This window comes from Rossellomorea marisflavi, assembly GCF_022170785.1.
Lineage (GTDB): Bacteria > Bacillota > Bacilli > Bacillales > Bacillaceae_B > Rossellomorea > Rossellomorea marisflavi_B.
This window is the reverse complement of the sequence record NZ_CP081870.1, coordinates 2483519-2712246: the sequence shown is the minus strand read 5'-3', so window position 1 is coordinate 2712246 and position 228728 is coordinate 2483519. Positions and strand designations below refer to the sequence as shown.

243 protein-coding genes, 1 other RNA gene, 1 riboswitch and 1 other annotated feature (2 of these 246 running past the window's edge) are annotated in these 228728 nt (G+C 48.6%); of the genes, 210 read left to right on the top strand and 34 right to left on the bottom strand.

The window, feature by feature from the left end:
• Together gcvPA and gcvPB are read left to right on the top strand one after the other, a co-directional pair.
• Positions 1-1345 carry the 3' portion of an aminomethyl-transferring glycine dehydrogenase subunit GcvPA gene (gcvPA, locus tag K6T23_RS14215; RefSeq protein ID WP_238281457.1) on the top strand. It extends 2 nt beyond the left edge of the window, so 1345 of the gene's 1347 nt are visible here — the last part of the coding sequence; its start codon straddles the left edge of the window (only 1 of its three bases is visible, at position 1); the stop codon is at positions 1343-1345.
• A complete protein-coding gene (gene gcvPB / locus K6T23_RS14210) occupies positions 1338-2801 on the top strand; it encodes an aminomethyl-transferring glycine dehydrogenase subunit GcvPB (protein WP_056535427.1) in 1464 nt (487 codons plus the stop codon). The genes gcvPA and gcvPB overlap by 8 nt, the downstream gene beginning before the upstream one ends.
• A gap of 313 nt (positions 2802-3114) precedes the next feature.
• Here gcvPB and K6T23_RS14205 read toward each other — a convergent pair whose 3' ends face one another.
• Positions 3115-3498: a rhodanese-like domain-containing protein gene (locus K6T23_RS14205; protein ID WP_053426605.1), complete on the bottom strand. Its 384-nt coding sequence runs from the start codon at positions 3496-3498 to the stop codon at positions 3115-3117.
• Positions 3499-3710: 212 nt separating this feature from the next.
• Here K6T23_RS14205 and K6T23_RS14200 point away from each other — a divergent pair, with 212 nt between their 5' ends.
• Positions 3711-4547 carry a lipoate--protein ligase family protein gene (locus K6T23_RS14200; protein ID WP_048014706.1) on the top strand — a complete coding sequence of 279 codons (837 nt, stop codon included), beginning with the start codon at positions 3711-3713 and terminating at the stop codon, positions 4545-4547.
• A 334-nt stretch (positions 4548-4881) separates the two neighbouring features.
• Positions 4882-7443 carry a vitamin B12-dependent ribonucleotide reductase gene (locus K6T23_RS14195; RefSeq protein WP_048006051.1) on the top strand — a complete coding sequence of 854 codons (2562 nt, stop codon included), beginning with the start codon at positions 4882-4884 and terminating at the stop codon, positions 7441-7443.
• An 84-nt stretch (positions 7444-7527) separates the two neighbouring features.
• Here the strand turns inward: K6T23_RS14195 and K6T23_RS14190 are convergent, their stop codons facing one another.
• A complete protein-coding gene (locus tag K6T23_RS14190) occupies positions 7528-8412 on the bottom strand; it encodes a LysR family transcriptional regulator (RefSeq protein ID WP_238281456.1) in 885 nt (294 codons plus the stop codon).
• 145 nt (positions 8413-8557) lie between these two features.
• Here K6T23_RS14190 and K6T23_RS14185 point away from each other — a divergent pair, with 145 nt between their 5' ends.
• The 3 genes from K6T23_RS14185 to K6T23_RS14175 all read left to right on the top strand — a co-directional run bounded on the left by K6T23_RS14185 (position 8558) and on the right by K6T23_RS14175 (position 11398).
• Positions 8558-9304 (top strand): acetoacetate decarboxylase, encoded by a 747-nt coding sequence (locus K6T23_RS14185; protein WP_056535429.1) that lies wholly within the window; start codon positions 8558-8560, stop codon positions 9302-9304.
• Between the two features lie 13 nt (positions 9305-9317).
• Positions 9318-10346: a ketopantoate reductase family protein gene (locus K6T23_RS14180; RefSeq protein WP_238281454.1), complete on the top strand. Its 1029-nt coding sequence runs from the start codon at positions 9318-9320 to the stop codon at positions 10344-10346.
• Positions 10347-10522: 176 nt separating this feature from the next.
• The gene (locus K6T23_RS14175) at positions 10523-11398 is read left to right on the top strand and encodes a patatin-like phospholipase family protein (protein ID WP_238281452.1); all 876 of its coding nucleotides are present in this window, start codon (positions 10523-10525) and stop codon (positions 11396-11398) included.
• 22 nt (positions 11399-11420) lie between these two features.
• Here the strand turns inward: K6T23_RS14175 and K6T23_RS14170 are convergent, their stop codons facing one another.
• Entirely contained in the window at positions 11421-11783 is a 363-nt protein-coding gene (locus K6T23_RS14170; RefSeq protein WP_053426611.1) for an SA1362 family protein, read from the bottom strand.
• Between the two features lie 225 nt (positions 11784-12008).
• Between K6T23_RS14170 and K6T23_RS14165 the strand changes: the two genes are divergently transcribed.
• From K6T23_RS14165 to K6T23_RS14055, 23 genes are all read left to right on the top strand, one after another.
• Positions 12009-12572 carry a YqhR family membrane protein gene (locus tag K6T23_RS14165; RefSeq protein WP_238281450.1) on the top strand — a complete coding sequence of 188 codons (564 nt, stop codon included), beginning with the start codon at positions 12009-12011 and terminating at the stop codon, positions 12570-12572.
• A gap of 90 nt (positions 12573-12662) precedes the next feature.
• On the top strand, positions 12663-13115 hold the full coding sequence (gene aroQ / locus K6T23_RS14160) for a type II 3-dehydroquinate dehydratase (RefSeq protein WP_238281448.1): 453 nt from the start codon (positions 12663-12665) through the stop codon (positions 13113-13115).
• Between the two features lie 2 nt (positions 13116-13117).
• A complete protein-coding gene (locus K6T23_RS14155; RefSeq protein WP_079516360.1) occupies positions 13118-14185 on the top strand; it encodes a M24 family metallopeptidase in 1068 nt (355 codons plus the stop codon).
• A gap of 37 nt (positions 14186-14222) precedes the next feature.
• Complete coding sequence (gene efp, locus K6T23_RS14150; protein ID WP_048006044.1) at positions 14223-14780, top strand: elongation factor P; 558 nt, start codon at positions 14223-14225, stop codon at positions 14778-14780.
• A 195-nt stretch (positions 14781-14975) separates the two neighbouring features.
• Positions 14976-15902: a stage III sporulation protein AA gene (spoIIIAA, locus tag K6T23_RS14145; RefSeq protein WP_056535440.1), complete on the top strand. Its 927-nt coding sequence runs from the start codon at positions 14976-14978 to the stop codon at positions 15900-15902.
• Positions 15899-16414, top strand: a complete 516-nt coding sequence (spoIIIAB, locus tag K6T23_RS14140) for a stage III sporulation protein SpoIIIAB (RefSeq protein ID WP_053426616.1) — start codon at positions 15899-15901, stop codon at positions 16412-16414. The genes spoIIIAA and spoIIIAB overlap by 4 nt, the downstream gene beginning before the upstream one ends.
• 19 nt (positions 16415-16433) lie before the next feature.
• Positions 16434-16640: a stage III sporulation protein AC gene (gene spoIIIAC / locus K6T23_RS14135; protein WP_048006041.1), complete on the top strand. Its 207-nt coding sequence runs from the start codon at positions 16434-16436 to the stop codon at positions 16638-16640.
• Between the two features lie 17 nt (positions 16641-16657).
• Entirely contained in the window at positions 16658-17050 is a 393-nt protein-coding gene (gene spoIIIAD, locus K6T23_RS14130) for a stage III sporulation protein AD (RefSeq protein ID WP_222115395.1), read from the top strand.
• A 22-nt stretch (positions 17051-17072) separates the two neighbouring features.
• Positions 17073-18263, top strand: coding sequence for a stage III sporulation protein AE (gene spoIIIAE / locus K6T23_RS14125; protein ID WP_056535447.1), 1191 nt, complete (start codon positions 17073-17075; stop codon positions 18261-18263).
• A 26-nt stretch (positions 18264-18289) separates the two neighbouring features.
• Positions 18290-18907, top strand: a complete 618-nt coding sequence (gene spoIIIAF / locus K6T23_RS14120; RefSeq protein ID WP_238281446.1) for a stage III sporulation protein AF — start codon at positions 18290-18292, stop codon at positions 18905-18907.
• Positions 18894-19532, top strand: a complete 639-nt coding sequence (gene spoIIIAG / locus K6T23_RS14115) for a stage III sporulation protein AG (RefSeq protein WP_238281444.1) — start codon at positions 18894-18896, stop codon at positions 19530-19532. Before spoIIIAF ends, spoIIIAG begins: the two co-directional genes overlap by 14 nt.
• Positions 19533-19546: 14 nt before the next feature.
• Entirely contained in the window at positions 19547-20083 is a 537-nt protein-coding gene (locus K6T23_RS14110) for a SpoIIIAH-like family protein (RefSeq protein ID WP_056535451.1), read from the top strand.
• A 224-nt stretch (positions 20084-20307) separates the two neighbouring features.
• The gene (gene accB, locus K6T23_RS14105) at positions 20308-20790 is read left to right on the top strand and encodes an acetyl-CoA carboxylase biotin carboxyl carrier protein (RefSeq protein ID WP_048014022.1); all 483 of its coding nucleotides are present in this window, start codon (positions 20308-20310) and stop codon (positions 20788-20790) included.
• Between the two features lie 15 nt (positions 20791-20805).
• Positions 20806-22158 carry an acetyl-CoA carboxylase biotin carboxylase subunit gene (accC, locus tag K6T23_RS14100; RefSeq protein ID WP_048014023.1) on the top strand — a complete coding sequence of 451 codons (1353 nt, stop codon included), beginning with the start codon at positions 20806-20808 and terminating at the stop codon, positions 22156-22158.
• A gap of 23 nt (positions 22159-22181) precedes the next feature.
• Positions 22182-22592, top strand: coding sequence for an Asp23/Gls24 family envelope stress response protein (locus tag K6T23_RS14095; RefSeq protein WP_053426620.1), 411 nt, complete (start codon positions 22182-22184; stop codon positions 22590-22592).
• Between the two features lie 248 nt (positions 22593-22840).
• Entirely contained in the window at positions 22841-23383 is a 543-nt protein-coding gene (locus tag K6T23_RS14090) for a GrpB family protein (protein ID WP_420493474.1), read from the top strand.
• 204 nt (positions 23384-23587) lie between these two features.
• On the top strand, positions 23588-23971 hold the full coding sequence (gene nusB, locus K6T23_RS14085; RefSeq protein WP_056535453.1) for a transcription antitermination factor NusB: 384 nt from the start codon (positions 23588-23590) through the stop codon (positions 23969-23971).
• A gap of 20 nt (positions 23972-23991) precedes the next feature.
• The gene (locus tag K6T23_RS14080; protein WP_238281441.1) at positions 23992-24837 is read left to right on the top strand and encodes a bifunctional 5,10-methylenetetrahydrofolate dehydrogenase/5,10-methenyltetrahydrofolate cyclohydrolase; all 846 of its coding nucleotides are present in this window, start codon (positions 23992-23994) and stop codon (positions 24835-24837) included.
• Positions 24838-24972: 135 nt separating this feature from the next.
• Positions 24973-26343: an exodeoxyribonuclease VII large subunit gene (gene xseA / locus K6T23_RS14075; protein ID WP_238284441.1), complete on the top strand. Its 1371-nt coding sequence runs from the start codon at positions 24973-24975 to the stop codon at positions 26341-26343.
• Positions 26321-26557, top strand: coding sequence for an exodeoxyribonuclease VII small subunit (locus K6T23_RS14070; protein WP_048006030.1), 237 nt, complete (start codon positions 26321-26323; stop codon positions 26555-26557). The genes xseA and K6T23_RS14070 overlap by 23 nt, the downstream gene beginning before the upstream one ends.
• Positions 26554-27438: a polyprenyl synthetase family protein gene (locus tag K6T23_RS14065; RefSeq protein WP_056535460.1), complete on the top strand. Its 885-nt coding sequence runs from the start codon at positions 26554-26556 to the stop codon at positions 27436-27438. The genes K6T23_RS14070 and K6T23_RS14065 overlap by 4 nt, the downstream gene beginning before the upstream one ends.
• A 349-nt stretch (positions 27439-27787) precedes the next feature.
• Positions 27788-29680, top strand: coding sequence for a 1-deoxy-D-xylulose-5-phosphate synthase (gene dxs / locus K6T23_RS14060; RefSeq protein WP_238281439.1), 1893 nt, complete (start codon positions 27788-27790; stop codon positions 29678-29680).
• Positions 29681-29682: 2 nt separating this feature from the next.
• The gene (locus K6T23_RS14055; RefSeq protein ID WP_238281437.1) at positions 29683-30522 is read left to right on the top strand and encodes a TlyA family RNA methyltransferase; all 840 of its coding nucleotides are present in this window, start codon (positions 29683-29685) and stop codon (positions 30520-30522) included.
• A 69-nt stretch (positions 30523-30591) separates the two neighbouring features.
• Here the strand turns inward: K6T23_RS14055 and K6T23_RS14050 are convergent, their stop codons facing one another.
• Positions 30592-32199, bottom strand: a complete 1608-nt coding sequence (locus K6T23_RS14050) for an APC family permease (RefSeq protein ID WP_053426627.1) — start codon at positions 32197-32199, stop codon at positions 30592-30594.
• Between the two features lie 489 nt (positions 32200-32688).
• On the opposite strand from K6T23_RS14050, the gene ahrC reads away from it, so the two are divergent.
• From ahrC to K6T23_RS14025, 5 genes are all read left to right on the top strand, one after another.
• The gene (gene ahrC / locus K6T23_RS14045; RefSeq protein ID WP_222115393.1) at positions 32689-33141 is read left to right on the top strand and encodes a transcriptional regulator AhrC/ArgR; all 453 of its coding nucleotides are present in this window, start codon (positions 32689-32691) and stop codon (positions 33139-33141) included.
• A 119-nt stretch (positions 33142-33260) separates the two neighbouring features.
• Positions 33261-34961 carry a DNA repair protein RecN gene (recN, locus tag K6T23_RS14040; protein WP_056535471.1) on the top strand — a complete coding sequence of 567 codons (1701 nt, stop codon included), beginning with the start codon at positions 33261-33263 and terminating at the stop codon, positions 34959-34961.
• A 126-nt stretch (positions 34962-35087) separates the two neighbouring features.
• Positions 35088-36365 carry a SpoIVB peptidase gene (gene spoIVB, locus K6T23_RS14035; RefSeq protein WP_056535472.1) on the top strand — a complete coding sequence of 426 codons (1278 nt, stop codon included), beginning with the start codon at positions 35088-35090 and terminating at the stop codon, positions 36363-36365.
• A gap of 265 nt (positions 36366-36630) precedes the next feature.
• Entirely contained in the window at positions 36631-37407 is a 777-nt protein-coding gene (spo0A, locus tag K6T23_RS14030) for a sporulation transcription factor Spo0A (protein WP_048014027.1), read from the top strand.
• Between the two features lie 96 nt (positions 37408-37503).
• A complete protein-coding gene (locus K6T23_RS14025; protein WP_056535477.1) occupies positions 37504-38232 on the top strand; it encodes a glycerophosphodiester phosphodiesterase in 729 nt (242 codons plus the stop codon).
• 8 nt (positions 38233-38240) lie between these two features.
• Here K6T23_RS14025 and K6T23_RS14020 read toward each other — a convergent pair whose 3' ends face one another.
• Positions 38241-38480, bottom strand: a complete 240-nt coding sequence (locus K6T23_RS14020; RefSeq protein ID WP_053426633.1) for a DUF2627 domain-containing protein — start codon at positions 38478-38480, stop codon at positions 38241-38243.
• A 131-nt stretch (positions 38481-38611) separates the two neighbouring features.
• Here K6T23_RS14020 and K6T23_RS14015 point away from each other — a divergent pair, with 131 nt between their 5' ends.
• The 17 genes from K6T23_RS14015 to K6T23_RS13935 all read left to right on the top strand — a co-directional run bounded on the left by K6T23_RS14015 (position 38612) and on the right by K6T23_RS13935 (position 62957).
• Positions 38612-40672, top strand: a complete 2061-nt coding sequence (locus K6T23_RS14015) for a sigma 54-interacting transcriptional regulator (RefSeq protein WP_056538401.1) — start codon at positions 38612-38614, stop codon at positions 40670-40672.
• A gap of 133 nt (positions 40673-40805) precedes the next feature.
• Positions 40806-41714, top strand: coding sequence for a phosphate butyryltransferase (gene yqiS, locus K6T23_RS14010; protein ID WP_056535480.1), 909 nt, complete (start codon positions 40806-40808; stop codon positions 41712-41714).
• A gap of 33 nt (positions 41715-41747) precedes the next feature.
• Positions 41748-42842, top strand: coding sequence for a branched-chain amino acid dehydrogenase (gene bcd / locus K6T23_RS14005; RefSeq protein WP_056535481.1), 1095 nt, complete (start codon positions 41748-41750; stop codon positions 42840-42842).
• A gap of 129 nt (positions 42843-42971) precedes the next feature.
• Entirely contained in the window at positions 42972-44081 is a 1110-nt protein-coding gene (gene buk / locus K6T23_RS14000; RefSeq protein WP_056535484.1) for a butyrate kinase, read from the top strand.
• 14 nt (positions 44082-44095) lie between these two features.
• On the top strand, positions 44096-45520 hold the full coding sequence (lpdA, locus tag K6T23_RS13995; RefSeq protein WP_079516350.1) for a dihydrolipoyl dehydrogenase: 1425 nt from the start codon (positions 44096-44098) through the stop codon (positions 45518-45520).
• A 199-nt stretch (positions 45521-45719) separates the two neighbouring features.
• Positions 45720-46718 (top strand): thiamine pyrophosphate-dependent dehydrogenase E1 component subunit alpha, encoded by a 999-nt coding sequence (locus K6T23_RS13990; protein ID WP_056535490.1) that lies wholly within the window; start codon positions 45720-45722, stop codon positions 46716-46718.
• A gap of 14 nt (positions 46719-46732) precedes the next feature.
• Positions 46733-47716: an alpha-ketoacid dehydrogenase subunit beta gene (locus K6T23_RS13985; protein WP_056535493.1), complete on the top strand. Its 984-nt coding sequence runs from the start codon at positions 46733-46735 to the stop codon at positions 47714-47716.
• Positions 47717-47746: 30 nt separating this feature from the next.
• A complete protein-coding gene (locus K6T23_RS13980; RefSeq protein WP_238281435.1) occupies positions 47747-49027 on the top strand; it encodes a dihydrolipoamide acetyltransferase family protein in 1281 nt (426 codons plus the stop codon).
• A 507-nt stretch (positions 49028-49534) separates the two neighbouring features.
• Positions 49535-53860, top strand: coding sequence for a S8 family peptidase (locus K6T23_RS13975; RefSeq protein WP_238284440.1), 4326 nt, complete (start codon positions 49535-49537; stop codon positions 53858-53860).
• Positions 53861-54012: 152 nt separating this feature from the next.
• Complete coding sequence (locus K6T23_RS13970; protein WP_238281433.1) at positions 54013-55752, top strand: methylmalonyl-CoA mutase family protein; 1740 nt, start codon at positions 54013-54015, stop codon at positions 55750-55752.
• On the top strand, positions 55736-57892 hold the full coding sequence (gene scpA, locus K6T23_RS13965) for a methylmalonyl-CoA mutase (RefSeq protein ID WP_056538406.1): 2157 nt from the start codon (positions 55736-55738) through the stop codon (positions 57890-57892). The genes K6T23_RS13970 and scpA overlap by 17 nt, the downstream gene beginning before the upstream one ends.
• Positions 57892-58917, top strand: coding sequence for a methylmalonyl Co-A mutase-associated GTPase MeaB (gene meaB / locus K6T23_RS13960; RefSeq protein ID WP_238281431.1), 1026 nt, complete (start codon positions 57892-57894; stop codon positions 58915-58917). Before scpA ends, meaB begins: the two co-directional genes overlap by 1 nt.
• A 70-nt stretch (positions 58918-58987) precedes the next feature.
• Positions 58988-59425, top strand: coding sequence for a BrxA/BrxB family bacilliredoxin (locus tag K6T23_RS13955; protein ID WP_053426643.1), 438 nt, complete (start codon positions 58988-58990; stop codon positions 59423-59425).
• A gap of 175 nt (positions 59426-59600) precedes the next feature.
• Positions 59601-60377 carry a transporter substrate-binding domain-containing protein gene (locus tag K6T23_RS13950; protein WP_053426644.1) on the top strand — a complete coding sequence of 259 codons (777 nt, stop codon included), beginning with the start codon at positions 59601-59603 and terminating at the stop codon, positions 60375-60377.
• Positions 60378-60425: 48 nt separating this feature from the next.
• Positions 60426-61085: an amino acid ABC transporter permease gene (locus K6T23_RS13945; RefSeq protein ID WP_053426645.1), complete on the top strand. Its 660-nt coding sequence runs from the start codon at positions 60426-60428 to the stop codon at positions 61083-61085.
• Positions 61078-61794, top strand: coding sequence for an amino acid ABC transporter ATP-binding protein (locus K6T23_RS13940; RefSeq protein ID WP_056535505.1), 717 nt, complete (start codon positions 61078-61080; stop codon positions 61792-61794). Before K6T23_RS13945 ends, K6T23_RS13940 begins: the two co-directional genes overlap by 8 nt.
• A gap of 173 nt (positions 61795-61967) precedes the next feature.
• Positions 61968-62957, top strand: a complete 990-nt coding sequence (locus K6T23_RS13935; protein WP_053426647.1) for an aromatic acid exporter family protein — start codon at positions 61968-61970, stop codon at positions 62955-62957.
• A gap of 17 nt (positions 62958-62974) precedes the next feature.
• Here the strand turns inward: K6T23_RS13935 and prli42 are convergent, their stop codons facing one another.
• On the bottom strand, positions 62975-63070 hold the full coding sequence (gene prli42, locus K6T23_RS13930; RefSeq protein ID WP_148795406.1) for a stressosome-associated protein Prli42: 96 nt from the start codon (positions 63068-63070) through the stop codon (positions 62975-62977).
• Positions 63071-63246: 176 nt separating this feature from the next.
• Here prli42 and mce point away from each other — a divergent pair, with 176 nt between their 5' ends.
• The 5 genes from mce (at position 63247) to K6T23_RS13905 (ending at position 68647) form a co-directional block, all read left to right on the top strand.
• Positions 63247-63666 carry a methylmalonyl-CoA epimerase gene (gene mce, locus K6T23_RS13925; protein ID WP_056535511.1) on the top strand — a complete coding sequence of 140 codons (420 nt, stop codon included), beginning with the start codon at positions 63247-63249 and terminating at the stop codon, positions 63664-63666.
• Positions 63666-65213 carry an acyl-CoA carboxylase subunit beta gene (locus tag K6T23_RS13920; RefSeq protein ID WP_056535514.1) on the top strand — a complete coding sequence of 516 codons (1548 nt, stop codon included), beginning with the start codon at positions 63666-63668 and terminating at the stop codon, positions 65211-65213. The genes mce and K6T23_RS13920 overlap by 1 nt, the downstream gene beginning before the upstream one ends.
• A 419-nt stretch (positions 65214-65632) precedes the next feature.
• A complete protein-coding gene (locus K6T23_RS13915) occupies positions 65633-66760 on the top strand; it encodes a tripeptidase T (protein ID WP_238281430.1) in 1128 nt (375 codons plus the stop codon).
• A gap of 141 nt (positions 66761-66901) precedes the next feature.
• Positions 66902-67369 (top strand): chemotaxis protein CheW, encoded by a 468-nt coding sequence (locus K6T23_RS13910; protein WP_056535521.1) that lies wholly within the window; start codon positions 66902-66904, stop codon positions 67367-67369.
• Between the two features lie 15 nt (positions 67370-67384).
• A complete protein-coding gene (locus tag K6T23_RS13905; protein WP_238281428.1) occupies positions 67385-68647 on the top strand; it encodes a DNA polymerase IV in 1263 nt (420 codons plus the stop codon).
• 597 nt (positions 68648-69244) lie between these two features.
• Here the strand turns inward: K6T23_RS13905 and K6T23_RS13900 are convergent.
• Positions 69245-69865, bottom strand: a complete 621-nt coding sequence (locus K6T23_RS13900) for a cyclase family protein (RefSeq protein WP_056535532.1) — start codon at positions 69863-69865, stop codon at positions 69245-69247.
• A 27-nt stretch (positions 69866-69892) separates the two neighbouring features.
• The gene (gene zwf / locus K6T23_RS13895; protein ID WP_142245945.1) at positions 69893-71389 is read right to left on the bottom strand and encodes a glucose-6-phosphate dehydrogenase; all 1497 of its coding nucleotides are present in this window, start codon (positions 71387-71389) and stop codon (positions 69893-69895) included.
• 248 nt (positions 71390-71637) lie between these two features.
• Here zwf and rnz point away from each other — a divergent pair, with 248 nt between their 5' ends.
• Both rnz and K6T23_RS13885 read left to right on the top strand, forming a co-directional pair.
• The gene (gene rnz, locus K6T23_RS13890) at positions 71638-72579 is read left to right on the top strand and encodes a ribonuclease Z (RefSeq protein ID WP_079516763.1); all 942 of its coding nucleotides are present in this window, start codon (positions 71638-71640) and stop codon (positions 72577-72579) included.
• Positions 72576-73328 carry a GNAT family N-acetyltransferase gene (locus K6T23_RS13885; RefSeq protein ID WP_056535538.1) on the top strand — a complete coding sequence of 251 codons (753 nt, stop codon included), beginning with the start codon at positions 72576-72578 and terminating at the stop codon, positions 73326-73328. Before rnz ends, K6T23_RS13885 begins: the two co-directional genes overlap by 4 nt.
• A gap of 106 nt (positions 73329-73434) precedes the next feature.
• Here K6T23_RS13885 and namA read toward each other — a convergent pair whose 3' ends face one another.
• Both namA and proC read right to left on the bottom strand, forming a co-directional pair.
• Positions 73435-74451 (bottom strand): NADPH dehydrogenase NamA, encoded by a 1017-nt coding sequence (gene namA, locus K6T23_RS13880; protein WP_142245944.1) that lies wholly within the window; start codon positions 74449-74451, stop codon positions 73435-73437.
• A 103-nt stretch (positions 74452-74554) separates the two neighbouring features.
• Positions 74555-75370: a pyrroline-5-carboxylate reductase gene (proC, locus tag K6T23_RS13875; protein ID WP_238281426.1), complete on the bottom strand. Its 816-nt coding sequence runs from the start codon at positions 75368-75370 to the stop codon at positions 74555-74557.
• A gap of 54 nt (positions 75371-75424) precedes the next feature.
• Positions 75425-75634, bottom strand: a binding site (T-box leader).
• Positions 75635-75823: 189 nt separating this feature from the next.
• Here proC and K6T23_RS13870 point away from each other — a divergent pair.
• From K6T23_RS13870 to K6T23_RS13845, 6 genes are all read left to right on the top strand, one after another.
• Positions 75824-76771, top strand: coding sequence for an MBL fold metallo-hydrolase (locus tag K6T23_RS13870; protein ID WP_238281424.1), 948 nt, complete (start codon positions 75824-75826; stop codon positions 76769-76771).
• Positions 76772-76785: 14 nt separating this feature from the next.
• Entirely contained in the window at positions 76786-77580 is a 795-nt protein-coding gene (locus K6T23_RS13865; RefSeq protein ID WP_238281422.1) for an SDR family NAD(P)-dependent oxidoreductase, read from the top strand.
• Between the two features lie 141 nt (positions 77581-77721).
• Positions 77722-78246 carry a DUF3221 domain-containing protein gene (locus tag K6T23_RS13860; protein WP_148984529.1) on the top strand — a complete coding sequence of 175 codons (525 nt, stop codon included), beginning with the start codon at positions 77722-77724 and terminating at the stop codon, positions 78244-78246.
• A gap of 82 nt (positions 78247-78328) precedes the next feature.
• A complete protein-coding gene (locus K6T23_RS13855; protein WP_148984528.1) occupies positions 78329-78880 on the top strand; it encodes a ribonuclease FAU-1 family protein in 552 nt (183 codons plus the stop codon).
• Positions 78881-79458: 578 nt separating this feature from the next.
• Positions 79459-80721, top strand: a complete 1263-nt coding sequence (locus tag K6T23_RS13850; RefSeq protein ID WP_056535558.1) for a Y-family DNA polymerase — start codon at positions 79459-79461, stop codon at positions 80719-80721.
• A gap of 20 nt (positions 80722-80741) precedes the next feature.
• The gene (locus K6T23_RS13845) at positions 80742-81074 is read left to right on the top strand and encodes a YolD-like family protein (RefSeq protein WP_056535561.1); all 333 of its coding nucleotides are present in this window, start codon (positions 80742-80744) and stop codon (positions 81072-81074) included.
• On the opposite strand, the gene K6T23_RS13840 is transcribed toward K6T23_RS13845, so the two are convergent.
• On the bottom strand, positions 81075-81290 hold the full coding sequence (locus tag K6T23_RS13840) for a CDGSH iron-sulfur domain-containing protein (RefSeq protein ID WP_048005959.1): 216 nt from the start codon (positions 81288-81290) through the stop codon (positions 81075-81077).
• A 115-nt stretch (positions 81291-81405) separates the two neighbouring features.
• On the opposite strand from K6T23_RS13840, the gene K6T23_RS13835 reads away from it, so the two are divergent.
• The gene (locus K6T23_RS13835; RefSeq protein ID WP_056535564.1) at positions 81406-81735 is read left to right on the top strand and encodes an iron-sulfur cluster biosynthesis family protein; all 330 of its coding nucleotides are present in this window, start codon (positions 81406-81408) and stop codon (positions 81733-81735) included.
• A gap of 42 nt (positions 81736-81777) precedes the next feature.
• Here K6T23_RS13835 and K6T23_RS13830 read toward each other — a convergent pair whose 3' ends face one another.
• The 4 genes from K6T23_RS13830 to K6T23_RS13815 all read right to left on the bottom strand — a co-directional run bounded on the left by K6T23_RS13830 (position 81778) and on the right by K6T23_RS13815 (position 85311).
• Positions 81778-82461: a YjjG family noncanonical pyrimidine nucleotidase gene (locus K6T23_RS13830; protein ID WP_238281419.1), complete on the bottom strand. Its 684-nt coding sequence runs from the start codon at positions 82459-82461 to the stop codon at positions 81778-81780.
• Between the two features lie 19 nt (positions 82462-82480).
• Positions 82481-83386, bottom strand: coding sequence for an aminoglycoside phosphotransferase family protein (locus tag K6T23_RS13825; protein WP_238281417.1), 906 nt, complete (start codon positions 83384-83386; stop codon positions 82481-82483).
• The gene (locus K6T23_RS13820) at positions 83383-84300 is read right to left on the bottom strand and encodes an alpha/beta hydrolase (protein WP_079516335.1); all 918 of its coding nucleotides are present in this window, start codon (positions 84298-84300) and stop codon (positions 83383-83385) included. Before K6T23_RS13820 ends, K6T23_RS13825 begins: the two co-directional genes overlap by 4 nt.
• A gap of 120 nt (positions 84301-84420) precedes the next feature.
• The gene (locus K6T23_RS13815; protein WP_053426670.1) at positions 84421-85311 is read right to left on the bottom strand and encodes a hydroxymethylglutaryl-CoA lyase; all 891 of its coding nucleotides are present in this window, start codon (positions 85309-85311) and stop codon (positions 84421-84423) included.
• A gap of 169 nt (positions 85312-85480) precedes the next feature.
• Between K6T23_RS13815 and K6T23_RS13810 the strand changes: the two genes are divergently transcribed.
• From K6T23_RS13810 to K6T23_RS13795, 4 genes are all read left to right on the top strand, one after another.
• Positions 85481-86671 carry an acetyl-CoA C-acetyltransferase gene (locus tag K6T23_RS13810; protein ID WP_053426671.1) on the top strand — a complete coding sequence of 397 codons (1191 nt, stop codon included), beginning with the start codon at positions 85481-85483 and terminating at the stop codon, positions 86669-86671.
• Positions 86672-86688: 17 nt separating this feature from the next.
• Positions 86689-87378 (top strand): CoA transferase subunit A, encoded by a 690-nt coding sequence (locus K6T23_RS13805; RefSeq protein WP_053426672.1) that lies wholly within the window; start codon positions 86689-86691, stop codon positions 87376-87378.
• Between the two features lie 17 nt (positions 87379-87395).
• Positions 87396-88058: a CoA transferase subunit B gene (locus K6T23_RS13800; RefSeq protein WP_053426673.1), complete on the top strand. Its 663-nt coding sequence runs from the start codon at positions 87396-87398 to the stop codon at positions 88056-88058.
• 159 nt (positions 88059-88217) lie between these two features.
• A complete protein-coding gene (locus K6T23_RS13795) occupies positions 88218-88454 on the top strand; it encodes a YqkE family protein (RefSeq protein WP_048005950.1) in 237 nt (78 codons plus the stop codon).
• Positions 88455-88496: 42 nt separating this feature from the next.
• On the opposite strand, the gene K6T23_RS13790 is transcribed toward K6T23_RS13795, so the two are convergent.
• Positions 88497-89417, bottom strand: a complete 921-nt coding sequence (locus K6T23_RS13790; RefSeq protein ID WP_053426674.1) for an aldo/keto reductase — start codon at positions 89415-89417, stop codon at positions 88497-88499.
• Positions 89418-89483: 66 nt separating this feature from the next.
• Positions 89484-89609 carry a Z-ring formation inhibitor MciZ gene (gene mciZ, locus K6T23_RS13785; protein ID WP_222115160.1) on the bottom strand — a complete coding sequence of 42 codons (126 nt, stop codon included), beginning with the start codon at positions 89607-89609 and terminating at the stop codon, positions 89484-89486.
• A gap of 85 nt (positions 89610-89694) precedes the next feature.
• Between mciZ and K6T23_RS13780 the strand changes: the two genes are divergently transcribed.
• The 18 genes from K6T23_RS13780 (at position 89695) to K6T23_RS13695 (ending at position 104731) form a co-directional block, all read left to right on the top strand.
• Positions 89695-90243 (top strand): NUDIX hydrolase, encoded by a 549-nt coding sequence (locus K6T23_RS13780; RefSeq protein WP_053426676.1) that lies wholly within the window; start codon positions 89695-89697, stop codon positions 90241-90243.
• A gap of 104 nt (positions 90244-90347) precedes the next feature.
• Positions 90348-91001 carry a stage II sporulation protein M gene (spoIIM, locus tag K6T23_RS13775; protein ID WP_053426677.1) on the top strand — a complete coding sequence of 218 codons (654 nt, stop codon included), beginning with the start codon at positions 90348-90350 and terminating at the stop codon, positions 90999-91001.
• Positions 91002-91112: 111 nt separating this feature from the next.
• On the top strand, positions 91113-91559 hold the full coding sequence (gene fur / locus K6T23_RS13770) for a ferric iron uptake transcriptional regulator (RefSeq protein WP_048005945.1): 447 nt from the start codon (positions 91113-91115) through the stop codon (positions 91557-91559).
• A 150-nt stretch (positions 91560-91709) separates the two neighbouring features.
• Positions 91710-91937, top strand: a complete 228-nt coding sequence (locus K6T23_RS13765; protein ID WP_048005944.1) for a YqzK family protein — start codon at positions 91710-91712, stop codon at positions 91935-91937.
• A gap of 6 nt (positions 91938-91943) precedes the next feature.
• Positions 91944-92837, top strand: a complete 894-nt coding sequence (gene xerD / locus K6T23_RS13760) for a site-specific tyrosine recombinase XerD (RefSeq protein ID WP_053427755.1) — start codon at positions 91944-91946, stop codon at positions 92835-92837.
• A 187-nt stretch (positions 92838-93024) separates the two neighbouring features.
• Positions 93025-94212 carry a phosphopentomutase gene (deoB, locus tag K6T23_RS13755; protein WP_238281415.1) on the top strand — a complete coding sequence of 396 codons (1188 nt, stop codon included), beginning with the start codon at positions 93025-93027 and terminating at the stop codon, positions 94210-94212.
• Between the two features lie 76 nt (positions 94213-94288).
• The gene (locus K6T23_RS13750; RefSeq protein ID WP_238281413.1) at positions 94289-95104 is read left to right on the top strand and encodes a purine-nucleoside phosphorylase; all 816 of its coding nucleotides are present in this window, start codon (positions 94289-94291) and stop codon (positions 95102-95104) included.
• A gap of 27 nt (positions 95105-95131) precedes the next feature.
• Positions 95132-96439, top strand: coding sequence for a pyrimidine-nucleoside phosphorylase (locus K6T23_RS13745; RefSeq protein WP_238281411.1), 1308 nt, complete (start codon positions 95132-95134; stop codon positions 96437-96439).
• A 140-nt stretch (positions 96440-96579) separates the two neighbouring features.
• Positions 96580-97746, top strand: a complete 1167-nt coding sequence (locus K6T23_RS13740) for a D-alanyl-D-alanine carboxypeptidase family protein (protein ID WP_056535584.1) — start codon at positions 96580-96582, stop codon at positions 97744-97746.
• 107 nt (positions 97747-97853) lie between these two features.
• Positions 97854-98204 carry an anti-sigma F factor antagonist gene (spoIIAA, locus tag K6T23_RS13735; protein WP_053426682.1) on the top strand — a complete coding sequence of 117 codons (351 nt, stop codon included), beginning with the start codon at positions 97854-97856 and terminating at the stop codon, positions 98202-98204.
• Positions 98205-98648, top strand: coding sequence for an anti-sigma F factor (spoIIAB, locus tag K6T23_RS13730; RefSeq protein ID WP_048005938.1), 444 nt, complete (start codon positions 98205-98207; stop codon positions 98646-98648).
• A gap of 12 nt (positions 98649-98660) precedes the next feature.
• Positions 98661-99428 carry an RNA polymerase sporulation sigma factor SigF gene (gene sigF, locus K6T23_RS13725; RefSeq protein ID WP_053426683.1) on the top strand — a complete coding sequence of 256 codons (768 nt, stop codon included), beginning with the start codon at positions 98661-98663 and terminating at the stop codon, positions 99426-99428.
• A 139-nt stretch (positions 99429-99567) separates the two neighbouring features.
• On the top strand, positions 99568-100188 hold the full coding sequence (locus tag K6T23_RS13720) for a stage V sporulation protein AA (RefSeq protein ID WP_273546623.1): 621 nt from the start codon (positions 99568-99570) through the stop codon (positions 100186-100188).
• Positions 100178-100600, top strand: a complete 423-nt coding sequence (locus tag K6T23_RS13715; protein WP_056535587.1) for a stage V sporulation protein AB — start codon at positions 100178-100180, stop codon at positions 100598-100600. The genes K6T23_RS13720 and K6T23_RS13715 overlap by 11 nt, the downstream gene beginning before the upstream one ends.
• Positions 100601-100624: 24 nt before the next feature.
• Positions 100625-101197: a stage V sporulation protein SpoVABEA gene (spoVAEA, locus tag K6T23_RS13710; RefSeq protein WP_238281408.1), complete on the top strand. Its 573-nt coding sequence runs from the start codon at positions 100625-100627 to the stop codon at positions 101195-101197.
• The gene (locus tag K6T23_RS13705; protein WP_056535597.1) at positions 101190-102659 is read left to right on the top strand and encodes a spore germination protein; all 1470 of its coding nucleotides are present in this window, start codon (positions 101190-101192) and stop codon (positions 102657-102659) included. The genes spoVAEA and K6T23_RS13705 overlap by 8 nt, the downstream gene beginning before the upstream one ends.
• Before the next feature lie 83 nt (positions 102660-102742).
• Positions 102743-104047, top strand: coding sequence for a diaminopimelate decarboxylase (lysA, locus tag K6T23_RS13700; protein ID WP_148984524.1), 1305 nt, complete (start codon positions 102743-102745; stop codon positions 104045-104047).
• Between the two features lie 330 nt (positions 104048-104377).
• On the top strand, positions 104378-104731 hold the full coding sequence (locus K6T23_RS13695; RefSeq protein WP_053426688.1) for a GNAT family N-acetyltransferase: 354 nt from the start codon (positions 104378-104380) through the stop codon (positions 104729-104731).
• A gap of 22 nt (positions 104732-104753) precedes the next feature.
• On the opposite strand, the gene K6T23_RS13690 is transcribed toward K6T23_RS13695, so the two are convergent.
• Complete coding sequence (locus K6T23_RS13690; RefSeq protein ID WP_238281406.1) at positions 104754-105278, bottom strand: DUF309 domain-containing protein; 525 nt, start codon at positions 105276-105278, stop codon at positions 104754-104756.
• Positions 105279-105434: 156 nt separating this feature from the next.
• On the opposite strand from K6T23_RS13690, the gene K6T23_RS13685 reads away from it, so the two are divergent.
• The 15 genes from K6T23_RS13685 (at position 105435) to K6T23_RS13615 (ending at position 120653) form a co-directional block, all read left to right on the top strand.
• Complete coding sequence (locus K6T23_RS13685; RefSeq protein WP_053426690.1) at positions 105435-106199, top strand: segregation/condensation protein A; 765 nt, start codon at positions 105435-105437, stop codon at positions 106197-106199.
• Positions 106186-106770, top strand: coding sequence for an SMC-Scp complex subunit ScpB (scpB, locus tag K6T23_RS13680; RefSeq protein WP_238281404.1), 585 nt, complete (start codon positions 106186-106188; stop codon positions 106768-106770). The genes K6T23_RS13685 and scpB overlap by 14 nt, the downstream gene beginning before the upstream one ends.
• Before the next feature lie 125 nt (positions 106771-106895).
• On the top strand, positions 106896-108053 hold the full coding sequence (locus K6T23_RS13675) for a D-alanyl-D-alanine carboxypeptidase family protein (protein ID WP_420493473.1): 1158 nt from the start codon (positions 106896-106898) through the stop codon (positions 108051-108053).
• Complete coding sequence (locus K6T23_RS13670; RefSeq protein WP_056535609.1) at positions 108046-108639, top strand: nucleoside recognition domain-containing protein; 594 nt, start codon at positions 108046-108048, stop codon at positions 108637-108639. The genes K6T23_RS13675 and K6T23_RS13670 overlap by 8 nt, the downstream gene beginning before the upstream one ends.
• Positions 108639-109166, top strand: a complete 528-nt coding sequence (locus tag K6T23_RS13665) for a spore maturation protein (protein WP_238281402.1) — start codon at positions 108639-108641, stop codon at positions 109164-109166. The genes K6T23_RS13670 and K6T23_RS13665 overlap by 1 nt, the downstream gene beginning before the upstream one ends.
• Before the next feature lie 123 nt (positions 109167-109289).
• A complete protein-coding gene (locus tag K6T23_RS13660; protein ID WP_056535614.1) occupies positions 109290-110021 on the top strand; it encodes a pseudouridine synthase in 732 nt (243 codons plus the stop codon).
• 259 nt (positions 110022-110280) lie between these two features.
• Positions 110281-110811: a thiol-disulfide oxidoreductase ResA gene (resA, locus tag K6T23_RS13655; RefSeq protein WP_056535617.1), complete on the top strand. Its 531-nt coding sequence runs from the start codon at positions 110281-110283 to the stop codon at positions 110809-110811.
• 27 nt (positions 110812-110838) lie between these two features.
• Positions 110839-112509 carry a cytochrome c biogenesis protein ResB gene (gene resB / locus K6T23_RS13650; protein ID WP_079516326.1) on the top strand — a complete coding sequence of 557 codons (1671 nt, stop codon included), beginning with the start codon at positions 110839-110841 and terminating at the stop codon, positions 112507-112509.
• Positions 112490-113665 (top strand): c-type cytochrome biogenesis protein CcsB, encoded by a 1176-nt coding sequence (ccsB, locus tag K6T23_RS13645; RefSeq protein WP_053427756.1) that lies wholly within the window; start codon positions 112490-112492, stop codon positions 113663-113665. Before resB ends, ccsB begins: the two co-directional genes overlap by 20 nt.
• Before the next feature lie 191 nt (positions 113666-113856).
• Complete coding sequence (locus tag K6T23_RS13640; RefSeq protein WP_048005922.1) at positions 113857-114573, top strand: response regulator; 717 nt, start codon at positions 113857-113859, stop codon at positions 114571-114573.
• The gene (locus K6T23_RS13635) at positions 114570-116336 is read left to right on the top strand and encodes an ATP-binding protein (protein WP_238281400.1); all 1767 of its coding nucleotides are present in this window, start codon (positions 114570-114572) and stop codon (positions 116334-116336) included. The genes K6T23_RS13640 and K6T23_RS13635 overlap by 4 nt, the downstream gene beginning before the upstream one ends.
• A 240-nt stretch (positions 116337-116576) precedes the next feature.
• The gene (gene sigX, locus K6T23_RS13630) at positions 116577-117116 is read left to right on the top strand and encodes an RNA polymerase sigma factor SigX (protein ID WP_056535626.1); all 540 of its coding nucleotides are present in this window, start codon (positions 116577-116579) and stop codon (positions 117114-117116) included.
• The gene (locus K6T23_RS13625) at positions 117103-118224 is read left to right on the top strand and encodes a hypothetical protein (RefSeq protein ID WP_238281398.1); all 1122 of its coding nucleotides are present in this window, start codon (positions 117103-117105) and stop codon (positions 118222-118224) included. Before sigX ends, K6T23_RS13625 begins: the two co-directional genes overlap by 14 nt.
• Before the next feature lie 653 nt (positions 118225-118877).
• Positions 118878-119720 (top strand): M23 family metallopeptidase, encoded by an 843-nt coding sequence (locus K6T23_RS13620; protein ID WP_238281396.1) that lies wholly within the window; start codon positions 118878-118880, stop codon positions 119718-119720.
• A 75-nt stretch (positions 119721-119795) separates the two neighbouring features.
• Positions 119796-119932, top strand: a riboswitch (FMN riboswitch).
• Positions 119933-120083: 151 nt separating this feature from the next.
• Positions 120084-120653 (top strand): ECF transporter S component, encoded by a 570-nt coding sequence (locus tag K6T23_RS13615; protein WP_238281394.1) that lies wholly within the window; start codon positions 120084-120086, stop codon positions 120651-120653.
• A gap of 83 nt (positions 120654-120736) precedes the next feature.
• Here the strand turns inward: K6T23_RS13615 and K6T23_RS13610 are convergent, their stop codons facing one another.
• Positions 120737-120985: a ferredoxin gene (locus K6T23_RS13610; protein ID WP_048005917.1), complete on the bottom strand. Its 249-nt coding sequence runs from the start codon at positions 120983-120985 to the stop codon at positions 120737-120739.
• A 306-nt stretch (positions 120986-121291) separates the two neighbouring features.
• On the opposite strand from K6T23_RS13610, the gene K6T23_RS13605 reads away from it, so the two are divergent.
• The 5 genes from K6T23_RS13605 (at position 121292) to K6T23_RS13585 (ending at position 125573) form a co-directional block, all read left to right on the top strand.
• On the top strand, positions 121292-122263 hold the full coding sequence (locus K6T23_RS13605; protein ID WP_238281392.1) for a YpbB family protein: 972 nt from the start codon (positions 121292-121294) through the stop codon (positions 122261-122263).
• Complete coding sequence (locus tag K6T23_RS13600) at positions 122260-123723, top strand: RecQ family ATP-dependent DNA helicase (RefSeq protein ID WP_238281391.1); 1464 nt, start codon at positions 122260-122262, stop codon at positions 123721-123723. Before K6T23_RS13605 ends, K6T23_RS13600 begins: the two co-directional genes overlap by 4 nt.
• Positions 123723-124301, top strand: coding sequence for a CPBP family intramembrane glutamic endopeptidase (locus tag K6T23_RS13595; protein WP_238281389.1), 579 nt, complete (start codon positions 123723-123725; stop codon positions 124299-124301). Before K6T23_RS13600 ends, K6T23_RS13595 begins: the two co-directional genes overlap by 1 nt.
• A gap of 13 nt (positions 124302-124314) precedes the next feature.
• The gene (locus K6T23_RS13590) at positions 124315-125046 is read left to right on the top strand and encodes a LysM peptidoglycan-binding domain-containing protein (protein ID WP_079516318.1); all 732 of its coding nucleotides are present in this window, start codon (positions 124315-124317) and stop codon (positions 125044-125046) included.
• A gap of 83 nt (positions 125047-125129) precedes the next feature.
• Positions 125130-125573, top strand: a complete 444-nt coding sequence (locus K6T23_RS13585; RefSeq protein WP_053426706.1) for a DUF2663 family protein — start codon at positions 125130-125132, stop codon at positions 125571-125573.
• Position 125574: 1 nt separating this feature from the next.
• Here the strand turns inward: K6T23_RS13585 and K6T23_RS13580 are convergent, their stop codons facing one another.
• From K6T23_RS13580 to K6T23_RS13570, 3 genes are read right to left on the bottom strand one after another with little or no spacing between them, the layout of a single operon-like run.
• A complete protein-coding gene (locus K6T23_RS13580; RefSeq protein WP_238281387.1) occupies positions 125575-126144 on the bottom strand; it encodes a manganese catalase family protein in 570 nt (189 codons plus the stop codon).
• A 24-nt stretch (positions 126145-126168) separates the two neighbouring features.
• Positions 126169-126429 (bottom strand): spore coat protein CotJB, encoded by a 261-nt coding sequence (locus K6T23_RS13575; RefSeq protein ID WP_053426708.1) that lies wholly within the window; start codon positions 126427-126429, stop codon positions 126169-126171.
• Between the two features lie 6 nt (positions 126430-126435).
• Entirely contained in the window at positions 126436-126657 is a 222-nt protein-coding gene (locus K6T23_RS13570) for a spore coat associated protein CotJA (protein WP_053426709.1), read from the bottom strand.
• 148 nt (positions 126658-126805) lie between these two features.
• On the opposite strand from K6T23_RS13570, the gene K6T23_RS13565 reads away from it, so the two are divergent.
• The 7 genes from K6T23_RS13565 to K6T23_RS13535 all read left to right on the top strand — a co-directional run bounded on the left by K6T23_RS13565 (position 126806) and on the right by K6T23_RS13535 (position 132967).
• Positions 126806-127441: a CBS domain-containing protein gene (locus K6T23_RS13565; RefSeq protein ID WP_056535651.1), complete on the top strand. Its 636-nt coding sequence runs from the start codon at positions 126806-126808 to the stop codon at positions 127439-127441.
• A gap of 52 nt (positions 127442-127493) precedes the next feature.
• Positions 127494-127865: a hypothetical protein gene (locus K6T23_RS13560; protein WP_238281385.1), complete on the top strand. Its 372-nt coding sequence runs from the start codon at positions 127494-127496 to the stop codon at positions 127863-127865.
• A complete protein-coding gene (locus K6T23_RS13555) occupies positions 127852-128613 on the top strand; it encodes a metallophosphoesterase (protein WP_079516315.1) in 762 nt (253 codons plus the stop codon). The genes K6T23_RS13560 and K6T23_RS13555 overlap by 14 nt, the downstream gene beginning before the upstream one ends.
• A 104-nt stretch (positions 128614-128717) precedes the next feature.
• On the top strand, positions 128718-129629 hold the full coding sequence (locus tag K6T23_RS13550) for a MerR family transcriptional regulator (protein WP_148984522.1): 912 nt from the start codon (positions 128718-128720) through the stop codon (positions 129627-129629).
• Positions 129630-129701: 72 nt separating this feature from the next.
• Positions 129702-130283: an adaptor protein MecA gene (locus K6T23_RS13545; protein WP_079516313.1), complete on the top strand. Its 582-nt coding sequence runs from the start codon at positions 129702-129704 to the stop codon at positions 130281-130283.
• A gap of 286 nt (positions 130284-130569) precedes the next feature.
• Complete coding sequence (locus K6T23_RS13540) at positions 130570-131835, top strand: Glu/Leu/Phe/Val family dehydrogenase (RefSeq protein ID WP_238281383.1); 1266 nt, start codon at positions 130570-130572, stop codon at positions 131833-131835.
• Positions 131836-132001: 166 nt separating this feature from the next.
• Positions 132002-132967, top strand: a complete 966-nt coding sequence (locus tag K6T23_RS13535; RefSeq protein WP_079516312.1) for a YpdA family putative bacillithiol disulfide reductase — start codon at positions 132002-132004, stop codon at positions 132965-132967.
• A 294-nt stretch (positions 132968-133261) separates the two neighbouring features.
• On the opposite strand, the gene K6T23_RS13530 is transcribed toward K6T23_RS13535, so the two are convergent.
• The gene (locus K6T23_RS13530; protein ID WP_079516311.1) at positions 133262-134236 is read right to left on the bottom strand and encodes an asparaginase; all 975 of its coding nucleotides are present in this window, start codon (positions 134234-134236) and stop codon (positions 133262-133264) included.
• Positions 134237-134324: 88 nt separating this feature from the next.
• Here K6T23_RS13530 and prsW point away from each other — a divergent pair, with 88 nt between their 5' ends.
• The 9 genes from prsW (at position 134325) to fni (ending at position 142066) form a co-directional block, all read left to right on the top strand.
• Positions 134325-135020, top strand: a complete 696-nt coding sequence (gene prsW / locus K6T23_RS13525) for a glutamic-type intramembrane protease PrsW (RefSeq protein WP_238281381.1) — start codon at positions 134325-134327, stop codon at positions 135018-135020.
• A gap of 160 nt (positions 135021-135180) precedes the next feature.
• The gene (gene sleB / locus K6T23_RS13520) at positions 135181-135957 is read left to right on the top strand and encodes a spore cortex-lytic enzyme (protein ID WP_373921212.1); all 777 of its coding nucleotides are present in this window, start codon (positions 135181-135183) and stop codon (positions 135955-135957) included.
• A 13-nt stretch (positions 135958-135970) separates the two neighbouring features.
• On the top strand, positions 135971-137305 hold the full coding sequence (gene ypeB / locus K6T23_RS13515) for a germination protein YpeB (RefSeq protein WP_238281379.1): 1335 nt from the start codon (positions 135971-135973) through the stop codon (positions 137303-137305).
• 113 nt (positions 137306-137418) lie between these two features.
• Positions 137419-138054 carry a flagellar brake protein gene (locus K6T23_RS13510; protein WP_238281378.1) on the top strand — a complete coding sequence of 212 codons (636 nt, stop codon included), beginning with the start codon at positions 137419-137421 and terminating at the stop codon, positions 138052-138054.
• Between the two features lie 55 nt (positions 138055-138109).
• A complete protein-coding gene (locus K6T23_RS13505) occupies positions 138110-138292 on the top strand; it encodes a YpfB family protein (RefSeq protein WP_273546581.1) in 183 nt (60 codons plus the stop codon).
• A gap of 144 nt (positions 138293-138436) precedes the next feature.
• Positions 138437-139108 (top strand): (d)CMP kinase, encoded by a 672-nt coding sequence (cmk, locus tag K6T23_RS13500; RefSeq protein ID WP_079516308.1) that lies wholly within the window; start codon positions 138437-138439, stop codon positions 139106-139108.
• 1 nt (position 139109) lies between these two features.
• A complete protein-coding gene (locus K6T23_RS13495) occupies positions 139110-139691 on the top strand; it encodes a lysophospholipid acyltransferase family protein (protein ID WP_056535689.1) in 582 nt (193 codons plus the stop codon).
• 114 nt (positions 139692-139805) lie between these two features.
• On the top strand, positions 139806-140939 hold the full coding sequence (gene rpsA, locus K6T23_RS13490) for a 30S ribosomal protein S1 (RefSeq protein ID WP_053427759.1): 1134 nt from the start codon (positions 139806-139808) through the stop codon (positions 140937-140939).
• A gap of 74 nt (positions 140940-141013) precedes the next feature.
• The gene (fni, locus tag K6T23_RS13485) at positions 141014-142066 is read left to right on the top strand and encodes a type 2 isopentenyl-diphosphate Delta-isomerase (RefSeq protein ID WP_238281375.1); all 1053 of its coding nucleotides are present in this window, start codon (positions 141014-141016) and stop codon (positions 142064-142066) included.
• A gap of 72 nt (positions 142067-142138) precedes the next feature.
• Here the strand turns inward: fni and K6T23_RS13480 are convergent, their stop codons facing one another.
• A complete protein-coding gene (locus K6T23_RS13480; protein WP_079516307.1) occupies positions 142139-142267 on the bottom strand; it encodes a YpzI family protein in 129 nt (42 codons plus the stop codon).
• A 107-nt stretch (positions 142268-142374) separates the two neighbouring features.
• Between K6T23_RS13480 and K6T23_RS13475 the strand changes: the two genes are divergently transcribed.
• From K6T23_RS13475 to K6T23_RS13320, 32 genes are all read left to right on the top strand, one after another.
• A complete protein-coding gene (locus tag K6T23_RS13475; protein ID WP_420493472.1) occupies positions 142375-142986 on the top strand; it encodes a YphA family membrane protein in 612 nt (203 codons plus the stop codon).
• On the top strand, positions 142983-143873 hold the full coding sequence (locus K6T23_RS13470; RefSeq protein ID WP_056535695.1) for a YIEGIA family protein: 891 nt from the start codon (positions 142983-142985) through the stop codon (positions 143871-143873). The genes K6T23_RS13475 and K6T23_RS13470 overlap by 4 nt, the downstream gene beginning before the upstream one ends.
• Positions 143870-144061, top strand: a complete 192-nt coding sequence (locus K6T23_RS13465; RefSeq protein WP_048005893.1) for a capping complex subunit for YIEGIA — start codon at positions 143870-143872, stop codon at positions 144059-144061. The genes K6T23_RS13470 and K6T23_RS13465 overlap by 4 nt, the downstream gene beginning before the upstream one ends.
• A gap of 126 nt (positions 144062-144187) precedes the next feature.
• Positions 144188-145498 carry a ribosome biogenesis GTPase Der gene (gene der, locus K6T23_RS13460; RefSeq protein ID WP_053426726.1) on the top strand — a complete coding sequence of 437 codons (1311 nt, stop codon included), beginning with the start codon at positions 144188-144190 and terminating at the stop codon, positions 145496-145498.
• 77 nt (positions 145499-145575) lie between these two features.
• Positions 145576-146565 carry an NAD(P)H-dependent glycerol-3-phosphate dehydrogenase gene (locus K6T23_RS13455; protein WP_238284438.1) on the top strand — a complete coding sequence of 330 codons (990 nt, stop codon included), beginning with the start codon at positions 145576-145578 and terminating at the stop codon, positions 146563-146565.
• Between the two features lie 282 nt (positions 146566-146847).
• Positions 146848-147045, top strand: coding sequence for a DUF2768 domain-containing protein (locus K6T23_RS13450; protein WP_056535708.1), 198 nt, complete (start codon positions 146848-146850; stop codon positions 147043-147045).
• Between the two features lie 76 nt (positions 147046-147121).
• Positions 147122-147829, top strand: coding sequence for a hypothetical protein (locus K6T23_RS13445; RefSeq protein WP_420493471.1), 708 nt, complete (start codon positions 147122-147124; stop codon positions 147827-147829).
• Between the two features lie 243 nt (positions 147830-148072).
• Entirely contained in the window at positions 148073-149551 is a 1479-nt protein-coding gene (gene spoIVA, locus K6T23_RS13440) for a stage IV sporulation protein A (RefSeq protein ID WP_048005889.1), read from the top strand.
• Positions 149552-150355: 804 nt separating this feature from the next.
• Positions 150356-150628 (top strand): HU family DNA-binding protein, encoded by a 273-nt coding sequence (locus K6T23_RS13435; RefSeq protein ID WP_032087878.1) that lies wholly within the window; start codon positions 150356-150358, stop codon positions 150626-150628.
• Between the two features lie 162 nt (positions 150629-150790).
• The gene (gene folE, locus K6T23_RS13430; RefSeq protein WP_056535711.1) at positions 150791-151357 is read left to right on the top strand and encodes a GTP cyclohydrolase I FolE; all 567 of its coding nucleotides are present in this window, start codon (positions 150791-150793) and stop codon (positions 151355-151357) included.
• 19 nt (positions 151358-151376) lie between these two features.
• Positions 151377-151598 (top strand): trp RNA-binding attenuation protein MtrB, encoded by a 222-nt coding sequence (mtrB, locus tag K6T23_RS13425; RefSeq protein ID WP_048005887.1) that lies wholly within the window; start codon positions 151377-151379, stop codon positions 151596-151598.
• 176 nt (positions 151599-151774) lie between these two features.
• The gene (locus K6T23_RS13420; RefSeq protein ID WP_238281371.1) at positions 151775-152611 is read left to right on the top strand and encodes a heptaprenyl diphosphate synthase component 1; all 837 of its coding nucleotides are present in this window, start codon (positions 151775-151777) and stop codon (positions 152609-152611) included.
• Between the two features lie 4 nt (positions 152612-152615).
• Complete coding sequence (locus tag K6T23_RS13415; RefSeq protein WP_056535718.1) at positions 152616-153317, top strand: demethylmenaquinone methyltransferase; 702 nt, start codon at positions 152616-152618, stop codon at positions 153315-153317.
• A 35-nt stretch (positions 153318-153352) separates the two neighbouring features.
• On the top strand, positions 153353-154315 hold the full coding sequence (gene hepT / locus K6T23_RS13410) for a heptaprenyl diphosphate synthase component II (protein WP_056535721.1): 963 nt from the start codon (positions 153353-153355) through the stop codon (positions 154313-154315).
• 113 nt (positions 154316-154428) lie between these two features.
• Positions 154429-154875 carry a nucleoside-diphosphate kinase gene (ndk, locus tag K6T23_RS13405; RefSeq protein WP_053426733.1) on the top strand — a complete coding sequence of 149 codons (447 nt, stop codon included), beginning with the start codon at positions 154429-154431 and terminating at the stop codon, positions 154873-154875.
• A gap of 211 nt (positions 154876-155086) precedes the next feature.
• Positions 155087-155854 carry a CheR family methyltransferase gene (locus tag K6T23_RS13400; protein ID WP_056538434.1) on the top strand — a complete coding sequence of 256 codons (768 nt, stop codon included), beginning with the start codon at positions 155087-155089 and terminating at the stop codon, positions 155852-155854.
• A gap of 235 nt (positions 155855-156089) precedes the next feature.
• On the top strand, positions 156090-157256 hold the full coding sequence (gene aroC, locus K6T23_RS13395) for a chorismate synthase (RefSeq protein ID WP_218246099.1): 1167 nt from the start codon (positions 156090-156092) through the stop codon (positions 157254-157256).
• Between the two features lie 2 nt (positions 157257-157258).
• Positions 157259-158347: a 3-dehydroquinate synthase gene (gene aroB, locus K6T23_RS13390; protein ID WP_238281369.1), complete on the top strand. Its 1089-nt coding sequence runs from the start codon at positions 157259-157261 to the stop codon at positions 158345-158347.
• A gap of 18 nt (positions 158348-158365) precedes the next feature.
• Positions 158366-158737 carry a chorismate mutase gene (gene aroH, locus K6T23_RS13385; RefSeq protein ID WP_056535730.1) on the top strand — a complete coding sequence of 124 codons (372 nt, stop codon included), beginning with the start codon at positions 158366-158368 and terminating at the stop codon, positions 158735-158737.
• 2 nt (positions 158738-158739) lie between these two features.
• A complete protein-coding gene (gene hisC, locus K6T23_RS13380) occupies positions 158740-159840 on the top strand; it encodes a histidinol-phosphate transaminase (RefSeq protein WP_056535732.1) in 1101 nt (366 codons plus the stop codon).
• A gap of 64 nt (positions 159841-159904) precedes the next feature.
• Positions 159905-161008, top strand: coding sequence for a prephenate dehydrogenase (locus K6T23_RS13375; protein WP_056535735.1), 1104 nt, complete (start codon positions 159905-159907; stop codon positions 161006-161008).
• 11 nt (positions 161009-161019) lie between these two features.
• Positions 161020-162312, top strand: a complete 1293-nt coding sequence (aroA, locus tag K6T23_RS13370) for a 3-phosphoshikimate 1-carboxyvinyltransferase (protein WP_238281367.1) — start codon at positions 161020-161022, stop codon at positions 162310-162312.
• 68 nt (positions 162313-162380) lie between these two features.
• Positions 162381-163274 (top strand): hypothetical protein, encoded by an 894-nt coding sequence (locus K6T23_RS13365; protein WP_238281365.1) that lies wholly within the window; start codon positions 162381-162383, stop codon positions 163272-163274.
• A gap of 39 nt (positions 163275-163313) precedes the next feature.
• Positions 163314-164573 (top strand): tetratricopeptide repeat protein, encoded by a 1260-nt coding sequence (locus K6T23_RS13360; protein ID WP_056535745.1) that lies wholly within the window; start codon positions 163314-163316, stop codon positions 164571-164573.
• 69 nt (positions 164574-164642) lie between these two features.
• On the top strand, positions 164643-165185 hold the full coding sequence (locus tag K6T23_RS13355; RefSeq protein WP_056535747.1) for a ReoY family proteolytic degradation factor: 543 nt from the start codon (positions 164643-164645) through the stop codon (positions 165183-165185).
• Positions 165186-165601: 416 nt separating this feature from the next.
• Entirely contained in the window at positions 165602-166066 is a 465-nt protein-coding gene (locus K6T23_RS13350; RefSeq protein WP_238281363.1) for a YpiF family protein, read from the top strand.
• A gap of 141 nt (positions 166067-166207) precedes the next feature.
• On the top strand, positions 166208-166720 hold the full coding sequence (locus K6T23_RS13345) for a QcrA and Rieske domain-containing protein (RefSeq protein ID WP_053426744.1): 513 nt from the start codon (positions 166208-166210) through the stop codon (positions 166718-166720).
• Between the two features lie 14 nt (positions 166721-166734).
• Complete coding sequence (gene qcrB / locus K6T23_RS13340) at positions 166735-167409, top strand: menaquinol-cytochrome c reductase cytochrome b subunit (protein WP_048005872.1); 675 nt, start codon at positions 166735-166737, stop codon at positions 167407-167409.
• 33 nt (positions 167410-167442) lie between these two features.
• A complete protein-coding gene (locus K6T23_RS13335) occupies positions 167443-168210 on the top strand; it encodes a menaquinol-cytochrome c reductase cytochrome b/c subunit (RefSeq protein WP_053426745.1) in 768 nt (255 codons plus the stop codon).
• A gap of 65 nt (positions 168211-168275) precedes the next feature.
• A complete protein-coding gene (gene lhaT / locus K6T23_RS13330; RefSeq protein WP_056535753.1) occupies positions 168276-168866 on the top strand; it encodes a lipoprotein heptaprenylglyceryl N-acetyltransferase LhaT in 591 nt (196 codons plus the stop codon).
• A 60-nt stretch (positions 168867-168926) separates the two neighbouring features.
• Positions 168927-169715, top strand: a complete 789-nt coding sequence (gene ypjB / locus K6T23_RS13325; protein WP_238281361.1) for a sporulation protein YpjB — start codon at positions 168927-168929, stop codon at positions 169713-169715.
• Between the two features lie 59 nt (positions 169716-169774).
• Positions 169775-170455, top strand: coding sequence for a zinc metallopeptidase (locus tag K6T23_RS13320; RefSeq protein WP_174564586.1), 681 nt, complete (start codon positions 169775-169777; stop codon positions 170453-170455).
• Positions 170456-170520: 65 nt separating this feature from the next.
• Here K6T23_RS13320 and K6T23_RS13315 read toward each other — a convergent pair whose 3' ends face one another.
• Positions 170521-171390 carry a YitT family protein gene (locus K6T23_RS13315; RefSeq protein WP_048005868.1) on the bottom strand — a complete coding sequence of 290 codons (870 nt, stop codon included), beginning with the start codon at positions 171388-171390 and terminating at the stop codon, positions 170521-170523.
• Between the two features lie 168 nt (positions 171391-171558).
• Here K6T23_RS13315 and K6T23_RS13310 point away from each other — a divergent pair, with 168 nt between their 5' ends.
• The 18 genes from K6T23_RS13310 (at position 171559) to K6T23_RS13225 (ending at position 187805) form a co-directional block, all read left to right on the top strand.
• On the top strand, positions 171559-171909 hold the full coding sequence (locus tag K6T23_RS13310; RefSeq protein ID WP_238281359.1) for a nucleotide pyrophosphohydrolase: 351 nt from the start codon (positions 171559-171561) through the stop codon (positions 171907-171909).
• Positions 171896-172666: a 4-hydroxy-tetrahydrodipicolinate reductase gene (dapB, locus tag K6T23_RS13305; protein ID WP_079516295.1), complete on the top strand. Its 771-nt coding sequence runs from the start codon at positions 171896-171898 to the stop codon at positions 172664-172666. The genes K6T23_RS13310 and dapB overlap by 14 nt, the downstream gene beginning before the upstream one ends.
• A gap of 12 nt (positions 172667-172678) precedes the next feature.
• Entirely contained in the window at positions 172679-173083 is a 405-nt protein-coding gene (gene mgsA, locus K6T23_RS13300; protein WP_053426751.1) for a methylglyoxal synthase, read from the top strand.
• Positions 173076-173777 carry a bacillithiol biosynthesis deacetylase BshB1 gene (gene bshB1, locus K6T23_RS13295; protein WP_056535765.1) on the top strand — a complete coding sequence of 234 codons (702 nt, stop codon included), beginning with the start codon at positions 173076-173078 and terminating at the stop codon, positions 173775-173777. Before mgsA ends, bshB1 begins: the two co-directional genes overlap by 8 nt.
• A gap of 5 nt (positions 173778-173782) precedes the next feature.
• Complete coding sequence (gene bshA, locus K6T23_RS13290) at positions 173783-174904, top strand: N-acetyl-alpha-D-glucosaminyl L-malate synthase BshA (RefSeq protein ID WP_238281357.1); 1122 nt, start codon at positions 173783-173785, stop codon at positions 174902-174904.
• A 12-nt stretch (positions 174905-174916) separates the two neighbouring features.
• Positions 174917-176095, top strand: a complete 1179-nt coding sequence (locus K6T23_RS13285; RefSeq protein ID WP_238281355.1) for a CCA tRNA nucleotidyltransferase — start codon at positions 174917-174919, stop codon at positions 176093-176095.
• Positions 176080-177063 (top strand): biotin--[acetyl-CoA-carboxylase] ligase, encoded by a 984-nt coding sequence (locus tag K6T23_RS13280; RefSeq protein WP_238281353.1) that lies wholly within the window; start codon positions 176080-176082, stop codon positions 177061-177063. Before K6T23_RS13285 ends, K6T23_RS13280 begins: the two co-directional genes overlap by 16 nt.
• Positions 177064-177336: 273 nt before the next feature.
• Positions 177337-178176, top strand: coding sequence for a 3-methyl-2-oxobutanoate hydroxymethyltransferase (panB, locus tag K6T23_RS13275; RefSeq protein WP_238281352.1), 840 nt, complete (start codon positions 177337-177339; stop codon positions 178174-178176).
• Positions 178173-179036: a pantoate--beta-alanine ligase gene (panC, locus tag K6T23_RS13270; protein WP_238281350.1), complete on the top strand. Its 864-nt coding sequence runs from the start codon at positions 178173-178175 to the stop codon at positions 179034-179036. Before panB ends, panC begins: the two co-directional genes overlap by 4 nt.
• Positions 179029-179412, top strand: coding sequence for an aspartate 1-decarboxylase (gene panD / locus K6T23_RS13265; protein WP_218246079.1), 384 nt, complete (start codon positions 179029-179031; stop codon positions 179410-179412). Before panC ends, panD begins: the two co-directional genes overlap by 8 nt.
• A 130-nt stretch (positions 179413-179542) precedes the next feature.
• The gene (dinG, locus tag K6T23_RS13260) at positions 179543-182326 is read left to right on the top strand and encodes an ATP-dependent DNA helicase DinG (RefSeq protein WP_238281348.1); all 2784 of its coding nucleotides are present in this window, start codon (positions 179543-179545) and stop codon (positions 182324-182326) included.
• Between the two features lie 176 nt (positions 182327-182502).
• Positions 182503-182673: a YpmA family protein gene (locus K6T23_RS13255; protein ID WP_079516288.1), complete on the top strand. Its 171-nt coding sequence runs from the start codon at positions 182503-182505 to the stop codon at positions 182671-182673.
• A 37-nt stretch (positions 182674-182710) separates the two neighbouring features.
• On the top strand, positions 182711-183163 hold the full coding sequence (locus K6T23_RS13250; RefSeq protein WP_238281346.1) for a cell wall elongation regulator TseB-like domain-containing protein: 453 nt from the start codon (positions 182711-182713) through the stop codon (positions 183161-183163).
• 23 nt (positions 183164-183186) lie between these two features.
• Entirely contained in the window at positions 183187-184371 is a 1185-nt protein-coding gene (locus K6T23_RS13245; protein WP_156450668.1) for a pyridoxal phosphate-dependent aminotransferase, read from the top strand.
• 112 nt (positions 184372-184483) lie between these two features.
• The gene (asnS, locus tag K6T23_RS13240; RefSeq protein ID WP_056535792.1) at positions 184484-185776 is read left to right on the top strand and encodes an asparagine--tRNA ligase; all 1293 of its coding nucleotides are present in this window, start codon (positions 184484-184486) and stop codon (positions 185774-185776) included.
• A gap of 133 nt (positions 185777-185909) precedes the next feature.
• On the top strand, positions 185910-186620 hold the full coding sequence (locus K6T23_RS13235; RefSeq protein WP_079516286.1) for a DnaD domain-containing protein: 711 nt from the start codon (positions 185910-185912) through the stop codon (positions 186618-186620).
• 106 nt (positions 186621-186726) lie between these two features.
• A complete protein-coding gene (nth, locus tag K6T23_RS13230; protein WP_142128436.1) occupies positions 186727-187383 on the top strand; it encodes an endonuclease III in 657 nt (218 codons plus the stop codon).
• Positions 187380-187805, top strand: coding sequence for a YpoC family protein (locus K6T23_RS13225; RefSeq protein WP_238281344.1), 426 nt, complete (start codon positions 187380-187382; stop codon positions 187803-187805). The genes nth and K6T23_RS13225 overlap by 4 nt, the downstream gene beginning before the upstream one ends.
• Positions 187806-187824: 19 nt before the next feature.
• Here the strand turns inward: K6T23_RS13225 and K6T23_RS22205 are convergent, their stop codons facing one another.
• Both K6T23_RS22205 and recU read right to left on the bottom strand, forming a co-directional pair.
• A complete protein-coding gene (locus K6T23_RS22205) occupies positions 187825-190533 on the bottom strand; it encodes a penicillin-binding protein 1A (RefSeq protein WP_273546580.1) in 2709 nt (902 codons plus the stop codon).
• A gap of 104 nt (positions 190534-190637) precedes the next feature.
• Positions 190638-191246, bottom strand: coding sequence for a Holliday junction resolvase RecU (gene recU / locus K6T23_RS13215; protein WP_079516282.1), 609 nt, complete (start codon positions 191244-191246; stop codon positions 190638-190640).
• A 114-nt stretch (positions 191247-191360) separates the two neighbouring features.
• Between recU and K6T23_RS13210 the strand changes: the two genes are divergently transcribed.
• From K6T23_RS13210 to K6T23_RS13200, 3 genes are all read left to right on the top strand, one after another.
• Positions 191361-192371 (top strand): DUF2515 family protein, encoded by a 1011-nt coding sequence (locus K6T23_RS13210; protein WP_238281342.1) that lies wholly within the window; start codon positions 191361-191363, stop codon positions 192369-192371.
• 324 nt (positions 192372-192695) lie between these two features.
• Positions 192696-192905, top strand: a complete 210-nt coding sequence (locus tag K6T23_RS13205; RefSeq protein WP_238281340.1) for a hypothetical protein — start codon at positions 192696-192698, stop codon at positions 192903-192905.
• A gap of 94 nt (positions 192906-192999) precedes the next feature.
• Positions 193000-193356 (top strand): YppE family protein, encoded by a 357-nt coding sequence (locus tag K6T23_RS13200; protein WP_056535814.1) that lies wholly within the window; start codon positions 193000-193002, stop codon positions 193354-193356.
• Between the two features lie 68 nt (positions 193357-193424).
• Here K6T23_RS13200 and yppF read toward each other — a convergent pair whose 3' ends face one another.
• A complete protein-coding gene (gene yppF, locus K6T23_RS13195; protein WP_238281338.1) occupies positions 193425-193595 on the bottom strand; it encodes a YppF family protein in 171 nt (56 codons plus the stop codon).
• Positions 193596-193820: 225 nt separating this feature from the next.
• Here yppF and K6T23_RS13190 point away from each other — a divergent pair, with 225 nt between their 5' ends.
• On the top strand, positions 193821-194267 hold the full coding sequence (locus K6T23_RS13190) for a YppG family protein (protein WP_056535818.1): 447 nt from the start codon (positions 193821-193823) through the stop codon (positions 194265-194267).
• 241 nt (positions 194268-194508) lie between these two features.
• Here K6T23_RS13190 and K6T23_RS13185 read toward each other — a convergent pair whose 3' ends face one another.
• Positions 194509-194961: an Hsp20/alpha crystallin family protein gene (locus K6T23_RS13185; protein ID WP_056535821.1), complete on the bottom strand. Its 453-nt coding sequence runs from the start codon at positions 194959-194961 to the stop codon at positions 194509-194511.
• A gap of 165 nt (positions 194962-195126) precedes the next feature.
• Here K6T23_RS13185 and K6T23_RS13180 point away from each other — a divergent pair, with 165 nt between their 5' ends.
• From K6T23_RS13180 to K6T23_RS13135, 10 genes are all read left to right on the top strand, one after another.
• Positions 195127-197391: a DEAD/DEAH box helicase gene (locus tag K6T23_RS13180; RefSeq protein ID WP_238284436.1), complete on the top strand. Its 2265-nt coding sequence runs from the start codon at positions 195127-195129 to the stop codon at positions 197389-197391.
• Between the two features lie 13 nt (positions 197392-197404).
• On the top strand, positions 197405-198628 hold the full coding sequence (locus K6T23_RS13175; protein ID WP_238281336.1) for a ribonuclease H-like domain-containing protein: 1224 nt from the start codon (positions 197405-197407) through the stop codon (positions 198626-198628).
• A 334-nt stretch (positions 198629-198962) separates the two neighbouring features.
• Positions 198963-199250: a CotD family spore coat protein gene (locus tag K6T23_RS13170; RefSeq protein ID WP_053426774.1), complete on the top strand. Its 288-nt coding sequence runs from the start codon at positions 198963-198965 to the stop codon at positions 199248-199250.
• Between the two features lie 160 nt (positions 199251-199410).
• On the top strand, positions 199411-199962 hold the full coding sequence (locus tag K6T23_RS13165) for an SLOG family protein (RefSeq protein ID WP_238281334.1): 552 nt from the start codon (positions 199411-199413) through the stop codon (positions 199960-199962).
• Positions 199963-200032: 70 nt separating this feature from the next.
• On the top strand, positions 200033-200344 hold the full coding sequence (gene gpsB / locus K6T23_RS13160) for a cell division regulator GpsB (protein WP_053427764.1): 312 nt from the start codon (positions 200033-200035) through the stop codon (positions 200342-200344).
• A 61-nt stretch (positions 200345-200405) separates the two neighbouring features.
• An RNA gene (gene rnpB / locus K6T23_RS13155) (RNase P RNA component class B) lies at positions 200406-200790 on the top strand.
• A gap of 147 nt (positions 200791-200937) precedes the next feature.
• On the top strand, positions 200938-202086 hold the full coding sequence (locus K6T23_RS13150) for a THUMP domain-containing class I SAM-dependent RNA methyltransferase (protein ID WP_238284435.1): 1149 nt from the start codon (positions 200938-200940) through the stop codon (positions 202084-202086).
• Positions 202087-202155: 69 nt separating this feature from the next.
• Positions 202156-202335: a hypothetical protein gene (locus K6T23_RS13145; RefSeq protein ID WP_148984510.1), complete on the top strand. Its 180-nt coding sequence runs from the start codon at positions 202156-202158 to the stop codon at positions 202333-202335.
• Positions 202336-202457: 122 nt separating this feature from the next.
• A complete protein-coding gene (locus K6T23_RS13140; protein WP_238281333.1) occupies positions 202458-204374 on the top strand; it encodes an ATP-dependent DNA helicase in 1917 nt (638 codons plus the stop codon).
• A gap of 165 nt (positions 204375-204539) precedes the next feature.
• Complete coding sequence (locus K6T23_RS13135; RefSeq protein ID WP_238281331.1) at positions 204540-206051, top strand: carboxypeptidase M32; 1512 nt, start codon at positions 204540-204542, stop codon at positions 206049-206051.
• 138 nt (positions 206052-206189) lie between these two features.
• Here K6T23_RS13135 and K6T23_RS13130 read toward each other — a convergent pair whose 3' ends face one another.
• Both K6T23_RS13130 and K6T23_RS13125 read right to left on the bottom strand, forming a co-directional pair.
• Entirely contained in the window at positions 206190-207824 is a 1635-nt protein-coding gene (locus K6T23_RS13130; RefSeq protein ID WP_238281329.1) for a b(o/a)3-type cytochrome-c oxidase subunit 1, read from the bottom strand.
• A gap of 1 nt (position 207825) precedes the next feature.
• Positions 207826-208302 (bottom strand): cupredoxin domain-containing protein, encoded by a 477-nt coding sequence (locus K6T23_RS13125; protein WP_079516271.1) that lies wholly within the window; start codon positions 208300-208302, stop codon positions 207826-207828.
• Between the two features lie 509 nt (positions 208303-208811).
• On the opposite strand from K6T23_RS13125, the gene K6T23_RS13115 reads away from it, so the two are divergent.
• The 9 genes from K6T23_RS13115 (at position 208812) to K6T23_RS13075 (ending at position 217208) form a co-directional block, all read left to right on the top strand.
• The gene (locus K6T23_RS13115; RefSeq protein ID WP_238284434.1) at positions 208812-209876 is read left to right on the top strand and encodes a type III polyketide synthase; all 1065 of its coding nucleotides are present in this window, start codon (positions 208812-208814) and stop codon (positions 209874-209876) included.
• A gap of 20 nt (positions 209877-209896) precedes the next feature.
• Positions 209897-210445, top strand: a complete 549-nt coding sequence (locus K6T23_RS13110; protein ID WP_238281327.1) for an isoprenylcysteine carboxyl methyltransferase family protein — start codon at positions 209897-209899, stop codon at positions 210443-210445.
• A 35-nt stretch (positions 210446-210480) separates the two neighbouring features.
• Entirely contained in the window at positions 210481-210672 is a 192-nt protein-coding gene (locus K6T23_RS13105) for a hypothetical protein (protein ID WP_238281324.1), read from the top strand.
• 171 nt (positions 210673-210843) lie between these two features.
• Positions 210844-214425, top strand: coding sequence for a dynamin family protein (locus K6T23_RS13100; protein ID WP_238281322.1), 3582 nt, complete (start codon positions 210844-210846; stop codon positions 214423-214425).
• The gene (locus K6T23_RS13095) at positions 214412-214600 is read left to right on the top strand and encodes a hypothetical protein (protein WP_056535853.1); all 189 of its coding nucleotides are present in this window, start codon (positions 214412-214414) and stop codon (positions 214598-214600) included. Before K6T23_RS13100 ends, K6T23_RS13095 begins: the two co-directional genes overlap by 14 nt.
• Complete coding sequence (locus tag K6T23_RS13090) at positions 214597-215439, top strand: sulfurtransferase (protein ID WP_238281320.1); 843 nt, start codon at positions 214597-214599, stop codon at positions 215437-215439. The genes K6T23_RS13095 and K6T23_RS13090 overlap by 4 nt, the downstream gene beginning before the upstream one ends.
• A 56-nt stretch (positions 215440-215495) precedes the next feature.
• Complete coding sequence (locus K6T23_RS13085; protein ID WP_079516266.1) at positions 215496-216398, top strand: 5'-3' exonuclease; 903 nt, start codon at positions 215496-215498, stop codon at positions 216396-216398.
• Between the two features lie 48 nt (positions 216399-216446).
• Positions 216447-216917, top strand: coding sequence for a divergent PAP2 family protein (locus K6T23_RS13080; RefSeq protein WP_238281319.1), 471 nt, complete (start codon positions 216447-216449; stop codon positions 216915-216917).
• 24 nt (positions 216918-216941) lie between these two features.
• On the top strand, positions 216942-217208 hold the full coding sequence (locus K6T23_RS13075) for a DUF6123 family protein (RefSeq protein WP_079516265.1): 267 nt from the start codon (positions 216942-216944) through the stop codon (positions 217206-217208).
• A gap of 33 nt (positions 217209-217241) precedes the next feature.
• On the opposite strand, the gene K6T23_RS13070 is transcribed toward K6T23_RS13075, so the two are convergent.
• On the bottom strand, positions 217242-217628 hold the full coding sequence (locus tag K6T23_RS13070; RefSeq protein WP_079516264.1) for a reverse transcriptase-like protein: 387 nt from the start codon (positions 217626-217628) through the stop codon (positions 217242-217244).
• 79 nt (positions 217629-217707) lie between these two features.
• Here K6T23_RS13070 and K6T23_RS13065 point away from each other — a divergent pair, with 79 nt between their 5' ends.
• Together K6T23_RS13065 and K6T23_RS13060 are read left to right on the top strand one after the other, a co-directional pair.
• Positions 217708-218358 (top strand): reverse transcriptase-like protein, encoded by a 651-nt coding sequence (locus tag K6T23_RS13065; protein ID WP_238284433.1) that lies wholly within the window; start codon positions 217708-217710, stop codon positions 218356-218358.
• A 65-nt stretch (positions 218359-218423) separates the two neighbouring features.
• Positions 218424-218600: a zinc-finger domain-containing protein gene (locus K6T23_RS13060; RefSeq protein WP_079516262.1), complete on the top strand. Its 177-nt coding sequence runs from the start codon at positions 218424-218426 to the stop codon at positions 218598-218600.
• 56 nt (positions 218601-218656) lie between these two features.
• Here K6T23_RS13060 and cspD read toward each other — a convergent pair whose 3' ends face one another.
• A complete protein-coding gene (cspD, locus tag K6T23_RS13055) occupies positions 218657-218857 on the bottom strand; it encodes a cold-shock protein CspD (RefSeq protein WP_048005834.1) in 201 nt (66 codons plus the stop codon).
• Between the two features lie 343 nt (positions 218858-219200).
• Here cspD and K6T23_RS13050 point away from each other — a divergent pair, with 343 nt between their 5' ends.
• The 5 genes from K6T23_RS13050 to mntR all read left to right on the top strand — a co-directional run bounded on the left by K6T23_RS13050 (position 219201) and on the right by mntR (position 223509).
• Entirely contained in the window at positions 219201-220124 is a 924-nt protein-coding gene (locus tag K6T23_RS13050; protein ID WP_238281317.1) for a metal ABC transporter solute-binding protein, Zn/Mn family, read from the top strand.
• A 12-nt stretch (positions 220125-220136) separates the two neighbouring features.
• The gene (locus K6T23_RS13045) at positions 220137-220874 is read left to right on the top strand and encodes a metal ABC transporter ATP-binding protein (RefSeq protein ID WP_079516260.1); all 738 of its coding nucleotides are present in this window, start codon (positions 220137-220139) and stop codon (positions 220872-220874) included.
• A 15-nt stretch (positions 220875-220889) separates the two neighbouring features.
• A complete protein-coding gene (locus K6T23_RS13040; protein WP_238281315.1) occupies positions 220890-222149 on the top strand; it encodes a metal ABC transporter permease in 1260 nt (419 codons plus the stop codon).
• Positions 222146-223021 carry a metal ABC transporter permease gene (locus K6T23_RS13035; RefSeq protein WP_238281313.1) on the top strand — a complete coding sequence of 292 codons (876 nt, stop codon included), beginning with the start codon at positions 222146-222148 and terminating at the stop codon, positions 223019-223021. Before K6T23_RS13040 ends, K6T23_RS13035 begins: the two co-directional genes overlap by 4 nt.
• A 71-nt stretch (positions 223022-223092) precedes the next feature.
• A complete protein-coding gene (gene mntR, locus K6T23_RS13030) occupies positions 223093-223509 on the top strand; it encodes a transcriptional regulator MntR (protein WP_053426793.1) in 417 nt (138 codons plus the stop codon).
• A gap of 48 nt (positions 223510-223557) precedes the next feature.
• Here the strand turns inward: mntR and K6T23_RS13025 are convergent, their stop codons facing one another.
• Positions 223558-223743, bottom strand: coding sequence for a DUF3892 domain-containing protein (locus K6T23_RS13025; protein ID WP_218246056.1), 186 nt, complete (start codon positions 223741-223743; stop codon positions 223558-223560).
• A 140-nt stretch (positions 223744-223883) separates the two neighbouring features.
• Between K6T23_RS13025 and K6T23_RS13020 the strand changes: the two genes are divergently transcribed.
• The 6 genes from K6T23_RS13020 to K6T23_RS12995 all read left to right on the top strand — a co-directional run.
• Positions 223884-224558, top strand: coding sequence for a class I SAM-dependent methyltransferase (locus K6T23_RS13020; protein ID WP_079516754.1), 675 nt, complete (start codon positions 223884-223886; stop codon positions 224556-224558).
• Between the two features lie 53 nt (positions 224559-224611).
• Positions 224612-226300, top strand: coding sequence for a formate--tetrahydrofolate ligase (locus tag K6T23_RS13015; protein WP_238281311.1), 1689 nt, complete (start codon positions 224612-224614; stop codon positions 226298-226300).
• A 17-nt stretch (positions 226301-226317) separates the two neighbouring features.
• Positions 226318-226797 carry a hypothetical protein gene (locus K6T23_RS13010; protein ID WP_056535891.1) on the top strand — a complete coding sequence of 160 codons (480 nt, stop codon included), beginning with the start codon at positions 226318-226320 and terminating at the stop codon, positions 226795-226797.
• A gap of 40 nt (positions 226798-226837) precedes the next feature.
• The gene (locus tag K6T23_RS13005) at positions 226838-227683 is read left to right on the top strand and encodes a DegV family protein (protein WP_238281309.1); all 846 of its coding nucleotides are present in this window, start codon (positions 226838-226840) and stop codon (positions 227681-227683) included.
• 86 nt (positions 227684-227769) lie between these two features.
• Complete coding sequence (locus tag K6T23_RS13000) at positions 227770-228390, top strand: HD domain-containing protein (RefSeq protein WP_420493510.1); 621 nt, start codon at positions 227770-227772, stop codon at positions 228388-228390.
• Positions 228387-228728: the start of an ABC-F family ATP-binding cassette domain-containing protein gene (locus K6T23_RS12995; protein WP_238284432.1), read on the top strand. It continues 1536 nt past the right edge of the window; 342 of the gene's 1878 nt are visible here — the first part of the coding sequence; its start codon is at positions 228387-228389; its stop codon lies off the right edge, out of view. Before K6T23_RS13000 ends, K6T23_RS12995 begins: the two co-directional genes overlap by 4 nt.

The following is a 228728-nucleotide window of genomic DNA, read 5'->3' as shown; positions in this document are numbered from 1 at the left end:
GAAGCATCGTTATTTACCGATGACAGATCAGGATCAAAGAGAAATGTTGGACAGCATTGGAGTCGACACCGTCGATGCCCTTTTCGAAGATATTCCAGAAGAAGTCCGCTTCAAAGGCGACTATAACATTAAAAAAGCTAAATCCGAGACGGAACTCGTCAAGGAACTGACGGCCCTGGCAGCTAAAAATGCCGATCTCAGGAGTCATGCAAGCTTCCTTGGGGCGGGTGTGTATGATCATTACATGCCGATCATCGTGGATCATGTTTTGTCACGTTCTGAATTCTATACGGCCTATACGCCGTATCAACCGGAGATTTCACAGGGGGAACTCCAGGCGATTTTCGAGTTCCAGACCATGATCTGTGAGCTGACAGGGATGGATGTAGCCAACTCTTCCATGTATGACGGAGGTACATCCCTTGCTGAAGCCGCCATGCTTTCAGCCGGTCAGACCCGTCGCAAGAAGGTGCTCGTATCAGCGGCGGTTCATCCTGAATCCAAAGATGTCCTGCGCTCTTATGCGAAAGGTCAGTATATCGATGTAGTAGAAATCCCCCATAAAGATGGGGTGACAGATCTTGAAGGGCTAGAGAACCTCATCGGAGATGACGTGGCAGCTGTGATTGTTCAATATCCGAACTTCTTCGGACGTATCGAGGATCTTCAGGCGATGGAAGCCATCACCCATGGTTCGAAAGCGATGTTTGTCGTCTCTTCCAACCCTCTTGCACTCGGAGCACTCACACCACCGGGCAAATTCGGTGCCGATATCGTTATCGGAGATGCGCAACCGTTCGGAATCCCTAGCGCATTCGGCGGACCGCACTGCGGGTATTTTGCCGTCAGTAAGAAGCTTATGCGAAAGGTACCGGGTCGTCTTGTCGGTCAAACGGTGGATGAAGACGGTGTCCGCGGGTTCGTTCTGACCCTTCAGGCAAGGGAACAGCATATCCGTCGCGATAAAGCGACGTCCAATATTTGTTCGAATCAGGCGCTGAACGCCCTGGCGGCTTCCGTTGCCATGACGGCACTCGGGAAGCAGGGGGTTAAAGAGATGGCGATCCAGAACATCCAAAAAGCCCACTATGCCAAAAATGCCCTGAAGGCTGCCGGGCTCGAAGTGGCATTCGAAGGACCTTCCTTCAATGAATTCGTCGTCAAATTGAAGGCTCCGGTCAGGGATCTCAATCTTCATCTCCTTCAAAAAGGGATGATCGGGGGATATGATCTCGGTCTTACGGACGAAACGCTCGCCAACCATATGCTCGTTGCCGTCACGGAACTTCGCAGCAAAGAAGAAATCGATGCATTTGCTAAAGAATTGGGGGATTATCATGCATAAGAAGGATCAGCCTCTTATTTTCGAACTCACTAAAGAAGGACGCGTAGGATACAGCCTCCCTGAATTGGATGTTCCTGCGGCAGATCTTTCAGATTTGATTCCGGCCGAATTCATCCGCACAGAGGAAGCCGATCTGCCTGAAGTGTCCGAGCTTGATATCATGCGTCATTACACGGCCCTTTCAAAACGCAACCATGGAGTCGACTCCGGCTTCTACCCGCTTGGGTCATGTACGATGAAATACAATCCAAAGGTGAATGAATATGTGGCGCGCCTCAATGGATTTGCCCATATCAATCCACTTCAGGAGCCTGAAAGTGTACAAGGGGCACTTGGTCTCATGTATGACCTCCAGGAACATCTGAAAGAAATCACCGGGATGGATGAAGTGACCCTCCAGCCGGCTGCGGGAGCTCATGGGGAATGGACCGGGCTTATGATGATCCGCGCCTTCCACGAAGCGAATGGCGATACCCAACGTACAAAGGTCATCGTTCCCGACTCTGCCCACGGGACCAACCCTGCGAGCGCAACAGTTGCTGGTTTTGAGACCGTTACGGTCAAGTCAAATGAAGACGGCCTCGTTGATCTCGAAGATCTGAAGCGGGTGGTGGGTGACGATACAGCGGCCTTGATGCTCACGAACCCGAACACACTCGGGCTCTTTGAAGAGAATATCCTCGAGATGGCTTCCATCATCCACGGTGCCGGCGGCAAGCTCTATTACGACGGAGCGAACCTCAATGCGGTCCTCTCTAAAGCAAGACCGGGGGACATGGGCTTTGACGTTGTCCATCTAAACCTTCATAAAACGTTCACCGGTCCCCACGGGGGAGGCGGACCTGGGAGCGGTCCTGTCGGAGTAAAGGAAGATTTGATTCCTTATCTTCCAAAGCCGATCCTCGTCAAAAAGGGAGAAGACTTTGTATTCGATTATGACCGCCCTGAAAGTATCGGAAGAGTGAAACCATACTACGGGAACTTCGGGATCAATGTGCGTGCCTACACGTATATCAGGACGATGGGGCCGGATGGTCTGCGCGCCGTGACGGAGAATGCCGTACTGAACGCCAACTATATGATGAGAAGACTAGCTCCTCACTTCGATCTTCCATATGACCGTCATTGCAAGCATGAGTTTGTGATTTCCGGAAAACGTCAGAAGAAGCTCGGGGTGCGTACCCTTGATATCGCGAAGCGCCTCCTCGACTTCGGCTATCATCCACCTACCATCTACTTCCCATTGAATGTAGAAGAGTGCATGATGATCGAACCGACGGAAACCGAGTCGAAGGAAACCCTTGATTCATTCATCGATGCTATGATCCAGATCGCGAAGGAAGCGGAAGAAAATCCAGAAATCGTCCAGGAAGCTCCTCACACGACGGTTGTGAAACGCATGGATGAAACCTTGGCGGCACGAAAACCCGTCCTTCGATATCAGAAAGAAGTTTAATGCAAGAAAAGAGAAAAAGGTTGGACTAAACGAAAAAAGTACATTTCCGTGCAAGACTACGTTTTCCGCGGGGTAGCCCGTGAGCCTCCTCGGCAAGCCTGCGGGGTCTCACATCAGCTACTCTTCCCGCTGGAGTCTACGTCTTGGACGCCAATCAACAGCTAGGACCAATGAAATAGACATTATGAACAAATTAAAAACCCGAATTCATTGACAAATGAATTCGGGTTTTACTATGACTGAAACACTTTTATCCCAGGCTCGTTTCTAAACGAAAAAAGCCTCCGGTACCCTGATGGGCACCCGGAAGGCTTTATTTTTTGTGCTTGATTTTCCCTGTCCACTTTTTGAATCCACCTTTTAATTGGTGGAGGTCACGGTAGCCGAGACGACGGAGCATTTGAGCCGCCCTGCCGCTTCTCATGCCGCTCTGGCAGTAGAGGTAGACGGGCTGGTCTTTACGGATCTCTTTTTGTCTCATTTTCAGTTGAGAAAGTGGAATGTTTCTGGCGCCAAGAATATGACCGTTGTTATATTCATTGGTTTCGCGGACATCGATCAGCTGGGCTTTACGGTAGCCTGCGCGAAACTCTTCCTCTGAGAGTGTGTTAACGATTCTTTTTTGATTGAAATATGTAATGAGTGAATACGCTGCGATTGCACCGATTACAATCAATAGGATATATAAAGCTTCCATCCATTCATGCTCCTTTCTACAAATGCGCTATCTACTATTATATTCATGATGGCAAACATAATCAAAAGATTTTTGAAATAAAGTTCAAACACTTTCCAATCGGTTTCCCTTTGTTTTTTACCGGGTATTTGATAGACTAAGTAACGGATTAGAACGGTCTGACATTTGTGACCGATACATAATACTGCGAACATAAGAATGAGGTATGCATAATGGAAAAGGAAATATGGAGATTCATCGATTCCGGTCACTGCTCCCCTTCTTTCAATATGGCATTGGATGAAGCGCTCCTTGACTGGCACAGCGAAGGGAAGATCCCTCCCACGATCCGATTCTATGGCTGGGACCCGGCGACCCTTTCAATCGGATACTTCCAAAAGGTAGAGAAAGAGATCAACATGGAAAATGTGAAAAAGCATAATCTGGGCTTTGTGAGAAGACCGACAGGAGGCAGGGGCGTCCTTCATGAGCACGAACTTACCTACAGCGTCATCGTCTCCGAAGATCACCCAGATATGCCAAAGACGGTAACGGAAGCGTACCGCGTCATTTCCGAAGGGATCTTACAAGGGTTCCGGGCCCTCGGTCTGGAAGCATATTTTGCCGTGCCGAAAACGGCGGAGGAGCGGGAAGGATTGAAGAATCCGCGCTCAGCCGTCTGCTTTGATGCGCCAAGCTGGTATGAGCTCGTGGTGGAAGGCCGCAAAGTGGCAGGCAGTGCCCAGACAAGACAGAAGGGTGTCATCCTCCAACACGGATCCATTCTCCTTGACCTGGACGAAGACAAGCTCTTCAGCCTCTTCAACTATCCGAATGATCGTGTGAAAGAACGCATGCAGCGCGCATTCAAAAGCAAGGCCGTCGCCATGAATGAAATCAGTGCGGAACCGGTCACCATGGAGATGGCCAAGGACGCCTTCAAGAAAGGGTTCGAAGACGGTCTCGGAATCGGATTGGAACCGTATGAGCTGTCACCTGAAGAAACACAATATGTAGAAAAGCTCGCGAAGGAACGCTACGAGTCCGACGAGTGGAATTACAAAAGATAATTTTTATTTTTTGCAGGAAATAGAATAAATGCCCGCTATTTCAAAGTTTGTCGGGTATTGGATAATATCAACATTGAAAATCATAGAAATGGGTCGATTTCCGATGGTTTATTCCGGTTAATCTCCATTTTTCTAATGTTCTTGAAGGATTGTCCACTTGACAAATGAAGGGCGAAATGAACCTCGGCACAACATATGGTGTGGGACTTAAAATTCTGACCACTATATGTTGTGTTTTATTGTTGCTTTTCTAAAGTCGCTGTGATAACGTTAGTTAAGGAAATCAAACCATCATGTATCGCAGAGAAACATAGAGCTAGAAGGAGTTGTCGATATGACTGTTGCGTCGAAAGAAAATATGAGTTTAAACATTGAGAGATTGAATGAAGATATCCGTTTGTTCCCACAGGTGCACGAGATCACCCCGGATATGAAGACTACCCATAAAGGTGTATCCCGCCTGGTGATGATCGACCGATACTCATTCAAGGATACCGAAAAAATCACCCTCTCAGCAGGTGACTTCGTTGTTCTGACCATCAAGGAAGATCCGAAGTTCCCGGCACGAGGCCTTGGATATATCAAAGAAATCGATTTTGAGAACAAAAAGGCCCACGTCTGGATCGAAGAAGAATACCGGAGTGCAATCGAAAAGCCGGAGGAAATGGAAACGGGAATCGTCCTGCGTAATCTGGACGTCATCGAAAAGCCCCTTGAAGTATTCTACGAGCAGATTGCCAAGCGTAACGCAACAGGTCTGGCGGAAGTGGAAGAAACTCCTGAACTGAAGCAAGTCTGGTTCGAAAAATTCTATCATGAATTGGTGAACCTGCACTTTGTACCGGCAGGACGCGTCCTTTACGGGGCAGGAGCAGGAACGGATGTTACATACTTCAACTGCTACGTCATGCCGTTTGTGCAGGATTCACGTGAAGGTATATCCGAACACCGGAAACAGGTAATGGAAATCATGAGTCGCGGCGGCGGGGTGGGAACCAATGGTTCTACACTGCGTCCGCGCAATACGCTAGCGAAAGGCGTGAACGGCAAATCTTCAGGGTCTGTATCGTGGCTTGATGATATTGCCAAGCTTACTCACCTTGTCGAGCAGGGCGGTTCACGTCGCGGTGCCCAGATGATCATGCTTTCAGACTGGCACCCGGACATCGTGGAATTCATCATCTCGAAGATGCAAAATCCACGCATCCTCCGCTATTTGCTTGAGAATACGGAAGATGAGACCATCAAGAAAGCGGCCCAGGATAAATTGAAATTCACACCGCTTACCGAACAGGAAGAAGCGATGTATCAAGGGATCCTGAACTACAGACATATCCCTGGCTACGGAGGCTTTGATGAAAAGATCCTGAGAGGTGCAGAAGAGAAGCTGAACACCGGTGGGACCTACAGCGTTCACAATCCGGAGTTCCTCACCGGCGCCAACATCTCAGTCTGCCTCACAAGCGACTTCATGGATGCAGTCGAGAATGACGAAGAATATGAGCTGCGCTTCCCGGATGTCGAAAGCTATGATGCCGACACGATGGCATTCTATAATGAAGAGTGGCATAACGTCGGAGATGTTCGAGAATGGGAACAGATGGGCTATAAAGTGAGAACCTACCGCAAGATCAAGGCGAAGGAACTCTGGAATCTGATCAACGTATGTGCCACATACTCTGCAGAACCTGGAATCTTCTTCATCGACAATGCCAATGATATGACGAATGCAAAAGCATACGGTCAAAAAGTCGTAGCAACCAACCCTTGCGGTGAACAGCCTTTGGCTCCCTACTCCGTATGTAACCTTGCTGCCGTCAATCTCGCTGAATTCGCCGATAAAGATGCGAAAACCGTTGATTTTGAGAAGCTTAAGCAAACGGTCGAAGTCGGCGTGCGCATGCAGGACAATGTCATCGATGCGACTCCATACTTCCTTGATGAGAATAAAACACAGGCACTAGGTGAACGTCGTGTCGGTCTAGGTGTCATGGGACTTGCCGATCTTCTGATCTACTGTGAGAAAGAATACGGCTCAGAAGAAGGAAACAAGCTCGTTGATGAAGTATTCGAAGTCATCGCGACGACAGCCTATCGTGCGTCCATCGAGCTATCCAAAGAAAAGGGAAGCTTCCCGTTCCTGGTCGGAAGCACCGATGCTGAAACACAAGCCATCCGTGAACGCTTCACACAGACGGGCTTCATGGAGAAAATGCCTGAAGATGTGAAGGAAGGGATCTTAGAGCACGGAATCCGTAACTCCCATCTGTTGACGGTTGCACCAACCGGATCGACCGGAACGATGGTAGGGGTATCCACAGGTCTTGAGCCATACTTCTCCTTCACCTATTATAGAAGCGGAAGACTCGGTAAATTCATCGAAGTCAAAGCGGATATTGTAGAAGATTATCTTTCAAGAAATCCAGGAGCCAGTGCAGATGAACTGCCTGAGTGGTTCGTTTCATCCATGAGCCTGGCACCGGAAGCACATGCGGACGTTCAATGTGTGATCCAGAACTGGATTGACAGCTCCATCTCCAAAACGGTCAACGCCCCGCGCGGTTACACTGTAGAGCAGGTGCAAAAAGTGTACGAACGCCTCTATAAAGGTGGCGCAAAAGGCGGTACCGTGTATGTAGACGGAAGCCGTGATTCACAGGTCCTCACCCTCAAAGCGGAAGAAAACAGCTTTGATGATGAAGAGGAAACTATCGTAGAAACAGCGAAAAAACCCGTTGTCCTTGTAGACACGATCCAGGATGTGCGCTCGACTGATGTGACCATCGGATCGGAAGTCGGCAACACATGCCCGGTTTGCCGTAAAGGGACAGTCAAAGACATGGGTGGATGCAACACATGCACAAACTGTGGTGCACAGCTCAAATGCGGACTGTAAGCTGATAGAGAGAAACACCTCTTTGGATGTATTCCATCCAGAGAGGTGTTTTTTTGTTTTAGAAGTGCCATCCGAAGGGATGGATCAAATCCTGAATAAGTCATGGTGCTCTTTATAATATGAAACGATAAAATTACGAAGACCATTAGTCGAGGAGCTCATTACCTTGTTCTTTCTCCAATACAGTCTGACCGGGTAAGTAGCAGAATGATCCGTCAATGGACGATAATTCAATCCAAGGGTCCTGCAACTAGAAACAGGAAGGAGAGCCACTCCTTGGTCCAGTTTGATGATTTCAACCAACAGATTCGAATCTACTTCGAATGCTGATTTGGGGATGAAACCAGCACGTTCACATAGCATGGACGTAAACGTGCGGTATTCTTCGTTATTGGCCAGGGTGATGAAGGGGTCATCGGCAACATGATGAAGCGATAGTTCGGCTACCCCAGTCAATCTGTGATTGGAGGGAAGTGCCAGAACAATATCTTCATTCACAAGCAAGCGGCTTTCCAACTCTTCATCCTGTACCGTATCACCTGCTATACCTAGTTCGATATCCCCTCGTTTCAAACTCGATAGGATATCGGTTTTTCCCGTGATGGATTGAATGATTGTTGTCTCAGGAGCGCAATTGATGAACTCACTGATCAGGCCGGAGAGGAACCGGGGGTTGGATATGGCAATCTTGATCGTGTGGGCCAGGTGATGCTCTTCACGTTCAATTTCAGCTTGTGCATTCTCCAGTTCAATAAAGATACGGTTCACATGTTTCAAAAGGATCTTACCGGAAGAGCTCAGTTGGATATTCCTCCCTTTCCGATCAAATAGGGACGTCCCCAGTTCATCTTCCAGTCGTTTTATGGTCAGACTCAGGGAAGGCTGGGCAATCTTAAGTTGTTTGGCGGCATTAGAAATATGCTCGGTATAGGCCACGGTCTGAAAATATTTGAGTTGTAGAAGTTCCATCCATCATACTCCTTCAAAACATTTACTGAGATAAATATATCCATATATTATTATGTATTAGATTAAATGTAAATGAAGGAGTAAGCTCATGATAGAGGTTCAGTTCAGTGAACCTCACTGACTATGAATGGAAGGTGCGATCACGATGAAAATTGATGTGAATACCATTTCGAAAAATCTCACAACCCCATTAACAGCACCGGCTTATCCTTATCCGGCTTACAAATTCATCAACCGGGAATACCTGACGATTCTCTATCGGACGGATGAACAGGCATTGCGTGAAGCGGTCCCGGAACCACTGGAAATCAATGAGCCCCTCGTGAAATTCGAGGTCATGTGGATGCCGGATGTAACTGGTCTGGGTGCATATACAGAATCAGGTCAGGTCATCCCTGTCCGCTTCAACGGCGAAGAGGGTGATTATGTGCACTCGATGTACGTGGACAATTTCCCAGCGATTGCGAGCGGTAGGGAGCTGACGGCGTATCCAAAGAAGCTGGGCGATCCTAAGCTTTATGTCGATTCCGACACCCTTGTTGGGACCCTGGATTATGGTTCACTCCGGGTTGCAACGGCCACCATGGGGTATAAGCATGCTGAAATGGCGAAGGAAGAAGCGCTTGAAGAGATCTGCCGGCCGAATTACATGGTCAAGATGGCAACAGATTATGAAGGGAATCTCAGGATCTGCGATCTCGTGCGCACTCAGATAACAGATATCAACGTGAAGGGGGCATGGAGCGGCCCTGCCAGACTGCAATTATTCGAACACGCACTGGCGCCGCTTGCCGACCTTCCCGTATTGGAAGTAGTATCGGCATCCCATATCCTGACAGACCTGACATTGAATGCAGCAAAACCGGTATATAACTATCTGGAGGAAAAATAAGGAGGACATTTTCATGAGAATCGCAGTATTGGGAGCAGGTTCACTCGGAACCATCGTCGGAGCATATCTTGCCCACGGGGGGATGGATGTAGAACTGATTGATTCATATAAAGAACACGTCGACAGGCTGAATGAAGAAGGGGCCAAAGTCATCGGTACGACGGAATTTCACGCCAGGGTCAAAGCCATCACCCCAGCGGAGAAAGCAGGGACCTATGATTTGGTCCTGCTTCTTACCAAACAATTGTATAATGAAGCGATTTTACAAGAGATTCTTCCTTTCTTACATGAGGGTAGTGTCGTATGTTCCCTGCAAAATGGAATACCGGAAGAAGTGGTCGGTTCCATTATCGGAAAAGAACGTGTGATTGCGGGTTCTGTTGAATTCGGTGCCACATTCATAGAGCCGGGTGTATCGAATCTTACAACTGAATTTAGCCAATTCAAACAGTATGCGTTTCAGATCGGCGAGTTGAACGGGGAAACAACTGACAGGATCCAGGAAATCAAATCCATCCTGGACCTTGTAGGAGGCACGCATATTTCCGATAATCTGGTGGGGACCAAATGGTCGAAGCTACTGATTAACAATGCTTTCAGTGGTTTATCTGCTGCGTTGAACGGTGAATACGGAGACGTCCTCGACGATGAAACGGGTATCACCAGTGCCGTCCATATCGCAGATGAAACCATCAAGGTTGGACATGCCAATGGTGTCCATTTTGCCAAAATGGGCGGATTTGACGTGGAATCCCTTGAGTTGGAAAGTGAACATGAGATCGAAGCCCGCATTCAAACACTGAGGGCCGTGATGGAGCCATCAAGATTGCTGCGCGCAAGCATGCTGCAGGATTTGGAGAAAAATAGAAAAACCGAAATTGATTATATCAATGGGGTTGTACCGAAACTGGGAGAAGGCAAGGGCATTTCGACTCCTTTCAATGAAATGGTCGTGAAACAGGTGAAGTTTGCCGAAGAAAGTCAAACGGTTCCGGACTTTGATGTGAATGTTCAGGCATTTAAAGAGCTGTTGGCACACTGATCCGTGCTTTTTTCATTACCGATGGCTCTCTATATGAAATAAAATCATGCAGAGGGGGAGAAGCACACGGGTGCCGCTCCCCTTTTTGGTATCAATGAATTCTTTCGATGAATGACGTCTAAAATCCATCTTTCTTCATTAGGTATGTAATAACACCCTATGAAAGGGGGAGAAGGATGGAAATTGACGGCGTATTTTCAGGAGGAGGCATAAAGGGGTTTGCCCTCATAGGAGCCTATCAGGCGGTGGAGGAAAAGGGTTATACATTCAAGCGGTTGGCAGGTACAAGTGCAGGTGCGATCATATCGGCCTTCATCGCAGCCGGTTATACGAGTAAAGAAATTGCGCAACTGATGGATGAAGTCGACGTAAAGACGTTCATGGATGCATCACCATTTTCCTTGCCGATCATCAAGTGGTTCATGGTCTATTTTCGTCTGGGGTTGTATAAAGGTAAAGCCTTAGAGGCGTGGATCGGGGAGAAGCTTAAGGCGAAGGGGGTCGAGACGTTTGCGGATCTGCCGCCACATTCCCTCAGGGTCATTGCATCGGATCTTTCCAACGGAAGGATGATCGTACTTCCTGATGATCTGGATGGCTACGGGATACCGAAGGAAACATTCCCGGTTGCAAGAGCGATCCGGATGAGTGCAAATCTCCCCTTTTTCTTTGAGCCGGTGAAGTTGAAATCCCTCGAGGGAACAAGCATCACCGTGGATGGTGGAGTCCTGAGCAACTTTCCTATGTGGCTGTTCGACAAAGAGACAAACAAATCAGAGAGACCTGTTCTTGGGGTGAAGCTGAGTCACGATCTGACTGATCAGCCTAAGAAAGTGATCAAAAATGCCATTGAGCTGTATCAGGCTTTATTCACAACCATGAGGGATGCCCATGACGCCCGCTATATCTCCCGGAAACACGAGCGGAATATCGTGTTCATCCCGACAGAAGGAGTCATGACCACCGATTTTGAGTTGGATGGGTCACGAAAGTCTGAGCTCATTGAGTTTGGAAGGGCCAGGACGGCTGAATTCCTGAAGTACTGGCATTAAAAAAAGAACAACCATTCCTCCTTTAAAAAGAGGCGCGGTTGTTCTTTTTGCTTTTTTTGCCTTCTATAACCGTCAGATTGGCGCTGGATTTCTTTCGCACCGGACGTTTCTTTGACACGTTTGAGACTTGAGGCTTACTGGCAGGCTTACGCTTATGCCTCTTTTTGGACATTTTGGCCGCTTTAACAAACGCTCTTTGCTCGTTGTTACTGCCTGTACGGCGACCGCTGAACCACTTGCGGTAAATGAAGTAGATGATACCGATCACGGCGGCAGTCACTAAGATCTGTCGCAAAAGACCCAGGGGATTGCCGATGAGAAGGGAACCAAGTCCCACCGCGGCGAGTATCATAAGGGAAAAGACGAATAGGTTACGAGCGTTCAACAAAGCCACCTCCTTACCATATATGCAGACTTTCATTCTATACGTATAGTTTAGACCGATTTAACATTTTTTAACCTACTATTTTTAAAAAACAAAGGTACGATGTTCCCGATCATTCGGGCGTATATCCATTTTACTAAAAAATGAAAGAAAGCACTAGAAAGAGCACCGATTTTCTCGCATGAGCCTTTTCGTTTCGGACATACTACGACGGAGGTGATACTAATGGCAGAAGAAAAAGGACAGCATGAAAAGGTTCAAGAAGGAAGTGCAGAGAGCAAAAAGGATCCTGGACTCGAGCAAAATCAGAGCGAAAAGCCCCTGTCTTTTGCGGCACTCGTCGTCATCACGGGATTCATGGGGGGCATATTCTGGAGCGCCATCGCATATCTGTGCTATTATTTCTCTTTTACGAAAATCGAACCGACCGTCATCTTTGAACCATGGGCGGCGGGGGACTGGGTCGACAAGTGGATCGGGATGGTCTTGGCCATCCTCGCATACGGAATCATTTCCATCGGGGTGGCTTTCGTTTACTATGCCATACTGAGAAAGTTCAAATCCATGTGGGTAGGTGCGGCATACGGGGTGGCTCTGTTCCTGTTATTCTTCCTCGTCCTGTACCCATTGTTCCCGAGCATCGGCTCACTGATGAAAATCGGTCTGGATACATTCGTGACCAGTCTGTGTCTCTATATCCTGTACGGCGTCTTTGTCGGTTATTCCATTTCGTATGAGGAAAATGAGCTGAGGGCGAAACACGGGAGTACAGACCAAGTTTCCCAGTGAGGGATCGTTATCAGACAATTTTGTAGGTATCAGCATAGCTTTATGATAGAATGTTCATGATGAACATTCTATTTTTTTAGGGGAATACATATGCAGAAAACGATCCTGATATTGAACGGACCGAATTTAAACAGGCTCGGAAAAAGGGAGCCCGGTATCTATGGTAGCGAGACCCTTGCCGACCTGGAAGAACGATTGGGCCACAAAGCAAGCGCCATGGGATATGCAATAGAAGCATACCAGTCCAATCATGAAGGGGAACTGATCGACTGGATCCATCGCGCTGAAGACGAAGGGGCAGCCGGAATCATCATGAACCCGGGTGCATTCACCCATTACAGCTACGCCATCCGTGATGCCGTGGCAGCGGTGGACATACCTTTCATTGAAGTGCATATTTCCAACATCCATGCACGGGAATCCTTCCGGCATACGTCCGTCATCGCTCCTGAAGCGTTGGGTCAGATCGCAGGTTTTGGTTTCCTAGGGTACGAAATGGCCATGGATGCATTGGACAATTATCGAATGGGGAGAGGGAAATAAACATGACAAAAATTGACCGTTTACGCGAATCTTTGAATGAACGAAACATTGATGCACTCTTGATTACAAGTGAATTCAATCGCCGCTATATGACCAACTTCACGGGATCCGCAGGTGTGGTGCTCATTTCAGCGGATAAGGCGCTATTCATCACGGACTTCCGCTATACCGAGCAGGCTGCGGAGCAGGCTATCGGATATGATATCATCCAGCATAAAGGTCCGATTCACGACGAGGTAGCCAAACAGGTCCAGGAACTTGGACTGAAGACGGTCGGCTTCGAGAAGGACTATATGACCTATGATGCATTCACCACCTATCAGGCTGCCCTGAGTGCCGAATTCGTCCCGGTGTCGGGTGTAGTGGAAAAATTACGCTTGATTAAGACTCCTGAAGAGATTAAGATAATTAAGTATGCTGCGGACATCGCCGAAGCTACATTCAAGCATATCCTGGATTACATCAGACCTGGTTTGACCGAGCTGGACGTTTCCAATGAAATGGAGTTCTTCATGCGGAAGCAAGGCGCGACCAGTTCTTCATTCGATACCATCGTCGCATCGGGACTCCGTTCTGCCATGCCTCACGGGGTGGCAAGCGAGAAAGTCATTGAAAAAGGGGATTTTGTAACCCTTGACTTTGGTGCATACTATAATGGATATGCTTCAGATATGACAAGGACCATTTCTGTCGGTGAGCCCAGCGAGAAGCTGAAGGAAATCTACGGCATCGTCCTGCAATCCCAATTGATGGCTGTCGAACAGATCAAACCCGGCATGACCGGTAAGGAAGCTGACGCCATCAGTCGAGACTACATAACCGAAAAAGGGTATGGGGACTGTTTCGGCCATTCACTAGGACACGGGATCGGACTTGAAGTCCACGAGGGTCCCGGGCTATCATTCAGATCGGAAACGACCCTTGAGCCGGGTATGATCGTCACGGTAGAACCTGGTATTTACGTACCGGGTGTCGGGGGCGTGCGGATCGAGGATGATCTGGTGATCACTGAGGATGGTAATGACAACCTCATGCATTCGTCGAAAGAATTGATCATCTTGCCATTCTGATGGCAGACAGGATTATTATATAGTAGGAGGAACATACATGATTTCAGTTAATGATTTTCGTACAGGACTAACCATCGAAGTAGACAACGGGATCTGGCGCGTGATGGATTTCCAACACGTTAAGCCTGGTAAGGGAGCGGCTTTCGTACGCTCCAAGCTACGTAACCTGCGTACAGGTGCGATCCAGGAGAAAACATTCCGTGCAGGTGAAAAAGTGGGCAAAGCCCAAATTGATAACCGCCGCATGCAATATCTTTATGCCAATGGGGATATGCACGTATTCATGGACAACGAGAGCTACGAGCAAATCGAACTTCCGGCTCCTTCCATCGAATATGAATTGAAATATCTTAAAGAAAACATGGAAGTTTCCATCATGATGTATCAAGGTGAAACGTTGGGCGTCGAGCTTCCGAACACGGTTGAGCTCGAAGTAACAGAAACAGAGCCTGGAATCAAAGGTGATACGGCTTCCGGCGGATCAAAACCTGCCAAAACGGAAACCGGACTTGTGGTGAACGTTCCTTTCTTCGTCAATGAAGGGGATAAATTGGTTGTAAACACAACGGATGGTTCATACGTATCACGCGCATAATCCAAACAGAAAGCCAAGCGGAAATTCCGCTTGGCTTTTTTTTATTTGCCGAAACGGTCCCTTTCTCCGCCCTGATACTCCCATTCCTGAACCTCTCCGAACAATCTGTCATAAACCGACCCTTGGCGAAATACATTGTATTATCAGGGAGCTTGTACATATCCCGTGATGGAATTTCGTTAGGAGGTAAAGTTCATGCAAGAGATCCTGGCCATGCTTCCCACCACTATATCCAGCCATATTCAGCTCCTGCCGCAACCATTGCTAGAATCCATTGAAGAGATAAGGGTAAGAACCCATAGAGAACTGGAAGTGACGTCGAGGGGAAAGCCCCATTTCCTCCCGTACACAGTCACCGCAGAAGATAGCGAAAACCTGATCAACAAACTGTCCAAGCACTCGTTTTATGCATTGGAAGAGGAGCTGAGACGAGGATATATCACCATTGAAGGAGGACACCGGGTCGGCCTTGCCGGTAAAGTCATCCTCGAAGGAGGAGTCGTGAAAGGCATACGGAATCTGTCCTCCTTCAACATCCGGGTCGCCCGTCAAAAGATCGGGATCGCCGAGCCCCTCATCCCCTACCTTTCTGGAAGAGGGTGGAAACATACGATGATCATCGGCCCTCCTCAGACCGGGAAAACCACGCTGCTGAGGGATATAGCACGCATGGTTTCAAGCGGGGTGCCTAGTGAACGGATCCCACCGGCGAAAGTGGGCATCGTGGATGAACGATCGGAGATTGCAGGGTGCGTGGAAGGCGTACCTCAGTTGTCATTCGGCCAGCGTATCGATGTACTGGATGCCTGTCCGAAAGCAGAAGGCATGATGATGCTTATCCGTTCCATGAGCCCCGATGTGCTTATCGTGGATGAAATCGGCCGTCAAGAAGACGGTACCGCCATTCAGGAGGCCGTCAATGCAGGGATCACCTTGATCACTACGGTCCACGGTGATTCCCTTGAAGAGGTAAAAAAGCGCCCGGTGATCAGGGATGTCATGGCCCTCCATACATTTGATCGATTCGTGGAGCTGAAAAAGGGGGGAGAGCCTGGTGTGATCCATCGTGTGCTCGATGCAGATGGCAAGCTGCTTTCACCATCAAGGCTCAGAGCTACATGATCAAAATCATCGGTGCGATCTTCATTCTCCTATCCACTTCGTGGGCAGGATTTGAGCTATCAAAAGTCCTGACGGAGCGTCCGAAACAATTACGCTCATTGAAGTCGGCACTTCAGTATCTTGAGGCTGAGATCACCTATAGCCATACCCCGCTTCATGAAGCGGCCAGGAAGATATCATCGCAGCTCACATCCCCTGTATCCCTGATCTTTGATTCTTTCTCAAGGAAGTTGACCAAGGAGGAAATATCCGTGCGGAGGGCTTGGGAGGAAAGCCTGGATGTAATATGGAAAATGACCGCCCTCAAGAAGGAGGATTACGAGATCCTCAAACAGTTTGGACAGACGCTCGGCCGTCATGACATTGTCACGGAACAAAAGCATATCAGGCTTGCCATGCTGCACTTGGAACGAGAAGAAGTAGAAGCGGCCGAGAAGCAGAAGAAGTATGAACGGATGACTAAGAGCCTCGGTTTCTTGACGGGGCTGCTTCTCATCATCCTTCTGCTGTGACGCGAAGGAGGAACGCAAGATGGGAATAGACGTGGATATCATTTTTAAAATTGCAGGGGTGGGGATCGTTGTTGCTTTCCTGCACACGATCCTTGATCAGATGGGAAAGAAGGAATATGCCCAGTGGGTGACGTTATTCGGCTTCATCTATATTCTGTTCATGGTGGCCTCCATCGTGGATGAATTATTCCAAAAGATCAAATCGGTCTTCTTGTATCAGGGATAGGAAAGGGGGGGACGACGATGGAGATCATCCAGATAGTCGGAATCGCACTTGTCTCGACCTTCCTGGCCTTGCTCATCAAGGAACAGAAGCCGAACTTTGCCTTCCTGCTCATCGTTTTTGTCGGCTGCTCGATCTTTCTGTTCCTCATTGATCAGATCTATGCCATCATTCACATGCTTGAGAAACTGGCAGCAAATGCAAACGTGAACCTTGTGTATGTCCAGACGATCCTGAAGATCATCGGAATCGCCTATATAGCTGAATTTGCAGCACATATCACGAGGGATGCAGGGGAGGGTGCCATCGCTGCCAAGGTGGAGCTTGCCGGGAAGATCCTCATCCTTGCCATGGCCATCCCGATATTGACGGTCATCATCGAGACAATCATCAATATGATCCCGTCCACTTGAACCGTTCCCGAGGGGGGAAATCATGAAAACCATCCAACGCACGCTAGTGCTCATCCTATTAATCATCTTCTTATTCCCTGCAACAGGACAGGCTGAAGGAAACGCGGAGGAGGATGCAAGCCTCCAGGATGAAATGATCAATGAGCAGATCGATCATCTCGGTATCGACGAGTTGAAAGGATATTGGACAAGCATCGTGGATGATTACGGGGGATTCCTGCCTGAAAGTCAGAAGGGCAGCCTCATCGACTTCATCAAAGGAGAGAAGGAGTTTTCGTTCAAAGCATGGTTCACTGGACTCCTGCATTTTGCATTCCAGGAGTTGATGATGAACGGCAAGCTTCTAGGGACGTTGATCCTCCTCACGATCTTCAGCATGTTCCTTCAGTCGCTACAGAATGCGTTTGAGGGTGGGAATGTCAGCAAGGTCGCCTATGGAATCGTCTTCATGGTCCTGATCATCATCGCCCTGAACAGCTTCCACGTGGCCATTGATTATACGTATGAGGCGATCACCACCATGGTCAACTTCATCATTGCCCTTATCCCGCTCCTGCTGGCATTGATTGCAGCATCAGGAGGCCTCATATCAGCCGCCTTCTTTCACCCGGTCATCATCTTCCTCATGAATACAAGCGGTATATTGATCAAGAATGTCGTTCTGCCCCTCTTATTCCTTTCCACGCTTCTGAGCATCGTGAGCACCCTATCGACCCACTATAAGGTCACGCAGCTCGCCCAGCTCCTCAGAACGTGGAGCATCGGGCTATTGGGCGCTTTCATGACCATTTTTCTGGGCGTGATCTCAGTCCAAGGGACCACTGCCGCCGTCTCGGATGGTGTGTCGATCAGGACGGCCAAATTCGTCACCGGGAATTTCGTACCCGTGATCGGCAGGATGTTCACCGATGCAACCGATACGGTCATCAGCGCTTCGGTCCTCCTTAAGAACACCGTGGGGATTGCAGGGGTGGCCATCATCTTACTGATTGCTGCCTTCCCGGCCATCAAGATCCTGATGATCGCGTTCATCTACAAACTGGCTGCCGCCCTCCTCCAGCCCCTTGGCGGGGGACCGGTGATCGAATGTCTCGATACCATATCAAAAAGCATTATTTATGTCTTTGCTGCCCTGGCCATCGTATCGTTCATGTTTTTCCTAAGCATCACGATCATCGTGGCTGCAGGGAACATTACCATGATGGTCCGGTAACGACATTCTAAAGGGGGGGATTCCCGATGTCATTTTTAACCGAATGGATCACGAACATCATCGTATTCATCCTGTTGGCGACGGTCATCGACATGCTCCTGCCAAGCTCGAACATGAAGAAGTATGCCAAAATCGTCACTGGCCTCATCCTGATCACCATCATCTTGACGCCACTTCTTAAATTGTTCACAACCGATTTTGACGCAGCCCTTGCGTCCATGGATTGGAAGCAATCAACCAGTCAATCTGTAGAAAATTCGATTGAATCGAAGAAAAAAGAAATACAAGCTTCACAGCGTGCATATATTTTAGAACAAATGGCTGTCCAAATGAAAAATGATGCTGAAAAGGAGATGATGGACCGGCATAACAAAGTCATTGACAGTGTGAGCATACAGGCCGAAGATCTGGACCGGTTACCAGAAAGCATCACGAGCGTCACGGTTCATCTGACGGAGGAAAAAGATGATTCGGTAGAGGCGGTACAGATGGTGGAAATCGATTCACAAGATCAGAAGGTAAGCCGGAAAGAAACAGAGGACAACTCAGGGATCGCCTCATTTCTAGCAGAAAAATGGAATCTAACCCAGGATCAACTAATCATTTCAGTCGAAGGGGGGAATTCATCCCGTGAATATCGATAAAGGACCGATTCAAGCATTGAAGGAATGGTTTTCAAAAGAAAGGCCAAACCCTCCGCCAGGTAAGAAAGGGAAGAAATATCAATACGTCCTGATCGTTTTGCTCCTCGGGGTAGCCTTTATGCTGATGAGTGATCTATGGGTACCAAAGAACGATGCCGTCGAAGTTTCCAGTAGTCCTGAAGAGGTACCGGCTTTTGGGTCTAAAGAATCCGATACGGAGCAGCTGATGAAAGAATATGAAGAACATTATAAGAATCAGCTCAAGGAAGCGCTCGATCAAATTGTCGGGGTGAGCGAAGCCCATGTCGTCGTCAACGTCGAAGCAACCGAGAGCAAGGTGTTCGAGAAAAATGCGACCCAATCCAACCAGAAGACCGATGAGGTAGACAAGCAAGGCGGGGAACGGTCCATCCAGGAAAGCAACAAGGAAGAGCAGATCGTGATCATCCGTGATGGAGAGAAAGAAGTTCCCATCATCAAAGAAACAAAAAAACCAAAAGTAAGCGGAGTCCTGGTGGTAGCCAAGGGAGCCGATAATATACAGCTGAAAAAATGGATCATCGAGGCAGTGACCCGCACGCTGGATGTACCAAGCCATCGGGTTTCGGTCCTACCGAAAAAATAAGGGGGAAACGATACATGTTATTGAAAAAGCAAACGGTATGGTTGTTGACAATGCTGAGCCTTGTGATTGTCCTATCTGTATACTACATCACTTCACCTACGCAGCAGGCTACGGATTTCGCTGCAGAAGATGCGAAAAAAGGGGCAAAGGACAAAGAAACATCGGGTGATGTGGAAGTGGTGACAGATGCTGCCGGCAATGAAATGTTCGAAGCGCTCCGCATCGAAGTGAATGAGAAGCGGGATCAGATGAGGGAAGAACTTGAAGCGAAGGTGGGAGATCCGGAAGTTTCAGCAGAAGATAAGAGTGCTGCCTATGAAGAGATGGAAAACCTGAAGGACTCGGCCATGACAGAAGAAGTCCTTGAAACGCTGATCAAAACGATGGGCTATAAGGATGCACTCGTGAGGGCATCAGCAGAGAATGTCCGTATTACGGTCAAGTCTGATAAAGAGCACAGCGCCACTGAGGCAAATGAAATCATCCGCCTCGTCAAAAGTGAAGTCGGTCAATTGAAGCCGGTTGCAGTAGAGTTCCAGCCGAATAATTGAGACCGGTCCACAGCCTGATTTCCCGGAAAAGGGGGTCAGGCTTTTTTTGTCCTCCATTTTTTCGGGTAACCATTTTATTTTTTTGTTGAAAAGGTCTAGAATAAGGGTAAGGGATAGGTAAGTCCCACCACATCAAGAATCATATGTTGAATTTAGACTAGATATTATCGTATGATATTAGTAGCTAGTCATAATTAGTTAACCATTAAGAGGGGTGTAAAGTTGTGTTAAAAATCCAAGAAATCCGGGAAATAATCAAATTGGTAGACCAATCAAGTGTGGATGAATTTACATACGAGCATGAAGGTTCCAAAATCAAGCTGAAGAAGAACGCTGTTCAACAAGTACAAGCCGTACAAGAGGTACGCGAACCGGCCGTTCAGGCCATCCAGCAGGCTCCGGCTGCAGCAGCACCTGCACCAAAGCAGGAAGCACCGGCAGCGGAGGCACCGGCAGATCAATCGAATCTTCATACCATCACGTCACCGATGGTGGGGACATTCTATCAATCCTCTTCACCAGAATCAGGTGCCTATGTGAAACTGGGCTCCAAAGTGGATGAGAATTCCGTTGTCTGCATCGTCGAAGCCATGAAGCTATTCAACGAAATCGAAGCCGAAGTAAAAGGGGAAATCGCCGAGATCCTAGTGAAGGATGGTCAACTGGTCGAATACGGTCAGCCATTGTTCTTGGTGAAACCTGAATAAGGAGCGAATGGACTCATGATTAAGAAAGTATTAGTTGCCAATCGGGGAGAAATCGCCGTCCGTATCATCCGGGCTTGCCGGGATATGGACATCGAAAGCGTAGCCGTCTACTCCGAAGCAGATAAAGAAGCACTACACGTACAGCTGGCCGATGAAGCATATTGTATCGGTCCTAAGACGTCGAAAGACAGCTACCTGAATTTCACGAACATCATCTCTGTTGCGAAGCTCACAGGCTGTGATGCAATCCATCCAGGCTATGGCTTCCTTGCGGAGAACTCTGATTTCGCGGAACTATGCCGCGAATGCCACATCACATTCATCGGCCCATCACCTGAAGCCATTTCGAAAATGGGTACGAAGGATGTGGCGCGTGAAACGATGCGCGAAGCAGGTGTACCTGTCGTTCCCGGCTCCAAAGGGATCGTCAAGGATGCAGAAGAAGCAGTTGCACTTGCTGAATCCATGGGATATCCTGTCATCATCAAGGCAACTGCCGGTGGTGGGGGTAAAGGGATCCGTGTTGCGAAGACCGAAGAAGAACTCGTGAAGGGTGTCAACATCACCCAGCAGGAAGCAATGACGGCATTCGGGAACCCGGGTGTCTATATCGAGAAATTCATCGAGGATTTCCGTCACGTCGAGATCCAGGTCATGGCAGACAATTTCGGGAACGTCATCCACCTCGGGGAGCGTGACTGCACGATCCAACGTCGTCTTCAAAAGCTCCTTGAAGAAAGCCCGTCACCTGCCTTGAACGAAGAAGTTCGGGAAAGAATGGGGGATGCTGCTGTAAAAGCAGCAGAAGCGGTTGATTATACAGGTGCCGGCACGGTAGAATTTATCTATGATTACAATCAGCAATCCTTCTATTTCATGGAGATGAATACCCGTATCCAAGTCGAACATCCCGTGACGGAGCAAGTCACTGGTGTCGACCTCATCAAGGAACAGATCCGTGTGGCTTCAGGGGAGAAACTTTCCCTTACACAAGAAGATGTGACCTTCAACGGGTGGGCGATCGAGTGCCGCATCAATGCGGAAAATCCTGAAAAGAACTTCATGCCCTCTGCGGGAAGGATCGAAATGTATCTGCCTCCAGGCGGTGTAGGTGTAAGGGTCGATTCTGCTGCATATCCTGGTTATATGATCCCGCCTTACTACGACAGCATGATCGCGAAGGTCATTTCTTTCGGGGCTACGAGGGAAGAAGCCATTTCAAGGATGAAGCGTGCACTGAATGAGTTCGTTGTCGAAGGAGTTCACACAACCATCGGATTCCACTTGAAACTGTTGGAACATGAAACCTTTGTAGGTGGAGATTTCAATACGAAATTCCTAGAGAAATATGAAATTATGAAATCCTAGAGAAATCCAAGGAGGGACCACGAATGGCGGAAAATCAAAATCTTTTACAGATGTCTCACGGTAAAGACGGACTTGGGAAGATCGAAATCGCTCCGGAAGTGATCGAGGTCATTGCAGGCATCGCAGCCTCTGAAGTGGAAGGCGTATCACAGATGCGCGGAAACTTTGCATCAGGTGTCGTTGAACGCCTAGGTAAGAAAAATCATGGTAAAGGTGTCAAAGTGGAACTTGCTGAAGATGGTATCCTGATCGATGTATACTGCATCATGCAGTTCGGTGTTTCCATCCCGACTGTCGCTCAAAAGATCCAGGACAACATCCGTCAGGCACTCTTGAACATGACCGCCCTCGAGGCGGAAGAAGTCAACGTGCATATTGTCGGCGTACAGTTTGAAAACCAAAGGATCGAACCTGAGATTGAAGAAGAAATGTAATAGGGAAGGGCAGCCTGTCTTGGGCTGCCCTTTTTGTTTACATATGGAAGATTCGAAATCTCACCTTATCCATGACAGTTTAGAAGTCCCACCCTGCTTTTATGGTAAAGAGTGCTGGCCCATGAAAACGAATACTCGTAATATAGAAAAGAATGAGAGCAAGGTTTCGGCAAGTATCGAATTCTGCAGCTGGAATATACGGAATATTCATATTTTGATACAGCTTTTCTTCAAGGAGGATGGACGATTTGAGCAATGATAATGAGCGAAATATCCCGGTGTGGGCATATGAAACAATAGAAATTGAGGATCCAGACCCCGATTGGATGGATCAAGGTATTCGAGAGCGTAAGGAACTGCTCCAAATACTCTCTGCGTGGGGAGTCAGGGAAGTAGAACATATTGGAAGCACCGCAATTCCTGATCTGCCTGCTAAGCCAATTATTGATTTCATGGCATCCATTTCATCATTCGAAGACATCGACGGCGTAGTGGGTAACTTGTCATTATACGATTGGCATTATGTCCCCCCGGAATTAGACAAACACCATTGGAGAAGATTTTTTGTGAAAGTGGAGAATGATAAACGGGTAGCTCATTTACATCTCATGCAAGAAGGAGAAGAGCGGTGGGGTGAACAACTGAGATTTCGAAATCGATTGCGAGCGGATGGACATCTTGCGGATCAATATGCTGCACTTAAAAGGCGGATCGCACAAAAGTTTGATCATGACCGCGAAAAATATACAGAAGCAAAAACAACATTCATCAATAAGGTGCTGCGTCAATAACCGAAACAGTGCTTTAAAGGGATACACAAAAGGAATGCACTAATGCAGGAGTTCCATTCATTTTCATAGAAAAATGAGCAATATGGTTTAGCTCAGTCTTGTTTTTAGAATATTGATTTTTTTAGTTACGCGTGCGTATTGGTGCTGGTTTGTGCTATTATCAAAGGTATGTAAATTGAGTTTGGATTAAAAGGAGTCATAATCATGAAAAGAAGAGTTGCCCGTGAAAAGGCATTGCAGGCGTTATTTCAAATAGATATGAGCGGTATCGAGCCGGAGGAGGCTCTTTCGAATGTGCTTGAAGAACATAAGATGGATGATTACCTACAGCAGCTTGTGCTTGGGTTCGTTGAACACCAGGATTCCATTGACGCAATTATAAAAGGGAATCTTGAAAAATGGTCATTCGATCGTTTGGCTAAGGTTGATCGTAATATTTTGCGTATCGGTACCTATGAACTTCTTCATGTAGAAGACGTACCAGGAAAAGTTGCCATCAACGAAGCCGTCGAGATTGCCAAGATCTTTGGGGACGAGCAGTCCAGTAAATTCGTCAATGGAGTGCTATCAAAAGTAAAGCAAGATTGATCTAGAAAGGGGTTGGGCGGATGTCGACCAGGATCATAGATGGTACGAAGATCTCACATGAGTGGCGCTTGGAATTGAAGATCCGTGTGGGGGAACTGAAACAATCCGGTATCATTCCAGGACTTTCCATCATCCTCGTCGGTGACAATCCTGCATCCAGGTCTTATGTCAGGTTGAAGGAAAAGGCATGTGCCGATGTCGGTATCCATTCCGAACTCCACCACTTTCAGTCGGCCAATGAAGAACAACTAGTTGGACTCATTGATCAGCTGAACGATTCCGCCCATATTCAGGGTATCCTCGTTCAGCTACCCCTTCCCGGCCATATCGATCCCGCCAATGTCTTGGGAGCGGTATCCCCGACAAAGGATATTGATGGACTTCACCCCCTCTCCATCGGAAGATTGGCAACCGCCCAGGAAACCTTCCACCCTTGTGCCCCCCTCGCCATCGCCAATATGCTCCAGCATGAGAACATCCCCATCGCAGGTCGTCATGTGGTGATCATCGGTAAGAGCAATCTGATCGGGAAACCATTGGGAACGATGCTTTTGAACCGTGGAGCAACCGTCACACAATGCCATTCGGACACCGAGGATCTCTTTTCCCTCACCAGGCAGGCCGATATCCTCATCTCCGCCGCAGGAAAGCCCGGGTTCATCGGTAGAGAAGCCATCAAACCTGGAGCTTTGGTCATCGATGCCGGTATGAACAGGGGAGAAGATGGAGGGGTATGCGGCGACGTCACTGCCGATGACGTGATGGGCCGGGCTGGCTTACTTACACCGGTACCCGGTGGAATCGGCCCCATGACGATTACCATGATGCTTCATAATACAGTGAAGTCTGCCATGCGCATGTTTTGAATCGTAAAAATGAGTGAAACATAGTACAATGGATACCAATGGAAGGGACAGCGGATGCGTCCCTTTCTTTTGATTGAGCATCTGCTCATTCAGACGCCCAGTACATGCAAAAAAGGAGTCAGGACTCACATGGAGATGGAACAAGCTACCTACTTAACCGTACAAGCTCTGACGAAATACATAAAACGGAAATTCGACCGTGATCCCCACTTGAACGGTGTTTACGTCAAAGGGGAAATCTCGAACTTTAAAAGGCATTCCAGTGGTCATATGTACTTTACATTGAAAGATGAGAAAGCCCGTATCCTGGCCGTGATGTTTTCAAGCCAGAATCAATCACTGAAGTTCAGGCCGGAAAACGGGATGAATGTCCTGATCCGCGGAGATCTTTCCGTGTACGAGGCAGGCGGGCAATATCAAATCTATGTGAAGGATATGCAACCGGACGGAATCGGTGCCCTTTATCTGGCGTATGAACAGCTCAAAGAAAAGCTGAAAGGGTCCGGATATTTCGACGAGTCCAGGAAAAAGAAAATCCCTTCCTTCCCTACTAAGATTGCTGTCGTCACGTCCCCGACAGGAGCGGCTATCAGGGATATCATCACCACCATCAAAAGGAGGTACCCCATCGGGGAAGTCCTCGTATACCCTGCACTGGTGCAGGGGGAAAAAGCGCCTGCTTCCGTTGCGGAGGCCATCCATAAAGTCAATGAAGACCCAACGATTGATGTGTTGATCATCGGCAGGGGTGGCGGATCCATCGAAGAGCTATGGGCATTCAATGAAGAGATCGTTGCAGATGCCATAGCAGGCTCGATGATCCCCATCATTTCAGCAGTCGGGCATGAAACAGACTTTACCATTGCAGACTTCGTTGCCGATCTCAGGGCACCGACCCCGACTGCTGCCGGGGAGCTTGCCGTCCCCCACATTGATGACCTCCTAGAACGGGTCATGAATCGTAAACTACGGCTAATCAAAGCATTTAAAAACAGGCTCAACCACGATCGTCAACGGTTGGAAACCCTAAGAAGGTCCTATTCGTTACGGAATCCGCATCTTGTTTACCAACAGAAGATGGAGCAGCTCGATCGGCTGAATGAAAAAATGGACAGGGCAGCAACCTCCCGTCTGAAAGAGCGGCAGGATCATACTGCTCAACTTACCGAAAGGATGCGGCGTCTGCACCCCGATCGCATGATCAAACTTCAGGGGGAACGACTCCAATCGATGCAGAACCGGCTTGAAAAGCAATATGCCTCTGGACTCAAGGAAAAGCGCCAGCAATTCGTATCGATCCTTTCGACGATGGAGGCACTGAGTCCGTTGAAGGTCATGGAGCGTGGATACAGCTTGTCCTACAATGAAGATGACAGTTTGATCACCTCGGTTGCACAGGTGCAAAAAGGGCAGTCCCTGACCGTCCGGGTAAAGGATGGTCAAATCCATTGTAAGGCAGATTCTATTGAGGAGCGTGAGACACATGCCGAAAGCAAAGAAAAATGAACCGACGTTTGAAGAGGCGATTGCACAGCTTGAAGAAATCGTAGAAAAGCTTGAAGAAGGGGAGGTCCCTTTGGAGCAGGCCATCGATTACTACCAGAAGGGGATGAACCTTTCTAAGTATTGCCATGATACACTTCAGCAAGCGGAGAATAAGCTGACGAAGATGATGACGGATGAAGGGGAGCAAACCATCGACCTCCCGGAGGAGGAATGATCATGTCGTTCAATGATTTTCAAACCACCTATCTTTCCGAAGTGACCAACCATATGATCGGGAAGGTGAAAGCTTTGGACCTTCCCGATCACCTCAAGGAATCGATGATCTATTCCTTGCAGGCGGGTGGGAAGAGACTTCGCCCCCTCATGGTGCTGGCCACCATGCAATCCTTCGGACGGGATCCGAAAGCAGGGATGGCGGCTGCTTCCGCCCTTGAAATGATCCATACATATTCCCTCATCCATGATGATCTGCCCGCCATGGATGATGATGATTTGAGGAGAGGCAACCCAACCAATCATAAAGTGTTCGGCGAAGCAATGGCCATCCTTGCAGGGGACGGACTGCTCACATTCAGCTTCCAACTGCTTGCAGAAGATGAGCATCTCCCGGACGAGAAAAAGGTTGAACTCATCGCCTTGCTCGCCCGATGTGCAGGGCCAGAGGGGATGGTCGGAGGTCAAGTTGCTGATATTGAAGGGGAAAATGGAGAGTTGACCGTTGAAGAACTGCAGTCGATCCATGTGCGTAAAACGGGGAAACTATTGATGTTTTCCGTCATGGCAGGGGCCATCATGTCTGATGCTTCTCCAGAGGAGCTCGCTTCCTTAGAGGAGTTTGCCTATCATGTCGGTCTTGCCTTCCAGATCCAAGACGATATCCTGGATATCGAGGGTTCGGAAGAATTGATCGGAAAGCCTGTGGGAAGCGATGAATCCAAACATAAGAGCACGTATCCGAAGCTTTTGACCATGTCGGGTGCCAAGGAAAAACTGGCCTATCATTTGAACGGGGCCCTTGACTCCTTGAAAAGGGTGGATAGGGATACAGACCTTCTTGAAGAAATCGCCAACCTCATTGCTGTGCGCAACCACTGACAGCTGCTGTTTGAGGACATTACCCTTTTATGGTATAATCCACTCAGGAAAGCCATTACACCGGACGTTGAGAAGCAGCGTAAAGTCCGGTTCATAGTGAACAATACAATCCATTGAATGATCAGCATGGCCGTTATCACATTCGTGTTAGCGGCTATTTTTACACGCGGGGACAAGTACTTTCCCTTAGAAAAGTCAAAGCACTTGGAAAATGGCCTGTGATTGCGTATTCTAGGGAATATACAATCATTTTGTCGAATACGGCGAGGGTCATATCACAGTGAAAACCATACAAAATGCAAAAACGTCAATGAAATAAACTAACTAGTGATGAAAGTGAGTGGACCATATGGATTTATTATCGATTAAAGATCCCTCTTTCTTAAAGGATATGTCCAATGAACAACTGGAGGGACTGAGCCAAGATATCCGTGATTTCCTGATTGGGAATCTCTCCAAAAGCGGCGGTCATATCGGGCCGAATCTCGGGGTGGTCGAATTGACTGTAGCCCTTCATAAGCATTTCGACAGTCCCAAGGACAAGATATTATGGGATGTGGGCCATCAGTCTTATGTACACAAGATCCTGACGGGGCGCGCAGGTCAGTTTGATACCCTTAGACAATATAAGGGACTATGCGGATTCCCCAAACGGAATGAAAGCGAGCATGACGTATGGGAGACAGGACATAGCTCCACATCCCTTTCCGCTGCCATGGGGATGGCCATCGCAAGGGATGTGAAAAAAGAAGATTCCTATATCATTCCCGTCATCGGGGACGGTGCGCTGACCGGAGGGATGGCTCTTGAAGCACTCAACCACATCGGCCATGAAAAGAAGGACATGATCGTCGTATTGAATGATAATGAAATGTCCATCGCACCGAATGTCGGTGCCCTGCACAATATCCTTGGCCGTCTTCGCACGGCGAATAAGTATAACTGGGTGAAAGATGAGTTGGAGTATATCCTGAAGCGAATACCGGCAGTCGGAGGGAAGCTTGCCAGTACAGCTGAACGGGTGAAGGACAGCTTGAAATATCTGTTCGTCTCCGGGATGTTCTTTGAAGAGCTGGGCTTCACCTATCTTGGCCCGATTGATGGACACGATTATGAAAACTTACAGGAAAACATCCAGTATGCGAAAAAAACAAAGGGTCCGGTCCTTCTCCACGTTCTCACGAAGAAGGGGAAGGGATTCCAGCCTGCCGAAAAAGACACACTCGGTACATGGCATGGAACCGGCCCGTATAAAATCGATACAGGTGACCTGATCAAACCGGTGGGCGCTCCTCCATCATGGAGCAGCCTTGTCAGTGAAACGGTCAGGAGGTTGGCACGTGAAGATGAGCGTATCGTGGCCATCACTCCTGCCATGCCAGTCGGCTCAAGCCTTCTCGGATTTGCGGAGGAATTCCCCGACAGGATGTTCGACGTCGGGATTGCCGAACAGCATGCGGCGACGGTTGCGGCAGGTCTTGCCACCCAGGATATGAAACCGTTCCTTGCGATTTATTCGACATTCCTACAGCGAGCATATGACCAGGTGGTTCACGATATTTGCAGGCAGAACCTCAACGTGTTCATCGGAATCGACCGGGCTGGACTTGTCGGTGCTGATGGCGAAACCCATCAAGGGGTGTTCGATATTGCCTTCCTGCGCCATCTGCCGAATATGGTCCTTATGATGCCAAAAGACGAAAATGAAGGCCAGCATATGGTCAATACGGCCCTTTCCTATAACGACGGTCCAATCGCTCTCCGTTTCCCCCGTGGAAATGGTTACGGCGTGAAGATGGACGAAGGATTAAAGACCATTCCGATCGGAACGTGGGAAATCCTCAAGGACGGGACCGACGCAGTCATCCTGACGTTCGGTACAACGATTCCCATGGCTATGGAAGCGGCAGGGGACCTCGAGAAGCAAGGGGTATCAGTACGGGTCGTGAATGCGCGGTTCATCAAGCCGATGGATGAGGCGATGCTTTCTTCCATTCTTTCCGAGGAAATACCAGTATTGACTATCGAAGAAGCAGTCCTTCAGGGTGGCTTCGGAAGCGGGGTCCTTGAGTTTGCTCAGGAAAAAGGCTATCATGACGCCGTTATCGATCGAATCGGAATCCCTGATTACTTCGTGGAGCATGGAAGTGTCAAAGAACTGCTCAATGAGATCGGTATGACTAAGGAAAACGTCATCGATCGGATCTTGACGATTACACCAAAAAAACAAAAAAGGGCTTGAACATGAAAGTGAAAAAACAGCGATTAGATATACTTCTTGTAGAACAAGGTCTTTTCGAAACACGTGAAAAGGCAAAAAGGGCCGTCATGGCCGGTCTTGTGTACTCAAACGAAATGAGACTGGATAAACCGGGGGAGAAGATAAGCGAAGATTCACCCCTGACGGTCAAAGGAAAAGTGATGCCTTATGTCAGCAGGGGGGGCTTGAAGCTTGAAAAGGCCCTCAAAGAATTCGATATCACCACAGAAAATAAAGTTCTTCTCGATATCGGAGCTTCGACGGGTGGATTTACCGACTGTGCCCTTCAGAACGGCGCGAAAATGAGCTATGCCCTTGATGTAGGCTACAATCAGCTTGCCTGGAAGCTAAGGAAGGATGAGCGTGTGGTTGTCATGGAGCGGACGAATTTCCGCTATGTGAAGCCGGAAGACCTGGAAGGTGAAATGCCAAATCTTTCCTCCATCGACGTCTCCTTCATCTCGCTCTCCCTGATCCTCCCTGTTTTAAAGACGCTCTTGGTACAAGGGGGCGACTGCATTGCCCTCATCAAACCACAGTTCGAAGCGGGCAGGGAGCAGGTCGGGAAAAAAGGCATCGTACGGGATCCTTCCGTCCATAAGGCAGTAATCCAAAAAATCATAGACCTCTCACTGAATGAGGGCTATGATATCGAAGGCCTCTCATACTCGCCGATCACAGGTGGTGACGGGAATATCGAATTCCTTATTCACCTTAAGTGGCAGGGAAAGGAAGAGGGTGTGTCTCATTTATCGGTAACGCCGGAAGATGTAATCAAAGAAGCACACACTCAATTCAAATCTGCTCAGAAGAATGAAGAGTAACCATAAGAAAGCGTGGGACCGATAGGTCCCACGCTTTCTTTGTGGTAAAAGACTATAAGAATCCACGTGTTAATGTGAGGTTTCTATTTTTTCTTTCGTTGTTTCTTCAGGTGTTTCATCATCAGAGTCAATCATGGCTTTCGGTAGACCTGTATACTTAGCCCAGAAGAATATGGCGAGTGAGACGATGGCTATCAGGATCAGGTCGGCTGGATTGTCCAGGTACCCTTTTCCGCCGCCAAATGAACCGAAGTACGAGATGATGAGCATGCTGATATAATATCCAACGAGCCACCAGGCTGATTTGAGCTGCTGCGGAAGCTTCACTTTGTCTGTCGGTACATATTTCTTGAATATGAAGTAGACGACGAACATAAGCAACTGAGAGCCCAGCAACCATGAAATGGTCTTCCAACCAGACCAGTAGACAATGTATGAAGCAAAGATAAAGGAAATAGGTGCGATGATGTTCATTCCTTTAAGTTTGAATGGCTTCTCCAGGTCCTTTGCATTGACCGAGAAGGTGGCCGATGAAATAGGTGCAATGGCATAAGAAAGGATCAGTGCCACCGAACAGACGTTAACCAGTGCATTCCAAGAAGGGAATGGCAGTGTCCAGAAGATCGACAGTCCCAATGATAACCACAGGGAGGAGCGGGGAATTCCCGTTACTTTATCCACTTTGGAGAATGTCTTGAATAGCGTACCGTTTCGTGACCAGGCGTACACAAGGCGAGCCGTCGTATTCATGAAAATGTTTCCGTTCCCTCCAGGGGACAGGATGGCATCGAATACCACAAGGGCAGATAACCAACCAAGCCCCAAGACAATCGCGATATCTCCGAATGGAAGGGAGAATTCTTCTTGGATTCCGGCCCAACCTACATTGCTGATGGTATCAGTCGGGATAGCTCCGATGAACAATACTTGCAGTGCCGTATAGATCAGAGCTGCAAGGATGATGCAGAGGACAAGGGCGATCGGAATATTACGTTGAGGGTTTTTGACCTCACTGGCAACCGATACGATGGGATGAAGCCCGAGATAGGCGAACATGACCCCGCCCGTTGCGATGGCTCCTTGGATACCATCAAAGCCGAATGGTGCAAAAGCTTCAACAGAGAAGTTCGCTGATTTAAAATGGAACGACAATACCACGATGATTGTGATTGGTACAACGTATTTGAAAATGGAAATGATGATGTTGGATTTGGCAAAAGCCTTTACGCTCCAAAAATTGAGTAGGAAAAAGGCGATTAGCAAGCCGAGTTGGAGCAGCCATCCTCCGATTGTTGGTGATTCAGACCCCGCTTTCGTCAATCCAGGAATCCAATAAGCAAGATACTGCCGTACAGCTGTCACTTCAATTGAAATCAAACTGGTGTAAGCAACGATCGTGATGAATGAAATCATGTATCCGACAAGTGGTCCGTGTGAATATACCGGATACCGGATGATTCCCCCCGTACGAGGGAGTGCCGCACCCAGTTCAGCATACACAAGACCGATTAATAGGATGATGACGCCTCCGATAATCCAGGAGAAACTCCCGGCTGGACCCGCCTGGGATGCGACGTTACTGACGGCGAATAGCCATGCAGATCCGAAGATCGCCCCGAGACCTATTAATGTGAGGTCCAATAGTGATATCGTCTTTTTGAATTTTCCTTGACTCATAAGTGTAATGTTCCTCCTTCTGTTTAACCCGAACCTAACTTCTTTTTTCTACTCCATCCCCCTGTCTTTTTGTATTTTGCGTTCTAAGCAACGATTCATGTCAGGCTTTCAAATGATGCACAATAGAAATTTTTAAAAATGGGTATTCTTGAATAATAAGTAATATGTGCAATTCCTATAGTCTTATACCCCGTGCTTATATACACTAAACTGTATAGTGTAAGGATTCAAATGGGAAAACGGTTGCATTTAAAAGTCTTAAATTTCTTTCTTTTTTCCAGCAATAAAACTATATTTGTATATTATTACATTAATGATAAAAAATATTAATATTACATAAAAATGTATACTGTACTAACCTTTCTGATGAAGTAGATAAAGAAGTGAAGGATCTGCACGGTTTCTGGTGGATTTGTACATCAAAATAGGCTAACATAAGCGTAGAGGTATAAATATACAGGTTCATTATGGAGTAAGAGGTGTATGGTGATGTTAAATAAGGGTCAAAGACATATAAAGATCAGGGAAATCATCACAAATCGGGATGTTGAAACCCAGGATGAGCTGGTGGACAGCCTGAAGAATGCGGGCTTCAATGTCACCCAGGCAACCGTTTCGAGGGATATCAAGGAGCTTCACCTGGTCAAGGTGCCGCTTATGGACGGGCGCTATAAATACAGCCTACCGGCGGACCAGCGTTTCAACCCCCTTCAAAAGCTGAAGAGGACGTTGACGGATGCCTTCGTCAAGATCGATGCAGCCGGTCACATGCTGGTCATGAAGACGCTCCCGGGAAATGCGAATGCCATAGGGGCACTCATCGACAACTTGGACTGGGAAGAGATCCTAGGGACGATCTGCGGGGACGATACTTGTTTGATCATCTGTCGATCCGAAGCGGAAACCGAAGTCATTTCCAAACGTTTCCTTGATATGCTATAAAAGGTTGACCTCCCGTTAGACGGGGTAAATTAAATGAAAACAGGGGCACTTTCCAACGTGATTCGGTTCTATCCGGGATGCATGATCGGAAGTGTCTTATTATATGAGGTGAGTATTTCTTGTTACAGGAACTTTCAATCAAAAATTTTGCCATCATCGACTCGATTGCCCTTTCATTCGAAGAAGGATTGACGGTCCTTTCAGGGGAAACAGGTGCCGGGAAGTCCATTATCATCGATGCCATCCATCTATTGGTGGGAGGCAGGGGATCGTCAGAGTTCGTCCGGCATGGAGAAAAAAAAGCCGAGATTGAAGGGTTATTCCTTTTGGACGATCCCCGTCATCCTTGCCATGCGAAGGCTTCCGAATTCGGCATCGACATCGAAGAGGGCATGATTGTTCTCAGGAGAGATATTTCCAGTACGGGTAAAAGTGTTTGCAGAGTCAACGGAAAGCTTGTGACGATTGCCACCATGCGTGAAATCGGGTCGACCCTCATTGATATCCATGGGCAGCATGAGCATCAGGAGCTTATGAATGAGCACCTTCATCTGACGCTTCTGGATCAGTTTGGGGGGAAGGATATTGCATCATCGCTCACAGCCTATCTGGATGTGTTTGAAGAATATCAGACCGTAGCCAGGCAGCTTAAGCGCTTGAATGAAAATGAACAGGAGATGGCTCATCGCCTGGATCTTATCCAGTTCCAGCAAAAAGAAATCCAGGATGCGGAGCTTCGCCTGCATGAGGATGATGAACTGCAGGATGAAAAGCTGAAGCTCGTCAATTTCGAAAAGCTATATGAAGCCCTTCAGACGTCGTATGACAGCCTGCGAGGGGAAAGAAAAGGAATGGACTGGGCGGGGCTTGCCATGGGTCATCTTGAGACAGCAGCGGAAGTGGACGCCCAGTTTGGCGGGACGCTTGAGTCAGTATCCTCGGCCTATTACATCCTTGAGGATGCCGCACATGCGATCAGGGCGGAATTGGATCAACTGGAATTTGAACCGGGCAGGCTCGATATGATCGAGTCCAGGCTGAATGAGATCAATGGACTGAAACGCAAGTATGGTTCATCGATCGAAGAGGTGCTTGCGTATGGCTCACGGATTGAAGAGGAAATTGAAACAATCGTTAACAAGGATTCACATGTTCAACAGCTGCAAGATCAGCTGCGCTCCCTCGAAAATGATCTTTCCGTCGAGGCGGAAAATCTGACCATCGCCCGTAAGAAGTGGGCTAAGAAGCTCACGGTCAGCATCCATGAGCAGTTGAAACAGCTGTACATGGATAAAACGAAATTCGAGGTCAAGTTCCTGACCGACGGAGATGCTGTGAACCGGAAGTTCAAGAAGGACGGATGGGATGAAGTCGAGTTTTATATCTCGACGAATCCTGGAGAACCGCTGAAGCCCCTTTCGAAGGTCGCTTCTGGGGGAGAACTTTCCCGCATCATGCTCGCCCTCAAAACCATTTTCTCTAAACATCAAGGTATCACGTCCATCATTTTCGACGAAGTGGATACAGGTGTTAGCGGAAGAGTCGCTCAATCGATTGCAGAGAAGATCTATCAAGTGGCCGTCCATTCACAGGTGATGTGCATTTCACATCTTCCACAGGTTGCGGCGATGGCAGACTGTCATCTGTTCATCTCGAAGAAACAAGCGAACGGGCGTACGAGCACGAAGGTGAAAAGACTTGAGGAAAATGAGAAAATTCAGGAAATCTCACGTATGATTTCCGGCGTGGAGATCACCGACCTTACACTTGAACATGCCAAAGAGCTCCTTCATTTGGCGGGGAGCATCAAAGAGACATGAAAAGCTATCCAATGCGGGTAGCTTTTTTTCATTATTACCAGTTATAAATGTCCTTTCAAAAGGCAAAAGTAAAACTGTAGCCAAATCACCAGTGTGTTTGGATTAGAAGCGAGGAGAGTGAAAGTAGTGAAGTCAGATTCGTTAAGGAAATGCATAGGTGGAATTCTCCTTGTTTCGCTCATTTTTATCGGTTTTTTGGAACCTGTCCAACAGTGGGTGAAAACGCCCACGTTCATTAGGATGATGGAAGGGGATCAAGTTGCTCTCCCCATATCAGCTCCTGCTGCCGCATCTGAAGGGACGGTCCAGCTTTCGTCGAACAACGAACAATTATCCGTGGGAGGCAGCCGGGTCGGCAAAGATGAAGTGGTCTTTGAACTTGCCGGACTCCCCGTCAAAGAAGTCAATGTTGAAGTGCTGAAAGATTTTAAAGTGATCCCGGGTGGACAATCGATCGGGGTCAAATTGAATACCGTTGGCGTATTGGTCGTCGGTCATCATCTTGTGAATACGGAAGAAGGAAAAGTTTCTCCGGGTGAAAAAGCAGGGATCCAGGTTGGGGATATGATTACAGAGATCAATGGAACCAAGATTGAAGAACTTTCCGACGTGGCACCATTTGTCCAATCCGCGGGAAAAGACCAGGAGTCCTTGAAACTTGTGGTGAAACGAGAGAAAAAAACGATCAAAACCACTCTCCTGCCGGTAAGGGAAAAAGGCGATGCTGCTTATAAGCTCGGCCTGTATATCAGGGACTCGGCTGCTGGAATCGGCACGATGACCTTTTATGATCCACAATCGAAGAAATACGGGGCTCTTGGACATGTGATATCCGATATGGATACAAAGAAGCCGATTGTCGTCGCAGATGGCGAAATCGTCCATTCCGAAGTAACCTCCATCCAAAAAGGGAGCGATGGAAAGCCGGGGGAGAAACTGGCAAGGTTTTCATCCGATCATAAGGTGATCGGGGATATCACGAGGAACAGTCCGTTTGGTATATTCGGTCGCCTGAACCAGACCATCGAGAATGAGCGGATGGATAAGCCCATGCCGATCGCCCTCTCTCACCAGGTGAAGGAAGGTCCAGCCCAGATCCTCACGGTGGTCGATGGCAAGGAAGTCGAAATGTACGATATCGAAATCATGAGCACGATCCCACAGAAATACCCTGCTACCAAAGGGATGGTATTGAAGGTGACGGATCCAAAGCTCCTGAAGAAAACCGGCGGGATCGTCCAGGGAATGAGCGGTAGCCCGATCATTCAGGACGGGAAGGTCGTAGGGGCTGTCACTCATGTATTCGTGAATGACCCCACGAGCGGGTACGGTGTCCATATCGAGTGGATGCTGAGCGAAGCAGGCATCGATATTTACAAAAAAGATCATAGCAGAGCAAGTTGAATGAATCCGGCGCTTTAGCAGCGTCGGGTTTTTTCATGCGTTTGAGAAATGGAAGGATTTCCGTTACTATAAAGATAATTCGACAAAAGTTCAGGGTGGAAATCGAATCAGGTCGAAATTCAGAGAAAATGAAAGTAAAACGAAGGAAAAAGAATATATTTCAAGTTTTTTTCAAAAATAAAAGGAAATTAGGTTGCATTGTCGAAAAAGTAATTTACAATAAAAAATAACAGTGAATTTATTTGGACTGAGGAGGAAACGTTTAGTGAAATCGATTAAAGTTTGTATTGTGGATGATAACCGGGAACTCACCTCATTGTTGGAAGATTATATTGCCTCGCAAAATGACTTGGAAGTTGTAGGTATTGCCCATAATGGACAAGACTGCCTGGATCTCTTGGAGGAAGTCGAAACGGACGTGCTCGTCTTGGATATCATCATGCCCCATCTGGATGGCCTTGCCGTTCTCGAACGTCTTAGAGAGAGGAAGAATATCCCGAATGTCATCATGCTGACGGCTTTCGGTCAGGAAGACGTGACGAAAAAAGCGGTCGATCTCGGTGCATCCTATTTCATCCTGAAGCCGTTCGATATGGAAAACCTGGTAAGCCATATCCGACAGGTAAGCGGGAAAACGAACCCGATCATCAAGAAGCCTTCCTCCCGAATGAATTCTGATCATAAACCGAGAAATCTTGATGCGAGTATCACAAGCATCATTCATGAAATCGGCGTACCGGCACATATTAAAGGATATATGTACTTAAGGGAAGCGATCTCCATGGTCTACAATGACATCGAACTCCTTGGTTCCATCACGAAGGTCCTCTATCCTGATATCGCGAAGAAATACAACACTACCGCTTCGAGGGTCGAGCGTGCGATCCGTCACGCCATCGAAGTAGCCTGGAGCCGTGGGAATATCGATTCCATCTCCTCCCTATTCGGTTATACTGTAAGCATGACAAAAGCGAAACCGACCAATTCTGAGTTTATTGCGATGGTGGCTGACAAGCTGCGTTTGGAGCATAAGGCTTCTTGAAAGGGTAAGTAGAACGTGTGACCCGGTGGATGCCGGGTTTTTATTTTTGTGTGAAAGGGTACCGACCTTACATAGAAGAAAAAAGGACGTGAAAGTATGACATTGATCTTTGCCCACAGAGGCTCCGCAGGGACTCATCCAGAGAATACAATGGAAGCGTTCGCCGAGGCGGCCCGGGTCGGGGCTGATGGGATCGAAATTGATGTACAGCTTACGTCGGACGGTCAGGTGGTCGTCATCCATGATGAAACTCTCGATCGCACGACGAATGGTAAAGGCTTCGTCAAGGATTTCTCACTCAAGGATATCCAAAAACTCAAGGCGAACGGAAAATGGAAGATGCTGCGACGGTGCAGGGTGCCTTCCCTGATCGAAGTGTTCGAATGGATGAGGGGGAATGATCTCCTCTGTAACATCGAATTGAAAAACAGTGTCATGGACTATACCGGCCTAGAGGAGAAAATCTTCGAACTGAGCAGAAAATATGGTTACGATGAACGGATCATCATCTCCTCCTTCAATCATTACTCCCTTGTGAAGTGCAGGAAGTTGAATCCGGCAGTGGAAGTGGCAGCCCTTTACTCGAACCGCCTTTTCATGCCATGGTCCTATGCCCGTTCCATCGGGGCAGGTGCCATCCATCCGAATCTCAACGCCGTAACGGATGATATGATCCGCCAGTCGCTGAATGCGGGGGTTCTGGTGAGGCCCTATACAGTAAACAAGGAAACGTCGATAAATCGACTGTTGGGTATTGAGTGTCCAGCCTTCATTACCGATTTTCCCGAGCGCGCAGTCAGGATCAGGAATACGAAAAAAAGCTAGCCCGCGGGCTAGCTTTTTTTCGTGAAACGAGGTTGAACTTTGTTCCTTTTCCGGTCCCTGTGGAGAACGAATCCTGCGATGAATCCTAGGCCTGCAACGAAGAAGACTAAACCAAGTACGAATTGCAGCCAGAGGTACGGTATGGGAGGCTGCAGGATGCCGAAGAGCATGTCCCTCATAAGCTTGATACCGAGCGCTGCAAATGCGCCGGGTATGAGCATGATGATCAAAGCGATAAGGCGTGACATTATGTACATTTCCCCTTTGTATCCACTTACTTGAATTTTACCTCCATCATGAAAATTGTCAAGGTGGCCCTTGTGAGGTAAAATGGAACTGTGAAATATATTGCACGGACAAAGCGATGGGGTGAAGAATGTTGCAGGATGTTCTCATAGTAGGGGGAGGAAAAGGTGGGGTGGCGATATTGAAAATTCTCCACGAAGCCTCTTCCATGAATGTAGTAGCGGTCATCGATGTGGACAGGCAGGCTCCAGGGGTAAAGCTTGCCGGGGAATGGGGCATTGCCATCGGAGATGACTGGCGACCATATCTTGATGCTTCCATCGATATCGTCATCGAGGTGACGGGGGATAGAGAAGTATTCGAAAACATCAGGGATCGACGCGGGAAGAACACCGTGCTCATCCCGGGAAGTGTCGCCTTCCTCATTTCCAAGCTCCTCGAGGAAAAAGAAGAGTTGATCCATGAACTCACTAGTGAATCCTTTAAGCGGGATCTCATATTCAATTCCACGGATGACGGGATGATCGGAATTGATCACAGGGGTAAGATCATCCTTTTCAATCAAAGTGCTCAGCGAATGACGGGGATCAGTGGCGAAGAGGCCTTAAACCGGAATATCCTTGAAGTCGTGCCGGAAAGCCGGTTGATCTCGACCATCGAAACGAGGAGGTCTGAAATCAACCAGGAAGTGATCCTCCAGAACGGCTTGAAGATCATTTCGAGCAGGATCCCGATGATCACATCTACGGATGAAGTAATCGGTGCGTTTTCGGTGTTCAAGGATATTACCGAAGTGGTGAACCTTGCTGAACAGATCACGGATCTGAAGGAAATCCAGACGATGCTTGAAGCGATCATCCAATCGAGTGATGATGCCATTTCGGTCGTTGATGAGGAAGGGAAGGGGATCTTGATCAATCCCGCCTATACCAGGATCACTGGCCTTTCAAGCGGAGAGGTGATCGGTCAGCCGGCAACTGCGGATATCTCCGAAGGCGAAAGCATCCACCTAAAAGTCCTCAGGACCCGAAAGGCCATCAGGGGGACGAGGATGCGTGTCGGCCCGAAGCGAAAGGAAGTCATAGTCAATGTGGCACCGATCATCGTCAATGACATTCTGAAAGGGAGCGTCGGTGTCATCCATGATATGTCTGAGATCCAATCCCTCACGAATGAATTGGACCGGGCGCGCAGGATCATCCGTACCCTTGAGGCAAAATATATTTTCGACGATATCATCGGGACTTCCGAAGAAATGAAGATCGCTATCGAACAGGCGAAGCTCGGTGCGAAGACGCCGGCGACGGTTTTGCTCCGGGGGGAATCAGGCACCGGAAAGGAACTATTTGCCCACGCCATACATAATGCAAGCGACCGGAAATTCAACAAGTTCATCAGGGTCAACTGTGCTGCTCTGGCTGAAAACTTGTTGGAGAGTGAGCTGTTCGGTTATGAAGATGGCGCATTCTCAGGAGCGAAGCGTGGGGGCAAGCGGGGACTCTTCGAAGAAGCGAATAATGGAAGCATTTTCCTTGATGAGATCGGGGAGCTGAGTGCCAACACTCAGGCGAAGCTTTTAAGGGTGCTCCAGGAACAAGAAATCGTCCGGGTGGGAGGAACCAAGTCAATCCCCATAAACGTCCGGGTGATTGCCGCCACCAATGTGAATCTCGAGAAAGGCATGGGTGACGGATCATTCAGAGAAGATCTCTATTACCGACTCAATCGAATGCCGATCCAGATCCCACCACTTCGTCACCGAAAAGGGGACATCCCATTGATATCCGAGCGCCTCATCGCTAAGATCAATCAGGATTATGGGCGTAAGGTGGAAGGACTGACGAAAAAGGCTTCAATGAGGCTGATGGAGCATGACTGGCCCGGGAACGTCCGCGAACTGGAAAATGTACTTGGCAGGGCCGTCATATTCATGGAGGCAAGTGAAACCTATATAGATGAGAAACATCTTTCTTCCATGGGACATACGAAGGAACGCACCACCGAGATCGAGACAGATCCGGAAGCGACCGATCTGAATGCGCGTCTCGAATGGTATGAAAGACAGATAATCCAGTCGGTTTTAGCGCAACATAAAGGCAATAAGACCGCCACGGCAAAAGCACTCAATGTTTCTGTCAGGAATTTATATTATAAAATTGAAAAGTATAATATTGAAATAAATAGCATGAAATAATTTGCACACCCTGAAAAAACTTGCACGCTTACTTCAAGTTAAATGAAGCGTTTTCACGTTCTTGAAAGTTGGCACGCTTCTTGCAAAGTATAATAGTGGAACCGATAATTGTAAAAGGGGTTGAATCACATACATGAATCTCCAATCTCTAGTAGATCTAGCAACCCGAAAGGAAAATGCCACCGTGGCTGTTGCTGCGGCTGAAGACAAAGAAGTCCTGAAGGCTGTATCCATGGCGGTGGAACGGGGGATGGCAGAGTTCTTACTCTTTGGTGACAGTGAGAAAATTGAAAGGGTCATGGAAGAATCGCAACGCGACCTTCTAAACAGCACCCACATCAAGATCATCCATTCACCATCAGTGCAACATGCTGCAGAACTTGCCGTTCAAGCCGTCAATCAAAAAAAAGCAGACGTTCTGATGAAGGGGCATGTCTCCACTTCCGTCCTTCTCAAGGCCGTACTGAATAAAGAATGGGGTCTCAGGACCGGGAATGTGCTATCGCATGCAGCTGCCTTTGAGGTGGAAGGTTTCGAAAACCTCATTTTTGTAACCGATGCAGCCATGAACATCTCACCGGACCTTGGGCAAAAGGCCCAAATCATTCAAAATACCGTTTCAGTTGCCCGGTCCATAGGAATAGACCGTCCTAAAGTGGCTCCTCTGGCAGCCGTCGAGGTCATCAATCCTCAAATGCAGGCCACACTGGACGCTGCATCCCTTACGGTAATGAACCAAAGGGGACAGATCAAAGATTGCCTGGTGGACGGGCCGCTCGCTCTTGATAACGCCGTTTCATCGATTGCAGCCAGTCAAAAAGGAATTGTCAGCGAGGTAGCTGGAAATGCAGATATCCTCCTGGTGCCAACAATAGAATCAGGAAACATCCTTTATAAGTCCCTCATGTATTTCGCAGGGGCAAAGGTGGCTGCCGTCATATCGGGAGCCAAAGCACCAATCGTATTGACATCCAGGTCGGACCTGGCTGAGAGCAAGCTATACTCTTTGGCACTTGCCATCTGCTCTTCTGAAAACCGATAACACAATCACACTTATAAATAGGGGGAAACACTCATGAAAATCTTCAGCTATATGGAACAATACGACTACGAACAATTGGTATTCTGTCAAGATCAGGAATCAGGATTGAAAGCCATCATTGCCATCCATGACACCACTCTCGGACCTGCACTAGGCGGAACACGCATGTGGACCTATGAATCAGAAGAAGCCGCGATTGAAGACGCCCTTCGCCTTGCCAAAGGTATGACATACAAGAACGCTGCTGCCGGATTGAATCTTGGAGGCGGTAAGACCGTCATCATCGGAGATCCACGAAAAGACAAGAACGAAGAGATGTTCCGTGCATTCGGGCGCTACATCCAAGGACTGAACGGCCGATATATCACAGCAGAGGATGTAGGTACGACCGTTGCGGATATGGACTTGATCCACGAAGAGACCGATTATGTGACAGGGATCTCACCTGCATTCGGTTCATCAGGGAATCCATCCCCTGTAACGGCTTACGGCGTTTACCGCGGAATCAAAGCGGCAGCCAAAGAAGCATTCGGAACGGATTCACTTGAGGGGAAAACCATTGCAGTCCAAGGTGTCGGTAATGTTGCGTACAATATGTGCCGTCACCTTCACGAAGAAGGTGCCAATCTGATCGTAACGGACATCAATAAAGAAGCTGTTCAGCGTGCTGTAGAAGAGTTTGGTGCAAAAGCCGTAGATACAAATGAAATCTATGGAGTAGATTGCGACATCTTCGCGCCTTGCGCCCTTGGTGCCATCATCAATGACGAAACGATTCCACAGCTGAAGGCGAAAGTGATTGCCGGAGCTGCGAATAACCAGCTGAAAGAATCCCGTCACGGAGATGCCATCCACGAAATGGGAATCGTCTATGCGCCGGATTATGTAATCAATGCAGGTGGGGTCATCAACGTAGCGGATGAGCTTTATGGATATAACAGCGAGAGAGCCATGAAAAAGGTTGAACAGGTTTATAATAATGTTGAGCGTGTCATTGAAATCGCCAAGCGTGATCATGTTGCTACATATGTAGCTGCTGACCGCATGGCAGAAGAACGCATCGAGAAAATGCGCCGTTCAAGAAGTCAATTCCTTCAAAACGGACATCACATCCTTAGCCGCCGCTAAAACACATTGATGGGTGCTCCTCCAAAAAAGGAGGGGTACCCCATCTTTATGTAAACGACATTTTGTCATCAGGGGGTCCTTGGAATAGAGAGAATAAAGATATAATTCGCCCTATTGGAGGTTACTGCTGTGCAAGAAATCAAGCACCGGATCCTAGTCATCAACCCGGGATCCACATCGACAAAAATCGGGGTCTTCGATGAAGACCGTTCCGTTTTTGAAAAAACGATCCGTCATGAAACGGAAACCATCAATCAATATCCGACCATCATCGATCAATATGAGTTCCGCAAGCATACGATCCTCGAAGCCCTCGATGAAGAAGGGATCAACATTTCCAAACTGAGTGCCGTCTGTGGACGGGGTGGCCTTTTGAAGCCCATTGAAGGTGGAACCTATCTTGTGAACGAAGAGATGCTCTGCGACCTCAGAGAAGGTGTATCCGGTCAGCATGCATCGAATCTCGGAGGCATCCTGGCATTCGAAATCGCATCCGGACTCAATATCCCATCCTATATCGTCGATCCGGTGGTAGTGGACGAGCTCCAGCCTCTTGCCAGGGTGTCAGGATTCTCCCTGATCGAGCGCAGAAGTATCTTCCATGCCCTCAACCAGAAGGCGGTAGCAAGAAGGGTGGCCAAGCAGCTCGGTAAGAAATATGAAGAGCTGAACCTGATCATCACCCATATGGGAGGTGGAATCACCGTTGGTGTCCATCATCTCGGTAAGGTGATCGACGTCAATAATGGACTGCACGGCGACGGTCCATTCAGCCCTGAACGTGCAGGGACAGTCCCTGCCGGGGATCTTGTTGACCTGTGCTTTTCAGGTGATTACTACCGCGAGGAGATCATGAAGAAGCTTGTTGGACAGGGTGGTCTTGTAGGCTACCTCGGTACAAGCGATGCAGTGAAAGTAGAAAAGATGATCGAACATGGCGATGAAAAAGCCCGGCACGTCTATGATGCCATGGCTTATCAAATTGCCAAGGAAATCGGAGCGGCCAGTGCCGTGCTGAGCGGCAAGGTGGATGCCATCATCCTGACGGGAGGGCTTGCATACGGAAAAGGGTTCGTCAAGGCCATTTCCAAAAGGATCAACTGGATCGCCGATGTCATCATCCAACCCGGTGAAAATGAACTTCAAGCCCTTGCCGAAGGGGCACTGCGCGTCCTCAAAAGTGAAGAAGAATACAAAGAATATCCGGGAACGTCAAAAAGTGAGGCCCGGATACAATAAGGAGGTCATGAACAATGGCTGAAGAATATGATCTTGTCATTCTGGGTGGAGGAACAGGCGGTTACGTCGCCGCCATCCGTGCATCTCAATTGGGTCTGAAAACAGCAATCGTGGAAAAAGGGAAACTGGGAGGAACATGCCTCCATAAGGGATGTATTCCGAGTAAAGCGCTTCTAAGGAGTGCTGAAGTTTATGCAACGGCTAAGCACAGTGAAGATTTCGGGGTGAAAATCAACGGAGTGGAACTTGACTTCCCTAAAGTGCAGGCGCGTAAAGAAAGCATCGTCGAAGGCCTTCATAAAGGTGTCCAACACTTGATGAAGCAAGGGAAGATCGATGTCTTCGAAGGACTTGGAAGGATCCTTGGGCCATCCATATTCTCACCGATGCCCGGAACCATTTCAGTCGAAATGAACAACGGTGAAGAAAACGCCATGCTCATTCCGAAAAATGTCATCGTGGCAACAGGCTCCCGCCCGCGCTCACTGCCGGGGCTGGATATTGACGGAACGGCTGTCTTATCTTCCGATGAAGCTCTTTCCCTTGAAACCTTGCCGAAATCCATCATCATTGTAGGAGGCGGGGTCATCGGGATCGAATGGGCATCCATGCTATCAGATTTTGATGTGGATGTGACGGTCATCGAGTATGCGGACACCATCGTACCGACAGAAGATAAAGATATCGCCAAAGAAATGCAGCGATTGATGAAGAAAAAAGGCATCAAGATCGTCACTGGCGCGAAAGTCCTCTCTGATACGCTGAACAAAGGGGCGGGAAGTGTCACAATCAGTGCCGAGCACAAAGGCGAAACAAAAACCTTCGAAGCGGAAAAAATCCTCGTTTCCGTTGGACGTCAGGCAAATGTCGAAGGAATCGGCCTTGAAAATACAGATATCAAAGTGGAAAAAGGGTTCATCGAAGTAAATGAATACTACCAAACGAAAGAATCCCATATCTATGCAATCGGTGATGTGATAGGTGGCTTACAGCTTGCCCACGTCGCCTCACATGAAGGGATCACGGCAGTGGAGCATCTGGCTGATCAAAAGCCTCATCCAATCGACTATACGCTTATTTCCAAATGTATCTACAGCAGTCCTGAAATCGCCAGTGTAGGATTGACCGAACAGCAAGCAAAAGACGAAGGTCATAACGTCAAAGTCGGGAAATTCAATTTCAGGGCCATCGGGAAAGCCCTTGTGTACGGAGAATCAGACGGATTCGTCAAGATCGTCGCAGATAAGGAAACGGATGACCTCCTGGGCGTTCATATGATCGGTCCACACGTCACCGACATGATCTCCGAAGCAGGACTCGCCAAAGTACTTGACGCAACACCGTGGGAAATCGCCCACACCATCCACCCGCATCCATCCCTCTCAGAAGCCATAGGCGAAGCCGCCCTGGCAGTAGACGGAAAAGCCATACATGGCTAGAAAAGCGGAGGGGCTTTGCTCAGGGGCGACAAGCATAAGATGGGCTGAGCGGAAAGGCGTCCTTTGCCTTTTTGATCAGAACAGCTTATGACCTCGAGCCCCTAAGCCCCGCCGCACAAAAGCGGCTCGAACATATCATTACACAGGGACCTGACAGAAGGCACCCTGCTATCCATAAACGCTGTAGGAGGTTGAAAAAATGGCAAGCAATCGTCATGAAGAATTAGGACTTTCCAATGAGAAAGTAGTAGAAATGTATGAAACTATGCTCCTCGCCAGGAGAATTGATGAGCGGATGTGGCTGTTGAACCGCTCAGGGAAGATCCCATTCGTCATTTCTTGTCAAGGCCAAGAGGCCGCCCAGGTGGGTGCAGCCTTTGCACTTGATACAGAGAAGGACTATGCTCTTCCGTACTATCGTGATATGGGCGTTGTCCTCACGTTCGGGATGACGGCTCAAGAATTGATGCTTTCAGGCTTTGCCAAAGCAGAAGATCCGAACTCAGGCGGTCGTCAGATGCCTGGTCATTTCGGTCAAAAGAAAAATCGGATTGTCACGGGTTCATCCCCGGTAACCACCCAGGTGCCGCATGCTGTGGGACTTGCACTCGCAGGGAAAATGGAGAAAAAAGATCTTGTGACCTTTGTGACGTTTGGTGAAGGTTCGTCCAACCAAGGGGACTTCCACGAAGGAGCAAACTTTGCCGGTGTACATAAACTTCCGGTCATCTTCATGTGTGAAAACAACAAATATGCAATCTCGGTGCCAATCGAGAAGCAGTTGGCATGTGAGAAAGTATCAGACCGTGCCATCGGATATGGCATGCCAGGAATCACCGTTGATGGAAATGACCCCATCGAAGTGTATAAAGTGGTCAAGGAAGCGGCTGATCGCGGAAGACGCGGAGAAGGGCCTACTCTGATCGAGACGGTTTCCTACCGCCTGACTCCACACTCCTCAGATGACGATGACCGCAGCTACCGATCTCCAGATGAAGTGGCGAAAGCGAAAACCAATGATCCGATCATTACGTTCGGTGCCTATTTAAAAGAAACGGGTGTCATGGACGATGAGCTGGAGAAAACAATCAATGACCGCGTGATGAAACAAGTGAATGAAGCAACGGATTACGCAGAGGCTGCTCCTTATGCAGAGCCGGAATCCGCCATGAAATATGTTTACGCAGAAGAGAAGTAAGGGGGAGAACCACTATGCCAGTAATGTCTTATATTGATGCCGTAACATTGGCCATGAGAGAAGAAATGGAACGAGACGAAAAAGTATTTGTCCTCGGCGAGGACGTCGGCAAAAAAGGAGGCGTCTTTAAGGCGACTCACGGACTATATGATCAATTCGGGGAAGAGCGCGTCATCGATACGCCCCTTGCCGAGTCGGCCATTGCCGGTGTTGGGATCGGAGCTGCCATGTACGGGATGAGACCAATTGCTGAGATGCAGTTTGCTGATTTCATCATGCCTGCTGTCAACCAGATCATTTCCGAAGCGGCCAAAATCCGCTATCGTTCCAACAACGACTGGAGCTGTCCGATGGTCATCCGCGCACCATATGGCGGAGGAGTACACGGAGCCCTTTATCATTCCCAATCAGTAGAAGCGGTCTTTGCCAACCAGCCAGGTCTGAAGATCGTCATGCCTTCAACGCCTTATGATGTGAAAGGCCTTCTGAAGGCAGCGATCCGTGATGAAGACCCAGTACTGTTCTTTGAACATAAGCGGGCCTACCGCCTCATCAAAGGCGAGGTGCCAGAGGACGATTATACGCTTCCCATCGGAAAAGCAGATGTGAAGCGCGAAGGAGAAGACATTACGGTCATTACCTATGGTCTTTGCGTCCACTTTGCCCTCCAAGCAGCAGAAAAGCTGGCCCAAGACGGCATCGAAGCACATATCCTGGATCTTCGCACCATCTATCCACTCGATAAAGAAGCGATTATCGAAGCCGCATCCAAGACGGGTAAAGTACTGCTTGTAACGGAAGACAATAAAGAAGGAAGCATCATGGGTGAAGTGTCTGCCATCATCGCAGAACACTGCTTGTTCGACCTAGATGCTCCAATCAAGCGTCTTGCCGGTCCGGATGTACCTGCCATGCCGTATGCTCCGACAATGGAGAAACACTTTATGATCAACCCTGATAAAGTGGAAAAAGCAATGAGGGAATTGGCTGAATTTTAACGTATCACCGTATGATAAGGAGGGATCCTCATGGGGATTGAAAAAATGAAAATGCCTCAGTTAGGCGAGAGCGTAACCGAGGGGACGATCAGCAAATGGCTGGTGTCTCCGGGAGATACGGTCAATAAATATGATCCGATTGCTGAAGTGCAAACGGATAAAGTCAATGCAGAAGTACCTTCTTCTTTTACAGGGGTCATCAAGGAACTCCTTGCCGAAGAAGGTGACACTCTTGAAGTCGGAGAGCTCATCTGTTCGATTGAATTAGAGGGGGGCAATGATGCTCCTGCTGAAGAAAAGGTGGAAAAGAAAGAAGAAACAACACCGTCTACACCTGCCTCAGCGGATACAAGCAATAAAGGCAGATATTCTCCTGCCGTCCTGAAAATGTCCCAGGAAAACGGAATCGACCTGACCCAGGTGACGGGAACAGGTGCCGGCGGCCGGATTACAAGAAAAGACCTTAAAAAAATCATAGAGTCAGGCAACATCCCTCAGGCGAGCGAGGCACCGAAGGCCTCTCCGCAACAGGAATCACCATCACAAGGAGCACCGGCACAGCCGTCCAAAAAACCTGCTCCACAGACACCGGATATACCGACCTTACCGGGTGATATTGAAATTCCTGTGACCGGAATCCGGAAAGCCATCGCCGCCAATATGCTTCGAAGCAAGCATGAAGCTCCCCATGCTTGGACGATGATGGAAGTGGATGTCACCAACTTGGTCGACTACCGCAATTCCCTCAAAACAGAATTCAAGCAGAAGGAAGGCTATAATCTTACCTTCTTCGCATTCTTCGTCAAGGCCGTTGCACAGGCGCTGAAAGAGTACCCGCAGATCAATTCCATGTGGGCGGGCGATAAGATCATCCAGAAAAAGGATATCAATCTGTCGATTGCCGTTGCAACCGATGATGCCCTCTATGTACCGGTCATCAAGAATGCAGACGAAAAGACCATTAAAGGCATTGCAAGGGAAATCACCGAGCTTGCTGGAAAAGTAAGAACCGGGAAACTGACTTCCCAAGATATGCAGGGTGGTACATTTACAGTGAACAATACGGGTTCTTTTGGATCAGTGCAATCAATGGGAATCATCAATTATCCTCAAGCAGCGATCCTTCAGGTGGAATCGATCGTTAAGCGTCCTGTTGTCATGAACAACGGAATGATTGCCGTGCGGGACATGGTGAACCTCTGTATGTCCCTGGATCACCGCGTATTGGACGGACTTGTATGCGGACGATTCCTGCAGCGAGTGAAAGAAATCCTCGAGAACACTTCGAAAGAAACGACTTCTATCTACTAAATGAGAAAGGGCCCTTCCTGGGAGGAGGGTCCTTTTTTATATGGTGTTTCATGAGACTTTAGGGTGAAGGGAGAGGAGGTAATGGAGGGAAGTATAGGCAAATGGCACGGATTAGTTATAGAAGAATATTTCATAAGGTGAATTATTCAGTCAGAATAGGACGATAGGCTAAATGGGTTTTATCAATAATCCCAAATGTGACTTAATGAGGAATTATTGTGTCCTATTTGTAAGGAATAGTCGAATGGCCCATATAAAGCGGTAAAATAAGGGATGTGATAGGTGAATGGTCATTCATTAATACACCCTTCGTCACGATTCGTAAAGGGGTCCCTAAGTCTTTCTATTTATTTTCAGAATATTAGGAATATATATGACATTCCTCTACAACATTCGACAGGAACCTTTGGTTATGTTTGGTTCAGCACCTACTATTTACCAGGTGAAATGAAAATGAAAGGAGATCATGACCGGAAAACCAAAATGAAACCAAACGGAGGGAATTGGATGAAGGGAAGAAGAAGACAGAGAGCAAAATGGTTATCCATCATTTTGACACTAGCGATGTTCGTTCCACTATTATTTCCTTTTAACGCAGGGGCTGTCAGTGCCGCTCAAAAGGAAAAGCCATCGACTTCAGTAAAAGATTCTGCCAAAGTGTCTCCACAATCCAAGATCACATCAAAGCTCCAGAAACAATTCGACAAAGATAAGCACGTCACATACTTAGTAAAATTCAAGGAGCAGGTAGATACGTTAAAAATCGCCGAGAAAGCGGAAAAAAATGCCAAGAAGCAAAAGCTTTCTGCCAACAACAGTAAATTGTTGAAGCGGAATCTCGTTGTTTCAGAGCTTCGTGCTACCTCACTTGAAACGCAAGCAGAAGTAAAAGAATACTTAACCAAACAAAAAAAATCCGGTGCAGTCAAAGACATTCAAAGCTATTATGTTGTCAATGGCATGGCCGTAACAAGTACGAAAGAAGTCATGGAGAAGCTTTCCACCTATGCTGAAGTTGAGAAGATCCTTCCGAATGAAGTACGTCAGCTCAATAAGCCTGAGGTGGTAAAAGAGAAGGAAACCTCCAAGAAGAAAGGTGAAACGGCTGCCGTCGAATGGAATATCGACAAAGTCGGTGCTCCTGCCGTATGGGACATGGGCATTGATGGATCAGGTACCGTTGTCGCTTCCATCGACACCGGGGTCCAGTGGGATCACCCGGCGTTGAAGGAACAGTACAGAGGGTTCGATCCACAAAACCCGAATACGCCTAACAATGAATTCAACTGGTTCGATGCGACAGCCGGCCAGGGCACACCATATGATGATCAGGGACATGGAACGCACGTAACCGGTACGATGGTCGGACACGAGCCCAATGGTTCCAATCAGATCGGAGTAGCTCCTGGTGCGAAATGGATCGCTGTCAAAGCGTTCACTTCCCAAGGTGGGACGGATGCCGATCTATTGGCTGCAGGTGAATGGATCCTTGCACCAAAAGATGCTGAGGGCAATCCACATCCTGAAAAAGCTCCGGACGTTGTTAACAACTCATGGGGCGGTGGGAAAGGACTTGACGAATGGTATCGTGAAATGGTCAATGCGTGGAGAGCGGCGGAAATCTTCCCAGAGTTCTCAGCAGGAAATACGACCCTTACGAATCCTGGCGGTCCTGGTTCCATTGCGAACCCTGCAAACTATCCTGAGTCCTATGCAACCGGGGCAACGGATATCAATAATAACCTAGGAAGCTTCTCCCTGCTTGGTCCATCACCTTATGATGAAATCAAGCCGGATATCGCAGCACCGGGTGTGAACATCCGATCTTCCGTTCCAGGCGGGACATACGAAGGCGGATGGAACGGGACGTCTATGGCGGGACCTCACGTTTCAGCTGTTGTAGCCCTACTGAAACAGGTGAACGCCAACCTGACAGTCAATCAGATTGAGGAAATCTTGAACACGACTGCTGTACCATTGACGAACGGCACGTATCCTGATGTGCCGAACAACGGATTCGGGAATGGTCTTGTCAACGCATTCGATGCAGTCAATTCCATCATGAACGGTCTTGGTAAGGTGAGTGGTCAGGTCGCGCAAGAAGGCGATGACACAGAAGCACCGACCATCAACCATGAACAACCGACAGATGTCTACCAAGGTATGGATTTGAAATTGGAAGCTGAAGCAACGGATAACGTCAGTGTCACATCCGTTAAGCTGTCGTATGAAAATGCTGATGGTGAGTGGGTGGATGTCGACGCAAAGCGTAAAAGTGGCGACTTCACTAAAGGCACCTACGAAGCAGTCATCCCTGCTGATGCGTTGAATAGGGACAGCGTGATTTATAAATGGACAGCGGTAGACTTTGGTGGGAATGAGGTTTCCACAGATGACTATTCCCTGGAACTTCTTCCTGGGATTTCGGTCGGTTACGAGCAGGACTTCGAATCTGAACCTGCTGGCTGGTTCTCTTATGGAAACGGGAATAGCTGGGAATGGGGAATCCCTACTTCCGGACCGGGAAATGCAGCCTCTGGTGAAAAAGTGTATGCTACAAAGCTAGATGGTAATTATGCAAACAGCGCGAACATGTCCCTGCAGATGCCACCGGTCGATCTGCCTGAAGGAGATAGCTTCCTCCAGTTCAAACAGTGGCATGATCTTGAAACCCGATATGATTTCGGTCATGTATTCGTCTCTACAGACGGCAAAGAGTGGACACAAGCGCTCCGCGTCAACGGAACGACGAACGGTTGGATCGATGGAGAAGTGGATCTGAGTGAATACGCAGGTCAACGCATCTACATTGCATTCAATGTAACAAGCGATGGAAGTGTGCAGAAGCAAGGTTGGTACTTGGATGATGTCAAGCTGACCGATTCATCCCTGCAGCCATCCAAGAAAATGAGCCTTGGATTGGATTCAAAGAAGGATGCCGCTTCTTCTGTTTCCAAAAAGCCGAAAGTAGATCCAGCCAAGATCCAGGTTGAAAAGCCTGCGGCTAAAGATCAAAGCAAGGAAGCGCCGGCACCTGTCCTCCTTCCACTTCAAGCAGAAGTATCTGTTTTGGAAACTGGACGAAGTGTCTATACAAATCCGGCAACAGGATCCTATGAGATCGCTCATGCAGCTGGTGATTTCACCCTGCAGGCATCAACCTACGGATTCCGTTCCCAGACTCAGAGTGTGACGATTGAAGCAGACAGTACAACGACTGCCAACTTCACCCTTGAAGAAATTCCTAAAGGAACCGTCACGGGTACGATCACGAATCAATTGACCGGGGATCCTGTTGCAAATGCAACGGTCATGATCCTTGAAGATGCAGTTGTTCAACCTGTCCAAACGGATGCTGACGGGCGATATGAGCTGAACGCATATGAAGGTGATTATACGGTCAAAGTGGTTGCTCCTAACTATTACAGTCAAGAAGATACGGTCACGGTTGAAGGTGGAGAATCCGCTACGAAGGATTTTGCACTGAAACCATTCATCGGATATCCTGGAGAAATCGGCTACGATGACGGTACGGCTGAAAATGCACGTGCCTATAATGCAGCAGGTAATTCATGGGCTGTGAAGATGTCCCTTGCTGAAGGAAACGATACAGCCCTTGTCACTGGCGGTCTGTTCCGATTCTGGGATACAGAATGGCCGGTGCCGGGTGGAACCGAGTTTGAAGTGGAAGTTTATGATGCAAGCGGTACAGATGGTGCTCCAGGCAAGAAACTTGCCGGACCATTCGAAGGGGAAGCCCTGCGTAACGGTCAGTGGACCCAGGTTGATCTCAGTGATGAAGGCATCATGGTCGATGGTGACTTCTACATGGTCTACACGCAGACAAAAGCCAACCCGAACGCACCTGGGCTTGCAACAGATGAAGACGGGGAATATGCTGCACGCAGCTGGCAGCGTGTAAGTGGGGCATGGTCGCCGTCTCCTGAAGAAGAAGGAAACTATATGATCCGTGCAACCGTAAATTATGAAGTGAAAGAGCCGGTCATTACATCACCTGAAGATGGTTCATTCACGAATAAGGATCAGGTGAAAGTGGAAGGAACATCGGCTCCTGACACAGACGTCATCATCTTGAATGGTGATGAAGAAGCGGCGACGACAACAGCAGACAGTCAAGGTAAATTCGCTGCTGATGTCAGCCTGCAGGAAGGGGAAAATGTACTGACGGCCAAGGCTTCCACTGAGCAGGGGCAAACAGGGGCATCCGAACCTGTTACCATCATCCTTGATCAAGAAAAGCCTGAGCTTTCCATCACATCTCCTGCCGATAAATCCAAAACCAATAAAGAAACGGTTACCGTCAAAGGGACTGTGTCTGACGACAATCTTGATTGGGTGAAGGTGAACGGCAAAAAAGCAGATGTGAAGGATGGAGCATTCAGCCATCGAATCCTTCTTGAACAAGGTGAAAACGTCATTAAAGTTGTTGCTCAAGACAAGGCGGGCAACAAAACCACGAAAAAAGTCACAATCGAGGCTAAATACGGGGATCTTGAGATTTCCAACGTGCTTCCTGGAGAAGATAAGGAACTGAAATCAGGCGAATCCGTCAAGATCGAATTTGACAGTGAGCCTGGACTAGATGCGACATTCGTTCTCCATATGCCATTAACGAATGCCCGCAGTATGACCTCGAATGCGACAGAACTTCCAATGAGGGAGACTTCTGAAGGTCATTATGAAGGCTATTACACAGCGACTTCCAACGTGAAAGCTCCTGGAGCAGTCGTGGAAGTGAAAGTAGAAGATGATTTCGGAAATGTAGAAACGAAACGCGCTGAAGGAAAGCTGTATATCAACGCGAAAAAGTAATGGTGACAAGGAACGTCCCGGGATTGTCTCCCGGGACGTTTTTTCATATGCCCGCATTGAACCTGACGGCTTCTTTCTATATACTAAAATAGTAAAGAGAAAACATTTCGAATCTTCATATTTGTAAACGATTACATTATAGGGGGAGTTTCATGCTGCGGGAGATGAAGGAGCAGGAATTTGAAGCACGTACCGTCGAGGAGTGGAAGACAGCCGCAGAATCGGCTTTGAAGGGGAAATCCGTTGATTCCCTCCGGACAGAAACCTACGAAGGCATAATACTTAAGCCTTTATATACAAAAGATGATCTTCCTTCCAAGTTAGCGGCAACATCACAGCGCAGGAGCCCAAAAGTGGCCCCGCGCATTTGGCGCAACAATTGGGAAGGGTTGTTCAAAGCATTGGAAGAGGCGCTGGAGAAAGGACAGGAGTGCATTTCCTTCAGAGGGGATGATCTCGATCCCGAAGGCTTCCCTTCATTCATGGAGAAGATCCTTGAAAAGGGAAAAGATGCCGATGCATTCTTCCTCACCGATCGGGATTTTTCATTGATGAATGCGTGGAAGGCGGAAAAAGGCGGGGCCTTCTCAGGAGTGTTCGGTTGGGATCCCGTATCTCAAGGACTCTTTTCTGGGGGATATTGGGATGTTCCAGCTTGGATAAGGAATCTGGAAACCATCCATGATTTTGCACCTGCCTTAAAGCCCATCATAATAGATCTTTCAGCGTATCACAGTAAAGGTGCCCATGCGGTGCAGGAACTTGCACTGGCTCTTTCTGAAGGAGTGGCCTACATTGACATCCTGTTGAAGGAAGGATGGACGATGGACAAAATTGCAGACAAAATCCATATTCATTTCGCCGTAGGCAGTCAGTTCTTCATGGAAGTGGCGAAGATGAGGGCATTCTCATCCCTTTGGAAGACCGTCATTCAAACATACGGAGATGATTCAACAGAACGGGGAAGCATGAGTGCCGAAACGTCATCACTGAATAAATCCCGATTGGATCCATACGTCAATATGCTCAGAAGCGGTGGAGAAGCATTTGCCTCCACGCTTGGAGGCGTGGATTATATCGATGTTCAACCGTTTGACGGGAGTGGCGGAAGTGTTCTCGGAGAACGGATGGCGAGGAATATCCCCATGATCATCGGGGAGGAATCCCATCTGGACAAAGTGATTGATCCGGGTGCCGGATCGTATTATATCGAATGGCTGACCGAGGAAGTCGGTCGGAGAGCATGGAAAGAGTTCGTGCGGATCCAAGAGTCTGGAGGGGTCATCCCTTACATCGAGAGCGGGGACCTTGTACGTGATCTTGAAGCGGTGCACGCTGAACGATTGAATGACATTTCTTCAGGTAAAAGCACGCTGATTGGGACAAATGCATACGCAAATCCTGAAGACACGCTCTTATCTGTGGAGGACGATCTGCCCGGGCGCCTTTCCTTTCCATATGAACGTCTCCGGGTGAGGGCCCAGCGGATTGCAGAGAGGGGATCAAAACCGATTGCCGGCATCATCGGTCTGGGGGATTGGAAGGATTATAAGGCGAGAGCCGATTTTACAAAAGGATTCCTGGCCGTCGGGGGCATATACACGAAGGAAAGCAGTCCGTGCCATACAAAAAGTGAGATCCTGAGATTCATAGAGGAAACAAGGTATTCCTACTATGTCATCTGTGGAACGGACGTAGAGTACGACCATTTCCTGCCTGAAGCGTCCGAATCGATCATGGCCATTGATCCAGGGATTACTCTGGACATCGCAGGGGCGAGAACCGCTCCTGGGATAAATGGTTCGATCCGCAAGGGAATGGATGCCCTGGAGAAGCTGGACCGATTACTATCCATCTGGGAGGAGGGAATGAATGATGATGAACAAACCTGATTGGTCTGCCATCGACCCGTTTGCTTCCGTGAACGGTGAAAAAGGGAACAAATATGATCGTTCTTATACAACAAACGAATCCATTGAGGTCAAGTCCCGCTATTCCGAACGTGACTTGGACGGCAGCGAGCATTTGAATGATCTCCCGGGAATGGCCCCTTTTACGAGAGGGCCCTATCCGACCATGTACGTATCCCGTCCGTGGACGGTGAGGCAGTATGCTGGATTTTCCACTGCCGAGGAAAGCAATGCCTTCTACAGAAGGAATCTGAGCATGGGGCAAAAAGGGTTGTCCGTCGCCTTCGACCTTGCCACTCACCGGGGATATGACTCCGATCACCCGAGAGTACTGGGTGATGTTGGAAAAGCGGGGGTGGCGATTGATTCGATCCTCGACATGAAGATCCTTTTTGACGGGATCCCCCTTGATCAGATGTCTGTGTCCATGACGATGAACGGAGCCGTGCTTCCCATTTTGGCTTTCTATATAGTCACAGCTGAAGAGCAGGGGGTAAGCAGGGAGAAGCTTTCCGGAACAATTCAGAATGATATTTTGAAAGAATATATGGTCAGGAATACGTATATCTATCCTCCCGAAATGTCGATGAAAATCATTGCGGATATTTTTGATTATACAGCCACCCATATGCCGAAGTTCAACAGCATCAGCATCTCGGGCTATCATATGCAGGAGGCGGGTGCACCGGCGGATATCGAGCTTGCCTACACCCTGGCAGATGGCCTTGACTATGTGCGAACAGGGTTGAAGGCAGGCATTGGAATCGATTCATTCGCACCGAGGTTATCCTTCTTCTGGGCGATCGGGATGAACTACTTCATGGAAGTCGCAAAGATGAGGGCAGCCAGGCGAATATGGGCTAAGATGATGAAAACATTTGAACCGGCCAACCCAAAATCTCTCGCCCTTCGTACCCATTCCCAGACCTCCGGATGGAGTCTGACCGAGCAGGATCCGTTCAATAATGTCACACGGACCCTTCTCGAAGCCCATGCCGCCGCCATGGGACATACGCAATCGCTCCATACGAATGCACTGGACGAAGCCATTGCACTGCCGACTGATTTCTCGGCGCGGATTGCCCGGAATACCCAGCTCTACCTCCAGGAGGAAACGGGAATCACCAAAGTCATCGATCCATGGGCAGGTTCCTATTATGTGGAATCCCTTACCCGTGAACTCATGGAGCGGGCATGGGAACATATTGAGGAGATCGAAGAACTGGGAGGGATGACCAAAGCCATTGAAACGGGCCTCCCGAAAATGAAGATCGAAGAAGCAGCTGCTCGGCGGCAGGCAATGATCGACTCCGGAGAAGAAGCCATCATCGGGGTCAACCGGTACAGACTCGATCATGAGGATCCGATTGATACCCTTGATATCGATAACACGGCGGTCAGGCTGAAACAGGTGGAGAGAATCCGACAGCTAAAAGAAACCCGAGATGAGGGAGTGGTTCAAAAGGCACTCCATGATCTCTTTGAAACAGCAGCTTCCGGGAACGGAAACCTTCTTGACCGTGCGGTGGCAGCCGCACGTGCAAGAGCGACGCTTGGAGAAATATCAGATGCTGTAGAAAGGGCATGCGGCCGGCATAAAGCCACGATCCGGAGCATCAGCGGGGTATACAGCTCCAATTTCTCCAATGAACAGGAGATCTTCGAAGTGCAGGGGATGGCAGAGGAATTCCTTGAAAATGAAGGAAGGAGACCCCGTATCCTCATCGCGAAGATGGGACAGGATGGGCATGACAGGGGAGCCAAGGTCATTGCCACGGCTTTTGCCGATCTCGGCTTCGATGTAGACATCGGCCCCCTGTTCCAGACTCCCGAAGAAACGGCGCTTCAAGCTGTGGAGAATGATGTCCATGTGGTCGGATTCAGCTCCCTCGCAGCCGGCCATAAAACGCTCCTTCCCGAGCTCGTGAAAGAGCTGAAGGCACTTGGAAGGGAGGACATCCTGGTGGTGATCGGCGGGGTTATTCCCGCGAAGGATTATGAATTCCTTCTATCCAACGGGGCATCCGCTGTTTTCGGACCGGGCACCATCATCCCTGTGGCCGCTCAAAAAGTAATCAAAGAGATCTACCGTGTTCTCGGATACGAGGAAGTGGTGGAGTGATGGCACCTTCTAAAAAGAAGTTCGTCAAGAAACAGGTTGCGCCGATCCCAATCGAGGAGATGAAAGAAGGCATCCTTCAAGGGAACAGGGCCTCCCTTGCCAGGGGCATCACCCTCATCGAGAGCAGTTCCCCTAAGCATTATGCGGTAGGTCAACAGCTATTGCAGGAGTTGCTCGAGTATACGGGCCATTCGTTACGGATCGGTATCACGGGCGTACCCGGCGCAGGAAAAAGCACATTCATCGAGCAATTGGGAGAGATGTTGTGCGAGGAAGGGATGAAGGTGGCGGTCCTTGCCATCGATCCGAGCTCGTCTTTAAGCGGGGGCAGCATACTTGGGGATAAGACCCGTATGGAGCTCCTCTCAAAAAATCCCCTGGCCTTCGTCCGGCCATCCCCGACGGCCGGAACCCTCGGGGGCGTCCACCGTCGGACGAATGAGACGCTCCTTCTGTGTGAAGCAGCTGGGTATGAAGTCATCCTGATTGAAACCGTGGGCGTCGGACAAAGTGAAGTGCTTGTCCGGCAAATGGTGGACTTTTTCATGCTTCTTGTCATTACGGGCGCTGGTGATGAGCTTCAGGGGATGAAAAAGGGAATCATGGAACTCGCCGATGCCATCGTCGTGAACAAGGCAGACGGAGAGAATCGCTCTCTTGCAGAGAAGACGAAAAAAGAATTGAATCAGATCCTGCATTTTCTTACGCCTGCCACAAAAGGGTGGACTCCAGGCGCACACACGTGTTCCGCCCTGAAAAAGGAGGGGCTGAGCGAACTCTGGCAGCTGATCCGTACGTTCGAACAAAAGATGAAGAAGTCACTCGTCTTTGACAGCAGGAGGGAAAAGCAAAAAGAAGAATGGTTCCATACCATGCTGAAAGAGCGGGTTTTGACAGACTTTCTGTTCAATGAGAAGATCAAGGAAGCGCTCCCCCTGATGGAAGAGAGGCTGAAACATTCGGAGACAACGACGACAAAGGCGATTGAAGAACTATTGACTCTGTATAAGAGCGGGATCAGGTGAATTTTATTGAAACCACAGTAGGTTCATTGGTATGATAAGGATATGCTGAAAAGGAAAAGGAGAGATCCACATGGATATAGATTTTAATTTACTTATGAATGATGTTGTCCGGCAGGCACGCCAGGAAATCGAAATGGCAGGCTATTCACAGCTGACAACCGAAGAGGATGTCGATCAGGCCCTCACATCAAAAGGCACCACCCTCGTAATGGTGAACTCTGTTTGCGGTTGTGCGGGAGGGATTGCTCGTCCGGCTGCGGCCCATTCCATCCATTATGATAAACGCCCGGATCGACTCGTTACGGTATTTGCCGGTCAGGATAAGGAAGCAACAGCGAAAGCCCGCAGTTATTTCACAGGATACCCACCTTCCTCTCCATCATTTGCTCTGCTGAAGGATGGTCAGATCCTCAAGATGGTAGAGCGTCATGAAATTGAAGGACATGATCCAATGTCGGTCGTTTCGAAACTGCAGTCGTACTTTGACGAATATTGCGAAGAAGTATAAGCGAAATCCCCATCTAGAAAGATGGGGATTTTTTAAGAAGTTAAATATCAGAATATACAAACTTCTTAAAATATGTGAAAATAGTCTTGCATAACGCTCGTAATTTGCTAAAATACTTTTATGCAATAATTATTCATTATCACTTATAAATATTCAAATACAGGGGGCATAACACATGAAAAAGATATTACTATCTGCAGCGGCTGTCGCACTGACTTTCTCTTTGGCGGCATGCGGGACGAACAAAGACGAGACTACAACAGGAGATCCGAAGAAACTCGTGATGGGGACTTCGGCAGATTATAAACCGTTTGAATTTGTTGATACGGCCAACAGCTCCAAAATCGTAGGGTACGATATTGATGTAGCGAATATGATTGCAGACGAGCTTGGTTATGAAGTGGAATTCAAGGACATGGAATTCAGCGGTCTGATCACTGCCTTGAAGACGAAACAGGTGGATTTCGTTATGTCTGCCATGAGTGTCAAACCGGAGCGTAAAAAAAACGTTGATTTCAGTGATGTATATTATACTGCCGAAGATATGATCATTTCGACGAAAGAAAGTGGAATCAAATCGGAAAAGGATCTTGACGGGAAGACAGTAGGTGTACAGCTTGGATCGATCCAGGAAGATGCAGCGAAGTCACTTGCCGAAAGCATGGATGTAAAGGTCGAAAGCAGGGACCGGATTCCAGAGCTCATCCAGGATCTGCAAAATGGCCGTTTCGATGCCTTGATCATCGAGAATACGGTGGCAAAAGGATACCTTGATAAAGAAGACAGTCTCCAAGGTGTGACCATGCCTGTGGATGAGGAAGAGTCAGGATACGCCATCGCCTTCCCGAAAGAAAGTAAGCTTACGAAAGAATTCAATGATGAATTGAAAAAATTGAAAGACAGCGGAGAGCTCGATAAGCTTGCCGAAAAATGGTTCGACAACGAAGAATAAGGTTGAAGGGAAGGGGATTCCCTTCCCCGGTTACTTGGAGGAGATAGCATGCCACTAGATTTCGCACAGCTCACGCCTTCCATTCCTTTCATTCTTGAAGGGTTGAAGGTTACATTGAAAATTGTCGCCATCGCCGCGGTTCTTGGTTTCTTATTCGGGATCCTCTTGGCCCTATTGAAAATCAGCCGGATCAAACCGCTTATCATTCTGGCGGACTTATACACGTCCATTTTCCGCGGGACGCCGCTTGTCCTCCAGCTCATGATCATCTTCTATGGATCTCCACAGCTGTTCGGAACCCAGATCGAGGCCTCCGTCGCGGCCATCCTGGCGTTTTCACTGAATTCAGCCGCCTACATTTCTGAAATCATCAGGGCTGGTATCAATGCAGTCGATAAGGGTCAGAAAGAAGCGGCACTGGCCCTTGGTGTTTCCTATCCGCGGATGATGATGGACATCATCCTGCCTCAGGCGATCAAGAATATCCTGCCTGCACTTGTGAATGAGTTCATCACGTTGACGAAAGAATCGGCCATCGTGACGGTGATCGGTGCAGCAGATGTCATGAGGCGTTCGTATATGGTGGGGAGCGATCTATATTCCTTTTTCGAGCCTCTCCTGTTCGCAGGGCTGATCTACTACGTCCTCGTCATCATCTTGACATTCATCGGGAAGCTTATTGAAAGGAGACTGAAAGGCAATGATTAAGGGAAGATCCATCCATAAGTCTTTTGGACAATTAAACGTATTGAAGGGCATCGACTTTTCCGTCGGGAAAGGGGAAGTGGTAGCCGTAATCGGCCCCTCGGGATCGGGAAAATCAACCCTTCTCCGCTGCCTTAATTTCCTTGAGGAGCCGACATCCGGTGATATTCATTTTGAAGAACAACTGGTGAGCAAAAAGAATATCGGGAAAGTTCGTCAGGAAGTCGGGATGGTGTTCCAGCACTTTCACCTCTTCCCCCATTTGACCGTCCTTGAAAATGTGACGTATGCACCTGTTCGTGTAAAGGGAGTCTCAAAGGATCAGGCAGCCAAGGCAGGAATGGAACTACTGACGAAAGTGGGGTTGAAAGAGAAGTGTGATGAATACCCCAACCGTCTTTCCGGCGGACAGAAGCAGCGGGTAGCCATTGCAAGGGCACTGGCCATGGAGCCGAAAGTGATGCTTTTCGATGAACCCACCTCTGCCCTGGACCCTGAAATGGTTAAAGAAGTACTCGACGTCATGAAAGCACTCGCTCATTCCGGAATGACGATGGTGATCGTCACTCATGAGATGGGATTTGCCAGGGAAGTGGCGGACCGGGTCGTATTCATGGACGACGGGATCATACTGGAAGAAGGAAATCCTGTAGAATTCTTTTCAAATCCAACCAGCACAAGGGGCAAGGTCTTCCTTGAAAAAATACTGTGACGCCATAACGGAGCTGCCTGAGCGGCTCCGTTTTTCTTTTGGAGCGGCTGTCACACTATTTCTAATTCAATTAAGGTTTTGAATCGGGCATCGCCCGACTTGAAATGTGGTATTCTATAAGAAGCCAAAATCAATCGATAGAAAAGGTTGTGACATATAGATTGAAAATACCTATGCTTAAAATTGGATACCGCACCCTAAAGACCGGTATAGGGACAGCGCTTGCCATCAGCGTGGCCCAGTGGCTTCACCTGGACAACTTCGTATCCGCAGGGATCCTGACGATCCTCTGTATCCAGAATACGAAGAAGAAATCCATCAATGCGTCCTGGAGCCGATTTCTGGCATGTGTCATCGCCATGCTTATGTCAGGTGCCCTCTTTGAGTTGATCTCCTATCATCCTGCCGTGATCGGACTCGTACTCCTCATCTTCATTCCAATCACCGTTGCGCTCAACATTTCTGAGGGAATCGTAACGAGTTCCGTCATCATCCTTCACGTATATTCCGCAGGGAGCGTCTCCCTTGGGTTGTATGAAAATGAGCTCGGGATCATTTTGACGGGAATCGGCATTGCCCTTTTGATGAATCTCTATATGCCCAGTGTCGAAACCAAGCTGGTGGAATATCAAGAACGGATCGAAGAGAACTTTTATAAGATCTTTTGTGAAATGATCAATTATCTTAAAACGAATGATGGCAAATGGGACGGGAAGGAAATCACGGAAACGGAGAAGCTTCTCAGGGAAGCGAAGACCCTTGCATTCAAAGACGTGGAAAATCACTTCCTGCGCCATGAAAATCTGTACTATCTGTATTTTAAAATGAGGGAAAAGCAGTTTTATATTCTTCAGCGGATCCTGCCCATTGCAGCTTCACTTTCACAAACCGTGGAACAGGGCCACCGGATCGCCGATTTCCTTGAAGAACTGCGGGATCATATCCATCCCGGAAACACCGCTCTCTTTTACTTGAAAATGCTCTATGATATGAAAGTCGAATTCGAACAGATGGAACTTCCCAAGACGCGCGAAGAATTTGAGACGAGAGCCGCTCTCTATCAGTTCGTCCGTGAAATGGAGGAATATCTGCAGTTGAAAAGCTCCTTCAAAGGAATCAAGAAATCACGAACCTTCCATACAAAAAAGTCCGCTACGTCGTAGCGGACTTTTTTGTATGGCTATAGCAGGAATGTCAATCCGGCCATGATGGTGGATGCGATCATGGCGAATAACATGATGAATACGATGATTCGTTGGATTTTCTTATTGCCCATGTAATGGTTCGCTCCAATCTGTTCGCGTAGTTACTCATCATTTTATCGTGAAATCTTCAATATAACAAGGATTCTGAGTTGAGAAAACGTTTACTTTTTTTGTGCTTATAGGAGGAATTTCGACAACATTTATGGAAATAGGATAGTGGTGATAGTGACAACAAGGGGATGAGAGAATGAAGAAAGTCGATCATATCGGAGTGGCTGTCCGCTCTATAGAAGACGCACTTCCTTTCTACGAGGGTGTGCTGGGCATTCCGCTTTTAAAGGTCGAGGAGGTAGCCAATCAAGGGGTGAAAGTGGCTTTCCTCGATGCCGGCAATCTTAAGATTGAACTATTGGAGCCTATTTCTGATCAAAGCCCTGTCTCAGGATTTATTGAGAAAAGGGGAGAGGGGCTTCACCATATAGCATTTTCTGTAGAAACAATCGAAGAGAGGATCCAGGAGCTTAAAGAAAAAGGCGTCCGGATGATAGATGAAAACCCGAAAACGGGTGCTGGAGGGGCTTCTGTTGCATTCCTTCATCCGAAATCATCCAAAGGCGTACTCTATGAACTCTGTGAGAAAAAGGCATCGAAGGGAGAGACAACATAATGGATATTTATGAGAAAATTGACGAACTATATGAGCGCAGGCGCGAAGTGGAGCTTGGGGGTGGAGATGAGCGGATTGACAAGCAGCATGCCAAAGGAAAGCTGACAGCACGTGAGCGGATCGAATTGCTCGTTGATGAGGGAACCTTTGTGGAATTGAACCCTTTCATTGAACATAGAAGCATCGATTTCGGTTTGGAAGGAATGAAAGGACCGGGGGACGGGGTCGTGACTGGATATGGAAAGGTGGATGGACGGCCCATTTATCTGTTTTCTCAGGATTTCACCGTGTTTGGGGGAGCCCTGGGTGAAATGCATGCACAAAAGATCTCCCATGTAATGGATCTTGCTGTTAAAAATGGAGCCCCCTTCATCGGACTGAATGATTCTGGCGGAGCACGGATCCAGGAGGGCGTCGTGTCCCTCGACGGTTACGGGCACATCTTTTACCGGAATGCCATCTACTCGGGAGTCATCCCTCAGATTTCCGTCATCATGGGACCTTGTGCAGGAGGGGCGGTGTATTCCCCTGCCATCACGGATTTTGTCTTTATGGTCGATGATACGAGTCAGATGTTCATCACCGGCCCGAAGGTGATCGAGACCGTGACCGGTGAAAAGATCAGCGCAGAGAATCTTGGAGGGGCAAAAGTTCATAACTCGATCAGCGGCAATGCCCACTTCAGGGGCAAAACCGAGGAAGAAGTGCTGAGCGACGTCAGGAGATTACTCACCTATCTTCCACAAAACAATGAGGAGAGACCAGCTCGTATCGATTCAGGCGAATCAGATGATTATCGACCGGATCTCACCGACATCATCCCGTTCGATGCCATCCGTCCGTATGACGTGCGGACGGTCGTCAATCAAGTGGTCGATGAAGGAAGCTTCATGGAGGTTCAAAAAGAGTTCGCCAAGAACATCGTCGTCGGTCTTGCACGGATCAAGGGAGAAGTCGTCGGCCTTGTATGCAATCAGCCGAAGGTCATGGCAGGCGGACTTGATATCGATTCATCTGATAAGGCATCGAGATTCATCCGATTCTGTGATTCCTTTAATATCCCCCTCATCACCTTCGAAGACGTGACCGGTTTCTTCCCTGGCATCAAACAGGAGCACGGCGGCATCATCCGACATGGGGCCAAGATCCTCTATGCCTATTCCGAAGCAACCGTGCCAAAAATGACCGTCATCCTCCGAAAAGCATACGGGGGAGCCTATGTAGCACTCAACTCCAAATCCATCGGAGCAGACCTCGTATTTGCATGGCCAAACGCGGAAATCGCGGTCATGGGTCCACAGGGGGCAGCGAACGTCATCTTTGCCCGGGAAATCGCATCATCCGACAATCCCGAAGCAGTCAGGGAACAAAAGATCGAAGAATACCGTGAAAAATTTGCCAATCCGTACGTTGCAGCATCCCGCGGCATGGTCGACGACGTCATCGACCCAAGGGAAACCCGGATCAAACTCATCCAGGCCCTCGACATGATGAGGAACAAAAAAGAAGACCGCCCCAAAAAGAAACACGGAAACATCCCACTGTAACAAGAAAAGCGTAGGCGGGGAGGGCTGACCCGACAAGCATAAGTTATTCAACCCACAAAGGCGTTCTGTGCCTTTTTGGGTCGAATGACTTATGACCTCGAGGGTCACCCCGCCGGAGCTAGACAGAAAGAAAAGCGTAGTCGGCTCGAACTGAGGCGACAAGCATAAGGCGGATCACTCGGAAAGGCGTTCTGTGCCTTTTTGAGTGATTAGACTTATGACCTCGAGCCTCAAGCCGCCGGAGCTAGACAGAAAGAAAAGCGTAAGCGGCTTTCCCTATTCCGACAATCAAAGAGGTTATCCTGCCACCATCCGCTCAAATGGGGAAAGTTCCGGCCTGCATGAAAGCACTCTATTTGTGACGCCGGGGTATTAGCGCTATACTAGTAGAGTGATTACATAATGTTGGAGGTACGAATATGATCAATCAAGAGCGTTTATTGAATGAATTCATGGAATTGGTCCAGATCGATTCTGAAACAAAGGACGAAGCGGAGATTGCGAAAGTATTGACCGCAAAATTCACCGAACTTGGTGTGGATGTGTTCGAGGATGATACGACAGGTGTAACGGGACACGGTGCCGGTAACTTGATCTGCAACCTCAAAGGAACAAAGGAAGGTGCGGACACGATCTACTTCACTTCCCATATGGATACTGTCGTTCCTGCTAAGGGTGTCAAGCCTGAACTGAAGGAAGATGGCTATATCTATTCGGATGGTACGACAATCCTTGGGGCCGATGATAAGACTGGTCTTGCTACCATGCTCGAAGTCGTAAGAGTGTTGAAAGAAAACAACATCGAGCACGGTGACATCCAGTTCATCATCACGGCAGGGGAAGAATCGGGCCTTGTCGGAGCTAAAGCCCTCGACTCTTCACTCGTGAAGGCGAAGTATGGCTTTGCCCTTGACAGCGATGGGAAAGTCGGGAATATCATCGTGGCTGCGCCAACCCAGGCGAAAGTGAAAGCGACGATTTACGGCATTACAGCACACGCCGGGGTTGCTCCTGAAAAAGGCGTATCCGCCATCACCATCGCTTCAAAAGCCATCTCGAAGATGCCGCTCGGTCGTATCGATGAAGAAACGACGGCGAATATCGGACGCTTCGAAGGCGGAAAGGCAACGAATATCGTTTGCGAGCAAGTCGATATCTTGGCAGAAGCACGTTCCCTTGTTCCTGAAAAAATGGAAGCGCAAGTAGAAAAAATGAAAGATGCATTCCATGCAGCAGCCGACGAAATGGGTGGCAAAGCGGAAGTGGAGATTGAAGTCATGTATCCAGGATTCAAGTTCTCCGATGGGGATGAAGTCGTAGAAGTGGCAAAACGTGCCGTAGCAAAAGTGGGGCGCCCGAGTGAGCTTCAAACAAGTGGCGGGGGCAGTGATGCGAACGTCATCGCAGGCTTCGGCATCCCGACGGTCAATCTAGCTGTGGGATATGAAGAAATCCACACGAAAAATGAAAGAATGCCTGTTGAAGAGCTGTACAAATTGGCTGAGATGGTCATTGCCATCGTGGAAGAAGCAGCATCTTCTAAATAATACCGGCTCCAAAGAAAAAGGTTCATCAGCGCGCTTGCTGGTGGACCTTTTGTTCTGACTCCCCTTACATGGCAATCTATGGTACATTAAAAGGAAGACGAGCGTCCAGGTCAAAAGACGGACGGAGAGGAGAGTCAGTTCATGGCTAAAGTCATTGTTTTTCACGCAGGGAAGGAAGAGTATGCCCTTCCCGTTGATACCATTGTTTCTATTGAAAAATCCGAGGGAATCAACCCGATTCCCCATCTCCCATCATTTGTGCTTGGGGTTACAAAGGTAAGGGGTGAACTCATTCCTGTCTTTGATCTTGCAGAAATCCTTTATTCTTCATCACTCGACCGAACCGATGCGTTTCTTATCGTGGTGAAGAGTGAAATCATGACGATTGGCCTCCTTGTGAAAGAAGCCAAGGAAATCCTCGAGTTTTCCGATGCGGCCCTCACTCAGGTCGGTTTGCTTGCATACGGGAAGGCTGACTACTTCTCCGGCATCATCAATCTCGAGGATCGCATGCTCACCCAGATCGATCCCGATCGATTGGTGGCCGGACTGAAGGGCATTACTGAAATCCAAACTTATGTCACGGAACAAGAAGTGCAATCCAACTAAGAAAGACGCGATCGTATGAAAAATTTTTATCCTAAAAATGGACGGGTAATCCTCCATGTTGATATGAACAGCTTCTATGCATCCGTGGAGATGGCATATGACCCAACCCTGAAAGGGAAGCCGCTGGCCATAGCCGGGAACCCCGAGGAACGGAGGGGGATCGTCGTCACCTGCAGCTATGAGGCGAGGGGCTTCGGTGTAAAAACCACCATGCCCGTCTGGGAGGCGAAAAGACTCTGTCCGGAGCTGATTGTCATGCGTCCGAATTTCGAGCGCTACCGATCTGCCTCCAAAGGCATGTTTGATATTTTAAGGCAGTATTCTGAGCTCGTGGAGCCCGTTTCCATCGATGAGGGATATGTGGATATCACCGATTCGTTTGAACTGGGTTCACCGGTAGAAATTGCCGGTCAGATCCAATCACAGATCCTTTCTCAACTGGATCTTCCCTGCAGTATCGGTGTCGCCCCTAATAAGTTTCTGGCCAAGACGGCTTCGGATATGAAGAAGCCTATGGGTATCACGGTCCTGAGAAAGCGTGATCTACCCGCGAAAATCTGGCCGCTTCCGGTCATTGACATGCACGGGATCGGAGAGAAAACAGCATTGAAGTTGAACGGGATGGGGATCGAGACCTGCAGGGACCTCGCCTTCGCCAACGATATTCAACTGAAGTCCCGCCTCGGGATCAACGGGCTTCGGCTCAAGGAAAAAGCCAATGGGATCGACAGGCGGATCGTCGACCCCGATTCAATCTATGATTATAAAAGTGTGGGGAACTCCACTACGCTTCCGAAAGATACCACCAATCAACACGATCTGTTGGCCGTGATCTTGCAACTCAGTGAGAAAGTCGCCTCAAGGCTCCATCAGAAGGATGTCCTCGGGATGACGATTCAGGTGATGATCAAGGACAAGTTCAGGAAGTCCATCACCAGGAGCCGGAAACTTGAGAACCCGGTAGGGAAGAAAGAGGATATCTTCACAGTGGCAAAGGCCTTGTTCATGAAACATTGGAACGGGGAACCCGTGAGGCTCCTGGGGGTAACAGCCCAGGACGTGGTGGAAAAGAGCGAAGCAACGGAACAGCTTGACCTTTTCTCCTACAAAAAGGAAGCAGAAAAAGAGCCTCTGTATAAAGTCGTTTCCGATCTCCAGGACAAGTACGGAAAAGATTCCATTGCAAGGGGCATCAAGGGGAGCAAAGGTTCCCGGACCGACACGAAAACCGACACGAGAACCGACACAAGCTTTAATAAGGATTTTCTGAGGGAGTAAGGGCAACTTATAAGGGTTCAAATCGCATATGATTTGAACCCTTTGCTTTAGTACAACGCATTTCTCTTAAGATATGATGATAGGCTTGGAACATAGCAGGAAAGGAAGGATTCCATCATGCAGTCCATCAAAAATGGAGAGTGGAACTTCCAGTATCTTGTTGTCACAACGTTTTTTCTTTTGCCTTTATCACTAAGCTAAAATTTAGTATGATAATATGAGCTTGTTCGTGTGTTGTTAACGAATCGCACAACCACACGGGCTATCGTCAGGTGAAATGAGGGGTGACAGAGGAGTCTATATGGATATTCTAATGATGGTATTAGCAGCTTTCTCTTTTCTAAGCCTGATTTTTTTCTCAGTCAAGAGTAAAGAGTTTTATCAAAGTGAATTGTCAAATGCCGATTCCGGGAGTATTATAGGGGAAATCATCATGTATGTGATTCATCTGTTTCCGTGGTATATAAGAAAGCTTTTTTTAATACTGATTAGTTTAGCCCTATGCATGTTATGTGTGGGTTACTATATATTTGAATAATGATTTATACAAAAAAGGTACCAAATCTGATGGATTTGGTACCTTTTTTAGTGTTTTGCTTATCCGATCATTTCATCAAACAAGAGGACCCTTGCAGGAGAAGCATCGGTTTTCTGTACGTTGAGGGGAGCTGCAACCATGAAGTATTGGCCCGCTTCAATGTCTTTGAGTCGGAGACCTTCCATGATGATCACTCCATTCCCCATCAATGTGCGGTGAGTCGGATGACCTTCCTGGGCACGTTCGATGCCGAGCGCATCGATGGCGACACCTGCAATCTTCTTCTCTGCAAGGTGCTTGGCGGCATCTGCTGCTACATAGATGAATTCAAAGTTGAACTCTTCATCCCATGAGTTCTTCGTCTTGAAGATGACAAAATCATTTTCTTCGATGGCGAGGTCCTTGATATCCTCGTACGAAATATTTTCTTCTGCATCTGTCAAATCGAATACTTTCACCGGTCTGACGAGCTGTTTGATATCGATCGTTTCGATTGTTTCCCCTTCGTTGAACATATGGAGGGGAGCATCAACATGTGTACCGGTATGTAGGTCGATGGAGATGCGTGATTCCGTTACGTGTCCGTTTGTATCGGTCTTGATGGACGGCTTTTTCTCCGGCTTGTTTTTATATACCGGCATATCGCTGTGGATTGGAGCAGTTACGTCATAGATCTTCATTGTTTCCTCACCCTTCAAGTATCTTTGTTATTCTACATCAAGTTTCCCTATCGGCCACCAGTTGAAACCATCTTTGTCCAATAGCTCGTCTGCTGCTTTTGGACCCATGGAGCCGGCAGGGTAGTTAGGAAAGTCTTCCTGTTGAGTAGATTCCCAAATTTCAGAGATCTTGTCAACAAATGCCCAGGACAATTTCACTTCGTCCCATAGGGTGAAGTTCGTCGCATCGCCCCTCAGGCAGTCATGAAGTAATTTTTCGTAAGCTTCCGGTGTATTGATGCCATCCAAGTCGTGGTTGGCAAAATTCAATTTGACAGGAGTCGTTTCAATATCCTGACCGGTTTTCTTAACGTTGAGGTGAAGGGTGATGCCCTCTTCAGGTTGAATATGGATCACCAAAAGGTTCGGCGCAAGTGGTTTCCCTGGATTGTAGTAAAGATTCATCGGGATATCTTTGAATTGTACGACGATTTTCGTCGATTTTGTTTCCATGCGCTTGCCCGTTCTGATATAGAATGGCACACCTGCCCAGCGGAAGTTATCGATCATCAGTTTACCTGCCACGAATGTTTCCGTGTTGGACTCATCATCCACATTGTCTGCTTCCCGGTAGCCCGGTACAGCTTGTTCGTGCATTTTCCCTGGTCCGTACTGACCGCGTACGAAGTAGTCTTTCACTTCTTCGCCTTCTATAGGACGTAGGGAGCGAAGAACGCGGACCTTCTCGCTGCGGATCTCATCGGTAGTCAGCTTGATTGGCGGTTCCATGGCAAGGAGGGCCACCATCTGGATCAAGTGATTCTGCACCATGTCTCGGAGCGCTCCACTTTTCTCGTAGTACCGGCCGCGATCCTCCACCCCTAGCTCTTCCGAAGAAGTGACTTGGATGTTTGAGATGTAGCGGTTATTCCAGAGTGGTTCGAACATGGCATTGGCGAAACGGATAACTTCGATATTTTGAACCATTTCCTTACCGAGATAATGATCGATGCGATAGATCTGGTCTTCAGAGAAGGATTCGCGGATCTGTTTATTCAGTGCTTCAGCAGACGGAAGATCGTGACCGAATGGTTTCTCGATCACAAGTCGTTGGAAACCTTTTGCATCCGTAACGCCTTGCTTCTTGAGCTGCTCCGTGATGGTACCGAAGAATTCAGGTGCCATGGCGAGATAGAAGATGCGATTTCCTTCAAGCTGATACTGTTCATCCAGCTGATCCGAGAGGGTTTTCAATTCCCTGTAGGATTCATCGCTTGATACATCATGAGCCTGATAATAAAAATGGGATACAAACTCTTCTATGTTTTCATTACTTCCGATTGCGTTATGTACAGAGGTTCTTACGTGCTCCTGGAAGGTTTCGTTCGACCATTCCCTACGCCCGATGCCGATGACGGCAAAGTGCTTGGAGATCTTTCCTTTTGTAAATAAATGATAAAGGGATGGATATAATTTCCTCTTGGCTAGATCACCAGTCGCCCCGAAAATCGTAATGAGAGAAGATGGTGTTTGCTGATTATTCAATGTCATGACCTCACTTTATCTTTTTGCCGGTAAATCCGGCATGGTACTTCCTCTTTTGTACAATGATTTCATTGTAAAAACTAATTCTTCATTAAGCAAGTCTTTTGCCTGACTGCAGGAGCTCCTTTGATTAGAATGGCTCAATTTGATAAAAGTATGAAAGATTGGATCTTTTCCGATATCCACTACTAAAAGGACAGGGAAAGATGTGCTATGATGAAAGGACAGAATACATAGAGGTGAAGAACGTGGATGTGCAATTTCTAGGGACGGGTGCAGGTGTGCCCGCCAAATTCCGTAATGTATCAAGCGTTGCCCTTAAGCTATTGGAAGAAAGGGGCGCAATCTGGCTTTTTGATTGTGGAGAAGCTACACAGCATCAAATCTTACATACGAATATCAGGCCGAGAAGGATCGAAAAGATCTTCATCTCGCATTTGCACGGTGATCATATATTCGGGCTCCCGGGCTTCCTAGGCAGCAGGTCTTTCCAAGGAGGGGAGAGCCCCCTCACGGTTTACGGACCGACAGGGATCAAATCGTTCATCGAGGTTTCCCTGTCCGTCAGCAAGACCCATCTTCGCTACCCCCTCCATGTGGTGGAAATCGGGGAAGGGATCATTTTCAGTGATGACCAATTCACCGTTGTAGCCCGAAAGCTCGATCACGGAATTGAATCCTTCGGGTTCAGGATCACGGAGAAGGATGCACCAGGTGTCCTTCAGGTCGAGCGTCTGAGGGAGGCAGGGGTCGCACCCGGTCCGATATACAAACGATTGAAGGCAGGTGAGACTGTGACCCTTGAAGATGGCAGGGTCATCAATGGAACGGATTTCCTTGGTCCCCCTGTCCCGGGCCGCACCGTAAGCATACTCGGTGACACCCGGGTCTGTCCGAATTCAAGGGCACTCGCTGAATCGGCAGACCTTCTCATTCATGAAGCCACGTTTAACAAGGATCAGGAGAAGATGGCGAGGGATTATTTCCACTCCACCACTGCACAGGCAGCGGCTACGGCTCGTGATGCCGGGGCAAGGGCTCTCTTCCTGACGCATATATCGTCGCGCTACGCGAAAGAAGCATGGCCGGAACTGGAACAGGAAGCAAAAGTCATCTTCCCTGAAACCATGATGGCCCATGACCTGTTGGAATTCACCGTACCGCGGAAATCAATGGAGGAACAATCATGACGCATATCACCTATAAAAACATCCATCGCGATGGACGATTAGTGAAAGAAAATGAACTTTACAAACATGTCCATGACCAGGAGTTCCTTGAAAGGTACAGCAGCAATTATATTGAATTTTTGCGGGCGCCCCGCCTCGAGGAATTCAGGGAAACGGCGGATTACTTGAAAGACTATCATGCCGCAAGGGGACAAAAGCATGTGAAGTTCCACCTCCCTGAGAATAAAAAGCCGATTGACGGATTGTCTGATCATCTGGCGTCCAAGGGATTTGAGATCAGCTTCACAGAGTTGTACGCGATCCACCCGAACGATTTCCCCCGGATGGAGGAAGATCCTGATATAAGGGTTGAAGTCATCAGCGACCTCGACGATTACCTTGTGTTTCAATATGAACAGGATCTGATCTACGGTGAATCATTTGCCAAAGGAAAGGTGGCCGTTCACCGACAACATTTCGAAGATGACCACGTTACCCAGCTCCTCGCCTATTACAAAGGACATCCTGCAGGGTCGGTCGACGTGATCCTGAAAGAGGGGACGGCTGAAATCGACGGCCTCATGGTTCATGAAGATTATCGCAAAAAAGGGATAGCTTCCAGACTGCAGCAAAAGGTTATGGAGCTGTATCCGGATCGCACCGTGATCCTTGTAGCGGACGGGGAAGATACACCCCGGGAGATGTATCAAAAGCAAAATTACCGGTATCAGGGTTTTCAATATGAAATCCAAAAGATCTACACCGAATAATCCAGAAAAACCGGCTTCCCTCCAAAGGAAAACCGGTTTTTCTGAGTGAGCGGAGACAAAAGGAAGGGACATGTCGATGACATGCCCTCCTTGGTTTGCGTATGCCTTACCATCCACGTTCATATTGAACGGGTGGGGTGATCTCGTGACCGAGTTCTTTTGCTGCCGTACGCGGCCAATATGGATCCCGAAGCAGCTCCCTTCCGAGAAGGATGAGATCAGCGCGCTCATTCTGAAGGATCTCTTCTGCCTGAAGACCCGAGGTAATCAGTCCAACAGCACCTGTATCGATGTCGGCCTCATGCTTGATGCGTTCGGCCGGTTTCACCTGGTAGCCGGGGAAGACAGGAATCCGTGCCGGAACAACGGCTCCGGAGCTGACATCGATAAGGTCGACTCCCTGCTCCTTCATCCATTTGGAGAAGATGATATAATCATCCACGTCGAGGCCGTCCTCATGGTAATCCTTCGCCGACACACGGACGAAGAGGGGACCGTCCCATACGGTTTTGACCCCGTCGATGATTTCCTTCAGGAAGCGGTAGCGGTTTTCTGCGCTCCCTCCGTATTCATCTTCCCGCCTATTGGAGAGGGGGGATAGGAACTCGTTGACGAGATAGCCGTGGGCGCCATGGATTTCAATCACATCGAATCCGGCTTTTCTGGCTCTTTCAGCACCATGTATGAACGCTGTGACCGTTTCGTTGATCTGTTCGATCGTCATGGCAACAGGCGTTTTCATGTCGTCGTTGAAGGCGATGGCGGACGGTGCGAGGATATCCCCTTCAAGTACGGCTTTCCTTCCGGCGTGGGCAAGTTGGATGCCGGTTTTGGCCCCTTGTTCCTTCATGAGAGTGACAAGCTCCGTCAGGCCATCAAGGTGATCATCACTCCAGATTCCAAGATCTTGAGGGGAGATGCGGCCCTGAGGTGTGACGGCGGTAGCTTCCTGTATGATCAGCCCCGCTCCTCCTACAGCCCTGCTTGTGTAGTGCGTGCGGTGCCAGTTTTCAATCTTTCCGTCTTCATTATGGGAAGAGTACATGCACATCGGCGCCATGACGATGCGGTTTTTCAATTCTACATTCTTGATCGTATATGGTTGAAATAGTTTTCGATTCAATTCTTTTCCCTCCATTCTGCCAATTCAGGATTTTATTTTTCCCGATGCACAAGATTATATCAACGCGGCATGAGGATGGGAAAGAAATCTGCTCCGGGATGCTTCAGTCCTTTTCTGTCCTGATGAGCTGCCTGCCAAGTTCCTCCGAGCGATTGCGTGCGGAAGATATGCACTCGAACATGGCGTGTTCCACCCCGTGTGCCTTCAACGCCTCGATTCCTGCTTCCGTCGTCCCGCCAGGGCTCGTGACATTCTTCCTCAGCTCCTCGGCGTCCAGTCCCGATTCTTCAAGCATGGCCCCTGCGCCGGTGATCGTCCGGATGGTCAAATCCCGCGCAAGCTCCGATGGAAGGCCGAGTTCAACGGCCGTTGCCTGCATCATTTCCGCCATATAGTAAACATAGGCCGGGCCGCTCCCCGATAAGGCGGTGATAAGGTCGAGCTGATGTTCTTCCACTTCCACGGTCAGACCCACCGAGTCTAGCAGGTGCACGACGGCCTCTTTCATGACTCGATCGTCAAAGCGATCAAGGGTCACGGCGGTCGCTGATTTCCCAAGGGCGGCACTCGTATTCGGCATGGCCCGGGCGATCCCCCCGTGGAACCCGAGCTTTTCGCGAATATAAGAGACCGGAATTCCTGCGAGTACCGACAGGATGACCGTTTTGCTGGACAGATGGTTCCGGATCACATCTGCCGCTTCGTCAAAATCCTTCGGTTTCATGGCGAGTACCACCAGGTCAAATGATTCGCCACCACCTGGTCTCGACACCCCGAACCATTGATCAAGTTCCTTCATGCGCACGTCATTCGAACGATTGAGCGCGTACGTATCTTCTTTTTTCAACGCCCCGGATTTCAATGCCCCTCTCATCAACGCACAAGCCATCGAGCCTGCTCCAATAAATAATGTGTTCATCTATTCATTCCCCTCCTGAGTGTACAAAAATAAAAAAACAGACCCTTCATCCAGAAAAAGGACGAAAGGATCTGCTCCCGTGGTACCACCTTGTTTTGCCCGATAAGCGGGCACACTCATTTTCCAATAACGCTGGAACACGTTCTTTATTAAAGACGCTCGAAAGGTAGGTTCGCATGCAGAGGGGATGGCGGTATCTTGCAGCCGGTGAATACCGCTCTCTTGCATCGTCAGCATGCTACTGGTCCTTCTCATCGCTTTGGCCGATTCGTATTATAGGTGATTATCTTCGATAGGCAACCCGTCTGTCAAGGGTTTATTTCAGTTTATTCTGAAAAAAGAAAAATGACACGGGCAAGATTACAAGGTACACTAAAATGAAGGGCCATTCATTTTCGCGGGTTTGCTGAAGTCATCCGGTCCAATAAATTATCTAACTGTAGGTGAAAGACATTGAAGGATACCATAACCAAAATCACTTTACCCACCCCGTATGCTGTAGGGGATGTGAATGTTTATCTAGTGAAAGGCGACGCATTGACTCTAGTTGATGTGGGCCCTCTTACGGAAGAAGCGTGGGTGCGCTTGAATGCACAGATAGGTGAAGCGGGATATGAGCTTGAGGACATCGATCAGGTGGTATTGACCCATCATCATCCAGATCATGCAGGCATGGTTGAACGATTCGCCCCTTCGGTGGAAATCATCGGCCATCCGTATAACCGTCACTGGCTGCACAGGGATGCGGATTTTCTTGACGAGTACGCTACGTTCTTTTTCAACCTTGCCCGGGAATCGGGGGTCGATGAAGAAATCCTTTCGAAGATCACATCGTTTGAACATCTTCTTACCCTGATGGGGAATCGTCCCCTTGACCGCTGTGTAGAAGAAGGGGGAGAATTGCCCGGTCTTTCAGGCTGGACGATCATCGGTACCCCTGGACATGCTCAGAGTCACCTGTCATTTTATCGTGAGGAGGATGGTACCCTCATCGCCGGCGACCACATCCTGGCGCATATTTCCCCGAACCCGTTGATTGAACCATTATTCAATGGTGGGGGAAGGCCGAAGCCCATGCTGCAGTATAATGAATCCCTCGATAAACTGACAAAATTGCCGGTTTCGGTGGCATATACAGGGCACGGAGAGGACGTCCGGGATGTACAGGGACTCATCGTCAGAAGGAAGCGGAAGCAGGAAGAACGGGCCGCTTCTGTCCAGACGATGATCCAGGCCCGCCCCATGACGGCCTTCGAGATCTGCAAAAGGCTGTTCCCTGCCGTGTACAAGAAGGAGCTCGGTCTCACTTTATCCGAAACAATCGGGCAGCTTGATTATCTTGAGGCATCGGATAGAATAAAAGTAGAGATACAACATGGGGTGTACTACTATTTTTCTTAAGCGAGGGAGTCTCAATGAATTCTAAGATACAAGGAAAAACCATCATCATCACCGGTGCCTCCGGGGGAATCGGGGAGAGGATGGCGATTAGGGCAGCCGAGTCCGGCGCGAATCTTGCCCTCATCGCACGCCGAACCCCACTCATCGAAGGGTTGGCCGCAAAACTTCGGGATCAATATGGTGTCAAGGTAGTGGGCTATCCCCTTGATGTACGGGACCACGAAGCAGTAGCAAAGGCATTCAAGGAAATCAAGGCAGAGTTCGGTCCTATCCATGTGTTGATCAATAATGCAGGCTTCGGAATCTTCAAAGAAGCCCATGAGGTATCATTTGAGGAAGTAAAGGGGATGATCGATGTCAACGTCCTGGGACTGATGGCCTGCACCGGCGAAGTCTTGCCGATCATGAAGGAGCAGGGCTATGGTCATATTGTCAACATCGCTTCCCAGGCAGGGAAGTTCGCTTCGCCCAAATCAAGTGCCTACTCGGCGTCGAAGCATGCGGTCCTCGGCTTCACGAACGGTCTGAGGATGGAAGCAAAGAGGTACGGCGTATTGGTGACGGCTGTCAATCCGGGTCCGATTGCCACCGACTTCTTTACCATTGCGGATGAGTCGGGCACCTATGTGAAAAATGTCGAAAAGTTCATGCTGAACCCAGATAAAGTAGCAGATAAAGTGATTCATGCTTTGTTCACTTCCAGGAGGGAAATCAATCTTCCGCGATGGATGAACGCAGGAAGTTTGTTCTACCAGCTGTCCCCAGGCCTGATCGAAACCGTCGGGAATCGATTCTTTTTCAAAAAATGATCGGGTTCTTTCCCACCTTGGTCAGGAAATTCACTCAAACTGTAAACGGAACCAATAGTCGGTCTTTTTATTCGGAATTTTCATTTTTCATGAAACCTTTTCCCCTGCTCATCCGTCTAAAGTAGGGAGGGGAGGGAGTCTATGAAGAATTATACGATCGCTGTGATGCTTGTCACCGCCATGGTCCTGTTGACCGGCTGCGGAATGGGGAACGCGGTGGAACATAGACAGTCCAGTGGATCATACATAGGCTTTGTCACCCAGGTGGAAGCAAAAGAACTTTTAATCAATGATATATGGTTTTCTGTACAAGAGACAGTCGTGATAAATGGGAACGGGGATGAAATCCCGCTAGAGGATGTAGGTCTCGGGGACAAAGTCAAGGTAGAAGCAGACGGTGAGATATCCGAGTCTCATCCGCGCAGGGCGGAGGCGGAAAAAATGAGCCTCCTTTCCGATGAGGGGAGTATGAAGGAGTGCCATGCCGTCCGTCTCGTCCTCCAAGATCCGAGATTTTCAGAAGTGATGCTTCGTTCTGTCACCAAGGAGGTGCCGGGGGTTTATGATGTGCGGTTCACGGACCCTTCCATCGGAATGGACGTGAAGGTCGTGGTGAATCTTCAGCATGAGCGGGTGATGGTTCCTGCGCGGCCTGTTGCAAATTGATTGGGAGGATCGGTCACTGTGACCGATCCTTTTACGTTTCATAGGAAAAAAGGGTATTTTCAGTATAGGGGAGAAGTGCAGGATGAAAAGGAAATTTGGCGATCGTAGAGGGTGGAAACGGGTTTTGACAAAGCGGTATGCCATGACCTCTGTCAAACGGGAAGGTTTCGAAGGAGACATTACGCTGGTAGAGATGAAGGAAGTGGGAGAGCCGCTTTGGAAAAGCTATGGAGAGCGGAGAGTGTGCCTTGTGGACAATGGGTATCAGTGGCTTCAACATTTTCCATCCCACGGTGCTTACACTCTTACGACGATGTTCAATGGAGAAGGGGAAATCGTTCAGTGGTACATCGACGTTTGCCGGGGAACGGGTCAGGAGGACGGGGTGCCCTGGATGGACGACCTATACCTTGACCTGGTGGTGCTGCCTACCGGTGAAAGGGAAATCCTCGATGCGGATGAACTTGATGATGCCATGGAATCCGGTATCATCGACAAGGATGTCTATGATCAAGCTTGGATCGTACTGAAAAGAATAGAGGATGCCGTGATCCTCGGGCAGTTCAGTTTATTGAAACAGGCGGTAGAGGATCGCGTCAGGCTTTCTGCTTTCCTTAAGGACAATAGCTGCTGAGTGCGGTGGAAGTTCGAGGTCGAAAAGCGAAGAACCCAAAAAGGGTAAGGACCCTTTCTGGGTTCTTTGCTTTTTGCTTGTCGCCTCAGCCCGACCCGCCTCCGCTTTTCTTTTTCCAGCTCCGGGGGCTTGAGGCTCGAGGTCATAAGCCAGAGAACCCAAAAAGGCACAGAACGCCTTTCCGGGTTCTCTGTCTTATGCTTGTCGCCTCAGCCCGACCCGCCTCCGCTTTTCTTTGTCCAGCTCCGAGGGCTTGAGGCTCGAGGTCATAAGTCAAAGCCCCCAAAAAGGCCAAGAACGCCTTTCCGGTGCCTTTGCCTTATGCTTGTCGCCTCAGAGCAAGCCCCCTCCGCTTTTCTTTGTCCAGCTCCGGCGGGTTGAGGCTCGAGGTCATAAGCCAAAGAACCCAAAAAGGCCAAGAACGCCTTTCTGGGTTCTCCGTCTTATGCTTGTCGCCTCAGCCCGACCCGCCTCCGCTTTTCTTTTTACCAATAATTTTTGTTGAAATAGGAACGTATATTCGTATACAATCATCATATACTATGTGGAACGGATGTTCTGGTTTGGGGGTGGGAGAGATGAGTGTCGATTACAGCGGGCTTCCGCATCAAAAGATCTTGTGCATCGATATGAAGAGCTTCTATGCCAGTTGTTCGGCTGTGATGATGGGATTGGATCCACTGGATTGCTATCTGGCGGTCGTCGGCGATCAAAGCCGTCAGGGGAGCATCGTGCTGGCTGCTTCACCGAAGCTGAAGCAGGATTTTGGGATCAAGACCGGGGCGAGGATGTACGAAATTCCCCGGGACGACCGGATATGCCTGGTGGAGCCGAAGATGGCGACCTATGTCCGGATATCCATGGAGATCACGAAGCTGTTCCACCGTTACGTCCCGAAGGAGGCCATTCATACGTACAGTGTGGATGAGAGTTTCATCAAGATCGATGGGGCAATGGGACTGTGGGGCGGAGCGGAGGAAGTCGCCCGTAAGATCCAGGATGACATGGAGAGGGAGTTTCAGCTTCCATGTGCTATCGGGATCGGACCGAATATGCTCCTGGCCAAGCTTTGTCTTGACCTTGATGCAAAATCCAAGGGGATCGCAGAGTGGACGTATGAAGATGTCCCGGATAAATTATGGCCGCTTTCTCCTTTGAGCGAGATGTGGGGGATTGGCAAACGCCTTGAAAAAACGCTGAACCGAATGGGGATCTTTTCGGTGGGCCAGCTTGCCCAATATGAGCTCGGGAAACTTGAAGCGAAATTCGGGATCATGGGAAATCAGCTCTACCACCATGCATGGGGAGTCGACCTGTCAGAAATCGGGGCCCCCATCATGGATGGACAGGTGAGCTTCGGTAAAGGTCAGATCCTGCTTCGGGATTATAAAGAGAAGGAAGAAATCAAACATGTCATCCTGGAGATGTGCGAGGAGGTTGCCCGGCGCGCCCGTTCCCATAAAAAGGCGGGAAGGACCATCAGCTTCGGCCTCGGATACAGTCATGAAGAATTCGGCGGTGGATTCCACCGTTCCAGGACGGTGGAAGAGCCGACAAACATCACGATGGAAATTTACCGGACCTGCCTGGAACTGTTCGAAGAGAATTACAGCGGAAGAACCGTCCGGAAATTATCCATTACGTTATCCAATATCGTGGAAGATGGCCCGCTTCAAATGTCGCTTTTCGACTTGAAGCGTCCGGAACTGAAAAGACTCGGCTATGTGGTGGACGGGATCCGGAGTAAATATGGATCTTCATCCCTTCTGAGGGCGGTATCCTACACGGCGGCCGGTACGGCACGCCACCGGGCCAAGCTGGTCGGCGGTCACAAATCGTAAAGGAATGAGAGGTGAACGGAATGATTCGCGATCGTGGGAAAATCAAGTGGACATCGATGATGCTTCCCGAGCATGTGAAAATGCTTAGGGACTGGGCGGAGGAAGACTCATTTGAAAAGCGGAGGGAGCTCGATGAACAGGAGTTCGAAATGATGAATGAAGTGGTGACAGAAGCGATGGAATATAGCAGGAGTGTGATGATTACTCATTATGAAAGGAAGCAGCACCGTCTCCTCATCGGGGAAATTCAGCACGCAGATTCCCTTGAGGGGAAGCTTCGTGTAGTGGATCGTTTCGGTGAGGTCCATGCGATCCGGCTAGCTGACATAGCAGATATCCGGATCGATGAGTGATTATTCCTCGTCCAGGACTTTTTCGGCGCGCACGCAGGAATCGAACTTCCCTTTGTGGGAGGCGTCGCAAAACGGCATATTCGCAGACATGCCGCATCGGCATAGGGTGAAGACTGGTTTGGTTGGGAATACATTTCCGTCGGCATCTACGAGTTCGACATCCCCGCTGACCCGGAAAGACCCGTTATCGTTCACTTTGATCTGTGCTTTTGACATCATAATCCACCCTTTCAAAATCGTGTAATCTCTTTGATAGTATAGGGACTGAGCCGAAATTGCAATACGTCTTCTCCAACTATGATAGTATGGAAGGGTAAAGGAGGCAGACAAGATGAAAATCGAGTGGACCGAAAAAGCAAGTGAAATCATCAATCAGAAAATTTCCGGCCGGGAAGGCCATTTAAAATTAAAATATGACACAGAGGGATGCGGGTGTGTTGTCAGCGGGATTCCGACGCTTTGGTATGTACATGAACCGGTAGAAGGCGAGGATCTTGTGATCGAAACGAATGAAGGTCCCATCCTTGTGGAGAAGTCCAAGATGGTCTTCCTTGACGAACAGCTGAAAATTGACTTTTCACCTTCAAGCAACACCTTCCAACTGAAAAGCCCCGGTCAGATCATCAACGGACGAATGAACTTTGTGTTGTTCCCGGAATGAAACGAAACGCCCCGTATCCTTCAAGAGGATGCGGGGCGTTTTTTATAGAAGCTTCAGAAGCTCCCGGAGGTCGCGAATTTCATAGGTAGGCACGATTCCGCTGTCATTCGGCTTATCGGAAGGGTTGTACCAGCAGGTATCGATCCCACTCATGGATCCCCCTTGGATATCTGCCGTCAAGGAGTCGCCGATGATGAGGCTCGCTGACCGGTCAAGGCCCGGGATCCGTGCAAAGACGTGGTCGAAGAATTCTTTCATCGGCTTTTGATAGCCGGTGTCTTCGGATACGAAGGTTTCTAGGAATAAGGGATGAAGCCCGGAAGAAGTGAGGCGCTTATATTGAGTTTTCGATACCCCGTTAGTGACGATGTAAAGATCGTGATTTTCCTTCAGGGCTGTGATGGTTTCAAGGGCGCCGTCCATGAGCTTATCCCCCTTTTCAAGATAGGAGCGATACTGTTCGCCGAGAGCCTTTCCATCGACTTCTTGTCCGAGTTCCTTGAAGAAGAGAGAGAATCGGGTGTTGAGCAGCATATCCCGATCCAATCTTCCTTGTTCATGGTCTCGCCACAGTGATTGATTGATGATTGAATAACGGGTCCTTGTCTCTTCCGTAAGGGGTATCCCATGTTCCGTGAAGAGAAGGGTGATGGCCTCTTCTTCTGCTGCTTTAAAGTCCAGTAGCGTGTCGTCCACGTCAAAAAATAAAGTCTTATAGAATGTCATGATGTCGTGTCTCCTTCTGTCAGTGTTCGTCTTGGATGAGTGTGTCGAATAGTTTGGCCAGTTCAATGCCGTTGGATGGGTCGCCGACGCCGTCTTCCGTGCACCAGCTGGCAGAGAGTATAGCGTGGCAAAGACCATAGCGGATCAGTCTCCCGTAGGAAAGGGAAAGGGAAGATGCAAGCGTCCCGGCCCTCAAAGCGAGGAGCGAAAGGGGTTCCGGGTGGTCCTGCCAATGATTGAGCATGAACTGGATGCAGTCATATTCCCGCTCTCCGATCAGTCCTTTCGGATCGATGACGGTCCAGCCGTCCTTGTCTGAATGCAGGATATTGCCGTGATGCAGATCACCGTGTAAAAGATAAAGGGGACCGGCTGTTGAAAGCAACTCGGGGAAAAGGGTTTCAGCCTTTTCAAGCAAATACTCCGGTATGGGGCCGGTTCCTCCACTGTAGCGCTCACGGAGCCTGGAGAGGCCCCTAGACCAATCTGAGACCGTCGGGAAATCTGCATCGTCGTCTGGAAGCTGACGCCAAAGCGCACATGCGCATTCAGACCAGATGCCGAGCACGTCCGCTTCCTCCTTTATGGTGTAGAGAGGGGTTCCGGGCTTTACAAGATTAAGGAGCATCCAGCCTTCTTCCGGTTTGCCTTCTATCAACTTGACCACACCCGGCCCTTCAAAGGCTTTGAGAGCCAGGTATTCATGGGTGAATTCCTGACCGGGAAACCCTGTCTTCAACACGTAGTCGTGATTGCCATCAGATGCAGGGACGACGAAATGGTAGCTGAGGTCGAATGGTTCCCCGTATGTGAGATTGCGTTCTTCCTTGATGGAGGCGAGCAGCTCTTCCGTACGGTGAATCCATTCCGGACCACGCTCCCCGTGCATGGTCACCATCCTTTCAGCAAATTCCTTAGGGATCATGATGTGCCGCCTCCGGTGAAATGGTGGAGGAACTCGTCGATGACCTCTTCATATTTCTCTGGATTATCATTATATGATTGGGCGTGTGCGCCTTTGAAATCCATGTATAGTTGCTTGGGCCCCTTTTTCTTTTCGAAAAGCTCCTCTGTCATGCGGGGCAGGATGAAATCATCATCGGCACTATGGATGAAGAGGATGGGTTTTTTGATCCGGTCCACGACGGCAAGTGGCGCGATGTCCTTCAAGGTATAGCCTTCCCGAAGCTTCAGCATCCCGTTGATGAGGGGGAGGACCGCTTTGGATGGAAGCTTCGCCTCTGCGCTCATCCGGTAGGTCAGCTGCTGGCCGAAGTCGGAATAAGGACAATCCGCGATATAGAAGTCTGCTCTGTCCTCGACGCTCCCTGCATATAGAAGGAGGGTAGCGGCCCCCATGGATTCCCCGTGGATCCCGAATTGGATATCTTCTCCTTCGCGACGGATCAACTCGTCCACCACGGCCTTCAGATCTTGCTTCTCATAATATCCATAGCTCGTCGATTTCCCGCCGGACTTCCCATGGCGTCGATGGTCATAGATGACGGCATTGTAACCCCTCTTTAGGAATAGATTCATATACTTCACTGAGTTCCATCTGTTCTCCGTCACACCGTGGCAGAAGATCATGAATTTGCCCTCTGGATACGGGGTGATGAAAACGGCGTTGATGGAATAACCGAAGGGAGAGGTGATGGTGACCTCCTCTTTCGGAAGGGTATTGTATTCACGTTCGATCAGGCGGTTTGCCTCGATCTCCCGTTCGTAAATGTCCTTCTCATCTTTTTTCGGCAAATACATGAAGCGGTTGGTTATGTAGAGGCCGAGCAGGCCCAATGTGGAGACGGCGCCTCCCAGTACGGCTAACTTCTTCTTCATCTCATGGCTCACCTCGAAACATCATTTTCTTCCATAGTAGCAAATCGGGCTGAAAAGAGAAACGGAGAGCACTCCACAGATAAAAAAAGAGCGCCACCCAAAGGGAGCGCTAAAAGGATATCAAAGACTCAGATTATAGTAACCGCTTTCAATTTTTCGTGAAATGTGGGAAGAGACCTCCCGAATGGCCCCGGTCAGTTTTTCAAGATCAATCCCGGTGGAGATCCCCATGGAGTCCAGCATGTAGACGACGTCCTCCGTTGCAACATTTCCTGTTGCACCCGGTGCGAAAGGACAACCTCCGAGACCACCTGCCGATGCATCGAACCTGGTGACGCCTGCCTGCATGGAAGCGAGGATGTTGGGCAGGGCCATCTTCCGTGTGTCATGGAAATGCGCCGTCATGAGCACGTCGGGCAATTCACGCTTCAACAGGGAAAAGAGGGAGAATGCCTCGAGGGGATTGGCTTGCCCGATTGTATCCGCGACGCTCAATTCATCCACCCCGGCATCACGGAACGCCTTACAGATGGCAAGGGTCTCATAGGGATCAACTTTCCCTTCATACGGACAGTGAAATGCCGTCGAGATGCAGGCACGGACGAAATAGTTCCGTTCCTTCATTTCCTTGACCAGAGGCAAGGTCTCCTCCAAGGCCTCCTCCGTCGACTTGTTGATATTCTTCCGATTGAACCCCGAGCTCACGCCCACGAATACGGCGATGGCACGGCATCCTGTTTCATAGACGCGTTCGACCCCTTTCCGGTTCGGTGCCAATACGATGTCACGAGAATCCTCCGTCAGACAGTTTTCCACAATATCATATGCGTCACGCATCTGTGGCACCCATTTCGGGGAAACGAATGAAGTCAGCTCCATCTCCTTGATCCCTGCTGCCTTGAGCTTTCGGATGAAGGCGGCTTTTACTTCAGTCGGTACAAAGTTCTGTTCGTTTTGAAGTCCGTCCCGGGGACCGACTTCGATGATGGTCACTTGTTTAGGTAGTTTCATAATCTCCCTCCTGCTTCTATTGTAGAAATATTCTAATATATAAATCAACTAAAAATTTTTCGTCAAATTTAGAGGGTTTTAAGCGCTTTCATCGAAAACTGTATGATGGGAATGTTTTTATGGTCGAACTCTCTTAAAAACACACCAGATTGTAAGAAAGGGAGGAAGAATGATGTCGAATGAAGTAGTCATCGTCAGTGCAGTCCGGACAGCAATCGGGACATTCAACGGTTCACTGAAGGGCGTATCGGCGCCGGACCTTGGCGCCATTGTGATCAAAGAAGCATTGAATAAAGCGGGGGTGAATCCCGATCAGGTTGATGAAGTGATCATGGGGAATGTGCTTCAGGCCGGCCTTGGGCAGAACCCAGCACGTCAGGCTTCCATCAAGGCGGGACTGCCGGAAACCGTCCCCGCCATGACCATCAATAAAGTATGCGGCTCCGGCCTTAAAACCGTCCACCTGGCAACGCAGGCCATCCTTGCGGGGGATGCGGATATCGTCGTTGCCGGAGGGATGGAGAATATGAGCATGGCCCCCTATTTATTAAAAGGGGCAAGGGACGGCTATAAGATGGGGGATCAAAAAGTGGTCGACAGCATGATTTCTGATGGCCTCTGGTGTGCCTTCAATGATTACCATATGGGCGTCACGGCTGAGAATCTGTGTGATCGGTATGGGTTGACGAGGGAAGAGCAGGATGAATTCGCCGCATGGAGTCAGCAAAAAGCTGTGTCAGCCATCGAAGAAGGAAGATTCGACGATGAAATCGTACCGGTGGAGATTCCGCAGCGAAAAGGGGAAGCAGTCGTATTCCGTCAGGATGAGTTTCCGAGGAAAGGCTCGACGGCCGAAGGACTATCCAAGCTCCGTCCGGCCTTCAAAAAAGAGGGGACGGTCACGGCAGGAAACGCATCGGGAATAAACGACGGTGCAGCAGCAGTGGTGGTCATGTCGAAGAAGAAGGCGGATGAGCTCGGAATCAGCCCCCTTGTCGTGATCAAAGGGAATGCCAGTGCAGGCGTCGATCCGAGTGTGATGGGGATCGGACCGGTTTCGGCGGTGAAGAAGGTTATGGAGAAGACAGGGATGAGCCTTGAAGATATGGGGCTCGTCGAAGCGAATGAAGCCTTCGCGGCCCAATCGCTCGCTGTTGATAAAGAGCTTCATTTCGATAAGGAGTGCCTGAATGTGAATGGTGGGGCGATTGCCCTCGGCCACCCGATCGGTGCGAGCGGGACCAGGATCCTTGTGACCCTCATTCACGAGATGAAGAAGAGAAATGTCACCCACGGTCTTGCCACGCTTTGCATCGGTGGAGGACAGGGCGTCGCGACGATCGTTGAGCTGAATCAATAGAATAAGGAGGGAACGAGATGAAAACCGTATACACATCGTATGATGAAGCTGTGGCCGATATCCAGGACGGGGCCACATTGATGGTAGGAGGCTTCGGCCTGTGTGGGATCCCGGAGAAATTGATCCTGGCCCTTGAAAAAAAAGGCGTCAAGAACCTGACTGTCATCTCGAATAACTGCGGGGTGGATGACTGGGGACTAGGCTTACTATTGAAGAACAAACAGATCGACAAGATGATCGGTTCGTATGTAGGCGAGAATAAAGAGTTCGAACGTCAGGTCCTTTCTGGAGAGCTGGAAGTAGAGCTCGTCCCGCAGGGGACCCTTGCTGAGAAAATCCGTGCGGGCGGAGCCGGCATCCCGGCATTCTACACTCCGGCAGGCGTCGGTACCCCCGTGGCAGAAGGCAAGGAGACGCGCACCTTCAATGGGAAGGAATACCTCCTCGAGGAGGCCTACACCGCCGATTTTTCACTTGTCCGTGCTTGGAAGGGAGATAAGATGGGGAATCTCATCTACAATAAAACCGCCCAAAACTTCAATCCTATGATTGCCGCTGCCGGTAAGGTGACCATCGCCGAGGTGGAAGAGCTTGTGGAAACGGGCAGCATGAACCCGGCGGAGGTCCATACGCCGAGCGTATACGTCCAACGGCTCATTCAAGCCGATCAAGAAAAGCGGATCGAGCGGAGAACGGTAAAATCATAAGAAAGGGAGTGGAGGAAATGGATCGAGGAAGTATGAGGGAGCGGATTGCCAGACGTGCGGAAAAAGAAATCGAGGATGGCTTCTACGTCAACCTGGGCATCGGGATGCCGACGCTCGTAGCCAACTACATCACGGAGAATAAACAGGTGGTCCTTCAATCAGAGAATGGATTACTCGGTATAGGACCGTATCCGACAGAAGAGGAAGTAGATGCAGATCTCATCAACGCAGGGAAAGAAACCGTGACGGCCATTCCCGGGTCAGCTTACTTTGATAGTGCGGAGTCCTTCGCCATGATCCGGGGAGGACATATCAATATCGCCATCCTCGGTGGAATGGAAGTGGCGGAAAATGGTGATCTCGCCAACTGGATGATCCCCGGCAAGATGATCAAAGGGATGGGCGGAGCCATGGACCTTGTCCACGGGGCAAAACGCATCATCGTCATCATGGAGCACGTGAATAAGAGCGGGGAGAGCAAGATCCTCAAGGAATGCACCCTTCCGCTTACAGGCAGGGGCGTCGTGGATCGCATCATCACCGATCGTGCCGTGATGGACGTCACAGATGAAGGGCTGGTTCTCCGGGAAGTGGCCAACGGGTTCAGCGTGGACGACATCAAGTCATCAACGGCTGCGGACCTCATCGTCCATGATGATGTGAAGCTTGAGGCCTATTGATTCCGCATGAAAGAGAGTCGTGGATTAGGAAGACCGGGTTTTCGATACCCGGTCTTTTTTTAATTGACACCCGAACTCCCTTTTCCTGAACGAATTGTTGCAAGATAGTGGACTTATGAGGTCGGACGTTTTATAACTAAGGGGTGGGGAGGGATCGAGATGTCAAAGAAAAAGAAACAGGAAGCAGAACTGACGCTCAAACATTCCATCAATGCCGATCTATTCGAGCAGCTTAAACATAAGAAGCAGGAGCTTGAGAACGAAGAGGCCGACAAGAAAGCCGAAGAACGGCGCTTGAAGGCAGAAGAGCAAAAGCGTCGGGAAAAGAATAAAAGCTTCGAGGAGCTCTTGAATGAGAGCAGCATGAATTGGAAAGAGTTCAAAGATCGAGGATAAAGAGAAAGGGACGGCTATGGATAGCCGTCCCTTTCCTATGGATCAGTCCCTATGGGCATCATATCTAGAAGATGTGGTCAAATCCTTCAGGAGCTTGACTTCTTCATCCGTGAGCGGATCAGCATTCACCGCGTCGATGTTTTGAGCGAGCTGCTCCTTTGAGCTTGCTCCTGCGATGACCGAAGCGACCGACGGGTGGGAGAGCACGTACTGAAGGGCAAGTTCATTCATGCTTCTAGAGTCCAGTCTCTCTTTAATGGACGAAAGCGTTTGTTCCAGTTCACCGTAAGAATAGTCCAGATAGCCCTTCTCCCTGACGTTCTCCGAGGCTTTTGCCAGCATCCGCTCTGAAAGCATCCCTTTGGCAAGGGGCCCTCTCGCCACAATGCTTGCACCATGCTCCTCAAGGAGGGGCATCCATTCTTCAGGGCGGCGGTCGAGGAGGCTGTACTGCATCATGATGCTCTGAATATCGGCGTGTGAAAGGAAACGTTTGATCACATTCGGACGGATGGACGAAATTCCATACGCCCGGATCAAGCCTTCTTTTTTCAGCGTTTCAAAAGCCTCGATGGCTTCTTCATAAGGGTCTTCAATCGTGCCACCGTGAAGCTGATACAGATCGATATAGTCGACACCCAGGCGGCGAAGGCTGTCCTTTACGGCTTTCTCTATGTAGCTTTTGGAAGGATCCCAGCGCCACCCATCATCCACATCGTCCCAGCGGTTCCCGACTTTGGTCGCGAGGATTACTTGGTCCCTGCGCCCCTTCAAGGCTTGTCCCACAATTTTTTCATTCTGTCCAAAATCATATAAATCGGCGGTATCTAGATAGTTCACGCCATGGTCCAGTGCATAGCGGACGATCTCCACCGCCGATTGTTCCTCCGTCCCGAGGGACATGCATCCGAGTCCGAGTTTTGATACATATAGACCGGAGTTTCCAAGTTCTCTCTTATCCACTATTCATCCATCCCTTCCGATACTCTTTCCTCTATTATATTAACGGATGGGGGACGGGATAAACAATTAACGGGACTCGGAATGCATCGCTTTGATCCAATCATGGACCGTATCGAACCGGAGACTGTATTCCTTCAACTTCCTTCTGATCTCCCACGCCTTGCCTTTAAGGATGACACGATCTTTATCCACCAGAATCTCCAAGGATTCCACCCCGATTCGGAAGTATGGTAGAATGTATGAAGAATCCAGCGTTGAAAGAACAGGAGAGTCGCAAATGAGTAAATTCGAAGAAAAAACGATCCAGTCGGAAACCGTATACGAAGGAAAGATCATCAACCTTCAGATTGATGAAGTGGAGCTCCCGAACGGAAAGACCTCCAAACGTGAACTGATCAAGCATCCTGGCGCGGTGGCAGTAATCGCCCTCACGGAAGAAGGAAAGATCGTCATGGTCGAGCAGTACCGCAAAGCCTTGGAGAAAGCCATTATTGAAATCCCTGCAGGTAAGCTTGAGCCTGGTGAAGAGCCTGCCCTTACAGCAGAGAGGGAGCTTGAAGAAGAAACGGGATATGGATGCGGAAAGCTTGAGCATTTGATTTCCTTCTACACTTCCCCGGGATTCGCTGATGAACTAGTGCATCTGTACGTCGCAAAGGATCTGTATAAAATGGAAGATGCGAAGGGGCCGGATGAAGATGAATTCGTCGAGCTCTTGGAAGTGGGGCTGGAGGAAGCGAAGGCACTCATGAAGGAAAAGAAAATCTATGACGCCAAGACGGCGTACGCCATTCAGTATCTTGAACTACAGGCGGCAGCGCGCTGATCCTTTCCATACAGGTCCCTTTCGGTCATCCGGGAGGGATCTTGTCATATGTCTGGGTGCTCCCTCATATAGATTAGTAATCGATGTCTAGGAGGACCACAGTGATGCGTAAAAAATTTTCCCAATCCAATCCACTAATCCAACATGTACAAGCCCATTCCTCGATCTATTTATTCATGATCACATTATTCCTCATGGGTGTGATCTTCGGTGCCATCGTCGTCAATTCCCTGTCTTTCGCCCAGAAAGAAGATCTGTATCTTTATCTGGGGAAATTCTTCACCGAGATAGAAGGGGGGAGGATGACTTCTTCCGAAGATATGTTCAGGCAAAGCTTCCTTCATAATGTGAAGTCGCTTGGCATCCTTTGGTTGCTCGGGATTTCGATCATCGGACTTCCGCTGATCTTCGTTCTCGTGTTCATGAAGGGGGTCGTGGTCGGTTTTTCCGTAGGCTTTCTCGTGAACCAGATGGGCTGGAGTGGCTTCCTGCTGTCATTCGTCAGCATCCTTCCACAAAACATCATCATCATCCCGGCTTTCATCTTCATAGGAGCAGTGAGCGCAAGTTTTTCCATCACGTTGATCAGGAAGATTTTCATGAGGGGACAAACGTCCATGCAGTTGCCCATGATCCCGTTCTTTTCACGATACGTGGTATTCCTTGTGGCAGCCATCGCTGTCATTACGGTGGCAGCGGGAGTGGAGGCGTACCTTTCTCCGAGTCTGATGGAAACGGTTATTTCAAAAATCAAGTAAATCCATTCTTATATAAGAATCATTCTACTTTTTTGTTTGTAATAATTTTATTTTGCTTATTCCTCCCTTTTTGTTATAATAAACTAGATATTGACGGGGGAGGAAGGGACCATGGAAAGCCGTATCGAACGAATCAAAAAGCACCTTCACTCAGCCAGTTACAAGCTTACACCCCAGCGTGAAGCGACTGTGCGGGTGCTGCTCGAACATGAAGAAGACCACCTCAGTGCCGAAGATGTATACCTCCTCGTTAAGGAAAAATCTCCGGAAATCGGACTTGCCACGGTGTACCGCACCCTGGAGCTGTTGTCCGAGCTGAAAATTGTGGATAAAATCAACTTTGGCGATGGAGTATCACGTTATGATCTTCGCCAAGAAGGAGCTGCCCACTTCCATCATCATCTCGTATGCATTGAATGTGGAGCAGTGGATGAAATTCAGGAAGATCTATTGGAAGACGTTGAAAACATTGTGGAACGTGACTGGAAGTTTAAAATAAAAGACCACAGATTGACCTTTCATGGCATTTGCTCAAGATGCCAGGATAATGAAGAGTAATCGAAGCCCCGGGGATCCCGTCGCAAGCATGCGATATACATAATCTTCGGGGCTTTTTGCCGGGAAACCGCCTAAACTTTCATCCGTTCAGGTATAAAATGAAGGAAAACCGTCATAGCTTGTATTAATAGATGACGGGGAGGATGGAAGATGGGTAAAGGAGTCCGGATGATCTGGCAGACGCTGAAGGTGTTTATCCTTTTTACGGGATCGACGATCCTTTTTTATTATGGCATCATGTGGATCGGTGAAGAATACGAAGGTTATCACCGATACGATGAACCGGAGGGGTCGGCCGTGAAAGTTTCCTCGGCGGTTGCAGACGAGGAAGCACACTGGTATGATCGATTATTATTTTTTTATACGAACGGGGAGTAATGGATGTTGGAAGACCATATAGAAGATTACATGCATTTCTTAACAGTGGAAAAAGGGCTTTCGAAGAACACGATCGATTCCTACAAGCGCGATCTGAAGAGCTACTCCCTCTATATTAAGAATGTAGAAGGGATGGAAGGCTGGAATGAAGTGTCACGTGTGAACATCGTCCAGTTCCTCGGTCATCTTGGTGATCAGGGGAAATCGTCGAAGACTGTGGCAAGGCATGTCGCTTCGATCCGCTCATTCCACCAGTTCCTTTTAAGGGAGAAGGCCGTGGAGCAGGATCCGACGGTCCATCTCGAAACACCGCGGACCGAACGCAAGCTTCCCAAGATCCTGAGCTTATCCGAGGTGGAAGCGCTCCTGGAGGCGCCCGATGCCTCCACCCCTCTCGGCATGAGGGATAAGGCCATGCTTGAGCTCTTGTACGCAACGGGTATCCGCGTAAGTGAACTCATTGGTATGAAGCTCGATGATCTTCACCTCAATATGGGCTTCATCCGCTGTATAGGAAAGGGGAATAAGGAAAGGATCATCCCAATAGGCCAGACGGCCATGAATGTACTCGGGGATTATCTAGAACATTCTCGTCTGAAGCTCAGGTCGGGGAGAGAACGGGATGATCACCTTTTTCTGAACCATCATGGCCGCGGGATGAGCAGGCAGGGGTTCTGGAAAAATCTCAAGGCCCTACAGAAAAAGGCCAATATTGAGAAGGAACTCACGCCTCATACATTACGGCATTCATTCGCCACGCATCTCCTTGAAAATGGAGCCGATCTGCGGGCGGTTCAGGAAATGCTCGGACATGCCGATATTTCCACCACACAAATCTATACGCACGTGACAAAGACCCGCCTGAAGGATGTGTATACGAAATTCCACCCAAGGGCTTAGGGTAGGGGGAGATCCCGCAAAATTTGCGGGATCTCCCTTGTATTTTTTTGAAGGGGAAAGTAGAATATAGATGTCAGACTTCTGACGTTGTATCGTTCTGATTCACGCTCAGTGGCAGAGGGTACACTACTAGCATTGATGAAAATGTAACCGTTTTAAAGACGGTTGTTTACAGGAGGCAGATAATATGAGTAGCTATACATACAAAAGGGTCCACCTGATTGTGATGGATTCAGTGGGAATAGGGGAAGCACCCGATGCGGACCTGTTCAATGATAAAGGGGCCGATACCCTCGGTCACATCGCGGAACATATGAATGGGCTTCATATGCCCAATATGGCCAAGCTGGGTCTGAGCAACATCCGTGAAATCAAGGGGATCGACAAGGCTGAAAAGCCCCTTGCCCACTACACGAAAATGCAGGAGGCATCCGTAGGGAAAGACACGATGACAGGCCACTGGGAAATCATGGGCTTGAATATTGATACGCCGTTCAAAACCTATCCGGAAGGCTTCCCGGAAAAACTCCTCCAGAAATTGGAGGCGGAAACGGGCAGGACCGTCATCGGGAATAAACCTGCAAGCGGAACGGCCATCATTGATGAGCTGGGGAAAGAACATATGGAGACCGGTGCCCTGATTGTGTACACATCCGCCGATCCCGTCCTTCAGATTGCTGCACATGAAGACATCATTCCCATTGAAGAACAATACCGCATATGTGAAATTGCAAGGGAACTCACGAAGGATGATGAATTCCTCGTTGGACGTGTCATCGCCCGCCCGTTCATCGGTGAGCCGGGTGCTTTCAAAAGAACATCGAATCGACATGATTATGCATTGAAACCATTCAATCGCACCGTCATGAACGAACTGAAGGATGCAGGATATGATGTGATCGCCATCGGGAAGATCTCGGATATCTATAACGGGGAAGGGGTCACGGATTCAGTTCGGACAAAGGACAATATGGACGGAATGGATGGATTCCTCCGCACGATGGACCAGCCGTTTACCGGCTTAAGCTTCCTGAATTTAGTCGACTTTGACGCCCAGTTCGGCCATCGACGCGATCCTGAAGGTTATGGGAAAGCATTGGAAGAATTCGATGCCAGGCTACCAGAGGTTTTTGAGAAAATGACCGAGGAAGATCTTCTGATTATCACGGCTGATCACGGGAATGATCCGACGGCCCCTGGAACGGACCATACGCGTGAATTTGTGCCGCTTCTTGTTTATTCAAAGCGATTCAGCGGAGAGGGTGAAGAGCTTCCTGTGAGGAAGACATTCGCCGATATCGGTGCTACGGTTGCCGATAACTTCAATGTGAAACATCCAAAGTTCGGGGAAAGCTTCCTGACATCACTTAAATAAGGTTCCACACGTCAAATGGTAGATGGCGGGGCAGCAGTTGCCGCCACCAATATAGAGAGGTAAAGGAGAGGTGACCATGAAATACGAACAAATTGAAAGAGCCGCACGCTACCTGAACGAACGATTCACCAAGACACCGAAAATCGGCTTGATCTTGGGTTCCGGACTCGGAGTCCTGGCAGATGAGGTCGAAGAGCCCGTTAAGATCCCCTACAACGAAATACCCGACTTCCCTGTTTCCACTGTGGAAGGACATGCGGGTCAGCTCGTGTACGGCGGACTTTCAGGTCAGGAAGTCGTGGCGATGCAAGGACGCTTCCATTTCTACGAAGGATATGACTTTGATAAAGTAACCTTCCCGGTGCGCGTAATGAAGGAGCTTGGAGTCGAGATTCTGATCGTGACGAATGCGGCTGGAGGTGTCAATGAGAGCTTCAAGGCAGGCGACCTTATGATCATTACGGATCATATCAACAATATGGGTGGGAATCCCCTCATCGGCCCGAATGACTCCCGCATGGGTCCCCGCTTCCCGGATATGTCGGAAGCTTATTCCAGGGATCTTCGCCAGCTTGCCAAGGAAATTGCAGGTAAGCTTTCCATCGATGTGCAGGAAGGAGTGTACGTTGGCAATACAGGTCCTACGTATGAAACACCAGCAGAAGTCCGCCTGGCACGCGTCCTAGGAGGCGATGCAGTCGGAATGTCCACCGTTCCCGAAGTCATTGTGGCCCGTCACGGCGGTATGAAGGTTCTCGGAATCTCATGTATTTCCAATATGGCTGCAGGAATCCTGGATCAACCCTTGTCCCATGATGAGGTCATGGAGACAACCGAAATGGTCCGTGCCAACTTCCTTTCTTATGTAAAAGAAATCGTCAAGTCATTGTAAGCTAATACGTATAAGTGGGTGAAAGTGATGAGAATGGTTGACCTAATAGAGAAAAAACGTGATGGAAAAGAACTGACGACGGAGGAAATCAACTTCATCGTAAATGGATATACAGAAGGATCCATTCCGGATTATCAGGTTAGCGCCTTGACCATGGCGATCTTCTTCAAGGATATGACCGAAAGGGAGCGTGCCGATTTAACCATGGCGATGGTGGAGTCGGGGGATCAGATCGACCTTTCCGCCATAGAAGGCATCAAAGTGGATAAACACTCGACGGGTGGCGTCGGTGATACGACGACCCTCGTACTCGGCCCCCTTGTAGCGGCCGTTGGAGTACCTGTGGCGAAGATGAGCGGCCGCGGACTCGGACATACCGGAGGGACCATTGATAAGCTTGAAGCCATCGAAGGCTTCCATGTGGAAATTGAAAATGACGAATTCATCCGTCTTGTGAACAAAAACAAGCTGGCTGTCATCGGACAGAGTGGAAACCTGACCCCTGCCGATAAAAAGCTGTACTCGCTTCGTGACGTGACGGCGACGGTGAATAGCATCCCGCTGATCGCAAGCTCCATCATGAGCAAAAAGATCGCAGCAGGAGCCGACGCCATCGTACTCGACGTCAAAACCGGAGCAGGCGCCTTTATGAAGACCCTTGAAGATTCCAAAGAGCTCGCCAGTGCCATGGTCAATATCGGGAATAATGTTGGTCGGAAAACGATGGCCGTCATCTCTGATATGAGTCAGCCACTCGGGTTTGCCATCGGGAATGCCCTCGAAGTGAAGGAAGCAATCGATACGCTGAAGGGTGAAGGACCGGAAGACTTGACTGAACTTTGTTTGACCCTTGGAAGTCACATGGTCTACCTGGCTGAACAGGCGAATTCCATTGAAGAAGCACGGGAAAGATTGATTAAAGCCATGAAGGATGGATCCGCACTTGAGAGCTTCAAGGTCTTCCTCGCCTCTCAAGGAGGGGACGCATCCATCGTGGATGAACCGTCAAAACTCCCTCAGGCTGCCCACGTGAGTGAACTGCCTGCCAAGGAATCAGGATATGTATCCGAGATCATCGCAGATGCCGTCGGAACTGCAGCCATGTGGCTCGGAGCGGGACGTGCGACGAAGGATTCCGTCATCGACCTTGCCGTCGGGCTCGAGCTCAGGAAAAAGATCGGTGATCGCGTAGAGGCAGGGGAATCATTGGTGACCATATTCAGCAATGATGAAACTGAACTGGAACGAGTGAAAGAAAAGCTATATGAAAGCATCAAGCTTTCTCCTGAGAAAGTAGCAGCACCTACCCTGATCCACACAGAAATCACACATTAATTACTAGCACCACCTTCCTGAAAACGGAAGGTGGTTTTTTTTGTGCAGAGAATTTTCGGAAGCCTTTGTATAAAAAGGTCTATGTTGGAAAAAATGGTGATAGAAGTTTTGAATATTGAAGATGAATGGAGGATCTTAACATGAAACGTGTACTGTCTATCCTGACGCTATGTTTCTTTATTTTTTCATTGACCCCCGTATCGGGATTTGCTGAGGAGAAGAAGTCCGAACTTGCTGAAGTAGCAAAATCAGCGGTCCTGATCGAAAGGGATACGGGCTCTGTCCTTTACGATAAGAACAGTCATGAACGCTTGGCTCCGGCATCTATGACAAAGATCATGACCATGATCCTGATCATGGAGGCGATCGAGAATGGCCAGATCGACTGGAAAGACAAGATTCGAACCAGTGAACATGCAGCATCGATGGGCGGGTCACAGATCTTCCTTGAGCCAGGTGAAACAATGTCTGTGGAGGAAATGCTGAAAGGAATCGCCATCGGTTCTGCCAATGACGCATCCGTTGCCATGGCGGAGCATCTCGCAGGCAGTGAAAAAGGCTTCGTTGAGAAAATGAATGCCAAGGTAAAGGAACTGGGCTTGAAGGACACCCAGTTTAAAAATCCGACCGGACTTCCGTCAAAAGGCCATTATAGTTCTGCCCATGATATGGCCATGATGGCAAAGGAATTACTGAAATATGAAGGGATCACGAAGTTCACCGGAAGCTATGAATCGTATCTCAGGGAGAATACAGATAAGAAGTTCTGGCTGGTGAATACCAATAAACTTGTCCGTTTCTATGATGGAGTGGACGGTCTCAAAACCGGCTTCACTAATGAGGCGAAATATTGTCTCACTGCCACGGCGAAAAAAGGCAATATGAGGGTCATCGCCGTCGTGTTCGGTGCGCCGTCACCTAAGGACCGCAACAACGAAGTGAGCACCATGCTGGATTACGCCTTCAATCAATATCAAACCAAGCCCCTCTACAAAAAGGGTGACGACATAGGCGAAGCCAAAGTGTCGAAAGGGAAGGATCGCAAACTCCAAGCCGTCACACAAGAGCCTGTGTCAATCCTGACTCAAAAAGGTGAGAAACTTGATAAGGTAGAGCAGAAGGTGAGCATCGCAGATGAGGTGAAGGCCCCGGTCAAGAAAGGGGACGAAATCGGTAAGCTCGTCATCATGAACAAAGGGAAGAAGGTACTTGAAACACCACTTGTGGCAAAGAGCGATGTGAAGAAGGCAAGCTGGTGGGACTTCTATAAACGAAGCATGAGCATGTTCACCAAGACCGATCAATAAACATTGACTAATTATGACGAATTCCTTCTAGTTTTGTCATCAGGAAGGATTCTTGAAAAAGAATAGCGAAATCACTCACTATAAGACAGAGAAGGAGGCTTTCTATAGTGAGTCTTGCTATTGACCTAGAAGTGAAGAGTGACGTCCTGTGCATCCGTCTGAGCGGGGAGTTGGATCATCATACCGCCGATGAATTAAGGGAAAGGGCATCCGCCCTGATCGAGAATGAAAATATCCGCCATATCATCCTGAACCTTGAAGAACTGAGCTTCATGGATAGTTCCGGCTTGGGTGTGATCCTTGGCCGCTACAAACAAATTAAGCAAAAACATGGAGAGATGGTCGTTTGTGCCATTTCTCATTCAGTCAACCGCCTTTTTGAGATGTCAGGTCTATTCAAGATCATTCGTCTTGAACCATCTGAAGAAAATGCATTGCAACGATTGGGGGTCGCTTGAATGAGGAATGAAATGAGTATCCAGTTCAGTTCAGTGAGTCAGAATGAATCCTTTGCCCGTGTAACCGTGGCATCTTTCATCGCACAGCTTGATCCGACGATGGATGAACTTACGGAAATTAAAACCGTCGTCTCCGAGGCCGTCACAAATGCCATCATCCACGGCTACGAAAACAAACCGACGGGTCAGGTATTCATCTCTGTCATCATGGAAGAAGATGGCTACATCGATATGACCATCCGCGATGAAGGGATCGGAATCGGGGATGTGGATGAAGCACGCCAGCCCTTATATACATCAAAGCCGGAACTTGAACGCTCTGGCATGGGCTTCACAATCATGGAAAACTTCATGGATGAAATCGAAATATCCTCACACCCAGGTACAGGCACCACGGTAAGGCTGAAAAAGCACTTAACCAATAGTAAAACGCTATGCAATTAAGGAGTCGTGCCCATGGATGTCGAAGTGAAAAATGAAAAGGAAAAGGCGCAGCCATTCTTAAAGGATCACGAGGTCAAGGAACTGATAAAACTCAGTCAAGATGGTGATCAGGGAGCGAGGGACATTATTGTCCAGAAGAATATGCGGCTGGTCTGGTCTGTCGTCCAGCGGTTCCTCAATCGGGGGTACGAGCCGGATGATCTGTTCCAAATCGGTTCCATCGGCCTTCTTAAATCCGTTGATAAATTTGACTTGAGTTATGATGTGAAATTCTCCACCTATGCAGTCCCTATGATCATCGGGGAGATCCAGCGCTTCATCAGGGACGATGGCACCGTCAAGGTAAGCCGCTCCCTAAAAGAAATGGGGAATAAAATACGCAAGGCAAAAGACGAGCTTTCAAAGACGTTCGGAAGGGTGCCGACTGTCAACGAACTGGCCGAACATCTGGAGTATTCCCCGGAAGAAGTCATCATGGCGCAAGAAGCCAGCAGGGCTCCTTCTTCCATCCATGAAACGGTCTATGAAAACGATGGGGATCCCATCACATTACTGGATCAGATCGCCGATCAGACCGACTATAAATGGTTTGATAAAATCGCCCTAAAAGAAGCGATATTGGAACTGGATGAACGAGAGCGCCTGATCGTGTACCTACGCTATTACAAAGATCAAACCCAGTCGGAGGTGGCAGAGCGGCTCGGCATTTCACAGGTGCAAGTATCACGGCTTGAAAAGAAAATCCTCAAGTCGATGAAGGAACAAATGAATACAGAATGAAAACCCGCAGGACCCTTGAATAAAGGGGCCTGCGGGCTTTTTGGTGTGGAGAGGATACAGGGCGTTTACATAAATAATTTTTGAACATCCATACTATGGGTAACAAGGTGAAAATCAAGGAAATCAGGAAGTGAGTATGTTGGAGAACGTTCTGTATATCCGATTGCGCCACCGGATCCAAGTGAGGGAAGAGAGTTTAGTGAAATTGGGGCAGATCGCCCAGCTCATCGCACCGGAGCCGATTTTGGAAAGCATAAGAGACATACCTGTCCATCATGTTACCGTGGCAGATAAAAACATCATCGTCGTGGATGTGATGACGGCCATCAGGCGCATTAACGCCGTCCATCCCTCTCTCGATATCCAAACGATCGGTCCAGTCCAAACAATCATCGAAGTGGTGTATGAAAAGAAAAAGGTATCCCTTCCCCTTTTCGCAGGCGTCTGGCTCCTCTTATTCATCGGAACGGCGCTCGCTATCATCAACTTCCATGAAGATGTGAGCATGAGGGAAGTACATCAGCGCATGTATTTTTTCATTACAGGCCGAATAGATCCACATCCGTTGATCTATCAGATCCCCTATTCCATCGGTCTGGGACTCGGGATGATTCTGTTCTTCAATCATGTGTTCAAAAAACGAATCAATGAAGAGCCAAGCCCCTTAGAAGTAGAGATGTTCAACTACCAGCAGGACCTTGATCAGTATGTCATCATGCATGAAAACAAAGAAAGTCAGAAAAAGCTCGATGACCATTAAAATCCTCCTGGCATTGTTTGTGGGGTTCGGAGGGGGACTTGCAGTAGGATCGGGGCTGGTGGCATTCTTGACGGTCCTTGGGATCATCCCGAGGCTTACACAGTTGACGAAAACGATGAAAATGATCCATTCCTATGAATGGGCAGTCGTGACGGGGGCGCTTTCAGGCACGTTCATCTCATTGAATGATTTTACGCTTCACACAGCGGCCATCATCCTGATTCCCATCGGTGCAGCAAGCGGCATTTTCATCGGTCTGATGGCAGCCGCTCTGACAGAGGTGCTCAATGTATTTCCCATCCTGGCAAAAAGGATCGGGATCGAAAGCCAGATCATCACGCTCATCATGGCCATTGTCCTGGGCAAGATTGCAGGGTCCCTATTCCATTGGCTGTACTTGGTACAGCCGTAATCATAAGCAGAGGCGGTCGTTGAAATGACAGACACGAAACGGAAGGTCATCCTTGTAACCGACGGTGACGAATATGCGAAAAAGGCCGTTGAATGCGTGGCCAAGGAGTTCGGGGGACGTTGTATTTCCAGCACGAAGGGGAATCCGACCGTCCTTTCCGGGCCGGAAGTGGTCAAGTTGATCAAAAAGGCCAAATGCGACCCTGTTTTTGTCATGTTCGATGATAGCGGCTTCCTTGGGGAAGGGTCGGGAGAGAGGGCCATGAAGTACGTAGCGCAGCATGATGATATTGAAGTGCTGGGTGTTATAGCTGTTGCCAGTCATACAAGGCATGCGGAGTGGACGAGGGTCGACGTGTGCATTGATAAATTCGGAGAGCTCACCCCCTATGGAGTCGATAAATTCGGCGTGCCGGAAATGGAAATGGGAAGATTGACGGGTGATACGGTGTATTGTCTGGATGAACTGGACGTGGCGGTAATCGTCGGTGTAGGGGACATAGGGAAAATGGCGAAGCGGGATCACTACTCCCAAGGCAGTCCCATCACGAAAAAAGCAGTGGAAATCATCTTAGAGAGGAGTGGGTACAATGGGTGAAATCAGGAAGACCCCGATTCCAAAGGACTTGGGGAAACTCGAAGAGTATATGCAAAACCATGTTGGACTGAATAAAAGCTTCGACTTGGGCGTACGTAAGCTGATGATCCTGAAGAAAGGTGTCCATATCTACTATATCAATGGATTGACTGATGCATCGTATGTCATTCATATCGTTGAAGAACTCGTTGAAGTGAATGATAATGAACGGGCAACCAGTAAGATTTATGATATTGTACACAATCGTCTGGTCCACCAGTCCGTCGAACCTGTCAAAACGGTGGAGGAAGCGGTGGATGAAGTCCTATCAGGGTTGATTGCCGTCTTTGTGGAAGGGGCCCCGGAAGCCCTGATCGTTGATGTGAGGAGCTATCCCGGAAGGCAACCGTCGGAGCCGGATACAGAAAAGGTGGTAAGGGGTTCACGTGATGGCTATGTGGAAAATATCATCGTCAACACAGCCCTGACCCGCAGGAGGATCCGAGATCCGAGACTCCGGTTTGAGATCTTCAGGATAGGTGAACGGTCCAAAACGGACATTTCCATCGCCTATATCGAAGACGTGGCCGATCCGAACCTGATCGAAATCGTCAAACAAGAGCTTCAAAGCATAAAAATCGACGGCCTGACGATGGCCGATAAAACAATCGAGGAATTCCTTGTCAAACAAGGATATAATCCGTACCCCCTCGTGCGGTACACGGAAAGGGCGGACGTCGGGGCGACTCACCTTTTGGAAGGCCATGTCCTGATCTTCGTGGATACCTCACCGAGTGTGATCATCACCCCGACCACGTATTTTCATCATCTCCAGCATGCGGAAGAATATCGCCAATCTCCAGCAGTGGGGACATTTGTCCGCTGGACGAGATTCCTGGGTGTCCTGGCGTCGTTATTCCTTCTGCCTTTATGGTATCTATTTGTCTTGGATCCATCATTATTGCCGGAAGCTATCAAGTATGTCGGTCCCGATGAACAGACCAATATCCCGGTGATCGCCCAGCTCTTCATCGCAGATCTAGGGGTGGAGATGTTCAGGATAGCGGCCATACACACGCCAACGCCGCTATCAACGGCAATGGGTCTGATCGCGGCGGTCCTGATCGGTCAGATTGCCATCGATGTTGGGCTTTTCCAACCGGAGGTCATCCTTTATGTAGCGGTTGCATCGATCGGTACCTTTGCCACCCCGAGTTATGAATTAAGCGTCGCCAACAAGATGGCACGATTGGTCATTTTAATTTTCGTGGCGTTGTTCCATATTCCGGGACTCGTGATTGGATGTACCCTTTACGTCCTATTCGTCACCAATATCAAGTCACTGAATACTCCTTATATGTGGCCCCTGCTGCCATTCAGTCCGAAAGCGTTCCTACAGATCCTCATCAGGCGTTCGGTGCCGGGTGCCAAAATCAGACCAAGCATCGTCCATGCACGGAACCGGCACAAACAGCCGAGCTGAATCCTGGAAGGATTGCAAGCCCCCTCATTCTATGGTAAATTACTTTTAATTAGTAAAGGATTAAAGAGGGGAATGAGCAGAGAATGGAACTTCATGGATCTCAGGAAATTAACGAACAGGGTCAACTGACCATAGGTGGGGTCAATACCGTAAAGCTCGCGGAACAATACGGTACCCCCCTGTACATATATGATACATCACTGATCAGGGAACGCGCACGCGGCTTTAAGGATACGTTTGAAGAGCTGGGCGTCAAAGCGGAGGTTGCCTACGCGAGCAAAGCCTTTTCAAGCATTGCGATCTTTCAATTGATGAAAGAAGAAGGGTTATCCTTGGACGTGGTTTCCGGAGGGGAACTCCATACGGCAATCAAAGCGGGTTTTCCTGTCGAGAAGATTCATTTTCACGGAAACAACAAATCGTATGAAGAGCTTGCAATGGCACTCAAACTTGGGATCGGTTGCATTGTGGTCGATAACTTCCACGAGCTTGAGCTGATTGGCGCCATACTCGCTGAACGTGGAGGATCGACGAGGGTGCTTCTCCGTGTCACTCCTGGGATCGAGGCCCATACCCATGATTATATCCTGACGGGTCAGGAGGATTCGAAGTTCGGCTTCGATCTTGGAAACGGCCAAGCCGAAGAGGCGATGAAAAAGGCAGTGGCCATGGAGGGCATCGAACTCCTTGGACTCCACTGTCATATCGGGTCGCAGATCTTTGAAACGACTGGCTTCATCTTGGCCGCAAGGAAGATCATCGACACCGTGGCATCGTGGAAGGAGCAGCACGGGTTCGTTCCTCAGGTCATCAATCTTGGAGGAGGCTTCGGTATCCGGTACACGAACGAAGATCAGCCGATCCCACCTGCACAGTATGTAAAAGACATGATCACAGTGGTGAAGGAAGAGGTGGAGCGTCATGGACTGGACATGCCGGAAATCTGGATCGAGCCGGGTCGTTCACTGGTGGGCGATGCGGGGACGAGCCTCTACAGCATCGGATCGACCAAGGTCGTACCGGAAGTAAGGAAATATGTCGCCATCGACGGAGGGATGAGTGATAATATCCGCCCTGCTCTGTACCGCGCGAAATACGAGGCGGTACTTGCCAATAAGGCAGGGACACCTGTGGAAGAGACCGTATCCATTGCAGGGAAATGCTGTGAGTCAGGTGACATGCTGATCTGGGATCTGCCGTTACCGGTTTCAGAACCTGGTGACCTCCTGGCCGTCTTCTGCACAGGCGCATACGGTTACTCCATGGCGAATAACTATAACCGTATTCCACGTCCGCCCGTCGTTTTCGTGGAAGGAGGGAAGGATCGCCTTGTAGTGAAAAGGGAAACCTATGAGGATATTCTCTCCCTTGACCTCCCACTCGATTGAATGTGACGTTCATGGGAATCTCCTGGCCGAAGGTGCCGGATATTCCCGTGACCTGTTATACTTGATAGAGTGCGAGTCTACCAGATACATTCATAGATCGGGTGTTGAATCGGGGGGGATGGTATGTCGAAAAATAACACGCGCTTATTTTTCCTTCTTTTGGCAGTTGGTTTGGCGTGGGGAGTGGTTTACTGGCTCTTCTTAGCGGGAAACTAAACGGTAGTTGATAAAAAAGAACAGTTTTAGTAAGATAGTAAAACATTCGCTTATTAAAATGATTGTTTTGTCCATGATACAAGTATCTGGATATAAACGTAACGAGGGGTAAATATGTTAATCCGATATAAAAAGGCTTTTGAAAAGATCGCAATGGGATTATTATCTTTCATGCCAAGTGAAAAAGATCTGAAGAAGCTTCAGCAAACGATGAAGCAGTATGAAACGGATGAAAATTGGCAGCTTTTTTTATGGAAAGAAGAAGACATAGTTGGACTGATCGGAGTGCAGAAAGAAGAAGGCGCCATGGAAATCCATCACATTTCCGTCAATCCGTCACATCGTCATGAGGGAATCGGAAAGGCGATGGTGAAACATCTGAAGGACATGTACTCTGAGCTAGACGTCAAACCCAACGAAGAAACCGCTTCCTTTTTTGAAAGATGCGAAGGGGAAATGAATGAATGAAAAAAAGAAACTGGCCCTGAGGCTAGTTTCTTTTTTTTCTGAGAAGGGCTTCTTCACGTTCTTGGATCACTTGGGAGCGATCCCTGCGTGAATGGCGATGAATGAGCTCGTGATCGGTCAAGTCACTCGGGAGAGACCAGCCGTATCCGTTATGGGTGCACCACTGCTGAACAGATAGGAGAAGGTCTGGATCCTGTATTGGGAGGCTGACACTGCGATAGGGCATTTCTTTCACAATGCTTTCCTCTGTTTCTGAAAGGATGGAAAACAGTCTGCTTTCATCAAGACCTAAATCTCTCATGACCGAACGGTGACGCTTCAGATTCTCCGTACCCTTACGGATCATTCGTCCTGCACCCTTAAGGTTGTCCCTGCGATAATGATACATCCCGACGGCAATCTGGATGAGGCCGACCCAGTGGGAGTCCCTGTTGCCGGGATCGATGTCTTTCCAGTATTCTTCTAGGACCTCATGGCACTCAAAGTAATCCCTGCTCCCATTGAAGTGGGCGAGGAATTCGATATAGGGGATGGGATGTTGTGTCATTCAACCGCTCCTTTCAATAGGGTTAGTGTAGCATACTCCCCCGTGTGGTGAAACGAATTGAGCAGGGGGTAAAATTTCTATTGGAGAATGGTAGTCAATCTACTATACTAATAAGTAGCTCTTTTTTAAGTCTGTACAATGGAAATTGGTGATGAAATGGAATATAACGTGAAAATTGAAGCGTTCGAAGGTCCGATGGATCTTCTACTGCATCTGATCAATTCACTTGAAATTGATATCTATGATATCCCCATGGCACAGATTACCGAGCAATACATGATCTATGTGCACGCCATGAAGGATCTGAAGCTCGACGTTGCGAGTGAATATCTTGTGATGGCGGCGACGCTCCTTGCGATCAAGAGCAAGATGCTCCTGCCGAAATACGATGAAGATTCCCTCGATGAAGAAATCGAATTCGAGGAAGAGGATCCGAGGGACGAACTGGTGGAAAGACTGATTGAATACCGCAAATTCAAAGAAGCTGCCACAGAACTACGGAGCAGGGAAGAAGAGCGGGGACAGGTCTTTACGAAGCCGCCAAGCGACCTATCTGAATACATAGAGGATTCAAACCTGAAAGACAGCATCGGCCAGGTCACAGTCTATGATATGCTCGGTGCATTCAATAAATTATTGCGACGCAAAAAGCTCCAGAAGCCTGTGTCAACGAGAATTACCAGGCAGGAGATTTCCATAGAAAAACGAATGGATGAAATTTTAGTGAGCCTGCAAAGTTTGAGGAAGCGAACTACCTTCACCAGCCTTTTCCCCTCCAATCAAAAAGATCATCTGGTTGTCACATTCCTGGCCGTCCTTGAATTGATGAAACGTCAAAAAATCATCGTCGACCAGGAAGAGAATTTCACGGAAATTTTTGTGGAAGCAAGTGAGGAGGTAGGACTAGTTGGACAAACGTAATTGGAAAGCCATCCTCGAAAGCCTGCTTTTCGCAGCCGGAGACGAAGGTCTTTCCCTGAAACAGGTCTGTTCGGTTTTGGAGATACCGGAAGCCGAAGCATTGAACAGAATGAATGAACTGAAAGAATGGTACGACGACCGCGGGATCGCAGTCGTTGAAATTGCGGGTGCCTATCAGCTCGCTACTAAAAAAGAACATGCTGAATACCTTAAAAAGCTGGTGGAATCACCAAATGTGAGCCTCCTTTCCCAGGCGGCACTTGAAACCTTGGCCATCATCGCGTACAAGCAGCCCATCACACGTGCTGAGATCGAACAGATCCGGGGGGTCAAGACAGAACGTCCCGTACAAACCCTCACATCGAAAGGGCTGGTAAAAGAAGTGGGGCGCGCCGAGGGAACAGGCAGGGCCTACCTGTTCGGTACGACCAAAGAATTCCTCGATTATTTCGGGTTGAAGAGCATAGAGGAGCTTCCACCCCTGCCAGATCATGTACAAGAAGAATTTGCAGATGAGGAAGCAGATCTGTTTTTTGAAAAATTCCAGGAAACGCTGAATAACAATGAATGATTCTGAAACACCGTCCGGAAGTGGGCGGTGTTTTTTTTTATGGCAAGCGCAAGGGAGTATTCAATCATATTACCCGTTGTCCCGCATAAACTTGTACAAATAGTCATGACAAGGAGTAGATGCAGGTGAAGGGGAATAATCGGAAAGTCTACATATACAGCCTCCTGATCGTTGTCCTCTTGTTCTCATTGGTTTCAGGAAAGGTACAGGCTGCTCCATCTGTGAGCTCGCAGAGGGCGATCCTGATGGATCAGGAAACAGGCAGGGTCCTGTATGAAAAAGATGCGGATGAGAAAAGCAGGATTGCGAGTATCACCAAGATCATGACAGCGATCCTGGCCGTGGAATCTGGGAAGCTTGACCGCGATGTAACGGTGCCGGATGATGCCGTCAGAACAGAAGGATCCTCGCTGTACCTGAAAGCGGGGGAAAAAATCAAATTGGAAGACCTCGTGTACGGGCTGATGCTGAGATCGGGGAATGATGCGGCCGTTACTATTGCAGATTACGTAGGCGGCAGTCTCGATGGGTTCGTTTATATGATGAATGAAAAAGCCCGTGAAATTGGTATGGAAAACACCCATTTTGCGAATCCACATGGGTTGGATGATCATGAGGACCACTATTCCACCGCAAGGGATATGGCCATCCTGACCAGGTACGCCATGAAAAATGAGCGCTATGCCGAGATTGCCGGGACCAAGCTCCATACAGCGCCCAATCCCGAAGAGAAATGGGACAGGAAGTGGAAGAACAAGAACAGGCTTTTGACGGAGCTTTATAAATACAGCACGGGAGGAAAAACAGGCTTCACCAAGAGGGCGAAACGGACACTTGTCTCCACAGCCTCTAAAGATGGGGAGAACTTGATCGCCGTTACATTGAACGGGCCGGATGATTGGAATGATCATATCTCCATGTTCGAGTATGGATTCAAGCAGTATGACTATAAAATCGTCATAGCAAAAGGGAAAATCGAAAACATCGATGACCCTATTTATCAAGGGCATGTCCGTGTGGACAGAGATGCGGTCCTGACTCTTCAAAAGAACGAAGTGGACGGTGTCAGGGTGGAGTACAGGATGATGAAGCCTGAGAAGAAATGGGCCGATGGTAAGGGGGCGCCTGATGTTGTCGGCAATGCCCTCGTCTATCTGGATGATGAACAAGTGGACTCTCTCCCGGTATATTTTGAATCAGGATCAAAACCCGAGAAGAAAAGCTGGTGGAAGCTATGGGCCGGCTCCATCCAATCGGTCCTTGGTGTGAACGGAAATGGTTAACATCATCTGGGTGGCGCTCACGATCATCGGTCTCGTTTTTGCTGTGATCAATGGGAGGATGGCCGAAGTGAACGAAGCCATCTTTCAATCGGCCAATGAAGCGGTCACCCTCTGTATCGGCCTCATCAGCGTCCTCGTTTTTTGGCTCGGGATGATGAGGATTGCCCAGGAGGCGGGGCTCCTCGATAAGCTTGCGGGACTCTGCAGGCCGTTTGTGAAGAGGCTGTTCCCGGAAGTGCCGGCAGACCATCCGGCCATGGGGTATATCTTAAGCAATATGATGGCGAATATGTTCGGTCTTGGGAATGCGGCTACTCCCCTTGGGATCAAAGCGATGGAACAGCTGAAGCGGCTGAACGGTGGAAGGGACTCGGCGAGCAGGTCGATGATCACGTTTCTGGCCATCAATACGTCAAGCATCACCCTCATTCCGACGACGGTCATTGCCATCAGGATGAAATATGATTCAGCCTCGCCGACGGAAATCGTGGGTCCTACCCTGGTGGCAACCATCCTGTCGGCAATCGGCGCAATCCTCATTGACCGGTACTTCCACTACAGGAGAACGAAACGGGGGGTGAAGTGATGCAGTGGATTTCGTTGGTTTCACTCTGGATGATCCCCCTATTGATCGGCTTCATTCTTCTGTACGGCACGTGGAAGAAGGTCCCTACCTATGAATCCTTCGTGGAAGGGGGGAAGGAAGGGATCAAAATTGCCATGTCGATCATCCCTTTCCTGATTGGAATGCTTGTAGCCATCACGATTTTCAGGGAATCAGGCGCTTTGGAATTCTTTGTCGATCTTATCCGGCCTGGTCTCCTGGCTATCGGAATCCCGCCGGAAATCGTCCCCCTCGCTATCATCAGGCCGATCTCCGGGACGGCCGCTCTAGGAATGATGAGCGATATGGTGGCGGCTTATGGACCGGATTCCTTCATAGGGAGGCTTGCATCTGTACTTCAGGGAAGTACGGATACGACACTGTACGTCTTGACCGTTTACTTCGGTGCTGTAGGGATACGAAGGATGGGGGATGCAATGAAGGTCGGTCTTCTCGCCGATGTGGTCGGAATCGCAGCCGCCATCTTCGTCGTAACACTGATGTTCTAATTTGGCCTCCAATTCTAAAAAGGTATAAAAGGAAAGCGGAACCCCGTTTTCTTTTTATACCTTTCTATTTTCCATGGTTTATGCCATAATTCATGAAGGAATAGAAAAATGAGGTGAAAGACCGTGGAACGTTTACAAAAAGTTATTGCACACAGCGGTGTCGCATCAAGGCGCAAAGCTGAGCAGCTGATCATAGAAGGAAAAGTCAAAGTGAATGGGAAAGTCGTTAAAGAATTGGGAACCAAGGTAGCGGCTTCCGACCGGGTGGATGTCTCCGGAGTCCAGATCGAACGGGAAAACAAGGTGTACTATATGCTATACAAACCGCGGAGCGTGATTTCTGCCGTGACCGATGATAAGAATCGTGAAGTCGTGACGGATTTCTTCCCGGAAATCGACGAGAGGATCTATCCGATCGGTCGCCTAGACTATGAAACGTCTGGCTTGTTGCTTCTTACGAATGACGGAGAGTTCGCCAATCTCCTCATGCACCCGAGCAATGAAATCGAAAAGACGTACGTTGCCAGGGTGAAGGGCATACCATCCAAATTCAAGTTGAAGGAACTTGAAAAGGGTGTGAAGCTCGAGGATGGCAGAACCGCTCCGGCGAAAGTGAAAATGCTGAGCATGGACAAGAAGCAAGGGAAGTCCATCATCGAAATCACGATCCATGAAGGTCGGAATCGTCAGGTTCGCCGCATGTTCGAGCATATCGGATACCCGGTGCAGAAGCTGAAGCGCGAGCGCTATGGCTCACTCACCCTCCAGGGTCTGACAGCTGGTGAAGGAAGAGAGCTGACCCCGCACGAAGTCAAGCAGCTCCGCACGCTGGCAGAATCAGCCGCCAACAAATAAAAGTGTCACGAATCATTCATATAATCTGAAAGACCGTCATGAAGAAAAATGGTATAATTGGAAAGGAATTTTACCATCTATGGGGAAGGCCCCTGCTTCTAGAAACGGTTGAACCAGACACTGGCAGGGGTTGATCAATCGATCATCCCCTTTCCTTCTATCATTTTTGAAGTGATGGGGAGGTATACATAAGGACTTCGATAGGAAGTCATTTTATTTCACTTATTTTGATAGCGATTTCAGAGCAAGGAGGGTTACGATGAACAAGAAAAAGCGCAGACTGATAATCCGGTCGGCCATCTTGCTGATACTGGTGTCAGCCGTCGGCTACACGCTGTATGCCAACTTCACCAAGGAAGATCGTGGTAAGCTTCAGGTGGGTGATCAGGCCCCTGATTTTGTCCTTAAAGACATGGAAGGCAACACCCATCAGCTTTCCGACTACAAAGGGCAGGGGGTATTCCTAAATTTTTGGGGAACATGGTGTAAACCCTGTGAACGTGAGATGCCCTATATGAACAATCAATATAAAAAATATGAGGATAAAGGCGTTCAGATCCTTGCGGTGAATGTAGGGCAGTCGGACTTCCTGATCAACAGCTTCTCTTCTAAGCACGGCCTCGAATTTCCGATTGTCGTCGATAAGGAAGAAGAAGTGCAGAATGCCTACGGAATCGATCCGCTTCCGACGACCATGCTGATCAACCCAGATGGGAAGATCGAAAAGATCATCACGGGGACGATGTCAGAAGAAGATATTATCGAAGATCTTGAGAGTATCAAGCCATAACGCCAACCTGACAGAAGGGGTTTTAACATGAAAGAGATCAAGTGCGTATGCGGTCACGTCAATCCCAATGGGACGGTCCTGTGTGAATCGTGTGGACGGGCCCTTACAGAAGAAGCAAAAAATGAAAAGCTGCATGATATGCGCTATGAGGGAAGCGCCAGGCGTTCTCAAACCTACAGTAAATCCATCATAGATAAGGTCTGGAATTTCTTTTCATCCGTCAAGGTGGGCGTGTGGCTCATCGTCCTCACGCTTATTGCATCGGCTTTGGGCACGGTGCTGCCCCAGGAAGAATACATACCCGGAGGAAGGCCGCCGGAAGAATTCTATGGGGATGTATACGGGTTCTTAGGAGACCTGTACTATACCCTTGGATTCCATGATCTCTATAGTTCATGGTGGTATCTTCTCCTTGTCGCTTCCATCGGAGTATCCCTCGTCATCTGCAGCCTGGACAGGGTGATCCCCCTCCACAGGGCCCTCAAGAATCAAAGGGTCGACCGGCATGAAGGGTTCCTGAAGAGACAGAGATTTTATGGGAAGACTGAGGCTTCTAGTCTTGAGCCGACAGCGATGGATGATGTAAAGAAGAGATTATCAGATAAGAAGTATAAGATAAGAGAAAAAGATGGAAGCATCCTGGCGGAAAAAAATCGATTCTCGCGCTGGGGTCCATATGTCAACCATATTGGGCTGATCATCTTTCTCATAGGTGGCATGCTCCGATTCGTCCCGGGTATGTACTTGAATGAAACCATCTGGATCCGTGAAGGAGAAACCCGCGCGGTACCCGGAACGGATAACGAATATTTCATCAAAAATGAAAACTTCATCATGGAAACCTATGATAAAGAGAAAGACAAAGAAGTGTTCAGTGAAGCCATCGAGAAGAATGGAGATGTCGCAAAGAATTTCCAAACCGATGTGGTCCTCTATAAGGAATCAGGAGAACGCCTTCCGGGACAGGAAGTAGAACGGACCGAAGAGAAAAAAGAATCCATCCGGGTGAATCACCCCTTGAAATTCGGCAACTACGCAGTTTATCAGACTAGCTATAAGCTTGATGAGCTGACAAGCATGAGCTTCACTCTGGATAAAAAAGACACGGGTGATCAGCACGGGGCGTTCACCGTCAATCTGATGGATCCGGAGGAAGAGTATGATCTTGATGATGGCTATAAAGTGAAGCTCAAAGGCTATTATCCTGATTTTTCAGGATTCGATAAAAAAGGCGAGCCTCAAACTGCCTCTCCGCTACCAAATAACCCGGCATTCCTGTTCGAGTTGTTCTCACCTGAAAAGCCTGATGGGGAGGTTGCCTTCATCGGAATCCAGAAAAACCTGGAACCACTCGGGGAAAATGAGTATAAGCTATCGTTCGCAGGGATTGATTCACGGGATATCTCAGCCCTGACGTTCTCAAAGGACCTCACGCTTTGGATCCTGGCAGTCGGGGGAGCTATCTTCATGATCGGAGTCATCCAGGGGGCGTATTGGCATCACCGGAGAATCTGGCTTAGAAAGTCCGAGGACGGCATCATCGTTGCGGGGCATACGAATAAAAACTGGCATGGCCTCAAGCACGAAATCAGCCACATCCTGGATGGAACAGGGATAAAGGAACCGGAAGATCAACAAGAATCGAAAGAAGCAAGGGGGAAAAAGGATGTCGACAACAATGGCAGAATGGAGCAGTAACCTGCTCTACATCTCCTTTATCACGTATCTGGTGGCGACGTTCTTCTTTGGTGGAAGTATCCGCCAAAAGAACACGACGGAAACAAATCAGCGCAAATGGGGTACGATCGGTATCACATTGACGATCATCGGATTCGTTGCGCAAATCGGCTATTTCTTCCTGAGATGGGGGGCTGCGGGTCATGCCCCGGTGAGCAATCTCTTTGAATTCACCACATTCTTCGGAATGATGCTTGTGGGTGCGTTCATCATCATTTACTTTATGTATAAATCTACCGTTCTTGGAATCATCGCGCTGCCGTTTGCGCAGCTCGTCATTGCCTATGCAAGCATGTTCCCGACGGAAATCTCACCGCTGATCCCAGCCCTTCAAAGTGACTGGCTGAAGATCCATGTCACGACCGTATCGGCCGGTGAAGCGATCCTTTCCATCAGCTTCGTCGCAGGGTTGATCTACCTTCTGAAATCAGTGGATCATTCTAAAGGAAGCAGACAATCATTCTGGCTCGAAACGGTCATGTTCTCACTGGTTGTCGTACTTGGTTTCGTCGTGGTGTCAGTCGTATTCAAAGGGATGGACTACCAGGCAGACTTCAACTATATCAACCAGGAAGAGAAGGAAGCAGTAGCGCAATATACATTGCCTGCACTCGTAGGACCGAATGAAGGTGAGCTGCAGACAAAAGGGGTCATGAAGCCCCTGGTTGAAATGCCTGCCCTCATCAATGCGAAGAAACTTAATACGGTGATCTGGTCAATCCTATCCGGAGCGGTCCTTTATCTTCTCCTCAGGTTGATCTTGCGTAAGCGCATCGCTGCGAAAATGCAGCCAATGGTGAAAAATGTGAACCTGAATCTCATGGATGAAATCGGCTATCGGTCCGTCCTCATCGGATTTCCGGTCTTCACACTAGGCGGCTTGATCTTCGCCATGATCTGGGCACAGATTGCCTGGAACCGTTACTGGGGATGGGATCCGAAGGAAGTGTGGGCGCTGGTCACCTTCCTATTCTATGCGGCCTTCCTTCATTTACGATTATCTAAAGGTTGGCACGGGGAGAAATCGGCATGGTTGGCCGTCGTAGGGGTCGCCATCATCCTCTTCAACCTGGTGGCCGTCAACTTGATCATTGCAGGCTTACACTCATATGCCTGATTGCAAAGAGTCAAAAAGCTGACATGGATGCCCCTGTCAGCTTTTTGATACAATGAAACAGCGGACAGCAGGAAGCGTACATAGATGAACAACTGAAATGATTTCCTGAACAAATCAACCGAGCTTTTCGGTTTAAAAGTACCACTATTTCCGATTAAAATGGAGATAACTATGCTAAAGGGGGAAAACCCATGGAAGAAAACATCCGGATTCTGGTTGTGGACGATGAAGACCGCATCAGAAGACTATTGAAAATGTATCTGGAAAGAGAAAATTATGAAATCGAAGAAGCGGAAGACGGGGAGCGCGCCCTTGAAATGGCTCTTGAACGCGAATATGATTGCATCCTTCTAGACTTGATGATGCCCGGGATGGACGGGATCGAAGTGTGTAAGAATCTTCGCGAGACGAAGACAACGCCTGTCATCATGCTGACGGCAAAAGGAGAAGAAGTGAACCGCGTCCAAGGCTTCGAAGTGGGAACCGATGATTACATCGTAAAGCCCTTCTCACCAAGGGAAGTTGTTCTGAGGGTGAAAGCCCTTCTCAGAAGGTCTTCCAAGACCAGCTTCATCCAGACCGATGCAAAAGCGAAGGATCTCATCGTCTATAAGCATCTGACCATTGATAACGATGCTCACCGGGTGAGTGCCGATGGAATCGATGTGAACCTGACCCCGAAGGAATATGAACTCCTTTACTTCCTAGCAAAGGCCCCTGATAAGGTGTTCGATCGTGAGCATCTCCTCAAAGAAGTCTGGCACTACGAATTCTTCGGAGATCTTCGGACAGTGGATACCCATGTCAAACGCCTTCGTGAAAAATTGAACAAAGTATCGGAAGACGCTGCCCGCATGATCGTCACCGTTTGGGGCGTCGGATATAAGTTCGAGGTTACAAATGAATGAGACTGTGGCGTAGTGTAGTCGGGAAGCTTTGGGTCACCATCCTTCTCCTTGTTTCCTTCGTTCTTTTCATCCTGACGATCCTGCTTCTTGAGTTCTTCCAGAACTACCATGTGGATGTGGTGGAAAACGAGCTCACGATCACTGCCGACAAAGTAGCCAAGGTGATTGAAAATCATGAAGACCTGGATCTGGGCCTCGAGCTTGGCAGTGAAATCATCGATGATCCCGTCAATATTCTCATTACGGTCGATGATAACCAAGAACTGTTTTCCCAGGATTCCACCGGGGTCGAGAAGGATATTCACCGATTCATCAAGAATGACCCGGAACTTAAGGAAGTGAAAGTCCGTGATAAGACCATCAAGAGGGAATATGAAGTTCCATCAGAATCCTCTGCCAACCGGCATGAGAACATCATCATCGTCGGTAGCCATCTGAGCGTAAAGGGTCAGGAAGGGGCCGTCTATCTTTATCAGTCCCTTGATGTGATAAAGGATACGACGAAACAGACAACGAAGCTTATCGTCCTTGCCATGGGGATCGCGATCATCCTCACCACCATCTTTGCTTTCTTCCTCTCTACCAGGATCACATCTCCATTGAGGAAGATGAGGGAAGCAGCATTCGAAGTGGCGAAAGGGAAGTTCGATACGAAAGTACCGATCCTGACAAAAGATGAAATCGGTGAACTCGCAACGGGATTCAATCAGATGGGAAGACAGCTGAAGTTCCATATCAATGCCCTGAATCAGGAAAAAGAACAGCTGTCGAGCATTCTGAGTTCCATGGCCGATGGGGTCATCACCTTCAATCGGGACGGTACGATCCTCATTACGAACCCGCCTGCAGACCGGTTCCTCCAGCAATGGTATTACGAGCACGGAAGCAACGAAGGCGAATCGATTCCGGCCATCGTCAAAGAACTGTTGCAGAGCGTCGTGGTGACCGCCATGGAACAAACCGACGAGATCACACTTCAAGGCCGTAGCTACGTGGTGATCGTCAGCCCGCTGTATAACAACAATACGATCCGAGGCGCGGTCGCCGTCGTACGGGATATGACGGAAGAACGTCGACTGGACAAACTTCGGAAAGATTTTATTGCGAACGTGTCCCATGAACTCCGTACCCCGATCTCGATGCTTCAGGGGTACAGTGAAGCGATTGTGGATGATATCGCGGAAACAGAAGAAGAGAAAAAAGAAATCGCCCGCATCATCTATGATGAGTCGCTCCGAATGGGAAGATTGGTCAATGACCTCCTCGACCTTGCGAGGATGGAGGCGGGACACATCACCCTTCATGAACAATCGGTCACAATCATGCCGTTCACAGAGCGGGTGGCCAATAAGTTTGCGGGCGTTGCCAAAGAGAAGAAGATTTCCATACAGTTCGAGAGTGAGGTCGAGAGGGAACGTGAATTGTCCATCGACCCCGATAAAATCGAACAGGTGCTGACCAATTTGATCGATAACGCCATACGGCATACTCCTGGGGGAGGAGAAGTGACCGTCTTCCTCAATCGGAATACCCAAGGCTATCTCTTCTTTGTACAAGACACAGGATCCGGGATCCCGGAGGAGGATCTGCCATTCGTCTTTGAACGATTCTATAAAGCGGATAAAGCAAGGACACGAGGGAAGGCGGGAACGGGACTCGGTCTTGCGATCGCCAGGAATATCGTGGAAGCCCATGGTGGCCATATCCAGGTGCAAAGCAAACTCGATCAAGGGACAACGTTCACCTTCTTTCTTCCTTATTAGTCATTTCTCGCATGCACATTGCAGGATCATCCCGATTTTTCTTGTTACACGGGGAACAATCATGGAATTTGCGCTTTTCACCCATACGGCAACCGTTACGTGCCGTATGGGTTCTTTTTTGTGCACTGGACAGGAATTGAAATATAGGTCTTTCCAAACGTCCCAGAAACTACTATATTTGATAATGTGTAACCTTTTGCAAGGAAATAACGACTAATGGAATGACGGGGAGGGAAAGAAGTGCACTCCGTTTTTGAGGACATGTATAAAAAGTACCATCAGGATGTATTTCAATTTCTTCTCTACATGGTGCAGAACAGACAATTGGCTGAAGACCTTGTACAGGAAGTGTATATCCGTGTGCTCAAGTCACATCAGCATTTTGAAGGGAAGAGCTCTGAACGCACTTGGCTTTTCTCGATAGCGAAGAACGTTGCAATCGATCACTTCAGGAAGCAGAAGAACTGGAAAAATCGTCTTCTGGACAAATTTGACTGGAGTCGGAGCGAATTGTCCGATGAGAACCCGCTGCCTGAAGAACTCGCCCTGGCCAATGAGGAAGTGCGCGAACTATATGACTGCCTTAAGTGTTGTTCAACGGATCATCGAATGGTCATCATCATGCGCTATCTCCAGGAGCTATCCATTGTGGAAACAGCAGAGATATTGAACTGGTCGGAAAGCAAAGTGAAAACAACCCAGCACCGCGCCGTCAAATGGCTGCGGATTGAAATGAACAAACGGTTGCGGAAGGAGGGGGACGATAGTGAAGCAATCTGATTGGAATGACCGGGACATAGAAAAACTGGTCAAAAAGCTTCCAAAGATCAAAGATGAGCGAAAACCTGAGTCCATATATGCTTCTATCAGCCAACAAGGTGAAAAACAGCGACACTTGAAAGGGAAGAAAATCATACCCGGACTGGTTGCCGTTGCCGCCATCTTGATTTTCACCCTGCTGAGCCCCGCTCTTCTACAGCAGTCACAGCTAGAAGAAAGCCGCTCAGATCAGGGAGCTTCAATGATGGATGAAAGCAAGGACCTTCAAGCAGATAAGGCTGTGGCTGATAGAGAGAAACGACTCTCCCTCTATGAAAGCATGGTGGAGGATGCTGAAGTCTATACGTTCGGCCTTATTTCACCTGAAGGAGTCCCTGTCCCTGTGAGCGTGACCAAGCACTTGTCGGATGAAGATGAGTGGCTGGATGGATATACGGAACTCGCTAAGCTCATTCCAGAAGAAGACCTTAGTATGGAAGAATTCGTTCCCTTGGAAGGAACCGTTTCAAAAGGGTATGGAGATGATATCAATTTCACCTTGAATGGGGATCAGGCGTATACGGGCAATAGCGCAATGGAATATGCTTTCTACTACTCTTTGTTTTACTCCTTCCAGGGAAGGGGCTTTGACCAACTTCATCTCAAGGATAAGGATGGGAATTATCCGCAATTCAGCGGATACGGGGTCCTAAAGAAAATCGAGCTGCCGAAGAATGCAAAACAAGCTTTCTTTGTGTACTCTCCTAACGGGCTTGACCATTTTCTTGTACCGGATAACCTGGAATATGAAGATTTGGATAGTGCAGTTACAGCCATGAATGAAGCCGGATCTGAATTTTATGAAAGTGCCATACCCGAAGGACTGAATGTTCGCGTAGTCGAGAAGGGCACTTACCCGATCATCAGTTTCATGAATGAAGTACACCTGGAGAATATGGATGAAACAGAAGCCCTGGAGCTAATCGAATCACTCCTCCTCACAGCGCGAAGTTTCGGCTACAAACAGGTGATGTTTGAAAACATCAGCGAAGAAGAATGGGACGGTTTTGCATTCGATGCACCAATCGAAACACCCATCGCACCAAATCGAATTACCCTACAGGAATAAGTGAAGAGCGGGATCTCCCGCTTTTCATTTTTTTTTTGCCTGATGATATGAAATGACGTACAGGGGAAATGAGCAAATCCATGGCTATTAACTCTGCATTCAAATCGATATGTATCCAAAACACAGGAACCACCTCTTCGTTTGAAAATCCATCAACTCTACATATTCAGCAGAAATGATTTCACCACCCATAAAGTATTAAAAGCAACCATAAAAAAACACAGAGTGTATTGGAGCGGAAGGGACTTGACTCCCGCGGGAAAAGAGGAAAGGTCGAGATCCCGCAGGCGCAGCCGAGGAAGCTCGACTTCCTCCCCGCAGGAAAGCAAGTCCCTGCAGCGGAAAGGAACGGTCCCGTCTTCATGCAATCATTCATAAAATGTCAGCCCCGCTCCGCTTTTTTCCTGTCCAGCTCCGGGGGCTTGAGGCTCGAGGTCATAAGGCAAAGTCCCCAAAAAGGCACAGAACGCCTTTCCAGTGCCTTTGCCTTATGCTTGTCGCCTCAGGACCACCCGCCTCCGCTTTTCTTGGTATATTTCTTTTGTATAATGGCAGACTGATGGGTAGGGTTTTTTTGGAATAGTGTAGCGGGAAGGGGCATATAGTGAGAGGTGTTGTTCAATTTTGGGTGAGCATTTATTAGGAGGAACGGTATGATTGCTGATTATGGTCGGAGACTGTTGATTGTGATTGTGTTGGCGCTGTGTGTAGGCATGATTTTCATGACAGGGAGAGTCGCAAAAGCAGAAAGTGATTCCACTGCTGAATGGAGGTTTCCGGTTGATGGCACCATTACAGATGTGTTTGGTTCCAGATCCGGGACCCATAAAGGAATGGACATCGGGGGCGAGGAAGGCAGCCCCGTTCATTCGGTGGCAGACGGGGTCGTAACAAGGTCGTACTTATCAGATAGCTATGGTCATGTGGTATTCGTTCGTCATGACAATGGATATGAGACGGTATATGCTCATCTCATTTCAAGAGGGGTAAAAGAAGGGCAGGAAGTACATAGGAGTGAGCAGGTCGGGAAGCTTGGGAATACCGGGATATCCACCGGTCCCCATCTTCATTTTGAGATCCACGCAGGAGAATGGACGTTTGAGAAGGAGAATGCCATCGATCCTTTTGTCGTATTTGGACAAGGCGGGGTCGGACAAGTGGTGTTCGCTGAAAAGAAAGATCCGTATCAGATCGTTGCGGCGTCACAGGTTGCAGGTGATCAGTATCGAGTCAAGAAAGGCGATACACTATGGTCCATTTCCCATGAACATGGTCTGAGCGTGGATGACCTTAAGAAATGGAACGGTCTGAAGGATGCCACGATCGCTGTAGGTCAGGAATTGAGCTTAAGGATGGATTCCTATCAAGTAGAACAGGGGGACACACTCTATTCTATTGCCGTCGCTCATGGAATAGAACTGGACAAGCTTCTGGCGGCCAATGATCTACGCAGGGATTCGCCGATCTATCCATCGCAAACGTTAAGGATCCACTGATTGTTTCGAATTCAAAGCATTTCTCTTCACATAATGGCACTTCTTATGTATAATGAGTAAGAATAAAATAATATGATTCATCTTCGGGGCAGGGTGCAATTCCCTACCGGCGGTGATGAAGCATTTTTGCTTCTAAGCCCGCGAGCCTTTTTGAGGCAGGATTTGGTGAGACTCCAAAGCCGACAGTATAGTCTGGATGGGAGAAGATGAAGGTTACTGCCAATGCGTTCAGAAAAGGGAAGTCTGAATGTCTATTCGAGCATGCCTTTAACTCTCCTGGATATCTTTTATCTGGGAGTTTTTTATTGGGGCTCGGGCATGACCATCTTCGATTGAGATGAATCTCCAAAAGGAGAGAGTGCTATGAAAAAAATGACGACACGCACATTCGTCACAGTTGGTATGCTGAGTGCCATTTCGTATGTATTGATGCTTTTAAACTTCCCTATCCCGCCTTTTCCGGCGTTTCTGCAGATCGACTTCAGTGATGTACCGGCCTTGATGGCAACGGTCGCTCTGGGACCAGGCGCAGGAATCCTGGTGGAACTGTTCAAGAATGTGATTGATTATGTATTGACCGGTTCTGAAACAGGTGTACCGGTAGGACATGTGGCAAACTTTGCTGCTGGGATCCTCCTGATCTTGCCCGTTCACCTTATCTATTCACGTTTCCAAACGAAAAAAGGCCTACTTACCGGGCTTGTAACCGGTACGCTGGTCATGAGCATCGGCATGGGGATCATGAACTATTTCATCTTCCTTCCAGCCTATAAATACTTTATGAATTTCGAACTGCCGGCAGAAATCATCGTGACCGGTATCGTTCCATTTAATATCCTTAAGGGAATCCTGGTAGCGGCTGTGTTCACACTGCTGTTCATCAGGATCCAAAAGTGGCTGACGAAGCAATTCGGAAATCGACGCATGGCCTAATTGAAAATGAGCCTCCCCTGGAGGCTCATTTCTATTCAAACAACATAAAAAAGACGGCGAACAATCGCCGTCTTTTTTACATCCTATTCGAATTTCAACGCATCGCCGTCGAATGGTTCGTCAGCTACCTTGATGGAATCGGTAGGGCAACCTTCGAATGCATCGACCATATCGTCTTCAAGGACGTCAGGAACTTCAACAGTCCCCTGGTTATCGTCCAGTGTGACGAATGCAATACCTTCATCATCATAATCATAAATATCTGGTGCTGCTGCACCGCAAGCTCCACAAGCGATACATGTATCTTTGTCCACGATCGTATACTTTGGCAAAGAAAAAACCTCCCGAAGATAATTCTATATAATTCATCATTATACACGTTGTTTAATGGTGAAAATCAATTACTAATCATCATTTTATAGAGGAATGGGTAACTTTTCAATAGTTAGGTACTCTTTTTCATATTTTTATCCGTTTCCGTCAAAACAAAACCTCGGTTGAGGGTGTTTTCGTGGTACAATATTTGACAATAACCTACACGTTAAGGAGTCATCGCATTGACATATCTTCACTATTTGATTTTGGACTCCCTGAAAAGGCTAGGGGAAGAACGGTCTGTTTATTCCGTTTTCCATATCATGAAAGGGAAAAAGTCTTCACAATCCATACAGGATGCACATCTCTTTGGGCTGCAGGCTCTCTTCCTGTCACTTCCAAAACTGAAAAGGGAGTACTTTGACCGTTGCATTGCTATGCTTCAGGATAAGGAATTCATCACGCTGAACGACGATAATCGTGCCCGGCTGACTCATTCCGGAATAGAGGGCTTGGCGGTTTACTTTCAAAAAAAACCGTACCCCGCCCATATGGATGGATTGAAGCATGGTGATCAGTCCATCCTCCTTTGGAAGAGACTCAGCCTACTGGTACAGGTGTTATCCAATGCGCGAATGAACGAAACATCGTACTTTCCCGTGCAGAGGGACCGGAAAGTTCAAGATTGGTTAAAAGTGTTCATACGGAAGCAGGGGAAGACCGAAGTTTTGTCAGCAAAGCTGTTTGAAGAGCTGTACACCTTGCTAGCCCAAACAATGCCTGGTGAAGATCCGGGGATCCTTGTTGAGCGGCTGACGGGATACCGGGACTATGGAGCAACGGAAGGGCAATCAGCAGACCGGTTCGGTGTGGACCGTGAGGAGTACCGGTTCAGATTCCTGAACCTTCTCCACTTTATCATCGCACGTGCCAAAGAGGATGCAGGTGCTTACCCGATAGTCTATTCGATCATAGAGGAAAAGGAGCATATCCAACCCCTCACCGCTTCGACCAAAAAAACGCTCGAGCTTTTTCAGAAGGGGATACCCGTCGAGGAAATCGCCAGGATCCGGGAGCTGAAAGTGAATACGATTGAAGACCATTTAATCGAGATCATATTGACACTCCATGACTTTCCCGTCACGTCATTCATAGATGAAGGGGTGTACGAAGAGGTGCTGGGCGTTCTGACAGAGTTAAAGACGAAGCGCCTTAAGCCGATAAAGGAAAGATTTCCTGAGTTGTCCTATTTTCAGATCCGTGCAGTCATTGCGAAGGCAGGTGAGACCCCGTGAATCTACAACAAGAACTGAAGCGTCACTTTGGCTACGAAACGTTTCGTGCAGGACAGGAAGAAACCATCACTTCCATTCTTGATGGCTGTGATACGTTGTCCATGCTACCCACTGGAACCGGTAAATCGCTCTGCTATCAACTTCCCGGTCAGCTGTTGGATGGCCAGGTGCTTATTGTTTCCCCTTTGCTATCCCTCATGCAGGATCAGGTGGAACAGATGAAGGTGAACGGGGAGAAGAGTGTGATCGCCCTTAATTCATTTCTTACTTATCAGGAGAAAGCCTGGGCGTTGGACCACATCCATCGATTCAAATTCATATTCGTTTCTCCGGAGATGATGAAAAGTGAGGCATTCCGTACAGCCGCTTCAAGAATCAGAGTAGGGCTGTTCGTGGTCGATGAAGCACACTGCATTTCCCAGTGGGGCCCCGATTTCCGACCGGACTACCTCGACTTGGGGGAGGCGAGGGAACGTCTCGGGATGCCGGTGACCCTTGCCCTCACTGCCACTGCCACAAGGACAGTCCGGGATGATATCCGTGAGGTCCTCCGTATGGAGGGGGCAGCCGAGTTGGTCCATTCGGTCGATCGGAAGAACATTGGATTATTCGTAAGGAATGTGGAAGACGACCGGCATAAGCGGGATGAAGTCCTTTCGTTCGTAGAGCGTCTCAAGGGACCTGGAATCATTTATTTCACCAGTAAACGGAAAGCGGAAGATGTTGCCCTCTGGCTGCGCGAGCATGGAGTGGAGGGGGTCGCACACTATCACGGTGGAATGGACCATGAAGAAAGGATCCTGATTCAACAGCAATTCCTATCGGATAAGCTGCAAATCATCTGTGCCACCTCAGCCTTCGGTATGGGGGTGAACAAGGAAAATGTACGCTTTGTCGTCCATTATCATCTGCCATCAAGCATTGAATCCTATCTCCAGGAGATCGGCCGTGCAGGAAGGGATGGAAGGGAAAGTGTCTCTCTTGTCCTGTATGCAGAACAAGATGCGTCCATCCCCCTTCAATTCATGCATAGCGAGCTACCGGATGATGCGCAGATCGAAGGCGCGATAGCAGCATCCCCCTCCATGGAATGGTCCGACATCGTCGCTGCCCTGCAGCTTTCAGATGTGCAGTCCAGATTCCTTGAATATTATATTCAGTCGTTTGCACGCTATCGTTCTGATAGAATGGTAGAAGAAATCAAGCGGATCAGGGATGCGCGCATTGCCTATAAGCGCAGGAATCTCGATTCGGTCATGGGATGGCTCCACACGGCGTCATGCAGGCGTCAAGTGCTCCTTGACTATTTTGGTGAGGAGCTAAAGGATCGACCGGAACGGTGCTGTGACCGGTGCGGGTCAGATCTTGGTGAGTTCCATGGCGAGGGCGTTCATTCTTATCCGTCCCATGAAAATTGGGCGGACCAGCTCAAAAAAATACTGTTAGGATCAGTGGTATAATGCAAAAGCAAGGAGATATCCTTAAAGGTTTATCCAAAAAACAGGTGACATTCCATCTCATGTTCACTCAATGCCTCCTCATAGCCGTTTCCATCGGTCTAGGCTATATGTTGATCGGCGATCTTGATCAATGGCTGAAACAGTTCGATTTTCATATGGATGTCCTCTGGATCGGAGGAGCCTTCGGGATCCTGGTAGTGACAGCGGATTTGATTATGATGAAACTGCTTCCGTCTCGCTATTATGATGATGGTGGGGTGAACGAGAGGATATTCGCAGATCGTGGCTTCTTCGAAATCATGGTTTTGGCGTTCATTATTGCGGTGAGTGAAGAACTGTTGTTCAGGGGGATCCTTCAGTTCCATTTTGGGCTGGTGGTGGCAAGCATTGTGTTTGCTGTGATCCATATCAGGTACTGGGCCCATTGGTTCCTTATCGTCAATGTGTTGACCTTGAGTTTTGTCATGGGAATCATCTATGACCAGACAGGGAATCTCCTAGTCACCATCGTCATGCATTTTGTCATTGATTTTCTCTTGGGTTTATATATGCGCCATCAGGCGAGATCTGAAGAGTAAAGAAGGGATAGCTATGAGTAAAGATCCATATCGTGAACAAGCTGCCAAATCAAAAAAGAAGATTGATAGGGTTCAGGAAGTGGAGCCTGTACATGAATCCGACGGACTCCCGAGCAGAAGTGAAATACAGCGGAAGAAAAGGGAATCCAAAAAGAAAAAGACGGCGATTCAGCATCCCCTCATCAAGCTGTTGCTCGTGTTTTTCTTCCTGATGCCCATCATTTTCCTCAGCTTATATTCTTATTTTGTCAATAAATCCGGACCTCTCGTGGTCTTCTCAAGTAAAAATGGAGTCGAAGAGGTACAATACGATCAAGGGGAGCCAAGTGAGGCGGCCCCAGCTGTTGATGAGGATAAGGAAAAAGAGCAGGCCAAGAAGAAGGAAGAAGCTGAAAAAGCGAAAGCCAAGAGAGAAAAGGAAAAGGCAGAAGCGTTGAAAGCGAAGGAAAAAGCTGAAGCTAAAAAAGCGAAAGAGCGCGAAGAAGCCAAAAAGGCAAAAGAAAAAGAGGAAGCGAAAAAAGCAGAAGAAAAGAAGCAGCAGGAACAGGCTGCGATTGAACAAGAAAAAAGCGAAGAAGCGGGACGTGTGGTTCAGCATACGGTCAAGCCACAGGAAACGCTCTACCGGATTGCGATGGATTATTATCAATCCCCATCCGGTGTACAGATCATCAGTGAAGCCAATGGCATTCAAAATAATGAAATCTATACGGGACAAGTGTTGACGATTCCCTTGAATGAATAAGAACCCGCCTCCGTGGAAGGCGGGTTTTTACGTGCTTCTAAAAATAGGACGGGCTCATATAATGAATCGAGGGGGTGAGGGGGATGGATGAAATGAAAAACATCACCGACCGTGCAACGGAGCAGATGTTGACAAATCTCATTGAAAAGAAGAAGAAGTTCGATCAACTGAAGAAACAGCATCATTTTGCCCTTTGGGTGACCGCGGTGGGCTGTACCATATTCTTATACTATCTGACCCATACGGTAATTGGCCCTCATGCCTATTCAGCAGCCTCCATGATCTCCGCTTTTGTATCCAGATCGCTGCACTTGTATGCCTTCCTTGCTGTAGCAGGCATGGCAGGAGCCACCAAAATCTTTCACCAGCGTAAAGAAAAAGCGGAAAAAGAATTTCATGCCCTGCGATGCGAGATCATCGATCGCAGCAAGGATCTTTGGAAAGAAGAAGCCTGGAAGAACCGGCACATCGTGTTTGAAACAATGAAAAAACAATATGACATCAACCTGTTCCATGAAGCGAAATAGACTAAAAGAAAATTTTCCGGTCCCGTTCTTCTTTGAGGATTTCAACGGCTTCCCGGAATCGCTGAGAATGGATGATTTCCCTTTCCCTGAGGAATCGTAGGCCGTCATTCAAATCGGGATCATCACTCATATTGATGATCCACTGATAGGTCGCCCGAGCTTTTTCTTCCGCTGCAATATCTTCATATAAATCAGCAATCGGATCTCCTTTCGCGGCAATATAGGACGCCGTGAAAGGCACTCCGGCTGCATTATGATAAAAGATTGCACCATCGTGATCGACATAGTGTGCATCAAGCCCCGCCGCTTTCATATCCCCGGGGGTGGCGTCCTTGATAAGTTTATACACCATCGTTGCAATCATCTCCAGATGGGCGAACTCTTCGGTTCCGATATCGGTGAGGAGCCCGATCACCTTGTCGGGGATGGTGTACCGCTGATTCAGATACCTGAGTGCTGCGGCGAGTTCACCGTCAGCTCCGCCGTATTGTTCGATCAACAACTTTGCAAGCTTCGGATTGCATGTGCTTACCCTGACCGGGTACTGGAGCTTCTTTTCATATACCCACATAAACGGATCTCCTCCTTGGATTCGTTATACTTGCCATGGCCACGGGGCCTCTTTCCATTTCCACGGATAATCCGAGTAGCTGCTTCCGAAACTCGTGAGGGGTCCGAACTTCTTTTCAAAGGTTTTCTTGATGGATTTACGCGTTTTTACATACATATTGAACTGGGAAATCGCTTCCTGATCTGTCGGATGGGTATCGAGATAAAGGGTCAGTTCGACAATGACAAAGTCGACGGTCTGAAGCTCTTCAAGAATGTCATAGTACTCTTGGGGGAGCTGCGTCATATAAGATTAGTCTCCTTTCATCTTTTCATAAGGACTGTAGTATGGATCATAGAATGCTTTCCACAAGGTTCCGGTTCGCAATGCTTCGCGGGGAGTGAATTGCTCCAAGCCTGGTGGTTGAAATCCCATATAAAGCTGAGGGGGAGTGGAGTACACCTTCATGGTGATGGGGGGACATGGGTCAAACGGGCTGACATATGGTTCATAGGTTTTATAAAAACTGCTCATTCCTACGCCTCCTTCATCAGGATCCTTCATAGAAGCATATGAAACTGGGGAGAAAACATGAGGAAAATAAATGCCGTGGATAGAAGGGATGGGCCCTGTCGACGTTGAATTATATACTATACAAAAATAATATAGAGGTGGTACAGCCATGTTTGTCAAAAGCGTGATGATTCCCAAGCATAAGTGTTATGTCGTAAGTGTAGACGAATCCTTGAAAAAAGTACTGGATGTCCTTGAACATCATAAAATCGATGGTGTACCCGTACTGTCGAATGGAAAATACGCGGGAACGATCAGCCGTTTCTCCATCTATCGGCATTATTTTGAGTCGGGGATGGAAAAAGACGTGTTCCTCAATGAAGTGAAAGCAGGTGAAGTGGCATCGGAACAAGGCACTTACGTGACGGAGAAGGAAGTGTTCGAGAGTGCGTTGGTCCTGCTTCAGGATGCTCCGATCCTTCCTGTGGCTGGTGAAGATAGGGAATTCCTCGGTCTGATTACACGATTCGATGTACTGGATCACTTCAAAAGTGCTTTCGGCATGAATACGAAGGGAATAAGGATCGCTTTCTCCTCAGTGGAGACCGAGGGAAGAATCGCCCGTCTGGGGGATATCATCCAACAACATTCCGAGTCTGTCATCTCATTGGTCACGTTCGATGAAACGGATAAACTCCTGCGGAGGATCGTTCTAAAACTCGAGAAAAAGGATAATATGAACAAATTCATTTCCAAGTTGGAGAAGTCGGGCTTCAGGATCCTGGATATACACGAAGATGAATGATGTGAATGAAATTCATCCCCTCTCATACGTTGATGTATGGGAGGTTTTTTTTATGCGTGAAATCCGGTTACTGGTACTATCGATCCTGTTCGGAGGTGTTTTCATCCGTCTGTTCCCTGTTCATAAAGGTGAGTCAATCTCGGACCTCATCGTGGGCGCCGTCCTCAGTCCGGGCGGCTTCTTCGTGGCTTCTGCATTCTTTATTGCGGGGTTCATTCTTCAAGGGAAGGTAATCAAGGTGGAAATTCAAGCCCTTAGGGACAGGAAGCCGAGATATATTCTCATGTTCACCCATTTACTGTCCATCCTCGCATTAACGTGGGTTGGTTGGGTGCATGCTTGTATATTCATATCCATTTCATGCGTGTATGGTATGATATCTTTAGATTTGAAACGAGAGGGCGGACGTCATGTGGATCATTAGTATTCTTTTAATCGTTGGGGTTTCCCTCATAGTGTACATGGTGAAGGAGGCGTTCGCCGATCGGGTGAGGGAACTCACGTTTCGATTCCCTTCATACCCGGTAGATGCTCCTCCTATGAAGATATTCTTCCTGTCCGATATACATAAACGAAGGATTTCTGAAAACATTATACATGCAGTGGAGGATAAAGCGGACGTAGTCGTCATCGTTGGAGACCTGACCGAGGGAGGGGTCCCCCTGTCCAGGGTGGAGGAGAATCTTGATGCATTATCTTCCATTGGACCGATTTTTTTTGTGTGGGGGAATAATGATTACGAAGTGGACCCGGACCGGCTGAAGGCTCTATTTCAAAAAAAGGGTGTCCGGGAGATCGTGAATGATACCGCAGAATACGGTGCAGTGACCTTCATCGGGGTAGATGACGGAACACTTGAAAAGGCTGACCTCCCCCATGCCATGAGAGGAACCGACCCCGATGCATGCCAGATCCTGCTGAGCCATGATCCTTCATTGAGTGCAGAGCTTACAGCATCGGACGGGGTCGATCTGATGCTCAGCGGCCACACCCATGGGGGACAAATAAGGCTGTTCGGATGGGGCCTTTATCCGAAGTCCGGGGTCGACCGGCTGCAGGCAGTCACAAGGGTGACGAGTGCAGGATATGGTACGTCTCTGCTTCCCCTGAGGCTCGGCGCTAAAGCTGAGACCCACATCATCACAATCGGGCACGGTTCAGGTAAGGAGTAGTCCCCCACTTATACACAGAGGTTATTCATAGCCTATACAAATTTTACACAACGGAATTTCTGGATTATACTTCTAGTGAGAAGAGTGGACATGGGGGATTTAATATGAGCAATGATAAAAAACAAGAAGGCAAGTATAATATAAAAGCGGTATCAACCATCTTAGGCGTACAACCCGGTACTCTTCGTGCCTGGGAAAGACGCTACCAGATCATCGCGCCCATCAGGAATGAATCGGGGCATCGCCTCTATACTGAACAGCATGTAAGCATCCTGCGCTGGCTTGTACAAAAGGTGGACCAGGGATTTACGATCAGCCAGGCCGTGTCGCTTCTGGACAAGAGTGAGCTTGAGGATCAGGAACTGTCACCACCTGTACAGAAGGACAGGACGGAAAGCATATCGGATGATCTATTAAAAGCATTACTGAGCTTTGACGAAACGAAGGCTCATGAATTGATCAATCAATCTTTTTCAATCTATACGATCGACAAGGTCGTCATCGATATTCTCGGTAGCCTGCTTGTCAGAATCGGTGACATGTGGGAGAACGGAGAAATCACGACGGCGCACGAACATTTCGCCACCTCGATCCTCAGGTCGAGGATCGGGATCATCATGCACTCCTTCCCCCACAACGGCATCCTGCCTAAGGTCGTGGCCGTATGTGGACCAGGTGAGTGGCATGAGCTTGGCCTCCTCATCTTCACATTGTATGTGAGAAGGAAAGGGTTCGAAGTGATTTATCTTGGGTCAAGCATCAAGGAGAATGACATTGAAGTAGTATTGGATGAAGTGCAGCCCAAGTTCCTCTTTTTCTCTTGCACGATGAGGGAGAATGTTGATGCTCTACTGGAATTGGTAGAGTCCCTGACCAAGGATCGTCCTGGCCTTGAAATCGGAATGGGAGGGTTCGCCATCGACCATCTCTCGCGTAATAAGAAAGCGGAATTCGCTGACCATATCGTCGGTCAGCAGAAGAACGATTGGGAAGCATGGCTGAAGAGCAAATTGTAGAGGTACCATGCACTGATTTACCCCCTGAACATAGTATGTGTTAAACCGTCATACACTTAGGGGGTACAAAGGATGAAGCTTGAGCGAATATCCGAAAATAAAATAAAATTTTCCATTACAGTCGAAGAACTTGAGCAAAAAGGGTTGTTCGAACAAGAAGAATGGAAAAACTCATATATGTGGCATGATTTGTTCGAAGATATGCTCGAAGAGGTCCAATGGAAGTTCGGGATCGAAGCCCAGATGGAAATCACGGTTGAAATTGAATCCTTCGATGAAAGAGAAGTCTGCATGATCCTCACCCTCGAAGCAGATGAGGATTATTCGGATTGGGAAGATATCCATGAGGAAGCTCCTGCTGGAGAGAGGCATCTCCTTGTTTTCATGGAAGATATCGAGGATATCATCTCGGCAGTCAAGCGGATTTCAGACGTCCACTGGTGGCAGCAGTCCAATGGAAATACAGGCTTGTATTTTCATGAAGGCCGCTACTATCTGTTCATCGATGATCTTTCTCCGGAGGAACGGTCATTGTTGGAAGCGATTTTACAGGAATATGGTGAGATATCGTCCATGACCAAGCATGTTCTATTGGAATACGGACGGATGCTCATTGAAAGAGATGCAGACCGAGAGCTTCTTCGTTTCTTTTGATGCCCCAAACTCCCTATAGATGCACGTTCAGGTCACTTTCGTATGAAGGTGATTTTTTTGCTTGTTCTATGCGGTAAGAAGCGGGTGGCACCAGTCACGTCGCCAAAACGAAAGGGAGATAATGATAAAATTTGAAATGTTAAAAATTAAAATGAAAGCGATTACAGTTTTTGTCCGTTTTTTGCATTTCTGCCTTTGCACAGGAGGATCAAACGTGTATACTATGCTATGAAAGCGGACGACACGTCTTATCACAGTGTAGAATACTGGGAGGTTTAGTATAAAAATGGTAGCCGATAAGGGGAAAGAAAGTCATCAGCATGATGTATTGAAATCAACGCAAACGGTTATTCATCTTGCATTGGATAAATTGGGGTATCCCGAGGAAGTATTCGAATTACTTAAAGAACCTCTCCGTATGTTGACGGTGAAGATTCCGGTGCGGATGGACGACGGGAAAGTGAAGGTGTTCACAGGATATCGGGCGCAACACAATGATGCGGTCGGGCCGACCAAGGGAGGTATCCGTTTCCATCCGAACGTCACGGAGAAGGAAGTAAAAGCCCTTTCAATCTGGATGAGCCTGAAATGTGGCATCGTAGATCTGCCTTACGGTGGAGGAAAAGGTGGTATCATCTGTGATCCAAGGGATATGAGCTTCCGTGAACTGGAGCGTCTGAGCAGGGGATACGTCAGGGCCATCAGCCAAATCGTCGGTCCCTCAAAAGACATACCGGCTCCTGATGTGTTTACAAACTCACAAATAATGGCTTGGATGATGGATGAGTACAGCCGCATCGATGAATATAATTCCCCAGGGTTCATTACGGGAAAACCATTGGTGCTGGGGGGCTCCCATGGTAGGGAGACGGCGACTGCCAAAGGGGTGACGATCTGCATACGTGAAGCAGCCAAGAAAAAAGGAATTGACTTGAAAGGGGCGCGTGTAGTGGTCCAGGGCTTCGGGAACGCAGGGAGCTTCCTGGCTAAATTCATGCATGATGCAGGAGCGAAGATCATTGGCATCTCTGATGCATATGGTGGATTACACGATGAGAACGGTCTTGATATCGACTATCTGCTCGACAGGAGGGACAGTTTCGGGACCGTCACCAAGCTTTTCAACGACACGATCTCAAATGAAGAGCTCTTAGAGCTCGATTGCGATATTCTCGTCCCCGCTGCCATTGAAAATCAGATAACAGAAGAGAATGCCCATAATATCAGGGCAGGGATCGTGGTGGAAGCTGCCAATGGACCAACGACCCTTGAAGCCACGAAGATCCTGACGGAACGCGGCATCCTCCTTGTGCCGGATGTCCTGGCATCGTCAGGCGGAGTGACAGTCTCGTATTTCGAGTGGGTTCAAAACAATCAAGGCTACTACTGGACGGAAGAAGAAGTAGAAGAGAAGTTAGAGAAAATCCTTGTGAATTCGTTCCAGAATGTCTACGATACCGCCCAAACGAGGCGCGTCGACATGAGGCTCGCTGCCTACATGGTCGGCGTCCGTAAAATGGCGGAAGCGTGTCGGTTCAGGGGCTGGATTTAAGAAATTCAATGAGGTCGTCCGATAAGGGCGGCCTTTTTCGATTGGGTGGGGAGGGGGAAGGGAAGAGTTGAGGGTCATGATTCTTTGACCTCCTTTTAAAAGTATTACATAATATGTGTAAGACCAAACCAGAAAAAGATCCATTGTATTTGAAGGAGTGTCACAGTTGAAAAAAGAAGATTGCATCATCGTCGGTGGGGGGCCGTGCGGTTTATCGGCTTCCATCCGATTGAGAGAACAAGGATTGAATCCTTTAATCATTGAAAAGGGAAATATCGTGAACGCCATCTATCATTACCCGACACATCAGACATTCTTCTCCTCCAGCGAGAAGCTCGAGATCGGGGACGTTCCGTTTGTCATTGAAGAGCATAAACCGCGCAGGAATCAGGCGCTTGTTTATTATCGTGAGGTGGCGAAGAGGAAGGATCTGAGGATCAATCGCTTTGAGACAGTGGAGAAGGTGGAGAAAACGGGGGACACCTTCGTTGTCTCTACCACAAAAGATCAATATGAGTGTAACTATATCATCATTGCCACGGGTTATTATGATCACCCCAATTATATGGGGATACCTGGAGAAGAATTGGATAAAGTGTACCATTACTTCAAGGAGGCCCATCCCTTCTTTGACACGGATGTGGTGGTGATCGGCGGGAAAAATTCGGCTGTCGATGCCGCACTTGAACTGAATAAGGCAGGAGCAAGGGTCACGGTCATCTATAGGGGCAGTGAGTACTCGAAGAGTGTGAAACCGTGGATCCTTCCTAATTTTGATGCCCTTGTACGAAACGGTGAAATCAAGATGGAATTCGATGCATGCGTGGAAGAAATCACGGATGAAACAGTCACCTACAGCAAGGATGGGAAAACCTTCTCGGTTACAAATGACTATGTATTTGCCATGACGGGCTATCACCCTGATCACAGTTTTCTTACCAAGATGGGGATTGAGCTTGATCCTGAATCCGGAAGGCCTTTGATCAACGAAGAGACGATGGAAACGAATGTTGACAACATCTATATTGCAGGTGTCATCGCGGCCGGTAATAATGCCAATGAAATCTTCATTGAAAACGGCAGGCATCATGGAGGACTGATCGCAGAGGATATCGCAAGGAAGGAAAGATAGAAAAAGTCGGGACAAAATTAAACAGGGACCATGGAGTGACGAACACTGTCCGTATAAATTCCTTATTCCGCTCATGATTTCCGTGCAAGACCTCACTTTCAATGAGTAGCCCCTGATCCTCCGCCTGGGGTCTCCCGGCACCGCAGGAGATTTTGTCTTGTACTCCGATCGACTGCTGGAATTGCTGGAATAGTCATGTTCATTAAGCAAATTAAAAACCCGAATTCATACTCCTGATATCAGGCAAATGAATTCGGGTTTTACTATAACTAAAACAAGTTGTCCGAGCCTTTTTTATTGTTTGAAAATCAATTCAAGCTCATTCATATCGCTTGTCTGGGATAGGGCGACCATTAGCTTGATCCGAGCTTTCTGTCCGTTGAGGCCGTTTGAGAATATGACCCCTTTTTCCTTAAGTTCCTTGCCTCCGCCTGCGTAACCGTACACATCCTGAGCAATTCCGTTAAAGCATCTGGATACAAGCACCACCGGTATGTTGGCGGCAATAAGATCATCAATTCCTTCGAGTGCGCCAGGTGGAAGATTACCTTGTCCGAGTGCCTCAATGACGACTCCTTCGTAGCTTAGATCCTTGATCGCTTTCAGCAGATCGGAATCCATTCCTGCGTAAGCTTTGATCAATGTCACCTTTTTGGAGACGTCACATACATGATAATGCTCATTTGAAGTGGGCTGGTGATGATATAGGATGCCCTGCTTGGTGACAATCCCGATCGGTCCGTATTGAGGACTCTGGAAGGTCGATACATTGCTTGTGTGGGTTTTGGTCACGTTTTTGGCAGAGTGGATCTCGTCATTCAAAACGACAAGGACCCCTTTGGAGATGGACTTATCATCAGCCGCGACGCGAACCGATGATATGAGGTTGTAGAGACCGTCCGCTCCGATTTCATTGCTTGACCGCATGGCACCTGTCACAACGACTGCAATCGGCAGTGATAGTGTGAGATCCAGGAAGTAGGCCGTTTCTTCCAACGTATCCGTTCCATGCGTGATGACCACCCCATGGAAGGGCTCTTCTTTATATGAATCCTCGATCAGCCTCTTGATCTTTTCCATATGTACTGGTGTGATATGGGGAGAAGGAAGATGGAATGCCTCGATCACGTGAAGATCGGCAAGGTCGGATACGATAGATGTCTGGACAGAAAGAGGATTCTCCTTGCCTGGACTTACGGCACCGGTCTCTGCATCCTCCATCATGGAGATGGTTCCCCCGGTGTGGATGACGATGATTTTCTTTTTCATGGATTTCTCCTCCAGTCGATAAGATACTATTTTCATTCCTAGTTTAACATGATACGATGAAGGAAACGGAAAGAAAAGAGGACTTTTTATGCTGGTGATCTTATCAGCAGGCATAGCACCTGGCTTGGCGCTGCTGAGTTATTTTTACCTACGTGATGAATACGATGCAGAACCTGTGGCGCTGGTGTTCAAGGCCTTTTTATTTGGTGTGATCATCACCTTTCCAATCATGTTCCTCCAATACGTACTGGATGTCGAAGGGTTTGTTACTTCGAACTTCTCCACCGCCTATCTTTCCTCAGGATTCCTCGAGGAGTTTTTTAAATGGTTCATCCTCATCTTCGTCATTTATCAGCATGTACATTTCGACGAACCTTATGACGGTATCATTTACGGAGCAAGTGTTTCCCTAGGATTTGCGACAGTGGAAAATATCCTTTACCTCGTAGCGAACGGAGTGGAGTACGCATTCGGACGTGCACTCCTTCCTGTATCAAGTCATGCATTATTCGGTGTCCTGATGGGGTTTTACCTTGGAAAAGCAAAGTTCTCCCCGGAAGAAGGGAAGGTGAAGTGGATGATCATGTCGATCTCCCTGCCCATCATCCTGCATGGTACCTACAATTATATCTTCCTTTCAGAAAAAAACTGGGTGTATTTTATGATTCCCTTCATGTTCTTCCTTTGGTGGCTCGGATTGAAAAAGGTAAAACAAGCTCACAGGCTATCAGAACACCACTATAAATCAAAGATGATCAAGGATCCCGTAAGACACTCAGGCTGAGTGTTTTTTTTATTTCATTCAGATCTGTGCTGGTTGACCGCATATTTGAGCAAAGAGCTTTGCATAAAATGGGTGCCTCTACAAAAACTACTGAAAATGTGAAATGAGAATATGGAGGTTACGCATGATGAAGAGAATTTGGAAAGTTGGCGCTGCAGTAATGATCTGCATCCTTGTTATGATATCGTCCGAAGCATCGGAAACAGATGCGTTCACAGGGCAAGTCATCCAGCAGGGGGCCACCGGCGATGATGTCATCGAGCTTCAGGCGAGACTTCAATATATAGGGTTCTATAACGGTAAGATTGATGGGGTATTCGGGTGGGGAACCTATTGGGCCCTGCGTAATTTTCAATACGAATACGGACTGCCCATTGATGGTCTCGCAGGCAAAACGACGAAAGACAAGTTAGCCAAAGCTTCTAAGTTCGATAAACAGTATGTGCACGATCAGATCAATAAAGGAAACAAGTTCACCTACTATGGGGGCACCGACCAAAGCAAGCAGAGCACCGGGAAAGCGGACGCCAATAAAGGATCATCCGGGGCAAAACCGTCGGCCGTCAATGCACCGAGCGGCTATTCCCAGAATGATATCCAACTCATGGCCAACGCTGTCTACGGTGAGGCCAGGGGAGAACCGTATGAAGGTCAGGTGGCTGTGGCTGCCGTTATATTAAATCGGATCGACAGCCCTTCGTTTCCTAATACGGCAGCAGGAGTCATATTCGAACCAGGTGCATTCACAGCCGTGGCGGATGGTCAGATCTGGCTCACGCCGAATGAGAGGGCCAAGGAAGCAGTCATGGATGCCATAAATGGATGGGATCCGTCGTCGAGTGCTCTCTACTATTTCAATCCGGAGACGGCCACAAGTAAATGGATTTGGACCAGACCACAGATCAAGAAAATCGGGAAGCATATATTCTGTAATTAAGGGGTGATCCAAGATGATACGTGGAATAATCATTGCAGTATTAGTCATAGGCGTTGCAGGAACGGCCTTCTGGGGGTATCAGGAGCACCAGGAGAAGAATGCGATACTCATCAACGCAGAGAATAATTATCAGCGAGCCTTTCATGAATTGACATACCAGATGGACATGCTGCATGACGGAATCGGCGCCACGCTCGCCATGAATTCAAGGAAGTCTCTGTCACCGGCCTTGGCAGATGTGTGGAGGCTGACGTCACAGGCACACAGCGATGTGGGACAGCTGCCTCTATCGCTCCTGCCGTTCAACAAAACGGAGGAATTCCTGAGCCAGATCGGGGACTTCAGCTATCGTACGGCCGTAAGGGACCTCGATAAGAATCCGTTGACAGATGAAGAATACAAATCACTCGAAAAATTGTATGAACAAAGTGCGGAAATCCAGGATGAACTTCGAACGGTGCAAAATCTGGTCATGAAGAATAACCTCCGCTGGATGGATGTTGAAATGGCTTTAGCCAGTGGGAAAGAACAAACCGATAATACCATCATCGACGGATTCAAGACCGTTGAAAAAAATGTAACGGGCTATACAGAAGCAAATGTCGGGACAACGACGTTCGTAAACAATCAGAAAAAAGAAAATAATTTCAAGAAGCTTAAAGGGAAAAACATTACGAAGGATCAAGCGGTTGCTCTCCTGAGAAAGTATTCTGGCATCGGTGAATCGAAGGATGCAAGGGTCGAAAAAAGCGGGAAGGGCTCAGAGTTTCAATTCTATTCTGTTTCCATCGGTAATGGTGGGACGGATGCCAGTATGGATGTCACAAAGAAAGGTGGTTATCCGATTTGGTACATTAATAACCGCAACGTGAAGGATGCTGTCATCTCCCTGAATGAGGCATCCCGTAATGCTTCGAAGTTCCTGAACGATAATGATTTTGAGCAGTTGGAGCTGTTTGAAAGCGCGCAGTACAATAATATCGGAGTTTTCACCTTCGTGAAGACGATTGACGGGGTGAGGATCTATCCTGATTCCATCAAAGTGAAGGTGGCCCTTGACAACGGTCAGATCGTCGGATTTGCTGCAGATGAATACCTGAGGAATCATCATGACCGAGAAACGGCTGAGCCGACCATTTCGATTGAGAAGGCAAAGGGATACACCAGTCCGAATCTGAAAGTGATGGAAGAAAGACAGGCAGTCATCGTCAATGACTTGAATGAAGAGGTGCTCTGCTATGAATTCCTTGGGATGATGGGGAAGGACACCTTCAGAATCTTCATCAACGCACAGAACGGTCAGGAAGAAAAAGTCGAGCGTCTGAAAAGTACGGAACAGCTTTACTAAGAAGGAAACGGGCTAAATGGCCCGTTTTTTCTTATATAGATGAAAAATTATGGAAAACAAAAGAAAGGAATGGCATAATGAAAGTAGGTATAAAAGGATAGGAGGAAAGAACTATGTTTGAAGTTGGGATGACTCTTCAGTTGGAGCAGGACGGAGTGGAAGGGACGTATAAATGCAGAGTATGCGAACTGGAAGATGATAAGGTCCTGATTGATTATCCAATCCATCAGAAAACGGGGAAATCCATTTTCCTTATAAATGGAACGCGCCTGAAGGTGAGTTTTGTCCTGAAGGACCAGACGGTGTTGGAATGTAGGACGGATGTGGTGGGGAGAAGGATGGCGGAAATTCCTTTGATCGAGTTGGAGCGTCCATCTGAGGAAGAGTTTCAACGGATCCAGAGGCGGCATTTCGTACGGATCGAAGCACCGGTCGACATCAGCCTGAAGTTGGAGGGAAATCAGATTGTCACGGTTACGGAAGATATCAGTGCAGGTGGATGTGCTCTCATCCTGAAAGAGGACGCAGGGATCCGGGAAGAGGAAGAAGTAGAGCTATTCCTTGTCCTCCCTTTGCAAAAGGCCAACCAGTACCTTGAGCTGAAGGGAAGGGTCAGTCGAATATGGGAAAAAGACAGGAGAAAACTTGCAAGCATTGAATTCATTGCACCGGATGAAGCCCATAAGCGCCACATCATGCGATTCTGTTTTGAAAAACAGCTTGATCACAGAAAAAAAGGGTTTGCATGAATAATATCTAATGGATGGTGCATACTTTTTCTAATCAAATGGAAAAGGTGATGGAATGAAAGCCGTCGAACGAATCCTCCTTAAACTGATGATCATGCATCTGATCCTGCTTTTTGCAGCCCAGTGGCTCATCCACTATGATCCCATTCCGTCCCTTCGGAAGATCACATTTTATGAAGGGGTGGAAAAACTGACATACAGCCAAATACTCGAAACAATCAAGAATCCAGGCAGATAGGGGCGTAAAGCCCTTCCTCTCCCCCTTCCTTCCTTAGTGCTCCCCGCTATTAGCACGAACCCCTGAATGGAAAACTTTCCTGATGCGCCCCCGATGATTTATGTTAAAATGGATAAGAAATTTATTAGGAATGTAAGCAGGTGGATGAAAATGAATTTGAGAATAGCTATTGATGGTCCTGCAGCGGCAGGAAAAAGCACCGTCGCCAAGATCGTCGCGGGAAGACTGTCTTATCTTTATATCGATACAGGAGCCATGTACAGGTCCCTGACATATAAAGCATTGAATAAAGGTGTCGCTTTGACAGATGAGGATGCCCTTAAAGAGGTATTGGATGCTACGGTCATCGAGTTGAAACCTACTGATGGCGGTCAGATCGTCCTCGTAGACGGAACGGATGTAACAGATGAGATCAGGCAGGCAAACGTTACGAATTCGGTCTCACATGTTGCTGTGCACTCGAAGGTCCGTGAAGAGATGGTCAGCAGGCAGCAGCAGCTTGCCAGCGAAGGCGGCGTCGTCATGGACGGCCGCGATATCGGAACCCATGTAATACCAGATGCGGAAGTGAAGATCTTCTTGCTTGCGAGCGTGGAGGAGCGGGCGGAGCGTCGTCATTCTGAGAATTTGAGAAAAGGTTTCCCCTCCGACCTTGAAAAGTTGAAGGAAGAGATCGCCCTTCGTGATAAAATCGATTCCGAGAGGGAAGTTGCACCGCTGAAAAAGGCAGAGGATGCCATCGAAATTGATACAACCTCCCTTTCAATCAATGAAGTGGTGCAGGAAATCATGAAACAAGTGGAAAGGATCGATTGATGTGAATCTTTATTCCTTTGCAAGAGGCCTTGTGAAGTCAATCCTTTCTCCGTTGTACCGCATTCAGGTGGAGGGTCTTGAACACTTCCCCAAAGAAGGGGGCGTCCTCCTTTGCTCCAATCACATCGACAACCTGGATCCCCCGGTCGTCGGAGTCGCAGCTCCCAGACCCGTGTCATTCATGGCCAAAGAGGAACTCTTCAATGTACCGATCCTCGGGAAGATCCTTCCGGGCATCCACGCTTTCCCTGTACGGAGGGGGATGAGCGACCGGGAGGCATTGAGGAAGGGTCTGAAGGTTTTGAAAGAGGGAGAGGTTTTAGGTCTGTTCCCAGAGGGTACTAGAAGTAAAACAGGAGAAATCGGAAAGGGATTGGCGGGAGCGGGATTCTTTGCACTACGCTCAGACGCTCATGTCGTACCGTGTGCCATCATTGGACCGTACAAACCATTCCGGAAGCTCAGGGTCATCTTCGGTCCGCCAATTGATATGGAACCGATCAGGGGGCAAAAGATGAACGCCGAGCAAACGACCGACATCATCATGGGTCATATCTCCGATTTAATGAAGAACCATCATTAATATAAGCTTTCTTGCTTGACAAAAAGAGCTATTTATTAGAAGTTAATAGAAAGAATATTTAAAATGCATGCGAGAAGTTCAAATTTTTTGCAGTCATGGATTAAGGAGGAGTACATAATGGAAGACATGAATGGAATCGAAGTGAAAAATCTCGAGATTGGTGAAAGAGTTCAAGGTACCGTCACTAAGGTCGAAGAGAAGCAGGTCCTAGTGGATGTCCAGGATAGCAAGGTGGATGGCATCATTCCAATCAGTGAACTCTCAAGCCTTCATATTGAAACAGCATCCGATGTAGTCAGTGAAGGGGATGTACTTGAGTTAATCGTGACGAAAGTGGAAGAGGAGCTCTTAGTCCTGTCCAAACGAAAAGTTGATGCTGAAAAAGCATGGGAAGATATGAAAGACCGCTTTGAACAAGGGGAAATCTTTGAAGCGGAAGTCAAAGACGTCGTCAAGGGTGGTCTTGTTGTCGATCTTGGCGTACGCGGTTTCGTGCCAGCTTCACTTGTCGAAGATCACTATGTTGAGGATTTCGCAGATTACAAGAATAAGACTCTTACTTTCAAAATCGTGGAATTGGACCAGGAGAAAAATCGGTTGATCCTTTCCCACCGCGCAGTGGTCGAAGCCGAGAAGCAAGAGCAGAAGAAGCAGCTTCTCGTCGACATCGAATCTGGTTCCGTCCTTGAAGGAACCGTACAAAGAATCACTGATTTCGGAGCTTTCGTCGATATCGGTGGCGTGGACGGGCTTGTCCATATTTCTCAACTTTCCCACGAACATGTTGAGAAACCATCAGACGTAGTGACAGAAGGACAGAAAGTAACGGTCAAGGTACTAAGTGTGGACCGTGATAACGAACGGATCTCCTTATCCATCAAGGAGACTCTACCTGGGCCTTGGAGTGAGATCGCAAGCAAAGCACCAAAAGGAACCGTTCTTGAAGGGGTTGTGAAACGCCTCGTTTCTTATGGCGCATTCGTCGAGGTTTTCCCCGGCGTAGAAGGACTTGTGCATATTTCCCAGATTTCTCACAAGCATATCGGTACACCGCACGAAGTTCTTCAGGAGAACCAGGATGTGAAAGTGAAGGTCCTTGATGTGAATGAAGCAGATCAACGCCTTTCATTGAGCATCAAGGCGCTTGAAGAAAAAGAAGCGGAAGTAACCGATTATGAAATGCCGGAAGAAAGCACAGGGTTCCAGCTCGGTGAAATGATCGGTGATAAACTGAAAGACTTGAAATAAAAGCAGGTTTGACTACAATCCCCTTGCCGATGGCGGGGGATTGCTTTACGATAAAATACAAAATGGTGATGCGTGTGACAAGAGCTCAAAGAAAACAGGATCATATTAAACATGCTTTATCAACAGGTCAGCTTCGAAAGACCGGTTTTGATGAAGTAGCTTTTGTTCACCAAAGCTTACCGAATATAGCACTTGAAGATATAGATCTTCATACAAAAATCGGCGGACTTGAGTGGAGTTCGCCGATTTTCATTAATGCTATGACCGGTGGTGGCGGGGAACAAACATCCAAGATCAATGAGGATCTCTCGGTTCTTGCCAGGGAAACAGGTATGGCTATAGCCGTGGGGTCCCAGATGTCCGCACTGAAGGACACGTCAGAAAGATCCACATATGAAATCGTTCGGAAATATAATCCTGAGGGGATCGTCCTTGGGAACCTGGGCAGCGAGGCTACGGTTCAGCAGGCACAGGACGCCGTGGAGATGATTCGGGCTGATGCCCTTCAAATCCATCTTAATGTCATCCAGGAACTGACCATGCCTGAAGGGGATCGTGACTTCAAAGGAGCACTGGAGCGAATCGGATTGATTGCAGAAGGCCTGTCTGTACCTGTCATAGTGAAAGAAACCGGCTTCGGAATCAGTAGGGAAGCGGCACAGGCCCTTTCCCGAACGAAGATAGCCGGGATCGACATCGGTGGCTTCGGGGGTACCAACTTCTCAAGAATTGAAAATCAACGTCGTGAAAGGATGCTTCATTTCTTTGATGATTGGGGCATTCCGACGGCCATTTCCATTGCAGAAGCCCATCAGGCCACAGACCTTCCAATCATTTCCTCAGGTGGTATCATGAATAGTCTGGATATCGTCAAGTCGATCAGTCTCGGGGCATCGGCTGCCGGTATGGCAGGTGTACTTCTTGGTAAACTATTGGGCGATGGACTTCAAGCTACCATTAAGGAAGTCAATGAGATTCATACGGATATACGCTATCTTATGAGTGCTTTGGGCTGTGAGACGCTTGAAGATCTCCATCAGACACCCCTCATCCTCACGGGGAATGTGTACCACTGGCTGATGGTACGTGGCCTTGAACCAGAACGATTCAGCAGAAGGGGAATATAAAAAAGAACGGATCCAAGAGGATCCGTTCTTTTTTATGGGACTTGAACCCGAACTTATCTGGGAGCAGTTGGGTCACCTATGTTTTCTGCTTTCAGCAGGGCTTTCCATGCTTGTAGCGCCTTTGTAATGAAGCCCCTGGTCTCGATCTGATTCCACTCGCTTACTCTGTTTCAGTTTCTTTTCTTGACGATCTTTTCCCATGTGTCTGTCACCCCCTTCCTTTATTTTTTCAGGGATGATTTTTCTCATACATGAATGGGATACATAAATATTTTCCATAATGTAGATAATAAGGGAGAGTGAACGTCATGGAAGGTATATTTTATTTGTGGATATTATGGGGAGTTTGGGTTTACAGTACGTTTCTAATGAAAAAGGGACGGGCCCGCTTCTGGATCTCCTTTTGCACTTTGGTGCTGGTTGCTTCCTTTCCATATGAATTCGGAATGGGTCACTACCAAGTCACCGTTCCCTTGGTACTCATTGTAGTATTGGCCCTGTGGACCATAAGAGAGCTGCCGCTACATAAAAAATTGTATCTTTTCATCAGCTTGATCTCAACGGCCATGTGCCTGACAGGTGTGAAGCTGGTATCGATCTATGACCCTGTCCTGGTGATCGTAGACCCCTTCATTCTTGATGTATCGGTCCTGATTATAATGGGTTTCCTCTTCTACAGCGACGTTGCTTCAAGGAATGTGAGGTATGCATCTGTCCTTCTTGGAGGTGCCTTGGGACAGGTATTCATCGGAATGATTTTGACGACCATCGGTTTTGGCCATACGATCGGTGAGCACAAGTACATGGACGCAGCTGCCGTATCGTTCCTTATCCTAGTCGGGATCGATGGGCTTCTGTTTATAAATCGATTATTTAATGCGAAACTTCAGGAAAACAAGGGGGATGCACATCACTTATGAATGACTATGTTTTTCCGGTGATCTTCGGGGTAGTGGCAGGGACCCTGACACGAATCTATATGCTGCGAACGGACTACCGGCAATATCCGACGTATCTTCACGGCAAGATCATCCACATTGCACTTGGATTCATTGCATCCGGTCTTGGGGCCATCGCGATCCCTGCCCTGATGGAAGAGAACTTCACGGCCATTACCTTTCTGACGGTGGCGGCTTCACAGTTCAGGGACGTCCGTAATATGGAGAGGACGACACTCACGGAACTGGATGCCTATGAGCTTGTACCACGTGGCGCCACCTATATAGAAGGGATTGCGGTTGCTTTTGAAAGCCGTAATTATCTGGTGATCTTCACTTCATTGATTGCGACCTTGACTTTCATTGTGTTCAATTTTTATATCGCCCTTGTCGTCAGTCTGGTCTGTATGTTTGTGTCCCACCTGCTGATGGCTGGAGGGAAGCTTAAGGATATTGTGGATATTGAGTTCATCAAGCCTCATTTTGATGGCCCCGGCTTATATGTCGATAATATCTACATCATGAATATCGGACTTCCTGCAAGACAGGAGGAAATCATGAAGTACGGGATGGGCTTCATCCTCGCGCCCAAAACCTTCGATGCCAGTTCGACACTAGCGAACCTTGGTCAACGACAGGCGATCCTCCATGATATCTCCACGTCGCTTGGGATCTTTAAAGATTCCGGTACGCCTGCCCTTACACCGCTGGCAAAGCGGGATCTTGATGATGGCCGCGTGGGAATCTTCGTGCTACCTCAGAAAAAGGATGTCGATCTGGCAATCTCCATCCTCGGTCAGGTACCGACGCTTGAAAATGCCATCAGGATGCCTTCTGAATCCAAGGCGAACAAGGAGGCCCATAAATGAGCACGGTCATACAAAAATTCATACTGGCAGCAGTTACCACTTCGCCTGAAAGAGTGCCTTCAGGAACAGCGGTCTTTCACTGTAAAACCATTGAAGAACTGCAGAAAGTGTGCAATAACCTGGAAGCCATCCTTGATGGGATTGCCCATGAATTGGACGAAGGCTTATTCATTATTGTAAAACACTAATTGCTAGTTTCATCTTTTATTGTTAAAATACTTAAGTTAAGGGGACTGACCCAGTGAAGGGCCAGTCCTTCTCTACATAAACGCGAATTAATGAAACGGAAGCGATAGATAGAAAGGGTGAACAATATGACAAAGCCAGTAGTAGCCATCGTCGGACGTCCGAATGTCGGGAAATCGACGATCTTCAACCGCATCGTCGGTGAACGGATCTCAATCGTCGAAGATGTACCTGGTGTGACGAGGGACCGGATCTATAGTTCTGCAGAGTGGCTGACTCATGAATTCAATATGATCGATACGGGTGGGATCGAGATCGGGGACGAGCCGTTTCTAGATCAAATCAGGCAGCAAGCTGAAATCGCCATTGATGAAGCTGATGTCATCATCTTCCTGGCAAATGGAAGAGAAGGAGTGACAGCTGCGGACGAAGTGGTGGCAAAGATCCTTTACCGGTCGAGTAAACCGGTCGTTCTTGGGGTAAATAAAGTTGATAACCCGGAAATGAGGGAATTGGTATATGATTTCTATTCCCTTGGGTTCGGGGAGCCTTATCCGATTTCAGGATCGCATGGTCTAGGCCTGGGTGATCTTCTGGATGATGTGGTGAAGCATTTCAAGCAGGAAGAGGAAGAAGATTATGATGATGAAGTGATCAAGTTCTCATTGATCGGCCGTCCGAACGTCGGTAAATCATCCCTCGTGAACGCCCTTCTTGGAGAAGATCGGGTCATTGTGAGCAATATGGCCGGCACGACCAGGGATGCAGTCGATTCATCTTATTCCTACGATGGGCAGGACTATGTCATCATCGATACTGCAGGTATGAGGAAAAAAGGGAAGGTCTATGAAACAACGGAGAAATACAGCGTCCTTCGTGCCTTGAGGGCGATTGAACGATCTGATGTCGTCCTGGTCGTCATCGATGGCGACGAAGGCATCATCGAACAGGATAAGAAGATCGCAGGCTATGCCCATGATGCTGGCCGTGCCGTCATCATTGTCGTCAATAAATGGGATGCGGTTGAGAAAGACGAAAAAACCATGAACAAGTGGGAGAAGAACATCAGGGACCACTTCCAGTTCCTTGACTACGCACCGATCGTATTCTTATCGGCCCTTACCAAGAAGCGCATTCATACGCTTCTGCCGATGATCAACGTAGCCAGCGAAAACCACTCCATGCGCGTTCAATCCAGCGTGCTGAATGAAGTGGTCATGGATGCTGTCGCGATGAATCCGACCCCTACTGACAATGGGAAGCGTCTGAGGATCTACTATGCGACACAGGTGGCCGTCAAGCCTCCTACATTCGTTGTATTCGTCAATGATCCTGAATTGATGCATTTCTCTTACGAACGTTTCCTGGAAAACCGGATCAGGGACGCATTTGGATTTGAAGGAACTCCTATTCGTATCATTGCAAGAGCGAGAAAATAATGAGGCAGGTGTAGGCAGTGAAACATTCTAAAGAAGTTGCCGTGATCGGCGCGGGGAGCTGGGGTTCTGCCCTGGCCATGGTCCTCGCCGATAACGACGTACCGGTCCGCCTATGGGGACATAAACATGAACAGATCGACGAAATCAATCGTCATCATACGAACGGGAAGTATCTGAAAGATATTAAACTACCTGAAACGATCCGCGGCTATCACGATTTGGCAGAAGCCCTTCAAGGGGTGGACACGATCATCCTTGCGGTCCCGACAAAAGCGATCCGCGGGGTACTCGGACGGATTCAGGAGAAACAGGCTGGCCCGCTGACGGTTGTTCATGTGAGTAAAGGGATTGAACCGGATTCACTTTTGACGATCTCTGAAATCATCGAAGAAGAAATGGATGAAGTGAACAGGGAGGCGATTGTTGTCCTTTCTGGACCGAGTCATGCCGAAGAAGTAAGCTTGCGCCATCCGACGACGGTCACGGTCTCCTCGAAGAATATGAAGGCTGCAGAAGAAGTGCAAGATCTTTTCATGAACAAGAACTTCAGGGTGTATACAAACCCTGATCTTCTTGGTGTTGAAATCGGCGGAGCCCTGAAAAACATCATCGCCCTTGCTGCCGGGATCACGGACGGCCTTGGTTACGGTGATAATGCGAAGGCAGCCCTCATTACGAGGGGACTCGCAGAAATCGCGCGACTGGGTACGAAAATGGGTGCCAATCCCCTGACGTTCTCAGGCCTTACGGGTATCGGTGATCTGATCGTTACGTGTACAAGCGTCCACTCCAGGAACTGGAGAGCCGGAAATCTACTCGGTCAAGGAAAGAATCTCGATGAAGTCCTGGAAAACATGGGGATGGTGGTGGAAGGTGTCCGTACAACGAAGGCTGCCCATCAGCTAGCCGAAAAGTACGATGTGAAGATGCCGATCACGAATGTTCTTTATGATGTCCTATTCAATGAGGTCAAGGCGAAGGAAGCGGTCGACCATCTCATGGCAAGGGTCAAGACGAACGAAATGGAAGATCTCGTCAATATCCTCGGAGAACGTCTGACGGATTAAAAAAACAGCCATCCATGGGCATATAGAGGATACGCAACCAACAAACGTGCATACACTGTCTTGAATATATACAGCTTTGCTTATGGATGGGTAGGTCTCAAGCTGTTCAGCCGGTAATGATAGGGGGTTCCCTGGATATTATCGGCTGTTTTTTTGCGATATGTTGGAAATGAATACGCTGCATCACATAATAATGGAAACTTTGTTTCAGATTCGGATTTTTTGTTTTTTTCGGAATTTCTTATGTTATAATACAATTCGATAAATGGGAGGGGATACATCATGACATCAATGATGAAGATGTGGATTTCATTCGCATCGATGGGCTTTATGTTTTTTGCAATCATGACCATTTACTTCAGCAGGTATAAAATCAAGCAAAAGGTATTGAAATTCGTCACTGCCTTTGCGGCCTATATCATGATGATAGCCGGAGGGCTCACCATGCTCTATATCGTATTGAGCGGACCGTCAAATTAAAGCGCTTCAATCCTGTCCGAAGGTGCCGTATGATAACGGCGGGTTGAACAGCTCCATTGTGAAAGGACGATTATGATTGAATAAGAACGGAGTACTAGCCTTGCTTCTGGTCATCACCATGAGCCTCCTATCGGGATGCTTGTATCCGGAAAAAAATAAAAGCCAGAACAAAATTCCTTACGATGCCCAGGTCAAATCGGTTCAAGAAGCCGTCGATACATATCAGAAAGACACGGGCGGGCTTCTTCCGATCAAAACAAAGGAAGAAGACACCCCCATCTATCAGAAATATCCCCTGGATTTCAAAAAGCTCGTTCCTCAGTATCTCAATGAAGTACCGGGTAATGCATTTGAGAGCGGTGGTATTTTCCAATATGTCATCATCGATGCAGAAGAGGATCCCAAAGTGAAGATTTTTGATCTTCGGATGGCTGAAAGGATCAGGGAAGTGAATATCCGTATCCAGGCTCAGGATTATCCTCCTTTTGAAAAGCAGATGGCGGAAAATGTATACAAGCTCAACTATAAAGAACTTGGATATGATGATGAAGTTTATGTACAAAGTCCATATACGAATCATAATCTCCCTCTTGTTATCAACGGAGACGGGGAGATCTTCGTAGACTACTCGATGGATTTGTACGATAAAGTGAAAGATCGAAACGATGTGAAGGAAGGGGAGGACATCCGCAGGCTATTGACCGAGGATTCTCTATTCGTCCCTGCCTATTCACTCCCTTATACGATTGACGATAAGAATGAACCGGTCTTCATGACAAAATAGGCATAACCCTTCTTCTGCAAAATATAGTGTAGGAGAAGGGTTTTTTATTATGACATTTTTTATTCCCTTCTCTGTATGAAGGATCATAAATGCCAAGACATAATAAATTTCTGAAATCATTCATAAGGGGGTAAAAGGTGCATATTAATAGTCTTAAGACATTAGGACAACATCAAACCTACTGTGAGAGACAGCATAAGCGGATGAATTCGATCCTTGGAATAGAAGATAGGAGGGAGTCTCTTGGAAAGAGTCGATCTATTTAAAGACATTGCCGAAAGAACGGGTGGGGATATTTACCTGGGGGTTGTAGGGGCTGTAAGGACCGGGAAGTCGACGTTCATTAAGAAATTCATGGAACTGGTGGTCCTACCCAATATTGCAAGTGAATCCGAGCGGGCCAGGGCACAGGATGAACTGCCTCAGAGCGCTGCCGGAAGGACCATCATGACGACAGAGCCGAAATTTGTACCAAATCAGGCCATTTCCGTTCATGTGGACGAAGGCCTTGAAGTGAATATAAGATTGGTAGACTGTGTGGGGTATACCGTTCCGGGTGCCAAGGGATATGAAGATGAGAATGGCCCGAGGATGATCAACACGCCGTGGTATGAAGAACCGATCCCGTTCCATGAAGCGGCTGAGATCGGGACACGTAAAGTCATCCAGGAGCATTCCACGATCGGTGTGGTCGTCACGACCGACGGATCCATCGGCGAAATCGGCCGCGGAGATTATATCGAAGCGGAAGAGAGAGTGATTGAAGAACTGAAGGAAGTCGGCAAGCCGTTCATCATGGTCATCAACTCGGCAAGGCCTCATGCGCCGGAAACCGAAGACCTGAGACTGAAGCTTCAGGATAAATACGATATCCCGGTGCTTGCCATGAGCGTCGAAAGCATGAGGGATTCGGACGTCATGAACGTCCTGAGGGAAGCACTGTTCGAATTCCCGGTCTTGGAAGTGAACGTCAATCTACCGAGCTGGGTCATGGTGCTGAAAGAAGAGCATTGGTTGAGACAGAACTATCAGGAAGCCGTCAAGGAGACGGTGAAAGATATCAAGCGCCTGAGGGATGTAGACCGGGTCGTCCACCACTTCAGCGAAATCGAGCATATCGAGAGGGCTGGGTTGGCCGGTATCGACATGGGGCAGGGGATAGCCGAAATCGACCTGTATGCACCGGATGAGCTCTACGATGAGGTACTGAAGGAAATCGTCGGCGTCGAGATCAGGGGGAAAGATCACCTTCTGGAACTCATGCAGGATTTCGCCCACGCCAAAGCAGAATATGACCAAATATCAGATGCGTTACGGATGGTGAAACAGACTGGATATGGCATTGCAGCTCCGTCCTTGTCCGACATGAGCCTCGATGAGCCGGAAATCATCAGGCAGGGTTCACGTTTCGGCGTCAGCCTGAAAGCCGTCGCCCCGTCGATCCATATGATCAAGGTCGATGTTCAGTCCAAGTTCGAACCGATCATCGGGACGGAGAAGCAAAGCGAAGAACTCGTGCGCTACCTCATGCAGGACTTCGAAGACGATCCACTATCAATCTGGAATTCAGATATCTTCGGACGTTCCCTGAGCTCGATCGTAAGGGAAGGCATCCAGGCAAAGCTATCCCTCATGCCTGAAAATGCCCGCTACAAACTCAAGGATACACTGGAACGGATCATCAATGAAGGGTCAGGCGGTCTGATCGCCATCATCCTCTAACCGGAACCTCCCGACAGGAGCAAACGTCGGGAGGTTTTTTTATGTGAAATTCCTGACGTGCATCGCGGGTTATTCCGCCTTTCTATCGGTGATGTCCTACAGTAAAGCGTCATCACCTGTCCGCACTGAGCGGACAGGTCGGTTAGCCGGGGCATGCAAGAAGGCGGTCTCTATAAGAGGTGTCCCAGCTTATGAGATGGGTGGCATCCGGTGGGAAGCCTGAATGTGATCGGGGATGGGTGTACCCGAATCTCCCGTGCAATCGGACGGGGGAGAGGTGTGAGGAACTCTTGGAGTACTATAAAAAATGCAAAACCGGTCGAACGATACTGTCCCAGTGAGTGACCGTCCATGAAGGACCCTGTGGCTTGAACACCCGGCTGGCGATGAGTGGACAGGGTGGAGACGATAATCCGATATCTGGATCATTTTGATCGGCCATGAAGCAATTTTTCTCATTAACCTCAGACAAGCCAGGCGTCAAAAGGTTTACTAAAACGTGCCAAAGGGTAGAGTGACCAAGGGTGGAATGATGGATAAACCTTGTATTTAAAGCAAAAAGAGGGGTTTCTATTACATTTGTGTATCAAATAAGAAAAGATTCCCATTATTTCTGGTTTTATTCTTGCTAAGGCCAATCTATTATGATAATCTACTAACAGAATTGTTGTTGAATATTGATTCATCAACGTTTTCAAGCGATTTTTTACTGTTCATGTATAGAATTCGCTAAACTTGTTTACTAATGATAGTAAAAGTAAATGAACCAAAACTGAGGCATTTCCTTGGGAGGAGGTGAATGGCATGAACAAGACAGAACTAATCAATGCTGTTGCAGAAGCTGCTGAACTTTCTAAGAAGGACGCAACAAAAGCAGTCGACGCTGTTTTTGATACAATCCAGGAATCACTGGCAAATGGTGATAAAGTACAGTTGATCGGATTCGGTAACTTCGAGGTACGCGAGCGTGCTGCCCGTAAAGGCCGCAACCCACAAACTGGTGAAGAAATCGAGATCTCAGCAAGCAAAGTACCTGCTTTCAAACCAGGTAAAGCGCTTAAAGAAGCTGTAAAATAATTACATACTTTGAGCGTAAAGACCGCACATTGTGCGGTCTTTTTTTTATCGGATGCCATCACGCGGCGCGTTCACAAAGCACTCTGCTTTGATGGGGGTGATGGCTTGTGATACTATATACAATGTTACTATTTCTTTAAGTTACTTTAGGAGGAAACGACGATGGCTGAAGTGAATTACCGCCAGATTGAAGACGCTGTCCGATTAATTCTGGAAGCGATAGGAGATAATCCTAATAGAGAAGGTTTGCTCGATACACCAAAAAGGGTAGCCAAAATGTATGCTGAAGTATTTTCGGGAATGAATCAGGATCCGAAGGAATATTTTGAAACGATCTTCGGTGAAGATCATGAAGAGCTTGTCCTTGTCAAAGATATCCCGTTCCACTCCATGTGCGAACATCATCTTGTACCATTCTTCGGGAAGGCTCATGTAGCTTATATTCCCCGTAATGGCAGGGTGACCGGACTTAGTAAACTTGCACGTGCGGTAGAGACGGTTGCAAAACGTCCTCAGCTTCAAGAGAGGATCACATCGACCGTTGCAGATACCATCATGGAGACGCTCGACCCTCACGGTGTCATGGTCGTGGTTGAAGCTGAACATATGTGCATGACAATGCGTGGCGTGAAAAAGCCGGGGGCAAGTACCGTTACAACGGCTGTGCGCGGAAGCTACAAGGAAGACGCACAAGCGAGGAACGAAGTGCTTTCGTTCATCAAGGACTAATACTCGGGAGTGAACGTGGATGAACAGCAATGACTACATTGTAATCAAAGCGATTGAAGATGGCGTGAATGTCATCGGTCTGACCCGGGGAACGGATACTCGTTTCCACCATTCTGAGAAGCTTGATAAAGGGGAAGTGATGATCGCTCAATTCACCGATCACACATCTGCCATCAAGATCCGGGGCAAAGCGTCCATCCAGACGGCCTATGGCGAAATGGAAAGCGACAGCCGGAAATAAGGTCGACCGTGAATAGGGTGCACAATCCGCGGGACGTGGAAGAAGGTACGGCCTTCGCCATCGTCCCTTCACTATAAACCTCGCGGCGGTTTACCCAATTGGACATGAATTTATGATATAATACATAGTGCTGAAAATTATAGATCGATACATAGTAGAAATGGGGATTACCGGGTATGAAATTCATTGATTGCAACCATCAAGCGAATATCATTCATCAATATGTGGAAGAGCAGCTGCATCACTCTTATTTAAAGGAATATATCGATCATCCCTATATTGATCGGGATCGGATCCATTTCCTTTTACTTCCGTTTGTAGAGGCGAATGGGGACATCAGCTTGGAAGAGGTTCAGTGGATTTCTACTGCCATGCTTTTGCAGATTGCCCTTGATACCCATGAAAAAGTCACGAATTCGGAGTTTGATCCGCTGAAAGAAAGGCAGCTCACGGTCCTTGCCGGAGTGTATTTCAGTAGTCTATATTACAAAATCCTCGCTGAAACGGATGAGGTTGATTTGATCGCGATTCTCGCAAAAGCCATCAAGGAAGTCAACGAGAGCAAGATATCCATCTACAAGGGGGATCACGCCGATATCACCGCCCTTATGAAGACCCTGAAAAAGAGGGAAGCCTCTATCATTTCCAATTTCTTCGCATTCATGGACGATTCCCGGTGGGAAGAAGTCGTCTCGGATGTGCTTGTATACAAGAAGCTCATCCAGGAGCGAAGCAGCTTGGAAGAGACCGAAACGACAAGCTTCCTGCAGGCACTGGCGAAGGTTAGCCTACCGTCGGCCTTGAGGGAAAGCGGGCTCTTGAAAAAGAAAAGTGAAGGTCATAGGCATTTGCTTTCGTCCCTAGACCGGCTCATTGAGGGTGTGAAAGCGGCCGTTCATCGGAATATGGAGGATGGGGGTCTTGTTGCTCCCAATCTGAAAAAGATTGTACTTGAACTGCTGCCCTATGCCGAACCACGGGAAATGACGAAATTATATGCGGAAGAAGGGTAAAGGAATGCAGCAGTCTAAAGAACAGAGAGTACATGGAGTATTTGAAAAAATATATGGGAATTACGATAAGATGAATTCCGTCATCAGCTTTCAACAGCATAAAAAGTGGCGCAAGGAAACAATGAAGCATATGTCAGTGGAACCAGGAAGCAAGGCACTGGATGTATGTTGCGGCACGGCGGACTGGACATTGGCCATCGCTGAAGAGGTCGGTGAGACGGGAGAGGTAAAAGGACTCGATTTCAGTCAGAACATGCTTTCAATCGGGGAAGAGAAAGTACGGGACTCACGCTTTGACAATATCGAACTGATTCATGGGAATGCCATGGAACTGCCTTTTGAAGACGACACATTCGACTATGTGACCATCGGCTTCGGACTTCGGAATGTACCTGATTATCTTCATGTCCTCAAAGAAATGAATCGCGTACTGAAGCCTGGAGGAATGGCCGTCTGCCTGGAAACATCGCAGCCTACGATGCCGGTTTTCAAACAGATGTATTATGGCTACTTCCGGTTCATCATGCCGATCTTCGGAAAGCTGTTTGCCAAGAGCTTCAATGAATATTCATGGCTGCAGGAATCGGCTAGGGATTTCCCGGGCATGAAAGAACTTGCAACGATGTTCGGGGAAGCAGGTTTCAGGGATGTTCACGTGAAGCCATTTAGCGGCGGTGTGGCAGCGATGCATTCCGGGAAAAAGTGAACGTACGATATTTTGGGTAAATGGGTGGAGAAACTATGAAGTTAAATAGATTGTATTCGTTTCTCAAAGCGGATATCGAGGAAATAGAAAAAGAGCTGGAAGTGGCAATCCAATCGGATTCTTCCCTTTTACAAGAAGCTTCCCTTCACCTTCTTCAGGCTGGAGGTAAACGGATACGACCTGTATTTGTCCTGCTGTCTGCCAAGTATGGCGATTATGATATCAATGTGGTCAAACATGCGGCTGTATCCCTCGAGCTCATGCATATGGCCTCCCTTGTCCATGATGACGTCATTGATGATGCGGAACTCAGAAGGGGTAAACCCACCATCAAGGCACAATGGGATAATCGGGTTGCCATGTATACAGGCGATTATATTTTCGCTCGTGCCCTGGAGTACATGACCCACATCAGGGTGCCGGAGGCCCACAGGATCCTGTCCCATACACTGGTGGAACTGTGCAAAGGAGAAATTGCCCAGATTCAGGACAAGTATCGATATGACCAGCATCTTAGGGATTATCTCCTCCGGATCAAACGGAAGACGGCACTCCTTATCGCGGTCAGCTGCCAGCTGGGCGCCATCTCTTCTGGAGCACCGGAAGAAGTACATAGAAGACTGTTCAACTTCGGGTACAACGTCGGGATGAGCTATCAGATCATCGATGATATCCTTGATCTTACTTCAACGGAGAAGGAGCTCGGAAAACCTGCGGGAAGCGACCTTTGGCAAGGGAATATCACTCTTCCGGTCCTTTACGCCATGGATGTTCCAGAAGTGAAGGAAAAGATCATACGCGTAAGGGAAGAAAGTTCACCGGAAGAAATCCAGTCAGTTATACAAGCTATACGGGGTACAGATGCCATCGAACGATCCTATGCCTTGAGCAAAAGGTATCTCGACAGGGCACTTGAAGACTTGGATCACTTGCCTGCAAACAAGGTGAAGCGTACGTTGAAAAACATTGCAAATTATATTGGAAAAAGAAAATATTGAGAAATATTGTGAAAATTTAAAATGGAAACGTTGCCAAACATGCGAAACTCTGTTACTATTTTTTTGTAATGTCCTAAGACATACTATACATACATATAATAGGAGTGGGGAGCATGGAAAAAACGTTTTTAATGGTCAAACCGGACGGAGTGCAACGAGGACTAATCGGTGATATTGTCGCACGTTTCGAAAAAAAGGGGTTTCAGCTTGCAGGAGCCAAGTTGATGAACGTATCAGAAGAGCTTGCAAAGGAGCACTATGGCGAGCATAAAGAAAGACCTTTCTTCGGGGAATTAGTCGATTTCATCACTTCCGGACCGGTTTTTGCCATGGTTTGGCAAGGGGAAAATGTCATCACCACCGCTCGTGGAATGATGGGTGCCACAAACCCTAAAGACGCGAATCTAGGTACGATCCGCGGGGACTTCGGGCTGACGGTCGGTAAAAATATCATTCACGGTTCTGACTCATCTGAAAGCGCTGTCAGGGAAATCGGATTGTTCTTTAAAGAGGAAGAGCTCCTTGAATACTCAAAATTGATGAACGAGTGGGTCTACTGATCCATCACGACAAACCGTCGTAACGGTTTGTCTTTTTTTCGACTTCAGGATAAGTAGGAATTGCCGCCCCCTGAGGTGGAACGGAAAGTCGATTACTCGACATGGTCATAAAGTTTTCCTGTTTCCCATAAACTTTCATGCATTCCGTTCGATATAGTAGGTGTAGCAAAATCCGAAAGAAGAAAGTGTGAACCAGTTGTCCAATGAATATATGGAGTTCATTCAATCAGTCAAGCGTAAAACCAATATCGACCTTTCGCTTTACAAAGAAGCGCAAATGAAACGACGCCTGACGGCTTTGTATGAAAAGAAAGGGTGCCATGGGTTCAAGGAGTATTTCAACCTGATCAAAAACGACAGGGAGCAGATGGAAGAATTCCTGGACCGCATGACCATCAACGTATCGGAGTTCTTCAGGAACCAAAAACGCTGGGAGGTCCTTGAAGAGTCTGTTTTACCGAGATTGATGAAAGGAACAAAATTGAGGGTGTGGAGTGCTGCCTGTTCGACGGGTGAAGAACCGTATACCATTGCCATGATCCTATTGAAACATTTGAAACCCGAGCAATTCACCATCATTGCGACAGATCTTGATAAAAATGCCCTTCAACGGGCAAGGACGGCCGTATACCCAGAGCGCTCTCTTCAGGAAATACCCGAGTCGCTGAAGAAAAAATACTTTGTGAAAGATGGGACGAGGTATACGCTGGACCGTCGCATTGTCGAATGTGTCACCTTCAAGCAGCAGAATCTACTGGCGGATCCCTTTGACTCACATGTTGATTTGATCATTTGCAGGAATGTTCTCATTTATTTCACAGAGGAAGCGAAAACATCCCTCTACAGGAAATTCAATGAGGCTTTAAGCCCTGGAGGATTTTTATTCGTAGGGAGCACAGAACAGATCTTTACTCCTTCACAATATGGTTTTCAATCAGAGGAGACCTTCTTTTACAGAAAGTCCAATGTAACGGGATGACTCCTGCAAGGGGGTCATCCTGTTTTTTTACAATGATTATGGAAGTGCTTACGCATCCGTCCACAGCACTCCCTTACCCTGATCCTGGGTGGGGTGATGCGCTCTGCTAAAGCACTGAAAGGGTCGGAAACTTTACAGGAAATCTGGTTTTTTTACGTATAAGTACTAGGAATTCTGAGGACAGTTATGTTATATTGATACATAATTCTTTAACGAGTTGAAGGGGGAAAGTGTTATGAGATATTTAACATCAGGAGAATCCCATGGTCCGCAATTAACGACCATTATCGAAGGACTTCCAGCAGGAATGCCACTATTGGCTGAAGATATAAATGAAGATCTTGCGCGCCGTCAAAAAGGTCATGGCCGTGGCAGGCGGATGCAGATTGAAAAAGACCAGGCTCAGATCGTCGGAGGTGTCCGTCATGGGCAGACGCTCGGCTCTCCCGTAGGTCTGGTAGTAGAAAACAAGGATTGGACCCATTGGACAAAGATCATGGGAATCGAGCCTTTTGAAGAATCCGATGAAGTAAAGCGTCAAATATCCAGGCCCCGTCCCGGTCATGCCGATCTTGTAGGCGGTATGAAATACGGACACAGAGACCTGAGGAACGTGCTTGAGCGTTCATCGGCACGTGAAACGACGGTACGTGTAGCGGCTGGGAGTGTAGCTAAGAAGCTATTGAAGCTCCTCGGAATCGAAGTCGTAGGCCACGTACTTGAAATCGGTGGCATCAAGTCCGAAAATGGAGCGTATGAGTCCATCGATCAGCTAAGGACGGTAACGGAGGAATCTCCCGTTAGGTGTCTCGATGAGGAAGCGGGACAGAAAATGATGGATCTCATCGATGAAGCGAAGAAAAATGGAGATTCCATCGGCGGCGTCGTGGAAGTCATTGTCGAAGGCATGCCTGCAGGTGTCGGAAGCTATGTGCATTACGACCGTAAGCTGGATGCGAAGATTGCTAGGGCGGTCATGAGCATCAATGCCTTTAAAGGGGTGGAATTCGGACTTGGTTTCGAAATGGCAAGAAAACCCGGAAGTGAAGTGCACGATGAAATCATCTGGGATGAACAGAATGGATATACGAGAAGAACCAATCGTCTCGGTGGATTCGAAGGTGGTATGTCAACGGGCATGCCGATCAGCGTCAAAGGTGTCATGAAGCCGATCCCTACCCTTTACAAGCCCCTCGAAAGTGTCGATATTGAAACGAAAGAACCCTTCAGGGCTAGCATCGAACGTTCTGACAGCTGTGCAGTCCCTGCAGCAAGCGTCGTAGCAGAAGCCGTGGTGGCCTGGGAGCTTGCTTCGGCGATTGTGGAACAATTCCATAGTGACCGCTTCGACCAGCTATTGGACAATGTGGAAAGACAGCGACGGGCATCAAGGGAGTTTTAATCATGAAAAAGGTAGCGATCGAGACAGCTTCCAAAACGTATGACGTCATCATCGGGAATCATTTGAGGGAATCCATTTCATCCTTTCTTATTGAAAAGGGATATAGGAATCGTAAAATCTGGGTCATTGCAGATGAAGCAGTATACGATCTTCATGGCATGGGTCTCGTGGAGAGTCTTGAGACGAACTTCGATGTAACGGTCCATCTGGCTCCAAGCGGGGAGCGGGCAAAGACGCTCGAGGAATTCGAACGGGCCATGACCCATGGTCTTGAAAACGGAGTTGACCGGAGTTCGATCGTCATCGCCCTTGGCGGTGGTGCCATCGGGGATATGGCCGGATTCGTGGCTTCTACGTTCATGAGGGGGATCCCCTTCATCGGTGTACCGACGACCATCCTTGCACACGATAGTTCAGTCGGTGGGAAGGTGGCGATCAACCATCCTCTTGGTAAGAATATGATCGGGCAATTCCATCAGCCTGAGGCGGTCTTTTTTGATCTTGATCATCTTAAATCCCTGCCTGAGCGGGAAGTACTTTCCGGATTCGGGGAAGTCATCAAGCATGCATTCCTATCGGATGAAGGCTTCCTGAGAGACATCAAGAATTCGTTCCGTGGACCTGGAGCCCTCGATGATCTGTTTTTGGAGGAATGCCTTGAACGGGGAATTAAAGTAAAGGCGGATATCGTCGCCAGGGATGAGCGGGAATCTAGTGTGCGCGCCTACCTGAATTTTGGTCATACGTACGGTCATGCCGTCGAAAGTGCCAGTGGATACGGGAATCGCACCCACGGGGAATGCGTGGTGGTGGGAATGATTTATGCCCTGTATCTCAGCAGGAAACTATCAGGGATATCCTTTGACGTCGAAGGATTCGCCCGTTGGTCAGCTTCTCTCGGATATGATCTGACCATCCCGGAAGAACTTGCGTTTACAGACCTTTATGCCCTTATGACACGAGATAAGAAAGCGAAGAACGGAGAACCTCAATTCGTTCTCCTCCGAAACATCGGAGAACCCTATCTTACTCGGGTATCAAAGGAAGAACTAGAAGAAGCGGACACATTCATCCGCGCAATCAATAGATAGAAAGAAGGAGATGATGGAATGATCCGTGGAATCAGAGGAGCAACCACTGCGGCATCTAACAAGGAACAGGAAGTCCTCCTCTCAACCAAGCAACTACTGGACGAAATGATCCTACATAATCGTATCGAGCCTGAAAAGATCGCTTCTGTGTTCATTTCGGCAACCAATGACATTGGAAGTGTCTTCCCGGCGAAAGCACTGCGGCAGCTGGAGGGCTGGACGTTTGTACCCGTCATGTGCATGCAGGAACTGGATGTGGAAGGCGGGCTGCCCCTGTGCATACGTGTGATGATCCACTATAACACCGAGGAGCCACAGGAAGGGATCAAGCATATCTATAAGAACGAAGCCATCCGTTTACGGCCGGATCTTGGAACGAAAGGACGTTAATCATGAAGTGGAAAACGCAAATTCATAATCTGAAATCATATCAACCTGGAAAAACGATGGACGACGTGAAAGCTCAATACAAATTGGATAAAGTCGTCAAGCTTGCTTCAAATGAAAATCCATTCGGTTGCTCTCCGGCAGTCAAGGAATATCTTGCCGAGCATGCTTTATCACATGCGATCTATCCCGATGGATATGCCAAAGAACTTCGTGAGGGAACCGCCCGTTTCCTTGGAGTCGAACCCGGTCAGCTATTATTCGGCAACGGGTCGGATGAGGTGATCGAAATCATTGCCAGGGCTTTGCTGAGCAACGAAACGAACACGGTGATGGCCGTGCCGACTTTCCCGCAATACAAGCATAATGCCCTGGTTGAAGGTGCCGAAATCCGCGAGATCCCGTTGAAGGAAAATGGTGCTCACGATCTGGATGCGATGCTTTCCGCCATTGATGGGGAAACATCGGTCGTGTGGTTGTGTTCACCGAATAACCCTACAGGAGAGTATATCCGGAGAAGCGAGCTTGTCTCCTTCCTTGATGCGGTTCCTGAGCATGTGCTGGTGGTGCTGGATGAAGCGTACTATGAATATGTGGTGGCTGATGATTACTACCAGTCCATCGACCTTCTTCCGCAATACCCTCAGCTGTTGATCACACGGACGTTCTCCAAGGCATATGGTCTCGCCGGATTCCGTGTCGGCTACGGTGTGGCAAGTGCAGAGGTCATCAGTAAGCTTGAACCGATCAGGGAACCATTCAATAATAATGCACTGGGGCAGGGGGCAGCCCTGTCGGCACTAACGGATCAGGCATTCATCGAGAAATGCAAGGAAGCAAACCGCAGGGGTCTTCAACAATATTATGATTTCTGTGAAGAAAATGGGCTGAAGTATTTTCCATCCCAGGCAAATTTCATCCTGATCGATTTCGGCGTGAGCGGAGATGAAGTCTTCCAGTTCCTCATGAGCAAAGGCTACATCGTACGATCTGGGGAGGCTCTTGGCATCCCGAATACTGTGAGGGTGACAGTCGGTTCTACTGAACAGAACGATGAAGTGATCTCCAAGATGAAAGAATTCCTTGGAGCCAGATTGACACAATGAATAGTGACCAGTCGGAAAGAATCTTCTTTCCGACTTTTTTCTAACGGGACGAGGTGGAAGGAACATGAAGGGTAATGTAGTAGTGATAGGGCTTGGACTCATCGGGGGGTCCCTTGCCCTGTGTATAAAGAATCAGCATCCCGAAGCAAGGGTTGCAGGGTTTGATGTGCAGGAAAAGGAAATGAAGCTTGGTCTCAGCCTCGGAATCATCGATGAAGCCGTCGAATCATTGAAGGATGCTGTTGAATCAGCGGATCTGATCATCATATCGACGCCTGTCTTCCAGACGGAAAAACTTCTTGAAACATTCCGGGATTTCAACTTGAAGCCGACTGTCATCATAACCGACACAGGAAGTACAAAAGCACAAATCATGGACAGGGCGGAGAGCATTCTTCCTAATAAATGGTGTTTCATAGGAGGACATCCCATGGCCGGCTCTCATAAGAGCGGCGTCACGGCTGCCAAGGATTTTCTATTTGAGAACGCCTTTTACATGCTTACTCCAGGGAAAGGGCACTCGGAAGAGAGGATTGACGAGCTGAAGGAGTGGCTTAAGGGGACCCAGGCGAAGTTCATCGTGATTGATCCGAAAGAGCATGACGCTGTCACGGGAACAATCAGTCATTTCCCCCACATCGTAGCAGCCTCACTCGTTCAGCAGGCGAAGCGTCACGCTGAGGATCATCCCTATGTAAGGAGACTCGCTGCCGGTGGATTCCGTGATATCACCAGGATCGCTTCATCGAGCCCCGTCATGTGGAAAGACATCACCATGCAGAACAGGGAAGTCCTTCTTGCCCAGCTTGACCAGTGGAATGAGGAGATGAAAGCAGTCATCGATATGATCGAAGAAAATGATCCCGAAGTGATCGCATCCTACTTCGAGGAAGCAAAATCATTCAGGGACGAGCTACCGATGCTTTCAAAAGGCGCCATCCCATCCTTTTATGATCTCTTCGTAGATGTACCCGACTACCCGGGTGTGATCTCGGAGGTCACGGGTTATCTGGCCGAAGAGGAGATCAGTCTGACCAATATCCGGATCATGGAGACGCGTGAAGACATATACGGAGTGCTGGTCATCAGCTTCCAAACGTCTCAGGACAGGGACAAGGCGATGAAATGCCTGACAAATAAAACAGGCTATGAATTATTCTTAGGATGAGGTGAATCAATATGCAGGACAGTAAAAGACTGGCGAAACCGGCAGGGGGACTGGATGGAGAAATCAATGTGCCGGGCGATAAATCCATCTCCCACCGTGCCATCATGTTTGGCTCCATTGCAGAAGGAGAGACGAAGGTACATAACTTCCTTATGGGTGACGACTGTTTGAGTACAATCTCATGCTTCAGGAAACTCGGGGTGCAGATCGACGTTTCTGAAGATGAAATCATCGTACACGGTAAGGGCTGGGAAGGACTGGAGGAACCTGTTGATATTCTTGACACAGGAAACTCCGGAACTACTACCCGGCTCATCATGGGGCTCCTTGCAGGGCGGCCTTTCCATTCCATCCTCATCGGTGATGAATCCATTGCCAGACGGCCGATGAAGCGGGTGGCAGGCCCTTTGAAGCTGCTTGGAACAATGATCGATGGGCGCGCAGGCGGGGATTATACACCCCTTTCCATCAGGGGTGGGGATCTTCAAGGGATCCGATATGAACTACCCGTTGCAAGCGCCCAGGTGAAGTCTGCGATCCTTCTTGCCGGCATACAGGCTGAAGGGGTGACAGAAGTGATCGAACCGGAGCGGACCAGGGACCACACCGAGAGGATGATCGCCCAGTTCGGCGGAGAAGTCTCGAGGGAAGGGCAGAGCATCAAAGTGACGGGTGGCCAGGCATTCAAGGGATGCACGGTCGATGTACCTGGAGATATATCTTCAGCAGCCTTTTTCATGGTTGCGGCAGCCATCGTTCCAGGGAGTCGTGTGCGCTTGAAGCATGTAGGTCTCAATGAGACAAGGACGGGGATCCTTTCTGTCATGAAAGAGATGGGGGCATCCATTGAGGTCATTCCTTCGGGAGATGCCAAAGGGGAACCAGTAGGAGATCTTCTCGTTGAAACATCGAGTCTGCATGGAGTCGAAATCGGAGGAGATACCATCCCGACCTTAATCGATGAAATCCCCATTATCGCTCTCCTTGCCACTCAGGCAGAAGGGACGACGGTGATCAAAAACGCAGAAGAGTTGAAGGTGAAGGAGACAAACCGCATCGATGCGATCGTCGAGGAACTGAAAAAGCTCGGAGCCGACATCGAAGCCACGGATGATGGGATGATCATCCGCGGGAAGAAGGACCTTCACGGAGGAGAAGTTCATTCCTGGGGGGATCACCGTATCGGTATGACACTGGCCATCGCGTCCTTGATCACGACCTCTGATGTGGTATTGCAAAACCATGAAGCCATTAATATTTCATATCCTCAATTCTTCGAACATATCGATCAATTGATCAATTGATAGCACGCACATAGTCATGTAAACATCACCTCCTTCATAGCTTGTCTATAAAGGACGGTGATGTTTTCATGACTTCATATATCTTGGAACAAGTAAGGATGATTGGCGGCTCCGAACCTGTGTCGATCCTAGTGGAAGAGGGGATCATCTCGGCCATCAGACGTTCATTCCCACAGTACCGTTTTATGCGGGTGGACGTTTCTCCCTTTATTATGGGGCCGACCCATGTTTTTTGCGATCTTGACTATCCGGGATACCTCATGGATCAAGGGTCCATGGATGACTTCATAAGCAAAGGGTGCAGAACCATCCTGACGGCCTTTCACCTTGAATATGAATATCGATTTGAAGAAAATTGGAGGGGAATCAAGAAAACGATGGAATCTAGTCCCCTCGATTTCATCATCGGGATGAAAACGACCCCTCAAAGGATCACACCGGGGATCATCCGTCAGTGCAGGTGCCGCAAAGTCCCTGTCATCTGGACTGACATCATGGATATCGATGCACTATTAGCGGTCCCATGGGGGTGGATCAGAGAGGCCCTCAATCACTACCCCATTACTTTTGTCCCTTTTTTTTCGACGGAACCGGACACCAAAACCCGTGAAAAGCATCTGAGGATCTGGCAAAATACGATGAAATCGGTGAAGATTCCCCATATCGGTCTCCCAATTGGACAAAAAGTCCCTCTTCATGACGAGGTTATGAAAAAAATCGGGATATACCCACATAGAGGAATTCTATCTCCCGGCAGAGAAATTAGTTATAACCTTTATTTGGAGAACGATGAGGAGGGCGACTTGCTCGTTCAAGATACCCAACTTGTGCTAAAATGTACGATGAGTAAAGGGGAAAGTCTTTTCCTGGACGGGCGTCCTATAGCTTGTCAGGGGAAAGGTGAAGAGATTATCATACGCACCCCCGGATTTTTTGTGGAGCCTACTCCATACCGGCTGTAATGCCGAGGAACATACATGTAAAGGATGAAGAGATTGACCATGACCACTGGAGAAAAAATGATCGCTTCCCTGGAAGAAGGCAAACTGGAAGAAGCAATGAAGCACCTTGATGAAACAATGAAGTTCGGCACACATGAAGAAAAGTTCTCACTCGCAGAGGAACTGCATCACCTCGGCTTCCTTGAAGAAGCCAAATCGCTCTATGAGAATCTGCTGGAGTACTATCCTGGTGAAGGGGAGCTCCTAATAGAAATCGCGGAGATCCTGGTGGAGATGGATAAGGAAGAAGAAGCCGTGGAACGCCTGTCGGAACTTGATAAGGAAGATCCGGTGTATCCTAGAGGACTTCTCCTGTTGGCAGATCTTTATCAGATGCAGGGACTATTCGAAGTCAGTGAGCAGAAGCTCAAGAGTGCCAAAGTGCTTCTCCCGGATGAGCCTGTTATCGACTTTGGGCTAGCCGAGCTTTATTCGGAAACAGGCAGATTCCTCGAGGCTATCAGGTACTATACCTCCCTTGTCGAAGCGGGCCACGTGGAGTTCAGCGGTGTCCATATCCATCAGAGGCTGGCTGAGGCATATAGCGTTGGAGGGGCATTTGAGGAAGCCCTGAAGCATTATGAGATAGCCCTTGAAGAACACCTCGAGATCAACACCCTGTTCGGCTACGGATTCACGGCCTATCAAGCGGGATTCTATGAAACGGCCATCGAGAAATTGGAGTCTGTCAAAGAACTGGACCCCGAGTATCACTCCGTATATCTCCTATTGGCACGGGCGTATGAGCATGATGAGCGCCTGGAGGAAAGCCTGGAAACGGTCAGGGAAGGACAAAAACAAGATGAGTTCAATAAGGAGCTCAGCTTCTTCGGGGGCAGGGTTGCATTGAAACTCGGTCTGGACGCCGATGCAGAAGAACTCCTGAGGAATGCCCTTGCACTGGATCCCGGATATCTGGAAGCGGCCCTGGTCCTGAATAAGTTATTCTTTGCCTATGACAAATACGAAGATGTTCTTGAAATCGCAGCGATTGTCAAAGGGGAAGGAGAGGAAGAACCACAGCTTTCCTGGGACCTTGCCAAAGCATATGAGGGGCTTGAACAATATAAGGATGCATTAAACCATTATCGTCTTGCATATACTGACTTTAAGAATCATCAGGAATTCCTTCTCGAGTATGGAGAGTTTCTTGTAGAGGAAGGACTTCGGACAGAAGCGGTAGAAGTATATAAACAGCTGATCGTCATGGACCCGTCCAACGATGAGTGGCAGGATCTGATAGAAAGATTGCAAGACTGAACCAGGCATCACAGAAGGCATGTCCGAATATAGATTGTAACAGACCATTTTCGCAGAGGAGGGAATACCATGGCCACCCCTGTTTCTGTCAACGAGAAGAAAGATTTTATCCGCTGGTTTTTAAATCGGTATCAACTGAAGCGCAGAGAATGCGTGTGGATCCTGAATTATCTGATGAGTCATGACCAATTGATGAAGAAGGTTCATTTCGTCGAAGAATCCCAGTATTGCCCGAGAGGACTCGTCATGTCCACCCACTGTGTGGAAGAAGTTCCGTTCAGGTTCTATAAAGAGAATATCATGACGACCGACGCGGAAAAGTCCTTTCACGATATCCGTTTGAACAAAGATGAAGACATTTACATCCAGCTTAATTTCAGCAAGGCGAATGCAAGCTATCAGTTCGCTGCCGTCCTGGAAGAGAATCCGTTCATGCCAAAATACCTTCTGATCAATGAGAAGGATAAGGCCGTTGCAGAGCAGTTCCTGACGGAAAGCCTGCACTCCTTCCATAAGGACCGTCTCTTAGAGGCGATCGACCGTGCCCTTGATGAGGGGGACAAGGAGGCATTCCTTGAATTGACTTCTAAACTTCAAACGCTGGAAGGATGAAATGATAAGAGGCTGAGACAAACATGTTATAGTCATAGTAAAACCCGAATCATTTGCCTACGATATAGCAAATGATTCGGGTTTTAAATTTTGTTTAATGAACATTCAAATTTCATCGTTTCCAGCGGTTGATCGGAGTGCAAGACGAAGACTCCTGCGGGAAGAGTAGCTGATGTGAGACCCCGCAGGCTTGCCGAGGAGGCTCACGGGCTACCCGCGGAAAGCGAAGTCTTGCACGGAGATCATGAGCGTTATTAAGATCCTATACTGATCGTGTTCGGTATTAAAGGGGCCTCTTTTAGTTTTGTCCTATCCGCTTTTTATTTGCCTGGCTCCACTGATGAAATCGCTTTAAAACAGGGTGGACTAATGATATGATGGTAACGAAGGATAGATTTGTAAAGAGAGGGTTTAAAATGAATTGGAATACACATGATATAGACGTATTTGAACAGCAGAAGGAATACATAGACACCGCCGTCATACCACTGATCCCGGCCGATTTCGGAAGCGGTATCCGCACGTCTGCAGCACAGATGGAATTCATCACCCTCCTGTGCTTCCATCTCGAAAGGCAGTTCAAAGGCAGGATGATCATTACCCCGCCTTACACCTACTCCCTGAATACCGGATATCCCGGTGAGCAGGAACGTCTCGCCCAGTGGGGAAACGGCCTGAAGGAGAGCGGTGTGAAGCATTGCTTCTTCCTGACGTCGGATAGCGGATGGAAAGGGGTGGAGGAGCTGATGGGTGACGGGCTGATCTGGGTGCCTCCGATCCCGCTCGAGCATCTCGACGAGCAATACAAGCATTCGATCATGGAAGATCAGGTGAAACAGCTCCTGAATGTGATTGTTCAGAAGTGGCAGAAAAATTCATAAAAACTTCACATTGTTGTATTATTTAGACAATACAGTTATTGATTTTACAAAAAGTTTAATATATCATGGTTATGTCCTAGTTTTATATTTGTGCGAAATATGTCCGGGATGGACTTACCTTACGACAGAGGGGGGAAAAGGATGAGCAAGCAGCGTGTTTCCAGACGTCAATTCCTTAACTATACACTCACGGGTGTAGGCGGTTTCATGGCAGCGGGTATGCTGATGCCGATGGTCCGTTTTGCTGTTGATCCAGTTTTGAAAGCGGAAGCATCTGGGGATTTTAAAGCAACGAAACAAAAAGTGTCCGAACTTTCCAATGAGCCTGTGCGTGTCGACTTCTCTTATGAGCAGAAAGATGCCTGGTATACATCGGATGTGACACAGACGGCCTGGGTCTACAAAAACAAGGAAGGCAAGATCATTGCCCTTTCACCGATCTGTAAGCACTTGGGTTGTACGGTCAACTGGAACGCAAGTGAAGATCACAAAGAAATGTTCTATTGTCCATGTCACGGCGGACTTTACCACAAGAATGGTGAAAACGTTCCCGGGACACCGCCTACCGCTCCGTTGGATTCATATCCGACAAAAGAGAAAGACGGGATCCTGTATCTTGGACAACCTGAACCAAATAAATTCGTTAAGAAGTAGGGAGGGCGTATTCAGTGCTTAACAAGATCTATGATTGGGTGGACGAGCGTCTAGACATTACGCCGCTATGGCGTGATATTGCGGATCACGAAGTGCCTGAACACGTAAACCCTGCGCATCACTTTTCTGCGTTCGTTTACTGCTTTGGCGGTTTGACATTTTTCGTTACCGTTATTCAAATCCTGTCCGGGATGTTCTTGACGATGTACTATGTTCCGGATATCAAAAATGCATGGGAATCGGTTTATTATCTGCAAAATGAAGTGGCATTCGGACAGATCGTACGCGGTATGCACCACTGGGGTGCCAGTCTCGTCATCGTCATGATGTTCCTACATACCCTGCGTGTATTCTTCCAGGGAGCCTATAAAAAACCTCGTGAATTGAACTGGGTCGTTGGGGTATTGATCTTCTTCGTCATGTTGGGTCTAGGCTTCACGGGTTACTTATTGCCTTGGGATATGAAAGCGCTATTTGCGACGAAGGTCGGCCTTGAGATTGCGGGAGCAACCCCGTTCATAGGTGATCAGGTCAAGTCCCTCCTCGCAGGTGATCCCCATATTGTAGGGGCGCAGACGCTTACACGATTCTTCGCGATCCACGTATTCTTCCTGCCGGCAGCTTTACTCGGACTGATGGGAGCTCACTTCCTCATGATCCGTAAGCAGGGTATATCTGGACCGTTGTAAAATCGAACAAACCTATTAAAAGGAGGGGACATTATGCATCGTGGTAAAGGGATGAAGTTTGTAGGGGACTCGCGTGTTCCTGCTGAACGAAAACCGAATATTCCAAAAGACTATTCGGAGTTCCCTGGTAAAACAGAAGCCTTCTGGCCGAACTTCCTGCTGAAGGAATGGCTGGTGGGAGCTGTTTTCCTGATCGGTTATCTTTGCTTGACAGTGGCTCATCCATCTCCGTTGGAACGGATCGCCGACCCGACGGATACGGGATATATTCCGCTGCCTGACTGGTATTTCTTATTTCTCTATCAATTATTGAAGTACACGTACGCATCTGGTCCTTATAATGTGATTGGTGCCTTCATCATTCCGGGAATCGCTTTCGGTGCGCTACTCCTGGCTCCTTTCATCGACAGGGGACCGGAACGACGCCCGACAAAGCGTCCATTTGCAACCGGCTTCATGCTTCTTGCACTGGCTGCAACCTACTTCCTGACATGGGAGTCCGTCGCGACACATGACTGGGCTGCAGCGAAGGAACAGGGGAAAATCCAGGCAGAAGCTGACTTTGATAAAGAGTCAGAGGGGTATAAAATCTTTGCAGATCAAAAGAATGGTTGTATCAACTGTCACGGTGAAAATCTCCAAGGCGGAGCAGGACCATCCCTTGTTGGGACGGGGCTCTCAGCCGATGAAGTGGCGGATATCGCTGTGAACGGCAAGCCGCCTGGAATGCCTGCCGATCTATTTCAAGGCTCCGATGAGGAACTTGATAAGCTAGCAGAATTCATTTCAGGTCTAGAATGAATAATGTTGAAGAGAGCCGCTTACGCTGGCTCTCTTTTCTCATGGACAGAAAGGTGAGGATAAATATGATCTGGTTATGGTCATTGTTAAAGAATCGAAGTTTTTTGTGGCTACTTCTGGTGGTCAACGTGCTCGGTACGATATACGGATATATATGGTATATGCCTCAGCTTGAGAGAACACCGGGGATTTTCATCCCGTTTGTTCCGGACAGTCCGACAGCAAGCCTGTTTTTCTGCTTTGTCCTTATCGCCTTCCTGCTTAAGCGGAATTGGCCGATATTCGAGGTTCTGGCCATCATCACCCTCTTCAAGTACGGGGTGTGGGCGATTGTCATGAATCTGCTGACTCTTTGGGTATCGGGTGATCTTCCTTGGGAAGGATACATGCTCATGGTGTCCCACGGGGCCATGGCGGTCCAGGGAATCCTGTATTCCTCGTTTTATCGGGTGAAGCCTTGGCATATCATGGTGGGGGCCGTATGGGCTGTCCATAATGACATCATTGATTATGTGTATATGCAATATCCTATCTATTCCCAGCTATACATGTACATACAGCACATCGGTTATTTTACCTTCTGGCTCAGCATCGCCTCTATTGCGATTGCCTATTATTTCACCCAGAAGACGGCGAGGAACTCCCTGAGTTTGTAAAGAGGTCTACTCTTGTCCACCCCTTCATACACTTTACTAGTAGCAATAGGGGGGACGAGAATGAAAGTCATTCAACTGTTATTTATTGTCATAGCACTCATGCTGGTACCGGAACCATTTCATGCCCTGGGGGAATCGCCTGCCGGTACAGGGGAACTTGATGAATTGGCCGACCAGGCACTTCAGATGACGAAGGCAGGGAAATATGAAGAGGCAAAAAAGTTCCTTACCCACTTTTCTGAGGTATTCCCTGCTTCGGGTGGCAGCCGCCCCTTGTCCATGGATGAGCTGAGGATCCTGACGATGTCCCATGACTATGCCGTGGAAAGCATCAATCAGGTTTCCGCTGACCATGCCCAAAAGGTAAATGCGGTAACCAAGTTCAGGCTCGTAATCGATACACTGTCCAGCCGCTATCAGCCCCTTTGGGTTGAGATGGAAGATCCCATCATGGAAGCTTTCAGCGACGTGAAGACTGCAGCGGAAGAAGGGGATATGGAAGCCTACCATTCCACATTGAATGCATTTCTTTCCAAATATAATATCATTCAGCCAAGTGTGAGGCTTGATCTGCCTGTGGAACGCTCCCAGGCGCTTGATGCCAAAATCACCTACTTGGATCACTATCGTAAAAGCGTGCTCAAGAGCGAGGGGATGACGGAATTGACCACGCTGGAAGGAGATTTGAAGGACTTATTTGAAAATGTGACCGAGGATGAGGCCGATCCGTCCTTATGGTGGGTGATCATTTCTACAGGAAGCATCATCATTTCCACATTATCTTACGTAGGTTGGAGAAAATATAAGGGTCAAAAGGAAGCGAAAACAACAGAAAGACAAAAAAATTGACAGGAACCTTATATCACTATAGAATTTAGGTAATTTAACATGTGGAGGTTATGGCGATAATGGTAGGATTTTTGGTTTACTTTCTACTGATCGCTCTCATTCCGATCATTGCACAGATGAGAGTAAAAAGCACATTCAATAAATATTCCAAAGTCAGATCCACTTCAGGAATGACGGGTATGGAAGTAGCCCGCAGAATCCTGGATGATAACGGATTGTATGATGTAAAGGTTGTAGAAGGCAGGGGATTCCTGAGTGACCACTACAACCCGGTCACCAAAACGGTGGCACTATCCCCGGATAATTATCACGGTCATTCCGTTGCGGGTGCGGCCGTTGCAGCCCATGAGGTCGGACATGCGATCCAGGATGCGGAAAGCTATGCTTTCCTAAGGTTCCGTCACAGACTGGTTCCCCTAGCGAATATCGGGTCTAATATGTCATGGGTTTTCCTTATGATTGGGATATTCACCCAGGCGACAGGAATGTTCTTATTGGGGATCGTCCTCATGGCACTCGGTGTTGTGTTCCAGCTTGTTACACTGCCGGTTGAGTTCAATGCATCCTCACGGGCCATGAACCAGGTGGTTTCACTCGGTTTGATCCGCAATGAGGAGGAGCGTCACGCGAAGAAGGTGCTGAACGCGGCGGCCATGACGTACGTGGCGGCAGCGGCGGTGGCTATCATCGAGCTTCTCCGTCTGATCCTGATCTATACCGGTATGAACAACGATGATTAATAAAAACAGCTCCAGACGATCCTGAAGGGATCGTCTGGAGCTGTTTTTTTATCTGAAAGGGGCTCTCAAAGGTCGAGGGGATTCTTATCCGCATCCAAGGTGAAACCTTCTCCAAGGACGTCATGCACGACGGTAACGGATACGAAGGCGTGAGGATCTATGGCATTGATGATATTTTTAAGCCGGACGATTTCGTTTTTCCCCACCACGCAATAGAGGACTTCCCTGTCTTGCTTTGTGAAGGATCCGTGCCCCTTCAGCACGGTGACGCCGCGATCCATCTTGTCATGGACCATCTTGGCGATCTCTTCGTGATGGTCGGAGATGATCATGGCGCCTCTGGCAGCATACGCACCTTCCTGCATGAAGTCGATGACCCTTGCCCCCACGAACACGGCGACGAGCGTATACATAGCCTCCCGATATTGAAGATAAGTGAGTAGGGACGCAAGGATGACGACAGCGTCGAACATGAACATGGTCCGTCCCATGCTCCAGCCGATGTACTTATGTGCAAGTCTTGCCAGGATGTCGACTCCCCCCGTCGTCCCGCCGAAACGGAAGATCGTTCCGAGTCCGATCCCGACAAACACCCCGGCAAACAGGGCTGCAAGGAAAAGGTCTCCTTCCAGGTTGATATTCATCTGATAGCGCTGGAAGATCCATAGGAAGACGGATAGTCCGACGGTGCCGATGACGGTATACCCGAACGATTTCTTACCCAGGAGCTTCCACCCGAGAATGAACAGGGGGATGTTGAGGGCAAGGTTCGAATAGGATGGATCGATATGGAACAAAAAGTATAGGATCAGGGTGATCCCTGTGAATCCGCCCTCCGCCAATTCATTTCTCATGTTAAAATGAACTAATCCGAATGCGAAGATGGCTGAACCCAGGATGATGAAGATGATATTTTTAAGGCGGAGCCCTAACATGTTGAAACCTCCCTCAATACCGTAGTGAACTGGTTGACAGAGACATTATATAGGAAGGGATACAAACTGGCAATAACATTTATAAACGACCGGGGGCATGCGTAATAGTTGTATTGACGGTAAAGTTTAGCTAACATGATAAAAGATAATAGAGGAGTGTGACGACTCATGAATAAGAAGACAATGGAACAAATGCAAAACGATGTGGATGCATACATAAGTCAATTCAAGGAAGGGTACTTCAGCCCATTGGCCATGATGGCCAGGCTGACCGAAGAATTGGGCGAACTAGCCAGGGAAATCAATCATTATTATGGTGAAAAGCCAAAAAAAGATTCGGAAACTGAAAAGGCCATCGATGAGGAGTTGGGTGACCTCTTGTTCGTGGTGATCTGCCTTGCCAATTCCCTTGGCATAAGCCTCGAGAACGCACATGACCGGGTGATGGAAAAATTTACTACCCGTGATAAAGATCGGTGGACCCGTATAGAAGGAGGGGATGACAATGGAAATGATTAAGGTGTCGATAGCAGGGCCGAGGGGAAGAATGGGGAAGGAAGCCGTCACCCTTGTGGAAGAAACGGATCATTTCGAATTGGTGAGTGTGATCGATCATAAACAGGAAGCCGCTGCCGGGGTCCCTGTGTTTGCTTCGCTGGAAGAATGTTTCGCTCATGAACTTCCGGACGTCCTGATCGACCTTACAACGCCTGAAGTGGGGTATACGCATACGAGGACCGCATTGGAGCACGGTGTGAGACCGGTTGTCGGTACAACGGGATTCACAGCAGAACAGTTGGAAGAGCTTAAAACCCTGGCGGAAGATAAGGGAATCGGTTGCATCATCGCACCGAACTTTGCCATCGGGGCCGTCTTGATGATGAAGTTTTCACAAATGGCGTCAAAATATTTCCCGGATATCGAGATCCTCGAGCTCCATCATGATCAGAAGCTCGATGCACCGTCCGGAACGGCGGTGAAGACGGCCGAGATGATCAGGGAAGTCAGGGAGTCAAAAGAACAGGGACATCCCGATGAAAAGGAAACCCTCCAGGGGGCACGTGGTGCCGAAATGGATGGTATTCACATCCACAGTGTGCGTCTTCCGGGACTCGTGGCCCATCAGCAGGTCATGCTTGGCGGCGAAGGAGAACTGTTGACGATCCGTCATGATTCATTCCACCGAAAGAGCTTCATGTCGGGCGTGAAGGTATGCGTGGAGACGGTCATGGAGCTGAAGACCCTCGTCTACGGCCTTGAAAATATACTGGAATAGAAGGTGACTCTCATGAATATTGCGCTAATCGCCCATGATAAGAAAAAAGACGATCTGATTCGTTTCGTGTTGGCTTATCAGCCCATCTTTGAGCAGCACTCCCTTTTTGCCACCGGGACGACCGGTACAAGGATCACGACAGAAACCGGATTGCCGGTCCATCGCTTCAGGTCTGGACCCCTTGGGGGAGATCAGGAAATCGGAGCTTATATTGCGAATGATAAGATGGACCTTGTCCTGTTCTTCAGGGACCCATTGACTGCCCAACCCCACGAACCGGACGTATCAGCCTTGATACGCCTATGTGACGTGTATTGCGTTCCCCTTGCAACGAATATGGGGAGTGCGGAAGTCCTGGTCAAGGGGCTGGAACGAGGAGATATCGAATGGAGGAGCATCATCAATGGGAATGAGTGAGCAACAAATCGATATTCTGGCCTTTGGAGCCCATGCCGATGATGTCGAAATCGGTATGGGGGGGACCATTGCCAAATACGCGGCAAAAGGGAAACGCATCGTCATCTGCGATCTTACCCATGCTGAACTGTCATCCAACGGAACGGTGGATCTTCGTTTGGAAGAAGCGAAGAAGGCCGCAGAGATCCTTGGTGCATCAGAGCGGATCACCCTCGATATTCCCGATCGTGGCATATACATAAACGAGGATCATTTGAAAAAGGTCGTCGAAGTCATACGTACTTTTCGTCCCAAAGTCATCTTTGCCCCGTATGAAAAGGACCGCCACCCCGATCACGGTAACGCATCCCGTCTGATCACTGAAGCGTACTTCTCGGCGGGGATCCGGAAATTCCACGGGGAGTTGGACGCCCATAAACCCCAGCATTTATATTACTACATGATCAACGGTTTCCACCGTCCGGACTACATGGTGGATATCGAAGGCTATATGGATAAGAAGGTGGACAGCCTCCGTGCCTATACGAGTCAGTTCATTCAGGCATCCGGCGTGGCGACACCGCTCACAAAAGGCTACATAGAGTCCGTGGAGGCGAGGGAAACCATGATGGGCAAGGAAGTAGGCTCCCTTCATGCTGAAGGGTTCTTCACGCATTCACCCATTACATTGCATCATGATTTATTAGGAGAGTAACAATAATGAAGTTGAAAATCGGAATCACATGCTACCCGACAGTCGGGGGCTCGGGGGTCGTGGCAACAGAGCTTGGAAAACTGCTTGCAGAAAGAGGACATGAAATCCATTTCATCACCTCGAGCATCCCTTTCAGATTGGACAAGATGTACCATAATATCTACTTCCACCAGGTGGAGGTGAACCAGTACTCCGTCTTCCAGTATCCGCCTTATGATATCGCACTGGCCAATAAAATGGCCGAGGTCGTGGAACGGGAGGAACTTGATATCCTTCACGTCCATTATGCGATCCCTCATGCCGTCTGTGCCATCCTTGGGAAACAAATGTCGGGTAGGGACGTGAAGATCGTCACCACTCTTCACGGTACGGATATCACGGTGCTCGGATATGACGCCTCACTGACGGGGGCGATCCGCTTCGGAATTGAAAAATCCGATGTTGTAACAGCGGTATCGACAGCCCTCGTGAAGCAGACGGACGATTTGATCCGGCCAGACAAAGATATACGCACGGTATACAATTTTATCGATGAAAGGGTGTACCGGAAGACCAACTCAGCCCACCTTAGGATGGAATACGGGATAGAGCCTCATGAAAAAGTGCTCATCCACGTTTCGAATTTCAGGGGGGTCAAACGGGTGAAGGATGTTGTGGGTGCATTTGCCAAAATCCGGGAAGCTGTTCCCTCAAAGCTGCTATTGGTAGGAGACGGCCCGGAAATGGGGACAATCTCTTCTCTCGTAAAAGAGCTGGGGATCGAGGAATATGTCTTATTCCTGGGGAAACAAAACAACTTGGAAGAACTCTACTCCATCAGCGACCTCAAGCTGCTTCTGTCCGAAAAAGAGAGCTTCGGTCTTGTGGCCCTGGAGGCCATGGCCTGTGGAGTACCGGCGATCGGCACTGATATCGGGGGGATCCCGGAAGTGATCGAAGATGGGGTGAATGGCTTCATCTGTCCACTCGGTGACCTTGAAGCCGTGGCAAGTAAAGCCGTCAAGGCATTGAAGGACGGAGCTCTTTATGAAGAGCTTTCGAGGAATGCACTTGAAACCGTACGCACAAAATTCCACCGGAATCGAGTGGTCGACCAGTATGAGTCGATCTACAAGGAATTGATCTAAGGGGGAGATAGGATGTTACCGAGGGAATTTTCCCAGGCGCTGCCCGTTCTCCTTGAATTGGAAGCGAACGGATATGAGGCATATTTTGTGGGTGGATCAGTCAGGGACCATCTCATTGGACGGCCCATCAATGATGTCGATATAGCCACTTCTGCTCTTCCTGAAGAGGTGAAAAGCATTTTCCGCGATACGGTGGATATCGGAATCGACCACGGAACCGTTTTAGTATTGACGGGCTCGGGAAGGTTTGAAGTGACGACCTTCAGGACGGAAACAGGCTATCAGGATTTCAGGAGACCCGATTCTGTCGATTTTGTAAGGTCCCTTGAGGAAGATCTTCAAAGGAGGGACTTCACCATCAACAGCATGGCCATGGATGCAAGGGGCAGGATAAAAGATCCGTTTGGAGGCAGGCGGGATCTTCGCGACAAGAAGATCCGCACGGTCGGTCTCCCTGATGAACGATTTTCAGAGGATGCTCTCCGGATGATGAGGGGGATACGCTTCGTTGCCCAGCTTGGTTTCCATATGGAAGATGAAACAAGAGAGGCGATTGTCCGCCACAGCTCCTTGATGAGCCATATTGCCGTCGAGAGAAAGACGATGGAATTCGAAAAGGTCCTTGCTTCAGTGAACAAGCATTTGGCCTTTGACCTCCTGATTCGCACCAGACTATACCGTGAGCTTCCGATGCTGAATAACTATGAGAATGTTATGGAAGCCATGAGGGAGAACCCTGCAGTGAGATCACTCTCAAAGGACCAGTCATGGCTATTCCTGCTCTTCCATGTGATGGATAGCGGATTCTTGAAATCCTGGCGACTGCCTAAAAAGGAAATCAAAGCGAGGGAAAAAGAGAGGGAATCCCTGAAGAAGCGCCTTGAAGGAGACTGGTCTCCACTGCTACTGTATAAGACAGGAAGGAACGGGGTAGTGAACGTAGAATCCGTTGCTTCCTGTATCTCAAGCTCTCCCCATTCTGAAATACTCGATCGCTACGACGAACTGCCCATCCATTCAGTAAAGGATATCGAGGCGACCGGGTCAGAGTTGATCAAATGGAAAGGGAAGCCGGGAGGACCATGGGTGAAAGAGGAAATAGCAAAAATCGAAGCGGCCATCTTAAACGGAGAACTTCCGAATGAAAAGGCGTCAATCAAAAAGTGGGTGAAAACATGCAATCGGTCATAAGAGAGAAGCTTTTGTCGGCATTATCGGATTCACCGGATGATTTCCTGTCCGGCCAGGCGCTCGCTGACATTGCGGGCTGTTCGAGGGCTGCCGTGTGGAAGCATATTGAAGAGCTGAGGAAAGAAGGATTCGTCCTTGAAGCTGTCAGGAAGAAAGGGTACCGGATCATAGGTTCGCCTGACAGTGTGACCGCAAACAAATTGAAAATCGGTCTGAAGACGAAGACACTCGGCCAGAATATCCATTATGAAGAAACGGTGGGAAGTACCCAGAAAGTGGCGCATGAACTGGCTGCAAATGGTGCTCCTGAGGGAACGCTGGTCATTGCCGATGAGCAGACGGATGGACGGGGCAGGCTGATGCGGGAGTGGCATTCATCGAAAGGGACAGGTGTGTGGATGAGCCTGATCCTGAAGCCGCTCCTCCCACCCCAAAAAGCGCCACAGTTCACATTGATCGCAGCTGTGGCTGTCGTACAGGCCATTCAGGAGACAACTGGACTGGAGCCACAGATCAAATGGCCGAACGATATACTGATCAATGGCAAGAAAGCGACCGGAATCCTGACGGAGCTTCAGTCGGAACCAGATAAAATCAACTCCATCATCATCGGGATCGGCATGAACGTCAACCAGACCCAAGAGCATTTTCCCGATGAGTTGCAAAGTATTGCCACCTCCTATGGAATGGAAGCTGGCCGTTCACTTTCACGGTCTGACATCGTCCAGAAGGTGTTAGAACGGATGGAGGCACTCTATGAGCTGTATATGACTAAGGGATTCACTCCCATCAAACTCATGTGGGAAAGCTATGCCGTCAGTATCGGGAGAAGAATCACGGCCCGAACGATCAACGGATCCATCGAGGGATATGCCCGGGGAATCACAGAAGAAGGGGTCCTTCAGATCGAAGATGATACCGGCAAACTTCACCATATTTATTCGGCTGATATCGAGTTGTCCCGGTAAGAGGAGCAAAAAGCTCCTCTTTTTTACGTTCTGACTTGCATCTTCTTCTTCGCCATATGCTATAATCGGAATTGGGCAGTATCCATCAGGAACTGCACCTTAAGCGGTTACATCCATACGTGAAAACTAAAATCTGCCTTGATCCGTTCAGGACTGGGACAGAGGGTCGAAACTTTACGATAATCCAGGGATCCTTCTGTCAATTTTTTTGCAGAAGGGTCCTTTTTACATCATTTTGTTTCGTCACCTCTGACTGAAAAGAAGGAGGAACTTATGAAACAGACGACACAATTTCTAAAGATGAAAGAGAGCGGAGAAAAGATCTCCATGCTGACGGCCTATGATTATCCCACGGCAAAGCTTGCTCAGGAAGCAGGGATCGACCTGCTTCTGGTAGGTGACAGCCTCGGTATGGTCGTACTCGGATATGATTCAACGGTAGCTGTTACCACCGCTGATATGATCCACCATACGAAAGCGGTCAGGAGAGGTGCTCCCGACACGTTCACGGTGACAGATCTACCCTTCATGACCTATCACCTCTCAACAGAAGAGACACTGAAGACGGCAGCAAAACTCATGCAGGAAGGCGGAGCCCATGCCGTGAAGGTCGAAGGAGCGGGTACGGTCGTCGATCGGATCCATGCCCTTACGGCTGCCGGGGTCCCTGTCATGGCCCATCTCGGCCTCACCCCGCAATCCGTCGGGGTCCTCGGAGGGTATAAGGTCCAAGGGAAAACAGCTTCCCAGGCGGAAAAGCTGCTCAGGGATGCCAGGGAGTGCGAGGCGGCAGGAGCCTTTGCCCTCGTTCTGGAATGCGTGCCTAAGCAGATTGCTAAAGAAGTCTCCGGAGCCCTCACCATCCCTGTCATCGGGATCGGGGCCGGAAAAGATACCGATGGGCAAGTACTGGTCTTTCATGACATGGTCCTGTTCGGAGTCGACAGGACGCCCAAGTTCGTCAAATCGTATACGGACGTCTCCCGTGCTGTCAGGGGTGGAATTGCTTCCTACATTGAAGATGTCAAGGAGAAGAGGTTCCCTGACGATGAGCACTCCTTCTCGATGAAGGAAGAAGAGCTCAATAGCCTTTACGGTGGTGGACATAAATGAGATGCGTAGACAACATCAGGGAGCTGACAGACGTACTGACGCATAAAAAGCAGGGCTCAGGGATCGGTTTCGTTCCCACGATGGGGTATCTTCACGAAGGGCATCTCTCCCTTGTAAAGAGAGCAAGGGAAGAGAATGATCTAGTGGTGATGAGCATTTATGTAAATCCCACCCAATTCGGACCGGGTGAGGACTTTGACCGGTACCCAAGGGATCTGGACAGAGACAAGGCACTGGCGGAAGAAGCGGGTGTCGATATCCTGTTCCTTCCCCGCACGGAAGAAATATACACCGGGACAGCATCGGTCACCCTTCATGTAACAGAAGGGGTGGACGTGATGTGCGGCAAGAAACGGCCGGGTCACTTTGATGGTGTAGTGACCATCCTCACAAAACTATTTCACATCGTACAGCCGGACCATGTGTATATGGGGCTTAAGGATGCCCAGCAGGTGGCCGTGGTGGAGAGACTTGTAAAAGACTACTTCTTTCCACTTACCATCGTCAGGGTACCGACCATGAGGGAAAGCGATGGGCTTGCCAAAAGCTCCCGGAACGTCTATCTTTCAATCCAAGAAAGGGAGGAAGCGCCTGTTTTGCAGCATAGCCTGCAGCGTGCACGGAAGGCGATACAACAGGGGGCCCGTTCAGGTGAAGAAGTCATCTCACTCGTACGTGAAACGATCGAATCAGGGACGTCAGGAGTCATCGATTATATCGAAGTTCTCTCTTACCCTGGACTGTGCCCGGTGGAAGAGTGGGATGGGGAAATCATCGTAGCACTCGCCGTCCAATACGAGAAGGCAAGGTTGATTGATAATATGATTATCACAGTCTCAGAGGAGGATACACATGTTTAGGACAATGATGAGCGGGAAGATCCACAGGGCCCGCGTTACGGAAGCGAATTTGAATTATGTGGGCAGCATCACGATTGATGAAGAAATCCTTGACGCAGTGGGGATGGTGGCAAATGAAAAGGTCCAAGTGGTCAATAATAACAATGGAGAACGCCTGGAAACCTATATCATCCCCGGTAAGCGTGGGAGTGGTGTCATCTGCCTGAATGGAGCAGCTGCTCGGAAGGTTCAGGAGGGGGATATCGTGATCATCGTCTCCTATAAGCTCATCGGGGAAGAACACATCAACCGTCATGTGCCGAAAGTGGCGATCATGGATGAGAATAATACGATCGTGGAAATGCTCGGTACAGAACCGGAAGCAACGGTCTACTGATAGTGAACACGGAAGAGGGAGATCCCGGGATCATCCCTCTTTTCTTATGCCCGCATGGTGGCTCGCGGTGAAGAGATTGTGGTACACTGTTGAAGATAAGTGTAGCGATTAAATGAAGGCAGTGAAGAAGATGGATCCATTGAAATTTGTAGTCGTCGATCTTGAAACGACCGGTAATTCCCCTAAGAGAGGGGAACGGATCATTCAACTATCGGCAGTCACGATCGAAAACGGTAAGATTACCGACCAATATACGAGCTTTGTCTCACCGGGCAAGCCGATTCCGGCATTCATCGAAGAGTTGACCGGCATCAATGATGAAATGGTACGGGATGCCCCGGCCTTTGAAGAAATCGCACCCGTGGTCCATAAGATCCTTGAAGGGGCGGTATTCGTTGCCCATAATGTCAATTTCGATCTATCCTTCCTTCAGGCGGAGCTTGAAGAAAGCGGATATGTGCCGTTTGACGGTCCGTCTGTCGATACGGTGGAATTGGCAAAAGTCGCATTCCCTTCGGCAGATAGCTTCAAACTATCCGAGCTGTCAAGCACCCTTGATGTCAGTCATGTGAGACCGCATCAGGCAGACAGTGATGCCTACGTCACAGCGGAGATCCTTTTATACTTCATCGATACCCTCAATGGATTGCCATTGGTGACACTGGAAAAGCTAAGGAAGCTTTCCGATCATCTGAAGAGTGACCTCTATTTGATCTTTGAGCAGATCCTCCATGACAAATATGAGAGGATCGAGGATCTTCCGGAAGATCTTGAGGTCCACCGTGGCCTGGCCATCAGGAAAAAAGGCAGTGTGAAGATCTCCACAGGGAAAGCTGACGAAGGAGAAGGAATAGAGGAGCTCCTGAAGAGGACCGTCCCCCATTATGAACGGAGGGGGGCACAGCTGGATATGATGGAAAGCATCACGGACGCTTTTCTCCTTTCCAAAAACATGGTGATCGAAGCGGGTACGGGCGTAGGGAAATCCCTCGGCTATCTATGGCCAAGCCTCGACTTTGCAATCCGCAAGGGGGAAAGGGTGGTCATCAGTACATATACGATCCAGCTCCAGGAGCAGCTTCTCCAGCAGGAAATCAAGCGCCTGGAAGCCATCGCTCCCTTCCCGTTTAAAACGGTCCTTCTGAAGGGGAAAAATCATTATATCAATCTGTTCAAATTCGAGCAGTCCCTGAGGGAAGACGAAGCGCAGTATGATGCTGCATTGACGAAAATGCAGATCCTTGTTTGGCTCACAAGGACTGAAACCGGAGATATGAGCGAACTCAACCTGAGCTCGGGCGGACAATTGTTCTGGAACCGCTTGAAGCAGGACGGATGGCATCTGCCTCATCACAAAGATCCATGGGTGTCGAAGGACTTCTACCTTTCTGCAAGGAAGGAGGCACTGGAGGCCGATCTCATCATCACCAACCATTCCATGCTTTTGACCGATGTGAAAATGGAGAAAAAGATGCTCCCCGACTTCAACTATCTGGTGATCGATGAGGCTCATCATCTGGAAAAGGCTGCAAGGCAGCATCTTGGGATCATGCTGGACTACCCTTCCATTAAATTCACGGTTTCCCAGCTCGGATCCTTGGACCAGCACCAGCTGTATAAGCGTCTTGATGAACTTTTGGCCAACCATTCGGTCACCATGGAACTCCATCCCTTTGAGATGGACCGTCTCATCACAGACTTTTATAGAGAACTCGAAGAAGCGTTCACGGTGCTTGCTTCGACATTTTATAAGCAGTCCAAAAAGCGATCGGGCGTCAACAAGATCCAATGGCGCCTGACGGAAGATGTGAAGAAAAGCAGGCAATGGATGCCCGTCAGGATGATCATCGAAAGGGTCGTTTCCCATATGAAAACGATCGAAGGACAATTCAGGAAGGTGCTTGATACCGTAAAAGAAAAGAAAATCAAGCTTACTGATCCTGAAAAAGCCTTCATCGAGGAATTCTTCTCGTTCCTGCTTGATTGGAATGAACTGTATTCCGGACTTTCCACCCTCTTCCTCAAAGCGTCGGATGAGTATGTCATCTGGCTTGAAGGAGATACAAGATCACTGCCCAACTCCCTGACCATCCAAGGTCAGCCCGTGACGGTGTCTGATCAACTCCGGGATGAAGTGTTTGTCAAAAAAGAAAGTGTCATCCTTACATCAGCGACGCTTACGGTCAGTGATTCATTCGATTTCTTCCTACGGGAAATCGGGCTGGATGGAGCCGGCACTCTCCGACTCCCTTCACCATTCGACTACCGGGAAGCGACGAGGTTGTTCATCCCTTCGGATGTACCGGAGATCCAGCAGGTCACCAATGAAGAGTATATCGAGGCCATCAGCTCCCATTTGATCGGAGTGGCACAGGCGACGAAGGGGAGGATGCTCATCCTTTTCACCTCGTACGATATGCTCCGGAAGACGTATGAGCTCATGAAGGATTCGGGGCTCCTTGAAGAGTATGTACTGATGGCCCAGGGGATCACGTCGGGAAGCCGAACGAGACTGACAAAGAATTTTCAGCGATTCGATAAAGCCATCCTGTTCGGTACAAGCAGCTTCTGGGAAGGGGTCGACATACCTGGTGAGGACCTATCATGCCTGGCCATGGTGCGCCTTCCATTCTCCCCTCCCGATGAGCCGGTCACACAGGCAAAGGCGGAAATCCTCAAGGCGGCTGGAAAAAATTCATTTTCGGCCCTCTCACTTCCGGAAGCCATCATCCGTTTCAAACAAGGGATCGGAAGGCTCATCAGAAGGAGCAGTGACAGGGGGATCATCATCGTCTATGATCGGCGCATCATATCGACAAGGTATGGCAAGGCGTTCCTGGAATCAATCCCGGAAATGCCTGTGCAGGAAGGAGATCTGTTCGAACTCATCGATCAGATTGAAGATTGGCTTTGAACCCGGTGATAAGGAAGCCACCGGGGAAGAGGCCGGATTGCGGTGAACGGAAGCCGCATCCATGGAGTGTCTTGAAAAGAAGGAGTGAAGTTTTTATATTCTGCGATTACACAATGGAGAAATGTTGTTATAATGTGTGTAGAATGTACCAAACCAATCGATGAAGGAGGAACATCATGGAAAGCAAGATTGAGATTTTATCTACCCTTCGGATCGACTATACAGATAACCTTTATAAAGTGGTAGACGAATTGAACAGGACGTTGAAGAAAGACGACTATATGTTTGGCCTTGCACTTGATCCGGAAGATCAGCAGGTGGCAGTACTAACAATCTATCGTACATAAAAGAGTGATAATGATGAAAAAATGGATAACGATAATCGTGATAGCCTTTGTGCTCATTGGCGGCACTTCAGCCTACTTGATTTACAAAAATTCACGTAGCCCGCTTCATAAACAATCGGAAGCGGCTATCGACCGCGTCAAAGAAGAAACAGCCATCACCAAAATCGAAGACACAAGCTTCTATAACGGAACCAAAGCATATTCTGTCATCATCGGTAAGGATGATAGCGGCAAGAAAAAGGTCGCATGGGTTCCTGAAGGTAAAGGGAAAATCATCGAGAGGGACTGGGACGGTGGCATTTCGAAGGAAGAGGCTGTCAAAAAGCTCAGAAGTGAGATCGAGCCCAAGGAACTTCTTTCCGTTAGGCTCGGCTACGAATCCGTCGGCCCCGTCTGGGAAATCACATACCTCGATGATCAGGAACAACTGAATTATTTCTATATGCTGTTCTCCAATGGAGAATGGTGGAAAAAAATAGAGAATCTATAATACAGGAGTGAGTCACGATGAACATTTCATTAGCCCAAAGAGTAAGTGCACTAACACCTTCCACAACACTGGCCATCACGGCCAAGGCGAAAGAGATGAAGCAGCAGGGAATCGATGTGATCGGACTTGGAGCGGGTGAACCCGACTTCAACACCCCTGACCATATCATCAATGCAGCACATGAGTCGATGATCGGCGGTCAGACCAAGTACACCCCTTCAGGTGGTACTCCTGCCCTCAAGGAAGCCATCATTCAAAAATTCAAGACTGACCAGGGACTCGAGTATGGCCCCGGTGAAGTCATCGTGACAAGCGGTGCCAAGCACGCCCTCTATACCTTATTCCAGGTACTCCTTGATGAAGGGGATGAAGTCATCATCCCGACGCCTTACTGGGTGAGCTACCCGGAACAGGTGAAGCTCGCCGGAGGTGTTCCGGTGATGGTCGAGGGGAAAGAGGAAAACGAATATAAAATCACACCAGGGCAGCTTGAAGAAGTGCTTTCATCCAAGACGAAAGCCCTCATCCTGAATTCCCCGAGCAATCCGACAGGCATGCTGTACTCCGAAGAAGAACTGCGTGCAATCGGTGAGGCATGCATCAAGCATGATGTACTCATTGTATCTGATGAAATCTATGAGAAGCTTGTATATGACGGGAATAAGCATATCTCCATTGCCCAGCTATCACCGGAGCTGAAGGCTCAGACCATCGTCATCAACGGAGTGTCGAAATCACACTCCATGACAGGGTGGAGGATCGGTTACGCAGCGGGCGATGCAACGATCATCAAGGCGATGACCAATCTAGCAAGCCACTCGACTTCGAATCCGACGACTACCTCTCAATACGGAGCCATCGCGGCATACGAGGGGGATCAAGCTCCTGTTGAACATATGAGACAGGCATTCGAAGAGAGACTGAACATCTTATTCGAGAAGCTCAATGCTATCCCAGGATTCAAGTGCATCAAGCCTCAAGGGGCATTCTACCTTTTCCCAAATGTCAAGAATGCGGCAGAGCTGACAGGCTATGAAGATGTGGACGCCTTTACGACGGCCCTCCTTGAGGAAGCGAAAGTGGCCGTGATCCCTGGTTCCGGATTCGGATCACCTGATAACATCCGCTTGTCTTACGCAACCAGCCTTGATTCATTGGAGGAAGCACTGAAACGGATTCATACATTCGTCGTAGCGCGCAGTAAGTAAGGACCGGCCCCTCTTCAAGGGGCTCTTTTTTCCAATCTGTTGCGACGCGATGATCGGGAAGGTATAATAAGGTACGATACATAAGTGTATAAGTTTTTGGAGGGAAAAAATCGTGAAAACCACAATATCTCAAGTTAATCGTTTTGTTGGGGAAGAAGTGACCATCGGTGCATGGCTCGCCAACAAACGTTCAAGCGGCAAGATCGCTTTTCTACAACTGCGTGACGGTACCGGCTTCATCCAGGGTGTCGTCGTCAAGGCTGAAGTCGAAGAGGAAATCTTCAAAAAGGCCAAGTCTCTTACCCAGGAAACGTCCCTCTATGTGACAGGTGTCGTCACGGAAGACGAACGTTCACCTTTCGGATATGAACTTCAGGTGAAGGACGTCGAAGTGATCCATGAAGCCGTTGACTACCCGATCACTCCGAAGGAACACGGGACAGAGTTCCTTATGGACCACCGTCATCTCTGGCTGCGCTCACGCAAGCAGCACGCCGTGATGAAAGTTCGGAATGAAATCATCAGGGCAACGTATGAATTCTTTAATAAAGAAGGATTCGTGAAAGTGGATCCACCGATCCTGACTGGAAGTGCACCGGAGGGAACGACTGAACTATTCGCAACGAAATACTTCGAGGAGGACGCCTATCTTTCTCAAAGTGGTCAGCTATATATGGAAGCTGCGGCCATGGCCCTTGGAAAAGTCTTCTCATTCGGACCGACATTCCGTGCTGAAAAATCGAAGACCCGACGTCATCTCATCGAGTTTTGGATGATCGAACCGGAAATGGCTTTTGTCACATTCAATGAAAACCTCGAAGTACAGGAACAGTACGTGTCCTATATCGTACAGAGTGTGCTTGAAAACTGTAAGCTTGAGCTTGAGCGTCTTGGACGTGACACAAGTAAGCTTGAACAGATCAAAGCTCCATTCCCACGCATCTCCTATGATGACGCCATCAAGCTCCTTCACGAAAAAGGGTTCGATGATATCACTTGGGGCGATGATTTTGGTGCGCCTCATGAAACGGCCATTGCCGAAAGTTACGATAAACCGGTCTTCATCACGCACTACCCGACTTCATTGAAGCCGTTTTATATGCAGCCGGATGCAGACCGTGATGATGTTGTTCTGTGCGCGGATCTAATCGCACCGGAAGGATACGGGGAAATCATCGGTGGATCAGAACGGATCCACGATGCCGAACTGTTGAAGCAGCGCATCGAAGAACACGATCTCGCGACAGATGCATACAAATGGTACCTTGAATTGAGGGAGTACGGTTCAGTTCCCCATTCAGGATTCGGACTTGGTCTGGAGCGGACCGTTGCATGGATCAGCGGCGTGGAGCATGTCAGGGAAACCATCCCATTCCCGCGTCTGTTGAATCGCCTATATCCGTAAGTAAAACGCCGTCCTGTGCAAGATGCACAGGATGGTCTTCTTTTTTTTGAAGGGCTTATGGAAAAGAAAAACACCCTGTAATAGCAGAAAATGACCCGTAGCCATGATATACTGGTTAGGAGGTGTTAGTACTATGGATCATAAACGATTGATGTTGTCCTGGATCGAAGAAGGGACATTAAACATCCCCCATTTATTATTGAAACACTATCAAGCTCTTGGATTGAATGAAACCGAGCTTGTCCTATTACTCAATATCTACAGGCATCTGGATAAGGGGAATCAGTTCCCTACACCCACTGACCTTTCAGAAACCATGACCTTAAGTGCTGAACACTGCTCTTCCCTTTTGAGGAAACTGATCCAACATCAATTCCTTGGGATCGAAGAAGGAGCTTCCCCGGAGGGCATCCTCTTCGAACGGTACAGTCTGATGCCCCTTTGGAGTAAACTGGCGGACCATATCATTCAGGATAGCAAAAGGGAGCAGACCGTTCAGGCGATGGAGGAAGAGGCGGATATCTATTCCGTGTTCGAACAGGAATTTGCTCGTCCCCTGTCTCCGCTGGAATGCGAGACCCTTGCCATGTGGTTGGATCAGGATGAACATAATCCAACCATCATCAAGGCGGCCCTGAGGGAGTCTGTCATCTCCGGTAAACTTAATTTTCGATATATCGACCGCATTTTATTCGAATGGAAGAAAAACGGCGTGAAGACCATCGAAGATGCCCGGAATCAGAGTCAGCGCTTCCGCCCGCATCAAAAAGCGGTTGCACCGAAGGAAATGAAATCCGAAGGGAAGCGCAAGTCGGTTCCCTTTTATAACTGGTTGGAGCAATAGGGTATAAAAGACCGGCCATCGTGGCCGGTCTTTTTTCAAACGCATAGGGGAGGGGCATTACTGAGTAAGGTTACCCCCCCACACGTGAAAAGGAGGATGTATTTCATTGCTGAACAATAAACAGATTGCCATATGCCTGGATGAAATGAGAGGTATGTACCCGGAGGCCCATTGTGAACTCGTCCATGAAAATCCTTTCGAGCTCGTCATCGCCGTGCTGCTCTCTGCACAGTGTACAGATGTACTGGTCAATAAAGTGACAAAGAATCTTTTTCAAAAATACAAGGAACCTGAGGACTATTTGGCCGTCACATTGGAAGAGCTCCAGCAGGATATCAGGTCCATCGGACTGTACCGGAACAAAGCGAAGAACATCCGCAGTCTCTGTGAAATCCTTCTTGAGGAGTATGGGGGGGAGGTCCCGAGAGAACACGAGGAGCTTGTGAAGCTGCCGGGAGTAGGAAGGAAGACAGCGAATGTTGTCGTCTCCGTCGCCTTCGGTGTACCGGCCTTGGCCGTGGATACCCACGTGGAGAGAGTCAGTAAGCGTCTGGGTATATGCCGCTGGAAGGACAGCGTCCTCGAAGTCGAGAAGACGCTCATGCGCAAGATTCCCCGTGAAGAATGGAGCGAAACGCATCACCGCCTGATTTTCTTCGGCCGCTATCACTGCAAGGCGCAGTCTCCTCAGTGTGATATCTGTCCTCTGCTTGATTTATGCAGGGAAGGGCAGAAGCGGATGAAGAAAAAGGTGAGGGGATGAAGGATAAGGTAGAAGGGCAGCCGGATAAATACGGTTCGGAAGCACATAAGATTCCAGACGACGGAGGAAACAGCTTTCATCCAGAAGAGGCCTATCAGAATTGGGAAGAGGGCAAGGGTCTGATTTCCACCCTGTTCAAGGCGCGTGATGCCTCATCGGCAGATGAAATGGGAAGGGCGATCCTATGGTTCCATCAGCTTTTATTCTGGAGTAATGGATCTGAGGTCGATCTGTCCGATTGGCAGAAGGCGGTGGAGCGGCTGGAGTTGAAGCCCCACAACGTCGTGGACCGGCTATCTTTCATCCAGGAGAACCCAAGACTTGCTCATTCCTTCCTGCAGCTGCAGGAGCTTTTTGAAGAACAATGGAAGAGATATGCTAAGGATAGGGCGATGAAATCCATAAAAAAAAGCAGCGAGTAGACGTACTCGCTGCTTTTTTCTATTGGGCAGGTGAAGGGGCTTGATCTTGGGTACCGTCAGTCGTACCACCGTCACTTGGTGGCTCGGTATCGGTACCTCCTTGATCTCCGTCACCCTCAGCGGGAGGATTCTCATCACCTGGAGGGGTGCCGCCGTCTCCATTATCGGAGCCGTTATCGTTTCCTCCGCCGTTCCCGTTGTCATTTCCGTTTCCATTGTCATTCCCGTTCCCGTTATCTCCTCCATTGTCCTGGTCATCTTCATTCCCAGGGGTGTCAGGATTCTCGGTATTGCCGTCGTCGGCATTGTCATCGGGTTGATCTTCCGGTTCTTCTGCTTGGTCTTCTTCGTCGTTGCCGCTCACTGTCACGCTCGTGGAAGCAGGGTCGCTTCGCTGACCGCCAGAGATGGCCACGACTTCGAAAGCATACGTACCGTCGCCTTGAATGTTATCGACATTCAAGCCTTTTTTATCGGTGGTTGTCAGGGTTTGTTTTGATTCCCCATTGATTGAAACGGAGACTTCGAACTTGACGTCTTTCTTTTTCTTATAGTCCCATGATAGCTTGATGGATTGTTTCTTATCATCGTATTTTGCATTCAGTCCGCTAGGTGCATCGATCTTATCGAATTCAGACGAGACTTTCGACGGTTCTGTACCGCGTACGAACAGTTCCGTGATGATGCGGTCGTCAGGCGTGTAATCGCTAGGGAGTCTTGCGGGATTGCTTCCCATTTCGACTTTCGACTCGACAACGGAGTTCGGTTTTTTGAAGTCTGCCGTGTCGACGCCTTCATGTACAGAACTCATCAAGTCACTCACGATATACTGGGCGATATGCCTGTCGGTCGGATCGAGGGAGTTGGATTGTTTTTCGTACCCTGTCCAGACAGCCGCCGTATAGTTGGTTGTATACCCGACGAACCAAGAATCCGGAGCATTGGCTTTCGGGATACCGAGCTTCTCCCGATCTTTTTGTGAATAGTTGGTAGTTCCAGATTTACCTGCCATCGGAAGCCCCGGTACTTTGGCGTACAGTCCTGTACCCCTTGGGTTATCGATGACGCTTTTCAGGACATCCGAGATCATGTAGGCCGTATATTCTTTCATGGCAGCTTTTGGTTTAATATCAGGTTTGACTTCCGTTTCTCCGTCACGGAGTACCACTTTTTGAATGGCATGAGGTTTCGTATAGACACCTTCATTACCGAATGCAGCATACGCACCGGCCATTTGTACGGAGTTGACACCAGGTGATACACCGCCAATGGAGGCAGATTCATAATAATGGTCAAAATTCAATCCGAGTCCATTCACGAAATCCTCGGCTTTTTCAGGTCCGACTTCCTGGAATGCCTTCAGGGCCGGGATGTTCCGAGAATCCCAGAGGGCTTCCCTCATGGTGATCGGTCCTTTGAATTGTCCATCGTAGTTGTTCAATTCCGTTCCGTCGGAATATTTGTATGGTTCATCATCCAGGATATGATACGTGGACCATTTCAAGTATTCAACGGCCGGGGCATAGTCGATCAGCGGTTTGATCGTAGATCCCGGTTGGCGTTTGATGTCGGTGGCATAGTTGAATCCACGCTGTACATTCTTATCCTGTTCACGTCCTCCTCCGATGGCACGGATTTCACCGGTTGTTGTGTCAAGGAGGGTGATACCGGCCTGCATCGGCTGGTCGTATTTTTCAGGATAGGTGAAGGATGTGTTTTCACCTGCAAGGATTTCTTCAACGCGATCCTGTGCTTTCGGATCGACCGTCGTATAGACCTTCAGTCCATCTGAATAGATGTTATAATCGCCCATGTCTTCGACTTCTTCTATTACAGCATCGACGAATGCAGGGTATTTATTGTCGTTACGATTGGCACGATCCTTTTCTGACACAAGGCCTTCCGTGATCGGGATCTTTTGCGCTTCTTCTTTTTGTTTTTCCGTTATTCTTCCATGCTGGGCCATAAGGGAAAGGACGATGTTCCGTCGCTTCTCTGCTGCCTCGGGGTGCTTAAACGGATTGTAGTTATTAGGACTTTGAGGAAGACCGGCAATGACCGCAGCCTCATTCAGCTTGATATCCTTGACATCTTTGCCATAGTAATAATCTGCTGCTGTAGCCATCCCGTTAATGCCATCAGACATATATACTTTGTTGAAGTACATCTCGAAGATTTCTTCTTTCGTGTAATCCTGCTCGAGCTTGATAGCGAGCCATGCTTCCTGGGCTTTACGTTTCAACGTCTTCTCGGGATTCAGGAATGAGCCCTTGATCACCTGCTGGGTGATCGTGGAGGCACCTTCTGAACCGAATCCGCCTGTAATATTGGCCATGACGGCTCCTCCAAGACGAATGAGATCGATCCCATGATGCTTGTAGAAACGGTTATCCTCTGTGGCGAGGACCGCGTCCTGCATCACCTTGGGAATATCCTCGAAGTTGGCGTATTCACGCTTTTCCTTTCCGACCGTGGTGATGAGATCACCATTCATGTCGAAGATTTCCGAAGCAATCGGATCTTTCAATAATTTCTCATCAAGGTCCGGGGCACTTGAGGCGTAATAGGCGAACAGCCCGCCTCCAGCGATCATCCCGATGATCCCGATGACGAATAATGTTAAGATGACACGCTTGAACAGCGAACGTTTCTTCCCTTTTTTACCTGAGGGCTTTTGTTTCTGCTGGGCAAGGCGTTTTTCTTCTCTGGATTTATACTCACCAGCCATTTTGGTTCCTCGCTTTCAATCTTCTGTCTATTTTAGTATTGTCCACGTTTTAAAATATACAACATGGAAGAAGACAAAATATAGATTAACTCATTTTGATAGAGCTAAAAATATAACTCTTGGACTATTTTTAGGTAGTCGACCCTTGGATGGAGTCCAAGGCGTATCCTTGTCCCGTCTCTCTCGATTTCCTCCTTGGTGATGGATTTGCGTCCACCGTCAAGCATCCTTCTCCAATAGGTATGGAGAGAAGGGAAGGGAAGGAGGAACACTTCTTCCGTCGCCGAGAAGCGAAGGAGGACGAAGGTGATCCCGTCATGTTTATAAACCTCTTCCATATGGGTAATTTGATGTTCATGGAAGTTTTTGAGAGGGAAGGACGTACTGTTTTTGGTTTCCTTGGCTTCAAAATCGATGTACCTGCCCTTGAATACACCATTGTAGTCAGTCGTGGAAGGCTGTTTGAAATAGGCCTCTTTGATGACTGCGGCGCTTCTTGAAGGGTAGAGGACATCGACAATTTGCACAGGTGTAGGCTTTTTATGAATGACTGCCTTTCCTTGTGCCAGATAATACAGATTGGTTTCATTAATATCTTCTTCGAGTGTCATCCCCCTGTTGCCATACGTTACTTGTTTCGGTTTAGCCCCGGGTTTTTTTGAGGGTCGTTCCGGTTCCACATATTTCTTTCCATTCGGATAATGGAATTTCATGGTAATACACCTCGCAGACTAATCTATATCATACCAGAAAGTCCCCGACTTTGTGTGAATAAATCATTACAAATCTCCTCACCCTAGATATATTAAGGATTCGGGGAGGATCAGATGAAAAGAATCTATCCGAATATACCCTCTATCGGAGAGGATAAACCTCTTTGCTATTGGATCATGATGATACGCGCCCAGGTACGTGATCACAATAAGGATAATATCTCGCGGACAAAGGCCTATCAAGGTTTCTTTGACCTGCACCGTGAAGTCAGATGGTCTCTCCTTGCATCTCTCGTATCGAGGAATGCCGGATGGAATATGACTGACCTCAAAGGAGGGATCCTCGGTGATCTTCTTTCCCGGAGGCGCAGAAATGGCCTGTTCATGACGTATGAACGGGCCAATTGGACGATCTTTGAAGATGCCTATCCTCAGCTCCTCGTCTACCATTATTCGGTGCAGGCGGGGAAGGGGCTGTTTTATCTCCTCGATGAGTTGCAAGTCTCTTCTTTCATGAAGACAGAGTGGATCTACTTTTGGGAGCACCGGGATCTTGACCGACTGGTGACGGCGCTGATTATCAACGAGCAAAATTTGATCCAGGAACCTGTGATCCTTGATCCCGTGTATCGCAGGATCTTTACATCCCCGCTATTTTTAGTGGAAGACCGGCTCCACTTCAGCTCGGTGATCTTCCCGACCCTTGATGGGCGCCTTTATGGAGCTAGTGTACATGGGTTCAGGGACTTGGACAACAGGATCCTTTTGGGAAAGAAGCTATACTGCATCCTGTTCCACAGCAATCATTTTACCGATATCATGAAATGGGCAGATATGGTCGAACCGAAGGGGTCACGAAGGGAATATGCTGAAGGGACGACCGGTTCGTCGTCGCCTGATCTCCGGAGTGTTTACGAGGAGGTTCCACACCATTTGAGAGATAAACGTGACTGGTCGAAAGACAGATCGGTCAAGAACGAATGGTTCGATCCCGTTGATCTCCCCTCAGAAGTGGAGATCAAAAGCTGGTTCGTACATAAGGAAAAACTGCTGATGAGAATGAACGGACTCGCGAAATGCATGAAGAAGCTATTCCCCCTCAGTGCTCTGACAAGGAGGTCATGAACAGACGAAGACCCGCGCTTCAGCCTGCGGGTCTTCGTCATTCTTCTATTAAGTGGAAGGGCGGTCCGGCCCAGTAAGTTTAGGATTCCCTTTAGCAGCATTTTGCTTGGATTCCTGTTGCTTGGGATCTTTTGTTTGCTTTTTCATGTTTTCCACCTCCATCCCTAGTATGAAGTGTGGGATCACCTTTTATTCAATCATGTCGAAGCCTTGTCTGTTGTCCACTATCTTTGCCGAATCGCTTCTAGTTTTGTCAGAGGGGAAGGGGATGTCTTCAAAACGGAGAATACTCTTAGTAAATCAAAATGCTGGGAGGACCCCATTATGCATCAGAAACAGGAAATCATGTTAAAGCTTGCCGAGATCGAGGAAAGTCTAAATCAGTTGGAACAAAATTTGTATGACCGGATCCGGATCGAGAAGCAGGATAGGGTCGACAGTTTCCACATCGAGGTGCAGAAGGTTGAAAACCAGCTCGATCGATGTGAAGGAATCAGGGACATCCGCCGTCCGACCCCTTCATTTGCAGTGTAAAAGCTTGAATTATCCATGAAGACATCATAAAATGACTGTAATGAAGCAGCCGTGGTTTAGGCTGCTTTTTATTTTGAACTTGGGGGATTTGTGGATGGACAAGTTGATCGGTGTAACGGATAGCCTGCTCACTGAAGCAGGTTACATGATAGAAGAGTACAAACGAAGAAGGGAAAGTGGGGAGAAGGGGGATTTTTACCGGGATGTAAAACCCTACGCGGATAAGGTCAAAAGCTTGAACGATCAGTGGAGGTCTTTATCTGAAGAATGGGTGGCCACGTCCAGGCCGAAACATCTTCATCTTCCGCAAATCTCCAATACGTATGATAATATCGAAATGCTTTCGGTTCACTGTTTCTTCCCAGAATCAAGCTATAATCGATTCATCAGTCATTATCAATCTGTTTCCTATGTGCTGGGGACACAGCTCCATGAACTGAGGAAGGATTGAAGGGAAGATGTACCTGAAAAATCCGGGACCCCATCAAGCGGGGCCCCGGATTATTTTGTTTGTTCTATTTATTGATGGTCCATTGTCGGCTCAAGGTCTCTGATGAGCTCCTTATAATGTTGAAAAGTGATTTCATTGGAAATATAAAGTTTTTTGGCCATGGTCAGAAGGTCGAGGTGATTGGCTGCATCGCCGTGTTTACTCGTCTTGTAGCATTGAATCAATTCATTTAAACTCATTGTGTTTCCTCCCTTTACCGTCTTTTCAACAGGCTCGATCCCCTCGTGATGCCACAGAGGATTCCTGACACAATTCTATCATGGGAAGACGGTGGATTTGAGTTGTAAGAATAGTGTAACTATCGACATTCATTGTCGAAAAATCTGACCTCCTGGGTGTTTTCACCATCTTGCCTGAAGTATCATATGGTGTACTAAATGATGAAATCGAACGGGAGGGTTCATATGTATCCACACCATCACCAAAGGCAAACTCATCCATTCATGCATCCCGCGTATGGGCAGAATCCATACGGGGGTCTTCCGAATCTTGGGATGGATCCCTTTCAGCAACAGCTTCCCCCTCAAGAACCGGTCCATCAAATGATGCCTTATTCACAAATGCCGTCACAAACCTATTATTCGAATCCGTATTTCGATAATCCACTGCAGTCAAAGGAATACAATCCGTATCAGGCCTATGCTTCTCAACAAGGGTATGCCAATCCCTATCCGAAGGCGAAATTCATGGCGAAACCTTCTTCCGGGGGAATGGGTGGCATGCTGAATTCGTTCAAATCACAGGATGGCAAATTCGATTTGAATAAAATGATGAATACCGGCAGTCAAATGATGGGGGCGATCAACCAGGTGTCTTCCCTGGTGAAGGGATTCGGGGCATTTTTGAAGTAGAAAAAGGCACCATTTCATGACGGACGCGATTATACCATTGGTGATTCCGCGCAAGATGGCCGTTAACCCCTTCCGCGCCTGCAGGATTCTACTCACCAGTGGTCTACGTCTCGCACTCCGATCAACCGCCGGAAGCACTGTGACCAGAAACAATTTGAAAACCCGAAATCATTTGCCTGATCGTGGGCAATTGATTTCGGGTTTTACTATGGCTGAAACATGGTTGTTTCAGCCTCTTTCGTCATTCGATCCGGAGTCTGTTGCCAGTGTCTTTTTTGAGGATAATGGTGAGGATACCGTCTGCCAAGGAAGCTTGTTGTCCCACCTCATCGATCGTGCCCGGAAAAGCGATGCTCCTGCTGCTGCGCGAGGTGGATTTTTGATAGCTGAATGTGCGATTGGGTTGATTGTCTTCAGTGAACTCTTCGATTCTGGTGATGTTGATGGTCATATATTCAGGGAAGATGTCGAGCTCGATTTGCTCTTTTTTGATTCCTGGGACCTCGGCGGTGATGACGAAGCAATCCGCCCGCTCCTCCAGGGCCACAGGAAAGGAACCCCAGGGATTCTGGGAGGAGGAGAAGAACTCATCAATGCTTTGGAGCATCCCTTTCATCGGCTTTTCGTGGAAGAATTGATTCATGGAATTCATAAGATTTCCGAAGCCGAATGGATGTTTTGGTTGTTTATCCATCGTGATTCCCCTTTCGCCATGCCTTTTGCATCCAGTGTATGACGTAAGCCCACACGATGTGAATGAACTTTTGGGTATGCTCTTGGTGAAGGAAAGTCATGCCCCCATATTTTTTCCTTTGTATTCGAACATAGATTCGCTAAAATAGGAGGTGAGGTGAACAAGATGTTTCGAAAAAGCAATCTGCAACAACTCATTCAACAATTAAAGACCGATGAACGGTTCAGCGATCAGATCGGCCATTGGCATACTATAGAAGAAAAGCAGGCAGACACAGTGGATTTTCCAGAGGGCCTCGATCCACGCATCAGGCATGCACTTGAAGTACGGGGGATCGGCAACCTCTACACGCACCAGCGATCGGCATTTGATCACGCACAGGCAAGTCAAAGTTTCACGGCAGTAACACCAACAGCATCCGGTAAGACGCTCTGCTACAATCTTCCCGTCCTCCAATCGGTCATGGAAAATCCCGATTCAAGGGCCCTGTATATCTTTCCGACGAAGGCACTGGCCCAGGACCAGAAGAGTGAGCTGAACGAGATCATTTCTGAAACGGGTGCTGCCATCAATAGTTATACCTATGACGGAGACACGGCGGCAAATATCCGTCAAAAAGTCAGGAAGGCGGGTCACATCGTCATCACCAATCCTGATATGCTCCATTCCGCCATCCTTCCCCATCATACAAAATGGGTGTCCCTTTTTGAGAACCTGAAGTACGTGGTGATCGATGAACTCCATATCTACAGGGGGGTGTTCGGATCCCATGTGGCGAATGTGATCCGCAGATTAAAAAGGATATGTGCGTACTATGGTTCAAACCCGACCTTCATTTGTACATCCGCAACGATTGCGAATCCGAAAGAGCTTGCAGAAGGACTGACTGGAGAGGAGATGTCCCTTGTAGATAACAATGGGGCTCCTTCGGGTAGGAAGCATTTCGTGTTCTATAATCCTCCCATCGTCAACAAACCGCTTAATATAAGAAGAAGTGCGACGTTGGAGGTCAGGAGGCTTGCGGGGGAGCTCCTTAAGAATAAGATCCAGACGATTGTTTTCGCACGGAGCCGTGTCCGGGTGGAAATCATCCTTACGTATCTTCAGGAGCTTGTGAAAGGTGAGCTCGGCACAAAGTCGATACGAGGCTACCGCGGGGGATATCTACCCACTCAGAGGCGAGAGATTGAAAAAGGCTTAAGGTCAGGTGATATCTATGGGGTTGTCAGCACCAATGCCCTTGAGCTCGGAGTGGACATCGGACAGTTGCAGGTCTGCATCATGACGGGGTATCCGGGAACGATCGCAAGCGCTTGGCAGCAGGCGGGGCGTGCCGGAAGACGGCACGGCGAGTCACTCGTGATCATGGTTGCAAGCTCGAGCCCCCTTGATCAGTTCATCGTCGATCATCCCGAATATTTCTTCGGCCAGACGCCTGAAACCGCCAGGATCAATCCTGATAACCTCATCATCCTGGTGGACCACATCAAATGCGCGGCCTTCGAACTTCCATTCAAGGAAGATGATACATTCGGAGGGCTCGAAGTCGAGGATATGATGGAATTCCTTGCAGAAGAAAGGGTCGTCCACAAAAACGGAAGCAAGTGGTATTGGATGAACGACGCATTCCCTGCCCATAACATCAGCTTACGCTCTGCCTCACAGGAGAACGTCATCATCGTCGACCAGACGAACGTGGCGGCGGTGAAGGTAATCGGGGAGATGGATCGTTTCTCGGCTATGACCCTCCTTCACGATGAAGCAATCTATCTTCATCAGGGCATACAGTATCAAGTGGAGTTCCTGGACTGGGATGAGAAGAAGGCGTTTGTTCGCGAAGTGGACGTCGATTACTATACGGATGCGAATCTTGCCGTTGAACTGAGTGTCCTTGAACAGGACAAGGAGAGAGAATCAGGCTCATGGGAAGCGGCATTCGGTGATGTCATGGTGCGCGCCATGGCCACCATCTTCAAAAAAATAAAATTCGATACACATGAAAATATCGGATCGGGACCGATCCATCTTCCCGAAGAAGAAATGCACACAAGTTCCAGCTGGATTTCACTCAAGGACGATACAGGATTGTCACAGGAGCGGCTGGAGGAAGGTTTGATCGGGGCGGCGGAAAGCTTGAAAGCCATCGTCCCCCTTTATGTAATGTGCGATCCGAGCGATATCTTCGTCGTCCCCCAGATCAAGGCGGCTCACAATGAAAGACCGACGATCTTTATTTACGACCGCTACCCTGGAGGGGTGGGGCTGAGTGAAAAAGTATACGACCAGGTCGAAGAAGTACTAACGGAAACGAAAAACATGGTAGAACGATGTCCGTGTGAAACAGGCTGCCCATCCTGCATAGGGACCGAGCACTCGTTGGAAACGGCCAAGAAGGATACGCTGAAATTATTCGAGCTGTTCCTCTCATAGGAGGTGAAAGGGAATGTCACTCAAGAATAAGCTGAATCGGATGAAAAAGCATATTATCCGTGAGGAGGTTGAACCGGTTGAGAAGGCCCCTCTGAACGAGCTTCCGGAAGAGGCCCTCCCCCATGCAGATCAATGGGGGGCGATCGGGGCATCACCATATGTCCTGGATGAGGACTATTGCATCGTAAGGGAAAAGAGATACCCTCTGGATCACATCCACGGAAGCTATTCCTTCAGGGATGCTGTAAGGGCAGTGAGGGCTTGGCAAGATTTTGAAGGGGAGCATCCCTTGTCCGCCAGAGGCCTTTCCCCGCAGGATCTGTTCTTTTTTGATACGGAAACGACGGGATTGGGCGGGGGGGCAGGCAATACGATTTTCCTCTTAGGTCATGCACGCATCACAGAATCGGAAGTCGTAGTCACCCAGCATGTACTTCCACGACCTGGGAGTGAGATCCCCCTCTATCATAGTTTTCTATCAAAGGTCGATTACACGACCCTTGTTACCTATAACGGGAAAGCATTCGACTGGCCGCAGGTGAAAACGCGTCATACCCTGATCAGAGAGCACGTTCCCAAACTTCCGTCCTTCGGTCACTTTGACCTCTACCACGGCTCCAGGCGCCTGTTCAAAGAAAGGCTTGGATCTGTGAAACTCGTTAATGTCGAGAAGGAGGTACTTGGATTTCATCGTAAGGACGATGTCCCTGGCTATTTGGCGCCGATGATCTACTTTGATTATGTGGAGAGGAGGGATCCTGAGGGGATCTTCAAGGTTCTGGAACATAATGAACTCGATATCCTGTCCCTCATCACCTTGTATGCCCACCTCTCTCTCACTCTCCTGAATCCGGGTGAGCACGAATCCTTCGAAGTCGGCAGATGGCTTCAGTACACAGGAAACAAGGAGAGGGCGAGGACCCTTTTTCAGAAGATCGTGGATGAGGGGGATGAGGGGAATGACCAAGCCCTACATCTTCTCGCACTCGAATTGAAGAAGGAGAAGGATTTTGAACAGGCGGCCAAGCTTTGGGGGAGGATCGGTGAAGAAGCTCCGGCAAAATGGCAAAAAGCCGCCTTCATCGAACTGTCCAAGCTCCATGAGCATAGGTTCAAAGATCTTGATCGTGCGAAGGAATACGCCGAGCGTGCTATCCCTTTGGTCCGGGAAGGAAGGGAATCCGACCATCTTCAGCACCGGATTGACAGGCTCATCCGGAAAATGGAGAAGCAGTGAGCGGGAGGGATGACGGGGTGTTGGCATCACGAAAAAAATTTCCAGTGAAAAGCTTCGAAAAATTTCATCCGGGAATATTGAGAATTTTCTAATGTAGATGTAAAATAATACATTGTGATGAAATTTTTCGGATAGGATGATGAAGATTGAACCGAGCTATTCTCTTGTTGTTTTTTGTCGTGATTGGACTGACGGCTTTCGTGTTTTCCAATTTCTCTGGAACCCTTTACAGTGCCAACTGATTTAAAATAGGTAAATGCATCAGTACCCGTGGCTCCGATTCATCATAGGTTGTTAGTGTAGACACCATGAGATGAAAGGAGATCATGTCACGATGTACTGTAGACCAAGACCAAACCAAGTCCTTCCGGCCGTTATGCACCCGACGAAGTGCTGTGTGAATCACACCTTCACGACCCTGGAGGTACCCCATATCCATCCCGTGCATACCACAACGGTGAATCATGTGAATTATCAGCACAAACACTACTTCCCTCATACCAATTCAATGGTGGACAATGTATCCAACCAGCAGTTCAACTGCGGTGGGGGGATGGGCGGACCAGGCGGACCGGGATTCGGCCCTGGATTCGGCCCGCGGCCGCGGCCATTTGGATTTTAAATGAATGAACGATAGGCACCTGATCGGCTCATTTCCCTATAGCAGAGGGGACGGCCGGGAACAGGTGCTTTTTTCAATGGTTGTAAGAGGTCATCTCATCGAAATGTATGCTACAATGGAAGCAATAAGGACAGACTATGAGTAAAGGAGCTTCGGTAGCATGGGCGGGGTCGCATCGATCACAGGATACAAATCATTTGAGCTGGGCATCTTCAAGCAAGACGACCAGGCTGTACAGTACATAAAGCTAGCCATCCGGAAAGAACTGTTTTCCCTTCTTGATACCGGGTTGGAATGGGTCCTCATTTCCGGTCAGCTCGGAGTGGAGCTATGGGCCGCAGAAGTCGTATTCGAGCTTCAGGAAGAATATCCGGATTTAAAGCTCGCCATCCTCACCCCTTTCCTGCAACAGGAGGAAAAATGGAATGATCAGAACAAGGAGTACTATGAGATGATCCTTTCGCAAGCTGATTTTGTCGATTCCATCTCCAAAAGCCCATACCAGAATCCAGGACAGTTCAAGAATCGGAATCTGCTGTTCCTGCATAAAAGCCAGTCATGCATCATCCTCTACGATCCCGAGCGCGAAGGCTCTCCGAGGTACTTCTACGAGGAAGCACAGAGGAAACAGGAACAAGATCCATCTTTCATGCTCAAGACCATCACGTTTGACGATCTTCAATGGGTGGTAGAAGAGGCCCAATGGGGTTAGCGGAGAAATGCCATTGACAAACGAACGGGAATATGGAAATATGATTAACATAAACGCAGAGGTGAATATGATGATCTCAGATAAAGTGAAATTGACTGCAAAGGATATTTTAGAAAAAGAATTTAAAAGCGGCATGCGAGGGTATAAACCCGAAGATGTGGACAAGTTCCTCGATCTTGTCATCAAGGACTATGAAGTCTTCCACCAGGAAATCGAAGAACTCCAGCAGGAGAACCTTCGTCTGAAGAAGCAGGTTGAGGAAGCCGGCAAGCAACAGCGCTCTGCTGCACCCCCACAGCCATCAGGTACGACGAACTTCGATATCTTGAAGCGCCTCTCGAATCTTGAGAAGCATGTGTTCGGAAATAAACTGTACGATTGAAATTCCCCCTTGTAATGTAAAGAGGGATGCTATATAATTAGGAATTGCTGATCCTTTAATGGTGTTTGGGTAATCGCTGCAGCTCAGGCTGTAGAGGAAAGTCCATGCTCACACGGCGCTGAGATGCCCGTAGTGTTCGTGCCTAGCCAATTCATAAGCTAGGGCAGTCCGGTCAAACGGGCTGACGGCAGGGAAAACACCTACGTCCTCACGGATATGGTGTGAATACCTTGAAAGTGCCACAGTGACGAAGTCCTGTTAGAAATGGCAGGAGTGGAACGAGGTAAACCCCGCGAGTGAGAAACCCAAATTTGGTAGGGGAATCCTCTTGGAGGAATTGAACGAAGAGAGGGACAAAGGCTTGCCTTTGTAGATAGATGATTACCACCAGAGTACGAGACGTCAAGTCGCCTGCAGTACAACGGAACAAAACATGGCTTACAGGACGCTGTTACGGGGAGAGCAATAATGGATACAACGATCGAAGTGACTGATACAGGGTTTTTTGGAGCCTGATGTGTCAGTCCTTTTTATTTGTAGAAAATACTTTTGATTGAAAATACGTGCAAACGATGATGATAGAGGTGAAGGTATTGGGTAAGTATACACTGATCGCAACGGCCGCAATGGGGCTGGAGTCGATCGTTGCCAAAGAAGTGAAGGATCTCGGGTATGAATGTCAGGTTGAAAACGGCAAGGTCATCTTCCAAGGGGATGAAACGGCTATCGCCAGGGCCAATATGTGGCTGAGGACGGCGGATCGAGTCAAGATCCTCGTCGGGGAATTCAATGCGTATTCCTTTGATGAATTATTTGAACGGACGAAAGCCCTTCCGTGGGAGTCATTCCTTCCTGTGGATGCGGAGTTCCCTGTTCAGGGAAAATCCGTCAAGTCGAAACTGTACAGTGTGCCAGACTGTCAGGCGATCGTGAAGAAAGCAATCGTGGAAAAGTTGAAAACCGCCTATAAGAAAACATCCTGGCTTGATGAAACAGGACCGCTTTTCAAGATCGAAGTTGCCATCCTTAAAGATAAAGTGAGCTTGACCCTTGATACCAGCGGTCAGGGTCTTCATAAAAGGGGCTATCGTGTAGGTCAAGGGGACGCTCCTTTGAAGGAAACCCTGGCTGCTGCGTTGATCCAGCTGACAACATGGAATCCGGACCGTCCCTTTGTGGATCCTTTCTGTGGCTCAGGGACGATCGCCATTGAAGCAGCCCTCATCGGACAGAATATCGCTCCTGGGTTCAACCGTGAATTCCTTTCCGAAGCCTGGCCGATGATGGACGGTGATGTATGGGGTCGTACGAGGATGGAGGCAGAGGATCAAGCGAATTATGATCAACCCCTCGAAATACTCGGCACCGACATCGATCACCGCATGATTGCCATTGCAAAGGAAAATGCCATAGAGGCAGGGCTCGGTGACTTGGTGAAATTCAAGCAGATGCAGGTAAGGGACTTCACGTCGGAGCTCGAGTATGGCGTCATCGTCGGAAATCCTCCGTATGGTGAGCGTCTCGGCGATCGCAAGGAAGTCGAACTGATGTATCGTGAAATGGGACAAGCCTTCTCCAAGCTTGATACATGGTCGGTCTATATGATGACGAGCCTGGAGCATTTCGAAGAATGCTATGGCAAGAAAGCCACGAAGAAGCGTAAACTGTTCAATGGATTCATCCGGACCGATTACTATCAGTATTGGGGACCAAGACCACCGCGCAAGAAGATAGAAGAATAAAATAGTAGGCGATCCCAAGTATAAATTCGCCCATTCCTGCATAAACTGGTTCTATTAATCAGAGGGGGAATGGGTACGATGATTCAGGATCGCATCGACTATCATAAAATCTATCAGGCCATCCAACGTTCCATGGCTTCACTGCAGGGAGAAGGGGAAGGAAGAAATCCCCTTTCCCTCGACGAGGCCTCCAAGGTACTGGATCAGGCAATTCAATATGAACTGGCCACCAGACGGCTGTACGATTGAACGGGAGAAAGGGCATCCGGTCCCACGGCGGACGGAGGATGCTCTCTTTTTATGTGCTGCTGCTTTTCATCCCGTAGGAAATCTAGTAAAGTAGATATACTGTGTTCATGTAGGAGGATTTTATGAGACAAACGCTGCCGTTCCCCTTATCGAAGGAACAATCATTCTATGAAGCATTATCCGACTGGGTCGGAGATGTGTTTTACGATATTCTGCCTGAAAAAGGCTTTGATCTGCGTGATGAACAGGTGTTCATGGCATTTCAACTCAATCAGGCCTATAAACAGAATCAGGTCATATTTGCAGAAGCGGGGGTCGGAACCGGAAAGACCCTTGTTTACCTGCTCTATGCCTTAAGCTATGCGCGATACACGGGTAAGCCCGCCATCATATCGTGTGCGGATGAGACCCTCATCGAGCAGATCGTCAAAGAGGGTGGCGATGTGGACAAGCTCCAGGAGGCACTCGGCCTCGATATCGATGTACGCCTGGCAAAATCACGCGATCAATACCTTTGTATCAAAAAGCTCGAGGATAATCTGTCTGCTCATGACGAATACGAGCGGATCTGGGGCGACCTCCCGTCGTTCGTCCACGAGAGTGGGTCCATGTCGGGATTTTATCCTTATGGTGACAGAAAGGAATACGCAGAACTCTCGGATGAAGAGTGGGCACCCATCGCATGGGATCCCCTTCAAGACTGCATGGCCTGTCCGAAACGCCACCGCTGCGGTCTGACATTGCACCGGGAGCATTACCGGCAGGCAAAAGATCTGATCATCTGCTCCCATGATTTCTATATGGAGCATATCTGGACGAAGGACTCCCGAAAAAGGGAAGGACAGCTCCCCCTTCTCCCTGAAGCAAGCTCTGTCGTCTTTGATGAAGGACATCTATTGGAATACGCTTCCCAAAAAGCCATGACCTACCGAATGACAAAAGAAACCATCGAACATCTATTGGAGCGGTTATCTGCTTCCGACCTTCGGGAGGAAACACTTTATCTGATCGAAGAAATCCTTGCTGATAACGACCGCTGGTTCGAGCTTCTGGAAGAAGAGTCGAACAAGGTGGCTGGTAGCGATCGGCACTATGTGTCCCGTGCTCCTCATATTCTGGTTCATGCAAAAGGCCTCGCTTCCAGGATTGAAGGTCTCCTGAATGAACTTGTATTTGAATCGGAAATGTATGTGGTAGAGGAATATCTTCTCAAGGTGGTGGAGGAATACCTCGAACAGATCCATTATTCACTGAAGCTTTATGTGGAGGATGATAAGGGGATTTACTGGCTGGAATCGACCGACAAAGAAGAAACCTTCGTCGTCATGCCAAGGCTGGTAGAAGAAATCTTGAAAGAACATGTGTTTTCCCAAAACATCCCTTTCATCTTCTCTTCTGCAACCCTGTCTTACCACGGTGATTTTTCCTATGTATCGTCGTCTCTGGGTATCGCTTCGTATGAATCGTTCTCCGTCGAATCCCCATATGAGTACGACGAAGTGATGAGTGTGAGCCTGCCTCATATTCAACGGTCGGAATCATACGGCTATATTGCCAGCCGATTGATCGACCATGGAGGAAGGTCCCTTGTGTTGTTCAACTCAAAAGAAGAAATGGAAGCCTTCAGGGGACATATGAATGAACAGGACGTACCCTTCGATGTGATCTACGAGGGGGACAGGGAGATCAGTGATACGGTCAAGCGTTTCCAGGAAGATGAATCTTCCGTCCTGTGTTCCTATCATTTATGGGAAGGTCTCGATATTCCGGGTTCATCCCTTTCCCAAGTGGTGATCCATTCCCTGCCGTTCCCTCCGAAGGATCCGGTTTTCGATGCAAAGCGGAAGCATAGTGGCAATGCTGATGCAGAAGTCGATATTCCATACATGCTCCTCCGTCTTCGCCAGGGGATCGGACGGTTGATCAGGACGGAAGGCGACCGTGGAAGCATCCATATCCTCCTGAATGAAAGCGACCAGGCATTCCAAAAAGAAGTACAGGCAATCCTGCCTGTCGGCATTGAATCCATTGAAGCATGAAGAGCCGGCTCCATTCCGTCCTTTCCAAGGGCGGGTGGAGCCGTTTTTTATTCCGATTCGTTGGTATGTAAGCCCCACCGGTGAAAGACCCGCTGATTTCAAGATTGAATCATCTGCCTAGTCTGACTTTTATGGTAAAATAGGAGGGTAAAGGGGGAATGAAACATGAATAAAGAAGAGATTAAAAAAGTGAGTACAGCATTCAAGGAATACTCAAGTAAGATGAGCGCCTATAATGAAGCATTGGGACTCATGTTCTGGGATCTGAGGACGGGTGCACCGAAGAAGGGTGCCTCACAGCGCTCCGAAGTCATCGGTATGCTTTCGTCTGAAGTATTCGAAATGTCCACATCAAGTGAGATGGCAGCCTATCTGGCGAAGCTGACGCCGGTTACCGACGATCTTGATGAGATCACGAGTGCCCTGTTGGAAGAATGTCAAAAGGAGTACGACCGGAATAAGAAGATACCGGCCAAGGAATACCGGGACTATGTTGTCCTTCAATCAAAAGCCGAGGGTATCTGGGAAGAGGCAAAAGAAAAAGGAGACTTCTCCATGTTCCAGCCGTACCTTGAAAAACTTGTGGCCACTACTAAACGGTTCATCGACTATTGGGGGTACGGAGAGAACAAATATGATACCCTGCTTGACTTATACGAACCTGGCGTGACAGTCGGTGTACTGGATGAAGTGTTCAATGAACTCAAAGGCAAAATCGTTCCGCTCGTACATAAAATATCGCATGCAGAAGCGCCGCGGACGGAATTCCTCTTCGAACATTTCCCTAAGGAAAAGCAAAAGGACTTCAGTCTCATGGTCCTCGAACAGATGGGGTACGATTTCAGTGCCGGACGCCTTGATGAAACGGTCCATCCATTTGCCATCGGCTTGAATCCCGGGGACGTAAGGGTCACCACGAAGTATGATGAAAAGGACTGGCGGACGGCCGTATTCGGTACGATCCATGAAGGGGGACATGCCCTCTACGAGCAAAATATATCAGGAAAGCTCATCGGGACGCCTCTTTGTACAGGAACCTCCATGGGAATCCACGAATCTCAGTCACTTTTCTATGAAAATTTCGTGGGCAGGAATCTTTCCTTCTGGAGAAAGAATTATGCCCTATTGAAAGACTTCAGCACGGGGCAATTCGATGAGGTTGGCCTCGAAGAATTTTACCGTGCCATCAATGAATCCAAACCTTCCCTGATCCGGATCGAAGCAGATGAGTTGACGTATGCACTGCATATCATCATCCGCTATGAAATCGAGAAAGGCCTATTCAACGATGAGATCGAGGTAAAAGATCTCCCTCGCATCTGGAATGAAAAATATGAAGAGTATCTCGGCATCCGTCCGTCTAACGATGGCGAAGGGGTCCTGCAGGATGTACACTGGGCCGGCGGGAGTTTCGGGTATTTCCCTTCTTACGCACTCGGATATATGTACGCTGCCCAATTCAGGGAAGCCATGAGAGAAGATATTCCGAACTTTGATCAGCTTCTGGAAGAGGGGAATCTCGTACCCGTGAAGGAATGGTTGACGGAGAGGGTCCATCAATGGGGCAAACTGAAAAAACCTTTGGAAATTCTTGAAGACGTCACCGGTGAGGGATTGAATGCCAAATACCTCGCGGACTACCTTACAGAGAAGTATGCCGGCGTCTATTCTCTCTGACCCGGAGGATATGGGTAGGAAAAAAATCCGAACGATGATCCGACTTTCCCTGGAGAAAGTCGAATCCGTTCGGATTTTTTTATTCAAACCATCTTTATTCCGAAACACACGTGAACAAATCTCCATGCCTGTTTCCTGTCACCAAAGGCGATATCCCTTCGACGCGGGGGGTGCCTGTTGGATCATATCAATGAAAGGGACACTGTAAGCAATCAGGATCAGGGCGGTGAGGATGGTCAGCCAGATGCGCCAGTCCTCAAGGGCTTTCGGGGTCTTGGCAGATCCGGAATTAGCGACAGGGAATGTTTCGGTGCCTTTTGGTGAAAAGAAGGCCAGGTTCACCACGATATAGAGAACAAGGATGATGCCGATGAAAAGAATCGTACCTCCTATTGCCTGAGCTGCCTGATAAGGGATCCAGGCAAGTGCCTGCGGGGCATCCCCATAAGTGGAGAACGCTGATCGTCTCGGTGCTCCGAGCAATCCGGCTGCATGCATGGACAAGGACATGATGCCCATCCCCACCGTCCAAACGATTGCCTGTATGATGGCAAGCCTGTTCATCTCTTTTGTGAGGACACGTCCCGTCAGATGGGGGATGAGCCAATAGGAGATTCCAAAGAACGTAAGGACAACGGTCGTCGCAAGGGTGAGGTGGAAATGCCCCGTTACCCAGATGGTGTTATGAACCACCTGATTCATCTGGTTGGAAGCGTTGATCAATCCACCTGCGCCAGCAGGTATGAAAGCGAGCATTCCAATGAAAGGGACCGTAAAGCGAGCATCCTTCCAAGGAAGTTTTCGCAGCCAGCCGAATAAACCCTTTGACCCGAGCTCCCTTCCCCTGATTTCAAACGTGGCAAAGAGCGAAAAGGCGGTCATGAGGGAGGGGATGACCACCATGAAGGTGAGCACAACCTGGAGGTACTTCCAAAAGGCATCGATCCCGGGCTCCACGAGCTGGTGGTGGAATCCGACGGGAATCGAGAACAACAGGAATAAAAGAAAAGATAGTCTGGCAAGTGAGTCTGAAAATACCCTGCCGCCGATGACTTTCGGAATGACGGCATACCAGGCCATATAGGCGGGAAGCAGCCAAAAATAGACAAGGGGGTGACCGAAATACCAGAACAGCGTCCTGCTCGTCAACACATCGACCCGCTCCACGATGCCGAGGGACCATGGAAGAAGTTGAAAGAGAATTGTCCCTGCGACCCCGAGCGTGGCAATGATCCAAAGTACGATGGTGATGATCGCCATGAAGGTCAATAATGGGCTCGTCTGACCAGGGTGTTCTTTTCTCCAATGACGATAGGCTGAAATCATGGCGGCGCCGGAGAACCAGCTCCCCACGACCAAGAAGGTGAGGCCGAGGTAAAATAGCCAATGAGCCATGAGGGGGGCGTAAAAGGTATAGAGCACGGTTGCCTCATTCAACAAGATCATGGTTGCACTCATGAGGGTGCCTATGAGCATGATCCAGAATCCCAGCCACCCCAATACAATTGAACGGTTGGAGTAGGGTCCCGCAGTCCGGATGATGGAGGCATGAAGGAAGCCGATGATGAAAAAAGTGGTGAGAATCAATCCTAATAGCACCCCGTGGACGGTCAGGATCTGATAGTATCCAATCCCAGCAGGCAGGGTCAAGCCGCCGGAGCGGATCAGAACCTGCAGGAGACCAGCAAGTCCTCCCAGTGCCAGGGCGGAATAAGCGACATACAGATGGGCGAGAGAGAGGCTTCTACCCCGCGTGTCAGACATCTTTTTCATATTACTCTACCACCTTCAGCATGGATTTCATCGTATGATGTCCCGCCCCGCAGTATTCATTGCACACGATCAGGAATTCACCTGTTCGATCGAGCGTGGTCACATATTCACTGACATAACCGGGTTCAAGCATCATATTGATGTTGGTACCCGCTACTTCAAAGCCGTGGATCACATCTTTGGTCGTAGCCATGATCTTCACCTTTGAGCCCTTTGGTACGGTGAATTCCCCAGGCTCATAATGAAAAGCAGAGGCGACGATCACCAATTCGTAATCCCAGTCTTTTCCGGTTACCTCCTTCAGACCCGGTTGGTCGAACGGGGCTGTTGCATCCACCCGTTCAGGATTGATAAATGCCTTGGCACTCGGTGGCTTATGGCCCTGATGAAAGGCGCTGACCCCCAGTATGAATAAGAAAAGGACAAGGGCACCCGTCCCAAGCGTCAACCACCATTTTTCATAACGATGCATATGCATGACTCATCACTCCTTGCGTTAAAATCGCGACATGAATAAGAGAAATACCCCTAGCCAGCTCAAGGCCAAAAAGAGTCCCATAGCCAATACAGACACGAAGGTCCCCTGTAAAGAGCTGTCTTTCTTTTGAGGATCTTTCACCTTCCTCACTCCCATCCTGATTGTTCCTTCCTCCTCATCTTAGCTGAACTGCCGGGAGACTTCTGTGATATAAGTCACACTACTTTTGAACAGAATGTGAAGGTCTCGAAGATTTCATTGCCTTGAGAAGGAAATGTCGGCATATAGTGTTAAAAAGGAATGGGGGAATGAATATGAAACGTTTTTATTGCAGCCACTGCTGTTTTCTTTATGACAGGAAACAGTCATGCAGATTCTGCCTGGCCCCGGCAGATATAGAGATTGATATCATCCTTCACCATCAGCCCAAAAAGACATGAGTGCATGCATGGTTCCATCGTGAACAGGGGATTCTATCCATATCTGTAAAACAAGGAGATGGATTGAGCGTGCCTGTCATTTATTCAGTTGAAACGGCGATCCCCCCTCATCGCATCGATCAGGAGGATGCCTCCGTTTTCGCCAAACAGCTTTTTCAGGAAAGTTTCAAAGATATTGATCGACTACTGACCGTTTTCCAAAACGGGGAGATCAACAGTAGGTATTTTGTAAAGGATTTGGAGTGGTTCGGCTCTGCACACTCCTTCGAAGAAAAAAATGAAGAATACATCAAGTTTGCTGTACAATTGGGCAAAGATGCTGTAAGAAAAGCGCTTGAAACGATAGGAGGGGGGCCAGTGGAGGCGATCTTCACCATCTCCACCTCTGGAATCGCAACCCCTTCCATCGAAGCGAGGATCATGAATGAACTGGGTCTTGATCCACATATCAAACGGATTCCGATCTGGGGTCTTGGCTGCGCCGGCGGAGCGAGCGGCCTGGCAAGGGCCCATGAGTATTGCCGTGCCTTTCCATCCTCGACGGTGCTCGTCCTAGCCGTAGAACTTTGCTCCCTCACCTTCCAGCACGGGGACCGTTCCAAAAGCAATTTGATCGGAACCTCTTTATTTGCCGACGGTATCGGATGCGCCGTTTTGTGCGGAGATGACAGCCCCCTTCTGCAAAAACGAGATAAGCCGCTCCCTCGGGTCATCTCGACTCGATCGACCCTCCTGCGGGACTCTCTGGACGTCATGGGGTGGGAAGTCCGGAATGAAGGACTGTATGTCGTATTTTCGAAGTCCATCCCAAATCTCGTAGAAACATGGCTGAGACCGAATGTGGAAGAGTTCCTCCGGAAAGAAGGAGTGGGCCTTGCCGATATCCGGCAATTCGTGGCCCATCCCGGGGGGAAGAAAGTACTAGATGCGTATGAAAAATCACTCGGATTCCCCAAAACCATGATGGCCCCGTCCCTTGCTGTCCTGCAGGAATACGGAAATATGTCGTCCGCTACGATCCTGTATGTGATGAAGGAAATGCTGCATGCAGGTAAAGAAGGGGAGCATGGCCTTGCCATGGCACTTGGACCGGGATTCAGCTCCGAATTATTGTTGCTCAGGTGGGAGGGATGAATATATTTGGCGTCATATTCATGATTCTGATCCTCCAGAGGCTCGGGGAACTCTTCATCGCCCGTTCCAATGAAAAATGGATGAAGGAGCGGGGAGGTGTAGAATACGGACAAAATCACTACAAATGGATGGTGGCCATGCATGCAGCCTTCTTTCTTGTCATTCTCATGGAAGCATGGAGCATGGGGTTCGAGTTGAACCCATTTTGGATTCCTTTGTTCGCCCTATTCCTTGTTGTGCAGTGCGGGAGGGTGTGGGCCATCGTATCCCTTGGTCGCTACTGGAATACGAAGATCATCGTTTGCAGGGGGGCCAATGTTGTAGCAAAAGGTCCATACCGTTTTTTTAAACATCCCAATTACCTGATCGTCACCCTGGAACTCATCCTCGTTCCGCTGCTTTTCAATGCCTATCTCACAATGGTCTTGTTCACCCTCCTCAATCAATGGATGCTTTCTGTCAGGATTCCCGAAGAAGAACGGGCTTTATGGAATGAAACCGACTACCGCGACAAGCATGGAAGGACAAGGGGATACCCCGTTTTCAGAAAAAATAGCGATTCCTATTGAAAATGATTATCGTTTTTGATAAGATCTAATTGAAGATGATTCTCATTAAGGAGTGGACGTATATGGTTTGGTTTCTTGTACTACTGACGGTGCTGGTTTACGGATTTGTGATGAAATATGTATTTTCCAACGTGATGAAAGCTGAAAAACCTCGTAAAACGGCATTGAAGTTCGAGAAGCGAACCGCCTCAAGGTCCAATCTCATTCCGAACGAAACGACCAGATAACTTCCAAAACCATCCTGCCGGGGTGGTTTTTTTGTGTAGAAAAAGAGCGGGCTCGGAGAAATGAAGGTTGGGTAAACCAAACACTTCAAGGGAGAATATCATAGAGAATATAACGGAAATGCGCTAAAATAGAAGCGTTACCATAACTCGGGTTGAAAAGAGGATTGTCCAATGAATACAACGAAACGAACCATACATACATCCATGCAAACAATCGCTTCCCTCAGTGACCGATTCCGTTTGGCGGGCGACGAGGAACGGGTTGAGAAAGCTGAACGCTTGGCTGAAAAAATGTATGAGGAGGAGCTCATCCTTGCATTCTGCGGACATTTTTCCGCAGGGAAGTCCAGTATGATCAATCACCTTATTGGCGACAGTGTCCTTCCCGCATCCCCCATACCCACCAGTGCCAACCTGGTAAAGGTGAAGAAAACGGATTCTGACTATGCCATGATCTACTATCAGCATCAGCATCCTGTCTACATTCCTTCCCCGTATGATGAGGACAAAGTGAGGGAATGGTGCAAGGATCGTGATGTATATTCGGTTGAAATCGGCAGGTCGGATATGGATAAACATGTATCCATCCTTGATACTCCCGGTGTAGATAGCACGGATGATGCTCACCGTCTGTCAACGGAATCTGCCCTGCATCTGGCGGATGCTGTATTTTACGTGATGGATTACAACCATGTCCAATCACAGGTGAACTTTGAATTCACCAGGGAACTGAGCCTGCACGGAGTAAAGCAGTATCTTGTGATCAATCAGATCGACAAACATAATGAAAGGGAAATCTCTTTCGGGGATTTCAAGACGGCTGTGAAGGATGCGTTCCAATCGTGGGGAGTGGAGCCGGAAGGCATTTTCTATACGAGCCTCAGGAAACCGGATATGGAGGGGAATGACCTGCCTGAACTGGAGGCGCTCGTTGAACGACAGGTGACGGATAGACAATCCCTTATCGAGGAATCCCTTCAAGCTTCCCTCTCCCAATTGATCCAGGAGCATGATGAATGGTATAAAACCAAACTTGACCATCTAAAGGAAGAAAGTGGACTTGAAGATAAAGAATGGGAAGATATGGACAGGGCGTTCACCCTGGAAAAAGAACTGCTAGACCGATTATTGGCCAGGACCGGAATAAGGAATACATTCGAAGAGGAGCGGGCCGATATCCTTAAGAATGCGTATCTCATGCCCTTTGAAACAAGGGAATTGGCGGAACGGTTTCTTGAAAGTCGTCAAAAAGGCTTCAAAGTAGGCTTCCTCTTCACGGGTCAGAAAACCGAAGAAGAGAAGGAATTGAGGCTGGAAGCCTTCCTCTCCGATCTCAATGGCAGAATTGATTCGCAGCTTCAGTGGCATATCAGGACCCTTGGGAAAAAAATAGTGAAGAGTGCCGGTCTTTCCGGACAATTCATTGAGAGATGGGACGAATTGTCTCTTGAAGTCGATTCAGCTTTCATCACCGACGTTATCCGTGAGGGGGCAGGATTGAATGGGGATTATGTTCTTCAATACTGCAATGAACTGGCAGAAGAGATCAAGAAGAGGTGCCGGTTGGAAACCAACGACCTCATGACAGAAATGACAGAAGAGGTAAATACGGCATTTGCAGATGAAAATGAGCGTATGGAAGAAGAACTTCGGACTGTGCAGGAAAAAACGGCTGTGTTCCTGAAATGGAACCAGATCGAAGAAGAGCGATTGGAGCAAGCCACCCGTATCCGTGAAGGAACCAGAGACTCGACCGTTTTGGAGGGGATCGTGTCATCCTGGCTGAAGAAGTGGGACATCAGACATACCCATTACCGCAGTCAGGAAGATCTTGAAAAATCTTCGGCCACAACCAGGGAGGAGATTCACGCGGAGGCCCCCGAGATTGCCAAAGAATCGCCTGACCGTATAACCAGGGAAGAAGCCGCCAGAAAGCTGACTGTCCTTGAAGAAGTTTTCACCAACTATGAAGGATTCCGGAGAACCGCGGGTTATCTTAGGGGGAAAAGGGAGCGCATCTCCAATCAATCCTTTACAATCGCCTTGTTCGGGGCATTCAGCGCAGGCAAATCTTCCTTTGCAAATGCCCTCCTCGGACGATCGGTTTTGCCTGTAAGTCCGAATCCCACCACGGCTTCCATCAACAGAATCTGTCCTGTATCGGATCATCACGTGCATGAGACCGCCGATATTCATTTTAAATCACCCCAGCAGATGCTTGGTGACCTGAATCACTCCCTATCCCATTTTGGTGAAAAGGCGGATTCCTTGGAGTCGGTTTACTCGTTGATTCCATCGATCCTTCAGTCGAAGGATCGGGAAAATGTCCATCGGTCCTTCTTGTCGGCCTTCCACTCAGGTTATGAAAAGCTTGCAGCGGATCTAGGCTCAGTCAAACAAGTACCGATCGACGAGTACCGCACATACGTAGCCAATGAATCACGATCATGTTTCGTGGAGAGCATTGATCTTTTTTACGATTGTCCCCTTACACGTCAGGGGATCACCCTTGTGGATACGCCGGGTGCCGATTCCATCAATGCACGCCATACAGGAGTGGCATTCGAGTACATCAAGAATGCGGATGCCGTCCTTTTCGTTACGTATTACAATCACGCTTTTGCCAAAGCCGATAGGGAATTCCTCATACAGCTTGGAAGGGTGAAGGATTCCTTCGAGCTTGATAAAATGTTCTTCATCGTGAATGCCATCGACCTCGCAGCAAACAAAGGAGAAAAAGATGAGGTCCTCGGCTACGTGGAGTCCCAGTTGCTGCAGTACGGCATCCGTTTCCCTCGCATTTACGGTGTCTCCTCCCTTCAGGCCATGGAGGAAGAAGCAGACTCGGGAATAATTCCGTTCAGGGAGGCATTCCACTCCTTCATAGAAGAGGAACTCGTACAGATGAGCATCGATGCCGCCATCCACGAATGGGAAAGGGGCTACAACCGATTCCGTCAGTGGGTAGAATTCGCCTCAACGGATCAGGCATCCAAGGAAAGTCGCAGGGAGCAACTTATGGAAACGAAAGAGGGCGTCCTACGCATGTTGAATGCGGAAACACCAGCCCCCCTTCTCACCGAAATGCGTCAAGAACTTTCTGAGCTCCTACACTATGTGAAGCAAAGGGTGTTCTACAGGCTCCCCGATTTCTTCAAGGAAGCCTTCCATCCAGGCAAATTCCCTTCAAGTGGGAACCCCGGGGAAGCCATCTCTGCCGGAGCAGAAGAGTTGAAGCAGAGCATATCCTATGATTTTACACAGGAAATGAGGGCGACCTCCCTACGGATCGAGCAATTCATCGACCGGGCATTGAAAGGCAAGATGGAGGAGTTGGAAAGGCGGATCAAAGCAATGGAATCAGAGCTTTACCTAGCTCAGCCCGATTTTGACGACCGCCCGACTATCGAATTCACCGAAGGGCTTCAGGAAGCAGATGTGAAGAGTGCGTTCCACTCATTTAAAAATGCCAAGTACTTCTTTGAAGGTGGAGGGAAGAAAGAAATACAGGAAAGGGTGGAAAAATCCCTTTCGTCTCCTGCAGATGCCTATCTTTCAACAGAAGAAACACGCCTATCAACGTGGGCTGAGTCCCTGCTGGAAAGGGACCATGAAAAGCTGATGGTCGATTCAAAGGAACAGTTATCAGAGCAGCTCGACGCGCTCATCAACGTGACGACCCAAGTGATGGACCTTGAAAGTCTGGCATCGGATCTTGCACGTCTGGAGGATGTGAAGAATGCCAAAGCCTAATCCTTTCCACGTCTGTGCCACCTGCATCCATTTCCGTGCTTACAAAGAGGGCGGGGGAACGCGCTACATGTGCGCACGACTAGGCTTCGATACCCAGCCATCCTACCGGTTCGATTGCTGGGTACCTAAAGATCAGGTTGTGAAATTAATGGAAAAGAGAGGGTGGAAATCATGAATTTCATCAAAAGCTGTGAGTGGGTCTACGAACGCTTAGGGGATCCGTCATTCTCTGTGATCGATTGTCAAGCAGTACTATCCACCGGTGAAGGGTCAAGTCTATATACTGAAGAACATATACCGGGAGCCGTCCACTTCGACATTGGCCGGGATCTTAGCGGTCCAGTCCAAAAACACGGTGGACGTCACCCTCTGCCCGATTTAGCTGTTTTCGTGGATAAAGTCGGAAAAGCCGGCATCCATCAAGATTCGACCATCGTCCTCTATGATGGAGGAGACGCAGCCCCTGCCGCAAGGGGTTGGTGGCTGTTCCGCTTTATCGGTCATGAAAGGGTCTATGTAATGGATGGTGGTCTGAAGGAATGGAAGAAAAACGGCTTCCCCGTCACAAAAGAAGTTCCTTCTCCTAAGGAAAGTCATTATCAACCTACTATAAAAGAGGACATGTTGGCAGGGGTAGAGGAAGTAAGGTCCATTGCACGTGGAGAGAGTGATGTGGCCCTCATCGATTCAAGGAGCAGTGCGAGATATCGAGGAGAGGAAGAACCACTCGACCGTGTAGCGGGTCATATCCCCGGTGCCGTCAATTTTCCATGGCTGGATGCACTACAAGATGGAAGATACCTTGATCCGGAAATCCAGGAACATCGGTACGCCGATTTGGACAAAAAACAGCGGGTCATCGTTTATTGCGGTTCAGGAATTACGGCCACCCCGAATATCATTTCCATGCTCGAATCAGGGTTTGAGGATGTCAGACTGTACGCCGGAAGCTACAGCGACTGGGTTTCCTACCCTGAACACAAAGTGGCGAATCCGGGTATTTCCAACCAGTAAGCCGTATATCTATGGTATACTGTAATCATCGAATTTGATGAAAAGTGGTGTTCAGTTTGGAATCAAGACAAGAGCATATATTACTTGTGGACGGAATGGCGCTTTTATTCCGTTCCTTTTTTGCAACGGCCGTCAGCGGTCAGTTCATGGTGAATTCACAAGGACTGCCGACAAACGGAGTCCAGGGATTCATGAAGCATCTCTTCATGGCAGCAGAGCACGCGGATCCAACGCATATCATCATCTGTTGGGACATGGGGAGCAAGACGTTCAGGAATGAAGTGTATCAAGACTATAAATCGAATCGGAATGCCCCTCCGGTGGAGCTCATTCCCCAGTTTGATCTAGCCAAAGAGGTTGCAGGTCGATTCAATTTGTCAAATGTAGGTGTTTCAGGTTATGAAGCAGATGACTGCATCGGGACCCTTGCAAAGGAGTACAAGGGTGAGCGGAAAGTTTCGGTTGTCAGCGGTGATCAGGACCTCCTGCAACTACTCGATGAGGGCATTGAAATCATGCTTCTACAAAAAGGGTTCGGCAACTATAAAACGTATACGAAGAACGGGTTTGTAGAAGAAAAAGGCATCACACCCGAACAATTCATCGATGTAAAGGCCCTCATGGGTGACACGAGTGACGGGTATCCTGGAGTCAAGGGAATCGGGGAAAAGACAGCCATGAAACTCATTCAGGAGCATGGGGATATCGAGGGCATTCTTCAAAACCTGTCTTCCTTGACGCCTTCCCAAAAGAAAAAAATCGAAGCCGACCTTGATATGCTCCATCTCTCAAGGAAGCTGGCTGAAATTCACTGTCAGGTTCCCCTGGATGTGAAGCTTTCAGAGTGTGTGTGGAACCAAGTATCCTCGGAACATCTTGATGTAGTGGAGGAAATGGAGCTGAAGGTGCTCAGACGGTATCTCCTCGGTTCCAATGTCATGCTCCCTGTCTCCGGATGAAAGGAAACCCTCCTTCAGGGCACACTATCCTAATAGGAGGGGATGGGCATGAATAAGGGAATACTCACAGCATTAGTTAGCATCATCATGGCACAGGGACTCAAAATTCCGCTGCATTACGTGAAATCAGGCAAATGGAAGGGCGGGTTGTTCTTCCAGACCGGCGGGATGCCGAGCTCCCATAGTGCCGGGGTCGCATCTCTTGCCACTTTCATTGCCCTGAAGAGAGGTTTCAGGACGATGGATTTTGCCCTGGCATTCATTTTTGGCATCATCGTCATGTATGATGCCCAAGGAATCAGGAGACAGACGGGTGAACTCACTTTAAAGGTGAACAGCTTGAATGACCTGGTCCAGAAAGCAAATGAACAAGAAGGGGTCCCATTTGAAGAAAAGCAGCCGAGACGCCTGAAGGAGATGCTCGGACATCGTCCGGAAGAAGTGGTAGGCGGTGCGGTCCTTGGAGTGATCACAGGGCTGATCTCCCATAGGACCTGGGGAAATCGTAAAAGCAGATAACGCTTCAGTAGGGTGAGGGGAAACGTGAAAAAAACAACAGAGGAATTTTTGATTGATCTGGAAAGCAGGGGATTTAAATTTCAAGAAGATGCCATCGGTTTCATATACTTCGGTAAACAATATACCGGTGCACCTGATGAAGTTGTCAACAGCGCCATCGAAATCACCCTGAAGGCCCAGAAGGCATTTGACAGCAGCTTTTATATGTCCATACTTGAAAGGCTCCATACGCAGAGGATTTCTTCCAGAAAGGAAGCGCTGAAGTGGATGGATGCCCAGGGACTTGCATAAGAAAAAGGAAGGCCGAGTGGCTTCCTTTTTCTTTTAGTTCAAATGGATGGCTTTTCGTGCGAGCTCATCGGCTGCCTTATTTTCTTTGCTTGGAATCCATTTGCAGAAGAAGAGATCCAGCTTATCGATTTCTTCAAGGATGGCTGCAAGGATCGGTTTGTATTCTGAATGACGGACAAAGCGTTTTTCAATCGCCTGGATCACGGCTTGTGAATCACTGCGAAGCCATACGATGTCCGGCTTTTCACCCGTACAATACTCGAGCGCTTTCAGGCAGGCGGTGAACTCGGCCGAGTGGTTATCCATCGTGCCGAGGGGTAAAGAAAAAGTGGTGATCTTCCCATTTTCTTTAATGAAGATACCGGCACCGCTCGGCCCGGGGTTGCCTGCGCTCGCACCATCGATGTTTACCTCGATCATATGCATTCACCTCCTCCCTACCTTATATCAGGGCCGGGACGGAGTCAATCACCTAACCAAGGAGTGTTGAAACGTGGATATGCGCATTCGATTTACGTATAAGACGAAAACAAAATCATCGATAGAGTTCGAATCCAGTCCTTTCCCGAGGAAGGAAACCCTCATCCATGTGGATGATCTCATGAAGACGGGAAGGGTGCTTGACCTTGAAATCATCGACGAGATGGGATCATCCTGGACGAGGAAAGAATTTATCAAGCTCAACGAAGAATTGGAAAAGGAGCCGGAAAACATCCGGCTTTACTTTGACGGGGGCTTCGATAAGGAATCTTCCATGACGGGAATCGGCATCGTCATTTATTACGAAAAGGGCGGTGAGGGTTTCCGTATCCGGAGGAATGATCTGCTGGATTCGCTTGAAAACAATAATGAAGCGGAATATGCAGCCCTTCATTATGCCCTTTCGATCCTTCAGGAATTGGGCGTCAAAAACCAGCCTTGCGCTATTTACGGGGACTCCCAAGTCGTGCTGAATCAGCTTGGTGGAGAGTGGCCCTGCTATGAAGCCGGTCTTGCAAAATGGTTGGAGAGGACCGATAACCTCATCAAAAAAATCAGGATCAAAACCACCCTGCACTTGATCGGCCGGAAAGATAATAAAGAAGCCGATAAGCTCGCCAACCAGGCTCTTGAAGGAACAAGGGTGGAAAGCCACAAAAGTCTGGAATAAAGAAGCACCGATCATTATATCCTATAAAAGATCATGAACATGGAACCCGGAGGTGAAACCGGAAAGTGGAGCGTAAAGAATTGATCGATAAGGTGGATGAGCTGTCGGATGCTTATTGCAAGGGTTGCCTTTTGAAGGCTCATTTCCGCAAGGAGTACGGCAAAACCCATGCCCACCGTTTTTGCATAGAAGAATGTACCGTAGGAAGGGAAATCCGACGCTACGGAGAAAGATTGGGATAAGAAAAAGGCATCGATCCGGAGGATCGATGCCTTTTTCATTTATGGGTGGTTATGGATTATAATTTTACAACGTTTGCTGCTTGTGGTCCGCGATTTCCTTCAACGATATCGAAAGAAACGTCTTGACCTTCTTCAAGAGACTTGAAGCCGTCACCTTGAATAGCAGAGAAGTGTACGAATACGTCGTCTCCACCTTCAACTTCGATGAAACCGAAACCTTTTTCGTTGTTGAACCATTTTACTTTACCGTTTTGCATAATCTAAATCCTCCTAAGTCGTTCAAGCACGTTGAGTGCCATGGGAAATATTTATCACGAAATGTTGATATTCCCGCTTTTGCAAGCGCCTACTAATCGTTCACTTCAATGATGTCTTTACTATACAATATGACGTTTTTCGAGTCAACATCAGGAGGGGCTTTTTGAGTAAATTTTACAAATCATTAAGAAAACAGGATTGACAAGAGGATGGTCACACCTTAGAATTTGCACTAAGGAAACTTTTATAGATAAAGTTAAAATAAATAAACTTGAGCAAAAATGGTGGCAAAGAGTAAAAGTATTGAATAGGGTAAGTGGAGAGAAAGGGAGGAATGGTCGAATGAAAGGGAGATTCATGATCGCCACGGTGATGGCAGTTGTCTTCATGATGGGGGGCTGCGCTCAGGAGAGTGGGACAAAAGAGAGCGGGAAGGTGAGGGTGACGGCGACGATCGGGCAGATCGGGGATGCCGTCAAGGAGATCGGTGGAGACCGTGTGGAGGTACAAACGCTGATGGGACCTGGAGTCGATCCCCATCTCTACAAAGCGAAGCAGTCTGATATCGGAAAGCTTCAAGAAGCAGACCTTATCTTCTATAGCGGACTTCATCTTGAGGGGAAGATGCTCGAAGTACTTCAGAAGGTGAACGAAACGAAGCCCGCTTATGCGATTTCCGAAAGCATTCCAAAAGAACGCCTTCGTGCAGATGAGGCCAATGCTGCGGCTGTGGATCCGCATGTATGGTTCGATATCGACCTCTGGAAGATTGCTGTTGGTGAGGTAAGGGATGGATTGATCAAGGAGGATCCCACCCATGAGCAGGAATATAGAAAAAATACAGAAGCCTATTACGACAGTCTGGATGAATTGAAGAGATATGCTGAAGAGAAAATAGGCTCGATCCCCCCTGAGCAGCGCGTCTTGGTGACGGCACATGATGCTTTCCACTATTTCGGTGATGCGTATGACATGGAAGTAATGGGACTTCAGGGCTTGAGTACGGATGCTGAGTATGGATTGGGGGACGTCCAGGGGCTTGTTGAGACTCTTGCGGAAAGGGAGATCAAGGCCGTTTTCGTCGAATCAAGCATTTCGGAGAAATCGATCACAGCCGTGATGGAAGGCGTAAGGAAAAAGGGGAAAGACATCGACCTCGGCGGTGAGCTGTACTCCGATGCCATAGGGAAAGAAGGCACGGAAACAGGAACCTATGTAGGGATGTATAAACATAATGTCGATACAATCGTGAAAGCTTTGAAATAGGGGGATGAGAAGATGACTTCAATAAACGTGCATGGTCTGACGGTGGCCTACCACCGGAAGCCGGTTTTGTCCGATGTAACATTCGAACTGCCGAAGGGAGTGATCATCGGGATATTGGGGCCAAATGGGGCAGGTAAGACAACATTGATGAAAGCGATCCTAGGTCTCGTCCAGCGCTCCACCGGAGAGGTGAGTGTCCTGGGTGAACCGTATTCCCCCAAGTCCAACAAAGTAGGATACGTACCACAGAGGGGAACGGTGGATTGGGACTTTCCGACGGATGCCCTTGATGTCGTCCGCATGGGGAGATACCGACACACCGGTTGGTTCCGCCTTCCTTCCAAAAAAGATACTGTAATGGCCCTGGATTGCCTGAAGCAAGTAGGCATGGAGGGGTTTGCTGGGAGACAGATCAGCCAGCTTTCCGGCGGACAGCAGCAAAGAGTCTTCCTAGCCCGGGCACTCGCCCAGGATACCGAAGTCTATTTTATGGATGAACCTTTTGCAGGAGTCGATGCTGCAACGGAGAAATCCATCATCGCCTTGTTGACCGAACTGAAGGATCAGGGCAAGACGGTCCTCGTGGTCCATCATGATCTTCAGACGGTTACCGACTATTTTGACTGGACCCTTTTGCTCAATCGCAGGGTAATCGCGTGCGGACCGACAGAAGAAGTCTTTACCACGGAGAATTTAAGAAGTACGTACGGCGGAAAGCTTGCCTTTTTGGATAAGATCGGGAGCCTGTGAAGGAGGAAGTGCGGAATGGAATGGTTAAGCATCTTAAAGGATGGCAATACCCAATGGGTCCTCCTGAGCACCCTCTTGCTCGGGATCGCAAGCGGGGTGATGGGGAGTTTCGCACTCCTGAGGAAACAGAGCCTTATCGGTGATGCCGTAGCCCATAGTGCGCTACCGGGCATATGTCTTGCCTTCATGATCATGGGTGAGAAGGACTTTTTTGGACTTTTGGTGGGAGCTGCTGTAACGGGACTGATTGCGGCCTACTTGATCCAAGCTGTCACACGTACGTCCAAGATCAAGGAAGATACGGCCATTTGTCTCTTCCTTTCTGTCTTTTTCGGCCTGGGGATCGTCCTCTTGACCAAGGTGGCCCAGATGCCGAGCGGGAATCAAAGTGGTCTTGATCACTTCATCTTCGGTCAGGCTGCCTCCTTGGTGGGCAAGGATGTCAGGTTGATGGGGGGGACGGCCTTCGTCTTGATCCTGGTGATCACCGTATTTTTCAAAGAGTTCAAGCTAATTACGTTCGATGCCCAGTTCGCCAAAGGGGTCGGACTGCCGGTACAGCGCCTGAACTTCTTGTTCTTGTCGCTCCTCGTCATCACTGTCATCGTCGGCATCCAGGCGGTGGGTGTGATCCTGATGGCGGCATTATTGATTACACCTGCCATCTCTGCACGCTACTGGACGGATTCCCTGCATCGGATGGTCGCAATCGCTGGTGTTTTCGGGGGTGTATCCGGTGTCGTTGGTACCATCATCAGCGCCATGGGAAAAGGGCTTTCCACAGGTCCGTTCATCGTACTGACGGCGAGTGCGATCTTTGTTATATCCATTCTGTTTGCTCCTTCAAAAGGCATGATTTCAAAGGGAATGGAACGAAGAAGGAACGATAGAATACTCCTCAGGCGGAGCCTGCTGAAAGCAAGTCTAGGCGGGGGTTGTCGGATTTCAGAGATGCACGTGCGTCTGGGCACGAATGAGCGTAAAGTGAGTGAGGCGATCCACCATTGCATGCATTCCGGATGGCTGTACAGTGATGGGGGCGAGATCGTACTGACAGAACAAGGGCGTCTCCAAGCCACCCACATCCTTTACGCGGATGAACTCCGTGAGCTGAAGGAGATGTATCCTGCCGAAATGGCATCATATGATGAAGGTTGGTTGGAAGAAGCTGCGGGGCAGACGCCCTCCGACGAGAACCTTATGGTGTTGATCCAAGAAAGAAAAGACGTATACAACCGCCATCCCTACATGCTGAAAGGAGTAAGAGGACAATGACATATGAGCTTTGGATCCTGCTTACAGGGGCTTTGGTCGGGGGGACCTGTGGAATGATGGGGTGTTTTCTCATCCTGAGGAAGATGGCGATGCTTGCCGATGCAATCAGCCACACGGTTCTCCTCGGCTTAGTGCTTGCCTTTTTGATCAGTCAATCTTTGAACGGCGGCATCATGCTCGTGGGGGCAGCCGTCGCCGGTCTGTTCACTACCTATTTGATACAGGTGCTGAATGCGAAAGGCATACAAGAGGATGCTTCCATCGGTGTGGTGTTCACGACCCTCTTCGCGATCGGCGTCATCCTGATTTCTTTGTTCGCACAGAACGTCCATCTGGACGTGGAGCATGCCCTCATGGGAGAGATTGCTTTCATTCCATGGGATACATTGAACCTCCCCATGTTTGGTGAAGTTCCTAAATCGGTGGTGATGCTTACAGCCGTATTGGTTCTGGATCTTGTCGTGGTCCTTCTGCTTTTCAAGGAGTTCAAACTCACATCTTTTGACCCGGGTATGGCGGCAGCCATGGGTTTTCCCGTCCTTCTGCTGCACTACGTCATGATGACCCTTGTTTCCGTTACGACCGTATCGGCATTTGACAGCGTAGGCGCGATCCTGGTGGTGGCCATGCTTATCGCACCAGGGGCTACGGCCTATTTATGGACCGACCGCTATCTGAGAATGATTTTTTTGAGTGTAATCATCGGTGTATCGGATAGCATCGCCGGGTACTATGCAGCCAAATGGTTGGATGTTTCCATATCAGGAAGCATGGCAGTTGTCGCTGGATTGGTTTTCCTTCTGACTTGGATCCTGTCACCCCGTCATGGGCTGATGGCACGATTTTCCGTTTTGAGATCTGGGAGAGGATAAGCTCGGGTTGTATTCATCCAATTCTTATAGTAAACTTTTAATGATATTGAAGGGAATTTGGAGGGTACAGAATGCCTACACCAAGCATGGAAGATTATATAGAACAAATTTATTTGCTGATTGAGAATAAAGGATATGCAAGAGTATCGGATATTGCAGAGGCATTGTCCGTCCATCCCTCCTCAGTAACCAAAATGGTGCAGAAGCTAGATAAGGATGACTACCTCGTTTATGAGAAATACCGTGGGCTCGTTCTGACTCCCAAAGGGAATAAAGTTGGAAAACGTTTAGTGTATAGACATGAACTGCTGGAGCAATTCCTGACCGTCATCGGCGTGAAGGATGAACATATCTATGAAGACGTGGAGGGGATCGAACATCACCTCAGCTGGGATTCCATCGACCGGATCGGAGACCTTGTACAGTATTTTGAAGAAGACAAAAAGCGGGTGGAAGAGCTCCGCTTCATACAAAATCGAAGTGAATAAGCAAAGGAAGGGCTGATTGAGATTCAGTCCTTCCTTTTTTTGATGGAATTAAAAGATGGAAGGATACTGATCGAACTGGTCATCCGATTCTGCGTCACCGTCGGGTGGGAACTGGAGTGTGCCTTCATTCGCCTCCATGACGGCCTTCCTGTATGAAATGATGCGACCGGATGAGGTCTCGAAGTTGATGATCCCACCTGCTTCATTCCGCTGTACTGCGACGATCTGTTCCATGGGGATTCCTCCTGTTTCATAAAGGTTCGTATGTTAGTATGGACTGAAAGCGCCAGATTCATAACTTGCTTCCCATAGGGAGGTTTTTAACCCTTTTCTCGCGAATGAAGGGGAGAGAAACAGTGAAAGGAAGGATCAACATGGAAGAATGGGGAAAAACAGCACAGGAAAAATGGGAGGGAAATGCGGGAAACTGGCATTCCAGAAGCGAAGAGATGTGGCTGACGGGCAGTAGGAAACAGATTTTGCCTTTTGTGGAGAAGCATGTTCCAAAAGCTTCTCACATAGGGGACCTCGGTTGTGGTGACGGGGCCGGTTCCCATCTGTTGCGGCAAGCGGGCTACGAAGTGACAGGAATGGATTTTTCAAACAATATGATCGATCTTGCGAAGCGATACGAAGGGGATGATCTTCGTTTCGTTCAGGGTGATCTGACATCCATGCCCTTCCGTGATCATGCATTCAATGGTGTGATGGCCATCAATTCCATCGAGTGGGTGGAGGATCCACTAGAGGCACTTAAAGAGGTTGAACGGGTAGTGGTCCCTGGGGGGTATATCGTCATCGGACTGCTCGGTCCGACGGCACATCCGAGGGAGAATGCCTTTCCCCGATTGACGGGCGGGAAAGCGGTGTGCAATACGATGATGCCATGGGAGCTCGTGAAACTTTCAAACGAGCTTGGATGGGAAGCTGTGGATGAGGAATGGGTATTCAAGAAAGGTGTGAAAGGGGACGCTATCACAGGACTTGATCATGAGCTGAAGCAGGCACTCTCATTCATGACGCTGTTCATGTTTACATCATCCGGCTGAATCATGATAGAATAATGGAATGATTCTATCTTTCATGAGTAGGTGACACATATATGACAACAACGAAACAAGTGAAATCTGATATTACCATTGCACAGGAAGCCGAGCTGCATCCGATCCTGGACATCGCTTCATCCATCGGTCTTGCAGAGGATGAAGTCGAGCTATACGGCAGGTTCAAAGGCAAAATCACCTTTGATGCGATTGAAAAACGCAAGGGGGCGTCTGAAGGAAAGGTGATTTTGGTCACATCCATCAATCCGACCCCTGCGGGTGAGGGGAAATCCACGGTGACAGTAGGACTTGGGGATGCCCTGACCCATCTGGGGAAACAGTCCATCATCGCCATGAGGGAGCCTTCACTCGGCCCCACGATGGGGATCAAAGGCGGGGCAGCTGGAGGTGGATATGCTCAGGTCGTCCCGATGGAAGACATCAATCTACATTTCACCGGTGACATCCATGCCATCACATCTGCCAATAATGCCCTTGCCGCACTCCTCGATAATCATATCCATCAGGGAAACGAGCTAGGGATCGACCCACGGAGAATTGTATGGAAGCGTGCGCTTGATATGAATGACCGGGCCCTGCGGCATACGGTCATCGGTCTCGGAGGAGCAGTTCAAGGTGTACCGCGTGAAGAAGGTTTTGATATAACGGTGGCTTCCGAAATCATGGCCGTCCTGTGTCTGTCAAACAGCCTGGATGAACTAAAGGACAGGCTTGCCGGCATGGTCATCGCCTATGGATATGACCGTAAGCCCGTCTACGTCAGAGACCTTGGGGTAGAGGGTGCTCTTACCCTCCTGTTGAAGGATGCCCTTAAACCCAATCTCGTACAGACCATCGAACACACTCCTGCGCTGGTGCATGGCGGTCCTTTCGCCAATATCGCCCATGGGTGCAATAGTGTCATGGCCACGCGTACAGCCATGAAGCTCGGCGACTATGTTGTGACGGAATCGGGCTTCGGAGCGGATCTCGGTGCCGAGAAGTTCCTGAATATCAAGAGCAGGGCGGCAGGCATTGCCCCTTCCGCCGTTGTATTGGTGGCCACCGTACGCGCCCTGAAGATGCACGGAGGGGTCAATAAGATGGAACTGGCAACGGAAAATACACAGGCACTAGAAGTGGGTCTGGCCAATCTTGAGAAGCATATGGAAACCCTCGAGGCATTCGAGGTACCTTATGTAGTGGCCATCAACCGGTTCATCACCGATAGTGAAACAGAAATCACCTTGTTGAAGAAGTGGTGTGAAGACCGTGGTGTGTCTGTTGCCCTTACCGATGTTTGGGCCAACGGCGGCGAAGGGGGACTGGAGCTTGCCGAGAAAGTCCTATCAGAAATCGAGATGAACAAAAAAGTCTTGAAGCCAATCTACGAGCTGACCGATTCAATTTCCGAAAAGATCGAAAAAATTGCCATGACGGTCTATGGTGCCGAGGGAGTCGACTTTTCCCCGAAGGCATTTAAACAGATCGAGCAATTCGAATCAGAAGGATGGGGTGGCCTTCCTGTATGCATGGCGAAGACCCAATACTCACTGTCTGATGACCCTGTTAAACTGGGCCGCCCATCGGGATTCAGGATTACGATCAGGGAATTGAAACCAAAGATCGGTGCTGGATTCATCGTCGCACTTACCGGTGATGTCATGACCATGCCTGGCCTGCCGAAATCACCGGCAGCCAATCAAATGGACGTGGCTTCGGATGGCAGGGCTATCGGCCTGTTTTAACGAGAGGAGGGGGAGAGATGTTCGACCCTACGGCTTTTGATAATTTGAAGGTGGTACTGGAAGGTGCCGTCTATGACTTCGATCTCGGTGGGGAAATCGACATCGTTGATCGCAAGGATCTCTTCGATTTCGCCCACTATGAGAGGAAGTATCAGATACAATACCGATTAAAAGGAACACAGGGAGCGTCTGTCCGTCTGGAACTGAAGGCCGATGCCGGTCACTTCTTGGCGGAACGGAAGGGTTTTGCAAGGGGGAATCGTGCAGGTGCCGTTATAGCGTTCACCTACCTGGGAGATGAATCCCTCCTGTCCTCCCGTAAAGCACTGGAAGAGTTTTGGGGTCAGGGAACTTCATGGGAATGGCTCACCATCTCTTCATCACATGGGGAAACCCGGGTGGAAGGCATCCTCGCATTCTTCAGGGTCATCACAGAGGAAATGGTCGATGATGTGATTGAAATGGTGGCTCATTCCATCGAATCGCTTCTGAAATAAGAGGAATTCACATATAGTAGGGAAAAAGGGGGTCGTCCAGATGAAAGTGGCCTGGGTGACAGACAGTACAGCATTTGTGGGGAATGGAATGGAAGATGTACATGTGGTTCCCATGCATATCAGCTTCGGGGATCGTGAATATTTGGATGGAGTCGACCTGACGCTGGAAGGGTTATACGAGAAGCTTGAGGAGGAACGGGTGGCCGGTAAGACGTCCCAGCCGTCCATCGGTACATTTGTCTCTTTGTATGAGAAATTGGCAAAAGATCATGATGTCATCTTCTCCGTACATGTTTCCTCCCACTTCAGCGGCACGTATGCTTCGGCTGTCCAGGCGGCGGACATGATGAAAGAGGTTTTCCCAGCCATCTACTGCGTGGATTCCAAGATCCTTTCCTATCCCCTGACGGATCTGATCCGTTATGGGCAGGCCCTTGACCGGGAGGGGGTCTCGCATGAAGAGATCAAAACCCGCCTTGAAGAAAGGGCCGAACAGTCAAGGACGTTTGTGATGGTGGGAAGTCTTGAACAGCTTCATAGGAGCGGAAGAATGAGCGGGCTCAGTTTTTTTCTTGGGAGCATGCTTCACATCAAACCGCTCCTTACCATCCGTGACGGGAAACTCTCCGTCGATCAGCGGGTAAGGAATCACCGTAAGGGCCTTGCCCTTATGAAACAACGGCTCTCCGCTGCCAAGGTTAGGGAGGCGTTCATTCTGTATGGATTGAACAGGGAGGAAGCCGACCATTGGATGGAGGAACTGAAGGGTGAATTTCCCGGCATTCACTTCTCTCCCTATCCCCTAGCTGCCGTTATCGGAATTCATGCGGGCTCGGATACACTTGGAATCAGCTGGTTCGATGACATTGGGAGCGGTAAGGCTTGAGCCTTCCGCTCCTTTTTCTTCAAATGGAGAGGGGAAATTGGTACAATGGGGTGAAAGGTGTGAGGGGTTTGAATAAGCTTGAACTGATGGAAGAGATGTGCCGGACGTATGGTCTCGACCCTGGTGGTCATGACTGGCATCATCTGGAGCGCGTGAGAAGGCTCGCTTTATACATAGCAAAGGAAGACCATATGGGAGATCGAGACGTCATAGAGTGGGCGGCGATCCTCCACGACGTAGCCGACGAAAAGCTAAATCCGACACCGGGTGAAGGAACTAGGAAGCTTGAGGAGTGGCTCCGTCAATTGCCTGTTACAACAGTAACATTGGAGACGATCCGGGAAGTGATACACGCCATGGGGTTCAAAGGCGGTAGCGTCGATGATCCCGTATTACCTGAAGCAATGGTACTCAGGGATGCAGACCGTCTCGACGCCATGGGTGCGATCGGCATTTCAAGGGTTTTCGCCTATGGCGGATGGAAAGGCCAACCGATCCATCTTCCCGACCTTCCCGTCAGGGAGCAGATGACGAACGATGAATATAGGAATGGTCCTTCCACAAGCATCAATCATTTCCATGAAAAACTGTTCAAGTTGAAAGACCGAATGCTGACACCGACGGGAAAACGCCTCGCAGAAGAGCGCCATGCAGTCATGAAAGACTTCATCAGGCAATTCACTATAGAATGGAATGGTCCACAATGAGAATGATTACAGGGGAACACCTGTCGAAAACATATGGGGAGAAGACGATCTTCAATGAGATCTCCTTCTCCATTGCAGAAAGGGAGCGCGTCGGCCTCATCGGCGTCAATGGAACGGGTAAGTCCAGTTTGCTCAAACTGATTGCCGGTATAGAAGAAGGCGATTCTGGCGAAATCATGAAGCCGAATGATTACAGGATCGCATATCTTCCTCAAGATCCATCCTTCGATCCGGATCTGTCGGTCCTGCAGCAGATCTTTAAAGGGGAAGCCGCTGTGATGAAGGCCATGAGGAGATACGAATCGGCACTCCTACGGATGGAAAGCGGCTACGAGGAT

What these genes read in the sequence shown, in the direction of transcription:
- proC (WP_238281426.1), bottom strand. Translation starts at nt 75,370, where the DNA reads ATGAACACATTATTTATTGGAGCAGGCTCGATGGCTTGTGCGTTGATG.
- K6T23_RS13090 (WP_238281320.1), top strand. Translation starts at nt 214,597, where the DNA reads ATGAATTTCATCAAAAGCTGTGAGTGGGTCTACGAACGCTTAGGGGAT.
- K6T23_RS13830 (WP_238281419.1), bottom strand. Translation starts at nt 82,461, where the DNA reads ATGACATTCTATAAGACTTTATTTTTTGACGTGGACGACACGCTACTG.
- resB (WP_079516326.1), top strand. Translation starts at nt 110,839, where the DNA reads ATGAAAGAGATCAAGTGCGTATGCGGTCACGTCAATCCCAATGGGACG.
- hepT (WP_056535721.1), top strand. Translation starts at nt 153,353, where the DNA reads ATGAAGTTAAATAGATTGTATTCGTTTCTCAAAGCGGATATCGAGGAA.
- K6T23_RS13955 (WP_053426643.1), top strand. Translation starts at nt 58,988, where the DNA reads ATGGATATAGATTTTAATTTACTTATGAATGATGTTGTCCGGCAGGCA.
- K6T23_RS13015 (WP_238281311.1), top strand. Translation starts at nt 224,612, where the DNA reads ATGACAACAACGAAACAAGTGAAATCTGATATTACCATTGCACAGGAA.
- K6T23_RS13170 (WP_053426774.1), top strand. Translation starts at nt 198,963, where the DNA reads ATGTACTGTAGACCAAGACCAAACCAAGTCCTTCCGGCCGTTATGCAC.
- K6T23_RS13165 (WP_238281334.1), top strand. Translation starts at nt 199,411, where the DNA reads ATGGGCGGGGTCGCATCGATCACAGGATACAAATCATTTGAGCTGGGC.
- gcvPB (WP_056535427.1), top strand. Translation starts at nt 1,338, where the DNA reads ATGCATAAGAAGGATCAGCCTCTTATTTTCGAACTCACTAAAGAAGGA.
- K6T23_RS14020 (WP_053426633.1), bottom strand. Translation starts at nt 38,480, where the DNA reads ATGTCACGCCTTATCGCTTTGATCATCATGCTCATACCCGGCGCATTT.
- K6T23_RS13450 (WP_056535708.1), top strand. Translation starts at nt 146,848, where the DNA reads ATGACATCAATGATGAAGATGTGGATTTCATTCGCATCGATGGGCTTT.
- aroB (WP_238281369.1), top strand. Translation starts at nt 157,259, where the DNA reads ATGAAAAAGGTAGCGATCGAGACAGCTTCCAAAACGTATGACGTCATC.
- K6T23_RS13185 (WP_056535821.1), bottom strand. Translation starts at nt 194,961, where the DNA reads ATGGATAAACAACCAAAACATCCATTCGGCTTCGGAAATCTTATGAAT.
- bshA (WP_238281357.1), top strand. Translation starts at nt 173,783, where the DNA reads ATGAAGTTGAAAATCGGAATCACATGCTACCCGACAGTCGGGGGCTCG.
- K6T23_RS13845 (WP_056535561.1), top strand. Translation starts at nt 80,742, where the DNA reads ATGATTCGCGATCGTGGGAAAATCAAGTGGACATCGATGATGCTTCCC.
- spoIIIAA (WP_056535440.1), top strand. Translation starts at nt 14,976, where the DNA reads ATGCAAGAGATCCTGGCCATGCTTCCCACCACTATATCCAGCCATATT.
- K6T23_RS13950 (WP_053426644.1), top strand. Translation starts at nt 59,601, where the DNA reads ATGAAAAAGATATTACTATCTGCAGCGGCTGTCGCACTGACTTTCTCT.
- K6T23_RS13825 (WP_238281417.1), bottom strand. Translation starts at nt 83,386, where the DNA reads ATGATCCCTAAGGAATTTGCTGAAAGGATGGTGACCATGCACGGGGAG.
- K6T23_RS13200 (WP_056535814.1), top strand. Translation starts at nt 193,000, where the DNA reads ATGGACAAGTTGATCGGTGTAACGGATAGCCTGCTCACTGAAGCAGGT.
- K6T23_RS13000 (WP_420493510.1), top strand. Translation starts at nt 227,770, where the DNA reads ATGGAAGAGATGTGCCGGACGTATGGTCTCGACCCTGGTGGTCATGAC.
- efp (WP_048006044.1), top strand. Translation starts at nt 14,223, where the DNA reads ATGATTTCAGTTAATGATTTTCGTACAGGACTAACCATCGAAGTAGAC.
- K6T23_RS13070 (WP_079516264.1), bottom strand. Translation starts at nt 217,628, where the DNA reads ATGATCGAGGTAAACATCGATGGTGCGAGCGCAGGCAACCCCGGGCCG.
- K6T23_RS13210 (WP_238281342.1), top strand. Translation starts at nt 191,361, where the DNA reads ATGAAAAGAATCTATCCGAATATACCCTCTATCGGAGAGGATAAACCT.
- K6T23_RS13355 (WP_056535747.1), top strand. Translation starts at nt 164,643, where the DNA reads ATGGCCACCCCTGTTTCTGTCAACGAGAAGAAAGATTTTATCCGCTGG.
- K6T23_RS13400 (WP_056538434.1), top strand. Translation starts at nt 155,087, where the DNA reads ATGGAGTTCATTCAATCAGTCAAGCGTAAAACCAATATCGACCTTTCG.
- accC (WP_048014023.1), top strand. Translation starts at nt 20,806, where the DNA reads ATGATTAAGAAAGTATTAGTTGCCAATCGGGGAGAAATCGCCGTCCGT.
- dinG (WP_238281348.1), top strand. Translation starts at nt 179,543, where the DNA reads ATGGATCCATTGAAATTTGTAGTCGTCGATCTTGAAACGACCGGTAAT.
- K6T23_RS22205 (WP_273546580.1), bottom strand. Translation starts at nt 190,533, where the DNA reads ATGGCTGGTGAGTATAAATCCAGAGAAGAAAAACGCCTTGCCCAGCAG.
- K6T23_RS13530 (WP_079516311.1), bottom strand. Translation starts at nt 134,236, where the DNA reads ATGAAAAAGAAAATCATCGTCATCCACACCGGGGGAACCATCTCCATG.
- K6T23_RS13280 (WP_238281353.1), top strand. Translation starts at nt 176,080, where the DNA reads ATGCAATCGGTCATAAGAGAGAAGCTTTTGTCGGCATTATCGGATTCA.
- cspD (WP_048005834.1), bottom strand. Translation starts at nt 218,857, where the DNA reads ATGCAAAACGGTAAAGTAAAATGGTTCAACAACGAAAAAGGTTTCGGT.
- bcd (WP_056535481.1), top strand. Translation starts at nt 41,748, where the DNA reads ATGAAAATCTTCAGCTATATGGAACAATACGACTACGAACAATTGGTA.
- K6T23_RS13570 (WP_053426709.1), bottom strand. Translation starts at nt 126,657, where the DNA reads ATGAGCAGTTTTTATAAAACCTATGAACCATATGTCAGCCCGTTTGAC.
- K6T23_RS13310 (WP_238281359.1), top strand. Translation starts at nt 171,559, where the DNA reads ATGAATAAGAAGACAATGGAACAAATGCAAAACGATGTGGATGCATAC.
- K6T23_RS13005 (WP_238281309.1), top strand. Translation starts at nt 226,838, where the DNA reads ATGAAAGTGGCCTGGGTGACAGACAGTACAGCATTTGTGGGGAATGGA.
- mntR (WP_053426793.1), top strand. Translation starts at nt 223,093, where the DNA reads ATGCCTACACCAAGCATGGAAGATTATATAGAACAAATTTATTTGCTG.
- K6T23_RS13365 (WP_238281365.1), top strand. Translation starts at nt 162,381, where the DNA reads ATGACTTCATATATCTTGGAACAAGTAAGGATGATTGGCGGCTCCGAA.
- K6T23_RS13540 (WP_238281383.1), top strand. Translation starts at nt 130,570, where the DNA reads ATGGTAGCCGATAAGGGGAAAGAAAGTCATCAGCATGATGTATTGAAA.
- spoIIIAB (WP_053426616.1), top strand. Translation starts at nt 15,899, where the DNA reads ATGATCAAAATCATCGGTGCGATCTTCATTCTCCTATCCACTTCGTGG.
- K6T23_RS13975 (WP_238284440.1), top strand. Translation starts at nt 49,535, where the DNA reads ATGAAGGGAAGAAGAAGACAGAGAGCAAAATGGTTATCCATCATTTTG.
- K6T23_RS13620 (WP_238281396.1), top strand. Translation starts at nt 118,878, where the DNA reads ATGATTGCTGATTATGGTCGGAGACTGTTGATTGTGATTGTGTTGGCG.
- K6T23_RS13640 (WP_048005922.1), top strand. Translation starts at nt 113,857, where the DNA reads ATGGAAGAAAACATCCGGATTCTGGTTGTGGACGATGAAGACCGCATC.
- K6T23_RS13205 (WP_238281340.1), top strand. Translation starts at nt 192,696, where the DNA reads ATGCATCAGAAACAGGAAATCATGTTAAAGCTTGCCGAGATCGAGGAA.
- K6T23_RS13065 (WP_238284433.1), top strand. Translation starts at nt 217,708, where the DNA reads ATGCGCATTCGATTTACGTATAAGACGAAAACAAAATCATCGATAGAG.
- K6T23_RS14110 (WP_056535451.1), top strand. Translation starts at nt 19,547, where the DNA reads ATGTTATTGAAAAAGCAAACGGTATGGTTGTTGACAATGCTGAGCCTT.
- hisC (WP_056535732.1), top strand. Translation starts at nt 158,740, where the DNA reads ATGAAGTGGAAAACGCAAATTCATAATCTGAAATCATATCAACCTGGA.
- sleB (WP_373921212.1), top strand. Translation starts at nt 135,181, where the DNA reads ATGATCTGCATCCTTGTTATGATATCGTCCGAAGCATCGGAAACAGAT.
- K6T23_RS13035 (WP_238281313.1), top strand. Translation starts at nt 222,146, where the DNA reads ATGACATATGAGCTTTGGATCCTGCTTACAGGGGCTTTGGTCGGGGGG.
- K6T23_RS13095 (WP_056535853.1), top strand. Translation starts at nt 214,412, where the DNA reads ATGCCAAAGCCTAATCCTTTCCACGTCTGTGCCACCTGCATCCATTTC.
- K6T23_RS13045 (WP_079516260.1), top strand. Translation starts at nt 220,137, where the DNA reads ATGACTTCAATAAACGTGCATGGTCTGACGGTGGCCTACCACCGGAAG.
- K6T23_RS13555 (WP_079516315.1), top strand. Translation starts at nt 127,852, where the DNA reads ATGTGGATCATTAGTATTCTTTTAATCGTTGGGGTTTCCCTCATAGTG.
- K6T23_RS13360 (WP_056535745.1), top strand. Translation starts at nt 163,314, where the DNA reads ATGACCACTGGAGAAAAAATGATCGCTTCCCTGGAAGAAGGCAAACTG.
- prli42 (WP_148795406.1), bottom strand. Translation starts at nt 63,070, where the DNA reads ATGGGCAATAAGAAAATCCAACGAATCATCGTATTCATCATGTTATTC.
- K6T23_RS13420 (WP_238281371.1), top strand. Translation starts at nt 151,775, where the DNA reads ATGAAATTCATTGATTGCAACCATCAAGCGAATATCATTCATCAATAT.
- K6T23_RS13810 (WP_053426671.1), top strand. Translation starts at nt 85,481, where the DNA reads ATGATGTCGAATGAAGTAGTCATCGTCAGTGCAGTCCGGACAGCAATC.
- panC (WP_238281350.1), top strand. Translation starts at nt 178,173, where the DNA reads ATGAGATGCGTAGACAACATCAGGGAGCTGACAGACGTACTGACGCAT.
- K6T23_RS13180 (WP_238284436.1), top strand. Translation starts at nt 195,127, where the DNA reads ATGTTTCGAAAAAGCAATCTGCAACAACTCATTCAACAATTAAAGACC.
- ypeB (WP_238281379.1), top strand. Translation starts at nt 135,971, where the DNA reads ATGATACGTGGAATAATCATTGCAGTATTAGTCATAGGCGTTGCAGGA.
- aroC (WP_218246099.1), top strand. Translation starts at nt 156,090, where the DNA reads ATGAGATATTTAACATCAGGAGAATCCCATGGTCCGCAATTAACGACC.
- K6T23_RS13435 (WP_032087878.1), top strand. Translation starts at nt 150,356, where the DNA reads ATGAACAAGACAGAACTAATCAATGCTGTTGCAGAAGCTGCTGAACTT.
- K6T23_RS13820 (WP_079516335.1), bottom strand. Translation starts at nt 84,300, where the DNA reads ATGAAGAAGAAGTTAGCCGTACTGGGAGGCGCCGTCTCCACATTGGGC.
- spoIIIAC (WP_048006041.1), top strand. Translation starts at nt 16,434, where the DNA reads ATGGGAATAGACGTGGATATCATTTTTAAAATTGCAGGGGTGGGGATC.
- K6T23_RS13050 (WP_238281317.1), top strand. Translation starts at nt 219,201, where the DNA reads ATGAAAGGGAGATTCATGATCGCCACGGTGATGGCAGTTGTCTTCATG.
- K6T23_RS13990 (WP_056535490.1), top strand. Translation starts at nt 45,720, where the DNA reads ATGGCAAGCAATCGTCATGAAGAATTAGGACTTTCCAATGAGAAAGTA.
- K6T23_RS13040 (WP_238281315.1), top strand. Translation starts at nt 220,890, where the DNA reads ATGGAATGGTTAAGCATCTTAAAGGATGGCAATACCCAATGGGTCCTC.
- K6T23_RS13935 (WP_053426647.1), top strand. Translation starts at nt 61,968, where the DNA reads ATGCTTAAAATTGGATACCGCACCCTAAAGACCGGTATAGGGACAGCG.
- K6T23_RS13835 (WP_056535564.1), top strand. Translation starts at nt 81,406, where the DNA reads ATGAAAATCGAGTGGACCGAAAAAGCAAGTGAAATCATCAATCAGAAA.
- K6T23_RS13130 (WP_238281329.1), bottom strand. Translation starts at nt 207,824, where the DNA reads ATGAAAAAGATGTCTGACACGCGGGGTAGAAGCCTCTCTCTCGCCCAT.
- K6T23_RS13920 (WP_056535514.1), top strand. Translation starts at nt 63,666, where the DNA reads ATGGATATTTATGAGAAAATTGACGAACTATATGAGCGCAGGCGCGAA.
- xseA (WP_238284441.1), top strand. Translation starts at nt 24,973, where the DNA reads ATGGAACAAGCTACCTACTTAACCGTACAAGCTCTGACGAAATACATA.
- K6T23_RS13125 (WP_079516271.1), bottom strand. Translation starts at nt 208,302, where the DNA reads ATGCATATGCATCGTTATGAAAAATGGTGGTTGACGCTTGGGACGGGT.
- K6T23_RS13105 (WP_238281324.1), top strand. Translation starts at nt 210,481, where the DNA reads ATGATTCTCATTAAGGAGTGGACGTATATGGTTTGGTTTCTTGTACTA.
- spoIIM (WP_053426677.1), top strand. Translation starts at nt 90,348, where the DNA reads ATGCGTAAAAAATTTTCCCAATCCAATCCACTAATCCAACATGTACAA.
- K6T23_RS14065 (WP_056535460.1), top strand. Translation starts at nt 26,554, where the DNA reads ATGATCATGTCGTTCAATGATTTTCAAACCACCTATCTTTCCGAAGTG.
- mce (WP_056535511.1), top strand. Translation starts at nt 63,247, where the DNA reads ATGAAGAAAGTCGATCATATCGGAGTGGCTGTCCGCTCTATAGAAGAC.
- K6T23_RS14025 (WP_056535477.1), top strand. Translation starts at nt 37,504, where the DNA reads ATGACATTGATCTTTGCCCACAGAGGCTCCGCAGGGACTCATCCAGAG.
- K6T23_RS13800 (WP_053426673.1), top strand. Translation starts at nt 87,396, where the DNA reads ATGGATCGAGGAAGTATGAGGGAGCGGATTGCCAGACGTGCGGAAAAA.
- gpsB (WP_053427764.1), top strand. Translation starts at nt 200,033, where the DNA reads ATGATCTCAGATAAAGTGAAATTGACTGCAAAGGATATTTTAGAAAAA.
- K6T23_RS13670 (WP_056535609.1), top strand. Translation starts at nt 108,046, where the DNA reads ATGGTTAACATCATCTGGGTGGCGCTCACGATCATCGGTCTCGTTTTT.
- deoB (WP_238281415.1), top strand. Translation starts at nt 93,025, where the DNA reads ATGAGTAGCTATACATACAAAAGGGTCCACCTGATTGTGATGGATTCA.
- K6T23_RS14175 (WP_238281452.1), top strand. Translation starts at nt 10,523, where the DNA reads ATGGAAATTGACGGCGTATTTTCAGGAGGAGGCATAAAGGGGTTTGCC.
- lpdA (WP_079516350.1), top strand. Translation starts at nt 44,096, where the DNA reads ATGGCTGAAGAATATGATCTTGTCATTCTGGGTGGAGGAACAGGCGGT.
- K6T23_RS14205 (WP_053426605.1), bottom strand. Translation starts at nt 3,498, where the DNA reads ATGGAAGCTTTATATATCCTATTGATTGTAATCGGTGCAATCGCAGCG.
- K6T23_RS13415 (WP_056535718.1), top strand. Translation starts at nt 152,616, where the DNA reads ATGCAGCAGTCTAAAGAACAGAGAGTACATGGAGTATTTGAAAAAATA.
- K6T23_RS13350 (WP_238281363.1), top strand. Translation starts at nt 165,602, where the DNA reads ATGAATTGGAATACACATGATATAGACGTATTTGAACAGCAGAAGGAA.
- recU (WP_079516282.1), bottom strand. Translation starts at nt 191,246, where the DNA reads ATGAAATTCCATTATCCGAATGGAAAGAAATATGTGGAACCGGAACGA.
- K6T23_RS13320 (WP_174564586.1), top strand. Translation starts at nt 169,775, where the DNA reads ATGGTAGGATTTTTGGTTTACTTTCTACTGATCGCTCTCATTCCGATC.
- K6T23_RS14050 (WP_053426627.1), bottom strand. Translation starts at nt 32,199, where the DNA reads ATGAGTCAAGGAAAATTCAAAAAGACGATATCACTATTGGACCTCACA.
- K6T23_RS13595 (WP_238281389.1), top strand. Translation starts at nt 123,723, where the DNA reads ATGCAAAAGCAAGGAGATATCCTTAAAGGTTTATCCAAAAAACAGGTG.
- spoIIIAD (WP_222115395.1), top strand. Translation starts at nt 16,658, where the DNA reads ATGGAGATCATCCAGATAGTCGGAATCGCACTTGTCTCGACCTTCCTG.
- mtrB (WP_048005887.1), top strand. Translation starts at nt 151,377, where the DNA reads ATGAACAGCAATGACTACATTGTAATCAAAGCGATTGAAGATGGCGTG.
- K6T23_RS13885 (WP_056535538.1), top strand. Translation starts at nt 72,576, where the DNA reads ATGACGCATATCACCTATAAAAACATCCATCGCGATGGACGATTAGTG.
- scpA (WP_056538406.1), top strand. Translation starts at nt 55,736, where the DNA reads ATGATGAACAAACCTGATTGGTCTGCCATCGACCCGTTTGCTTCCGTG.
- K6T23_RS13780 (WP_053426676.1), top strand. Translation starts at nt 89,695, where the DNA reads ATGAGTAAATTCGAAGAAAAAACGATCCAGTCGGAAACCGTATACGAA.
- K6T23_RS13565 (WP_056535651.1), top strand. Translation starts at nt 126,806, where the DNA reads ATGTTTGTCAAAAGCGTGATGATTCCCAAGCATAAGTGTTATGTCGTA.
- K6T23_RS13505 (WP_273546581.1), top strand. Translation starts at nt 138,110, where the DNA reads ATGAAAGCCGTCGAACGAATCCTCCTTAAACTGATGATCATGCATCTG.
- K6T23_RS13855 (WP_148984528.1), top strand. Translation starts at nt 78,329, where the DNA reads ATGAAAAGGAAATTTGGCGATCGTAGAGGGTGGAAACGGGTTTTGACA.
- K6T23_RS13690 (WP_238281406.1), bottom strand. Translation starts at nt 105,278, where the DNA reads ATGACACAACATCCCATCCCCTATATCGAATTCCTCGCCCACTTCAAT.
- K6T23_RS13465 (WP_048005893.1), top strand. Translation starts at nt 143,870, where the DNA reads ATGAGCACGGTCATACAAAAATTCATACTGGCAGCAGTTACCACTTCG.
- K6T23_RS13140 (WP_238281333.1), top strand. Translation starts at nt 202,458, where the DNA reads ATGAGACAAACGCTGCCGTTCCCCTTATCGAAGGAACAATCATTCTAT.
- K6T23_RS14070 (WP_048006030.1), top strand. Translation starts at nt 26,321, where the DNA reads ATGCCGAAAGCAAAGAAAAATGAACCGACGTTTGAAGAGGCGATTGCA.
- K6T23_RS13560 (WP_238281385.1), top strand. Translation starts at nt 127,494, where the DNA reads ATGCGTGAAATCCGGTTACTGGTACTATCGATCCTGTTCGGAGGTGTT.
- K6T23_RS13910 (WP_056535521.1), top strand. Translation starts at nt 66,902, where the DNA reads ATGGCTAAAGTCATTGTTTTTCACGCAGGGAAGGAAGAGTATGCCCTT.
- K6T23_RS13685 (WP_053426690.1), top strand. Translation starts at nt 105,435, where the DNA reads ATGGAATATAACGTGAAAATTGAAGCGTTCGAAGGTCCGATGGATCTT.
- dxs (WP_238281439.1), top strand. Translation starts at nt 27,788, where the DNA reads ATGGATTTATTATCGATTAAAGATCCCTCTTTCTTAAAGGATATGTCC.
- K6T23_RS14185 (WP_056535429.1), top strand. Translation starts at nt 8,558, where the DNA reads ATGAAAATTGATGTGAATACCATTTCGAAAAATCTCACAACCCCATTA.
- K6T23_RS13860 (WP_148984529.1), top strand. Translation starts at nt 77,722, where the DNA reads ATGAAGAATTATACGATCGCTGTGATGCTTGTCACCGCCATGGTCCTG.
- K6T23_RS13740 (WP_056535584.1), top strand. Translation starts at nt 96,580, where the DNA reads ATGAAACGTGTACTGTCTATCCTGACGCTATGTTTCTTTATTTTTTCA.
- lhaT (WP_056535753.1), top strand. Translation starts at nt 168,276, where the DNA reads ATGATCTGGTTATGGTCATTGTTAAAGAATCGAAGTTTTTTGTGGCTA.
- K6T23_RS14165 (WP_238281450.1), top strand. Translation starts at nt 12,009, where the DNA reads ATGGCAGAAGAAAAAGGACAGCATGAAAAGGTTCAAGAAGGAAGTGCA.
- K6T23_RS13840 (WP_048005959.1), bottom strand. Translation starts at nt 81,290, where the DNA reads ATGTCAAAAGCACAGATCAAAGTGAACGATAACGGGTCTTTCCGGGTC.
- K6T23_RS13080 (WP_238281319.1), top strand. Translation starts at nt 216,447, where the DNA reads ATGAATAAGGGAATACTCACAGCATTAGTTAGCATCATCATGGCACAG.
- K6T23_RS13985 (WP_056535493.1), top strand. Translation starts at nt 46,733, where the DNA reads ATGCCAGTAATGTCTTATATTGATGCCGTAACATTGGCCATGAGAGAA.
- K6T23_RS13475 (WP_420493472.1), top strand. Translation starts at nt 142,375, where the DNA reads ATGGAAGGTATATTTTATTTGTGGATATTATGGGGAGTTTGGGTTTAC.
- meaB (WP_238281431.1), top strand. Translation starts at nt 57,892, where the DNA reads ATGGCACCTTCTAAAAAGAAGTTCGTCAAGAAACAGGTTGCGCCGATC.
- K6T23_RS13285 (WP_238281355.1), top strand. Translation starts at nt 174,917, where the DNA reads ATGTTACCGAGGGAATTTTCCCAGGCGCTGCCCGTTCTCCTTGAATTG.
- K6T23_RS13750 (WP_238281413.1), top strand. Translation starts at nt 94,289, where the DNA reads ATGAAATACGAACAAATTGAAAGAGCCGCACGCTACCTGAACGAACGA.
- der (WP_053426726.1), top strand. Translation starts at nt 144,188, where the DNA reads ATGACAAAGCCAGTAGTAGCCATCGTCGGACGTCCGAATGTCGGGAAA.
- K6T23_RS13745 (WP_238281411.1), top strand. Translation starts at nt 95,132, where the DNA reads ATGAGAATGGTTGACCTAATAGAGAAAAAACGTGATGGAAAAGAACTG.
- K6T23_RS13545 (WP_079516313.1), top strand. Translation starts at nt 129,702, where the DNA reads ATGAAGCTTGAGCGAATATCCGAAAATAAAATAAAATTTTCCATTACA.
- K6T23_RS13110 (WP_238281327.1), top strand. Translation starts at nt 209,897, where the DNA reads ATGATTCTGATCCTCCAGAGGCTCGGGGAACTCTTCATCGCCCGTTCC.
- K6T23_RS13470 (WP_056535695.1), top strand. Translation starts at nt 142,983, where the DNA reads ATGAATGACTATGTTTTTCCGGTGATCTTCGGGGTAGTGGCAGGGACC.
- lysA (WP_148984524.1), top strand. Translation starts at nt 102,743, where the DNA reads ATGGAACTTCATGGATCTCAGGAAATTAACGAACAGGGTCAACTGACC.
- K6T23_RS13575 (WP_053426708.1), bottom strand. Translation starts at nt 126,429, where the DNA reads ATGACGCAGCTCCCCCAAGAGTACTATGACATTCTTGAAGAGCTTCAG.
- K6T23_RS14055 (WP_238281437.1), top strand. Translation starts at nt 29,683, where the DNA reads ATGAAAGTGAAAAAACAGCGATTAGATATACTTCTTGTAGAACAAGGT.
- K6T23_RS13905 (WP_238281428.1), top strand. Translation starts at nt 67,385, where the DNA reads ATGAAAAATTTTTATCCTAAAAATGGACGGGTAATCCTCCATGTTGAT.
- K6T23_RS13345 (WP_053426744.1), top strand. Translation starts at nt 166,208, where the DNA reads ATGAGCAAGCAGCGTGTTTCCAGACGTCAATTCCTTAACTATACACTC.
- K6T23_RS13865 (WP_238281422.1), top strand. Translation starts at nt 76,786, where the DNA reads ATGAATTCTAAGATACAAGGAAAAACCATCATCATCACCGGTGCCTCC.
- K6T23_RS13635 (WP_238281400.1), top strand. Translation starts at nt 114,570, where the DNA reads ATGAGACTGTGGCGTAGTGTAGTCGGGAAGCTTTGGGTCACCATCCTT.
- K6T23_RS13815 (WP_053426670.1), bottom strand. Translation starts at nt 85,311, where the DNA reads ATGAAACTACCTAAACAAGTGACCATCATCGAAGTCGGTCCCCGGGAC.
- K6T23_RS14080 (WP_238281441.1), top strand. Translation starts at nt 23,992, where the DNA reads ATGTCGACCAGGATCATAGATGGTACGAAGATCTCACATGAGTGGCGC.
- K6T23_RS14190 (WP_238281456.1), bottom strand. Translation starts at nt 8,412, where the DNA reads ATGGAACTTCTACAACTCAAATATTTTCAGACCGTGGCCTATACCGAG.
- K6T23_RS13970 (WP_238281433.1), top strand. Translation starts at nt 54,013, where the DNA reads ATGCTGCGGGAGATGAAGGAGCAGGAATTTGAAGCACGTACCGTCGAG.
- aroQ (WP_238281448.1), top strand. Translation starts at nt 12,663, where the DNA reads ATGCAGAAAACGATCCTGATATTGAACGGACCGAATTTAAACAGGCTC.
- prsW (WP_238281381.1), top strand. Translation starts at nt 134,325, where the DNA reads ATGCTGGTGATCTTATCAGCAGGCATAGCACCTGGCTTGGCGCTGCTG.
- panD (WP_218246079.1), top strand. Translation starts at nt 179,029, where the DNA reads ATGTTTAGGACAATGATGAGCGGGAAGATCCACAGGGCCCGCGTTACG.
- aroA (WP_238281367.1), top strand. Translation starts at nt 161,020, where the DNA reads ATGCAGGACAGTAAAAGACTGGCGAAACCGGCAGGGGGACTGGATGGA.
- panB (WP_238281352.1), top strand. Translation starts at nt 177,337, where the DNA reads ATGAAACAGACGACACAATTTCTAAAGATGAAAGAGAGCGGAGAAAAG.
- ccsB (WP_053427756.1), top strand. Translation starts at nt 112,490, where the DNA reads ATGGCAGAATGGAGCAGTAACCTGCTCTACATCTCCTTTATCACGTAT.
- K6T23_RS13765 (WP_048005944.1), top strand. Translation starts at nt 91,710, where the DNA reads ATGGGTAAAGGAGTCCGGATGATCTGGCAGACGCTGAAGGTGTTTATC.
- yppF (WP_238281338.1), bottom strand. Translation starts at nt 193,595, where the DNA reads ATGAGTTTAAATGAATTGATTCAATGCTACAAGACGAGTAAACACGGC.
- K6T23_RS14200 (WP_048014706.1), top strand. Translation starts at nt 3,711, where the DNA reads ATGGAAAAGGAAATATGGAGATTCATCGATTCCGGTCACTGCTCCCCT.
- K6T23_RS13010 (WP_056535891.1), top strand. Translation starts at nt 226,318, where the DNA reads ATGTTCGACCCTACGGCTTTTGATAATTTGAAGGTGGTACTGGAAGGT.
- yqiS (WP_056535480.1), top strand. Translation starts at nt 40,806, where the DNA reads ATGAATCTCCAATCTCTAGTAGATCTAGCAACCCGAAAGGAAAATGCC.
- K6T23_RS14195 (WP_048006051.1), top strand. Translation starts at nt 4,882, where the DNA reads ATGACTGTTGCGTCGAAAGAAAATATGAGTTTAAACATTGAGAGATTG.
- K6T23_RS13550 (WP_148984522.1), top strand. Translation starts at nt 128,718, where the DNA reads ATGAGCAATGATAAAAAACAAGAAGGCAAGTATAATATAAAAGCGGTA.
- spoIIIAF (WP_238281446.1), top strand. Translation starts at nt 18,290, where the DNA reads ATGTCATTTTTAACCGAATGGATCACGAACATCATCGTATTCATCCTG.
- K6T23_RS13850 (WP_056535558.1), top strand. Translation starts at nt 79,459, where the DNA reads ATGAGTGTCGATTACAGCGGGCTTCCGCATCAAAAGATCTTGTGCATC.
- K6T23_RS13940 (WP_056535505.1), top strand. Translation starts at nt 61,078, where the DNA reads ATGATTAAGGGAAGATCCATCCATAAGTCTTTTGGACAATTAAACGTA.
- K6T23_RS13335 (WP_053426745.1), top strand. Translation starts at nt 167,443, where the DNA reads ATGCATCGTGGTAAAGGGATGAAGTTTGTAGGGGACTCGCGTGTTCCT.
- K6T23_RS14180 (WP_238281454.1), top strand. Translation starts at nt 9,318, where the DNA reads ATGAGAATCGCAGTATTGGGAGCAGGTTCACTCGGAACCATCGTCGGA.
- fur (WP_048005945.1), top strand. Translation starts at nt 91,113, where the DNA reads ATGGAAAGCCGTATCGAACGAATCAAAAAGCACCTTCACTCAGCCAGT.
- K6T23_RS13615 (WP_238281394.1), top strand. Translation starts at nt 120,084, where the DNA reads ATGAAAAAAATGACGACACGCACATTCGTCACAGTTGGTATGCTGAGT.
- K6T23_RS13945 (WP_053426645.1), top strand. Translation starts at nt 60,426, where the DNA reads ATGCCACTAGATTTCGCACAGCTCACGCCTTCCATTCCTTTCATTCTT.
- K6T23_RS13190 (WP_056535818.1), top strand. Translation starts at nt 193,821, where the DNA reads ATGTATCCACACCATCACCAAAGGCAAACTCATCCATTCATGCATCCC.
- mgsA (WP_053426751.1), top strand. Translation starts at nt 172,679, where the DNA reads ATGAATATTGCGCTAATCGCCCATGATAAGAAAAAAGACGATCTGATT.
- spoVAEA (WP_238281408.1), top strand. Translation starts at nt 100,625, where the DNA reads ATGACAGACACGAAACGGAAGGTCATCCTTGTAACCGACGGTGACGAA.
- K6T23_RS13795 (WP_048005950.1), top strand. Translation starts at nt 88,218, where the DNA reads ATGTCAAAGAAAAAGAAACAGGAAGCAGAACTGACGCTCAAACATTCC.
- sigF (WP_053426683.1), top strand. Translation starts at nt 98,661, where the DNA reads ATGGATGTCGAAGTGAAAAATGAAAAGGAAAAGGCGCAGCCATTCTTA.
- K6T23_RS13145 (WP_148984510.1), top strand. Translation starts at nt 202,156, where the DNA reads ATGGGTACGATGATTCAGGATCGCATCGACTATCATAAAATCTATCAG.
- K6T23_RS13375 (WP_056535735.1), top strand. Translation starts at nt 159,905, where the DNA reads ATGAAGGGTAATGTAGTAGTGATAGGGCTTGGACTCATCGGGGGGTCC.
- K6T23_RS13695 (WP_053426688.1), top strand. Translation starts at nt 104,378, where the DNA reads ATGTTAATCCGATATAAAAAGGCTTTTGAAAAGATCGCAATGGGATTA.
- K6T23_RS13480 (WP_079516307.1), bottom strand. Translation starts at nt 142,267, where the DNA reads ATGGGAAAAGATCGTCAAGAAAAGAAACTGAAACAGAGTAAGCGAGTG.
- K6T23_RS13235 (WP_079516286.1), top strand. Translation starts at nt 185,910, where the DNA reads ATGGATCATAAACGATTGATGTTGTCCTGGATCGAAGAAGGGACATTA.
- K6T23_RS14155 (WP_079516360.1), top strand. Translation starts at nt 13,118, where the DNA reads ATGACAAAAATTGACCGTTTACGCGAATCTTTGAATGAACGAAACATT.
- nusB (WP_056535453.1), top strand. Translation starts at nt 23,588, where the DNA reads ATGAAAAGAAGAGTTGCCCGTGAAAAGGCATTGCAGGCGTTATTTCAA.
- ypjB (WP_238281361.1), top strand. Translation starts at nt 168,927, where the DNA reads ATGAAAGTCATTCAACTGTTATTTATTGTCATAGCACTCATGCTGGTA.
- K6T23_RS13585 (WP_053426706.1), top strand. Translation starts at nt 125,130, where the DNA reads ATGGATGAAATGAAAAACATCACCGACCGTGCAACGGAGCAGATGTTG.
- K6T23_RS13915 (WP_238281430.1), top strand. Translation starts at nt 65,633, where the DNA reads ATGATCAATCAAGAGCGTTTATTGAATGAATTCATGGAATTGGTCCAG.
- folE (WP_056535711.1), top strand. Translation starts at nt 150,791, where the DNA reads ATGGCTGAAGTGAATTACCGCCAGATTGAAGACGCTGTCCGATTAATT.
- K6T23_RS13225 (WP_238281344.1), top strand. Translation starts at nt 187,380, where the DNA reads ATGAAGGATAAGGTAGAAGGGCAGCCGGATAAATACGGTTCGGAAGCA.
- ndk (WP_053426733.1), top strand. Translation starts at nt 154,429, where the DNA reads ATGGAAAAAACGTTTTTAATGGTCAAACCGGACGGAGTGCAACGAGGA.
- ahrC (WP_222115393.1), top strand. Translation starts at nt 32,689, where the DNA reads ATGTTAAATAAGGGTCAAAGACATATAAAGATCAGGGAAATCATCACA.
- K6T23_RS13580 (WP_238281387.1), bottom strand. Translation starts at nt 126,144, where the DNA reads ATGTGGGTATATGAAAAGAAGCTCCAGTACCCGGTCAGGGTAAGCACA.
- K6T23_RS14095 (WP_053426620.1), top strand. Translation starts at nt 22,182, where the DNA reads ATGGCGGAAAATCAAAATCTTTTACAGATGTCTCACGGTAAAGACGGA.
- bshB1 (WP_056535765.1), top strand. Translation starts at nt 173,076, where the DNA reads ATGAGTGAGCAACAAATCGATATTCTGGCCTTTGGAGCCCATGCCGAT.
- K6T23_RS13590 (WP_079516318.1), top strand. Translation starts at nt 124,315, where the DNA reads ATGAGTAAAGATCCATATCGTGAACAAGCTGCCAAATCAAAAAAGAAG.
- K6T23_RS13020 (WP_079516754.1), top strand. Translation starts at nt 223,884, where the DNA reads ATGGAAGAATGGGGAAAAACAGCACAGGAAAAATGGGAGGGAAATGCG.
- K6T23_RS13980 (WP_238281435.1), top strand. Translation starts at nt 47,747, where the DNA reads ATGGGGATTGAAAAAATGAAAATGCCTCAGTTAGGCGAGAGCGTAACC.
- spoIIIAE (WP_056535447.1), top strand. Translation starts at nt 17,073, where the DNA reads ATGAAAACCATCCAACGCACGCTAGTGCTCATCCTATTAATCATCTTC.
- spoIIAB (WP_048005938.1), top strand. Translation starts at nt 98,205, where the DNA reads ATGAGGAATGAAATGAGTATCCAGTTCAGTTCAGTGAGTCAGAATGAA.
- K6T23_RS13175 (WP_238281336.1), top strand. Translation starts at nt 197,405, where the DNA reads ATGTCACTCAAGAATAAGCTGAATCGGATGAAAAAGCATATTATCCGT.
- K6T23_RS13025 (WP_218246056.1), bottom strand. Translation starts at nt 223,743, where the DNA reads ATGGAACAGATCGTCGCAGTACAGCGGAATGAAGCAGGTGGGATCATC.
- K6T23_RS13135 (WP_238281331.1), top strand. Translation starts at nt 204,540, where the DNA reads ATGAATAAAGAAGAGATTAAAAAAGTGAGTACAGCATTCAAGGAATAC.
- K6T23_RS13100 (WP_238281322.1), top strand. Translation starts at nt 210,844, where the DNA reads ATGAATACAACGAAACGAACCATACATACATCCATGCAAACAATCGCT.
- K6T23_RS13605 (WP_238281392.1), top strand. Translation starts at nt 121,292, where the DNA reads ATGAAAGGGAAAAAGTCTTCACAATCCATACAGGATGCACATCTCTTT.
- K6T23_RS13705 (WP_056535597.1), top strand. Translation starts at nt 101,190, where the DNA reads ATGGGTGAAATCAGGAAGACCCCGATTCCAAAGGACTTGGGGAAACTC.
- K6T23_RS13715 (WP_056535587.1), top strand. Translation starts at nt 100,178, where the DNA reads ATGACCATTAAAATCCTCCTGGCATTGTTTGTGGGGTTCGGAGGGGGA.
- K6T23_RS13455 (WP_238284438.1), top strand. Translation starts at nt 145,576, where the DNA reads ATGGTCCTCGCCGATAACGACGTACCGGTCCGCCTATGGGGACATAAA.
- K6T23_RS13510 (WP_238281378.1), top strand. Translation starts at nt 137,419, where the DNA reads ATGTTTGAAGTTGGGATGACTCTTCAGTTGGAGCAGGACGGAGTGGAA.
- K6T23_RS13805 (WP_053426672.1), top strand. Translation starts at nt 86,689, where the DNA reads ATGAAAACCGTATACACATCGTATGATGAAGCTGTGGCCGATATCCAG.
- K6T23_RS13315 (WP_048005868.1), bottom strand. Translation starts at nt 171,390, where the DNA reads ATGTTAGGGCTCCGCCTTAAAAATATCATCTTCATCATCCTGGGTTCA.
- aroH (WP_056535730.1), top strand. Translation starts at nt 158,366, where the DNA reads ATGATCCGTGGAATCAGAGGAGCAACCACTGCGGCATCTAACAAGGAA.
- K6T23_RS13900 (WP_056535532.1), bottom strand. Translation starts at nt 69,865, where the DNA reads ATGAAGATCTATGACGTAACTGCTCCAATCCACAGCGATATGCCGGTA.
- cmk (WP_079516308.1), top strand. Translation starts at nt 138,437, where the DNA reads ATGAAAATGAATTTGAGAATAGCTATTGATGGTCCTGCAGCGGCAGGA.
- K6T23_RS13665 (WP_238281402.1), top strand. Translation starts at nt 108,639, where the DNA reads ATGCAGTGGATTTCGTTGGTTTCACTCTGGATGATCCCCCTATTGATC.
- K6T23_RS13255 (WP_079516288.1), top strand. Translation starts at nt 182,503, where the DNA reads ATGGAAAGCAAGATTGAGATTTTATCTACCCTTCGGATCGACTATACA.
- dapB (WP_079516295.1), top strand. Translation starts at nt 171,896, where the DNA reads ATGGAAATGATTAAGGTGTCGATAGCAGGGCCGAGGGGAAGAATGGGG.
- resA (WP_056535617.1), top strand. Translation starts at nt 110,281, where the DNA reads ATGAACAAGAAAAAGCGCAGACTGATAATCCGGTCGGCCATCTTGCTG.